The following is a 230,686-nucleotide window of genomic DNA, read 5'->3' as shown; positions in this document are numbered from 1 at the left end:
TTGGTGGGTCGTATTCACCATCCCAATGCTTCGCAATGTAAAACAGGTTTACTATATCGAAAGAGAACCGAATGTCATTCAAAACAGTTTTAAGCGTCTATTTGATACCTTTCGCAATATCAAGCAGCATAAAGTTTTATTTATGTTTCTATTAGCCTATTTTTTCTATATCGATGGCGTCAGTACGATTATTAAAATGGCGTCTACGTACGGAGCTGACTTAGGCATTGGTGCAACTGATTTATTATTAATCCTACTCATTACCCAAATTGTCGCCTTCCCTTTTGCTTGGCTATACGGTCGCCTCGCCGCGAGATTTCCAGGTAAAACGATGCTGTATGTAGCAATCGGAATGTATACGATATTATGTATCTATGCTTACTTCGTCACAACAACTCTTGATTTTTGGATTTTGGCGCTCCTTGTCGGCACATCACAAGGCGGTATTCAAGCGCTGAGCCGCTCCTACTTCGCTAAGCTAGTGCCAAAGGAAAAATCAAATGAATTTTTTGGCTTCTACAATATCTTCGGGCGCTTCGCCGCTGTAATGGGGCCTTTGCTAACAGGCATTGTCACACAGATGACCGGCAGTACCAATGCCGGCGTATTGAGCGTAGTCGTGCTGTTTATCATCGGATTTGTATTACTTATCCGCGTACCACAAACAGAGCAGCATACCAATTCAAATTCATTACCGCTATAACAGAAGGGGATATGTCCCCCTTCTGTTATTCTTATAACTGCTCTACCGTATTAGGAACAGATTAACAAGCATCCAGCACGTGTACCTCTTTAGCGCTAACCGCAACTACACATCGCCCGTTCTTCTCTCCCATCTAAAAAACAACCTTTCATATCTATTCATTATTTTTCATAAACACTCTTTCCCTCTCCTTCAATTTCTCGTATACTTTTTCTATCATCATGAAGGGAAGTGAAAAGAAAGTTGAAAGATATACTAGAAAGAAGATTAAAACTATGGCATATTATCGCGATCGGTCTTGGTTATATGGCACCGATGGCGGTATTTGATACGTTTGGTATTGTAACCGAGGTGACGGATGGACATGTTCCAGCTGCCTATACAGTAACATTAATCGCCATTTTATTTACCGCCCTTAGCTATGGCCATATGGTAAAAGCGTTTCCTGGGGCTGGTTCTGCCTACACGTACGCCCAGCAATCCATTAATAGCAATGTTGGCTTTTTAGTGGGCTGGGCCGCTATACTAGACTATTTATTTCTACCAATGATTAATGCTCTTTTAACAGCTATTTATTTAAGTGCAATTTTCCCCGATGTACCAGGGTGGATTTGGATTGTAGGCTTTGTACTTATTTTAACTGTTTTTAATATTTTCAGCGTTCAGCTCACGGTTTCTTTTGGTGCTGTATTGGTGTTGTTTCAGGTCATTACCGCTATTTTATTTATCCTGCTAAGCGCTGGGCAGTCATATGCTCAATGGTCAACTGCGCCATTTACAGACAATGTTTCGGTAGGAGTACTGTTCGCAGGCGCCTCCATTCTATGCTTTTCGTTTCTAGGATTTGACGCAGTTACCACTCTGTCTGAGGAAACAATTGAACCAAAAAAGACGATTCCAAAAGGGATTTTAATTATCGCCTTAACCGGGGGCTTATTATTTATTACCGTTTCTTTCTTTGCGCAAATTTTGTTCCCAAGCGCTGCCATGTTTAGCGATGTAGAAGGTGCTTCTGCTGAGATTGCTTATAAAATCGGTGGGACATTGTTTCAATCTGTGTTCGTCGCAGCCGCGTTAACCTCGACAATTGCCTCAGGACTAGCTTCTCATATGAGCGCATCTCGTCTTTTGTTCGCGATTAGCCGCGATGGCTTTTTGCCGAAGCGTATCTTCAGCTACGTACATCCGCGAACAAAAACACCGATGTGGAACATTATCCTGATCGGTGTTTTATCACTTACTGCTGTTTTGTTAAGTCTGGAGATGGCTGCGTCTTTAATTAACTTCGGCGCACTTACAGCCTTTAGCGCCGTTAACATTTCAGTCATCATGCATTATTATGTAAAACAAAAACGACGTTCTGCATGGGATACGGTCCGTTTTCTAATTGCACCGCTGCTTGGTAGTGTGTTCATCTTTTTCCTATGGACAAGCCTAGAAGCAACCTCGCTGATACTTGGACTTTCTTGGTCCATGATTGGCGCGTTGTACCTGTTATATGTAAGGAAGATGAAGAAGATTAATATTCCAACGTTTCATTTTGAATAAGGATTTCCCCCGAGCGGGGAAATCCTTTTCAATTTTTTCACAAAAACATAATCAATTTCGCTATATATAAAAGAAGCTATCGGCAACCACGGAGGTAAGCATATATGAAAGAAAATCTTGATATTTACTTACAACAAATGCACTAGATTTCTTACATCATTTAGAAAATACTGTCGTTATCTTAAATCCAAGAATAGAGACACAAAAACTATTTACACCTGCAGAACTGGATGCTATTAAAGAATGGAAAAGATGTAGCTACAGTACTTAAGAGAAGTACATGCACTGTAAGCCGTTCTTACACTTTTGATTGCTGTTTGAATAGTTCATGTCAAAGAAGAGGTGCTGTTTTTGAGGAAAACTTTTGTATCTGTTTTATGTATAACTCTCGTTTTATGCGTGGCAGCCTGCCGTCCATATACAGGTGAATATATCCAATGGACCGATTCCCCTGAAATTGCTAATACTAAGTTACTGAAGAAAAATAAGATTCCTTATAAGGTTGAAAATGGGGTTATGTATATTCCTAAAGACGCTTTTAATACTGCCATTTCTTGCTGCAGCTAATCTAACAAAAACAGGATGTCTGAAATAGTCCTTTATACTCCCTAAGACCTCCTCTTTCTTTTGAAGCTTTTTTCTACACGGACATTTTGCGATGTGTAATCACCCAGCAGGCTATGTAACCGAGAAACGCTGCCAATAAGATATCGCCTCCTTGGCTAAAAAGGCGTTTTGGAAAAGTAACTACTACTTTACAACTTAATCACTTCTATGTAGAGTTTTGTTTTTATTGATAATAATTCTTATTGTAGAAATAAGTGAAAACTCCCGTATCGTAATTGTTGTCCAAACAAACCACGAGGGGAGCTTTCACTTTGTCCTTACAGTGTATTAAATTACTTTTACCATCTTTTTGAAGATAAATCTCTCACCAGATGAAGAGCCTCATGGATTTTCCAGTATTGTCGACTCTTACACAGTAAATTACTCGATTTGATTACTTAATTTTATCGTTTAGGGGTAAGTTCATTTGTATTAAGTAAATAGCGGTGTCCCATTCAACTTCTTCAAAATAAGACTTTTGAATTAACTCCCTATCTCTTCTGTTCCTCTCTCTTCACCTTCGAATACAATCCCCATAATGGGTACGGCAGAAATCACAATGCATACCGCAGAGATGACGAAAACAGCAAATAAAGAAGTTGCCTCCATTAGTACACCAGCAAAAGCAGACCCAAGCAGCATTGTGCCCATAAATATAGGTGTAATAATGCCATTTATGCGACCAATCATGTGCTCCTCTACAAGTTGAATCATAAGTGTGCCGATTACAATATTTACACCCGCTAGAAAAGCACCGCTTAAGAAACGCATTGTGAGTGTGAGCCAAAAAGAAGTTGAAAGTACTTCCACTATACTGGCCACCGCCAAAAACAATATGCCCCCAAGCAAGATCGTTTTCTGGTTTGTTCGTTGTATACTCGCAAGTAATCCACCACCAACTAACAAACCAACTCCCGCTGCGGCCGAAAGGTATTGTACAGCCTCCTTATCAAGTTGAAGCCTCTCTGTCACAAGAAACACCTCAAGCGGCTGAATCAAACCTACACCAAGTCCTACAAAAGCAAATGAAATTGACATGTATCGTAAGCTTTTAGCTGTGTATACATACTTCCAGCCTGCCTTTATATCAGCAAGTAACCCTTGTGCGATGATTTCTTCATCTCTTTGCCATTTTGGTAATCTTGTCAAAAGTAGCGCCGATAGCAAGAACAGCACGGTTAAGCTGTATAAAGAGGTCATTACACCTAGCTTTGTATATACGAGTGTGCCGATGACTGGGCCCGCGATGAGAAAAATTGCCTGTAAACTCTGTGTAATAGCAATCGCCGCAGAAATATGGGCATCTTCCACGTTTCGTTTAAACATTTTAGCTCCTGAAGGCTGCGCAAATTGACTGACCACCGCTGAAATGAATGCAGCAGCAAATAATGATTGCCACAGTCCAGCTTGAATTAGCAAGATAATACCAGCGATAGACGCGGCACTTAACAAGTCACCAACAATCATGGTGCGTTTCGGATTCCAGCGATCTGCAAGTGCACCGCCAATGAACGAAAAGATAAAAATTGGTGCATATTCCAGCACTGTTAATAATGAGACAGCAACCGGGTCATTATTCGTTTGTTCCATAATAAAAAATAGCAATGCCATATTCCGAATCCAGATAGCTAGCTGCTGCAGCAAATCCGATCCCACAATAATTCGAAAGGTTTGATTGCGCCATAATTCTTTCATACGTCTCCTCCTTATATACCGACTGTCCGGTCTAATTTTGTGTAGCAAAAGACCGTATGTTAGTCTTTTGCAGCAATCCCTGTTAGTAGTAAATCAATGCTTCTTTTATACAAACGTTTCACTTGTTCAGCCTCTAACTCGAAATATAATGTGCCAAGACCACTTAATGTTCCTTGCAAAATATACATAACATCCTCAGGTTGGTCGTTTTTAAATTCCCCGCGCTCAATGCCCTCTATAATAAGTTCTTTATACATGTCATGTGATGCACGGTTCCACATAAGCATGTCATGTAACGTATCCTGACTAACTGCTTGACTCATAATAAACTCATCCATTACTTTCATGAGTGGGTTCTCAAAGTCTTCTGCAAAGTGCTCAGCAAGCGCATATAACTTCTCCGTACTGGTCGCAATCGTTGCTTCTTTTTCCGCCCATGCTAGCATCCAATCCTGTATATGCATCTTCACTAAAAATAAAAATAACTCATCTTTACTTTTGAAATAGTAGTAAATACTTCCCTTACTACGACCTGTAACTCCGCAAATCTCTTCCATAGAAGTTGCTGCATATCCTTTACTCGCAAACAACTCCTTAGTTTGTAATGCAATCTCTCGCTTTACTTGTTCTCCATCTTTTCTGCGTTTCTGTTCCATAGCATCTCCCTCTAAACCGACCATTCAGTCTAATTTTAAAATACATTTTACATAAGCGCAAGTACCAGCATCCTAATTGCTAATCAAACGTTTGTTTAGTTCGAATTCCCTACTCTCTCAACGCTTCTAGCCTTTTAATCAAACGTTTGTTTAGCTAGCTATTCACACTCCTTCAACACTTCTATCGGTATTTGACCTTGGTACGGTTGTGTTATGATAATTTTCGTTCGTATGAGAGTATATTAAACACATATACGAAGTAGAGTTATCTCGAACAAGCGTATTATGCATGCTTTGGCGGCTTTCTCTTTCGTATATACGCCCAGCCTATGTATCACCCACAAGCAAAAGGTGGTTCTTCGCCAGATGGACCGAATAGAAAAAACGTCTTAGGCTTCAGTAAGAAGCATATGTTGAAAAACCAATTTGCTTATATAGACTATGTAAGACAAGAATAATTAATTGATAGTGATAAATTTATGTATTACGGTGGCTATGGTAGCAGTTTTTCTCTAATCGAAGGACTGTTATGAAAACACGGATATTATACGTACACTCAGATATTTTTGGAAAGATAAGACCCTGATTTCCTGCTTGGCGTAAGGAAATCAGGGCCTTTTTATGTTCTTAAAGGATAAAACAATTCGGAATTTCTTACCAAGGGCGTGACGGCATTTCGCAGGTTTCATACACTAATACAGATAATGGAAATCAAAAAATAGAGACACCATAATAAAGGGACATACCATGTAATAGATTGTTAGTAATTTTACTTTCTAAAAGATAATAAAAACTTTCGATTGCACCAGCTATTAACAATGTTGAAAAGAACACATGCAGTAATAAGTTTTCATTAATCCCTTTTCAGAAGCACGCTTGTACTAAGGCAGTAGATTCAGTAATTTCTCCTGCAAGACTTACAAGAGCTGTTCCCCCGATCCTCATTCTTTCTTCCCAAGTTGATGCTTGAACGAGAAGTTTTACACTTTGTCTAAGTTCACCTAGTGATTGTATGTATTTTTTAAATTTGATTAACTTTGAGACCGCAATTAAATTACTGCCTATGAATGCAGCAAGCTTTTCCCACCTTACACGTGCTCCGCTAGACCCTCTTGCGATACACCTAACCTCGCTTTTCCCACCTTACGTGCTCCGCTAGACCTTCTCGCGGTACACCTAACCTCGCTTTTCCCACCTTACGTGCTCCGCTAGACCCTCTTGCGATACACCTAACCTCGCTTTTCCCACCTTACGTGCTCCGCTAGACCCTCTCGCGGTACACCTAACCTCGCTTTTCCCACCTTACGTGCTCCGCTAGACCTTCTCGCGGTACACCTACACTCGCTTTCCTCATCTTACGTGCTCCGCTAGACCCTCTCGCGGTACACCTAACCTCGCTTTTCCCACCTTACGTGCTCCGCTAGACCTTCTCGCGGTACACCTACACTCGCTTTCCTCATCTTACGTGCTCCACTAGACCCTCTTGCGATACACCTAACCTCGCTTTTCTTATCTTATGTGCTCCACTAGACCCTCTTGCGATACACCTAACCTCGCTTTTCTTATCTTATGTGCTCCGCTAGACCCTCTCGCGGTACACCTAACCTCGCTTTTCCCACCTTACGTGCTCCGCTAGACCTTCTCGCGGTACACCTAACCTCGCTTTCCTCATCTTACGTGCTCCGCTAGACCCTCTTGCGATACACCTAACCTCGCTTTTCCCACCTTACGTGCTCCGCTAGACCTTCTCCCGGTACACCTAACCTCGCTTTCCTCATCTTACGTGCTCCGCTAGACCCTCTTGCGATACACCTAACCTCGCTTTTCCCACCTTACGTGCTCCACTAGATCCTCTTGCGATACACCTGCACTCGCTTTTCTTATCTTATGTGCTCCACTAGATCTTCTCGCGGTACACCTAACCTCGCTTTTCCCACCTTACGTGCTCCACTAGACCCTCTTGCGGTACACCTAACCTCGCTTTTCCTACCTTACGTGCTCCACTAGACCCTCTTGCGGTACACCTAACCTCGCTTTTCTTATCTTATGTGCTCCACTAGATCCTCTCGCGGTATACCTGCACTCGCTTTTCCCACCTTACGTGCTCCACTAGATCCTCTTGCGATACACCTGCTTTCATCTCAAGCTAGGTAGACCGCAGCACCACCTGCGCGCTTACCTTAGCTGTCTAATCAAACGTTTGTTTAATGTAAAAAAGACACTGTCGTTGGGACAGTGTCTTTTTCCTTATGAACCACCAGATTCCTGTTTTCTTCTTTCTCGCTCTACCTGTTGCCACAATTCCATAGACTCACGTACAAGTTCCTGTGCTTCTTGGCTTAATGCTGTGGCAGAGGATACCTCCTGTAGTAGCTTTTCTGCCTCTAAATATTGCTCCGCATCCGCATATGCACGCGCCTTCTCTAGCTTTCCGCTAAGCTCCTGCATTTGTATATCTAATTTTTTCGCGTTTGCTATCACTTCACGCGCTCGCGGTTTTATAATCTCTGTAACTTTGTTTGTTTCTTTTTCATCAACAATCCGCTGTGCATGTAAAATTGCTTTCTTTGTATCACCCTCATCAAGTGCATCTATACTGCTTTTCATGGTCTGCGATGCCTTTACATAGGATTGAACGCTTTTATCATTTTTTTCCTGTGCAGCTTGTTTAAAGGAGGCAACGGCCTCTTCATAGCGTTCCTCTTTTACTGCTTTTACCCCTGCTTTGATATGGTTTTCATATTCTGAACTGCAAGCCGTCAATAGAAAGAGCATGCACATGAATGACGCTAGTTTTCGCATAATATGTCCCCTCTCGCTGTAGCTGTCTCTTTCTCAATTATAATGGAAACTCTTTTATTTTTCGATAGAATAAGAGATTTCACAGAAGCAATCGTCGTTTTTCTATCATTTCAGTAAGAGATTTATTTAAATCTTCGGCAATATGAGACATATCATGCTTAGGACTTAACTGCACAATACGAAGAGTATGATGCTCAAGCACTTTGGATACAGGATAATCAGCGTGTACATTCGGATGGATTGCCCACACCTCATGGACGGGTCTTATATATTTCGCATAATCCGATCCAAATAAAAATAAAGACCTGCAAGCTCCGGCATAGTTTGTTAGCTTTTTCATTGTAGCTGTTTTTTGCCTTACTCTAGTAGCATCCCATATGTGATGAAGCGGTCGGTATTTAAAATCAAATACGAGGCTTCCCATGTAGATATCTTTCTCAAATACATCCATGCGCATATCAGGGCAATTATTTGTACTATCAGTATACAAAGGCATATGAAGGGACGTATGTGCAGGTTCACTAGGAATTTCTCCTTCATATACAAAGAGCACTCTAAGATTACCTCTCTTTAATGTTACGCTTGTGTTTCTATCCAGTGTAGGGATTTGAATCTGTTCTGAATGAGACTTAGAGAAAATCCAGCCCTCCTGCGGAGAAAAATGCAGTTCTTCTATTAAAAGCTTAAGGAATTGAACAAAGCCCCAGGTCTCATACAGCTTATCCGTTCGTTTCCAGCGCAGATGATACGATGCATCTAAATTCATAGATCGATTACTGCGCCAGTCTCTTTGCATATGAAGCAAGGCGCGATACTTAGCATTCAACTGAGCGGCTCGCGGCAAAACATTACCATCCCATACCTCCACTTCATGCCACCAAGCTGTAGATTGCAAGATATTGAGGTTCATAACAAACTGACTGACCTGTTTATATACATTCTCCAGCCATCCTAGCGCTTTTTGCAGTTGCGACCGCTTCTGACTATTTCCTTCTCGTTGCAATTGTCTTTCCAGTATACTTTGATGAACAACACTTTCATTGCGCATTTCAATAAGTGACGGCTTCATCATCTGTATAACAGACTTGATCCACCGATTTTCATGTATGTCATAATTCAAACGACGTACCGGGACCCGCCATTCCTGTGCCCGATCCGGGTAGCGGAGGCGCTGGGCGAATGTCTCTGCATCCATCGCGAGAGGTTGATAATTGAGCTTGGTTTCATACGTAGTTGCCATTTCGTAGTTTGCATGCGATACAAGTTCAACGAGTGCAGGCAACACCGTTTTATAATGATGCTCAAGTACCCTTGCTTTATTTGCAAATTCATGCGGCACCATCCTATATACTGAGCCTTGGCTCACTACATCATAAGCAAGGCCCTCCAAGAACTCCTGCACCTCATCCTTCATCACCTGTAGCTGGCTTTCTGTCACCTGCTTAGGTTGAATGCGAAGCATCGCATAATACCAACGCCCGCAATACACCCTAACTAAATAATCACCTGGTATAAGAGGAAAGTTTTCATGTGAAAACAACAGCTTTTTTTGCGAAGATGGTAATAAATATGATTCTCCTTCTCCATCACTCGATGTTTGAATTACACAATCATCCAGCCCTTCAATATATAAACGACAATCTTCATACGAACTTTGAAACAAAACAAACACATCAATATTTTCTCGAATGACACTGCATCCGTTGAGTTCATGTTCCTCCTCAACAAACATAAGCTGCTCTCTAGCTTGCCCCTGCTGTTCAAAATATACCTGGAATTCAGTATGTGTAGCCATGTAGCTTCAACTCTTTTGCTTTTTGTTTCAAAAGGGCAATTGTGTGTACAAAGGTAGACAAATGCTTGTACTTTTCAAAAAGTGTTAATAATTCACCTGCCACAACGTCACCTTTTTCCTTTTCATACGTACCGACCAAAGGTCTCCACACTTCCTCGGCTCCGCGTATTTTTGTTAAAACACGCTGCACAATCTGTAAATCCAATGCTTCTTCTCGCGTCATACTTCCCGTGTGCGGCAATAGCTGCAGGTACGCATTAATTTGTCTCACTACACGAGGACCTATCCCCGTACGCGCATCTGCCTTATGCATAGCTTCATGTATATCCCATAGTAAATCGATTTCAGCATCACTCAGTTCAAATCCAGTCGGTTGACGGAATGATGTATACGTCTCATACGAAATGGGTGTGGTTTCAATAAGACCATCCTCCTGTAAAAGGGCATATTTCATAATATTAAGCGTGATAACGTTTGCCCGGTCAAGCACTTTGTCTGAAAAATGATACGTAGATTCGTCTACATTTACAGTTCCAACAAACATTACATTGTCTCCAATAGGAACTGTTGGTGGATATTGCTCTGCATTATGGAGAGTCGTTTTTAATTTTTCATGATATAAACGAATTGCCTTATTCTCTCGTCCCATTTCTAAAACCGATAAAAACTGAGAAAAATAATGTTCAACACGTGCTAAGTTCATTTCATCAAATGCGACCACGTAGAGCTTGTCCTTATGTTTAGAAGCATCTATTAATAAGTCAACTAAACCGGAATCACCGGCCCGATACACATTATTTAACAAATCCGTATAGCCCATTACATGTGTATCATCTGTCCATGCCGGTCTAACCGGAATAAATAACATTTGATGCTCATTATGGATACCAAGAGCCTTTGCATATGCATGGACAAGTCTAGACTTTCCAATTCCGCTCATTCCTTGAAGAATGACTAGATTTGAAACCTTCATCGCTGTATGAAAGTTTACTAAATCTTTTTCAGCATATAATAGTCCTTCCGCTTTTGTGACACGTATAAAATGCTGCAGAAATGCTTCCTCCTCTGCCTTCTCTTCTATACGGTCCATTTGAGAAGCTGTTGCGGCTACCTCAGCTATTGCGGCCTCGAAAGGCTCTGTGCCACTAAGTAACGCCCTCAGGCTGTCATACATATGAATGTTCATAAAAAATAGTGTTGCGGAAGCCTCATACATGTCGTCAAGCCACATTTCCGGAAGTACCTGCACTTTAAGCTTCTCTTGATAGTGAAAGCAAAATCCGCCATGTGCATGAGAATGGCCGCTAAACGAGCCAATAACATATACAATTTCTTCACTTTCCTTCCAGAAAACAAACTCTGGTGTATCGTTACTTTCAGTAGAAATTTTGGGTATTTTCCCAACATGCTTTTTAGCTTCAATTCGCTGGAAAAACTCTTCCATAGAATAACCATGCTTTTCGTGACTGTACACGGGTATAGAGGCAAAGATATCACGATTTTGGAACGTATCGGCCTTTCGTAGCAATTCAATATCACGAGCTAAAAACACTTCTCCGCTTGCAGTTTGTTTACGTATAGGGGTAAATACAAAAAGGTAATTTTCCAGAAAGTTGCGCACATCTTCTTCACGCATATAATCCGACTTCCTTAAATCATCATGAAAGCCAAACTTCTCTAATTCCGTTGCATACCCTGTAAAATAATATTGATTTGGAAATGATTTAGGTGCTTTGGATATACGTTTAATCCAAAACTGAACCGTATTTTGACTATTCACAAATACACTTCTCGATTTGCCTAAATCCGTTTCAACATCATAATTTGAAGCCACTGTGCCCAGCATAGAAATATCCCATTGTTTCATCATATCGAGGCCTCCCATCGCACAAATTCATGCATATTATAGAACTCTTTTATCTGCTCCGTGCGTACAGCTTTTTTAACTTTTCTCAGCAATGAAGGTGTCATTGTAAATCGCAGCAAACAAACGTATTCAAAAGAAGATAATACTTCCGTTCCAATCGCCTTTTGAATTGCCTCATTTGAAAGAAATACTTCTGCTTTATCTGTAGCAAGTTCTGCGAGATCTCCAAGCACAGCAATCGTTTTTTGCGGCTCCGGTGATATTAAAAAGGTTTGCGGAGCACGTAATGTTTCCATCTCTATTTGCTGTTTATTGCTTTCTGTCATGACCCTACGCAACTCCTTACGTAACTTTGATGTTTCCTGTTCATGTAGTTTTTGCTCATGTGCATATGCAAGATTTCTCTCTTTCTCTTCTTGTATTCGTTTCTTTAATTCTTGTATTTCAACTTCTGCTTTCTTTACTTCCGTTTCTTTGTGCTTTAATGCTTGTTCCGCTTGCAGTAAGTTCTTTGATAGCTCTTTTACTTTGCCATCCTGCTTTTTGATTTTTTCCTCTAAATTTCGAATGATGTTTTGTAACGGCAGAATAGGATTTTCTATTTCTTGCGAAACAACAGGTGCTTGCAAGCTTTGATATAATTGTGCTGCCATTTGTAGTTGCTCTTCTTCTTCTGAAAGCAATAATCCTGCTAAAATCTCAGCGCCTCTTTTATAATCCTTCATCTCGTGTAGTAATTCTTGTTTTGTCTTAGGCCAAGCATGCGGTAAATTCATGTCTCCTAACACACTTTGTACACGCGCCAATAGTCGCGGCTTTAATAAATCACCAATTACTTTCATTCGCAGTCTTCGAAGCATTTCACGATCTACTTTTCGAAAGCCATTGACAGTGATGCCTGTTTTTTTCATAATTTGATAAAACTTCTCTTCATCCATTTCTTGAAAAACCCATTTCCACAGTTCCTTCTCCATGAAATCATACCTTCTTTACGTTTTTAATAAGTTATTAAAATTATTAAAATATTTTTAATAATTACTATTATACATGAATTTCTGAAAGAAAGATTTTTAGGATGAAAGGAATACAAAAAATGTTAGTTTCATATATATAGAAATAAAATTTAATAGTACTTTTTAAAAAGAGCAGGTAGTTAAATGGGCGTTCACTTTATTAAGATTTCAGCAATCTATTTAGTCGTTGGGGTTGTTTTGGGAATGTATATGTCTATTGCACACTCTTACATACTGACACCTGTGCATGTACACATTAACTTACTAGGTTGGGCCGCTATGGCAGTTGCCGGTATCCTTTATCATATCTTCCCAGATGCAGCAGCTACAAGGCTTGGTAAGATCCATTTCTGGCTACATAACATTTCACTCCCTATTATGATGCTTGCACTTGCTTTTGTCGTAAAAGGCAAAGAAGCTGCAGGTCCCTTTGTCGCGGTTGGTGGTACAGCGATGACATTAGCTATCATTATCTTTATGGTTAACGTGTTTCTGCATGTCAAGTTGGGTGAAGATTAAAAAAGAGGCGACTTGAGGTCGCCTCTTTTCATTAAAACGCCCAGTTTCCATTGCGGAAGATTGGCTCGCGTTTACCGTCCTTTGTGATACCGTCAATATTCATTTCTGCAGAACCAATCATGAAGTCTTCATGTACAAGACTTTTGTTTGCGCCGCGCTCTTGTAGTTCTTCTTCTGTCATTGATGTACCGTTTTCTAGGTTAACTGGATATGCTTCTCCAAGCGCCAAGTGATTGGATGCATTTTCATCATACAGCGTATTGTAGAAGATTAACCCTGAGTCAGAGATTGGTGATTTATGAGGCACCAATGCAATTTCACCTAGATGACGTGCACCTTCGTCTGTTTCAAGCAATAGCTTTAACGTGTCATATCCTACTTCGGCTGTGTAATCAACAACCTTTCCGTTCTCAAACGTTAGTGTAAAGTTGTCGATTAGGTTGCCAGCGTAGTTAAGCGGCTTCGTGCTTTGCACAACACCATTCACACCATTGCGATGCGGCATTGTGTATACTTCTTCTGTTGGCATATTTGGATTGAATACCACACCATCCGCGCTCACAGAACCGCCGCCCTGCCATAAATGATTTTCAGGTAGTTCTACTGTTAAGTTTGTACCCGGTGCCTCATATACGATTTTTGCATATTGCTTGTCATTTAAATATGTTACTTTTTGCTTTAATGTTTCATTATGTGTATGCCATGCAGCAATTGGATCTTCTGCGTTAATACGGTTAATATGGAAAATCGCTTCCCATAACTTTTCTGTTCCTTCCTCTAAAGAAACATCCGGGAAGATTTTTGCAACGGACGCTGTTGTTGGAACTGTGATAATAGACCAACGCATTTTGTCCGTCATCATGTAGCTACGGTATTTTTTCAAAGCTAAGCCCGCTGCTTTATTTGCATTAGAAATACGCTGCGAGTCGATGCCTTTTAGTAGATCTGGATTTGGTGCATAGATAGAAAGCACACACGCGCCGCTCTCTGCCATTTCTTCTAAGCCCTTCGCTTTCCAAAGCGGATATTCTGTAAACGCTTCATCAGGCGCGCTTTCGTATTTCGTTCTTGTTAGTTCATCATCATTCCACTCCACATGAACATTTTTTGCGCCTGCCTCATATGCCTTTTTTGCAACCAGACGCACAAATGGCGCTGTTTCAATCTGTGCATTAATAATTAGCGTTTGCCCTTCCTGCAAATTCACACCAACACGAACAGCGAGCTCGGCATACTTCTCTAATTTTTCTTCAAATTGTGCCATTCTCAAACCCTCCTATATGTATCATGCTGTTTACGTCTCCTTACCCATAAGGTAAGGTGCATAAAGACTAAACACTAGGTCAGTCCTCATACAGCAGTATCTCTCATTAAAGTATACAGAAAAATCTAATAGATAGAAACTACAAAAACGTTTTTTAAGCAGGAAGAACGAATGGCTCTGGTGCAGCTAGGTCTTACGTTGTTCTCATGGTCTTATTACAGCGATGCGTAGTTCTGTTACACGCTCTACGATTGATGGGGATTGACTTATCGCAGAGATAACTGAGATGCCATCTGCACCTCCGCGAATTACCTGCTTTGCATTTTTCACATTGATGCCGCCGATGCCAACAATTGGGATATCAATGTGTTGTTTTCTAATCTCTTCAAGCACCGCAGTTCCTTGTACACGCTTGGCGTCTGCCTTTGAGCTCGTTGGAAAGATAGGGCCAATGCCGAGGTAATCGGCACCATCTCGAATGGCTTGCTTTGCCTCCTCTACACTATGCACCGATACACCTAAGATACGATTGCCGATTCTTTCCCTCACAAGAGAAGCTGCTTCATCCTCCTGTCCGATATGAACACCATCCGCATCTAAGGAAAGGGCCAGCTCAATATCATCATTTACGATGAATGGCACCCCGTTCTCCTGACAAATCCGCTGCACTCTTTGTGCTAATGCATATCTTTGTTCGCCGTGCAGCGCATCGTTTCCTTTTTCCCGAAACTGAAATAATGTAATGCCACCTTGAATAGCTTGTTCCACAACGGTTTCTAGGTTTTCTTTGCAGTTATTGCTGCCGGCGATAAAATACACCGTCAGCAGCTCTCTCATCTTTTCTGCGGAAATCCTGCTCATATCAACACCTGCTTCAACGCCTTTTGATAAGCCCAATGATTTGTAGGGCCGTGACCTGCTCCAATTTGAAGCTCATCTGTAATAGCCGCCTGAATGAACGCTTTGGCTACTTGCACCGCTTCTTGTACAGATTGTCCTTTTGCTAATTGCGCTGCAATCGCCGCCGCAAAGGTACAGCCTGTTCCATGTGTATTTTTCGTGGCAATCTTCGGGCTTGTATAATAGAAAAAGGAAGTACCGTCATACAAAAGGTCCGTTGCTTCGTCCTGTACATCATGACCACCTTTAATCACAACATACCTTACACCCATGCTGTGCAGTAGCTTTGCCGCACGCTGACGGTCTACCATCGCTTCAATTTTCATGTCTGTTAAAGCCTCTGTCTCTGGTATGTTCGGCGTTACTACAGTCGCAAGCGGCAGCAGCTCTTCTTTTAAAGCTTGCACGGCCTCCTGCTGCAGCAAAGACGCTCCGCCCTTGGCAACCATAACTGGGTCCACAACAACATTTTTCCAACCAAATTGTTTAATCCCTGCCGCAACGGCGCGAATGATTTCTGCGCTAAATAACATACCCGTTTTAATTGCATCTGCCCCCATATCAGTGCCAATCGATTGAATTTGCTGCGTAACAGCTTCGACTGACATGGGATACATACCTTGCACACCAAGTGTATTTTGCGCCGTTACAGCCGTAATGGCAGACATACCGAATACATCAAGCTCCTGGAACGTTTTCAAATCTGCTTGAATGCCGGCACCACCGCCGCTGTCTGATCCTGCAATTGTTAATGCCTTATACATGACTTTCCACCCCTTCTATGAGAGCTCTTTGCTCAATATGAGCACGAGAAACAGAAGCAAGAGCGTTTAACAACTCTATTTGGAAGCTACCCGGCTTATTTCCTGATTTCTCATATGCCAGCTCTGCCGCCACACCATAGCAGGCAAGCGCTGCGGCCGCGGCAAATGCAACGTCTGTTTCTACGGCGGCAAATGCACCAATAACCGATGTTAACAAGCAGCCAGTGCCGGTTACCTTCGTTAAAATGGGGTGACCGTTTTGGATAATATATACACCTTGCCCATCAGCAACTACATCCTCCTTACCCGTTACAATGACAACCGTTTGTAGTCGCTTGGCAGCCTTTTGTGCTAGTGCTACAACACTTCCTTCCCCGGTGCTGTCCACTCCTTTAATTGCCCACACTTCTCCAATTACATTGGCAATTTCAGCAGCATTACCGCGAATGGCCGACAGCTTCACTGTCCCAGCAATGGCACGAGCTATTTCTGTTCGATACGGCGTAGCCCCTGCACCAACTGGATCAAAAATAACAGGAACACCGCGCTCGTTAGCCGCTTTTCCAGCAAGTAACATCGCCTCTACTTCTACCGCATTTAGCGTCCCCATGTTTAAAACAAGCGCACCCGCAATGCGTGCCATGTCCGCCACCTCCTCGTGTGCATATGCCATCACAGGAGACGCACCTAACGCCAACAAACCGTTGGCCGTAAAGTTTGTCACTACGACATTTGTAATATTATGTATCAGCGGATTTTCATTACGTACCTTCTCTAGTAAACTCCCTACTCTTTCCTTCATGGTCTTCACTCCTTTAGCAAAATAAAAAAGACACTTCGCGTATGCAAAGTGCCTTGAATTTCTCAAGCAACATTCTCCCTACGCTGGCATTATCCAACAGGTTCAAACGGTCTACGGCAAAGTAGCCGTACTCTCAGCCCTCTTCTCAGGCTCCCGGTACGTTTATTTTGTTTTCAAACACATTCTACTCCCAAAGAGCAGAAATAACAAGTAAAAAAGAAATGGCTATGTTTCCGTTGCAGAAAGAACAGACCATATGTAGCTGCGGATGAAGCTTACGGATTACTCGCGCTGTATTTAAAAAACTCTTTTCTTATAGCTTTAAAGATTTATAGAAAAAAACCTCAATCATAGATTGAGGTTTTTTTAAATTTGATTAGAATTTCGCTTGATAGTTTACAAGCTCCCAAGTGTGAACTGCTGTTCTGTAGCTGTCCCACTCCGCTTTTTTTAGCGCTACGTACTCACCGTATACGTGCTCGCCAAGTGTTTCACGGCCAATTGTGCCTTCTTGTAGTGCTTCTACAGATGCCTCTAGGCTACCTGGTAGGTTTTCGATGCCGTAAGCTTTGCGCTCAGCTTCAGACATGTGGAAGATATCTGCATCAACAGGAGCTGGTGCTTCTAGACCTTGTTCGATACCTTTTAGACCAGCTGCCGCGATTACCGCAAATGCCAAGTAAGGGTTAGCAGATGGATCTGGGCAACGAAGCTCAACACGTGTTGCAACGCCGCGCTTTGCAGGAATACGAATCAATGCAGAACGGTTGGATGCAGACCAAGCAATATAGCAAGGTGCTTCATAACCAGGAACAAGGCGTTTATAAGAGTTTACAAGCGGATTTGTGATCGCTGTAAAGCTTTTAATATTTTCCATTAAACCAGCAATGAACTGATATGCAGTTTGAGACAATTGTGCTTTATCATTTGCATCATAAAATGCATTTTCGCCATCTTTAAAGAAAGACATGTTTACGTGCATACCAGAACCGTTAATACCAAATACAGGCTTTGGCATAAATGTCGCATGCAAACCGAATTTCTTTGCAATCGTTTTTACGACCCATTTGTAAGTTGTAGATTTATCAGCTGCTTCAAGAGCGCTAGCATACTTAAAGTTGATTTCGTGCTGACCTTCCGCTACCTCATGGTGAGAAGCTTCAATTGTAAAGCCCATCGCTTTTAGCGCACGGTAGATTTCTAAACGAACGCGCTCACCTAAATCTTTAGGAGATGGCTCGAAATAACCTGCGTTATCATGAAGAACTGCAGTAGGCGTACCTTTTTCGTCAGCTTCGAATAAGAAGAACTCAAGCTCAGGACCTACAGAAATCGTATAACCTTTATCCGCCACTTTTTCTACAACATTTTTCAAAACGTTACGTGTGTCACCTTCAAAAAGTGTTCCGTCTGGATTTGCAACACTACATAAGAAGCGAGCTTCTGCGTAGCCTTCTTCTACCGTCCAAGGAAGAACTGCGAATGTGTTTAAATCCGGTTGTAAATATAAATCTGATTTATTAATTGGAGAGAAGCCTTTGATAGAAGAACCATCAAACATCATTTTTCCTTCTACCACATCTTCCAACTGCTCCGCCGTTACCGTTACGTGCTTTAAAATACCTTCAATATCAACGAACTGCAGGTGCAGTAACTCTACGCTTTTTTCACTGATGATTTCTTTGATGTTCTCTAATGTAAGTGTACCTTCTGTAACTTTAGAAGCAGTTGCTTGACTCATGTTATATCTCCTCTCATTTCCGTGTCATATTTTCTAACATGTGTTTATTATATGCTATGTCCATCACATAATTCAATATTTTTTTGAATATTTTTTCTGGAATTTTCGTCTTTCTCATTAAATTAAACTCATATATCTTTGAAAACGCTTTCTAAAGTCCCTTAACTCCGAACAAAAATCAACTAGTATCTTGACTCATTAAGATTACATCAAACGCTAGCGAAATTCGTTGTTGATTTCCATTACGAGGATTCGCTTCCTCAGGAGTCTCACCCCCTTTACTCAAATCAATAAGTGCTAGTTATCAATCAACCTTTAATACAACCTACATAAAAAACGACAAGCCATGATGCCTGTCGTGTGAGTTGTTCTATATAAATAAAGCAGCAACAGAAGAGATATACACAAGAAGCTACTTGCCACATATTCTAGCACGTTCTTATATACATCTAAAAAGAAGGTCTTTTTTTCTATATGTAGCTATACGTTAATATCCCTTTTGTGGATCTACTATATTTGTAGGTAATTTCCCTTCTTCAATTTCTCGTAGCGTCTTTAAAAAACACTGAGCCGCTTCCTGTGGAGTAGTGACAGCTGAGATATGAGGTGTTACCACAACATTCGGATGGTGCCAAAGCTGAGAGTTTTGCGGAAGAGGTTCTTGCTCAAACACATCCAGCACGACTTTTCGAACATTCCCATTCATTAAGGCTTCTACAAGCGATTCTTCATGTACGGTTCTCCCTCGCCCCACATTCATAAAGCCCGCACTCTTAAGCTGCTGAAAGAAATTTATATCAAACATTGTTTCCGTTTCATTTGTTAACGGAAGCGTAGAAATAATCCAATTTGCTCTCCCCAACACTTCCCTCGCACGCTGCATAGGCAATACTTCATGAAAATAGGGTTGCATTTGTCCGCTCCTAGAGAGCCCGATGACTTTTACACCTAAATATGACAATACCCTCGCAAGTTCACGCCCAATTTCCCCCGTACCATACACAATCACTGTTTGCGTATGTAATAAAAGGGGTGTAGCTGGTAACCACTGATATTGCTGTTGCTGATTTCGAAACTCATCATGCTTTTGCAAATCACTGAGTATATAACTCAAGCAATACTGTGCAATTCGTTCACCGAATGAACAGATAGTACGGGTAAGTAAAACTTCTTCATTCCAAGACTTTTGAAATAAAAAGGAATCTACACCCGCACCTAGGCTGTGTACCCATTTTACACCTGTAAGGCTTGTATGCTGAGGAGGAGCGAAACCAACATACGCATCAGCCCAAGACAAGTCTGCTTCTTTCACTTCTTGTTCTGCCATAAATTTATATTCATACAATTCTTGGCTAAGATATTGCTTTATAACCTCGCGTAGTCTACCCGTTACTACAATTCGTTCAATCTTCATATTTCGCTCCTTTCTCTATAGGGAACTGCAATGTTACCGTGGTACCAACATCGAGTTTACTTGTAAAATAAATGCTACCTCTATACTTTTCTATAATGTTAAAGCAAATCATAAGTCCTAAGCCTGTACCTCGGCTTTTTAGCGAATAAAATGGTGTACCCAGCAATTTTAGTTCTTCCTCAGACATCCCTACACCGGAATCTGCCACACGAATGCGTACCCCATTGGTATTTCGATCGGCAGATAACCGTATTACTCCGCCTTCAGGCATAGATTCAATTGCATTTTTCAAAATATTGACCAATAATTGCTTTAACTCTACTTTACTGCACCGGATAGATAACTGTTCTTCCATTTCTATAGCAAACGATACATTATGAATTAAAGCATAGGAAGCCAGTAGGTCTGTTACACCATAGAGCGCTTCACGAACATTTACACATTCCGCATCTCCTACCTCTGGTTTTGAAAGCGCTAGAAAATCATCCAATACACGCTCTGCCGTATGCAACTCTGTCAGCATTAATTCCATATGATTGTGTACATCATTTGGAATACGTATATCTTCACGGTGTAATTGTAAAAAACCGTTCACAACAGTGATCGGATTTCGCATTTCATGCGCGACAGCGGCTGCTAATTGCCCCACCGTTTGCAGACGCTCCGTTTGTTGTAGACGACGATAATACCCCTCCATTTTCTTAACACGGTTTTCCATTAATATAAAAATAAACATAAGCATAACCTGACTACCTAGAAAGCTAATCATATTACCAGATAAATCATCGTATACGTATCCGTACCTATGTCCAAGATCAACACTTCCAATATACCAAAACACAAGTAGGGAACATACTATATTCAAACTGGCAAGAGTATAAAATAAAAGTCTATGGAAAAACAAAATGGCAATCCCCGGCGCAAATGCAATTAATATTATGTTTAAAGGTGTTTCAGGATACACCAGAAACAAAACATAAAAGTAACCCACTGTTGTGAAACCAATGACCAGTTTTGTTGCACTCGTTCGCCGATATGGATATATAAGCAACAAACCACAAATCGCCATTACGAAAAATGCATGTGTATAAAAAATGTGTTCCGGTGTACCCGTCTGGTTCATCAACAAACCTCCGAGCATGAGCACAATCATACAAACCACTAATAGCCAATACACCTTACTCTCTACACGAAATCCCTTCACCGAAATCCCATCCCCAAAAGTAAAAAATAGTTAGTTCTACATAAAGATAGAATATCAGAAAATGCGGGAAAGCTTTACTTGTTATAATTTTCAGAAATTTAAATGTTTTTTAGATTTAGGTTGTGTTAAAGCCTAATATTGCTAATTGGAACTTGTTGATGGGAGTGAAGAGGATGAGACTCCTGCAGGAAAAGCAAATCAAAAAGAGACCCCGCAGGCACATAGCGCTGAGGATGCTCCCTGACCAACCGCAGAAAGCACCCCCCGTAACGGAAATAAACAACGAACTTCAAGCCTAGATTTAAGCAAAAAACGAGACTGTGTTCAGCATGTAGCGAAGTATTTTTCCATTTCTCATAGGTTTCTATTAGAAAGCTACTTAATTTTTATCACTAACAAATTAGATTCTGTTAAAAATCTCTATCGACAATCAATATAAAACTTTGATACAGACAAAAATTAAAAAAACTCTCGCCGTAAGCGAGAGCTTATACATGAAATTGCTCAATTGTTTTTTTCAAATCAGCCGCTTTTTGCTGTAGCTCTCTTGTTAATCCTTCTACTAGTTCGATATGCTCTGTTTGTTGTACAGTCGCATATGCAACATGCTGAGCACCAGCTGCTGACTCCTCGGCAATTGCGGAAATTTCCCGCACCTGCGCACCAGTTTCATGGATATGCTGAATTTGTTGCTTCATATATTCACTAATTTTCGCTACACCTTGTGCAACATCTGTAACAGATACCGACATGTCTTTCAAAAGTAATTCTGTCGCTTCTCCGCGCTTCGCTTCATCATTCGCTGTCTTTACCTGTGCACTCATTCGCTCTACAACGATTTGCACCTCGGTTTGCATACTGCTTAACAAGCTAGAAATACTTTGTGCGGAGTGTGCACTTTCGTCAGCAAGCTTACGTACTTCTTCTGCGACAACCGCAAAACCTCTACCATGCTCCCCCGCTCTTGCCGCTTCAATAGAGGCATTCAGCGCCAATAGATTTGTCTGACTTGCAATTGTACTTACTAGCTCCACGATATTCCCAACCTGCTTTGTATGCTCTTCTAGTCTACGAACACTTTGCATAGACTGTGCGTTTTCTTCTGCTAAACTATGGATACCTTGAATCAATGATGTGAATACCTTTGTGCTTTGACCAAGAGCTTGTACCATTTGTGAAGCTAATTGATCAGAATGTCTTGCTTGTTCTTCTGCACGGCCCGCAAGATTAACTGTTTCAGAAACTGTACCAGAGATTGCTTGAATTGCAGCGGCAGACTGTTCAGCGCCACCTGAAATTTCATGCAGTGTTGCAGATACCCCTTTTGCTTGCTGCGCAACTTCGCTTGTACGCAAGCAGATTTGTTCTACTTTTTCATTCGTTTCTGTAAAGTTTGTATCAATGTTACGCACCATCTCTCTTAAGCTAGCGAGCATCATATTGAACGCATGACTTAATGAACGTACCTCGTCTTCCATTTTTGGCAGCGGTACATCTTCTTGAATATCTCCCTGGGCTGCTTTACGAACTGCTTCTTCTAATTTACGAAGCGGCTTCACAATAAACCCGCCAGCACTATACGCCAAAATACCCGACCACACTACTCCAAGCAGCATAACAAGCGTCACAAACACCCCTTCACTTATTTGCTCTTTCACATAGTCGTAAATTACAAAGATAAAGAATTCACTTACAGAATATGTAATCATCGCTAATACCGTTGCGAACAACATTAATTTAAACTTCAACCCAAAGAAAAAGCGCGGCTTTTTCACCATCATATCCTCCCCGTATATTACATAATAGTTTATATATTTATATTACAAGGTTTTTTAATATAAGGATATGGAAAATAAAAAAATACACACTTTTTATTTTTATTTTAATTATAGATTCAAAAAAATATAGAGATACACTTCTTTTTTTGTTATTACAGATTATGCGTTAACAAGGGCTCATACATCAGGATAGCTTGGTTTTCTGTTACGTATTCATCATCAATGATTACACCTTGTCTATTCAATACCTTCCGATGCAATACGTTATAACGAACATATCCACCCCAGTACGCAGGAACAATGGCATGCTTCTTTTCATAGACCTCATATCGTTGCAATTGCGGCTCTGATGTCAGCCATTCTCCGACCAAGTGGGAATCTGTAACTCGAACATGCAGCTGATATGTTACATTTGTATTGTTACGAATTTGCAAGTCCAAAATAATTATAAGTACACGTAGCACCGCTCCCAAACGGTTGTGTACGATTGGAATCAGGAAATACATCAAAACTATGTCGATAACACTCCGTTACGGTCAGCGGTGTATGAACTGTCATCCAGTAGATGAGATTTGAGAGCTGACAAAGCCCTCCGCCGACTCCAACACTAAATACCCCATAATGCAATATCATACCCTATAAGTAACCCTTTCTCTTGGTCGGCTTGCCGATTAAGCGCCAATACGAAAATGTTTCGCCAGGCTTGATGATAATACCATTTAACCTTTCTACCGCAATCTTTAGGTTAACAATTTTATTGTACTGATACCACATATTCACATCTTTTAATTTTCGCAACAAAATGGTTCGATGCGTATACACACAGGCAACAGCTCCGAAAACCTTTGCCTGGCGTAAATATGGTTATACTTCACCCAGTCTCCATACCGCTTCGCTCGGTAATATAACTTTCCCAGCATAATCCCATATTTAGAGCGCTGTTTGGGACGCAAATTTACTAAGTTCATTCTCACACCTCATATTCCTCTTTCTCATCTAAAAAGAATATCTTTTATCTCACAGCTCATACAACTTGCATTTATCATAAAAATTCGTTTTTCCCATACCTAACAGCTTCGCCGCAAGCTGCTTATTGCCCGATGTGTGACGTAAAGCATTTTGTATGGCCTGTTTTTCAGCTTCCATCAAAACGTCCCTAATTGGGATAACAGGTGTATGCTGTGTATGTAAAACATTTTGCTGCACATTATGAGGTACATGCTCCTGCAAGTATAATGGTAAATGTACAAGCTGAATCACGGTACCATCCAAAACATTAACTGCACGTTCAAGAACATTTTCTAGCTCACGGACGTTCCCTGGCCAGCTATGCTGTTGAAGGCGTGTTATAACTTCGTACGATAATGACAGACCTTGCCGATTAAACTTACGCTCCAATTTTCGAAGCAGGGACTTAGCAATTGCCACTAGGTCATCTTTACGAATACGCAGCGGCGGAATCTCAATTTTCATCACATGTAAACGATAGTATAAATCTTGACGGAACTTCCCTTCGCGTACCATCCGTTCCAAATCGCGATGGGTCGCGGCGATAATACGTACATCGACTGAGATTGGAACCTGTCCTCCAATTCTTTCTATCTCTTTTTCCTGTAATACACGAAGCAGTTTACTTTGCATATGAAGCGGCATATCCCCAATTTCATCAAGAAACAACGTACCGCGATGCGCGAGCTCAAATTTTCCTTTTTTCCCACCCTTTTTAGCGCCTGTGAAAGCACCTTCCTCATAGCCAAACAGCTCTGATTCCAGCAAATTTTCCGGTACAGAGGCGCAGTTCACACGGACAAATGGGAAATGTCCCCTTGGGCCTGTTTGATGAATTGCATGGGCAAACAACTCTTTACCAGTACCGGACTCACCAAAAAGAAGTACCGCAGATTGGCTGCCAGCCACACGCTCTGCCAAACGCTTCGCCTCTTGAAACTTCGGATGTGTGCCAATTAAATCTCCAAATCCATATTTACTGCGCAGCTCCTTATCAAATCGCTTTTTATAATACTTTAACTCTTCTAAAACAGGCTGTACCTTGCGAGAATAGTCCAGCCAATCCTGCGAGTTCCGAAACATGACCGTTCCGACCGCACCAACTAATTCCCCGCCTACATACAAAGGATAGCGATTAGCGATCATTTCGCTCCCTTTAATAGATTGAATGGAAGCTACTTCTGCCTGACCCGTTTTCACAATCAAATGCATTCTTGTATTCTCAATTACATCCTGTACATGCTTTCCAACTGCATCCACTGTATCTGTATCTAAAAAATCACAATACGCCCCGTTTATATAACGAATGATTCCTTCACGATCTACAACCACAATCCACTCTGCAGCTAGGTTTAAGATTTCCTCCAGCCACTCGTATGGTAGTTTACTTTGTGTCGTCATCCATATCCCCTCCGCATTCCCCTCTATATCTATCATACCAAAATATAGACTGAATTTTCAGCTTTTTGTTAGTACGCTTAGAGAAATACTTATGAATGAACAAAAAGAAGGGGTTTCCCCCTTCCTGGTTTACTGCACGGTATATCCACCATCTAATACGGCAGCTTGCCCTGTAATTCCTTTTGCCTTATCGCTCGCCAAAAACGTTGCATAGTCTGCAATTTCGCTTACAGACAATAAGCGTTTCTGTGGTACCAACGGGTAGATTACCTGCTCTAGCACGCTTTCTAATGGTACATTGCGTGTTTTTGCTAAATCACCTAGTTGATTGCGTACAAGTGGTGTATCCACATAGCCCGGACACAATGCATTTACAGTAATACCATGAGTCGCCCCTTCTAAAGCTGCTACCTTTGTTAAACCAATTACACCATGCTTCGCGCTGTTATAAGCAGCCTTACCCGCAAAACCTACCAAGCCGTTAATAGATGCCATATTAATAACTCTTCCGAATCCTTGTTTCTTCATAATAGGAAACGCATATTTAATGCCAATGAAAGGCGCTGTCAACATTACCTTTACAAGCAACTCAAATTTTTCGATTGGAAAGTCCTCAATGGAAGACACATACTGTAAACCTGCGTTATTTACTAGAACATCTAATCTTCCAAACTCCTGTATAACCCGTTCAAAGCTGTCGCGCACCTGTTCCTCATTGGTAACATCGCACGCTACGGCGATTGCTTCAAAGCCTTGTTCACGTAAATGATGAGCTGCCGTTTCTGCCGCTTCTCCGTTCAAATCAGAAATCACGACTTTTGCGCCTTCAGCAGCAAAAGTTCTTGCAATCTCCAAACCAATTCCGCTTGCCGCTCCTGTTACTAACGCTACTTTTTGTGTAAGTGCCGTCATCATAATTCCCCCTTACAAGCTTACGCCAATGCGCACATTCGGGCTTACAGAGAAGGAAGCTTCTGTTTTCTCTTGTACCTCTTCCACAGTTACTCCTTCTTGCGTCTCAACCAACACCATACCTGCATCATTAAAATCAAATACAGCTAAATCAGTAATCAGACGATGTACAACGCGGCGGCCTGTTAAAGGTAATGTACATACTTCCTTCACCTTAGATTCGCCATGCTTGTTAACATGCTCCATGATAACGATAATGCGTTTCGCGCCGTTTACAAGATCCATGGCACCACCCATACCTTTTACCATCTTACCTGGAATCATCCAGTTTGCCAGGTCACCATTTTCTGATACTTCCATACCACCCAAAATCGCTAGGTCAATATGACCGCCGCGAATCATCGCAAATGACTCAGCGCTGTCAAAATAAGCAGCTCCAGTAACCGCTGTCACTGTTTCTTTACCTGCATTAATTAAATCAGCATCTTCCGTTCCTTCAACCGGATAAGGTCCGATGCCTAAAAGACCATTTTCTGATTGCAATAGGACATTATAATCTGCTGGAATTTCATTGGCTACAAGCGTCGGGATACCAATTCCTAAGTTTACGTTCATACCATCTTGAATTTCTTTTACAGCACGCTTTACAATTTTCATTCTTGCATTCATATTTGCCCCTCCTTATGCCTGCACAACCGTGCGGCGCTCAATTCGTTTTTCGTAATTTTCACCTAAAAGCACCCGTTGTACATAGATGCCCGGTGTGTGGATTTCATCTGGATCTAATGTACCAGCTTCAACAATCTCTTCTGCCTCAACAATTGTGATTTTACCTGCCATTGCAGCTACTGGGTTGAAATTACGAGCTGTTTTACGGAACACGAGATTACCAAGTGTATCTGCCTTCCATGCCTTTACCAATGCAAAATCGCCAACGATACCTTGCTCTAGAATATACGTGCGGCCATTAAACTCCTTATGCTCCTTACCCTCTGCAACTGGCGTTCCGACACCAGTAGCCGTATAAAAGCCTGGAATACCAGCACCGCCTGCGCGAATACGTTCAGCTAATGTACCTTGTGGCACAAGTTCAACTTCAAGCTCTCCACTTAAGAACTGACGCTCAAAGATTTTATTCTCACCTACATAGGAAGAGACCATTTTTTTAATTTGACGGTTTGCAAGCAACAAGCCCAGTCCCCAATCGTCCACACCACAGTTGTTGCTTACTACCGTCAAATCCTTCGTACCTTGGTCACGCAGCGCTAAGATCGCCTTTTCAGGTATACCGCAAAGACCGAACCCTCCGACAATCAAGGTTGCGCCATCGTGAATATCTGCTACTGCCTCTTGAAATGAGCTAACTACCTTACCTTTTTTCATGACCGTTCCCCCTTAAAATTTATCACGTAGAGCATTCCAGTCGCCGGAAGCCGGCGACCGAATCTACCATTTACACCAGACCTGTTAAGCTATAGACACCAATAATGAAGAATACTGCAATTGTTTTAATGATTGTGATTGCAAAGATGTCACGGTACGATTGACGGTGCGTAAGCCCAGTAACCGCAAGTAATGTAATAACCGCTCCGTTGTGTGGTAATGTGTCCATACCGCCGGATGCCATGGAAATAACGCGGTGCATTACCTCTGGCGGAATGTTGTACTTTTCGATTGCCTCTAAGTACTTTTCAGACATGGCGCTTAGCGCAATTCCCATACCGCCGGATGCAGATCCTGTGATACCGGCAAGTGTTGTTGTTGTAACAGCGCCGTTCACAAGTGGGTTCGTAAACGTTTCCCCAATCCCTTTACTAATAACACCGAACCCTGGCAGAGAAGAGATAACGCCCCCGAAACCGTACTCTGCACCCGTATTCATCGCCGCTAGCAAAGCGCCGCCAATACTTGCATTAATACCAGCCTGGAAGTTTGTTTTTACGCGGTTCCAGTCGTATAAGATTGTCGTAATAATACCCACTAAAAGCGCCATCTGTACGGACCAAATCGCTACAACTGATGCAGTTTCAATTTTCGCAAATGCTTTTAAGCCAATTGCCGCAAAATCAAAGCCGTTTGGATACCACTGCGGAATGTAAATCGTGAACACTTTGTTCATCACACCAACTAGAATGAGTGGAACAAACGCAAGCAACTGACGCCCCACGCTCGCATTCGTACGAAGTGGCGTTTGTTGTTCGGTTACCGGTGCCTCTTGCGCAGCTGCAAGCTCTGCACCATCAAAACCATAGTAACCTTCTCCAGCTGCCTCTGCTTTTTTGCGACGCGTTTCTAAATACCAGATACCTAGAATCAATACAAAGATGGCACCGATAATTCCAAGCGTTGGAGCAGCGTAAATATCAGTTTTAAAGAATGTTGTCGGGATTACGTTTTGAATTTGCGGCGTTCCCGGCAATGCGTCCATCGTGAATGTAAATGCCCCGAGCGCGATTGTTCCTGGAATTAAGCGCTTTGGAATATTTGCTTCACGGAACAAGTTCGCAGCGAACGGATACACAGCGAATACAACAACGAACAAACTCACACCGCTGTATGTAAGAATTGCTCCCATTAATACGATTGCCAGCACAGCGCGTTTTGCACCGACAAGTTGTACAATTGTTTTTGCGATGGATTCCGCCAAACCTGACATTTCAACAACTTTACCAAAGATGGCACCAAGCAAGAACACAGGGAAGTATAGTTTAATAAAGCCAACCATTTTCTCCATAAAAATGTTAGAGAAGAATGGCAAAACAAATTCCGGATCTGTCAAAAGAACTGCGAACAAAGCGCAGATTGGTGCAAATAAGATGACAGAGAATCCGCGGTAAGCAACAAACATCAAAAGCCCCAGCGCCAACAGAATGACAACAAATTCCACAAACATCCCCCTTTTCCCTTTATACGATTTGAATAAAAATAAATAATTGCAATAAATAAGTAACCGTTTTCATTTTTTGTTATAATAAAATTTTAGTAGCTTCTCCTTTCCTCAGTATTTGTTCCTTTTCACTTCTTACATAAAGCAAATTCTATGCCAACTCATATAATTATTACGCACAATTTTCAGAAACTTAATCATATCAACGAAAATCTTCTGTAGCTACTTATAGGAGGAAACTTCATTACTTACTATAATGCGCTTATTTTCCGAAATATCGGAATTTAAATACTTACAATTCCGCCAAAGTGGAATTTTCCGAAATATCGGAATTTATTTTGTGAAAAAGGTATGTATCTTGCGGATACATACCTCTTAATCAAACGTTTGTTTAGCACTTTTAATCCAGCGGCTGTGGGTTATAGCTAGATCCTGTTACATCGGTTAGATTACTAATTGCACGCCAAAGCTGCGGGTAAAACATCGTTCGAGCTCCGCGCTCTAACGCCTGTGCAGGTACCCCTTTTAAACTTTTTGTTTCAAGACCAATCATGCGGCGCACAAGCTGAATATGCGAATAACGGAAGCTTTGAAACTTTTCATCAAATGTATGTAACTCCTGCATTAAGGTAAAAAGTGAAAAATATTTGTGCGCATCTTGATGTAATGTAAGGGGCGATAACCCATTTTGCAAAAGTAATGCTTCAAATGGTGCCCAGAGAGTTGGACCTTGTTGTAAAATCGCATTAAATCCTGGAGAGTCCTGACCACTTCCTCTTCCCAAAGCCAAACGGATTGTATGATAATCACGCGGGCTAATCCCTTTTACCATATCAAACACATTCGGTAGGTGCTCTAGATGCACATTAATGCGCCGAAGCTGCGCAATTGCTTTTGCCAGCTCGTTTCCTCTCATATATTGATCAGCTAGCTTAATATGCTGCAGAATTAGTTTAAAATGCAGCTCAGCAATTTGATGAATGGTTTGAAATGTCAGTTCATCATCACAGCATAATTCTCCCTCTGTTTTCTGCAACTCCAACAGCTCTTCTGTTCGAATATATTTCTCGTAATCTGTTAACTTTTTCATTATTTTATTCCCCTTTCCATGAACGAAGTATCGCACGCACAGGACTACCATCTCCCTCTATGAGCGCTAGCGGCAACGCGACAAGCTCATAGTCGCCCGGATGTACTCCTTCTAAATCCAGGCCTTCTAAAATATGAATATCGTTGCGGTGAAGCGCATGATGAGCCAGTAATTCCTTACTATTAAGCGGATCAACCGAAGGAACATCTATCCCGATTAATTGCACACCTTGCGCTGCCAAATACGGTGCAAGATCAGCCTCTAGGTACGTAATAGACTCTGGAAACACCTCAGAATTACCCCAAGAAGACGTACGAAGCAATAAACGTTCGACTCTTTTTATATCCAAAGCTTGAAAGTCACTAACACCAATGCTTTGCTTGCCTGTCATATCCACAATGCGAGCTTTACCGATATATCTTTCTAGTGGCAGTTCACACGTTTGTTTGCCCTCGTTGTCAAAATGAAATGGCGCATCCACATGCGTACCAGTATGGATACTCATCGTTAGCTTTCCTACATTTACTGATCCGCTCTGCTCCTTTGACCAGCTGATCTCATATGAAAAAGGCGTATCACCTGGCCAAGTCGGTGTTTTTGTATGAAGCGGTCTAGAAATATCAATAATCATAACAGTCTCCTTACACAATAATTTGGCAATACAAATTCGTAGTACTGTTCCTTTATACAGTCCCTATCATAGCCTTTCGATGTTCATTTGAGTCATAGCCTGTTGAGCGGAGCTGGCTTCACACTACATAAATGGCAGATGGAGTATTAAATTTTAGCCAGCTCTAATGGAAGCGATTACATTTTGTTTGAATATAGACAAGTATTGTCTCAAATGCAACATGTCGCGTCTGCTCCCTACGTATGGGTAATCACCCTAATGAGATGTGAGATCCGGTGCAACTGTAAATAACAGGTACCTCCTTTGTAGAAACAATACGGTTATATACTAAAAAGTCTTTTACAAAACACCTTTCATATTCATGGTAAAGAATAACCTTTCTATCTGTCAATGTTTTCTGAAAATACAAAATCACTCTACATGCAGAGTCGTTTACACAAATTATTTTTCATTTATTTGTAGCAATATCAACCGAGTTGCTATTGTTATCGGCCAATTTCATGCTCTATCGACCAATTTCCTACTTCTATCGGCCGATTCCTCTTCGTTATCTTTATAAGCTATTCTAAAAAAGACCTGTGCAATCGCACAGGTCTAGGCATTATTGCCAGATGGCATTTACCCACTCCGGATGGTCAATGAATGGATTGCGGTTATGTTGATATTTTGTGTAGATAATATCGTTGCGCTTTCTTTCAAAGTTATCAACAGGGTCTTGCGCGTGCCATTGTAACAGCACAGAAAGCTTTCCATGGTAAGGAGCTGTGCCGTTATTTACATAGTTGTTTAGCTCTAAGTTTAGTTCACCGTTGTCCCCTTCATAGCGCACCGCCATATAAAACAGCATGCGTGCTACATCGCCTTTTACGCTGTCTCTTGGTTCCCAAGAATCGCTGTCATAACGACATTGCGTCGCCTCAGAGTGATATCCACCGCCGTTATCAAAGTCTAAATTGCCGCGTGCACTGTTTACGGATACGTCTGTCGGACGCAAATGATGTAGATCCGTGCCCGCTCCTGCCGTAGTTCCGAAATCACCATGCGATTTTGCCCACACATGCTCACGGTTCCAGTCGTCCACGCCAGATCCGTTTGTGAACTTCCCTTGCGAACGACCGGTGTATAGTAAAATTACATTGTTAGTATTGTTCGGATCTTCATCTGTATAACGCAGTGCATCCCATACCGCATCATAAGAAAGCTTTGTATGATCATCAATGATGTTATGCAGCTCTTGTTTTAATGCGCTACCTGTTTTACCGATGGCGCTACTGTAGTATGTACTATCATAAGGAGTTGTTGTACCGCCGCCCGTGCTTGCACTCTTTTCCATACTCGTTACATTTTTAATACCTGCATGTGTAAAATACGCTGTTAAGTAGCCTGTCACCTTTACTGCAGTACCCTTTAAGCTTGGATTGCTTTGCAAACCAAAAGTTGTACGATATGAAGTGGGAATTTGTATGTAAATCATGTTAGCTGTGTTCGTTTCTGTCGGACTGTCCGCTAACGCAAGTGCATAATCATTTGGATAATTACTTGTAACGACTGTGTTGGTTGCTGTCGGTTGTCCCACAACGTACCCTTGCACGGTTTTCAGTGTATTGTTTTGCGTGGCGATTGCTTGCGCCACCGTGTACGGTGAAGCGGCCGATCCATCCCCAGCAAATACGGACTTCATGGATACGGTTGTCATGATACATATCAAGATAACTAAAAGTGCAAAAAAACGTTTTGCATACTGCATCTTCATGTCCTCATTCTCCTTTTTATTTGAAATACATACTCCGTTATCATACAACATTTCCACATCCTTTTTTTATTAATTTTGTAAATTTTCCGATATTTATACGTAAAAAAACAGCTTGTATTTCAAAGCTGCCTTTACAAATAAAATTCCATATGCGGTTTCGCACATATGATTAATCATATCTTACCTCTTTCGGCGCCCTTGACTGCTTTTTGCCTGCGCATGTGCTGGCTTTCGGCCGCCTTGTTTAAATGCCGGCTTTTTGCCTCGCGGCTCCCGATTCTGTCTGTCTGCTTGTACCTCTTCTGTTTTCGGGCGCTCAATGCGCTCCATCTGCATTTTAATTCCTTTTTCAATCATTTCTAAATACTGTTTATCCTTTGGTGCGAAAAACGTAACAGCCAATCCACTTTCCCCTGCACGGCCTGTTCGTCCGATGCGGTGGATATAACTCTCTACGTCCTGCGGAATATCGTAGTTGAAAACGTGAGTCACACCTTCTACATCAAGGCCGCGTGCTGCAACATCGGTAGCCACTAAATATTGTAGCTTTGCCTGACGAAAACGCTCCATAACCTTTTCACGCTTTGCTTGTGATAAATCGCCATGCAATTCATCGGAGTTATAGCCGTGCTCCTGCAGTGCTGCGTTCAGTGTGCTTGCGCGGCGCTTTGTTCGGCAGAAAATCATCGCCAGAAATGGCTGCTCCCGCTCAAGCATATCGCGTAAAGAAGCTTGCTTCGTGCGGTCTGTTGTTTCTACAGCAATTTGACGGATATCCTTTACCGTAATTTGCGAAGTTTTGATTTGGACATTTTCAGGCTTTTTCATATACCGCTTTGCTAGCGCACGAATTTCTCCCGGCATGGTTGCGGAGAATAAAGCTGTTTGTCTGTCTGGAGATGTTTTTTCAATAATCGTTTCTACTTCCGGCAAAAATCCAATATGCAGCATCTGGTCTGCCTCGTCTAGTACGAGCGTTGAAATACCTGACACATCAATCGTTGTGCGGCGCATATGATCAAGAAGACGGCCCGGTGTTCCAACAACGATATGCGTTGCACCTGCCAACTTCTTAATTTGCCTCTCTACATCCTGACCGCCATAAACGGCAAGCACGTGAACATCCGGTGTGCGCAGCTTTTCTATTTCACCTGTAATTTGTACAGCTAGCTCTCGTGTGGGTGCAACAATAAGCGCTTGAATATGCGGTAAATCTGGATTTATGTTTTGTAGAATCGGCAACACAAATGCTAATGTTTTTCCCGTTCCTGTTTGCGCCTGTGCAACCACATCTTTGCCCGCAAGCAGTAACGGAATCGTCTTTTCCTGTACTGGTGTAGGGGTACTTAATCCATTACGCTGTAATCTTTTCTGTAAATCTTCATGTATGGTAAGACTTGCAAAGTCCTTCACATCATCACCTCTTCTTTAGTATGCCTTTCTCAGTATACTGGAAAACATGGCGCTCGGCTGAACTTTTTGCCACATGGCTTTCTGAGTTGCGGTGTATTATAATGAGAATACCAACTTCATACAAAAGGAGACCACATACATGGCAACCGAACAAAACGGAAAAAAGCTAAGCTTAAAAGAAGTAATGATGCAGCAATTGGCGGCAAAAAAACAAGCGCAGGCGCAGGGGAAAGGGAGTCTGAAAGGCTCGACAGCTACAAAAGGCATGAAGAGTCAGCAAACAAAGAAGCCGAACAATCAACGTAGACGCATGGGTGTATAATGGACGGCCGCAATCGACGTGATATACAGCGCGGCTCGGCCGTAAAAATCGTCTTAAAGCAGGATCAACGAACAGGTAAGCTGACCTCTGGCATTGTAAAAGATATTTTAACAAATTCCCCATCTCATCCCCATGGCATTAAAGTGCGGCTAACCGATGGGCAAGTGGGACGGGTAAAAGAGATTGGAATATAAAAAGGTTGCCAAACGGCAACCTTTTTTCCAGAGTGTTGAGAAACCTAAAAGGTTTCTTAATACTCTGTCCCTAGTTTCAATTTTTATGGAAACTATGTCTGAAATGAAGTAAAAATAAACAGGAATTGCCCTTCATCTGACCTGTTTGGTCAGATGAAGGGCAATTTTTTTCATGTTTTGACAAGCTGCGGTGAGAAAAGCCTGCATTTGGACAGACTCCCGCCCTCGAAAACGTGCATACCGGTAGCCATGAAGTTCTTTCGCATCGGCAAAACTGCGCTCAATTGTAGAACAACGTAGCTTGTACAGACGCTTACCGGCACTTGTCTTTTTGTTGGCGCGAGCCAAGTCCTTATAATCCTCCCAAATATGTCGAGTAATGGTACGCGTTTTTTGTTGTTTAGAAAAACACTTGGGACGAAGAGGACAAGCCGCACAATCATCTGGATTCGATTTATATTGTCGATTTCCATCACGGTCTGTCGTCACATAAGATAAGATACAACCCATCGGGCAAGCAAAGCGATTTGACTCTTTTACATAATGAAAAGAACGTTTTGGTACCTCTTTATTTGTTTTTCCGAATCTACGATATCCCATGACCATAAAAATGTTTTGTTTCGCTAAATTTTTACAAATATGACCTGTAAAGTATCCCGCATCTAGTGCCACAGCTTCTACCTGAAATCCAAAGGTTTTTATTTGCGCTTTAAGACGTGCCAAATACGGCCCAGAATCGGATACATTCCCGGCCGTAATATATGTGTCTGTGATGATATTGTATTTTGCATCGACAGTGCGATGATCGAGGTAGTGAAACCCATTTGGTTTTCCGTCTCTCATTAGAAATCCACTGTCAGGGTCTGTTGTACTAGAACGGATATAAGTAGGTTGTTTGGCTTCGCCTTCCTTTCGAGGTTTTAGTTCTTTTTTCCGTTTGTTTGCCGATCCTCAGTTACAGCCTTTTCTAATTCTTCTAGATAGATTTTGGGCTGTTCTTTTTTTAGCTTTTGTACATACTTATTTTTATTTGCATTCGCCTTTACGTGCGTAGAATCTGTCATTAGAGCGCGACCGCCCACCATGCGGTGGGATTGAGCTTGTCTGACAATCTCTTGAAAGATGTCTTCAAAAATGGTTGTGTGAACAAAGCGAGTACGTCGGTTCCAACTAATAGTAGAGTGATCAGGAACAGGATCTGATAAAGAAAAGCCTAAAAACCACCGATACGCTAGATTCATTTTAATTTCTTTCTCTAACTGACGTTCGGAACGGATTCCATAAAAGTAACCGATAAAAATCATCTTGAATAAAGTGATGGGATGAATGGAAGGACGCCCATTATCTTCGCAGTAATACGGGCGAAGCTTTTCCTCAATAAAAGCAAAATCTATTGTGGCTTCTACAGCTCGTAAAAAGTGATCTTGTGGAACAAGCTCTTCGATTGAAGTCGTAACACGCTCATCTCGGTGATTTTTCAGTGCACCCATCATATCAAATCTCTCCTTCTCTCCTTTTTAATCAGTTTGCACAGTGGAAAGAAGTCATAAACATAAAAAACGGCTGTGGAGAACACTTTCTCCACAGCCTGATAAAAAGGTTGCCAAACGGCAACCTTTTTTCATTCCATAGTCATCGCAAAACCGATGCAACCAGACAATACAAGAACAAGAGATACATATTGCAGTAAAATGATAACACGCTCTTTTTTGCTTAACTTTTCATACAGCTCTTGTTTCGCCAGTTCCTCAGACAACGCTTTTAGCTCCTCATGAATACTGTGTAACTCACCTGGTTCATTGTCATACCAAGTTTGCATTTCCTTCGTAATGAGATACTGACCTTGTAATTTTCCTTCGGCACGCTTAAATGCTTCAGTCTCTGGCGTCCAGCGCCACTTACTTTGTTTGCCGCTCCAAGCATAAAACTCCTGCTCGTATTGCGCCAATACGCGACCTTCTTCATATAACTTACCATTTAACCAAGATAAGCGATCTTCAGGTGCAATTTCGTGCCACTCCGCTCGCAAACTTTCCCACTTTTGCAGTGCAGTCTGATATTCATCTCGATACGCAGCCTTCTCGCGCCAGCCGTAGCGTTCAGATGCTGCGGATACAAAATATAAACCGCCAAACACAATGATAAGGACAAGAATTGGATCCGGATTTACGAACGTAAAGGCAAGCATGATTGTAAAGGCAATTGCAATCAATTTTGTGCTCAGCGCACGCGCGATACGTCCACCGTCTAGCGGCATCATCGGCAGTAAGTTAAATAAGTTTAGCAGTGCGCCAACCTTAAACATATGCAGCCAAAAATCCACTCCCGTTACGTAATACAATACGATAAATGGAATGATAGAAAGCAAGCCAGCAAATGGTCCCATGATAGAGATGAACACGTCGTCCTTTAAGCGTTTCGGTAATTCCTTCATACCAACAACCGCTCCTAAAAACGGGATGAACAATGCTGGAGATGTCGGTATACCCTTCTTTTTCGCACCATACACGTGACCCATTTCATGTACAAACAACAAGTACACAAGAACAATCCCAAACTTCCATCCATATAAAAGCGCATAGGCCCATACAGATACTAGCATGGAAATCAGCGTTTTAAATTTTAATAGCTTTAATACCACTGCTAAAAACTTTGCTTTTGTGAGCGCAAACAGGCCAATACCGCCCAGCGTCGCCCATATTCCCTTTTTATCCTTCATAATTCCTCTCCTCTCCTTTTTATCATACCAAGGACAAGAAGTAGGAAAAAGTAAAACATACATATTTTTTGATGCGTGTTTTATAAAAGCTCTTTTCTAAGAGATTGTTGTTTTAAGATGGGTTTCTTTGTTTAAGGTTGGTTGGAGCGGAAGGTGCTAGACTCCTGCGGGAGCAGCGGGTCAGGTGAGACCCCACAGGCTGTAAGCCGAGGAGGCTCACCGCACACCTCGCGGAAAGCAAGCAACCCCGAGCGGAAATCAACCACTCCCCACTATTTGTTACATAGCAACAAAGTTTGCGAAAACAGCCTTTATAAAAGCCTCCTATATGAGGAGGCCCTATATTAATTCGTATGCAAGGTAAAATCACCTGAACTGATTCTTACTTGCATCTGATGTGTACCAGCACCAACTTTTCCGCGAATCTCATCGCTTGTTTTTTCTTCATAATTCATCGGGATGGATACTCTCCCATCTCCTGAGGAGCTTTTAAAATCCAGCGCCATGTTTGTTGGTTCCTTTTCTATTGTTACTTCAATATCACCGCTCGATGAGTCGAGATTTATATTATGTGCAACTTCCGTTAACTTCAAGAACGTATCACCTGAACTTGATTCTGTTTTCACTTCCCCTGTCAAACGCTCGCCATAGATATCCCCAGATGACACGTGCAGATTGATTGTCTCAGCCGTAAGCCTAGACACATGCAAATCACCTGAAGAAGCTTCAACTTCTATTTGCTTACTTTTTACATTTTCAACTGTTATATTACCGCTACCGCTTTCCACCACGATTTGGTCATACAGCTTTTCAGGAACAATTACATCGAGCTTCGCGTTGATATACGTAAACCAGCCAAAGTGATTGCTTTTTGTACGAATTTTTAACGCATCATTGTCCTCTACCAGTTCCAGCTTCATCTTTTGAATGCCTTTTTTATTTCCTTCCCCGTGTAAACGGACTTTAATTTGATCGCCCGCACCTTGTTTAACTGTAATATCTGCAGACCCAACCTCTACTTGTATCTTTTGAACCTTCTCTGCTTCAGCCGATTTATTTTCATCAAATGTGTACTGCTTGCCCATCACATTCTCCCATAAAATTCCGTCCTGTGTAAAAGCAGTGGTTGTTAAACCGACGATTCCTACTGTAGTAATAATCACTGCTGCCAATGCTATTTTTTTCAGCATCCTTTATTCTCCTCTCGCAATTTTGATATTCAAAGCTGCATACCAAATTGTGACCTTATACAGCAGCTTTCCAAGCGGTATCAAAGCGGGTCCAAGCAACGTGCCGCTTCCGCCGAGCGCCATCGCCAGAAATACGAGCTGCAGGGCGTTGCTTTCCCCCAAAAACAGGATTGCACCAATCGCCGCCACGGCACTGATAATCAGCGAAAAACTTACAGCCCATAGAGAAAGATAAACTGCAAATACTGTTAAAGCGGGCCCTAGCACAACAACGATATTGAAAAACAACAATCCCAAAACTGAGAGTGTAAATCTTATTCCGGATACCTCAGGCTTTACCTGCTTTGTTTCTAAACCTAAAGCAGACATAATTTCATTCTCTGTTTTACCGTTTCGCTGGGCAGTTTCATATAGCTCTTCATATAATGACAGCACTTTTTCGTATTCTTCAGGAGGCAAGCCTTTGAACCTTGCTTCCATCTCTTTTCTTAGATCTTCTCTGCTCATACCATCAGCTTCCTTTAATCGTGATACTTTTATAATAGACAGAAATGGTCACATGACCAAGTGAAGAGAGTCATAATATATTGTGATTTTTTTCTCAGCAGCTATATAGTAAAATTAGGAAGAAGTAATACTGTGCGGTTATGGCTGTACTGATATAAAGGAGATATGACATGGAGACACAACGGGAGTGGCTTTGGGTCGATTGGTTTATCAGTTCTCTTCGATTTATTTGGTTTGCCTCAGGTTTACTGTTCTTCTACTTAGAGCCACATAAACTTTCAGGCTTTCCCTATACGTATTTTGTAATTTTCATCACCTTGGCGTATTTTGTACCGCATTTCTTCTGGAATCCTAAGTATAAAAACGCAGCGCTCTTTTTTTTAGTAGATTTTTTATTGGTAGGTAGCTTTATTCTGTACACACAACTTATTCTAGAGGCTGAGCTCGGGGCTGCGATGGTTCTCATGAGCGCTCTTACCGCTGGATATCTTGCAACCAAGCAAACCGGGCGCTGGGCCATTCCTGTGTTTGTTGTTCTTCTGCCAGCTACACGCTACAAAGCGTTGGGATTTTCGTTCGAATTTTTCATGCAGTATGTTGATATCATTATATTTTTCGGGTTTGGTATCAGTCTAAATGTTATTATTAGTTCCCATATGAAAGCAAAGCGTTTATTACAAGAAAACATGAAACAATACCACCTTATTCAACAGCAAAACAAAGTGCTCGAGCAATACGCAGCGCAAATTGAAGGTGTAACTCTTCTTGAGGAAAGAAATCGCTTAGCCAGAGAACTTCATGACTCTATTGGCCATCATTTTACATCAGTAATTGTAGGGCTTGATGCGTTATCGTATATGATTGACAGTAATCCCGCGTTAGCCAAGCAAAAAGCGGAGTCGCTAGCACAAGTGTCTCGCACCGGTTTAGATGCCATTCGCAAAAACATCCATCAAATCGCACCAACAGACAATGATGAACTACTTTGGAAGCAACTGCAGCGTGTTGCTTCTGATTTTCAACAGCATGCGGAAACAACAGTCACCTTTACTTTGCAGGGGGAAGAAACCGCTCTGTCACCCCAGATTAAACTCACACTGGTTAGGTGTCTGCAAGAAGCTTTAACGAATGCGAAACGACATGGCCATGCGACGAAGATAGAGGTAAAACTGTCCATAACCTCACAACAGCTGGTGTTACAAATTACAAATGACGGGGAAGCATTACAGGATATCCAGCACGGCTTTGGACTTACTGGTATGCGCAATCGCTTAGAAGAGCTACAGGGACATTTACACATACAAAATATAGAAAAACATGTGGTAGTGACATGTACAATCCCATTAAAAGGAGGTATACAATATGATTAAGATTATGCTAGTAGATGACCAAGAACTGATTCGGGAGAGCTTAGCGTTTGTATTAAACACGGACCCTGAGCTGGAAGTAGTGGCCCTAGCTAAAAATGGACAAGAAGCCGTTGAGCTCAGTAAGGAAAAGAAGCCTGATATTATTTTAATGGACATTCAGATGCCCATTATGGACGGTATTACTGCTACTAAGTTCATTAAGGCTACTTATCCTGAAATACGCATTATGATTTTGACAACGTTTCAGGAAATTCAGCATGTAATTGATGCACTTTCTATCGGTGCGGAAGGATATCTACTCAAGGCGATGCATCCAAAAGACCTTATTGCCGGCATCAAACTTGTTCATACAGGAGGCACACTGCTGCCGAATGATTTGGCAAAGATACTGGTACAACAAATTCAACCGTCTGTCACTCAGGCGGTCCAAGCTCCTACTCCGTACGATCTCACAGAACGTGAAGTACAGGTATTGGAGTGTCTGGCGCACGGTTTAAGCAACAAAGACACTGCAGAGCGCCTCTTTTTATCAGAAGGTACTGTGAAAAACTATATCTCAAGTTTATATCATAAACTCGATGTGAAAAACCGCCTACAGGCTGTAAATAAAGCAAAAGAAGAGGATCTCATTTGAGGTCCTCTTCTAGTTGGTACATCAACTCAGAAAGCTCGCTTTCTGTCACGTAGCGCCACTTTCCGCTCTGCAGTTCACCGAGATGAATATTTATAATCCGAATTCGCTTTAACCTCGTTACTCTATAGCCAAACACTTTGCACATACGACGGATTTGCCTGTTTAAGCCCTGTGTGAGGATAATGCGAAACACGTTTTCATCGACCCGCGATACTATGCAAGGCTTCGTGACCGTGTTTAAAATCGGTACGCCCGCCGCCATTCCTTGTAGAAAAGCCTCATCAAACGGCTTATCTACGGTGACGATATATTCTTTCTCATGCTCATGTGAGCTATGCATCATCCGATTTACAATGCTGCCATCATTTGTCATGATAATAAGCCCCTCTGAATCCTTATCTAAACGCCCCACCGGAAAAATACGCTCCGGATAATTCATAAAGTCAATGATGTTTTCCTTCACACTGCTTTGTGCTGTACACGTAATGCCCACCGGCTTATACAGGGCTATGTACACTGGCTGAATCTCTACTTTTACGAGCGGCTTACCATCAACAAGCACCATATCTTCCTCTGCTAACATGCTATTTTTATGAGCAGGCGTGCCGTTAATCGTTATCCGGCCATCTCGGATCATCCGCTCAATTTCTCGTCTCGGATATATCCCTGCTTCGCTGACATATTTTTGTATCCTCAATACGAACACCTTCTTTTTCATTTGGCTCTATTAAAGCGCATTATTGATTTCCATTACGGGGTTCGCTTTCCGCGGGCGATTAGGCGCTTTAATTAACAAATGCAAATGAGCAACATTAGCTTTCATTTAAAAAGGAAGAGCCATATCTGCTCCTCCCTTTCATTGCTGAATTTCGTATCAATTGTAGCAGTCTTATTTCTTATCAAATAAAATTTTAAAATCACCGTAGCCTTCGCGCTCTAGATCTTCCTTGGGAATGAAGCGAAGTGCTGCTGAGTTAATGCAGTAGCGCAATCCACCTTTGTCACGCGGTCCATCGTCGAATACGTGTCCAAGGTGAGAATCGGCTTCACGACTTCGCACTTCTGTTCGCACCATGCGATGACTGAGATCAACATGTTCTTTTACACTTGCCGACATAACCGGCTTTGTAAAGCTCGGCCAGCCGCAGCCGCTATCAAATTTATCGTAGGAGCTGAATAACGGTTCACCGGAAACGATGTCTACATAAAGACCTTCTTCCTGATGGTTCCAGAATTCATTCTGAAACGGCGGCTCTGTCCCGTTTTCTTGCGTCACATAAAACTGCATATCTGTTAGCTTTTCCTTAAGATGCGCGTTATTCTTCGGCCAATGCTTCTTTAAAAACGCATCGCGGCCCGATCCCTTGCGATACATTTCATAACGGAAGCTGTTCTTCTTATAATAATCCTGATGGTACTCCTCTGCCGGGTAAAACGGCTTAGCAGGCAGAATTTCTGTCACAATCGGCTTCTTAAAAATGCCGCTTTCTTCAAGTGCGCGCTTTGAGGCTTCCGCCTTTTGACGTTGTTCTTCTGTATGATAAAAGATAGCTGTTTGATATGACTGCCCGCGGTCATGAAACTGACCGCCTGCATCTGTCGGATCAATTTGACGCCAGTACATTTCTAAAAGTTCCTCGTACGATAAGCGAGACGGATCGAATGTGATTTGCACCGCTTCGTAATGTCCTGTTGTCTCCGAACAAACCTCTTTATAAGTCGGATTTTCTGTATGACCTCCTGTATAACCTGACACAATTCCATATACACCGTCTATTTCATCAAATGGTTTTACCATGCACCAAAAACAACCGCCCGCAAACGTCGCAAGTTCTTTTTGTTCGCTCATCCTTTTCACCTCTTTGCTTGAATTATCTTGTATTATAACACCTTCCGCACATGCGCCAAATATTTTGCTCAAGCTACTGCAGAATCTGAAAATGCTGCCACTCCTCTGGCAACAGCTGGCGATATTTCATTTGTAAAAAGCGATCATCCATCAGCAAAATTGTCCCTGTATCTTCTTCCGAGCGAATTAATCTCCCACCTGCCTGCAACACTTTATTCATGCCCGGAAACACGTACGCATAGTCATATCCATTTTTGCCGTTTTCATTGAAATAATCTTTAATAATGTTACGCTCAAGTCCCAGCTGCGGAAGACCAACACCAATAATCGCAACACCATTTAAGCGATCTCCCTTTAAGTCTATTCCCTCTGAAAAAATCCCTCCTAGCACAGCAAAACCAACTAGCGTTTCAGGATTGTCAGCTTGAAACAGTTGTAAAAAATACTCACGCTCATCTTCACGCATTCCTGTATCCTGCATGATGGTTTGGATATGTGGCGATTCACTTTTATAAAGTTCATACACATCTTTCATATACTGATAGGATGGAAAAAACACTAAATAATTTCCTCGCACTTCCGTCATACGCCCAAGCGCGGCGACAATATGAGGCTTTGTTTTTTCCCGTTCATGATATTTAGTAGAAACAGGCTGTACTAACACCTGTAGCTGTTCACGCCGAAACGGTGACGGAATGCCGATTGAGAAGTCTTCCTCCTGCGCTCCGAGCATATCACGATAATACGAAGGTGGTGTCAGTGTAGCAGAGAAATAGACTTTAGAACGATAGTTTTTCCCCATCTGTCTCAATAAATGTGACGGGTCTAAGCAAAATAGCTTTAAGCGAACTTCGCTCCCTGTAGTCTCCGCATACATCACAAAACGCTCATCATAAAGCGCGGCAATACGCAAAAATGCCTGCGCCTTAAAATATGCATCTAATAACTCTTCATTCTCCTGCGCAGTTATCTCTTTCTCAGCATGCTGTACAAAATCTTCTAACAAGCCCACTAGTTCTTCATCTAACTGCTTTTCCACCAATTCTCCCTCTGCCCTTTTTCTAACTGCCAGCAAGTGCTGGTTAATGGCGCGCGCACTTTCAAAAATGGACACGTTTACTCCTTTAAAGCTCCTTTGTAGCTGCAAGTATTGTGATTTTTGTATCTCCGCAGAATACATCTCTCGGGCACGATCTACTAAGTTATGCGCTTCATCAATTAGCAGTACTGTTTGCTTCTTCTGCTCTTCAAACAAACGTTTGAATGAAATACGCGGGTCAAAAATATAGTTGTAATCACATATCACCGCGTCAGCAGCGTACGCCAACTCAATAGAAAACTCAAATGGACATACTTTATGCTTACGCGCGTAGGTTTCAATAGTACCGCGAGTAAGCAGCGTTTCGTGTTCTAATATATCAAGCACCGCTCCGTTAACTCGATCATAGTAACCATCCGCAAATTCACAGTACTCCTTTTGACAGCGAGTTTCTTCTTTAAAGCAAACCTTGTCCTTCGCCGTAATAGTCACACTACGCATGCAGAGACCCTGTTTCTCCATCCGCGCAAACGCCTCTTCTGCCGTTGTGCGCGTAATGGTTTTCGCTGTTAAGTAAAACAATCTCTCAGCCAGTCCCTCTCCAATCGCTTTTACGGCCGGAAAGGTTGTTGAAATGGTTTTTCCAATACCTGTAGGCGCCTTGGCAAACAGATTTCTTTTTTCTGCAATCGTTTTATATACGGCACCAGCCAACTGCCGTTGTCCTTGTCGATATGCCTGGAAAGGGAAAGCGAGACTTTTCATACTATCGTTTCGCTCCTGTCGCTGTTTCAAGCGCAGCGCAGCATATGGTACATACTCATCCAATACACCATATACAAATGTCTCTAATGCGGCAAAATTCATTGTTTCTCGAAATCTCTTTTGCTCACCACTTTCTACCTGGACATACGTAAGTTGCACCGTCATTTCGTTTAAATCCTGCTCTTTTGCGTACATATAAGCATAAAATTTGACCTGTGCCCAGTGTACCGGATAAGAGTTCTCGGTAATTTCAGCTAAGTCACGCATCGTTGACTTAATTTCATCTACAACCACCGAACCGTCCTCCCATAACAGCCCGTCGCATCGACCATCTAGCGTAAAATGCACATCTTGATACACAAGCTCCATGCGCACCGGAACCTCTTTTCGGTCGAGTTCATTGTAGGTCTTTTGAATGCTTTGGTGAATTCTGGTTCCTTCCAATAGTGTTTGAGACGTCTGAAATCTTGCATCAATACTACCGCTACTAAACACATACTCCACCAGAGTACGCACTGAAATCCCAAACGTTTCCATTTTATCACCTGACTTCATGATTTGATAATTGGTAGTTTTACTTTCACCGCGAGCTTTTCTTTCTCATATTTATAAGACAGATTGCCTCCGTATCGAGATACCGTATCTGCAATGATATATGTACCTAACCCATCATGTCCTTCCTTAGAGCTTACACCAACATGCTGAAACAACCCATCTGCCTTTTCTTTTGGTAAAGGCAACGTACTGTTTACAACCTCTACGATAAAGATGCCCCCATGATGACTCATCCGTACTTCAAGTATAGCACTACCACTTTTTTCTTGATACAAAGCGGCTGCTTCTAACGCGTTGCCTACTAAGTTACCTAGTAGCTGGATTTGATCAATTGGCTTTAGAGGAAGTGCTGACAGAGGTACATTGCAATCATACCCCACAAAACAAAGTAACATTTTTACTACCAAATACCGTTTTTGGCACTAAATATAAGGAACAGACAAGGTAGATCCAGAGCAGGATAGACATTTTATGTAAATGATCTGACGGACTACAGCAGCAGCCCTGTGACCAGGCCTTATATATAAGTTTTCTCATAAAAAGTTACATATTTTATTTATCTGTTCTTTTCTTACATTCAAAGAATCTTAATATTAAAAGTGAACTAATAATTAATACCGGAATACCTATTATAAGATAAAATATATTATGTTTATGCATCGATATATTATAAAAATATAAGAAAAGAATCCCCCATAAAAATAATGTTAAATACTTTAGTTTGCCATTCAATATATAGACAACTCCTTATATTAATATATATCTATCCAACCATTATTTGGTCTAATGTCTCTTTTATCAAGTTGTTTTGCAATCATACTACCAACATCCATATAATCTAAGGCTACTGCAACAGCTTTTCTAAATCATACTTGGAATCATCTACTACGCCTACTTTTATCATAAATGCCGTTCGCCCCCCTATCCAATTTTACTATCTACATCCATGAATTGGATATATTCACGACAGAATAAGACCATTTCGCGACAGAATAAGACCATTTCACGACATCATCGCAGTCATCATATCTTAATTTCGCTACAATACAAATATCACGATATCAAAGGAGCGATGACTATGATTGAGGTTCAAAGAGTCTCTCGTAGCTTTCAAGATAAAAAAGTAACAATTCAAGCGATACATGAACTTTCTTTTACGATACAAAAAGGGGCTGTTATTGGGCTCCTTGGTGAAAATGGTGCTGGCAAAACAACGCTGCTACGGATTATTTCCACCTTATTGGAGCCAACGACCGGACATATTTTTATAAATGGTATTGATATTGGCAAAGAACCGATGAAGGTAAAGCGCACAATTGGCGTACTATTTGGGAGCGAAACGGGCTTATATGATCGCTTAACAGCTCGTGAAAATCTTGCCTATTTTGCCAAGCTATACGGTCTTGGCAAGCATGAAACAAAAAATCGGATTGAATATTTAGCTTCGCGCTTTGGAATGAAGGATTATCTCGATCGTAAGGTGGGCGGCTTTTCAAAGGGAATGCGCCAAAAAGTAACGATTGCGCGGACATTGATTCATGACCCTGACGTAATTCTCTTAGATGAACCCACAACCGGTTTGGATATTACATCGGCAAATATGTTCCGTGAGCTCATTCATCAGTTAAAGCGAGAGGGAAAAACAATTATTTTTTCCAGTCACATCATGGAAGAGGTAAAGCAGCTATGCGAATCTATTATTATGATTCATAAAGGACAGTTGGTATATGAGGGGCCTATTGAAAAACTATATGCGGAAGAGGAAAGTGAAGACTTAAATTATATCTTTATGTCTCGTCTCGTAAGGGGGAACACACAATGACATGGCATGTTTATGTAAAAGAAATGATAGATGCGCTTCGCGACCGCAAGACATTAATACTGAGCGTATTAATCCCTGTATTATTTAACATTGGCCTTGTGCTGTTCATGGACCGTGTCTTTTTAGCGGAGAAAAAAGAAACGTATACACTCGCTGTAAAAGAGAATACTAGTCTGCAAGTATTAGATTGGATTAAAGAGCTCGAAGATGTTGAGATTGAAATTGCCAAAGACCCGACAGAAGTTGTAAAAGCCGGTGACGCGCAAGCTGCATTAGAGGTAGACTCGTCTTTTGAAGAGAAATTTAAATCTGGACAATCCCCGGGTGTGACCGTCTATGCAGATTCCTCTAGTCAAAAAGGAAGTGCAGCCGCTGATAAGATTATGACGCAGCTAACCGTTAAGCAACAAATTGCCATTCAGGAACGCCTCGCTGCAAGCGGTACAGACCCTAATGTGATTAAGCCATTTCAGCTTTCATTAGAAAGCATCAGTGAGCAAGATGACATGTCATTATACATGATTACAATCTTTTCGCAGCTCATTCTCATTCTTGGCATTTTAACTGGGCAGTTATCTGTAGCAAATGATTTATTTGCTGGTGAAAAAGAACGTAAAACGATGGAAGCACTTATTATGACACCTGTGAACAGACTTCATATCATTCTAGGAAAATGGTTAGCTATCTCTTCACTCGGTATGATTGGCGGTATCTTCTCTCTCATTACATTCGTAACTGTGGTAACTTTCTTTACAGATAAGCTGGCAAAGGCATTAAACATTGGCGAGAATCTCTTTTTCTTCATCTCCAGTCTCGGCATCGGCATCATTACATTTGCTCTGCTGACTGCAACGGTACTGATGATTCTAAGCCTATTGGCAAACACGATGAAGGAAGCACAAAACTATACCGCTCCGCTAATGACAGTTGTGATGATTCCGTATTTCATGCTTATTGGTCTTTCACCGAATGAACTTGGCGCAAAGCATTTTCTCATTCCGTTCATGAATATCTTTGCGCTCATTAAGCAGCTCATTTACGGCATCTATGTTCCCATCAACATTCTCTATGTAGCGCTGAGCTCGCTCACATTAATGGCAATTTGCTTCTCCATTGCTTACATGATGTTTAAAAAGAGCAAATGGGTGCTCGGTAAGTCATAAGAAAGGTGTCCTGCGGAAGCGGGACACCTTTTTTCGGCTACTTTGTGAGATATTCCGGTCACTTTGAAGATATTCCGGTCACTTTGCCAAAAGCTCAATGACTTCCCTATCCGGCCCTTCATAAAAGACAACCTTCCAGCCGCAGTCCAGTCGAAACGGACCTTCAACAGGTGATAAGCCCCGCTGGCGAAGTCGCTCTATCCATACTTCTACATCCTCTACTTCGAAGCACATATGCATGCCGCTCAGATTTTGTTTTCCTTCTATCAGCTCGAGCAATGCTTGGCCTCTCTTTAAAAAGACAATTTGCTCTCCTAAAAACTGAAATGAGTTCGCTGCTTTAAAATCAAACATCTCTTCATAAAACGCGCGAGACGTCTCTATACTTTGTACATACATCCCCACATGATGCGATTTCATTGTAAGTCTGCCGGTAAAATTAAGTTCATGTCGCCAAACTCATGCCATAAATACCCCTGTTGCAATGCCTCTTGATAGGCTTTTAATAGGATGTCCTCTTGAATAAAAGCTGTCAATAAATCCAAATGACTTGCTTCCGGCTCGTGAAATCCTGTAATTAATCCATCTGCAACACGAAGCTTATAATCTTTTCTGATATATACGTTCGTAGTACCTTCTGCAGCGGTTACTTCTCCATTATCATTTGCTACCGTTTCGAGGGCACGCACAACAGTTGTACCAACTGCGATAATGCGTCCGCCTCGTTTTTTTGTCTCATTGATTAACGCTGCTGTTTTCTGCGGGATGGCATACGCTTCATGGTGAAACTTCGGATTAGCCCACTGATCATTTCCGTAATAGCCAAGACCTGTGTGCAGCTGTAGAAAAGCAATACCTATTCCTTTGTCTTGTAGCTGATTGAGCAAGCCCCATGTAAACGCGCGGCCAGCCGAGGGCATTTCCACAGATCCAGGCACAGATGCGTATACCGTTTGATACGCATCAAGCGGCCACGGTGTGTCAATATACTCATAACGAATAGGTCTACCGTATCTATAAATGAACTCCAAGCTGCTTTCTGAAAAACGTAGAATGACCATTGGTTTTTCTGAACCTGCCGCCACAATTGTTGCCTGCACATCACCTGGTAACATGATCTGATCTCCCACCGCCACCATCCCGATGACAACAGCCTCCCACTCCTGCGCGGATAATCGCTGAGATAGACGAATTTCTACGGTTTGCTTGCCTTTCTTTCCATATAACACCGCCGGAATCGTACGGCTGTTGTTCAAAACAAGAAGATCACCAGGGCATAAGCAATCAACCAAATGATGAAAGCGTAAGTGCGAGATACGCCCTTTTGTATCAAGACTCATCATACGTACTTCATCTCGTTTTATGCCTCTATACTCTGCCGGAATGCTCGCATTTAGATATGAAGGTATATGAAATGTACGTGCTACCTGCATTATTCGACACCCCCAAACTGACGGGCTTGAAATCGTTGGCCGTTTACAGCTGTGGCTTTTTCAGAAGCTAAATATAAAAATACCGCTGTACTTTCTTCTGGATTTCCTAGCTCATAATCACAATCCGGAACAGCAATCGCATGCATTTCCGTATCCATCTCACCCGGGTCTACCATATTCATGCGCACACCCGTCCCCGCTAATTCGTCAGCCCATGTTTGCGTCAAACCTTCTACCGCAAATTTAGAAATGCCATAGGCCCCCCATTCACCACATCCTGTTTTACCAGCTTCTGACGTTACATTGATAATACTCCCACTACCTTGCGTAAGCATACCGGGTAATACACGCTTTGTTACCAAAAATGGATTCATTACATTAATCCGCAAGACATCAGCAAAAGCTTTATCTGTATAATCCAACAAGAGAGAAGGACCAGGTCCAAATACTGAGGCATTATTAATTAATACATCCACTCTTCCAAAAGTTGCTTCTGTTATGGAAACAAAGCGATCTACATCATTTGCATCAGCCATATCTCCTGCAATTGCGAGAACCTCTGCTCCCAGCTCTTGTAATTCTTGCGCAACTCCCAAAAGTGCAGCTTCCCCGCGAGCACTGATTGCCAAACGTGCCCCTTCTTTTGCAAAAGCTAAGGCTAAAGCCTTCCCTAACCCTTTTGATGCTCCCGTTATCATCACAACTTGTTGATTCATTTTGTTATCCCCCTTCGATTTCTTCTACTTATATTGTAGAAAAAGAGGAACAATGAAGCATCGCCAAGTAGAGTGACTTCTATCTCATACTTTCGTATGAGTTATTGAAAAACAATCGTTTTGTTGCCATCCACAATAATCCGGTCCTCTAAATGCCATTTCACAGCACGAGTCAGGACACTTCTTTCAACAGACCTTCCAATCCGCTTAAGCGCCTCAGCGTCATCTCGGTGATTTACCCGCTGAATGTCTTGCTCAATGATGGGACCTTCATCCAAATCGTTTGTCACATAATGTGAGGTTGCACCAATCAGCTTCACACCACGTTCATATGCACGTTCGTACGGCTTTGCACCGACAAAGGCTGGTAAAAATGAGTGATGAATGTTAATAATTTGATTTTGATAATTCGCTACAAAAGACGATGTTAAAATTTGCATATAGCGTGCCAATACAATGAAGTCAACCTGATGTTCTTGCAAAAGTGCCAGATGCTGCCTCTCTGCCTCTTGCCTATTTTCCTTGGTCGCAGGTATATAATAAAATGGGACCCCCAGCGCTTCTACTACACCTTTTATATCCTCATGATTACTAATAACAAGCACAAGCTCCGTAATCAAATCACCACTTTTCCATTCCCAAAGAAGCTCCAGTAAACAATGTGATTCCTTGGATACAAAGATTGCCATACGCTTTACTTCACGCACCGCAATTAATTTCCACTCCATCAGAAATACCTTCGCTACTTCTTGAAAACCGAGCTTCATACCCGCTTCCTTTTCTCGCAGTCCAGGACATTCAAATTCAATTCGTATAAAAAATGTACCGCCTTGTGGGTTTGTAGAGTATTGGTGAGACTCAATAATGTTTGCACCGTAGCTAAATAAAAACTGTGAAACAGCTGCGACAATTCCCGCACGATCTGCGCAGCGCACCAGCAAAATCCCTCTATTTTCATTTTGTTTACGAAACCAATCCCAGTTCTTCATCATCTTTACACCCCTCTACTTGTGATAACATTTTTTCTTCCATATATAGCAACATCAGGTTGTAACGCAGTCTTTATATAGAATATATAACTTGTTTTTACAAAATTTTCATTCTATATTGATAGTATCACAGAAAAGGAGGAAATATATGGACTTTCCTATATTAGAAACCGAACGCTTATATTTACGACAAGTTACAGTTGCAGATGCACCCGCTTTATTTTCTACTTTTTCTCGTAGCGATGTAACACGCTATTATGGGATGGCGCCCTTCACGTCATTGGAACAGGCAGAACACATGGTAAAAAGCTTTGCCGAAGGCTTTGAAGCAAAGCGGAGTATGCGCTGGGGTATTTCTTTAAAAGGCGACTCTACACTGGTGGGGACAATTGGGTTAAATAACTGGAATACAACACATCGACGTGCTGAAGTAGGATACGAGCTTCATCCCGACTATTGGAGTAAGGGGTATGTAACAGAAGCTATTCAAGCCGTAACTACATATAGTTTTTCTGAGCTGCAGCTTGTTCGACTCGGCGCCACTGTATTTCCAGAAAATCCGGCTTCTGTACGTGTATTAGAAAAAAACGGATTTGAAAAAGAGGGTATTTTACGAAACTACCTCATGCAAAACAGAACATCTCATGATGTATGGATGCTTTCCAAATTACCATGCTGATTCTGTTATTTTAACATGTGAACGTTTTATGAAAACGCTATAAAAATACTATTCAAATATAACAAAATGATTTATTATTCCAATATAAAATATTTTCTGAATTATACAACCAGACTGACTAAAAGGAGTAATGCATCATGTTAAAACGAATAAAAGCACAGCGCAAATCATTTCAACAGCTTGTCCAAGAAAACAAAGCAAACCTATTGCGAGATCGAGAAGCTTTAGAAAAGATTGAGCTTAAAATCGAAAAGCGTTACGAGCGAAATGCAACAGCTGTCGTAAAGCAATTACATTCACAAGTAAATTTTCAGAATTAAAAAAATATATTGACTATCAGAAATTAGCGTGTTAACCTTATCAACATATTCAAGTTCAACAGCCAATGATAAGAACGAGTAGCCAAGAATTTTGTTCCCCAGAGAGTCAGCGACTGGTGAAAGCTGATGTACAAAGCTTGTGTGAAAATCATCTTTGAGGTGCAAAGCTGAAGGGATAAGTAGGCTAGGCTTTGCCGGATGTCCTCCGTTACTAGGATCACGTATGTTTGTACGTTGTTGAGGGCCGTATTCATTTTACGGAACTAGGGTGGTATCGCGAGTCAAGCTCGTCCCTATTATAGGGGCGAGCTTTTTTATTTTATCTTAAGGAGTGATCATGATGAAAACAAAAGAAATTTTCTTTATCGGTCTTATGCTATTTTCGATGTTCTTTGGCGCCGGCAATTTAATTTTCCCGCCCTTTTTAGGAATGGAAGCGGGAACTTCCTTTGTTCCCGCTATTATCGGCTTTATTGTAACTGGCGTTGGTTTACCTTTTCTCGTATTAGCCGCTGTTTCGTTAGTAAAGGGCGGCGCGCAAGAGTTAGCAGGACGTGTCCATCCATTATTCGGTACATTTTTTATTGCCGTTGTCTACTTATCTATCGGTCCGTTTCTGGCCATTCCTCGAAATGCGAATGTAGCATTTGAGATGAGTGTAAAGTCTTTTACAGGGGCTTCTTCTACCGCAACATTGTTTGTATTTAGTATTGTGTTTTTTTCACTTGTATATGCAGTCAGCTTAAATCCATCAAAAATGGTGAATTACATGGGGCGCTTTATCACACCGACTTTGCTTGTAGCAATTGGCGTTCTATGTGTTGTTGCATTAAGCCATTTAGATGGTTCGCTTTCCGCACCAACTGAGAAGTATGAAACAGGGGCTTTTTTCAGAGGGTTTATCGAAGGCTATGCCACAATGGATGCCCTGGCTGCATTGGCATTTGGCATTGTCATCTTATCTGCCATTCACAGTCAAGGTGTAACGGAAAAAAGGGCTGTGATGAAATATACGTTAGCATCCGGACTCGTAGCAGGTGCAGCACTTGCTTTTGTATACGTTGCAATTGGATTTACTGGGGCAAAAATGGGTACTGTAGGTACGTTCGAAAATGGAACAGCTATTCTTGCTAAAACAGCAAGTACGTTTCTCGGCTTCGGCGGAACAGTTTTACTTGGGATTATCTTTACGTTGGCTTGCTTTACAACCTGTGTAGGTTTAACAACCGCATGTGGTCACTATTTTGAAAGCATTTCACCGAAATTGACCTATCGCACTGTAGTTACAGTAGTAACGCTTGTGAGCTTGCTCGTTGCGAATATGGGATTGAACCAAATCATTTCTGTATCTATTCCCTTTTTAGTAACAGCGTATCCACTTACCATTGTGCTAGTTATTTTGTCTTTTATGACTAAGAAACGTAAAGTGTATGCAAGTTCAATGCTATTGACAGGAATCGTTGCGTTATGTGACGGCTTAAAGGCATTCGGTGTTTCCTTATCAGGATTACAACCATTATTTGATGCACTACCATTCTCCTCTCTAGGACTTAGCTGGGTTGTTCCAGCCATATTTGGCGCTTGTATTGGCTTGATTTGGGATCAAACGAAACCAACACATACACCACCAGTCTCCAAGGCTGCTTAATAACAGGTCCTGTTCAAATTCGTTGTTTATTTCCGTTACAGGAATACGGTTGGCAAGTGCCTATTATCAAAATGTGGCTAGGACAGAATTGAACAATAAAGTGAAAAAAGTGAAATCGGCGGAGCGATTTCACTTTTTTATTTGTAGAAGCTAGTTATATCCCAGCCTCACACTACTATATAAGTCTACATGGTTTTTTCGAAATATAAACAGCAAGAAAATCACGGCTACAGAACCCCTCGCTACATGTGTATGTTCTTACTTGACACGTGTATCTCTTAGGCACTGACCGCCACCATACATTGCCCGTTCTTCTTTCCCACCCAAAAAAGAATGTCGGTTTTTCTAGTTGTACTTATATATTAAATAAAGATTTACTTCTTTTTATGAAAATATAAGAACATATCGCTACTATCAATAAAAATACTTCTACAACCATGAGAGATAACCCGATTGTTCGATGCAAGAACACAATATAATCAACAAGGGTATGCAGAAATATGGCTAACATAACATAACTGAATTTCTTCTCTTTCACTGCATATAAAACTAAGATAGAAAGAGCAATCTGAAGGACAAGCGCTGCGATACGCTCCGCACCACCCATAACGCCTGAGACAAAGGTTAAATCTAGTAAAGAATCTTTTATTCCTTGTAAAGCTTCTGGTGGAAGCTGACCAAACGCGCTTTCTAATTTTCCTGTATTGAGCAGCTGCGCATATACAATACTTTGAATTGCTGTCATGCCGCCAATGATAATAGCTTCAATTCCTCCATGTCCCAGACCAAAGGCAAGACCATCTTTTCGGTCTCGATACACTTTTAACAGATAGGTAAATGCGATAAACCTTCCAACCTCTTCAAACACACCTGCCATCAGCGATCCATACAAGGTAAACCAATAAGGATGTTCCGTAATTTTTGCTGTGGTTTCATTAACATGCAGTACATAAGCATTCAATGCGCCTTCAAGAATTAATACAAACCCTATAAAAATAGCTGCCCCCACCAACACCGGACGAAATGAGATTTTATATTTCTTTTTCATAAACACGTACACAAAGATGGGAATAAGGATTGATATCATACATTGCACGACGAGACCTGCTATTGCTGATTGACTAACCATTCGCTCTTCGCCCCCTTATAGCGCAATAGCCAATTTTCTAGCACCTGTAGAAGCGTCTCATCGATTGGCTGATTTACCTGCTCTTTATACACTTTCATCAAATTCAAACCATCTATTTCTCCATCCCATATTTTTAAGATATGCGTCATATTTGGAATGATATGTGTCTCTACTTCTCCTTGTACAAGCTTCTCTACCCTCAACACACCTTCAATAGGAGCCTGTAAATCTTTAGAGCCGCTTATAACAAGCGTTGGACATGTCACACTTGCCAAATCTGCACATATATCATAGGAATAATGCTCACGTAACCACTTCGCAGGCAGCTTTTTTCCCATCATTTTAATTGTATCTTCTGTAGAATTCAGTACTTTTTCATCAAAAGCTGCATTTTGCTTTTTCGCTTTTTCCACTGCTTTTAATGTTCGAAACAACCAGCCCTTAAATCCCTTTTGTGCCTGCATAGCTACGAATGCGCTCTCGCGTTGCTGATCAATAGCTTCTTTTAATGACATCGCACCGCCACCTACCATGATGAGTCCACTCGCAGGCTCCTTTATCTGCAAAGCCGTTCCAAGAATACAACCTTCACTATGACCAAAAATAATAATACGGTTAGGATTAACTTGCGGATGCGTTTTTAAAAAGCGCAAACAAGCTGCTGCATCATCAACCATATCCCACATACCGCATGCATAGGCATCTCCTCTGCTCTCATGCATCCCTCTTTTATCATAGCGCAGTGTAACAAAGCCTTGCTGGGTAAAAAAGTGAGCCAAATCTTTATATAAATTCATATCTAATCCGCCTTTGTTTCCATCGCGGTCGCTGCCACCCGTACCCGGAATTAACAAAATAGCGGGAGATTGTACGTCTTCCGTTGCTGGGAATGTTAAGGTTGCTCCTAATTCATAAGCGCTTAAAATCTTTATGTTCTCTTCTCTAATCATGACTTTTCTCCTTTCCTATCAATACCTCTGGAACAACAATCGTTGTAACAAATCTTTTTCTCCTCTCACCCTCTGGTTTGTTTTTCATAGCCTCCTGATATAGCTTGGCGACACTTTTCATTAGCTCCAAATATTCTTTTTCATCTAAATACAGCTCCACTTGGCGCATTGTGACACCGTCCTTGACTAAGTCAATTTCATCTTGATCCAAGTACCGACCAAACTGATCAATTAGATTGCCGACAAATCTCATAAATACGCCCATTTGTTCTTCACGCGAACTATTTTGAAATTCTTCCGCTGAAAGGCCCGCCTCGCCGCCTACCAATTCATACACTTTTTCAATAGTTCCTCGTACCTGATTTGTTGCCGCGACTTCTAGCACACCGCCTTTTACAAGCTTATTCAAATTACGATACAGTGTAGCCTGCGGAACGTCCTTTAGCTTTTCTTGTATCTCCTGCACGGTTAACTTTTGTCCTCCGATAAAGGTCTGTACGATTCTCATGCGAACCGGATGTATAATTAATTTTGCTTTTTCATCCAAACCAATCACCTTGCTTTCTACACAATTATATATGTGCATACATTAAAAAATATTATCATTATCGATAATGATAATATAAAAAGAAAAAAAAGTCAATACGATGATTATATTACTCGTATTTCCATCTTCATATGACATTATAAACGCTCGCTTTTTATCCTACATGCATTTAGGGGCTGTTGAATCCGCCCCTAAACAAGTACAACTGGTTTCATATGAAAATGAGAGAGCACCTCACTAAAACCTTACTCAGCACAGACAAGACTGCAACCATATATCATCCGTTCTTTTTGTCATCTAAAACAGGTTAGTTTTTAAAAAACTTTTCTTTTGTCGCCTGCATCTTCACCTGCAAGGCACTGTCCAAGTTTTTATACATCATGCTTTCCTCTGTAAGAAACTCATCATAGAACTTTTGTAAATAAGAGGTTAGTTCTTCCTCTTTAGGCGGACGCTGTGATGGAGGAAGCTGTGTAATAATCTCCAGCATCTCAGGCAAATCCTTCATTAAAAAAGATTCGTATTTATGTTGCTGTTCGTAAAGACGGCGTGTTCGATAATATGGTATATTTCGTAAAACAGCTGTTACCACCACTTGAATGGTTTCACGGAGCTCTGCATGAACAGTTCGGCTTGCATTTTGAATATATTTGAGCGTTTCCCCGTATTCTTCATGAAAATACAATGTGTAAAAAGACATGTCTAATGTTTGGTCAGCTTGTTGATATGCCTGCTCCATGTATTCTCGAATTTTCACTGCCGTAAAATCAATGTCTTCTTTTGCAAAGTTCTTTTTTTGTTTAATTTTTATATGCAGACGCTTTTGCTCATGTCTTGGCAAAGCATCTAAAATGACGCCTTTTGTACTATGATCTGTCGCACAAAACAGTACACTCAGGGCCTCTATATCACTTCTGCCCTCTGCGCGCAGCCAGCGTCTAAAGGAAGCATGATGCGTGAAGTCCTGTAAAAACGGAATAGATTTATGTGAAAGCTTTTCCATAGAATCTACTGCACGTTTATAAGGCTGTTTCCAGGAAACATACAAACGCCTTCCCGCCAGTACAACGACTGCCCCTGTACCTAACAGCAGCACTGCCCCAATGCCAAGAATCGTTAAAATGATAGATATAATCGTGTCCATCTTACACCTCACTTTTTCTTTCACACATACACGCTATACATATAGTCTTCCTCTGCACAAGCATACCGCACGCCTGCTCTTGTTTCCTACCTAAATTCTACTTCCGCTTATACTCAATCAGCTTCTTCTTCATCTCATCATTAAAGGTATCCAATTCTTTAACAAATGTTTTGCTTGATTGAATAATACGCTCTGTAGACTCTTCTGAAGCTTTAATTGCGGCGAATACGTTCTGAAACGATTCGCGTAGTTTATCCATACCGATTGCCGGATTCTCAAGTAAGCGAGTTGTTTCTTCTGTATTTTGCTTAAGCGCACGAGAGTTACTTAATATCATTGTTTCAATAGCTTCATTTGTGGCGTTTACTGCATCAATACTTTTACGCTGATTGTTGAGCGCTAATTGGATGGAAGCTGAAACAGTTACAACATTTTGTGTCATCGTAATTGCATTTCGTATCGCTTCAACGAGCTTTTCATTGTTTTTCTTAATAATATCTACCGAGGCAATGGATTGGAGTAAGACGCTTTTAGCTTGTTGCATATTGCGGGTTCGCACCAAGATTTTTTCAAGCGCATCATTAATAAGTGGGACATCTTTTTGACGATCCGGCTTTTGTCTCTCTACTTCTAGCATCTCTGCCAGTTTGCGTCCTAAATATACCTGTTTATCCAGATTGTGAATTTTATTCAGAGACTGCTCTTTAAGCATCTGCAGGCCAACACTGTCTTCTTGTAGATTGTCACGACCAACAAGAAGTGATTTAATAATGACTTCAATTTGTTTATCAATGGACTGATATTTATGCATATATGCTTCCATCGGATTTTTACGCATCATTTTATGAACCATCCGTTTGAGACCAGAAGCTTGTACTGTGTTCGGATCTAGTTGTGACACAACCTTGCGTAGTTCAAGGAGAGTCGCAGGAATTTCATCATTTTTTCCATTCATCATGGCAGCTACCGGTTGTTTTAAGGCAGTTAGCGTATCACCCGCTTCACGCTGTTCTTTATCGCCAAGAGCGGCAAGCTGTGTGAGAACATTTGATATATCAGCATTTCTCTCTGTATTTAATTGCTCAACATATGAATCTGCTTCTTTGTTAAGGCGCATTAGCTCCTCTTCTCTAATAATAATATCTGCGATAGGCTCCACATGCTCCTGTGGTGACGGAGACAATAATTCTTTTTGTATATTTTCCAAAGTCATCACTCCCTCTATATTCATTCTAGACCAATTTGTTCATATATACTACTGCTACAGACACAAATACGACTTAAGTCCTATATCTTCTTACATTTTGTCAGAAACTAAACATGTATTACTTCTATTTATCTATAACACACCCCTTCACTGAAACTGTATTTTATTCAGACAATATAAAATCAATGAAAACGTTATCAGTTTTTTGTTGACTTGTGTCGAATTTTCGGATATATTCAATATTGTCAGAAGTCATACATCATACAAATCACTACATTTCACTTATAAGATTATTCTACAATCTGACAACTATCTTTAGAAGATTGGGAGGCTCGCAAATGGATGTTCAAAAGCTTATTGCCAAAGCAATTGAAGCACGTAATCATGCTTATGTTCCGTACTCTAACTTTAAAGTAGGTGCCGCCGTATTAACAAAAAATAATACGATTTTTCTCGGCTGTAACGTAGAAAATGCATCATATGGCTTAACAAATTGCGCTGAACGAACAGCTTTATTTAAAGCGGTTTCTGATGGCGAAACAGAGATTGCGGCAATTGCGGTTGTCGGCGATACAGAGGGACCTATCTCGCCATGCGGTGCATGCCGTCAAGTTATTGCAGAGTTTGGCGAAGATCATACTCCTGTTATCCTTGCCAATTTAAAAGGCGACTACAAAGTAACATCTATACAAGAGTTATTACCAGGTAGCTTTTCTTCTAAAGACTTGTAATCTATGTAACTCGTAATTTTCTATTATTATTATTTTCATGGAGGCAGCAATGAAATATTTAATCGCCCTTTTAGGATTAGTTGTTGTTTTGGGTTTAGCTTGGTTAGTAAGCTCCGACAGAAAGAACATTAAATTTAAACCTATTGCTATTATGATTGTTGTTCAGTTGGTTCTTTCTTATGTATTACTAAACACAAAGTTTGGTCTTGTTTTAATTAAAGGTATTGCCGGCGTATTTGAAAAGTTGCTTGAATATGCGAATGAAGGTATTAATTTCGTATTCGGTGGTCTTGTAAACGAAGGTCAGATGTCTTTCTTCTTAGGTGTTCTTTTACCAATCGTATTTATCTCTGTTTTAATCGGCATTTTCCAACACTTCAAAATTTTACCATTCGTTATGAAATGGATTGGTTTACTTCTAAGCAAAATCAATGGAATGGGAAAATTAGAATCATACAATGCAGTAGCATCTGCTATGGTGGGACAGTCTGAAGTATTTATCACTGTAAAAAAACAATTAGATATGCTTCCTTCTCACCGCTTGTACACATTATGTGCATCCGCAATGTCAACAGTTTCTATGTCCATTGTAGGTGCATACATGACGATGATTGAGCCAAAGTATGTTGTAACAGCTATTGTTATTAACCTATTCGGCGGTTTTATTATCGCATCAATTATTAATCCTTACACAGTTACAGAGGAAGAAGATATTCTTGAAATTCAAGAAGAGGAAGAAAAACAAACCTTCTTTGAAATGATTGGCGAATATATCATGGACGGCTTTAAAGTTGCGATTATCGTAGGTGCAATGCTACTTGGTTTCGTTGCTTTAATGGCTGCCATCAATAACGTATTTGATATGATATTCGGTATCTCATTCCAACAAATTCTTGGCTATATTTTTGCACCATTTGCTTTCATTATGGGTGTTCCTGCTTCTGAAGTAGTAACAGCAGGTGGTATTATGGCAACTAAACTTGTAACAAACGAGTTTGTGGCTATGATCGATCTTGGTAAGGTAGCAAATGATTTGAGTGCTCGTACACTTGGAATTATCTCTGTCTTCCTTGTATCCTTCGCAAACTTCTCTTCCATCGGCATCATCGCTGGTGCGGTTAAAGGATTGAGCGAAAAGCAAGGAAATACAGTTGCACGATTCGGCTTACGTCTTCTATACGGAGCAACACTTGTAAGCGTTTTGTCTGCCGTAATTGTCAGCTTTATTCTATAAGAAAAAAACTTGCGCAAAATTGCGCAAGTTTTTTTCTTATATTGTTCATTTTCGTTGAAATGAATATCTCGATTTAGTAATATTAAGTTACAAAATCATCCTACGAAAAGGGCAAACCTGTTGAAAGATAGGGACGCAAAGCCTATGGTCTAAGGCGGAAACGCTATGATAGCTTGGTTGTCGAAAGGAAGTTGCAATGAATAAGAAAATACTATTATTCTTAATCCCTATTACCGTTCTCTCGCCTCTGTTTTTATATTCGTTATTTCCCTATAATGCAATTTGGTCTCTTATGATTTTACCCGGTATTTTACTTATTGCTGCTTTTCCGAGTTGGAGGGTAGCGGTGTTAGTTGCTTTTTTCCTCAGCACTGTAAAATATTCGTTTGCTTTTATATCGCAGGATATATCTCGAGATATGCTCATTGAATTTATGGTTGGAACGATTACGAACCACTCTGTTCTATTCACCGTTGCTTATTGTAAAATTCAATACAACCGGGCGTTACGTGAAACAAGAGAACTGACATTGATAGATCAGTTAACGGGTGTATACAATCGCAGATATTTTGATTTTTATATGGAAAAAACCATTCCGCTCAGTAATAAAATCGGCATCCCACTTCACATCATTCTTATTGACATCGATTATTTTAAAGCAGTGAATGATACATATGGCCATTCAGCCGGAGACAATATTTTAAAGCAGGTCGCAGGCATCATACAAGATAATATTAGAGCTTCGGATGGCTTGGTTCGTATAGGAGGAGAAGAGTTTGTTGTGTTAGTTCCGGAAACTACAACAAAGGAATGCCTACAGATTGCAGAACGAATTCGAATAGCAGTTTCTAATGCCCATTTTACACATAAAGGTAAACATATCCCTATTACAATCAGTGCAGGTGTCGCAAAATATGCTCGTAGCTCTACTACACACTTCATTCATCAAGCTGATGAAGCTTTATACCAAGCCAAAGCACAAGGTCGCAATCAAGTAGTTATTGCGCAGTAAATTACGCCTTCGTAGACTTTGTTAAAGCTTATCGTTATTTATTCATTAGCGTAGAGAGAAGAAGACTAAAAGAGTCCCCAGCAGTAAAAAACAACAAGAAATTTTAATAGAAAGGCTCTGTTAAAGTTCGTTGTTGATTTCCGTTACGGGTCTCCCTTTGATTCATTTTTCCTGCAGGAGTCTCACAATCAACAAGTGCAAATGATTAACATGAGACTCTGACACAGCCAATAGAAATAAAAAGCACGGAGATCCGTGCTTTTTTATTTCAGCTACGATGCTTTTCGTAAAAATAGCTGTACTTCATCTACAGGTAACGGTTTACTAAAATAATATCCTTGCACTTGATGACAATGAAGATTAATTAAGCACTCCAATTGCTCCTGTGTTTCAACCCCTTCTGCTACTACATCAAATTGCAATAAGTTTGCCATAGAAATAATCATCGCAACAATCGCTTTACTATTCTCATCACTTGTTACATCGCGAACAAAGGACTGATCAATTTTCATGCAGTTTAGAGGTAAAGACTTCAAATAACTTAACGAACTGAATCCAGTGCCAAAGTCATCCATGCTAATACGAATGCCCATGTCTTTCAATACTTGTAACTTTTCAATTGCTTGATTTGTATTTTCCATAAACAAACTTTCCGTAATTTCGATTTCTAATAAGTTAGGGTTAACCCATGTTTGCTCTAATAACTCTTGGATAAATAATACAATATCTTCTTGGCAGATATGACGAGTGGATAAATTAAAGGCAATGCGTGGCGGCACAACACCCTCTTGTTCAAATCGGATAATTTGACGGCAAACCTCCTTCATGACCCAGCGCTCCAGCGCTACAATAAGACCTGTTTCTTCAGCTATCGAAATAAACTTTCCTGGCGCAATCATACCGAGACTAGGATGCTTCCAGCGTACCAATGCTTCCAAACCAATCACTTCATTTGATAATGCATGTAATTTAGGCTGGTAGTGCAGTGTAAGTTCTCCAAGGCTGATTGCTCTTCGTAAATCATTTTCCAGCGTTAACTGCATTTCTGTATTTTCACGGATAGTTTCATTATAAATTTGGAAGTTATTACGCCCCTTCTTTTTCGCATGATACATAGCCGCATCGGCATACTTCATCACTATGGATGCTGCACCTGCATGCTTTGGATACATCGCTATGCCGATACTTGCTGTTACATAGCATTCTTTACCCGCTAAATAAAATGGCTCTTTCGTGGAATTAATAATGTCTTGTGCTAACTGACATAATAATTCTTCTTCTAGCCCTTCTTGTATCAATACTGTAAATTCATCTCCGGCAATACGTGAAAATACATGTTTACCTTGTAAAAGTTTAGCTATACGTCCGGCAAAAGCTTGAATAATTTGATCACCAAATGAATGTCCAAACAAGTCATTCAATTTTTTGAAGCTATCCATATCAATAAACATGATGGCATATGGAGCCGTACTTTCTTCTAAGTTTCGTAGCTTGTTTAGAAAAGAGCGGCGATTGGGAAGCAATGTTAGTTCGTCCTGATAGGCATACCTTTGAAAGGTTGCTTCGACCTTTTTGGCTTCTGTCACATCTTTTACAATGCCATATACCCCTGTTGTTTTACCTTCTACAACTACAGGAATCGTCGTAACCAATACATCTAACTTGTAAGTATCCTGCCTTTCAATTTGCAGCTCTTTATGATGAGCACCACCTTCTATTGTACTCTTAAACAGCTGTTCAAATTGCTGCTTTACTTCCCCGCATATAAAGTTTCCAAAGTGACTACCTATAATCTTCTGTTTAGGTCGCCTCGTAAATTGTTCAAAAGCTTCGTTCACTTGTTCAAATATACCATCTCTACTCAATACAAATACTGGCTCTGGATGGTTATCAAACAACAGTTGTTGATTATTTTGATTATCTGTAATTCGTGTCTCTTGCTCTCTCACAGTCTCTTCTCTCATTAAGTCAGGAACAAGATTCAATAAGAATACGAACACAATCTGTATGTAATAAGGTATAAAGCTTGCTTCCCGCAAGCCGATAAACGGTTCTTCCGTTTCTATAATTGCTAAAAATGTCACATAAGGAATACCCGCCATGACAATACCACCTAGTAGTGAACCTGACACTTTCCAAATATATATATTTTTTAACGATGCAGAGCGCCCCAATTCAATTAAATAACGAAGCCCGGCATAAATATAGGCTAATGTTAATGTGAATGCCATCATCAGCTGCAATGGCTTAATATCAACAAACGTTTCATATACAAATAAAGAGGTAACATAATGACTTACAAACATATATGTGGATACAGCAAGAACGGCCGTAAGAAATCGAACATGAGTTAAAAACATACTATAGGCCAAATGTAAAACAACCCATACCATAAATCCGCCCATAACTAAGCTAATGACAAAATACGTGATAGGATTTACAGAAAGAGGTAATCCGAGCGATAAGACGGTTAATATATGAATGCACCAAAAAAGGAGGGTTAATAATACTGGCCCCCATATCGCTTTATTTTTTTCTCGTTTGTTTTCATAATTCATTCGTAGCTTAATAATAACAAAACAACTTGTAATGGAAAGCAAATAAACACCTAACATGTAGAACCCAGTCATTTTCTTACTCCTTCTTTACACGTTCACATTGCGAATAGGATAACTTCACATAAGAAGATTCTATTATAAAAACATTATTTTTGTATATAATAATTTTAAAAATAAGATAATTTATTCATAGGGTCTGTTAAAGTTCGTTGTTGATTTCCGTTATTCCACGGGCGGTCAGGGAGCCTCCTCAGCACTATGCGCCTGCGGGGTTTCCCTTTGACTCGCTTTTCCCGCAGGAGTCTCACCCTCTTCACTCCAATCAATCAGTGCAAATGATCAACATTAGGCTTTAAAACAGCCTATTCATAAAAAAGGTCTATTTAGGTTTGAATCCTAAATAGACCTTTTCCTCATACACTTTCTAAAACCGCCACCGCTTCACAATGCATTGTTTGCGGGAACATATCAACCGGTTGAATCTCTCGCGTTTTAAAGCCGCCATCCTCTAAGATGCGTAGATCCCGAGCAAGTGTGGCAGGATTACAAGACACGTATACAACGCGCTTTGGCTTCATATCAATAATAGTCTCCAAAAGCGAGTCATCACAGCCCTTACGAGGTGGATCAACTACCATCACATCGGCATGAATACCTTGCTTATACCAATTAGGAATTACTGTTTCCGCTTCTCCTACCGCAAACTCTACATTTGTCATTCCATTCAGTGCAGCGTTACGCTTCGCATCTTCAATTGCTTCCGGAACAATTTCAACACCGTACACCGTTTTGGCTTTCTGCGCTAAGAAAAGAGAAATGGTTCCGATACCACAATAGGCATCAATTACCTCTTCTTGCCCACTAAGTGCAGCATACTCCATTGCCTTATCGTATAATACCTTTGTTTGTATTGGATTGACCTGATAAAAGGAGCGGGCTGAAATTGCAAATTTAATATCACCGATACAATCATAAATATATTCTGAGCCGTACAATACTTTCGTTGTATCACCAAAAATAACATTCGTACGCTTTTTATTTACATTCTGCACGATGGATTTCACATTTGGAAATTGTACGACAATCTCGTCGATGATTTGCTGCTGCTGCGGCAAATCTCCCGTACGTGTCACAAACACAAGCATAATTTCACCGGTCACTTGTCCATAGCGCGCCATCACATGTCGTAGCGTACCTGTGTGCTCCTCCTCACGATAAGCTTGTACACCATGCTTTTCGCAAATTCTCTTTACCGCTTGAATCAAAATATCGTTCTCTTCAATTTGAATTAAGCACTTTTCCATGTTAATAATCTCATGTGTACCCTGGCGATAAAAACCGGCAACTAGTCCGCCCTCTCTGTCACCAATTGGCACCTGGGCCTTGTTTCGATACTCCCAGGGCTTTTCCATACCTAACACCGGATGGATCGGCACGTCTTCCAAGCCGCCAATACGGCGCATCACATCACGTACTTGCTTTTCTTTTGCTTTTAGCTGACCTTCGTAGCTCAAATGCTGAAGTTGACAGCCGCCGCATTGCTTATACACAGCGCAGGGAGCTTCCTGACGATAGGGGCTTTTCTTATGCAGCTCAATCAAGCGGCCAAACGCGAAATTCTTTTTTACCTTAATAATCTTGATTGTCGCATGCTCTTCTGGTAGCGCCTGTGCTACAAAAATCGGATAGCCATTCACCTTTGCAACACCAGCACCATCATGTGTTAAATCCTCAAAAACTACATCTATATATTCATTCTTCCCAACAGGGGGTGTCATTTTTACGCTCATCTCTCGACCTCTTTTTTTGAATTCACTGCGTATCATTGTATCATATTTGTCCTTCCTTTATCCATTTACGATTGCTGGTGCACTTATACCAAAAATGTGCAAGAAAAATAGCTAAAGCGGTACACTATATACGAAAGGAGGAGGTGCGATGAGATGGATATGTATATTCATGATTTTACTTTTTCATATACCTTTATCGGTTGTGCAAGGGGCGGGGAAATCTGTTCCCATTCTGATGTATCACAGTATTGAAAAGTTTACCGGAAGCGGTCTACGCGACTTGTATGTATCTCCACAAAATTTTGAAGCTCAATTACATTACTTAAAAGAGAATGGCTATACACTTTTGACATTTGAACGTTGGAACGAGATTACTCATGTAAAAAAACCTATTTTTATTACGTTGGACGATGGATACAAAAACAATATGAATGCCTTTCGCATTCTACAAAAAGTCAAGGATGCTAACTTCCAACCCACTGCCACTATTTTCGTAGCTGCAGGCTTTATCGGAAGGCCAAAGCGACTTTCAAAAGAAGATTTACGTCTTATGTCAAACTCCGGTTTGTTCTCCATTCAATCACACACCATGTTCCACCCTGATTTAACGAAGGTTTCTAATTATGAATATGAGCTGAAAACCGCAAAGGAAATAATTGAAGAAATCACAGAAAAACCGGTTATCGCTTTTGCTTATCCATACGGTTTTTTTAACGATACAGTTATTGAAGAAACAAAGAAATATTATCAGTTTGCAGTTACGGTACGAGCAGGTCTTTTCAAGGAAACTGGTGTAAGTAACGAGCGCTACAAGCTCCCCCGGCAATTTGTAAAATACGATACGACGTTGGAAGAATTCAAACAGCTTTTACAATAAAAAATAAACGAAGGCACAGGCCTTCGTTTATTTTTTACTCTGCTCTTGTTTTTGGAACAAACAGCTCCAAATAATGATACATATTTTCAAATTCCATTGGTGCATCTCCGCCGTACTCACCGTCAAGATTAATCATTAACTTCTCAGGTGTTGTAACCTTGATGCGGTTCGCCTGTGTATATAAAATACGTGGGTTGTTGATATGTTCTCCTCGCAGCGCTTGTGATGCAGCTTTAATTAAGTCCGCTACAGACCCCTTTTTCAATACAAGCAAATCAAATAAGCCATCATTAATAGATGCATATGGCGCTACCTTTTCAAATCCACCTACAGATCTTGTATTTGTAATCAGGAAGAGGGTAATCTCTTCTTGCAACAGCTTGCCGTCGTACTCAATTTCCACATAGGTAGGGTGAAGAGAAGGTAGCATCTCAATGCCTTTTAAATAATAGGCGAGTTGCCCTAAAACGGTTTTCAGCTTACTTGGCACCTCAAATGTTAGTTCAGTAATACGACCGCCACCTGCAATATTAATGAAGTATTTATCCCCTGCTCTACCGATATCAAGCGGTACGGAATGTCCCTCACAAATAATATCAACAGCCTCTTCAATGGTACGTGGTACACCAATTGCACGGGCAAAATCATTGGTTGTACCGACCGGAATAATACCAAATTTCGGACGATGCTCTTGTCCTACCAACCCATTCACTACTTCATTTAATGTACCATCTCCACCTGCTGCAATGACTAAATCAAAACCGCGCTGCGCCGCTATTGCTGCAGCTCTTGTAGCATCGCCTTCACAGGTTGTCGCATGACAAGATGTTTCGTAGCCGGATTTTTCTAATTTTTCAAGTACTTCTGGTAAATTCTTTTTAAAAATCTCACGTCCAGAAGTTGGGTTATATATAATTCTTGCTCGTTTCATATCCTATCCATCCTCAACAGTAGATAAAATTTCTTTTTATTCTATGTACACCATCATATATTTTACCATTTTTATGAACAAACAGCCAACACGAGCATAAGAATGCTATCGCACAATTTGGTGAACGCTTATGCTCATCTGTATAGTATAAGTAAACAAACGTTTGTTTAAACACCTACCTCTATGAAAAGCTCTGTTACAATTCATTTTTTCTAACTATTAACACGGAGCTAAACAGAAAAAAGGGGCCCCCAAGTGATAAGGACACCTCTTTTACAACGATATATTATTTTCTGTAAAGCTGATTGGGCACTTCTCTGATAACATAAGCTTTGATAAAAAGGAAGGCTTTATTCCTATTTACAAATTACCTTATCGCTTATTTATCTCTTCCAACAAAAGCTTGTTTACCAGAGGCGGGTTTGCCTGTCCCTTTGTAAGCTTCATAATTTGTCCAACCAAGAAGCCAATCGCTTTTTCTTTTCCATTCTTATAGTCTTCAATGGATTGTGGGTTTTTATCCAGCACTTCTGTAATCATGGCTCGCAGTGTGCCTTCATCTGAAATTTGAACAAGTCCTTTTGATTTAATAATCGCTTCCGGATCTCCGCCTTTTTCAACCAGCTCCGCAAACACTTGCTTGGCAATCTTAGAAGAGATTGTACCCTTTTCAATTAAAGTAATTAAATTTGCTAGGCTTGCAGGAGTCAGGGCGATATCCTTGAGTTCTTTTTGCTGCTTATTGAGGTAAGCTGACACCTCTCCCATCAGCCAGTTGGAAGCAAGCTTTGCATCCGCTCCGCCTGCAACTGTCGCTTCAAAGAAATCTGCCATTTCTTTTGTTGCTGTTAATACACCTGCATCATAACCTGGCAGCCCCCATTCTTCTACATAACGCTTTTGACGCGCATCTGGAAGCTCAGGAATTTCAGCGCGAACACGCTCTTTCCAAGCATCGTCGATATATAATTCAACCAAATCCGGCTCTGGGAAGTAACGATAATCATCGGAACCTTCCTTCACACGCATTAAAATAGTTGTTTTGGTTGCTTCATCGTAACGACGTGTCTCCTGCTCAATAACACCGCCGGCACGTAAAATTTGCTCCTGGCGTTTTTCTTCATATTCTAATCCTTTTTGTACAAAGGCGAAGGAGTTTAGGTTTTTCAATTCTGTTTTTGTACCAAATTTCTCTTGTCCAACTGGGCGCAATGAGATATTAGCATCACAGCGCAGCGAGCCCTCTTCCATTTTACAGTCAGAAACCCCTGTATATTGAATGATGGATTTTAACTTTTCTAAGTATGCATACGCTTCTTGCGGGGTGCGAATATCCGGTTCAGAAACAATCTCTACAAGAGGTGTTCCTTGTCTATTGAAATCAACAAGTGAATAGCCGTCACCCGTATGTGTAAGCTTGCCCGCATCCTCTTCTAGATGAATACGTGTAATACCGATTCGCTTTTTGACACCATCGACTTCGATATCAATCCAGCCGTTTTCGCCAATTGGCTTATCGTATTGAGAAATTTGATATGCCTTTGGGTTATCTGGATAGAAATAGTTTTTACGGTCAAACTTTGTCTCTGTTGCAACCTCGCAATTTAGAGCCATAGCAGCTTTCATCGCAAATTCAACAGCTTCTTTATTTAAAACAGGCAGCACCCCCGGATAACCCAGCTCAATTACACTTGTTTGCGTGTTTGGTGGTGCTCCAAATGCATTCGGGCTGGCGGAAAAGATTTTTGATTTTGTTTTTAATTCCACGTGTACTTCTAAACCAATGATTGTTTCAAAGTTCATTATCTTTCCCCTCCTTACAATTGTGGCCTTTTTTTATGATGTTCTGTTGCTTGCTCGAATGCATGAGCTGTACGATATACCGTTGTCTCATCGAAATGCTTGCCAATAATTTGTAAGCCAAGCGGCATACCATTTGCACCAAATCCGCAAGGTACAGAAATAGCAGGCACACCAGCAAGGTTTACCGGAATCGTTAAAATATCATTTGCGTACATAGTTAATGGATCGTTTACCTTTTCCCCTACTTTAAAAGCAGGCGTTGGTGTTGTCGGTCCAATAATCACATCATAGTTTGAAAATACATTCTCAAAGTCTTGCTTAATTAACGTACGTACTTGTTGTGCTTTTTTATAATATGCGTCGTAATATCCTGAGCTTAAGGCGAAAGTGCCTAGCATAATACGGCGCTTTACCTCATCTCCAAATCCTTCGCTACGCGTTTGCTTATACAATTCAATCAGGCTAGAGGCATTATCAGAGCGCATGCCATAACGAACCCCGTCAAAGCGTGCTAAGTTTGCAGATGCCTCTGAAGAAGATAGCAAATAATACGTTGCCAGTGCATACTTCGAATGCGGAAGTGATACTTCCTCCCAAGTAGCACCAAGGCTCTCTAACACCTGCAGTGCTTGTAAAACAGATTGACGTACTTCCTCGCTAACACCTTCTCCTAGGTACTCCTTCGGAACAGCGATGCGTAATCCCTTTACATCTCCTGTTAAAGCAGCCACATAGTCTGCTGTTGCTACATTTGCAGATGTGGCATCCATCTCATCATGACCTGAAATAGCTTGTAACAAATATGCGTTATCTTCTACGCTTCTTGTGATAGGACCAATTTGGTCTAACGAAGAAGCGAACGCTACAAGACCGAAGCGGGAGATACGACCGTACGTTGGCTTTAAGCCGACAACACCACAATAAGCGGCGGGCTGACGAATGGATCCGCCTGTATCAGAACCAAGAGAAAACAACACTTCACCTGCGGCTACTGCGGCAGCGGAACCACCACTGGAGCCACCTGGTACGTATTCAATATTCCAGGGGTTCTTCGTCGGATGAAAACCAGAGTTTTCATTTGATGAACCCATTGCAAACTCGTCCATATTCAGCTTTCCAATTGTTACAGTTTCTGCTGTATGCAGCTTTTGCACAACTGTCGCATCATAAATTGGATCAAAATTTGCTAGTATCTTGCTAGCACAGGTTGTACGAAGCCCCTTCGTAACAATATTGTCCTTTAGACCAATCGGTAAACCAAATAACAAACCGGTTTCTTCTCCACTACTTAGTTTCTGATCAAGGGCAATCGCTTTTTGGCGTGCTCCTTCTTCATCAAGTGTCAGGAATGCTTGGACCTTCTGCTCCACTGCAGCGATTCTTTTATATGATTCTTCTACTAAATCCGTAACAGAGATTTCTCTATCTTGTAATTTCTTATGTAATTGCGATACAGAATGCTCAAACAAAGCCATCTATGTTTCCCCCTATTCTAAAATTGCCGGGACGCGTATTTGATTCTCTTTATGGTCCGGAGCATTTTTCAGCACATCTTCAACAGGTAAACCTGGTTTTGCAACGTCTTCACGCATCACATTTTTCATTTCTAACACATGCGAGGTTGGCTTTACGTTTGTTGTATCCAACTCGTTTAATTGCTCCGCAAATGTAATGATTGCATCCAGTTGCTTCGAAAACTTTTCCGCTTCTTCTTCCGTAATGGCCAATCGAGCCAAATGTGCAACATGCTTTACATTTTCGACCGAAATTCTTGACATCATTCAGACACCTCCATCTAAAGTGTATAACTTGCAAACTATCTTTGTCTTCATATGATACTGATAATACCAAATTTTCAAAGCGACAAGCAACCTGTGTCTCCTTCAAAATACTACTTTCTTCTATACTTGCAGGTTCTTGAAACAAAAGCGCTAGAACAACTCAATGAATGTATATGGGTTCGCTCAACACGGACTATCGAGCGCTGGCCAGTGTCCTTTCGTTTCTCTCATCTAAAAAAGAACCTCGTTTTGTTTCATTGTACGTAATATAAGGGCTGTATGAAAGCCTTATGTTGAGAATTAGCACTTGTTGATTGGAGGAAATAGCTTGCGTACTAAGCGGGTTAAAGGGAAATCCCGTAATGGAAAGTAACAATACATTTCAACAGATTCTATAAGTTTTTTAATTTTTCATATATTTTTTCTAAAAATACACAATTATCGTCTTCATTTTATTATAATTAATTATATAAATATTTATAAAAACAGTTTTAAAGATATAAATTATGAAAGGGTTACTATTTTTTCTATCTTTTACGATTAGATTACATATGACAGTTTATATGAGTCATATAAAAGGGGGATTCTATATGAACTATACAAACAAAGCCACCGTTTTAGGAACAATCGCTGCACTTAACTTGTCGCTATTTGCTCCCAATGTGTTTGCCAAGGAACAATCAGAGCCAACTGGAACAGTAGAAGCAAGCAACTTATATGTACGCTCTGAGCCTTCTATAAAAGGAAAGGTACTCGGAAGTCTAAAAAAAGGACAAGCCGTTTCTATAACGAAACAACAAAATGGCTGGGGAACCATCTTATTTAATGGTGAAAAAGCTTATATTTCGATGGACTATATTAAACCAATTGCATCAAAGGAGCATGCAACGTCTCGTGAAACAGCTACTGTTACTGCTGACAAGCTTAACATCAGAGCTTCTGCCTCTACTTCTAGCAAGTTACTTGGAAAATTGAATAAAGGACAAACTGTCTCTGTTCTTGCCAAACAAGGGGCTTGGACAAAAATTTCTTTTAACGGTACAGACGCTTTCGTTTCTACTGAGTTTTTGCGTTTTGTAACGAATCCTGCTCCGGCACCAACTCCCGCTCCGAGTGCGCCTGAGTCTGCCACTGTTACTGCCGATAAACTGAACGTCAGATCCTCTGCTTCTACTTCTGCCAAAGTGCTCGGCAAGTTGAATAAGGGACAAACTGTTTCTGTTCTTGCCAAACAAGGGGCTTGGACAAAAATTTCTTTTAACGGTACAGACGCTTTCGTTTCTACTGAGTTTTTGCGTTTTGTAACGAATCCAGCTCCGACACCAACTCCCGCTCCGAGTGCGCCTGAGTCTGCCACTGTTACTGCCGATAAACTGAACGTCAGATCCTCTGCTTCTACTTCTGCCAAAGTGCTCGGCAAGTTGAATAAGGGACAAACTGTTTCTGTTCTTGCCAAACAAGGGGCTTGGACAAAAATTTCTTTTAACGGTACAGACGCTTTCGTTTCTACTGAGTTTTTGCGTTTTGTAACGAATCCTGCTCCGGCACCAACTCCCGAACCACCTAAAACAGAATCAGCAACTGTTACAGCTACCCTATTACATGTGTATGCTACAGCTTCTTCACAAGCGGAGATTGTAGATAAAATGAAAAAAGGAAGTAAAGTGGATGTGATTGGTCAGGAGAAAACATGGACAAAAATTTGGCTGAACGGACGCGAAGCATTCGTATTAACAAAGTATTTACAGTTCAAAGATACACCTTTAAAAGAGACTATAAAAAAACAGATTACAGTCCCACAAACCACAGTATACGATAAGGCTGCTTATACAGGAAAGTCGCTCGGTGTTGTAAAACAGAACAGCGAAGTACAAGTCTTGTCAGAGGCTAAGGGTTGGTTAACCATTCTATTTAACGACAAAGAAGCATTTATACCCGCTCTTGCAGTACAGCCCTTACAAGAAGAAGAAACATCTGTTACAACAGCTACTTTAAATGTTAGATCTACTCCTTCTACCAGCGGTGCCATTGTAGGAAAGCTCAATCAAGGTCAATCCGTTATAATCGTAAGCAAAGAAAATGGCTGGGGGAAAATTGCGTTTAATGGTAAATATGCTTATATTTCTTTAGGATATGTTAAAACTGACAAAGGGACCGCTTCATATTCTATCGTTACCGGCTCCTACAGCATGCTGCAGGCAAACCAACAAGAAGCTGCAAAAGCCTTTGCTTCATTAAAATCAGACGGCTACGTGACACGAAACGGAAAAATTATTGATATGAAACAGGGGTTTGTACGTACCAATAAAGTTACTAATATATATGACCTGCAAACTCACAAACAGGTAACATATGTTGCCCCAAACACAGATTTAAAGTTTGTTAAAGTAGATGGCTCCCGTATTCATGTGTCTTTCGATGGTAAAAATGGGTATGTATTTGCACAAGATGTAGAACTACATCCTAATTTACTCAAAACGAAAACCTCTTTTTATACAGTAAAAGCAGGCAATATTCTTTATAATTCATACCAGGTCGCTACCAATAGCTACTATGTCTTAAATGAAGGCTATGCACCTACACATTTAAAAGATGGCGTACAGTATACAGCTTTTGATCGAACTTTAATTGGCGGAAAGGAGAGCTATCAATACTTTGCATACTTGCCTTTACGTGTATCATCATCCTATACAGCAGCTGAACTAGATGCATTTATTCGCGCCAGTCGACCAGATAGCCCCTTAATTGGGACAGGCATCTATTTTATTGAAGCTGCTAACAAGTACAACATGAATGCAGCTTACCTACTTTCACATGCCATTGTAGAGTCTGCATGGGGAACAAGCCGGATTGCCAGAGAAAAAAACAATTTATTCGGCTTTAAAGCAGTAGACTCCAATCCTTATGATGGCGCCGCATCATTTGCAACGTTACAAGAGGGCATTGACTATTGTGCAGGATATATTGACAGAAACTATCTAACACCTGATGCAAAGTTTTATAACGGTGCGTTTCTTGGAGATAAAGCTCGGGGCATGAATGTACTATATGCGAGCGACAGCAACTGGTCTCGAAATATTTCGTCCGTGATGCACCGATTAGACAAAATGTATAGTAACCGTAATTATAAAACATATGAACTTGGGAGAGTGACAGAAGGAACCGTGTTGCTTGCAAATCTAGCTGGCAAAAAAGCAGCAACTGTTGGCAAAGACATTACAGTCGCTATTAAAGGAACCACCCAAACATCACAGGGAACTTATTACGAAGTATTCTCTGATTCTAGTGCGTATACAACGTTATTTATTCATGAGAGTCAGGTTAAGAAGATTCATACATATTAATACAAGATTCTTTCTAGAATGAGAGAGGTTGGGTGTACCGTTACAGCTTCTCACGGACCACCAGCGCGCACTCTTCTAGGATTAGGTGTACCGCAACAGCTTCTCACGGACCACCAGCGCGCACTTTTCTAGGGTTAGGTGTACCGCAACAGCTTCTCACGGACCACCAGCGCGCACTCTTCTAGGATTAGGTGTACCGCAACAGCTTCTCACGGACCACCAGCGCGCACTCTTCTAGGGTTAGGTGTACCGCAAGAACTTCTCACGGACCACCAGCGCACTTTCATCCGGGTCTACCAAACCTATACACCCATCGCAAGCCAGCATATCAAATTAATAACATGCCCTGGGTCAAAAACATCCAAACAAAACCCCTTTAGTGGCTGCTAAAGGGGTTTTGTTTATCCTATTTTTCTGAGGGTATTGTCCAATTTCATTTGGAATTTCCCATGAAGATAGTACGAAATGGCACCTAAAATTAGCCAGAATGCCAAATACATCCAAGTAAGATGGTTTAGCTTTAACATTAAATATGCGCAGCAAACAATTACTAGTACTGGTAGATACGGAACAAACGGAGCAGTAAATCCTCGTTGCAGGTTTGTATGGGTACGACGTAAAATTATGACTGAAATTGCTACCATGATAAACGTTAAGAGCGCAATCATATTTACCAAATCAGATAATGCCTTTAAGTCAACAAAGCCACCTAACACTGCTGCAAGTAAACCAAGCAACCATGTTGAAAACACAGGTGTATTTGTTTTAGCATCCATGCGAGAAAACGTTTGCGGCAATAGTTTGTCACGGCTCATCGCAAATAACATTCGCACACCCGCATACAAATACGCAAGAATAACGGTTGTAATACCAGCTAATGCCCCCACCGATAAAATACCTGCTACCATATCTTGTCCAACAGCATGTAACGCAAACGCCATCGCATCGGATACATCCAGCTGCTCAAATGGCACCATACCCGTTAAGATCAGCGAAACGACAACGTATAAAATGGTACAAATGACCAAAGAACCAATAATCCCGATTGGCAAGTCGCGCTTCGGATTTTTCACTTCTTCTGCTGCCGCAGCTACCGCGTCAAAGCCTAAAAATGCGAAAAATACAGCTGCAGCACCGCCAATAATCCCTTCTACACCAAATGGCATAAATGGTGTCCAATTATCCGGCTTTACATAAAATATACCCACCACAACAAACAAAGCAATAATTATGATTTTAATCATGACCATCATATTAGTAATTCGTTTACTTTCCTTTGCTCCTTGTGTTAACACCCATGTTAATAACAAGACAATCACAATGGCCGGTATATTAGCAAAGCCGCCCTGCATCGGATCTGTATGCCATGCTTTAGGGATTTCTACTCCAAAGCCGTTCAATAGTGACACAAAATAAGCCGACCAGCCATTAGCTACCGCAGCTACAGCCAATATATACATCAGCATTTGTGCCCAGCCAATCAAAAATGCTACAAGTTCTCCGACAGTAAGATATGAATAAATATATACCCCGCCTGAAGTCGGTAAAGCAGATGCCAGCTCGGCATAACAAAACGCTACAAATGTACATATAATCGCAGCTAGTATAAAAGAAAAAATAACAGATGGTCCGGCGTAGTTTGCCGCAATCATACCTGTTAATACTAAAATTCCTATTCCAACAATCGCGCCAATTCCAAGAAGAACAAGGTCGAATGCTCCCAATGTTTTTTCTAGACCTTTATCGCGATTTCCCATAATCTCTTGTATCGATTTCTTATGGAAGAATTGATTCACAGATGCTCCTCCTTACAATATTGTCAAAACTTCTGCACAATTTAGTATTTTAGCATACTTATTTCAAATTGTGCACCCTTAATGTTGTACAATTTTGTTGTTTTTCTCCATTTTCTTCTCTGTGCATCCAAACAAAAAAAGAAGAGCGATATCGCCCTCCTTGTTGTATCAATTTTAATACTCTATCGGCCGTTTTACTTCTCAAAAAAACCTTTCCGGCACAGCCGGAAAGGTTTTTTATTAAAGTGTTTCAGATGTTGTTTTTGCTTGCATGTGAAGAAGCAAATAGTCAGGACCGCCTGCTTTGGAGTCAGTACCAGACATGTTGAAGCCACCGAATGGTTGGTATCCAACGATTGCACCTGTGCAGCCGCGGTTGAAGTATAGGTTACCTACGTGGAAGTCTTCACGAGCTTTTTCAATGTTTGCACGGTTGTTGGAGATTACTGCTCCTGTTAAACCAAACTCTGTGTTGTTAGCAATATCGATTGCATGATCGAAATCTTTTGCCTTACAGAATGCTACAACCGGTCCAAAGATTTCTTCTTTCATCAAACGAGCATCTTCAGCTACATCAGCGAAGATTGTAGGTTGAATGAACCAACCTTTGGAGTCATCTCCCTCGCCGCCTGTCATTAGCTTACCTTCTTCTTTACCAATTTGGATGTAGCTCATGATTTTATCGAACGCGCCTTGGTCATTTACAGGACCCATGTATGTGCCTTGTTCAGCCGGGTTGCCAAGCGTCAATTCTTTTGTCAATTCTACTGCTCTTTCAAGTACTGTATCATATACATCTTCTACGATAACCGCACGAGAGCAAGCAGAACATTTTTGACCAGAAAAACCGAATGCGGACGCAACGATGGATTGCGCTGCTAATTCAAGGTCTGCTTCTTTATCTACTACAATTGTATCTTTACCGCCCATTTCAGCGATAACACGCTTTAACCAAATTTGACCAGGATTTACTTTCGCCGCACGCTCATAAATACGAATACCAACTTCTTTTGAACCTGTGAAGCTGATAAAGCGTGTGCGAGGGTGATCAACCAAATAATCTCCCACTTCAGAACCGCTACCCGGTACAAAGTTTACAACACCTGCAGGAAGACCTGCTTCTTCTAATACTTCAATGAACTTCGCAGCAACAACAGGTGTCGTGCTCGCAGGCTTCAAAAGAACTGTGTTACCGGATACAACTGCAGCAGTTGTCATACCTGCCATGATTGCAAACGGGAAGTTCCAAGGAGAAATGATAACACCTACTCCTAGTGGAATATATGAGAAGCGGTTATATTCGATTGGACGGCTTTCCACTGGAATGCCATCTTTTAATTTTAACATTTGACGACCGTAGTACTCTAAGAAATCGATTGCTTCTGCAGTATCTGCATCTGCTTCTCTCCAAGGCTTTCCTGCTTCTTTCGTCAGAATTGCAGAGAACTCATGCTTTCTACGACGGATGATTGCAGCTGCACGGAACAAGATGTCGGCACGCATTTCTGGCTTTGTTTTTCTCCAAGTTTGGAACGTTGTATCAGCAATTTGCATCGCCTTTTCTGCAAGCTCGCGGTTTGCTTTTGATACGCGACCGATAACTTCTTCTTTATTTGCAGGGTTAACGGATACAATTTTATCTTCCGTTGTAATGCGTTCTCCCCCGATGATTAGTGGATAATCTTGTCCAAGATAAGATTCTACCTTCTTCAACCCTTCTTCAAATGCAAGTTTATTGGCCTCTACCGTATAATCTGTAAAAGGCTCATGTTTGTAAGCTACTACCATAATCAATGCCTCCCCTTTTTGTATGAAAAGCGTTTACATCACAATCTCTATTCTACATGATTATTATGATTAGTTCAAACTTTCTTGAAACATTGTTTTTGTATAAAGTGTATAATTTTACAACGAAATAAAATGTGCACGTTTTCATAAAAGCACTTAAAAACTTCTAATAACATTCACTTGAAAAAGCTTGTAGACATTCTATAAAATACCTTTATCCTCATTACTCTCTAACTTTTATAAAAATACATCTCCTTACATACTTAGTGTAAAGAAACGAATAAACACTTAATTTTATACATATTTTTATACATGCAACATTTTCTTAAAATATTTTTAAGGCTCTCATCACTATCTTTATACCCTAGAAATCATTCATCCATTTACAAGTACCCTAACGATGCAAGATTCTTTCAAGATATTCGTGCCTGTATGTAGAATTGTAAATCGATAACACACTAATATATAATTATGAAGAAATCATTTTATAAATAAATTTTTAGCAGGTGGACAATTATGTTAGCTATTCGCGAGATTTGTACAGAAATCAAAAAATTTTTTCATTTATATGTAAAGGTAACAGCTTCTAGTGATAAAGTAAGCTACGCATATTATTTATAATGGTTTGATACAAGGAGCTAACTTCCTTAAAAGCTTTATTCATTTCCGATTCAACTCCATCATCCCTTATACTGCCGAAATCGGAAAAGGAACACGACTAGGTTATGGAGGGATTGGGGTTGTCATTCATGCGAAAGCAAAAATTGGGGCGAACTGTGTTATATCACAAAATGTAACCATCGGCTCTAGAGAGACGCTACCAACAATAGATGATTACGTATTTATAGGACCAGGTACAAAGTGTCTGGGAGGACGAATTGGAGATAACGTTGTAGTTGACGCAAACTCTGTTGTAACAAAAGAAGTACCAAGTAATTGCGTTATTGCAGGAGTACCTACAAAAGTAATTAGTACAGATATGGAAAAGTATCAGTCTTATATTAAGAAATAAAATTTTAAAAGAAGAGAGTGTATAACAAGGAAATAGCTTCCCTTTTATACACTCTCTATAATATTTTTGTCTATCCAAAGCTTTTATAAGAATGACTCTGCTCAGTCAAATATATGAACAATTGGTTGTTCTTGCTCTGAATCCCGTAAAATTACAGCCTCTTGCCTGCCGACCGAATGAATATTCACCTCGACCTTAACGTAGTTTGGAAAATGCTCCATAATCAAACCTGTCACAAATTGTGTGAAGCCAATGACCTCCGCTTTTCCATTAAACTGGACAGGTATATCTAGCTTTAACTCTTGAATTTGCTTATCTTTATAAAAGCCACGACCTACTACTGCCGTGAAGTTATTCGGGAAATACTCAGCAATATCTGACTTAAAGTTTTCTATCTTTGTATTATCTTCGCGATAATCCTTTTTTCCTGCTTCAGAAGGAAATAAGTAGTACCGCTCATCAATGCTGTCCCAGTCACCAACTTTTGTTTCTCCTTTGTCCAGCTTTGTATAGGTTACAAAATGCCCTGGCACAAGGGAAGACTTGGCTTCTTGTCGATAAATCGCAAAAGTAACAGGAACATCTCTCCATTTTTCTTGTTTGACTAAAACATCTAAAATAGCTTGGGCCATTTTTTTGCCCTGTTCTAGCATTTCTCCTTCCGGAATAGGTGTTTCACGCGGATAACCGCCTTGCTCCGGCGGAAGATTATAATAATGAACGGAATTCATCGCTAAACCAATTACAACACCGCCAATTTCTACTTCACCATTACCGTTTTTAATCATATAATTATGCTCTAAGATATTAGATAGATAAATTGGGCTTTTCGCATTTTTATCTTCAACAGAACCAGGAGCATCTTTATCATATGGTGGGTTCAATCCTAAATTCGGCACTTTGACCTTTTTGTTTAAGTTGTTTTGACGTTTCTCCGCTTCTGCTTGCTGCGCATCTGTTCGCTTTCTCTGCACAAGCTGTTGTACGGTGTCTCTACTTAGAAATTGTCCTTCTTGAAACAAGTAATCTTTTGTACTGAAAGATTCTTGTGCAATGCGCATCAGCCCGGTTTCAAACTCATCGATATCCAAGCGGCTGTTAAGCCCTTGCACCACCAAGCCGCGGGCAGCGCCTTCTTCAAACGGAATGATCGATTTATAGTATTCATCGGAAATAGAGTAGCTAGGAATAATCGAATTCTCTTTAGATTTTCCCACTTTTTGGACGATCTTTTCGTCCTTTTGAAAGCTTGGGGCGCATCCTGTCAGGATCAGCCCAAGACTTATACATAATGCAAGCTTCTTCATATTTACACCTCTTACTTATTTAACTCCGCCACAAACCTCTCTTCATTCCATACTTCTACGTTATGTTTTTCAGCCTGTGCTAATTTGGAACCAGCCGCTTCTCCTGCGATTAGTAAATCTGTACTTTTACTCACACTTCCAGTCACTTTCCCGCCAAGCTCTTCAATTTTCTTCTTTGCCTCACTTCGTCCCATAAGCTCCAGTTTACCAGTTAATACAACCGTTTTACCTGCAAAATATGAATCGCTGTTTACCACTTCTGAAGGTTTTACGCCTTTATATATCATATTTACGCCGTGCTCGGCAAGCTTTTGAAGCAGTTCTTCTACTTCTTCATTATCAAAATAAGCGACAATAGACTCTGCCATTTTATCACCAATTTCATTAATAGCTGTTAATTCTTCTACGCTTGCCTTACGCAGGTTTTCCATGTTATCAAAATGCTGGGCTAGTGTGCGGGCAGCCTTTGATCCAACGTGACGAATTCCCAATCCGAACAATAACTTCTCAAGAGAGTTATTCTTAGAAGCTTGGATAGCTGCAATTAAGTTAGATGCGGATTTTTCGCCAAAACGCTCAAGCCCCAACAACTGTTCTTTTTCCAATTTGTATATATCCGCAACCGTATGAATTAACTTTTCATTGAAAAGCTGTGTAATCACGCGTTCTCCCAAACCATCAATATTCATGGCATCACGAGATACAAAATGAATCAACCCTTCACGGATTTGCGCTGGACAAGATGGATTTAAACAACGAAGCGCGACTTCTCCTTCTAACCTTACTAAGTCACTCTCACATTCTGGACAGGTCTCTGGCATACGGAACTCTTGCTCTTCTCCTGTACGACGCTCGACCAATGCACTTACGACCTCGGGAATAATATCTCCGGCTTTTTTGATGATTACATAATCACCGATACGAATGTCTTTTTCACGAATTAGATCTTCGTTATGAAGCGAAGCGCGGCGCACAATGGAACCAGCAACACGAACAGGTTCGAGATTTGCGGTTGGTGTAACAACGCCTGTACGACCTACATTTAGCTCAATATCAAGCAGTTTTGTCACAACCTCTTCAGCTGGAAACTTATACGCTATAGCCCATCTTGGACTTTTCGCTGTTAACCCTAATTGCTGTTGTATCGTCACATCATCTACTTTGATTACGATACCGTCTATTTCATAGTCAAGCTCTGGACGCTTAATTTGCCACTCTTCCACATAGGCAATCACTTCCTCTATACTGCCGCAAACACGACGATGCGTGTTCGTTTTAAAGCCAAGCGCATCGAGATAATTCAATGCCTCACTATGAGATGAAATAGTTTGTCCTTCTAAATTCGTTAAACCGTACACAAAGAACGATAAATTACGCTGTGCTGCAATTTTTGGATCCAATTGACGTAGAGAACCAGCTGCAGCATTTCTTGGGTTCGCAAATAAAACTTCGCCCTTTTCTTCTTTTTCTTCATTGAGCTTTACAAAAGAACGCTTTGGCATATAAGCCTCTCCGCGCGCTTCCATTGTAGCAGATTCCTTTAAACGCAGTGGGATGGCTTTAATCGTTTTTAGGTTTTGGGTAATATCTTCACCTGTTACTCCGTCGCCGCGGGTAGCACCTTGCACAAACAAACCGTTTTCATAACGAAGGGATACCGCTAACCCATCTATTTTCAATTCGCAAACATAACGAATCTCCTCGCGTCCGCTACCTTGGCGAACTTTTCGGTCAAAATCACGCAAATCTGTCTCATTAAATGCATTGCCAAGGCTAAGCATGGGTGATGTGTGTGTCACTTTTGTAAACACATCAAGGACTTGTCCGCCGACACGCAAGGAAGGAGAATCGTCTGTCAAAAATTCCGGATACTCTTCCTCTAACCGCATCAACTCTTGCATATACTTGTCATATTCAGCATCTGAAACGGAAGGCTTATCCAAAACATGATACTCATAATTAAATTTATTTAACATATCGCGCAGTTCTTTTATGCGCTGTGCAATCTCACTTGACATAGGTAACCTCCTACACCTTCGTAATTGGGGCAAACTTTGCCAGCAATCGTTTAATACCTGTTGGACTTGGGAAGGCAATATCAAGCTCCATATTGTCTCCATCGCCCTTCACACTCACAACCGTACCTGTTCCCCATTTATTGTGTGCCGCTTTGTCACCTACACGCCAGCCATGCTGCTCCCCACCTGTAGACTGCAACGTCGGTTGCTGTACAGTGCGCATCCGAGGCGCTGGAGTCGGTGTTGTCTTTCGTTTTTGCGGTACACTATGAAGCGGCTGTATCAGTTCTTGTGGAATCTCTGCAATAAAGCGCGATTCCGGATTCATACTCGTTCTACCGTATAACGTCCTCATTTGGGCATTTGTTATATACAACTCTTGTTCGGCTCGCGTCACGCCCACATACGCCAAGCGACGCTCTTCTTCCATCTCATTTTCGTCCATCAACGAACGCAAATGCGGGAAAATGCCCTCCTCCATACCAACAATAAACACAACTGGAAACTCCAGTCCTTTTGCTGAGTGCATGGTCATTAAAATAACTTCTTCTTGGCTGCCTGGCTCTTCATCAACGCGGTCAATATCCGCTACGAGCGCCAAATCCGTTAAAAACGCGACTAAGCTTTTGTCTTCGCTTTGTGCTTCAAAGTTTTGTGTAACCGATAAAAACTCTTCTAAGTTCTCCAGACGCGCTTGTGCTTCTAAAGAACGCTCGTTTTTCAGCATATCGCGGTAGCCCGTTTTCTCCAGCACCTCTTCCACCAATTCCGTTACAGACAAATATTCCTGCTGCTGTACCCAGCCCTTCATATGACGATGAAACTCCCCAACAGCATTCGTAATTTTGGCACTCAGTCCGACAAAATCAATTTGTTCTAGTACATCGCTTAAAGGCAGGTCATTCATCGTTCCGTAGTTGATGATTTTATCAATGGAGGATGCGCCAATACCGCGCTTCGGTACATTAATGATACGAGAGAAGCTAATCTCGTCCTGTGGGTTTGCAATTAAGCGTAAGTAGGCTAGGATGTCTTTAATTTCTTTGCGATCATAGAACTTAATACCACCGACGATTTTATACGGAATATTAGATTTTAAGAAAACCTCCTCCACCACACGAGACTGAGCATTAGTGCGATATAACACCGCAAAATCCTTATAGCTGCGTTTACCAATTTGGATATCTTCGCGAATTTTTTTCGCAACAAAGTACGCCTCATCCTGCTCCGTTACCGCACGATAGTAGGAAATGGGATGTCCTTGTTCATTATCCGTCCATAAATTCTTGGGCTTGCGATTTAAATTATTATTAATTACTGTATTAGCAGCCTGTAGAATATTCTTTGTAGAGCGGTAATTCTGCTCTAGCATAATTACCGTCGCGCTCGGATAATCCTTCTCAAACGATAAAATATTCGTAATATCCGCACCGCGCCAACGATAAATAGACTGATCCGAATCACCCACAACACACAAATTTTGAAAACGTGCAGCTATCATTTTCACGAGTAAATATTGCGCACGGTTTGTGTCTTGGTACTCATCGACGTGTATGTACTGAAACTTCCGCTGATAAAACTCCAACACTTCCGGTACGCGCTCAAACAAGTGGATGGTTGTCATGATTAAATCATCAAAGTCAAGCGCATTGTTTTTTCGAAGACGCTTTTGATATTCTGTATACACATCACTGACCATTTTTTCGTACGGGTCGGGAGATGCTTCTTTTGTATATTGCTCCGGGGTAATCAGTTCGTTTTTGGCACTGCTGATTGCACCTAACAAAGCGCGTGGCTCAAACTTTTTCGGATCAACGTTGCGATCCTTTAAAATGTTTTTGACAACTGACATTTGATCGCTGTCATCTAAAATGGTGAAATTACGGCTAATGCCAATGCGATCAATGTCGCGGCGCAAAATCCGAACACACATAGAGTGAAAGGTTGAAATCCAAATATCATTTGCTTCCGGACCAACCAGTTTATCAATACGCTCTCTCATTTCGCGAGCTGCCTTGTTTGTAAATGTGATGGCGAGTATGTTCCATGGTGCTACGCCTTTTTCCTGTAGCAAATAAGCAATGCGGTGCGTTAATACTCTGGTTTTCCCACTTCCCGCACCTGCCATGATTAGCAGGGGACCGCTTGTTGTTCTGACCGCAGCTTGCTGCTCAGGGTTTAAGCCTGTTAATAATTGCAATCCGCTCATGTTGTCACTCCCCTTTCACCGCTTGCACTGTACGCAAAGCCTCTTTTACGTCTGTATAAATTAAATTGCCAACCACAACCGTATCCGCATACCGAGCCATCTCTGCAGCCTGCTCCTTCGTTGCGATGCCTCCGCCGTAGTATAAATGGGCGGATTCTAGCTCGCGTTTTACCTTTTTTACAAGCTCGGGATCTCCGTATGTACCACTGTACTCCAGATAGAAAATCGGTAAACGCAGCAACTTGTCCGCTAAACGCGCATAGGCAATTACTTCATCATGACTTAATGTGCAATTTGCTTCTGTTAATGCCGCGACTTTAGAATCTGGATTTAGAACACAATATCCCTCCATAAAAATCTCGTCCCAGTTCATGATATCGCCGAATTCCTTTAACGCTTCGTAGTGCAAACCAGTAATCCACTGGGGATTACGACTGTTCAAAACGGAGGGAATGTAGTAGTAGTCAAAACCGGGTGTGACTGCCTCTAAAGATGACACCTCGAGTACACAAGGTACTGTATATCTGCGAATGCTTGATAGCATGAATAATACATTATCCAATGTTACACCGTCACTTCCGCCCACAAGGATGGCATCTGTTCCCGATTCACAAATTTTTTCAAGATCTTCTTCACTTAGCTCTTTATTCGGGTCCAGCTTAAACACATGCTTCCATTGTTTTATGTCGTACATAAGAACACCTCTTTCCTGCTTTATGCATCATTTCATTATAACAAAGTTTTATGAATTAACGAACCGATAATATGACCTTATATAGTTTGTCCTAAATGTTGGATTGTATAGTGTGCGTGAGGTGATACACAATAAGAGACGAGGTAGATGATTTACTTCAACCTGAAGGAAAAGGAGCTGTTTCTCGTGTTCAAACCAAACATCGGCACGTTGAATGCGTTAATCCGCATTACAGCGGGATTAACAATGGTTACCTTTGCCGCTATTAAGTTAACGCGTAAACCTTGGTGCTTTTCCGCAAAGCTTTCTGTTGTATTAGGGGCAATGAAGGTTGCCGAGGGTATAGTGCGTTTCTGTCCAGTGACGGAAGCCTTTAAGCTTAACAAATACATGAATTTACCTATGATGAGCTTTATGAAAAAGGGACATTCTAATAAGCAAGAGGCACACAAAGCACATCATGATGAGCCTTCACATCATGATAAAAAAGCTTATAGTGCTTCAGATAAGGAAATTGAGGCTGACATAGCCGAAGCGATTTTGGGTACGAAATCATTTTGAATTCGGAAGAGAAAACGCATTTTCTTGTCAACACTGCAACGACTGAATTTCCTTTCTACCACACACCAACAGCCGGTGCTACAATAGCACCGGCTGTTTCTTATACCATTATATAGTCGATGGCCTTTTTACCGATATCAGAGCGGAAAAATAAGCCTTCGCTTTCAATATGGCGAATTTCTTCATATACGCGCTTTTGCGCTTCTGATAATTCTTTGCCTCTACATGCTACAAACAATACACGACCGCCGTTTGTCACAAATTCACCGTCTTGCATGGACGTACCAGCATGGAAGACAAGGGTGCCTTCTCCTACTTGGTCAAGTCCTCGAATGACATGACCCTTTTCATATGCTTCCGGATAGCCGACCGCCGCAAGTACAACACCAACAACCGCATCTGTTGACCACTGCAAGTCAACTTCTTTGCCATCGAGCAGGCACAGCATAACATCTGCCAAATCATTCTCCAGGCGCGGCAATACAACCTCTGTTTCTGGATCGCCAAACCGTGCATTGAACTCAATAACTTTAGGACCTTGTGCTGTTAAAATTAAACCCGCATACAAAATACCTGTGAAGGAACGACCTTCATTCACCATCGCCGCCGAAACAGGCAGAAGTACTGTTTCAACAGCCTTTTCTACAGCACTCGCAGGAATTTGCGGCACAGGTGAATATGCACCCATTCCCCCTGTATTAGGGCCTTGGTCGCCGTCAAAAGCACGCTTATGATCTTGTGCAATCACCATTGGATATACCTTCGTGCCCGCCACAAATGCCATCAAGGAGAATTCTTGTCCTTCTAAGAATTCTTCAATGACAACCTTTTTACTTGCAGCACCAAACTTTTCATTTAGCATCATCTCTTGCAGAGCTTCTAGCGCCTCTTCCTTCGTCATGGCTACAGTCACGCCTTTTCCTGCAGCCAATCCGTCAGCTTTAATTACAATCGGTGCCCCAATTTTCTCAATATAAGCCACAGCCTGTTCGTACTCTGTAAAGGTTTCATATGCCGCTGTAGGAATGTGATATTTCTTCATTAAATCCTTCGTGAAGGCTTTACTTCCTTCGATAACCGCTGCTTCCTTGCGCGGACCGAAAATACGAAGACCCGCTTCTTCAAACTCATTTACAATTCCATTCATTAAAGGAACCTCAGGGCCAACGATTGTCAAAGCCACTTCTTTTTCCTTTGCGAATGCAATTAGTGCTGGAATGTCGTTTTCATCAAGTGTCACCAATTGCGCAACATCGCGCATACCAGGATTACCTGGTGCTACATAAACATGATGGCCTGATTGCGCGAGCTTCCATGCCAATGCGTGCTCACGACCGCCTCTTCCGATAACCAGAATGTTCATACTTTCTCCCCCTTAGTGTTTAAAGTGACGAACACCTGTAAATACCATTGCGATTCCGTATTCATCCGCCTTTTTAATAGAATCCTCATCGCGAATAGAGCCACCAGGCTGAATGATTGCCGTTACGCCAGCCTTCGCCGCCGCTTCTACCGTATCATCCATTGGGAAGAATGCATCAGATGCAAGGGATGCCCCTATTGCTTTTTCTCCTGCTTGTGCGATTGCAATATTAGCTGCACCAACACGATTCATCTGGCCTGCGCCGACACCAATCGTCATATTGTCCTTCGTCAGCACGATGGCGTTTGATTTCACATGCTTTACAACTTTCCAGCCAAGCTTTAGATCTTCCCATTCTTGTTCAGTAGGCTGACGCTTTGTTGGAATTGTGATATTTGCAGCCTCTAAGGATAGAACATCCTCTTCTTGGACAAGTAAGCCACCTTGTACAGACGTCATTTTATTAGCTGCCTTCTCTTTCGCAATGTCTACCGTTAATAGACGAAGATTCTTCTTGCTTTGTAAGATATCCAGTGCTTCTTGCGAGAAGGAAGGCGCAATGATAATTTCTAAGAAAATCTCATGCAATTTTTCAGCTGTTGCTTTATCAATCTCACGATTCGCCGCTACAATACCTCCAAAAATAGAAACCGGATCAGCTTCGTACGCACGTTGGTACGCCTCATGGATATCAGCACCGATTCCAACGCCGCATGGGTTCATATGTTTAATTGCCACAACAGCTGGCTGTTCGAATTCCTTTACAATGCTAAGCGCAGCATCTGCATCATTAATATTATTGTACGACAATTCTTTACCATGCAGCTGCTTTGCATACGCAATCGAGGAAGCAGCTACGAATGGACTTTTATAGAAAGTCGCTTTTTGATGCGGATTTTCACCGTAGCGCAAATCCTGTTTCTTCTCAAAAGTAACTGTAATTGTCTCAGGGCTTTCTTCACCTGTTTGCTTTGTTAGGTATTCAGAGATTAAAGCGTCGTATGCAGCTGTGTGACGGAATACTTTTGCCGCCAGCTTACGCTTTGCTTCCTTAGACACATCGCCACTTTCCTTTAATTCTGTAAGAACTGCAGAGTAATCAGTAGGATCTACGATGACAGCAACATATTCGTGATTTTTCGCAGCGGAACGAATCATTGTTGGGCCACCAATATCAATATTTTCAATCGCATCCTCAAATGTTACATCCGGCTTCGCGATCGTTTGTTTAAACGGATATAAGTTAACTACAACAAAGTCGATGGGCTGAATACCAAGCTCATTCATTTGCGCCACATGTGTTTCGTTGTCACGAACTGCAAGCAAGCCGCCATGAATATTCGGGTGAAGTGTTTTAACGCGTCCATCCATAATTTCAGGGAATCCCGTTACTTCAGAAATACCGATTACGTTCAAGCCATTTTCTTGCAGCAGCTTTTTCGTGCCTCCTGTAGAAATAACCTCAACATCTGCTTCTATTAATCCTTTAACGAATTCCACAATGCCCGTTTTATCAGATACACTTACTAACGCACGTTTTTTCATGACAATTTCACTCCTGTTACTAAAGTTTGAATGGTCTGGATGTACAAGGTATGTTCTAGCGCTTGAATTTTTTGATGCAGGCTTTCATGCGTATCACTCGGTTCGATTGACACGGGTGCCTGCGCAATCACCGGCCCAGTGTCCATGCCTTCATCAACAAAGTGAATGGTTACGCCTGTCTCCGTTGCCCCGGCCTCCAAAGCCTGACCTACCGCGTCTTTGCCTGGAAAAGCAGGTAATAGCGACGGATGAATGTTGACAATGCGACCTTTATACGCCTCCAATAAAACTGTACCAATCAAACGCATATAACCAGCGAGAAAGATCCATTCTATGTTATGAATACGCAGCTGCTTCAAAATATCTGTTTCAAAAGCTTCTTTAGAAGCATAACTTTTAGCTGCAAATACAAAGGTCGGAATACTATGCGCTTTTGCTCGCTCAATAGCCATCGCCCCTGCTTTATCACAAACGAGCAGACCAATTTCCACTGACAGCGCACCATTCTCCATTGCATCTATTATCGCTTGAAAATTGGAGCCGTTCCCCGAAGCGAATACCGCTATTTTCATACGACTGCTCCTCCGCCAAACGTTACACCTTCTCCTGAAGCCGCTCGGCCGATAATATATGCTTTTTCTCCCTGCGCTTCTAGCAATCTAATAACACCTGCAAACTCTGATTCTGACACTGCAAGTACCATACCGATGCCCATATTGAAAATATTGAACATTTCATTTCGGTTCAGGTCCCCTGTTTCTTGCAGCAAATCAAAGATTGGGGGAATAGGCCAAGAGCCGTAATCAATTTCTGCCCCGATTCCTTCCGGAAGCATACGAGGAATATTTTCAATGAAGCCTCCGCCTGTAATATGTGCCATTCCTTTAATATCAAAATGCTTCAACGCTTCTAGGATGGGTTTCACATAAATACGTGTCGGACGAAGCAATTCTTCTCCAAGCGTCGTTTCCAAATTTCCATATGTTTCATGCAGAGACAATTGTCCTTGTTCTAGTAGCACTTTTCGCACAAGCGAATAACCGTTGCTGTGAATACCATTTGAGGATAGACCAATTAATACATCCCCTGCTTCAATGCTTTTTCCTGTGATCAGCCTTTGCTTATCAGCAATTCCAACTGTAAATCCAGCTAGATCATATTCATTCTCAGCGTACATTCCTGGCATTTCCGCAGTTTCACCGCCAATTAAAGAGCAACCGGCTTGTAAACAACCTTCTGCCACTCCTTTTACAATACTTTCAATTCGGGCAGGATCTGCTTTACCACAAGCGATGTAGTCTAGGAAAAACAATGGTTCTGCTCCCTGTACCACAATATCGTTTACACACATGGCCACTGCATCGATTCCAATTGTACCATGCTTATCCATCATAAACGCTAACATCAGCTTTGTGCCTACACCATCTGTACCGGAAATTAAAACTGGCTCCTGCATACCGAACTTCGAGATATCAAACATGCCGCCAAATCCGCCTAAACCGCCCAAAACCTCGGGACGAGTCGTTTTTTGAACATGCTTTTTCATGCGCGTCACCGCTTCATATCCCGCTTCAATATCGACTCCCGCTTCTTTATAAGAATGTGCCACCTTGTACGCCTCCTTTTGAAACCAATTCTATATAAATACCTGATTAATTACGCTGATGTACCAACTCTTCTCCATAAATCGGTGTTGGATATTGTCCGTTAAAGCAAGCCATACATTGTCCACCGCATTCGCCACGCTTGCGTCCCACCGCATCAACAAGACCCTCTTCACTTAAAAAAGACAAAGAATCCGCGCCAATGAGCACTCGCATTTCTTCTATGCTATGCTTGGATGCAATCAATTCTTCTCTTGTGGATGTGTCAATACCGTAGTAGCATGGATTAACGATCGGCGGTGCCGCAATGCGCACATGCACCTCTGTCGCGCCGGCATCACGCAGCATTTGTACAATCCTTCTACTCGTTGTGCCGCGCACAATGGAATCATCAATCATTACCACACGCTTACCTTCTACAATACCGCGAACAGGAGAGAGCTTCATCTTTACACCGCGTTCACGCAATTCTTGCGAGGGTTGAATAAACGTACGCCCTACATAGCGATTTTTGATTAAGCCAAGCTCGTACGGAATACCTGATGCCTCTGCAAATCCGATCGCTGCTGAAATACTGGAATCCGGTACACCTGTAACTACGTCTGCCTCAACTGGCGCTTCTTTTGCAAGCAGTTTACCCATATTTTTACGAGCCGCATGAACGTTAATACCATCGATATTGCTGTCCGGTCTGGAAAAATACACATATTCCATACTACAGATCGCATGCTTTGTTTCTGTTGTGAACACTCTTGACTCTATCCCCTCGTCAGAGATAATAAGCAGCTCTCCTGGCTCCACATCACGAATATACGTTGCCCCTATGATATCAAACGCACATGTTTCAGAAGCGACTACGTATGCCCCGTCAAGCATACCGATTGCTAAGGGACGGAAGCCGTTTGGATCAAGCGCAACCAAAAGCTGTGTTTCTGTCATCATTAAAAAGGCAAATGCTCCTTGAATTTTATTCAATGCTACCTTCACTCGATCGATAAGAGGAAATTCATTATGACGACGGAGTAAATGCGCTAATACTTCTGTATCAGACGTTGTTTGAAAAATACTGCCCTGCATCTCAAGTTCATATTTTAAGCGATTCGCATTCACCAGATTGCCATTGTGCGCAAGCGCTAGACTACCTGTTTGCGAATGGAAGAGAAGCGGCTGCACATTCTCGTAGCCGCCCCCGCCCGCTGTTGCATACCTTACATGCCCAATTGCTGCTTTTCCTTTTAATTTATCAAGCTCACCATGTGAGAAAACTTCTGTAATTAAGCCGAGTCCTTTATGTCCGGTTAAGCTAGTACCATCATTTACAACGATTCCTGCACCTTCCTGGCCGCGGTGCTGAAGGCTATGCAAACCGTAGTACGTGATTTGTGCTGCATTTTCATGCCCCCAAATCCCAAAAACACCGCACTCTTCATTTAAGCCTTTGAGTTCAGCAAGCATGGAATTGCCCCTTTCCAAGCAGTTTTCAGCTCCTGTACATCCGCATGAATCAGCTCTTCTGTACCGCGAATGATGAGTTTACCTGTTTCTGTTACTGTCCCGATATACTGTGCTTCCACAGCCTGCTCAAAGGCCGCACGGTTTTCTGGCTTTACAGATACCACAAAACGAGATTGTGTTTCTGCAAATAACGCCACTGTTGCATCGCCCTCTACCTTTACATCCGCACCAAACGCTGTTCCCATCAATGACTCCGCAATGGCTACCGCAAAGCCACCTTCAGCAATATCATGTGCAGATTGCACTAGACCTGCTTGAATAGCTGCAAGCAATTGCTGTTGACGTTTCGCTTCTACGTCTAAATCAATCGCAGGTGCTTTACCGAAGATTTTTCCATATGTCATCTTTTGTAGCTCACTGCCGCCAAACTCTGACTTTGTTTCACCGATTACATATATTAAATCACCGTTTGCTTTAAAGTCTTGTGTTGTTACATGCGCTAAGTCATGTACAAGACCAACCATACCAACTGTCGGTGTCGGATATACCGCATCGCCGCTGCGCTCATTGTAAAGAGATACGTTTCCGCCAATAACCGGCGTAGATAATGTACGACATGCCTCGCTCATACCATCTACAGACTTCTCGATTTGCCAGAAGATTTCCGGCTTCTCTGGATTTCCATAGTTCAAGCAATCCGTGATTGCTAGCGGCTCAGCACCGGAGCATACGATGTTGCGCGCTGCTTCTGCCACAGCAATTTTACCGCCTGTTTCCGGATCTAAATAAATATAGCGAGAATTACAATCTGTTGTCATCGCAAGCGCTTTTTGTGTACCGCGTACACGTACAACTGCTGCATCCGATCCTGGTGTTACGATTGTGCTCGTGCGTACTTGGTGGTCGTATTGGTCATAGACCCATTCCTTACTTGCAATTGTCGGCTGCTTAAGCAAAGCAAGTAAGGTTTCATTATAGTTATCAACCTGCGGAACATCATTTTCCATCGCTTGGAATTCCGCAAAATAAGCAGGCTCTTGAGAAGGTTTATGATAAACAGGTGCTTCTTCCGCCAGAGCATCAGCAGGTACCTCTGCTACCATTTCACCTTTATGGAATAGACGAAGCATTTTATCTTCTGTTACTTTACCTACTACAACTGCCGCAAGACCATACTTTTGGAACAAATCTTTAATCTCTTGCTCACGGCCTTTTTTCACAACAATCAACATGCGCTCCTGAGATTCTGAAAGCATCATTTCATACGCTGTCATACCTGCTTCGCGCTGCGGTACATCGTCTAGATGCATTTCAATTCCCATACCAGCTTTACTTGCCATTTCTGCTGAAGAAGAAGTTAAGCCAGCAGCACCCATATCTTGAATACCGACCAAAGCATCTGATTTTACTAATTCAAGACACGCTTCTAGAAGGAGCTTCTCCATAAACGGATCTCCCACCTGTACCGCAGGACGTTTAGACTCGGAATCCTCAGATAATTCTTCGGAAGCGAACGTCGCGCCATGAATACCGTCACGTCCTGTAGAAGCGCCAACATACATCACTGTATTGCCCGCTCCGTGTGCTTGCCCTTTTTTGATATCCTCATGGTTAATCAAGCCGACGCACATTGCATTCACAAGCGGATTTCCCTCATAGCAAGGATCAAATTGCACTTCGCCCCCTACTGTTGGAATACCAATGCAGTTGCCGTAGCCTGCGATTCCTGCAACAACCTCTTCAAATAAGTACTTTACGCGCGGTGTTTGTAGCTCACCGAAGCGCAAAGAGTTTAATAGTGCAACAGGACGCGCACCCATAGAGAATACATCGCGAATAATACCGCCTACACCTGTAGCCGCTCCTTGATAAGGCTCAATCGCGGATGGATGGTTGTGACTTTCAATCTTAAATACCACCGCCTGGTTGTCGCCGATATCCACAATACCTGCACCTTCGCCTGGTCCTTGCAGGACGCGTTCACCTGTAGTCGGGAACTTACGAAGAACAGGCTTGGAGTTTTTATAACTACAATGCTCTGACCACATGACAGAAAATAATCCTGTTTCTGTATAATTTGGCGTTCTGCCTAAGATATCTTTAATCATTTGAAATTCTTCGTCAGAAAGACCCATTTCAGCATAAATTTTTTGCTCTTCAATTTGTGTTGGATTTGGCTCAAGCAGTAACGGCATGGTGTTCCCTCCAGTGTTTTAAGATTGATAGAAAGAGCTTCAAGCCATCTGCTCCTCCTAATAGTTCATCTACAGCGCGCTCCGGATGCGGCATCATACCAAGTACATTGCCACGTTCATTTGTAATACCCGCGATATCAGAAACGCTTCCATTTGGATTGTCTGTATATCTGAATACGATTTGATTATTTTCTTCTAGCGTTTTTAATGTTTCTTCATCACAGTAGTAATTACCCTCACCATGGGCAATCGGGATGTTAATGATTTCACCCTGCGCATAATGCGAAGTAAACATAGTTTTGTTGTTTTCAACAGAAAGACCGACTGTACGGCACATAAACTTCAAATTTTTATTGCGCATCAATGCCCCAGGCAGCAGTCCCGCCTCTAGCAAAATCTGAAAGCCATTACATACACCCAAAACCGGCTTTCCTGCTTCAGCAGCTTCCTTTACTGCATTCATAACATTGGAAAAACGGGAAATTGCTCCGCAGCGTAAATAGTCACCATATGAAAATCCACCTGGCAATAACACGCCATCATATGCATCTAAACTTTTCGTATCATGCCAGACATATTCTACTTCCACACCTAATTCATCTTTAATGGCATGATACATATCAACATCACAGTTTGAACCCGGAAAAACGATTACGGCGAATTTCACTGCGCAACTACCTCCTCAACCTCGTAGCGATAGTCTTCAATTACTACATTCGCAAGTAACTTTTCACACATTTCTTTTACCATTGCATCAAGATCAGATACAGTACGGTCAATGGTAAGCTCCATGTATTTGCCGATACGAACATCCTGCACCTCTGTAAAAGAAAGGCTGTGAAGTGCGCCCTTAACAGCTACTCCTTGTGGATCTAAAACGCTCTCTCTTAATGTGACAAATACTTTTACTTTAAACATGTGAAATTCCCCCTAATCGTTTTAATATTTCTTCATAAGCATCGGTTAAATTGCCAAGATCGCGACGAAATACGTCCTTATCAAATTTCTCATTGCTGTTTGCATCCCAAAGGCGGCAAGTATCTGGTGAAATCTCATCTGCAAGCAGGATTTCTCCTTCGTCAGTAACCCCAAATTCAAGCTTAAAATCTACCAATCTTACACCACAGCCCTCAAAATGCGCTGTCAAAACGTCGTTGATTTGCAGAGCACGGTCTCGAAGCTCCTGCAGCTGCATAGGTGTCGCAATTTGCAGGATTCGGATATGATCTTCTGTTATAAGCGGATCTCCTAAATCATCATTCTTGTAATAAAATTCTACAATTGGCTCTGGAAGCAGCGTGCCTTCTTCCATACCTAAACGCTTGGATAAGCTGCCAGCCACGATATTGCGAACAACTACTTCAAGCGGGATGATGCTCACTTTGCGTACAAGCTGCTCTGTATCGGAGATTTTTTGTACAAAGTGACTGTTGATACCGGCTTCCTTCAGCTTCATAAATAATAGACTTGTAATCTCATTATTTAATCGGCCTTTGCCTGTAATTGTAGCCTTTTTTTCACCATTGAAGGCAGTTGCGCTGTCTTTATATGCCACCCATACCACATTCTCTTGCTCTGTGCGATAGATTCTTTTTGCTTTTCCTTCATACAGCAGATCCAGTTTCTCCATCCCCGGCACTCCCCTTTTGTAACGGCTCTTGCAAAGCCATTTGTAGTCAGCTATAAGTTTTAATATTTCCCAATAGTAAAAATCATCTGATTATAAAAAGAGACACAGAATATAATCCTGTGCCTATGCATTTATCAATCCAAGCCAAGTCGTGTAAAGATTGTATCCACATGCTGCAAGTGATACGAATAGTCAAAACACTCATCAATTTCCTCTGGTGTGAGCTTATTAGTGATACGCTCATCGCCTTCTACCAATGTTTTGAAAGGAACTTGCGTTTCCCAAGCTTCCATTGCCTTCGGCTGTACAATATCGTAAGCTTCTTCGCGAACCATGCCTTTATCAATAAGAGAAAGCATAACGCGCTGTGAGTAAATTAAACCGTATGTTCTCTCCATATTGCGCTTCATGTTCTCAGGGAACACCGTCAGGTTTTTCACGATATTGCCGAAGCGATTCAACATGTAATTCAAAGCAATTGTTGCATCTGGTAAGATGATGCGCTCCGCAGAAGAGTGGGAGATATCGCGCTCATGCCATAGTGGAACATTTTCATAAGCTGTCATCATGTAACCTCGAATGACACGTGCTAGACCTGTCATATTTTCAGAACCAATCGGGTTACGTTTATGCGGCATCGCAGAAGAGCCTTTTTGACCTTTTGCAAAGAACTCCTCCACTTCACGTGTTTCGCTCTTTTGCAGACCGCGAATTTCTACAGCCATCTTTTCAATAGAGGTTGCAATTAGCGCAAGGGTAGACATATAGTGGGCATGACGATCACGCTGCAATGTTTGTGTGGAGATTTTTGCAGCCTCAAGCCCTAAATTTTCACACACATATTTCTCAACAAACGGATCAATATTGGCATATGTACCAACTGCACCAGAAATCTTGCCAACACGTACACTGTCAGCCGCATGCTTAAAGCGCTCCAGGTTACGCTTCATTTCTTCGTACCAAAGACCCAGCTTCAAACCAAAAGTAGTCGGCTCCGCATGTACACCGTGCGTACGTCCCATCATCACTGTGTATTTATGCTCTTGGGCTTTGTTCTTCAAGATTTCAATGAAGTTGTTCAAATCTTTATATAAGATATCGTTTGCTTGCTTCAACAAATAAGATAACGCTGTGTCCACCACATCTGTTGATGTTAAACCGTAATGTACCCACTTACGTTCTTCACCAAGTGTTTCGGAAACGGCTCTTGTAAATGCTACTACATCATGACGTGTTTCTTCTTCGATTTCATAAATACGGTTGATGTCAAACGAAGCATGCGCACGGAGCTTTTTTACATCTTCCTTAGGAATATCGCCAAGCTCAGCCCATGCTTCACATGCAAGGATTTCTACCTCGAGCCATGCTTGAAACTTATTTTCTTCCGTCCAAATTGCACCCATTTCTGGGCGTGTGTAACGATTAATCATTCCGTAACCTCCAATTCTTCACGGTTCCATATCTCGAGCATTTGTACCTTCTGCAAAGCCGTATCAATGTCGCACAAAATATTGAGGTGCCCCATTTTTCTCTTGTGCTTTGCTTCCGCTTTACCGTACAAATGCAGCTTGCAATGTGCAAATTGATTTACATTGCTTAGAACCCCTTCTATATGTTCTCCTAAAATATTAACCATGACAACATTTTTCGTTAAAGTTGTTTCTCCAAGAGGCCAACCGCATACGGCACGAACATGCTGCTGAAACTGACTTGTCTCGCAAGCATCCATTGTATAATGACCAGAGTTGTGCGGTCTTGGTGCCAGTTCATTGACATATAATTGATCTTTGGTTACAAACATTTCAACTGCCAACGTTCCGACTAGGTTCAAATCGTTGGCCAATGTTTCTGCATAACAAACTGCTTGTTCCTGTAGCTCTGTCGGAATACGTGCAGGCACAATGGTTTTATGCAGGATATTATTAATATGAATATTTTCAGCTACTGGAAACACCTTTGTTTCGCCACTTACACTGCGAACAACGATTACCGAAATTTCTTTTTCAAACGGAATCCAGTCTTCTAAAATACATTCATTTTTCATCAGCAATGCTTTTGCATGCGGTAAATCCGCTTCGCTTTTTAACACCACTTGCCCTTTTCCGTCATATCCACCGGTTGTTGTTTTTAATACACAAGGGTAAGAGAAATCAGCAACACCCTGAAGCAAGTCTTGCTCCGTGCAGATCAAGCGAAAAGCTGCGACTGGAATGTGAGAGCGCATAACTGCATTTTTCTCTGTATAGCGGTTTTGCGTCAGACGTAGCACTTCACTACCTTGTGGTAAGTATGCTTCCTGCTCTAACCAACGTAATGCTTCATAATCAATGTTTTCAAATTCGTATGTGATTACGTCGCTGATTGATGCAAGCTCCTGAATGGCATGTATATCATTGTAAGGTGCGACAATCTCTATATCGGCAACCTGTGCACATGGGGAATTTGGCGTCGGATCGAGCACCGCAATCTTATATCCCATCTCTTTTGCGGCAATTGCCATCATTCTTCCCAATTGACCGCCGCCAATAATCCCAATTGTTTGACCTGGTAAAATCATTTTCATACTAGTTCACCTTGCAATACCGTTTTTTCTGTCTCTTTTCGTCTTTCTTCTAAAGCTGCATAGATTCTTTCATCAAACGCTCCCAATATCTGTGCCGCAAGTAACCCTGCATTGGTTGCACCCGCTTTGCCGATCGCCACCGTTGCGACAGGTACACCCCCCGGCATTTGTACGATGGACAAAAGTGAATCCAAACCGTTTAAAGCCTTTGATTGCACCGGTACACCAATGACAGGTAACGTTGTCTTCGCAGCTACCATCCCTGGCAAATGAGCAGCGCCTCCCGCACCAGCAATAATTATCTTTAATCCTCGTTCACGCGCAGTTTCCGCATATTGAAACATATAATCCGGTGTACGATGAGCCGAAACAACTTGTTTTTCGTAAGAAATATTAAGTTCTTCTAGTATGTCGCAAGCATGCTTCATCGTCTCCCAATCAGAAGTGCTTCCCATAATAACTCCAACTGTCGGCATATATGCTCCCCCTTCAAATAAAAAAGCCTGAGGCAGAGTTCTCCTGTGAAGGAAAGTACTCTGCTCAGGCATAGTGATTCCGTACATAAAATATACCGAGCTTACTCTCCCTCATAGTCCGGCCATTTACGGCAGCCGGGTAGAAACTCGCAGGCCCTATTCCTGCTATTATATGAGGCTTTATATTTCAATCTCCATCGTTATCTTAACAATTTTTATAGAAATGGTCAATAAAAATCGAACATTAAATAGAAATTAATCACTAACATTCGTATTTATATTCACTAATATAAATACATAGCACAAAAAATAGTTTTTTGTTTCCTTTTTCTAGATATTTTTCAGTATAACTAATTGGTGCATTCACCTCGTCCTATAAGCATATACAAAACCAAATCCTCGCAGAATAAATCAATCTTTATGCAATTTTATATATTTACATGTAACGGGACTTTGTTCTTATATAAGAACAAGGCTGTATGTTAAAAAAATATTTTATAGTCAATATACAGATCAGTTTATCGTATATTTTTTAATCATTTTATTTTATCTATTACATTATTTTTCGAATTTTATATGTTTAAAAAGGAGAATATGCCATTTATACAAAGCTCTTTCATTATATTTTTTATATATCGTAATAATATTTATATTGACTTTGCATATATTTAAATATATGATTCACTTAACAGGTATATTAGAAAATTTATACACTCGAATTTCTTTATATATTATTTAGAAACCCCATATACATACGCAAAAGGTGATTATATCATGGTTTTTGACGGAATTTTACTATCTATCATCATTGGCTTTTTGCGAAAGGGCAGTCTCAAAGGATTAGCTGACTTCCATGTAAAGCATGGCTGGATCTTCCCTGTGTTACTACTGATTGAAGTGCTCGTTTTTATACTGCAGGATAAGATTTTGTTCGTTAAAACGCTCAGTAACTACATCTATATTCTCGTTTATATTGTCGGATTATTTTTCTTATACATAAACCGTCATCATCGAGGATTCACAATCATTTTAATAGGTGTCCTCTTAAACTTTATTGTCATCGCCGCAAATGGTGGTCGCATGCCTGTCTCAATAGAAGCTGCCACTGTGCTAGACCCAGTATTTGTTGATATGTTAAAAAACGGCGATTTGTACGCTAAGCATCAAGCGCTTACATCTACCACAAACTTTGGATTTTTAGGAGATATTATTCCTATCACCGATCCTTATCCGAAATCACAGGTAATTAGCATTGGTGATGTCATTATGAATATTGGTATCTTCATTTTCATCCAATGGCTCATGGTCACCAGCAGACGTACACCTTCTTTTAAAGGAGGTGAAACAGCATGAAAGCGACTCGTATTCTTGTGAACGCTGTAATCTTGGGATCTATCGTTGTAGCTTTGACTTCAGGTTTTAGAATTTGGTAAGACCGTTTATAAACCTTAAAAGATAGTAGTATATTTAAGTTATTTTAAATATACTACTATAGCTTCAATAAAATAAAATTACAATGTGAGTGAAGCGTATGAGTTTTTTTCAATCAAAAGCAGGTATATACGTATTAATAGTAAACTTTATTGGTGGTATATTAGGGCTAACATTTTCCCTATACAATTCGTCTTTCGATACCAATGTAGGTTTAAAAGTTATTTTTATATTATGTATACTTATTTTAACTTATTATGTTATTCCACTTCCTCCTAAAGAAAATGCTTTCTCCACAGATTCGTCTATATATCTAGCAATTACGTTTCTATACGGATTAGATTTTACTTTACATATTTTAATACTTAGTCAAATGTTCTTTTCTGTTAACTCTAAGAGGAGAAAAATGCCTTGGTGGAAGCATGTATTTAATATAGCTATGTATAGTATCATGATTATTAGCTTCCATTACACATACCATTACTTTAATCAAAATAATGAACTTTTTACAATAAAAGGTTTGTCTTCTTATCTTTTAGCAATGCTGACTTATTTCTCTGTTAATGCCCTTTTGGTAGCATTTTATTTTGTTCTTATGAGAAAAGAAACCTTCTCTAGCTTTACCAAAATTATAGTAAAAGAAGGAGTTCCTGGCTACATAGGAACATTACTATTATCACTTGTACTTATTATATTAATTACATCTAAGTCTATGTTCGGACTAATTTTATTCATGTGTATAGCGACTCTTCTGTCCATAGCATTTAAACAAAACTTTGATACCTATCAACGAGCATATAACAAAGCAAATACAGATTATTTAACCGGCTTAAATAATCATGGCTTTTTTAAAGATCAACTTGAAGAATACATAAAGGCTATAAACAACTCTAAGCAAACATTATGTGTAGCTCTGTTAGATATTGATAACTTCAAAAAATATAATGACTTATATGGCCATATGAAAGGTGATGAACTTTTAAAGTTCTTTGGCTCACTATTACAAAGTGAGTGCTCCAAACAAAATTATTTTGTAGCTCGCTATGGAGGAGAAGAGTTTTCTATTTTAATGCCTAATACCTTTAAAGAAGACGCTTACTTGTATATGGAACGCCTACGAAAAAAAGTAAACGATACTTACTTTGATGGTGTTGAATACCTTCCTTATAAATGCTTGTCTTTCTCAGCAGGGATCGCTGAATATACAATTGATACATATGACTCACAGGAATTATTAAGTAAGGCCGATCAGGCGATGTATTATGCAAAAGCACAAGGACGGAATTTAATTCACGTCTTTGACGAACAGTCCTCTTACTTTGCATCGCAATCTGTTACTCTCGAAAAAGAATTATATGAAATTGAACAACAGCTCAACATCTTTCTTTCAAAAGATGTGTATACATATCGACATAGTAAACGTGTATTTAAGTATGCAGTAGACTTCAGCAACAAGTTACAGCTAAATGAAACGGAACGAAAAACACTTATCTTAGGGGCTTTGATTCATGATATTGGTAAGCTAGAAATTCCGCGCGATATCATTAATAAAACAAGCAAACTCGACTCTCATGAATGGGAAATCATGAAAAAACATGTAACTTGGGGTAAAGAAATTATTTCAACCAATAAAAAGCTGATTGATCTTATTCCATTAGTAGAACTTCATCACGAGCGCTTTGATGGCAAGGGCTATCCGTACGGTCTTCAAGGAGATGCCATTCCGAAGCTGGCACGTATTTTATGTATTATTGATTCCTTTGATGCGATGACGACGGAAAGACCGTATCAAGCTACGAAAACCTTCGCAGAAGCAATTGTAGAACTTCGCGCTTGTGCAGATAAACAGTTTGATGGCCGCTATGTTGAGCCATTTATTGAGATGATTGAAGAAAAGTATATGAGCCTACAAGACAATGATTGCATAGGTACGGTAGTACACTAAAAAAGCGCAAAATGAACAGATCGTTCATCTTGCGCTTTTTGCTTACTTCCACCAAGCATCAAACAAAGTTGCGGGCAGCTGGCGTTTATGCTCTGTCATTTTATATCGCTTTTCAACAGCTTCTGCGACCGCCGCAGACACTTCTTTACCTTCTAAATAATCATCTAACTCATCGTATGTAATCCCTAACTCTGTTTCATCTGCTTGCTGCGGTTTATTGTCCAACAAATCTGCAGTAGGTGTTTTTAAGTATAACCTTTCATCCGCACCCAACGCTTTTAGCAAATCGCGACCTTGTCGTTTGGTTAAACCAGAAAGTGGCAATAGATCCGCGCCGCCATCACCGTATTTTGTAAAGAAGCCTGTAACAGCCTCAGCTGCATGATCTGTTCCGATTACAAGCAGGCCGTTTTGTCCGCCAATTGCATATTGTGTAATCATACGTACACGAGCCTTTACATTTCCTTTATTAAAATCTGTCAGCGCTTCGCTTGCATCTTGCTCATATTGCATCGCAAATGCATCGACTGTTGTTTTAATATTGAAAGCAAACTGCTCGTCCGCTTGAATAAACGCTAAGGAAGCTTGTGCATCTGCCTCGTCTTGCTGCACACCGTAAGGCAGACGTACAGCTACAAACTTAGCTTCTTTTCCTTCTGCTCGTAGTTCTTCTACAGCTAATTGCGCCAATCTACCCGCAAGTGTGGAGTCTTGTCCACCGCTAATTCCTAAAACGAAGCCCTTAGCTCCTGATTTTAATAAATAGCTTTTTAGGAAATCTATACGCTTACGTATTTCTTGTTCTGGCTCAATAGTTGGGGAGACATTAAGCTCTTTCATAATTTGTTGTTGTAATGTCATGGGTTATCATCCTTCCCTATGTATAATACATGTATTATTATAGCACTGTTATGTATATATACATACAAATAGAAGTAGCTATGTTTTTCTAAGATGATGACTAATTTTACGGAAAACGTATACCAAGCAAACTCATAGACATCCGCTTTATAGTAATCATATTTTATACAGTATTCTTAGTATTCCCCATCTTCCCTAATATATTTAATTAATAAAACGCCCACAAGACATGAGCTTTCTCATTTACTATTCTAGTCAATTAGTTGATGAGCTAGGTCTTATCAGCTTTTTTGTTATTAGCATTTTATTTGTATACAAAAAAAGCCGGTCAAAATGACCGGCTTACTGTGTGCCTAGCGACGTCCTACTCTCACAGGGACAAGGTCCCAACTACCATCGGCGCAAAAGAGCTTAACTTCCGTGTTCGGTATGGGAACGGGTGTGACCTCTTTGCCATCATCACTAGACATATGAAGGCATGTTCCTTCAAAACTGGATAACATAGTGTATATTGGTTAAGTCCTCGATCGATTAGTATCAGTCAGCTCCACACGTCACCGTGCTTCCACCTCTGACCTATCAACCTGATCATCTTTCAGGGATCTTACTAGCTTGACGCTATGGGAAATCTCATCTTGAGGGGGGCTTCATGCTTAGATGCTTTCAGCACTTATCCCGTCCGCACATAGCTACCCAGCGATGCCCTTGGCAGAACAACTGGTACACCAGCGGTGCGTCCATCCCGGTCCTCTCGTACTAAGGACAGCTCCTCTCAAATTTCCTGCGCCCGCGACGGATAGGGACCGAACTGTCTCACGACGTTCTGAACCCAGCTCGCGTACCGCTTTAATGGGCGAACAGCCCAACCCTTGGGACCGACTACAGCCCCAGGATGCGATGAGCCGACATCGAGGTGCCAAACCTCCCCGTCGATGTGGACTCTTGGGGGAGATAAGCCTGTTATCCCCGGGGTAGCTTTTATCCGTTGAGCGATGGCCCTTCCATGCGGAACCACCGGATCACTAAGCCCGACTTTCGTCCCTGCTCGACTTGTAGGTCTCGCAGTCAAGCTCCCTTATGCCTTTACACTCTTCGAATGATTTCCAACCATTCTGAGGGAACCTTTGGGCGCCTCCGTTACATTTTAGGAGGCGACCGCCCCAGTCAAACTGCCCACCTGACACTGTCTCCCGCCCCGATGTAGGGGCGCGGGTTAGAACTTCAATACAGCCAGGGTAGTATCCCACCGACGCCTCCACCGAAGCTGGCGCTCCGGGTTCATAGGCTCCTACCTATCCTGTACAAGCTGTACCAAAATTCAATATCAGGCTACAGTAAAGCTCCACGGGGTCTTTCCGTCCTGTCGCGGGTAACCTGCATCTTCACAGGTACTATAATTTCACCGAGTCTCTGGTTGAGACAGTGCCCAAATCGTTACACCTTTCGTGCGGGTCGGAACTTACCCGACAAGGAATTTCGCTACCTTAGGACCGTTATAGTTACGGCCGCCGTTTACTGGGGCTTCGGTTCAAAGCTTCGCTTGCGCTAACCTCTCCCCTTAACCTTCCAGCACCGGGCAGGTGTCAGCCCCTATACTTCGCCTTGCGCTTCGCAGAGACCTGTGTTTTTGCTAAACAGTCGCTTGGGCCTTTTCACTGCGGCTCTCGCTAGAGAGCACCCCTTCTCCCGAAGTTACGGGGTCATTTTGCCGAGTTCCTTAACCAGAGTTCTCTCGCACACCTTAGGATTCTCTCCTCGCCTACCTGTGTCGGTTTGCGGTACAGGCACCTTTTACCTCGCTAGAAGCTTTTCTTGGCAGTGTGGAATCAGAGAGTTCGCCCATACGGGCTTCCCCATCACAGCTCAGCCTTACGATGAGCGGATTTGCCTACTCATCAGCCTAACTGCTTAGACGCACGCGACCAGCGGTGCGCATCTCCTATCCTCCTGCGTCCCTCCATTGCTCAAACGGTAAAGAGGTGGTACAGGAATATCAACCTGTTGTCCATCGCCTACGCCTGTCGGCCTCGGCTTAGGTCCTGACTAACCCTGAGCGGACGAGCCTTCCTCAGGAAACCTTAGGCATACGGTGGATGGGATTCTCACCATCTTTCGCTACTCATACCGGCATTCTCACTTCTAAGCGCTCCACCAGTCCTTACGGTCTGACTTCACAGCCCTTAGAACGCTCCCCTACCACTGATACCTTTGGTATCAATCTGCAGCTTCGGTAGTATGTTTAGCCCCGGTACATTTTCGGCGCAGAGTCACTCGACTAGTGAGCTATTACGCACTCTTTAAATGGTGGCTGCTTCTAAGCCAACATCCTAGTTGTCTAAGCAACTCCACATCCTTTTCCACTTAACATACATTTTGGGACCTTAGCTGGCAGTCTGGGCTGTTTCCCTTTTGACCACGGATCTTATCACTCGTAGTCTGACTCCCAAGGAATAAGTCATTGGCATTCGGAGTTTGACTGAATTCGGTAACCCGAGGGGGGCCCCTAGTCCAATCAGTGCTCTACCTCCAAGACTCTCACACTTGAGGCTAGCCCTAAAGCTATTTCGGGAGAACCAGCTATCTCCAGGTTCGATTGGAATTTCTCCGCTACCCACACCTCATCCCCGCACTTTTCAACGTGCGTGGGTTCGGGCCTCCATTCAGTGTTACCTGAACTTCACCCTGGACATGGGTAGATCACCTGGTTTCGGGTCTACGACCACGTACTATGTCGCCCTATTCAGACTCGCTTTCGCTGCGGCTCCGTCTTATCAACTTAACCTTGCACGGGATCGTAACTCGCCGGTTCATTCTACAAAAGGCACGCCATCACCCGTAAATGGGCTCTGACTACTTGTAGGCACACGGTTTCAGGATCTCTTTCACTCCCCTTCCGGGGTGCTTTTCACCTTTCCCTCACGGTACTGGTTCACTATCGGTCACTAGGGAGTATTTAGCCTTGGGAGATGGTCCTCCCGGATTCCGACGGAATTTCACGTGTTCCGCCGTACTCAGGATCCGCTCAAGAGGGAACGAAGTTTCAACTACAGGGTTGTTACCTTCTATGACAGGCCTTTCCAGACCGTTTCGTCTACCTCGTTCCTTTGTAACTCCGTATAGAGCGTCCTACAACCCCAAGAGGCAAGCCTCTTGGTTTGGGCTAATTCCGTTTCGCTCGCCGCTACTTGGGAAATCGCATTTGCTTTCTCTTCCTCCAGGTACTTAGATGTTTCAGTTCCCTGGGTCTGCCTTCCTTACCCTATGTATTCAGATAAGGATACCATTCCATTACGAATGGTGAGTTTCCTCATTCGGAGATCTCCGGATCATAGCTTACTTACAGCTCCCCGAAGCATTTCGGTGTTAGTCCCGTCCTTCATCGGCTCCTAGTACCAAGGCATCCACCGTGCGCCCTTTCTAACTTAACCATTAAAAAGTTTACACTTTTTGAATTACACTTGTATTGTTATCCAGTTTTCAAGGTACATGTTTGAGAGATAGTTCTCTCAAAACTGAACGAAGTTGTCAAAACGTATTCATACAATGAACAGCGTTCATTGATGTCTCCATAGAAAGGAGGTGATCCAGCCGCACCTTCCGATACGGCTACCTTGTTACGACTTCACCCCAATCATCTGTCCCACCTTAGGCGGCTGGCTCCTTACGGTTACCCCACCGACTTCGGGTGTTACAAACTCTCGTGGTGTGACGGGCGGTGTGTACAAGGCCCGGGAACGTATTCACCGCGGCATGCTGATCCGCGATTACTAGCGATTCCGGCTTCATGCAGGCGAGTTGCAGCCTGCAATCCGAACTGAGAACAATTTTATGGGATTCGCTCCACCTCGCGGTCTCGCAACCCTTTGTATTGTCCATTGTAGCACGTGTGTAGCCCAGGTCATAAGGGGCATGATGATTTGACGTCATCCCCACCTTCCTCCGGTTTGTCACCGGCAGTCACCTTAGAGTGCCCAACTGAATGCTGGCAACTAAGATCAAGGGTTGCGCTCGTTGCGGGACTTAACCCAACATCTCACGACACGAGCTGACGACAACCATGCACCACCTGTCACTCTGTCCCCGAAGGGAAAGCCCTATCTCTAGGGTTGTCAGAGGATGTCAAGACCTGGTAAGGTTCTTCGCGTTGCTTCGAATTAAACCACATGCTCCACCGCTTGTGCGGGCCCCCGTCAATTCCTTTGAGTTTCAGCCTTGCGGCCGTACTCCCCAGGCGGAGTGCTTAATGCGTTAACTTCAGCACTAAAGGGCGGAAACCCTCTAACACTTAGCACTCATCGTTTACGGCGTGGACTACCAGGGTATCTAATCCTGTTTGCTCCCCACGCTTTCGCGCCTCAGCGTCAGTTACAGACCAAAGAGCCGCCTTCGCCACTGGTGTTCCTCCACATCTCTACGCATTTCACCGCTACACGTGGAATTCCGCTCTTCTCTTCTGCACTCAAGTCTCCCAGTTTCCAATGACCCTCCACGGTTGAGCCGTGGGCTTTCACATCAGACTTAAAAGACCGCCTGCGCGCGCTTTACGCCCAATAATTCCGGATAACGCTCGCCACCTACGTATTACCGCGGCTGCTGGCACGTAGTTAGCCGTGGCTTTCTAATCAGGTACCGTCAAGGTACGAGCAGTTACTCTCGTACTTGTTCTTCCCTGACAACAGAGTTTTACGACCCGAAAGCCTTCATCACTCACGCGGCGTTGCTCGGTCAGGCTTTCGCCCATTGCCGAAGATTCCCTACTGCTGCCTCCCGTAGGAGTCTGGGCCGTGTCTCAGTCCCAGTGTGGCCGATCACCCTCTCAGGTCGGCTACGCATCGTCGCCTTGGTGAGCCGTTACCTCACCAACTAGCTAATGCGACGCGGGTCCATCTGTAAGTGATAGCCGAAGCCATCTTTCCATTTTGAACCATGCGGTTCAAAAACATATCCGGTATTAGCTTCGGTTTCCCGAAGTTATCCCAGTCTTACAGGCAGGTTACCCACGTGTTACTCACCCGTCCGCCGCTAACCTCCGAAGAGGTCCGCTCGACTTGCATGTATTAGGCACGCCGCCAGCGTTCATCCTGAGCCAGGATCAAACTCTCCATAAAAGTGTTTGTCTAGCTAAAATAAATGTTGACGTTTTGTACTTCGTTCAGTTTTCAAAGAACTATGTATCGCTCATCAGCGACTTTCTTAATTTATCACTTCCGATTTTGTTTGTCAACAACTTCTTTTTAAGTTGTTTTTTAACTTCCGTCCGAAGCGACAAGATTTATAATACCCATTTTTATAAAATAAGTCAACAGCTATCTTCACTTTTTTTCAACTTTGTTAAAGAAGGGGTTTCTCTCCATCACTTCCCTTGCAAAAAACAATCCAAAATACAGAAGCTATATAAGAAGAAAACGAAAATGCACAGGGGGAATTCAATCCATGAAGTCTATTCTGTATGCATGTTTTATTTTTTGGGGATTTTCGTTTTCATCGGTCGCTTCTGCCGAGCACACACAAACAGGAGCAACCACGTTAGCTACTGCACAGCCTTCTATTCTCTTGCAGGCGCCCTTAATTTCCCAAATGCCTGAATTACCGCGTGGCTGTGAGGTAACCAGCTTAGCCATGCTTTTACAATACAAAGGCATTTCTGTTACAAAAATGCAGCTTGCACAAGAAATCAGAAAAGACCCTACACCGTACCGAAAACAAGGCACTAGTATCTATTTCGGTCACCCTAATCATGGGTTTGTCGGGAGTATGTATTCATTTAAACAACCGGGCTTTGGTGTTTTCCATAGACCAGTCTATGATTTAGCCAACCGTTATTTATCTGGACAAGCCTTAAATCTTACAGGTTCCTCATTTGAGGTAATTAAAGAACACCTATCCCAACAAAAGCCGATATGGGTTATCAATACGAGCACCTTTGCTCCCGTACCACAACGTTTTTGGCAAACATGGCAAACGCCCCAAGGCACTGTTTCCATTACGTATAAAGAGCACAGCGTTTTGGTAACAGGTTACGATGAGAAATACATTTACTTTAACGACCCTCTTGCCAATATAAAAAATCGAAAAGTACTTGCTTCTTCCTTTATTGCTGGATGGGAGCAGTACGGCAGACAGGCTATCACATACAAATAAAGAGCACGGAATTTCCCGTGCTCTTATTATTATTCTTTTAAGAAGATGAAATACAATACAAAGATAACTGCCATGCCATACATAATTGGATGAATTTCGCGACCGCGACCCTTCATTACCATTGTAATCGGGTAGAAAATGAAACCAACTGCAATTCCTGTCGCAATGCTGTATGTTAGCGGCATCGCAATAACAGTGAAGAATGCCGGAACAGCTACCTCAAATTTCTTCCAATCAATTTCACCTAAAGAAGAAACCATGAGAATACCTACAATGATTAGTGCTGGTGCTGTAACAGCCGGTGTTACAACTGCCAAAAGCGGTGAGAAGAACAATGCTAATAGGAAGAAACCTGCTGCCACTACTGCTGTGAAACCTGAACGACCTCCTGCAGCTACACCAGCTGAAGACTCGATGTAAGCAGTCGTTGTAGATGTTCCTAGCACCGCTCCTACCGTAGTAGCAGCCGCATCTGCGAACATCGCTTTTCCTGCACGAGGCAGTTTGTTGTCTTTCATTAAACCCGCTTGATTTGCAACCGCGACAAGCGTACCTGCTGTATCAAAGAAATCAATAAAGAAGAACGTTAAAATAACAACCAACATCTTTAATGTAAAGATATCTCCAATGTGCGTTAACGCCGCACCAAATGTTGGTGCAATACTTGGCACAGCGCCAACCACTGCATCTGGTGTTTTAATTAAGCCCGTTAACATACCAACAATTGCCGTTACGACCATTCCGAAGAATACCGCCCCATTTAAACCACGTGTCATAAGAATAACCGTAATTACCACACCGAAAATCGCTAATAGTGTCGTACCTTTTGTTAAATCACCTAAACCAACTAATACTGCATCGTTATTAACAATAATGCCTGCGTTTTGAAAGCCGATAAAAGCGATGAATAAACCAATACCTGCTGCTACGGCATGCTTTAATTCTATAGGAATGGCGTTAATTACTTTTTCACGAAGTCCTGTAGCCGTTAAAATAATAAACAAAATACCAGAAACCAAAGTACCCGCAATTGCTGTTTGCCAAGGAATACCCATTGTTAAAATAACTGTATAAGAGAAGAATGCATTAATTCCCATTCCCGGCGCCAAAGCGATTGGATACCTTGCAAAAATACCCATAATAAGAGAACCGATTGCCGCAGCTAAAGCTGTCGCTACAAATACAGCTCCTTGATCCATCCCTACTCCTTTTGGCAGGTCAGGAACCGTGCTTAAAGATAGCGTAGCCGGGTTTACAAATAAAATATAAGCCATAGATAAAAATGTTGTTAAACCTGCAATAAACTCTTTACGATACGATGTACCGAGTTCATCAAACTGAAAATAACGCTTCATGTTGCTTCCTCCACCCTATGTGTTACCATCGCATCTACGACAAAGACACCTCCACTGGACATGGAGGCGTCGAGAAAGCGCACATGATACACTGCACCAATCAACACCTCGTAGTCCAGCTATTTACGGCAGCTAGGTAGAAACTTTCGGGCCATATCCCCGATATTATACGATGGTTATTTGTTTTATTGATTTCTATAAGTCGATTTTACACTAGTACCTGTATAGTGTCAATAAAAAAACGAACGTTTTTTAAAAAACGTTCGTTTTTGTTCGTTTTATTCCCACTCAATTGTTGCTGGTGGCTTACTTGTTACATCATACACAATACGGTTAACATGCTTTACTTCGTTTACGATACGAACGGAGATCTTCTCTAATACATCCCATGGAATGCGGGCCCAGTCCGCCGTCATACCATCGATAGAAGTAACTGCACGAATTCCTACTGTGTAATCGTACGTACGCTCATCTCCCATAACGCCGACACTTCTCATGTCAGGAAGGGCTGTGAAGTATTGCCAAATTTCACGATCCAATCCTGCTTTTTTAATTTCTTCGCGAAGGATTGCATCTGATTCCCGAACAATCTCAAGTTTTTCTTCTGTCACTTCTCCGAGCACGCGAATCCCTAAACCAGGACCTGGGAACGGCTGACGCCATACGATTTCATCTGGAATACCAAGCTCCGTACCCAAAGCACGTACTTCATCTTTAAACAGTGTATTCAACGGCTCAATTAGCTTGAACTGCATATCTTCCGGCAAACCGCCTACGTTATGGTGCGATTTGATAGTTTGCGCCGTTAACGTTCCGCTCTCAATAATATCTGTATACAGTGTTCCTTGCGCTAAGAACTCAATGCCCTTAAGCTTTGTTGCTTCATCATCAAATACATAAATGAATTCATTACCAATAATTTTACGTTTTTGCTCTGGATCACTCACGCCTGCCAGCTTGCTTAAGAAGCGTTCTTTCGCATCCACTTTAATAACGTTCATGTTGAATCCTTCGCTGAATGTTTTCATTACGCTTTCTGCTTCGCCTTTTCTAAGCAAACCATGGTCTACAAAGATACAAGTAAGCTGATCGCCGATTGCTTTGTGAATTAAAACGGCAACCACGGAAGAATCCACACCGCCGCTTAGCGCGCACAGTACTTTTTTATCGCCAACTGTTTCACGGATCTTTTCAAGCTCTACTTCAATAAAGTTTTCCATGTTCCAGCCTTCTGTACAGCCACATACGTTAAACACGAAGTTTTTCAACAAATCGTTACCGTATTCAGAGTGACGTACCTCTGGATGGAATTGAACGCCGTAGAACTTACGAGACTCGTCGCTCATCCCTGCGATTGGGCAAGATTCACTTGTCACATCTACAACAAAGCCTTCTGGTAGCTTTGTAACCAAGTCGCCGTGGCTCATCCATACTACTTGCTCATTTGGTAAGCTGTTGTATAGCTTAGATTCGTTTTCTACTTGAATAACCGCTTTTCCGTACTCACGGTGTTCTGCACGTTCTACTGTGCCGCCAAAATGATGCGTCATCAGCTGCATGCCATAGCAAATACCGAACACTGGCAAGCCTAGATCAAAGATAGCTGGGTCACAGTGGAACGCTTTGTCACCATACACACTGTTTGGACCGCCGGAGAAGATGATGCCCTTTGGGTTCATTTTCTTAATTTCTTCCGCAGTAATTGTATGCGGGTGTAATTCGCTATATACACCAAACTCACGAATACGACGTGCAATCAGTTGGTTATATTGACTTCCAAAATCTAAAACAATAATAAAATCATGCTTTTTCAAATGAATCACCCCGTCATTAATGTCTGCAATCTCACTCATATACTCTTTACATTGATACAATTGGAAAAAAAGTATACAAAAAAAGCCGAAACTCCGCCCCAAATACAAAAAGGCAGAATTCCGACTTATGAAGGACCGCGCTTCGCTAAGCAGAATCACTGCCTTCATAGTCAGGTTATTATCGGTAACCCGGTAGAGACTCTCAAACCATATTATTGAGGATATATGAAGGTGTTCGCTTTTACTTTTCCTCCTTGATTCTAACAACGAAAGCAGAGCATGGTCAAGAGTGAAACGACAAAATTCTACAGAAATAATTTCCTTTCCGCCAGCCCAAGGGACGCATTTCACAAACCATACATTCCGAACTGACTTTTGTAGCAATGTTTTCACCAAGAAAATTTCCTTTCATAATAAATAAAAGAAGCTCGTCGTACCAGTACCCTCTTGTAAAACCGCACACAAAAGAAAACAAGCCGTTATGCTTATATAAACAGCCTCATTCCCCTTACCTATTCTGCTCCACTGGCAAAACAAAAAGGAGAGAACCAAGCTCTCTCCTTTTTTCGGCATTATTTATCGTCCATGCAATAGTCTGTTTCCTGAAAGAACACTTTCTATTAGGATTGCTCCACATGTGTGGAGACCTGCCAATGTATACCGAATTTGTCTGTCAATTGTCCATATGAAGGGCTCCAGAACGTTTCTTGAAGTGGCATGATAACGTATCCGCCCTCCTGCAGCTTCTCGAATACCTCTTTTGATTTCTCCACATTGTTTGTCGTGACAGATATGTTTACTTGCGATCCGGTTTCATACGGCTGACCGGGAAGCGTATCGGAAATCATCAGGTCTGTATCGGCAATCTTCAGTTTGGCATGCAAAACACGTTCTTTTGCTTCAGCAGGAATTGGATATTCCGGATTTTCAGGCACTTGCCCAAACGTCTGTAAGCTTTCTACTTTTGCATCCAATGCATACTCATAAAATTTGACTGCCTCTTGTCCGTTTCCGTTCAAAACCAAATACGCGTTAACACCTAGAATCATATGAAACACCTCTTCCTCAAAGTATTTAAGCAGCGGCTCTGCATCCGCAAAAATAGAATAAATGTTCCAAAAAGAGTATCATAGCCTTTATACACATTCAACAGCTTTCTGCCACTTTCCTCCATATCGAACTTCTTCACCTTCGCATTTCACTATACAAGACCAAAACCGTAGAGAGACGCTTTATTCAATCTACTGAACATTCATCTCTTCTTCATTTTTATGTCCTTGTTGCCGGTTATATATGAATTTAGACAAGTAGACACTTCCTTCATATAAAAGTAACAACGGTACAGTCACCAAAATATCCGATAATAAATCTGGCGGCGTAATGGAAATCGAGATGATGATTAATATGAAGTAAGCATACTTTCTCGCTTTTTGAAGGCGATATGGATTGATAATTCCTAGGCTTGTTAAAAACGTGATGACAACAGGCAGCTCAAACAGAACCCCGAAAGGTACTGTCATATGAAGCAAAAATCGAAAATACTTCTCGGTTGTAAATACGGCAGTGAACATATCCTCTGATAGTGAAACTAAGAATTTCAGTACAACCGGAAATACCAGATAGTAACCAAACCAGATTCCTAACGTGAATAGAATAAACAACGCGGGAATGTAAGAAAGCGTGACCTTTTGTTCTTTCGGCGTTAACGCTGGACGTACAAACAGCCAAATTTGATGTGCGGCGATTGGTATAGTGGCTGCAATTGCAACGACGACGGCAATCATTAGATAAACGAATAAAATATCACCAGGCCCTAGCAGCGCCAGCTTGAATGGTAAATCCTTGACTATCGCTTGATAAATATCTTGGACATATATAAACGCCAGCACGAAAAACAGCAAAAAAACAACTAAAGTGAAAATGATTCGTTTACGCAGCTCCTCAAGATGCTGAATCGTGCTCATATTTTGACCTTTCAATATAACCACTCCATGAAAAAGAAGATGCAAGTTGGAACTTACATCTTCTTTCAGTTTATTTGACCGCTTTTTCTTCCTTAACCAGACTTTTCGTGTCTTTGTCATCTTCGATAAGCTCTCTGGTAGACTTTTTGAATTCTCTCAATGTGGAGCCGAACGCCCTTCCCAGCTCTGGTAGCTTTGACGGACCAAAAATAATGAGAGCGAGTATCAAAACCAATAACAATCCTGGTATTCCGATATTTTGAAACATGATTTCCCCCTAATATGTATGTGTCGTCATTGTGTTTTTGGCCTGAAAAATCATATGCTAAAATCACTTCTTTTTATGATCTTGCTTTATCAAGAGAGCCGGAAGATAAAACGCCCTTATGCAGAACAGCTTCACGCTTAGGAAGTCGTGCCACCGCTTCCGCCGAACAGCTAGCCGGAACGAGTATCGCCGTTGCGGCATCTCCCACCTTCGGCCAGACCTGCTTGCCGTATTCGTCTAAAGGTGTTATACCGCCGGTCGCAAAAGAAAGTGCCCGAGACAATTCGTACTCATAAGTCCATCCGTATAACTCTGCGGCGCGGTGCGCTTTTTCCAATATATCCCCGATTCCATGCGGTGACCAAGGATCAGTGATACTGTCTGTTCCCAGCATAACATCTACTTTTTGCTTCTGAAGAAGCGGAAGCGGCATGACGTTTTTGCCGATAGGAACACTTGATGCGATTGAAATGCCAAGTGACGCAAGGCGGTTCGCCATTTCAACATCCGCTCCTTCGGTCAGTGACGCAAGCGAAAACGCATGACTAATCGTCACTTTCCCTTGTAAGCCCGCTTCTTCCGTCAGATCGGCTAATCGGCGAACCGCTTGTAGGCCGACTTCTCCGCGTTCATGAAGGTGAATATCAATTCCTGCCTTGTAGTCCACAGCAATTTGAACCATCGTGTTTAAGGACTTGTCCATATTTCCATCAACTGCGGTCGGATCCAATCCACCGACATGCGTGGCCCCCATTTGCATCGCTTCACGCAACAGTCCTTCTGCATTCGAAAGAAGAAGACCGTGCTGCGGAAAAGCCACTATTTCATGGGAGATTTTATCCGAATAGTTGGCCAAGGCAAGCTTCAGTCTCTCCAGGTTTTTCAATCCGACAACCGGATCGATGTTACAATGGCTTCTCACATACGTTGTACCGTATCCAAGCACAAGTTCAATTAGTTTTTCAGCACGCTCCTGAACCGTCGGCAACAGCTCCAACAATAGCGTTTTCTCGGCCTCAATAATATCAAAAATATTCGATCTGCGTGTTGCCGCTCGCCAAGGACCGCCGTAAAATGTTTTATCCATATGGATATGCATATCCTTAAAAGAAGGCAGCAGTAGCATTCCTTTCGCGTCATAGCGATCTAGTTGCCTATCATAAGAAGCTTTCGTGTCTAATATTTTTGTAATCACACCTTTATCAATCCGAATGTTGCGCAATACTGTTTTCGTTGCGACAACATATCCGTTTTCATATATATAGCCACTTTCCAATCGAACATTCAACAGCATGTATGAGCTGTTTCTTCCCGGCTTTTTTATGTTGTGATTAGCATTCTTCTCCCCCGCATCTGCGCTGGCGACCTCCGGCATCAATAACCCCATCGCATCCGTGACGCCAAGGATGGCGGAAACGCCTCCGATTTTACAAGCATTGCCCAGAAATTTTCTGCGAGAAAAATTTTTACTGTCCTGATTCATCTGAAATCCCCCATTGTACATTTTTCTCTTATAATGTTTTCGCCTTTTAATTGGGACATCGGTACCAATGATACTCGCTCTCTCTTCCGGCCAATATCCCACATTATAAATGGATATATCAGCATGCTGAGAATACATTTACACGTTATACTTTTTAAATTATCAGATTTCAACAATAAGTAAATAACTTGAGAGTTTTTGGTAAAGATACTTAAAAAATATGTAAAAATAATTAAAATTCAAAGTTGCGTATGTAAAGCGCCGTTATCCGCACATTACAAAAAAGCAGCCCATGCGCGCGGGCTGCTTTCAGATGAATATGGACTTGCAATATTTCGCTGTCCCAATACAAAAATCCTATTCCTTCGGATGAAAAATTTGTACTCGCTTATTAAAAACTGAATAGTTGATTTGCATAAAGTGTCTGGTGAAGTTTCTTTCAACTACCTACTCATTGCTAATTAGCTAATAAAAACATCTTTAGATATGGTAGGAGAAAGCGATGCTTAGACTTCTTCTATAAAATCGTTCTAACTCAGAAAATAGTAAAAAACACCCCGACTACCCATCACGATTCATCCTAAAGTAACGGAAATCGCCTTCACTTCCCCGTCTCGTACCGCGCGTGCATCCTCTTCTTGCAAGATACGGCCTTTCACTACTTTTTCATCACCATTTTGATAAAACAGCTGATACGACTGTACTTCTGCTTTATCTACACCGAACGTGTCCTTTTTGTTATGGTTATGATATGTTACCTTCGTTTTCCCTAAGAACGTAAAGGATACTTTTCCTTCGCCATCAAACAGCCATGCAGGTAATACAGGAGATAGCATCATTGTTAACTGACCTTCCTGCATCTGAAACACCTTTTTGCCCATCATCATGATCTTCCACATACTTAAAAATTCTGCCGTAGAGCCACTTAGCCTTGCGACGAAACCTCTGCCATGTGTAGCTGGGTCTGGGTTGCATGCACTTGCAATAAACGAAGAGTTTTCCAGCGTGCTTCTTCCATAAATGCTTGGGTCAAGAAACGGAATAAGAGCGTCTTGCATTTCAGCAAAGTATTCTTCATGCAATTCCGCTTTTAAAAGCGCAAGTAAATATTTATATGTCATATGAAGAAAAACAGATTCCCGCTCAAGCCAGCCTGGCGTAAACGCCTTGATTCTGCCAATCTCGTGCGATTCCTCTTCCAAACTTACAGATGTTTTATACATGTTAATTTCTTTATCATATAAATCCGTTTGTTTGATAGCTTGATACATATCCTTCGCCTTCTCTTTATTCTGTAACGTTTTAAAGGCGCGTGCAGGGCCCTCCAAGAAGTATGGAAGCGGCGTTGGCTCTTTGAATTTCTTGACAATAACCTTCGGCAAGCCATAATGACTTAGAACTTCTTTGCCTGTATTGTCTGTGACTACTTCATATTCCTCTACTTCAAATGTAATATAGGTTGGATATAATCCATTTCCAAGCTGTTCCGCCTTCGTGATACCAGCATCAATTTTACGTAAAAACAGCTCATACATCTTGTATATTTCTTGTAAAGAGAATATGACTTCTGTTCCTTCTATTCCAAAGCGGATGCTTTCGCGGTAATCCTCTCGCAAGGACGCTACTTCATCCCAATAATGAAAATCGCTCAATTCTCCCCTGCTATTTTTCTCTAGTAGCTGATACACATCGGTTAATAGATGAGCCATTTCAATAGGAAGACGTACATCCTCTTCAAGATTAGATGACATGGCAGACAATAAAAATTGAACCATACGCTTTAATTCAAATGTTTCACTCACGCCTGAGCCAAAAATACCAGGTAATCCGTTTAGCGCATCATTCCATCCCGGTTTATTTGCTTCCATTTCAACACCGATCCCCGCAGGGTCTAACGTGGCAAATTTGTTAAGCGATAGTGAGATGAGCTTCGCAAATAGATTTGTATAATAAACGTCACCATTTCCATGTGCTGTCTTCAGCCAATTCGTATCTTGAATATCTATCGCTTGACGGGCCATTTTCTCTTCATCTTCTATAACTGCCCCGTACTGTCTTACCTTCCCTTTTGAGAGCACATACTTTTCACTTCGCGGCTGAACCATTACTGGACTATCAAAGAATGTATAGGTCTTATCTTCAAATAGAAACTGGTGCATATGCTCCGGATAAACATCTAGGTAGCTTTCAATTAAATCCATATTATATGTCCAGTGGTCAATCCAATAACCTTCTCCAAAGCTAGCTTCAATATTTTGCTTGGATATTTGTAAAACATCTGTAAGAAAGACCTTCTCCTCTAGCTTATATGAAAGGTTGTTGTTTTCAATGAAATTGATAAGCTGCCCTGGCGTAAACTTTCCTTCTAACATTTGAACCAATTCATCTCGATGGGTCTGAAAATGCTTTTCTACTAGCGCGCTTATGCCACCTTTTTCTTCCTGTCTTACTTCAAAGGAGCATCCCTTAACAGACAACGGATTATATCCATCTGCTTGAATTAAGCTCATAAACATCTTGGCATTAAAGCTGCCCACCTGCGGAGAAAAATAAATATCATTTCTTCTGTTTTGATTCGCATCTCGGAAATTACCGTTTCCTTGTGAATAGTACTCAGGAGCAATCGTGAAAAAGTTGTAATCGCGCTCTAAGTCACCATGCTTTCTTGAAAATAAGTGATAGACAAATCCCTCTTTGCCATTTTCCAATATATACGGATAACCTCCGCGCAATACGTTATCAAGATAGCTTTGACGGCAATATTCATCAAAGAGTTCTGAAGATGTGGTTGTCTCAATCGCATTGGTAAGCTCTCTGACCAATGCTAAAGCAATCTGTTGCTTTTTCTCGATAAAATCTAAGCTAACTAGCCTGTCTACCTGGGACTGAATGATGTCTATTGATTTTACATGACCAATTATTGTACAAATATTTATTGTTTCTTGCGCTTCTATCTGTTTTTGCACAGGCGTAAAGCCACACGGCACCTTGTTCGCTGTGATTTGTTTGGCCTGCTGCAACTGCTTTACATCACTAGTATAAAACGCCTCTGGATGTTGAAGAGATGTGTCGCTTCCGAAAATTAGAGCTGCATCCACGATCGGCGAAACGAGTGCTTTTTCACCCGTAAATGATAGATAAAAGTGGCCACTTGTCACTTCGCTGACTTCAGCTTCATCACCAATACTAGCTCTTACTCGATAATAAGGGACATGGTTTTCCAGATTATATACTTCCATCCAGCTTCTTAAAAGATTACCGACTTCTTTATACGCTTCATTCGTCACGCCGTACGGCAGAATTTCCGGCAACCCATCTAATACTTCTACTTCAAGTGGCTCTTCATTTAAATTGGTAATCGCTACTTTACGAACTAGACCAGCAAAATTCTCTTCGGGCATATGAAAATATTGAACAAATACGCGTATACCATATTCTTCGTGAATCTCTTCAATACTTACTTGATTGGCCTCGATATACATTCTTCGCTTTATATGCGGTGCATCCTGAACAGGACGAAACGGCTCGTACATTGCACCGTCTTTTTTAAATTTAATAAATGTCCGAAACCCACTTGTAGCAACTGTCTTATACGCAATATTCGCAGGCGCGAACTCCATAATTGGAGAATGTTTATCTTTTACCCCAAAACTGCAAATACCCTGACCGCGATTTACATAAAAGGTCCACATCGGAACGCCCTGTACGCCTGCTATGCCCGGTAAAAAACTCGAAAATGTGTTAGCTTGATCAAAATTTTCAATCACAAATCTTTTTTGTTGATCAAAGGAGTACTGTTTTACAGACATAGATCTGATTCACCTTTCCATACATCATTTTTATAGAAGGGTCGGCATACATATGTACCCGACCCGTGCTTTTCTTACGTTTTGGTTCTGTTAAAGTTCATTGTTAATTTCCATGACGGAAGTTCACTTTCCGCGGGCGTCAGGGAAGTTTTCCCGCCGGAGTCTGATCCAATCAACAAGTTTTAATTAGCAATATTAGACTTTCATGCAACCTACATTTTAAACGTGTACGTTGCAATAGCATGCGCAGGAAGCTCTGTTTCACATACATGTTGTCCAAAGCCCATTGAAAAAGGAACAGTCTGATCGCCTTCATTCATGACCACGATTGCGATAGTCCCGTCTTCATTTCGAAAGGCTGTAGACTGTAACTGTTCATTATGATTTGTCAGCTTGATGCGAACGGCTCCTGGTCGAATAAATTTACTAAAGTGACCAATATAGTAATACGAGCTATTATAATGCAGTTCTTTCGTTTTTGTATCCGCGATAATTGGCGCATCACATAAGTTTCCGACGTGATTTGGGCCACCTTCCTCATTTAGCACAAGGTTCCAGTCCAAATACCCCTCTACCCAGTTATTTAAATCACCAATCATGTTTCTTGCATAGCGTTCACCGGTAAACCATTCGCCTAGCTTCACGCCGCCTTCTTGGCAGCCTTCTGTAAATATTAGGTGCTTATCTGGAAAACGACGATGAACCTCTCCTACTTTATCAAACTCCTCGCTCACATACCAATGCAAGCCCGTGCCCCATACATATTTGGCAGCTTCCGGGTCTTCTAATACTGTCGAAGCTCTTTCAACGATAAGATCTCGGTTATGGTCCCAAATAATAATCTTCACATCCGCCAGGCCTGCTTCATGCATAATAGGACCCAAATGATTTTTAACAAAGTCTCGTTCTTCCTCTGCTGAATAAATGCAGGAATCCCACACTTGTACCGCGGCTGGTTCGTTTTGAACAGTAATTCCCCAAATATCTAAGCCTTCCTCACGGTAAGCCCTGATAAACTTTGTGTAATAAGTAGCCCAAGCATCTCGGTAAGCCGGAAGAAGCTGGCCGCCATTGTTCATCTCTTGATTCGACTTCATCCAAGCAGGCGGGCTCCATGGAGATGCTAATAAAGGCATGGTTCCACCCTTTACCTTCATGGCATCTTGTATGAGAGGAATTACCCATTGTCGATCTCTTGCAATATCAAAGCTCTTTAATTCAACATCGTTCTCTTCCACATATGTGTAATTTCCTAACGCAAAATCACAGCTATGAATTGCGACACGGCCAATGGTATAACCTAAGCCCTCATTGGGGTCAAAATACTTTTTCAACACTTCCTGTCTTTTTTCTGTTGGCATTTGTGAAAGTGTATATGCGGCAGCTTCCGTAAAAGCACCGCCAAAGCCGATAATCGTTTGATATGTTTCTGTATCAGTAATCTCAATATCTAATGTCGTAGCCGAAGCATTTGTAGTAAACGAAAGAGGCGCTTGTTTCGCCAAACGCTCTTCCGTATCTTTAGCCGTAAGTGTTACATCAATCTGTGACATATGAAATTTACACCCCTATTTATTCACAGCATCAGAAAACCAATCCGAAAGCGGTTTCGATTCATTCGAAAAATTTTTAGCAGAAAAACAGCCGTTCCACTCATCATCATACATATCATCTCATCACGCACGTGCACCTCTTAAGCACTGACCGCAACCACACATTTCTTATTCTTCCATAATGCGTTTTTTTCTGGTTGTACTTATATAGATCGACGTTTTATCACTTCTGCATACCGCTTAGCGCTATCCTTTAAATAGCGGTTTTGAGTTTGGAAATCAACATATACAATACCGAAACGCTTCTCATAACCAAATGCCCATTCAAAATTATCTAATAGGGACCATAAATAATATCCTGCTATATTCATGCCTTCCTCATTGAGTTCAGCAACAGCTGTTAGATGCTTCTCCACATAATCTACGCGATTCTTATCATGCACTTGACCGTCTGCTTCCAATACATCATCAAAAGCGGCTCCGTTTTCTGTAATATAAATTGGAAGATTCGTATATTCCTTACGAAGTCGATGGATAAGCTCCTTAAACTCTTTTGGAGAAATATCCCACCCCATACCTGATTTCGGATAATCAGAATACGCCGGCTTAAATAAAAACTCTGATGCAGCGGAGAATTCCATTAAGGCACGGTTGTAAAAGTTAATACCAAAAAAGTCCGTCGGTGTTGAGATGATATCTAGATCGCCATCTTGAATAAAGTCATATGTGTGTACAAACTTAGAGAATAGGTTCATCATATCGATTGGATATTGACCTTTAAACACAGGATCTAAAAACCATCTGTTTAAATAGCCATCGAAATTATTGGCCGCTAGGTAATCATTCACATTTTCACCAGCAGCGTAAACCGGTGATAAATTTAGCGTGATACCAATTTCATTTTTCCCGCCAAATGTCTCTTTATAATATTGAACAGCTTTACCGTGTGATAATAAAATGTGATGCGCTGCTTTTAACGCTTCCTCAAGGTTTGTGTGTCCCGGCGCATGTACTCCTTGGTGATAACCTAGCATCGCTGCGCACCAAGGTTCATTATGTGTAATCCACTTTGCTACAGAAGCATCTAATTCTTCAAAGCACTTCTTGGCAAACTCCATAAACCATTCAACTGAATCACGGTTAACCCAACCTCCTTGGTCGTCCGCCCATTGTGGCATATCCCAATGATAAATCGTTACCAACGGCTGAATGTTCTCTTCTACTAATCGATTGACAAGCTTTTTATAAAAAGCCATACCTTCCGGATTATATTGCCCCTGCTGAGGAAAAATTCTTGGCCATGCAATGGAAAAACGGTAGGAATCTACACCGAGCGTTTTTAGAATCTCGATATCCTCCTCCATGCGATGATAATGATCACATGCAACATCTCCGGTATCTCCGCCGTTTACCTTACCTGGTGTACGAGAAAACGTGTCCCATATAGAAGGTGTTCTTCCGTCAATCGCGGCAGCTCCTTCAATTTGATAAGAAGACGTGGCTGTACCAAAAATAAAATCCTTTGAAAATTTCTTCATCATCTAACACCCCATTATCCTTTAATAGATCCTGCTGATATACTGCTAATAATATATTTAGAGAAAAATAGGAATGCGACCATAATTGGTACAACAGATATAGCAATCCCTAAATATAACGAACCTAGATTTTGGGCGACTTGAGAACCTTTTAGGAAGCCCATTAACACAGGTAACGTATATTTCTCTGGAGAGAATAAGACAACAAGCGGCACAATATAGTTATTCCATGATCCGATAAACGTAAAGATAGACATGGTCGCTACTGCAGGCATCATCATTGGCAATGCAACTGTATGGAAAATCTTCAATTCTCCAGCACCATCCATTCTTGCAGCCTCTAATAGAGACGGATGAAGCGTTGTAGCTAAATACTGACGTAAAAAGAACACAACAAACGGACTCGCAATTGCCGGAACAATTAACGGGATATACGTATCCAATGTTCCAAGTACTTTATTCAGCTCATAAAACCCGATAAGTCCCAACTGCCCTGGAACCATCATCATAATAAGCATGAATAGGAACAAATATTTTTTACCTTTAAAGTTATATACCGCAAAACCATAAGCAGTTAATGCAGAAAAGTAACCGCTTAAGACCGTAACGGATACAGATACAATTAAACTGTTTTTAAATCCGTTCCATATGTTTGCATATTCAAGCATCGTCTTATAGTTTTCTATCAGGCTGCTTCCTGGTAAAAGGCTGAATCCCATGAGAATATCTTTATTATCTCTTGTCCCATTCACTAGCATCATGTAGAACGGGATGATGCTAATTACAGCTAGAAGAATCAATAGCGTATAAATAACTATTTTTGTAAGACTCTTTTTCGTTTTCATATTATTTCCCCCCATTCTTCGTCGCTTTTACATCGCGGTACATCGATTTAAATGTAATCGCTGAGAATATGACAGTAATTAAGAATAGCGCATAAGCAACTGTTGATGCGTAACCGTAATTATTGTATCGGAATGCTTGATTGTACAAATATAAAACCATTGTGTTCAATGAACCTTCAGGCGCTCCAAGTCCGTCTGTCAACAACATCGGTAAATCAAATAATTGAAGACCACCGATTAATGATGTGATTAATACATACAGTAAAATCGGCTTTAATAATGGAAGTGTAATATTTACAAATGTCTGCCAACGATTGGCTCCATCAATTAATGCTGCTTCATAATACTCTTTTGAAATTCCTGAAACACCGGCCATTAATACGATAAATGTATACCCAAACCACATCCAAGTTAAAATCAACGATACAGATACTTGCGATGCTACAGGGTCATTGAGCCAATTAATTGGTTCAACTATCAATCCTAATTTCAATAAAATTTGATTAATAGAACCGTATTTCCAGTCGAGCATAACATTGAATAAAATTGCCACTGAACTAATGGTAATAAGATTTGGTAAGTAAAATACTGCTCTAAAAAACCCTAGCCCTTTGATTCTAAAACGTAAATCAGAGAATAACGCTGCTAGTAACAGTGCAATCCCCATCTGTAAAAAGAAGTTTAATCCCCAGATTTTCAAAGTGTTCAAGAATGCCTCAAAAAAAGCTGTATCAGAAAAGACACGGATATAGTTTTCTAAGCCAATAAATTCAGGCCTCCCGTATCCTTCATATTTGGTAAATGTGTAATAGAATGTTAGGAGAACCGGATAGATATTAAAGAGGAGGAAAACTAAAAAGAATGGCGCTACAAAGTAATATCCTTTGTAATTAATGTTTTTCATATTGAACTCCTTCCTTTTTCTTACATAAATAGGGACAGATTGCAATTGTTTATCTATCCCCATTTATTATTGTACTCTCTTATCAGTTACGGTGTTTTAATGTTTGGATAAGCATTCTTAACAGCTTTGTAGAAATCTTGCAACGCTTTCTCTTTCGTCTTCTTACCTTCTACATATTCCGTAACTTGTGCACCAAATAACGTATCAATTTCTTGATCGTATTTCGTAACCGCTTTCGCATCAATTTTTTCAGACTGATTCAAGAAGAACGTATAGTTATTTTGTCCACCAAGGAACGGCTCACTAAAGTTATCTTTGATTTTAGAAGTTACCGGTGTGTAAGAAAGAACATCGCCTGTTTGCTTCGCCCAATTTGTTAAGAACTCTTCGTCATGCGTCATCATTTTTACAAACTCAAATGCTAGATCTTTCTTCTTAGAATTCTTGTAGATTCCTAACCATGTACCGCCCCAGAAATATGGATTTGGACCTGTTGTTACAGCCCAATCACCAGCTGTGTTTTTCGCATTCGCTTTCAATACACTGTGTAAGCCCCATGTTGGTAACGCATATGCAAATACTTCTGTTTTATCTTTTGTATCTTTCTTTACTTCTTCCCAGCCGCCGTTATAAGCAACCGGGCCATCCATCGCCGCAAACCAAGAAGGAGACCATTCAGGTGCAAATGCTGTGTAATCCTTATCACGAAGCGTTTTTGCTTGATCAAAGTAATTCAATTTTGCTTCAGTCATGATAAGCTCATTTTTTTCATTTACCCACGGCTGAGAGTCTACACCTCTTGCAAACCAGCGAATAGCTCCTTCATCCGGGAATAAGCGATAGTTTTGCTGCTTTAACTTTTCACCTACAGCAAACAGCCCGTCCCAAGTGCTCATCATTTCGCCGACTTTTGCTGGATCGTCAGTACCTAGCACCTGTTTTGCAATGCTGCGACGATAGAAAATACCTCCCGGCGTTGTTTGCCAAGATACCGCTTTCACATTTCCTTTTGCATCTTTTCCTAAATTAAATACATAAGGTGTGTAATCTTTTTCCCATTCGTCTACGTTATACGGCTCTTTCGATAGGTTTTCCCAATAATCACGCTCTGTCCACTGTTTTAAGAAAGCAATCTCACCCGTGAATACATCCGGCGCACCTACACCACTTTCAAGCACTGGCTTTAGCTTTGTAGGATAGTCAGCAATTGGAACAATCGTTAACTCGACTTTTACACCATGCTTTTCTTCAAACGTTTTAATGGCATTCTCTTTTTTCAACTCATCTGTAAAAGACCAAATCTTTAACACTTTATCATCTTTATTTCCTTTTTCGGATTTCGTTTCACTGCTGGAACAACCAGCGAATAATCCTGCCGTTAATGTAAAGACTGACATTACACTAAGTAACTTTTTCATCAAAATACCTCCATCCCAATTTAATATAATTTCATATTTGTTTTTTTCGAAAGCGGTTTCGTTTTTGCTTAAATAGAAACTTACATATAAAAGTTTCTATCTACCGAAAGTGCATTTCTTTCTCCCAACAATATCTAAAGAGATTTCATTAACACGAAAGCGGTTTCGTTTTTGCGTGAACAGAAACTTTATAGGTAAGCTTCCATTCATCCCAAGGTGGTCACTCTTGGAAAACAAGTCTGCATCACAGCTCTTTACAGCTCTCTCGAACGACTAGTTCTACTGGTATCTGAACTTGCTCAATCAACTTCTCTTTGGTATTAATTTGCTTAAGAAGCAATTCCGCTGCCTTTTGCCCAATGATATGCGTATTTTGCTTAATCGTTGTTAGCTTTGGGTTCATATAACGAGCAAGCGCAATGTCATCAAAACCAATAATGGAGAAGTCGTCTGGAACACTGTACCCGCGATTTCTAATCGCTTCAATTGCTCCTATCGCTAAACTATCGCTTGCTGTGTAAATAGCCGTAGGTGGCGTTGCTAAAGTCAGTAGTTGTTCCATTGCGCGATATCCGCCTTCGTGAGAGAAATAATCTCCATCAACAATATAATCCTCTGTTATGTCTAATGACAAGCTTTTCATACTATCTACGTAGCCTTGTAAGCGTTGCTGACCTGCGAATGTTTTTCTATGTCCCGCAATATGCGCAATTCTCGTGTGCCCCAGTGAGTACAGGTAATCAACAGCCATTTTACTTCCTAAGCGATTATCAGAAAACACAACACTCGACGTTTCGCTGTTTAAGTCGATTACAACACTCGGAATAGAATCGTTCATAAGTTCTTTCACCTGCTGATCATCGACATTCGAACAAACGACTACTACACCATCCACACCACGGTAGCGAAAATGATCTAAATAACTCTTTTTACTGTTGTACAAATTACGTGATACAAAAAGCAGGTCATATTCATACATCTCTACAGACTGCTTGAAGCTCTCAATGACTTCATTAAAAAAAGGATGCTTAATCCCAATTCCAAGAGACTCAATGAAAATAACGCCGATTGTCCACGATTTCTTTGTTGTCAATGTTCTTGCCGAAGAGTTGGGAAAGTAATTCATTTCCTCAACAGCTTCTAGTATAAGTTTTTTTGTTTTCTCACTCACATCAGCATAATTATTTAAAGCCTTTGAAACTGTTGTGACAGAAAAACCTGTTTTTTTTGCAATATCATAAATCGTTACCAAAGGTGTTTCACCTCATCTTAAAATCGAAAGCGCTTTCGATTTTTATTATATGCCTAATTTAAGATAGATGCAAACTCTTTTTTCACATAAAATCTACGATTACTCACCGGTATGCTTTACTGCAAGAACAACATTATCAATCGTAATATCATGTGCTTCTGCCATTTTCCCTAGAAGAAACTTAAGTGCGCCTGTGTCGTTCGCGCTCATGACCCATTCAAAGCGGTACGAATTCATTTCGTTTTGAAGAGAGACCTTTTGACTGAGATAACGATAGTAGCCTGTATTCTCTATCGTGACCTCCATATCTCATGCTACTGTCGAACGCGCATCAAAGGACAACACATAGGTTACACCTTTGTAAAATTCATGTTTCCCTGCTCTACCAAAACGCTCCATCGTTCATTACCAGGACGCTGTATTTGCACCTGCAGCTCCTTATTTTGCGCAGAAAAAGTCGCCGCAGCATCATAATGAATATAAGAACCCCATGCGTCCATTCCCGCAGAAAAATCTCCATTCTTTAGTGGCTGCAAATCCACTTGGTCATAATCAATGTACTCCGGTACGTAAAGAAATTTCAGTAATACGTAGGCAATCATAACGGAAAATAACTGATTGAACACTGCATTTGGTATGGTAACTTACACTGTACAAGCGGAATTTCTCTTTTTGTATTCTTTTTTTTAGAATTCAGATAATTAACACATGTGATGTAAAATAATATTTTTCAACTACCCTCTGTTTAAAGGAGATCTCCTTTCTAGAGTAAACAGCTTCATCACTTTATTCAGCTACATATTCATACAAATTATAGCCGTTATAACCTTCATCCTCACCTGCAAGTCCGTCTAATACTTTTACTAATTTCATTGGCAATGCTTCAATTATCTTGACAGAACCTATGTTATCAGGGTGAACCGTAGCAATAATTCTATCTAACCCAATTACATTAATACCATACTCAAAAACTGCTTTAGCCGCTTCCTTTGCGATTCCTTTTCCTTGGAATTTTTTCGCTAATGCATAATACAATTCTGTTTCTTCACGTAAAATATCATGAGGGCCCAATCCTGCTACACCCACGAATTCTTCAGTCTTTTTTAATATAATCGCCAGGTTAAACTTTTCTATCTTATTAGGTGTATTTTGTTTGTTACATTCTTGAGACCATTTTATTAATCTATCAATATCTTCCATTGATCTGGGCGGGTTATCGGGCTGGTATTTAAAATGCTCTGGTTCTGTAGCCATACTAAATATAGCTTCAGCATCCTCCTGTATGTATGGTCTCAAAATAAGACGCTCTGTTTCAATTTTTGCATCAATAAACATAGCTATACCTCCGAACTATATATTGCAGTTACGCTGCTAGTATTTACCACTACCTTTTTTAGAGTAAGTAATGTATTATCTAAAATTTTCATTCCTTAAATATTTGTTAAAAAAGTCTACACCCCCTAAAATATACCATTAAAATTACTAAAAATATACATTTAATCGCAATCTTTACAACTAATTTCAAATCTTAGGATGATGAGGTATTTCAAGAACTCAAGTTAGCAAATGCCCTTCTTGATCGTATTTTACATCACCAACTGTAAACATGTCTGATCCTGAAAGAATATGAGTGGTTTTATACATAATCTAGTTGACATTTATAATGGGGCGGTGTCTTTTATATTTGTACGAATGTAAATTGCAGGGATTAACAATCTTGCGGGGCACCTAACCTTAGGTTTTCTCTCTCTCGTGGTCCACGACACGCTCTTGCGGGACACCTCACCTCAGGTTTTCTCTCTCTCGTGGTCCGCGAGGCGTTCTTGCGGGACACCTCACCTCAGGTTTTCTCTCTCTCGTGATCCGCGAGCCTAGAATTATACCAGTATTAAGAATAAAACGCATATTTGTTTAAAGGTTGCAAAGTTAGCTTTCTATCTAGCACATTGCGGATAACTCTCTTTGAATTGATTCCACACCACTCCCTCATCCGACGGTTTGTCACCTTCTCGTTTGGAAACAGAAACATAAACTCATCCACTGCACGCTCGATAGCAAGTGACTTTTCTTCTCTATGTCCGCAAGTTGCACACGTTACGTACCTGCCCAGTGATATCGGATATAATTTACAACACTCGGGACAGACTAGTCCCTTGTCTAACTTGTCATACGTGTAATCTGGAGCTGAAATTATCGTCTTTGTGTTTTCATGAATTTCAATTAACTTGTTTCCAAGCTCTAATTCCTGATTTGTTATTTGTGCTGGCATTGCAAGTTTTTGAAGTAATTTAGGAAGTTGTGGATACATGGTAATGGGAGTATTTTTCGGAGCTCCATACAGTATAAATGTAGGATTGATAAAGATTAAATGGGGTTCCACGTGATAGGTAAGTCGGTGTTGCTGTAGTAATCGTTTAAATTGCGAGGTGGTTTTTCGAAGTTGATTGATTGGATTATTTATCTCTTGCTGAGACCCAGAGAACCAGATTTCTCCTTCAATGTAATACTCGTTCTCTAGGTTTTTCACCTCAAACAGATGAATCGTATTTCTCTGTATAAACAGGGAATCAATTTGAAAAACAGAATTCAAATGCTCAAGCAGTAAATCAGGCAAAACTACTGCATTCTCTGCAACCGGATTAATCCAATCATCGAATTGTTTCTCTCCTTCAAACCCCTTTCGATATGCACGGTATGTCCTTCCTTCTTCCTCCGTCAGTTCTCTTCTAGCATATAGCGATGATGCAAACTTAAGATTTCGTGGAATACCCCTCTGTTTTAAAATCAATATACACCACTCCTCTTTTTTGAGTATACGCATGGTAGATTCGATACACAAAAAGCAATTTCCTTTATTTTAGAAAGTACTTTTATTTATTAGTTGGTTACTTCCCAGTCTCTTTGTGACCTGCAAGGCACTCTTGCAGGTCACCTAACTCTGAATTTCCGGTCTCTCGTGTCCCACGACACGCTCTTGTGGGACACCTAACCTCTCTTTTTCTTTCTCTCGTGCCCCGCGACACGCTCTTGTGGGACACCTAATCCCACTTTTCCCTTCTCTCCTGCTCCGCAACATGCTCTTGCGGGACACTTAAACTCAACCTTCACTCTCTACTGCCTCACGAGACGATCATGCGGAACAACTAATAAACCTGAACCTAAAAAACCCTCACTCAGAGTAATCTCTAAGTGAGGGTTTATGCAACAAGCTGCGGATATAAGGCTAAATGCCTTACATCATGCCGCCCATTCCACCCATGCCGCCCATGTCAGGCATTGCAGGAGCGTTTGGCTCTGGCTTGTCAGCTACTACAGCTTCTGTAGTTAGGAACATAGCCGCTACGGATGCTGCGTTTTGAAGTGCGGAACGAGTTACTTTTGTTGGGTCTACGATACCAGACTCAAGCATGTTTACCCACTCGCCAGTTGCAGCGTTGAAGCCTGTGCCAACTGCTTCGTGTTTTAGGCGCTCAACAACAACAGATCCTTCTAGACCAGCGTTGATTGCGATTTGACGAACTGGCTCTTCAAGTGCGCGCAATACGATGTTCACACCTGTTGCCTCGTCGCCAGTAGCTTCGATAGAAGCAACTTTGTTGTATACGTTCATAAGCGCAGTACCACCACCTGCAACGATACCTTCTTCAACCGCTGCACGAGTAGAGTTCAATGCGTCTTCGATGCGAAGCTTGCGCTCTTTTAGTTCTGTTTCAGTCGCAGCACCAACTTTAATTACCGCTACGCCGCCAGCTAATTTCGCAAGGCGCTCTTGTAATTTTTCACGATCAAATTCAGAAGTTGTTTCTTCTAATTGAGAACGGATTTGGTTAATGCGAGCTTCAATTGCATCAGCGCTTCCAGCACCTTCAACAATTGTTGTGTTTTCTTTTGTAACCACGATCTTAGCAGCGCGGCCAAGAGAGTTAAGAGTTGCAGATTTTAGGTCACGGCCAAGCTCTTCTGTAATCACTTCGCCACCTGTAAGAGCTGCGATATCTTCAAGCATTGCTTTACGACGGTCACCGAAGCCTGGTGCTTTAACAGCAACTACGTTGAATGTACCGCGAAGCTTGTTCACTACTAGTGTAGCTAATGCTTCACCTTCTACATCCTCAGCAATGATTAATAGAGGGCGGCCTTGTTGTACCACTTGCTCTAGTACTGGAAGGATTTCTTGAATGCTTGCAACCTTCTTATCTGTGATAAGAACGTATGCATTGTCAAGAACTGCTTCCATTTTGTCAGAGTTTGTAATCATATATGGAGATGCATATCCACGATCGAATTGCATACCTTCTACAACGTCAAGCTCAGTTGTGAAGCCTTTGGATTCTTCTAGTGTGATAACACCATCGTTACCAACACGCTCCATTGCTTCTGCAATCAATTGACCTACTTCTTCGTCAGCCGCAGAGATTGCTGCTACTTGTGCGATAGAAGCTTTGCCTTCAATTGGCTTAGAGATTGCTTTTAATTCTTCCACAGCTGCTACTACAGCTTTTTCGATACCTTTGCGAAGACCCATTGGGTTTGCGCCAGCTGTTACGTTTTTCAAGCCTTCACGAATCATTGCTTGTGCAAGTACAGTTGCAGTTGTTGTACCATCACCAGCTACATCGTTTGTTTTGCTAGCAACTTCTGCAACAAGCTTTGCGCCCATGTTTTCGAATGCATCTTCAAGTTCGATTTCTTTTGCAATTGTGACACCGTCATTTGTAATAAGAGGAGAACCAAACTTCTTCTCTAGTACAACATTACGTCCTTTAGGACCAAGTGTAACCTTTACTGCATTTGCAAGAGTATCTACCCCGCGAAGCATTGCACGACGAGCATCTTCACTGAACTTAATATCCTTTGCCATGTTTCATTACCTCCCTGGTTTTTTGGTATTTATAAATTAGCCTACGATAGCCAAAATGTCACTTTCACGTAAGATTAAGTATTCGGAACCTTCGTATTTTACTTCTGTACCGGAATACTTTGAGAAGATAATACGGTCACCCACAGCTACTTCTAAAGCTACGCGCTCTCCATTTTCAAGCACGCGTCCTGTGCCAACTGCCACTACCTTGCCTTCTTGCGGCTTTTCCTTTGCAGTGTCCGGTAAAACGATACCGCTTGCAGTTTTTTCTTCTGCTTGAACAAGCTCAATTACAACGCGATCACCTAATGGCTTTAGCATGAAAATAACCTCCTCAATTCATATGTAGATTCTGATTATTAGCACTCGATATCATTGAGTGCTAATACACTTATTATAATAATGAATCTGATTTTGTTTTGCAAGTAAAAACATACAATTTTTTTCACACGACCAGCTGTTATTTCTTTTTTAATAGAAGCGTGTAAAGTCCCGTTCCCCCTAACAACTTATATTGCCCGTTCTTCTCTTCCATTTAAAAACACGTGCTGTATTTTGAACCCGTTATAGTATATCCAAAACCATTCGAGACATTCTTTTCGTTATTTTTTTAGCTGCTGTGTTACAATAAAATACATACCACACGTTCATTTCTCTAAAAAAAGCAAATGTCCTTTTAAAACGAGCAAATTTAAGAAAGAAAAGGAGACATAATCATTGAAGAAACGTTATTGGTGGGTTATTTTTACATATGTACTTATGCAATTTTCAAGTATTGTCGGTATTCCCCTTTTGGAAATGACTGGTCAATATGACCGCTACACAGGTAATACAAAGCTACAAATGCTTGTCGGACACTGGGGTATTATTAGCTTTGCGGTAGCTTTACTTATTATTGTTTTACTCGTAAAAAATGATCCTGACTTCCCGCGTCATGAAAAGGCGGCACCCGGGAAAACCTTTATGTGGATGGTCTTGGGCGTATTTTTGGCTTATACCGCACAGATTGTGGCGGCAACTATTGAGATGAACTTATTAGGAATTGAGCCCGGTTCAGATAACACAAAGGCTCTGGTCGAAATTGCCGAGCTAACACCTTGGTTTATTATTGTTACATCCATTATTGCACCGATTTTAGAAGAGATTGTTTTTAGAAAGATACTCTTTGGTGCACTCTATAAACGATTTAACTTTTTTATCGCAGCAATTATCAGCTCGCTCATATTCGCTGCCGTGCATGGGGAGTTTTCTCACCTATTAATTTATACAGCGATGGGATTGGTATTTGCCTTCTTGTACGCACATACGAAGCGCATTATCGTACCGATTGCGGCGCACGTGATGATGAATACAATTGTAGTATTGATTAATATTGTGTTTAAGGACAATTTAGAGCGCATTATGCGCGAAGCAGAGAAGATGCAATTTATTTTTGGAGGATTTTAAAAGATGCAACGATCACCTTTGTTTATGGCAACTTTGTACTTTATATTAGGCAGCATCTTTACATATTTAGCTGTTACAAGCGTACAAGATACAATTTGGAACTTTTACACACTATTACTTGTGGCAATGGCTACATTTGACTTTGGCCTTGCTCTTCGGCTAGTTATTTATATGAGCCGCAAAAAATAAAAGCTCTGCGCACTACGCGCGGAGCTTTTATTTTGGATAGTTCTTCAAAAAGTAAACGAGCGTTTGCAGCTCTACGGCTAAATCAATATGATGAATGCGGATATGTGCCGGTACATCAATACGTGCTGGTGTAAAATTTAGAATACCTTCAATGCCTGTCTTGGCAAGCCTGTCAGCAACAGATTGCGCGACTCCTGCAGGAACTGTTAGAATAGCCACTTTGACGTTATCAGGCAGCTTTGTCTCGAGATGATCTAAATGATAGACAGGAATTTCACCAATTTGTTTGCCGACTTTATTTTCATCCACATCGAACGCAATTTCAATTTTTGTGTTATTGTTCTTTGTAAAGTTATAATGTAAGAAAGCGGTTCCTAAATTTCCTACCCCGATTAAGGCTACACGCGTGATATCCTCTTGATCTAATGTTTGGCTAAAGAAAGAAAGAAGATAGTTTACGTTATACCCATATCCTTTTTTCCCGAGTGCACCAAAGTAGGAAAAGTCTCTTCGAATCGTAGCCGAATCTACTTTTACAGCTTCACTAAGCTCAGCAGATGAAACGCGTTGCTTTCCTGATAGAGATAAGTTTTTAATGAAGCGATAATATAATGGCAGCCGCTTGGCAGTTGCATGCGGGATTTTAGGTTGGTCCATTATTTGCACCCCTTTTCTATTTATATGAATCAAGATGGGCTACAATCCTATTGATTGAGAAGTTTCCCTGTATAATGAGATATAGGTATCCAATGCAGTATGGTAGACTATATCTGATATGCATATCGAGACACCCATGCATGTTAATAGAGCCTTTCTCTACAACATTTGCTGTTTCTATTTATATTGTATAGAACGCACTATAACTATTTTAACTATACACTATCTTCGACATAGTTGAAAAATATAAGTTTCCAGAAAATTTGAGGTGAGATGGAATGATTTTATTACAGGTAAACGGATTAACAAAGTCATTTGGTGCGGACATTGTTTTATCTAATATCAAGCTCGAGGTACAATCGCGAGAGCGCGTCGCTTTGGTAGGACGAAATGGTGCGGGCAAATCAACTTTATTAAAGATTATTGCAGGTGAAATGTCATATACCAGCGGCGAAATTATTAAATCAAAAGATGTGACAATTGGATATTTAGCACAAAATACCGGCCTAGAAACGTCGGCTACAATAGGAGAAGAAATGCGTACTGTATTTGCGCATCTGCAGTATATGGAACAATCTCTCCGAAAGCTAGAGCAGCTGATGGGCCAGGAAGAAATTTTTACAGATACCGTCCGCTATGAAAAACTGTTGGCTGAGTATGATCGGTTGCAGCAAGATTATAAAGATCAAGGCGGTTATCAATACGAAGCCGATATTCGCTCTATTTTAACAGGACTTGGCTTTCCTCAGGAAACACATAGCATCAGCATCTCAACGTTGAGCGGTGGGCAAAAAACACGCCTTGCACTCGGTAAAATGTTATTAACAAAGCCTGATCTTCTCATTTTGGACGAGCCGACCAATCATTTGGATATTGAAACACTTTCTTGGCTTGAGCAATATCTCCAAGGCTACCCAGGTGCAATTTTAATCGTTTCACATGACCGTTACTTCTTAGATCGTATCGTCACACAAGTATATGAAATCTCTAACACACAAAGCAAACGGTACGTAGGAAATTACAGCAAATACTTAGAACAAAAAGCGGCTTGGTACGAGTCTGAAATGAAACGTTTTGAAAAGCAGCAAGATGAGATTGCCAAACTGCAAGACTTCGTGCAGCGAAATATTGCCAGGGCCTCTACTACAAAGCGCGCCCAAAGTCGACGAAAGCAACTAGAACGAATGGAAGTATTAGATAAGCCTCTGGGCGATGAAAAATCTGCTTCTTTCCACTTTGACATTGAACGCCAGAGCGGCAATGATGTGCTGCAAGTAAAAGATGTAGCGGTTGGTTACAATGGAAACACGGTGATTCAAAATATTACCTTGCTGCTTACACGAGGAGACAGCGCCGCTTTAGTAGGTCCAAATGGAATCGGGAAGTCAACACTTCTAAAAGCACTCACACAAAAGCTTGATCCTATCAGCGGGACTATTTCCTATGGATCTAATGTATCCATCGGCTATTATGATCAGCAACAGGCTGAGCTTACTTCCTCTAAGCGTGTCCTAGATGAGCTATGGGATGAGTTTCCACTGCAGCCGGAAAAGGAAATACGTACTGTACTAGGGAACTTCTTGTTTTCAGGGGACGATGTGTTAAAGCCGGTAGCCTCATTAAGCGGCGGGCAAAAGGCTCGCCTCGCATTGGCAAAGCTCATGATGAAAAAGTGCAACGTTCTAATTCTTGACGAACCGACCAACCACCTTGATTTAAGCAGCAAAGAAATATTAGAAAATGCACTTGTGGATTATCCAGGGACTATTTTATTCGTTTCGCATGATCGTTATTTTATTAATCGAATTGCAACTAAGATTATTGAATTGTCACCTATCGGAGCTGTTGAATATTTAGGGGATTATGATTATTATGTGGATAAAAAGGCTGAGGCCCTAGAACGCGCTCGTTTACAGCAAGAGGTAGCATACACACCTTCAGCTGAACAACCTGTAGAAAAAACTTCTTATCAGGAAGATAAAGAACGTAAAAAGCTAGAACGGCAAAAAGCTAGAAGACTTGAAGAGCTGGAAGAGCTCATCATGAACTTAGAAGAGAAAATTGCAGAACTAGAAGAGTTGCTCTGCTTACCAGAGGTATACCAGGATTACGAAAAGGTACAGCAGATTAATACAGATAAGGAAGTTATGCAAACACAACTAGAAGCAGCCATGACGGAATGGGAGCAACTGCAAATATAATATAGTCCGCTTTTGCTAATGAATACTTATTGATTGGAATACCGGTTGAGACTCCTGTAAAACGCTTTAGCGGCGCCATCATACAAAAAGTCAGTGTTAATAACACTGACTTTTTCACATTACTCACAGATTTATACACATAATACAAGTAGATATTGCGCCTAAAAACAGACTTTTCCACATTATCCACAAAAGTATTCACATATAAATTTAAGATTTATCCCATATGAATTGTAATTTTATTCACAACAAATTACAATTTATCAACAAAACACACAACTTATACACAGTTTTTCCACAGGTTTTACTGTGCTTCTAAATCTAGCCCTGGCTGTGCATTTAATGACATCGTTGCTCGTTTCCCCTTCTCATAAGCAATTGTACCTGCAGCAGCAATCATCGCGGCATTATCTGTACATAAGGATAACGGTGGAATTACAAGCTCTATCGGCTCGGCAGTAAACGCTTCCTCTAACGCATTTCGAAGTCCTTTATTGGCCGCAACGCCTCCTGCAAGAAGAACCTGTTTTACTTCATATTGTTTTGCCGCACGCAGGGTTTTTGTTACTAATACATCTACAACACTTGCCTGAAAGCTTGCTGCGAGCGTTTCCGGCGCGATAGTCTCGCCGCGCTGCGCCGCGTTATGCACAGTGTTGATAACTGCTGATTTTAATCCACTAAAACTAAAATCGTATGAGTCTGGCTCGAGCCATGCGCGTGGTAAATCAAGAGTTGGCTCTCCTTCATGTGCAAGACGATCAATATGAGGACCGCCCGGATATGGGAGAGATAATGTTCTTGCTACTTTATCGTACGCTTCTCCTGCCGCATCATCACGCGTTTCACCAATTACTTCAAATGAGCCGTGTTTTTCCATATACACAAGCTCTGTATGACCGCCTGAAACCACCAAGGAAAGTAAAGGAAATTTCATCTCTTGCACGAGGCGGTTCGCGTAGATATGTCCCGCAATATGATGAACACCCACAAGCGGAATATCATGTGCAAACGCAATTGCCTTGGCTGCTTGTACACCAATTAACAGCGCTCCTACTAAACCAGGACCTTCCGTTACAGCAATGGCGCTTAAGTCAGCAAGTGTTACACCAGCCTGTTCTAGTGCTTCCTCTAAGACAATCGTAATTTGCTCTACATGATGACGTGACGCAATTTCAGGAACAACCCCTCCAAAGCGCTTATGACTTTCAATTTGAGATGATACAATGTTAGATATAATTTCTGTTCCGTTTTTTACGATAGCCACTGCTGTTTCATCGCAGCTTGTTTCAATACCCATTACCAATATGTCTTTTTTCATAAATTCACCCACATTACAAGAGCATCCTCATAGTTATCAGTGTAATATCGCTTTCGAATACCACCATTTAAAAAGCCGAGTTTACGATATAAATTTTGTGCAGCTTCATTGGATACCCTAACCTCCAGGGTCATAGTTTTCGCTCCCCTTAGACGCGCTTGATTCATACAGTATGTTAATAGCTGTTCACCAAGCTTACGGCCGCGACAGGAGGGATGAATCGCAATATTAGTAATATGAGATTCATCTACAATCAGCCACATCCCGCAGTATCCAATGACTTCATTTGCTTCTTCTGCAACGATGTAATATGCATACTCATTTGCTATTAGTTCTCTTTCAAAAGCTTCAGGAGTCCACGGAATTGCAAAGGAAAGATTCTCAATAGCAGCCACTGCCGGTATGTCATTCAGCTCCATATTTCGAAACGTTACCACCTTGTTCATGTTCATACCCTCTATTTATTTTGATTTGCAAGCCATGTTGCCTCTGCTTCTGCGAGACGAAGATAGTTTGGTACAAATGTATGCACATCTGCTTCTTCTGCATGTAAACCAAGTAGTCCTAGCTCTGATGGGCGTGGATTGTGCAGTGTGCTCCCAGCAAATACAGCACGATCTCCCAAAGCAGCTTGAATGGTTTCTCGATGTAAGTTCACATCATTACCAATAAATAAAACACGCTTATCCGTTTCTTGTATAGCAGTTAACCAATCCTGAATCAGTATTAATCGATCTTGTTTTACAGTTTGTAATGTTTGTCCATATGTATACAGTCCTGTAAATACCTGCTGCCTTCTTGCATCAAACAAGGGGCAAATATAACCGTCAAAACCTCGCCCATTTGCCGCTAACACTGCTAAGCTAGAAACGCCGGAAAGTGGAATCTGAAGCGACCATGCCAATGTTTTGGCGGTAGTTACCCCGATTCTTACACCTGTATATGAACCAGGACCTTGTGCTACAACAATCTTATTTAAATCCTTAGCCTTTACATCACATTGCTGTAGTAGCATTTCGATGCTCGGCATCAAGCGCACAGCATGGTTTTTCTTAATATTTGTTATACATTCACCTACTACAACTTCTCCATCTAATAGGCTAACACCCAATGTGTAGTTAGACGTATCAATTGCTAATACTTTCATTGCTTAAAAGCTCCTCACATAATCTAGTATAGCGCTCTCCTACAGGCTCAAAAACAATATGTCTTTCGTCGTTGCCTTGATGAAATAAACTTACCTTTAAATAAGCTTCCGGAAGAAATTCTTGAATTAAGTGTGCCCATTCTACCACCGTAACGCCGTCTCCGTAAAAATAATCATCAAAGCCTAAGTCTTCTCCGCTTTCATGTAATCTATATACATCCATATGGTAAAGAGGAAGACGTCCTTTGTATTCTTTTATAATCGTAAAGGTAGGGCTGTTGACGACACGTTTTACGTCTAGTCCTTTAGCAAGCCCTTTTGTAAAAGTTGTTTTACCTGCACCTAAGTCTCCTTCTAGAAGCAAAACAGCTTGCGGGTTAAGCAGCTTGCCTAGAGACGCTGCAATATGCATAGTTTGCTCTGATGAGGCTGTATGCCATTGATAGGCTGACATGATATCACCACCACTTTATGTAATAATTATAGTATGCCCGTTTATCTGAACTTCTCCACTTACTCATTGGGGGACATCCTTCACATTCCTTGAAGATGGAGGTTCGCCTACTTGAGATAAAAGAGTTGAGACACTTTATTATATACGGTACACGAAATCCATGCACAAAAAAACCTTAGGATACACTCCTAAGGGTTCATTTTAAAATATGGCGGTCCCGACCGGGATCGAACCGGCGATCTCCTGCGTGACAGGCAGGCATGTTAACCGCTACACCACGGGACCTTGGTTGCGGGGACAGGATTTGAACCTGCGACCTTCGGGTTATGAGCCCGACGAGCTACCGGACTGCTCCACCCCGCGACGATAAAAAACCTTATATAAGGTATGCCTAGCGACGTCCTACTCTCACAGGGACAAGGTCCCAACTACCCTCGGCGCAAAAGAGCTTAACTTCCGTGTTCGGTATGGGAACGGGTGTGACCTCTTTGCCATCATCACTAGACATATGAAGGCATGTTCCTTCAAAACTGGATAACATAGTGTATATTGGTTAAGTCCTCGATCGATTAGTATCAGTCAGCTCCACACGTCGCCGCGCTTCCACCTCTGACCTATCAACCTGATCATCTTTCAGGGATCTTACTAGCTTGACGCTATGGGAAATCTCATCTTGAGGGGGGCTTCATGCTTAGATGCTTTCAGCACTTATCCCGTCCGCACATAGCTACCCAGCGATGCCCTTGGCAGAACAACTGGTACACCAGCGGTGCGTCCATCCCGGTCCTCTCGTACTAAGGACAGCTCCTCTCAAATTTCCTGCGCCCGCGACGGATAGGGACCGAACTGTCTCACGACGTTCTGAACCCAGCTCGCGTACCGCTTTAATGGGCGAACAGCCCAACCCTTGGGACCGACTACAGCCCCAGGATGCGATGAGCCGACATCGAGGTGCCAAACCTCCCCGTCGATGTGGACTCTTGGGGGAGATAAGCCTGTTATCCCCGGGGTAGCTTTTATCCGTTGAGCGATGGCCCTTCCATGCGGAACCACCGGATCACTAAGCCCGACTTTCGTCCCTGCTCGACTTGTAGGTCTCGCAGTCAAGCTCCCTTATGCCTTTACACTCTTCGAATGATTTCCAACCATTCTGAGGGAACCTTTGGGCGCCTCCGTTACATTTTAGGAGGCGACCGCCCCAGTCAAACTGCCCACCTGACACTGTCTCCCGCCCAGATAGAGGGGCGCGGGTTAGAACTTCAATACAGCCAGGGTAGTATCCCACCGACGCCTCCACCGAAGCTGGCGCTCCGGGTTCATAGGCTCCTACCTATCCTGTACAAGCTGTACCAAAATTCAATATCAGGCTACAGTAAAGCTCCACGGGGTCTTTCCGTCCTGTCGCGGGTAACCTGCATCTTCACAGGTACTATAATTTCACCGAGTCTCTGGTTGAGACAGTGCCCAAATCGTTACACCTTTCGTGCGGGTCGGAACTTACCCGACAAGGAATTTCGCTACCTTAGGACCGTTATAGTTACGGCCGCCGTTTACTGGGGCTTCGGTTCAAAGCTTCGCTTGCGCTAACCTCTCCCCTTAACCTTCCAGCACCGGGCAGGTGTCAGCCCCTATACTTCGCCTTGCGGCTTCGCAGAGACCTGTGTTTTTGCTAAACAGTCGCTTGGGCCTTTTCACTGCGGCTCTCGCTAGAGAGCACCCCTTCTCCCGAAGTTACGGGGTCATTTTGCCGAGTTCCTTAACCAGAGTTCTCTCGCACACCTTAGGATTCTCTCCTCGCCTACCTGTGTCGGTTTGCGGTACAGGCACCTTTTACCTCGCTAGAAGCTTTTCTTGGCAGTGTGGAATCAGAGAGTTCGCCCATACGGGCTTCCCCATCACAGCTCAGCCTTACGATGAGCGGATTTGCCTACTCATCAGCCTAACTGCTTAGACGCACGCGACCAGCGGTGCGCATCTCCTATCCTCCTGCGTCCCTCCATTGCTCAAACGGTAAAGAGGTGGTACAGGAATATCAACCTGTTGTCCATCGCCTACGCCTGTCGGCCTCGGCTTAGGTCCTGACTAACCCTGAGCGGACGAGCCTTCCTCAGGAAACCTTAGGCATACGGTGGATGGGATTCTCACCCATCTTTCGCTACTCATACCGGCATTCTCACTTCTAAGCGCTCCACCAGTCCTTACGGTCTGACTTCACAGCCCTTAGAACGCTCCCCTACCACTGATACCTTTGGTATCAATCTGCAGCTTCGGTAGTATGTTTAGCCCCGGTACATTTTCGGCGCAGAGTCACTCGACTAGTGAGCTATTACGCACTCTTTAAATGGTGGCTGCTTCTAAGCCAACATCCTAGTTGTCTAAGCAACTCCACATCCTTTTCCACTTAACATACATTTTGGGACCTTAGCTGGCAGTCTGGGCTGTTTCCCTTTTGACCACGGATCTTATCACTCGTAGTCTGACTCCCAAGGAATAAGTCATTGGCATTCGGAGTTTGACTGAATTCGGTAACCCGAGGGGGGCCCCTAGTCCAATCAGTGCTCTACCTCCAAGACTCTCACACTTGAGGCTAGCCCTAAAGCTATTTCGGGAGAACCAGCTATCTCCAGGTTCGATTGGAATTTCTCCGCTACCCACACCTCATCCCCGCACTTTTCAACGTGCGTGGGTTCGGGCCTCCATTCAGTGTTACCTGAACTTCACCCTGGACATGGGTAGATCACCTGGTTTCGGGTCTACGACCACGTACTATGTCGCCCTATTCAGACTCGCTTTCGCTGCGGCTCCGTCTTATCAACTTAACCTTGCACGGGATCGTAACTCGCCGGTTCATTCTACAAAAGGCACGCCATCACCCGTAAATGGGCTCTGACTACTTGTAGGCACACGGTTTCAGGATCTCTTTCACTCCCCTTCCGGGGTGCTTTTCACCTTTCCCTCACGGTACTGGTTCACTATCGGTCACTAGGGAGTATTTAGCCTTGGGAGATGGTCCTCCCGGATTCCGACGGAATTTCACGTGTTCCGCCGTACTCAGGATCCGCTCAAGAGGGAACGAAGTTTCAACTACAGGGTTGTTACCTTCTATGACAGGCCTTTCCAGACCGTTTCGTCTACCTCGTTCCTTTGTAACTCCGTATAGAGCGTCCTACAACCCCAAGAGGCAAGCCTCTTGGTTTGGGCTAATTCCGTTTCGCTCGCCGCTACTTGGGAAATCGCATTTGCTTTCTCTTCCTCCAGGTACTTAGATGTTTCAGTTCCCTGGGTCTGCCTTCCTTACCCTATGTATTCAGATAAGGATACCATTCCATTACGAATGGTGAGTTTCCTCATTCGGAGATCTCCGGATCATAGCTTACTTACAGCTCCCGAAGCATTTCGGTGTTAGTCCCGTCCTTCATCGGCTCCTAGTGCCAAGGCATCCACCGTGCGCCCTTTCTAACTTAACCATTAAAAAGTTTACACTTTTTGAATTACACTTGTATTGTTATCCAGTTTTCAAGGTACATGTTTGAGAGATAGTTCTCTCAAAACTGAACGAAGTTGTCAAAACGTATTCATACAATGAACAGCGTTCATTGATGTCTCCATAGAAAGGAGGTGATCCAGCCGCACCTTCCGATACGGCTACCTTGTTACGACTTCACCCCAATCATCTGTCCCACCTTAGGCGGCTGGCTCCTTACGGTTACCCCACCGACTTCGGGTGTTACAAACTCTCGTGGTGTGACGGGCGGTGTGTACAAGGCCCGGGAACGTATTCACCGCGGCATGCTGATCCGCGATTACTAGCGATTCCGGCTTCATGCAGGCGAGTTGCAGCCTGCAATCCGAACTGAGAACAATTTTATGGGATTCGCTCCACCTCGCGGTCTCGCAACCCTTTGTATTGTCCATTGTAGCACGTGTGTAGCCCAGGTCATAAGGGGCATGATGATTTGACGTCATCCCCACCTTCCTCCGGTTTGTCACCGGCAGTCACCTTAGAGTGCCCAACTGAATGCTGGCAACTAAGATCAAGGGTTGCGCTCGTTGCGGGACTTAACCCAACATCTCACGACACGAGCTGACGACAACCATGCACCACCTGTCACTCTGTCCCCGAAGGGAAAGCCCTATCTCTAGGGTTGTCAGAGGATGTCAAGACCTGGTAAGGTTCTTCGCGTTGCTTCGAATTAAACCACATGCTCCACCGCTTGTGCGGGCCCCCGTCAATTCCTTTGAGTTTCAGCCTTGCGGCCGTACTCCCCAGGCGGAGTGCTTAATGCGTTAACTTCAGCACTAAAGGGCGGAAACCCTCTAACACTTAGCACTCATCGTTTACGGCGTGGACTACCAGGGTATCTAATCCTGTTTGCTCCCCACGCTTTCGCGCCTCAGCGTCAGTTACAGACCAAAGAGCCGCCTTCGCCACTGGTGTTCCTCCACATCTCTACGCATTTCACCGCTACACGTGGAATTCCGCTCTTCTCTTCTGCACTCAAGTCTCCCAGTTTCCAATGACCCTCCACGGTTGAGCCGTGGGCTTTCACATCAGACTTAAAAGACCGCCTGCGCGCGCTTTACGCCCAATAATTCCGGATAACGCTCGCCACCTACGTATTACCGCGGCTGCTGGCACGTAGTTAGCCGTGGCTTTCTAATCAGGTACCGTCAAGGTACGAGCAGTTACTCTCGTACTTGTTCTTCCCTGACAACAGAGTTTTACGACCCGAAAGCCTTCATCACTCACGCGGCGTTGCTCGGTCAGGCTTTCGCCCATTGCCGAAGATTCCCTACTGCTGCCTCCCGTAGGAGTCTGGGCCGTGTCTCAGTCCCAGTGTGGCCGATCACCCTCTCAGGTCGGCTACGCATCGTCGCCTTGGTGAGCCGTTACCTCACCAACTAGCTAATGCGACGCGGGTCCATCTGTAAGTGATAGCCGAAACCATCTTTCCATTTTAAACCATGCGGTTCAAAAAATTATCCGGTATTAGCTTCGGTTTCCCGAAGTTATCCCAGTCTTACAGGCAGGTTACCCACGTGTTACTCACCCGTCCGCCGCTAACCTCCGAAGAGGTCCGCTCGACTTGCATGTATTAGGCACGCCGCCAGCGTTCATCCTGAGCCAGGATCAAACTCTCCATAAAAGTGTTTGTCTAGCTAAAATAAATGTTGACGTTTTGTACTTCGTTCAGTTTTCAAAGAACTAAAGCGGGTGATGGGAATCGAACCCACGCTATCAGCTTGGAAGGCTGAAGTTCTACCATTAAACTACACCCGCATGGTCGGGAAGACAGGATTTGAACCTGCGACCCCCTGGTCCCAAACCAGGTGCTCTACCAAGCTGAGCCACTTCCCGTAAAACGCGCCCGAAAGGATTCGAACCCATAACCTTCTGATCCGTAGTCAGATGCTCTATCCAATTGAGCTACGGGCGCACATTATTGAGTTTGTCGTTTTTGGCGACTTGATTAATATATCATACATTCCACATTGAATCAAGTACTTTTTTCAAAAACTTTTAAGTGCGGCCGAGAGGACTTGAACCTCCACGGGATTGCTCCCACTAGGCCCTCAACCTAGCGCGTCTGCCGTTCCGCCACGACCGCATAAAATGGTGCGGATGAAGGGACTCGAACCCCCACGCCGAAGGCGCCAGATCCTAAGTCTGGTGCGTCTGCCAATTCCGCCACATCCGCAAAATGTGAGCCATGAAGGACTCGAACCTTCGACCCTCTGATTAAAAGTCAGATGCTCTACCGACTGAGCTAATGGCTCATAATAATGAAAGCATTCGTTACAGGCTTATAGCTTTGAAAACGACACCCTCATCTCAGAAAGCTGAGTCAAGTAGCGGCTCGATGAGTGCGCTGTAGCTATACTACGAAGCGTATTCGTTCGTGCTCTACCGACTGAGCTAATGGCTCATAATAATGGCTGGGCTAGCTGGATTCGAACCAACGAATGACGGAGTCAAAGTCCGTTGCCTTACCGCTTGGCGATAGCCCATCGAAAAGTTTTTGTAAATATACTTCAAATCTGCTACTAAAGCAATATCACGAGATGATTTTGTTTGTTTCAGCTTTTGTTCTTTCGACTAGCTACATGAAAAACAACTATAAATCATCGACCATCTTATTTATGTTAGGATGCTTCTAAAACAGATAAGGGATAGTATACCACTCTAAACAATAAAAAACAACTGCTTGACGGCAGTAGTTTAAATGGCGGTCCCGACCGGGATCGAACCGGCGATCTCCTGCGTGACAGGCAGGCATGTTAACCGCTACACCACGGGACCTTAAATGGTGGAGGATGACGGGATCGAACCGCCGACCCTCTGCTTGTAAGGCAGATGCTCTCCCAGCTGAGCTAATCCTCCATATGACCCGTACGGGATTCGAACCCGTGTTACCGCCGTGAAAGGGCGGTGTCTTAACCACTTGACCAACGGGCCATGGCAGAGAAGAAGGGATTCGAACCCTCGCACCGCTATCGCGATCTACTCCCTTAGCAGGGGAGCCCCTTGAGCCACTTGGGTACTTCTCTGTATGGCTCCGCAAGTAGGATTCGAACCTACGACCTATCGGTTAACAGCCGATTGCTCTACCGCTGAGCTATTGCGGAATAATCAATTAGATACGCAACATTACTTCTTATAACAGCCGATCGTCCTGACCTCAGGAAGTCGATGCAAGAAGCCGCTCGGTCAGTACGCTGATGAATACGCAAGGAAGCATATTCGTTCGTGCTCTACCGCTGAGCTATTGCGGAATAAATTTGAGTGTCCTTACTAGGTGACACGTTTATAATATACTGAATTTAAACCTAACTGTCAACACCTTTTTATACACTTATGAGCCTACCTTTACATTTACCACACACATAACGCATTGTGTCCACTTTTCGTTTTCTTTGGTACCGCAAACGACAAGAGCTGCACTCGTATGTGTATAGCTTTTGCGTTCTGCCCACAGTCTTCCTAGGTATAGTTTTGCAAAACCGAGGTGCCCCTACTTGCTTCATTAACTTACGAAAGTCAGCGTCTCTATGCTTGTACCCCTTCCCCTCTAGATGAAGGTGATAATGACATAGCTCATGTTTAATAACTGCTATTAACTCCTCTTTTCCAAAAGCTTCGTAATAATGAGGGTTTAACTCGATGTTATGTGTTTGCAGCAAATACCTTCCACCTGTCGTTTTTAAACGTTTATTAAAAACAGCTCGGTGTTGAAATGGCTTCTGAAAATAACGAAGCGAAATGTCTTCTGTTACCTTCTGTAGCTGTAATTCATCCAAATCACATTCGTCCTTTCACTCCGCATTTGTCACGTGCATACACTATTTGTAATTATCGTATACCGACAAAGGAGGATTTGTCCATGCCGACTTGGATGAAAAAACAGATTCAGCGAGCGTACTATGAGAAAAATCGCTATCAAATTAAGCTGCTCAATGAGTGTTGGTTTTATTATAAAAGACTAAAAAAGGAGGGCCTGTAATTGCCCTCTTAACCGATTGGTACCATGGATAATGCTACCCTTCCTTTTTTCTCATCTACTCCATCTACCCAAACCTGCACAATTTGCCCTACAGATACAACATCTAGCGGATGTTTAACAAAACGGTTGCTGAGCTTGGAGATATGAACAAGACCATCTTGTTTAACACCAATATCCACAAACGCCCCAAAGTCAACAACATTTCGCACCGTCCCCTCGAGCTCCATGCCTCGCTTTAAATCCTCCAACTGCAATACATCTTTTTTAAGGAGCGGCTTTGGTAACTCGTCACGCAAGTCTCGCTCAGGGCGTATTAGAGCATCTATAATATCACGTAGCGTTGGTTCACCAACCCCTGTTTTTTCAGCAAGTTCTTTTACATCTGTTGCTTCTAGTACACGTTTTAATGGCTCGGTACCTACATCTGCCTTTTTAAATCCAAGCTCCTTTAGAAGATTTTCTACCTCTTTATAGCGCTCAGGATGTATGCCTGTCGAATCAAGTGGATTCGCGCTGCCCGGCACTCGTAAAAAACCGATACACTGCTCATATGTCTTAGCACCTAGACGCGGTATTTTTTTCAACTCTGCGCGACTTTGGAACTTCCCATTATCTTCGCGCTGCTTCACAATGTTCTTGGCTACCGTTTTAGAAAGACCTGCCACGTACTGCAATAAAGATGCAGAAGCAGTGTTTACATTTACCCCTACTTGGTTTACAGCAGTCTCTACTACAAATGTTAAAGAATCATTTAATTCCTTTTGCGATACATCGTGCTGATATTGTCCGACACCAACAGACTTGGGATCAATTTTCACAATCTCCGCTAGCGGGTCTTGTAAACGTCTAGCGATAGAAATAGCACTACGCTCTTCTACCTGCAAATCCGGAAATTCCTCCCGCGCCAAATCAGAGGCTGAATATACGCTTGCACCGGCCTCATTTACAATAATATAGAAAATGTCTTTCTTTTGCTTTAATATGTCCGCTACAAACTGTTCCGTTTCACGCGACGCCGTACCGTTACCAATGGCTACGACTTCAATACGATGCTTCTCTAACATAGACACAAAAATATCTCTCGCCTCAGCAGGTTTTGCCTTCGGTGGATGCGGATAGATTACCGCAATATCTAAAACTTTTCCTGTATCATCTACCACAGCTAATTTACAGCCGGTGCGATATGCCGGATCTACACCTAAGACGCGCTTCCCTTTCATCGGCGGCTGCAGCAATAAGTTTCTCAGGTTTTCCGAGAAGATATGTATAGCTTGCGCCTCTGCTTTTTCAGTAAGCTCTTTTCGAATTTCACGTTCAATTGCAGGCTGAATGAGACGCTTGTAGCTATCTTCAATCGCTTCTTGTATGTAGGAAGCTGCTATAGTGGGTCTAACAAGTACTTTTTTCTGTAAGTATTGCAGGATTTCTTCTACAGGAGGTACAATCCCTATTCTAAGTACGTCCTCCTTTTCGCCTCTGTTCATAGCTAGAACGCGGTGAGGAGCAGCTTTCTGAATCATTTCGCTATATTCGTAGTACATTTCATATACGTTTTTCTCATCTTTTTCACGATCTTTAGCGGTGGATGAGACAGTCCCTTTACGAAATGTTACATCACGAATCCATTTACGGTAAGAGGCATAATCAGAGATGACCTCTGCGACAATATCCTTCGCACCTTGTAATGCTTCCTCAACGGTTGCAACATCTTCTGTAATGAATTTTTCTGCTTCTTTCCTTACATCGCCTGTTGCAGGTAAGCCTAGCATCCATGTAGCCAGAGGTTCTAATCCTTTTTCTTTTGCTACAGTTGCCTTTGTGCGCCGTTTCTCTTTATATGGGCGATATAAATCTTCTACTTCTTGTAGTTTTGTAGCTTGTACAATTTGACGTTGCAATTCCTCTGTCAATTTTCCTTTTTCCTCAATTAAGCGAAGTACTTCTTCTTTTCTATGATATAGCTGTACACCATACTGCCATTTCTCAAGTACAGAACGAATTTGGACTTCATCCATAGAGCCCGTAGCTTCTTTTCGATAACGAGCAATGAACGGAAGCGTATTCCCTTCTTCTGTCAACTCTACGATGTTATGTACATATTTCGGATTAAAATTAAGTTCCTGCGCAACCGCTTTTATAAGCTGTTTTTTTACAACCTCTTCCATACCTATACCTCCCTAACAAAAAAGCCGCTCTTTATACGAGCAGCTTTTCCGACATGTTAAAAATCTATAAGTCCTAAACTAATTTGCAAAGCTTCATCCACTCGATGCATCATGCCATCATCTAAGTGGGTAATTTTATCGGTTAAACGCTGTTTGTCAATGGTACGAATTTGCTCTAACAAAATAACAGAATCCCTTTCAAACCCGTAGCGCTTGGCATCAATCTCCACGTGCGTAGGCAATTTAGCCTTTTGAATTTGTGCTGTAATAGCAGCAACAATCACAGTGGGGCTAAATCGGTTTCCAATATCATTTTGTATGACGAGCACAGGGCGAACCCCGCCTTGCTCAGAACCAACAACCGGAGAAAGGTCTGCAAAATACACGTCACCGCGTTTTACGATCAAAGGATTTACCCCCCGCTAACTAAGCGTTCTACCGTATGAGCTGCTTCATACTCCGCTAAGAAGGATTCAGAGGCAATATTTAGATTAATCTCTCCCATTTCAATATATCCGCGTCTGATGGAATCATGCTGATACTTCTTTTTCGTTTTGTGCTGCCGCAAAAACATTTTGGCCGCCTCGCAAATCAACTCATTTCGGTTACAATTCTCACGTTGTACGATCCCGTCTAACTCAGATATGATTTGCTTTGGCAAGCGAATCACAATCTCTGTTGTTACGCTCGATTCAGACACAAAGATACACCTCCAACATCAACTACAAACACCATTTTATATATAGACACCCAAATTAATCATACCACTGTATCCCTGCCGTTGCAAAGACTTCCTGATTACTTGTTTATCTTTTCCAACAGTATATGAATCATACATATTTATTGCTTTGTTAATAAATTTTCGATCTCTACAATCTTTCCATTCTGCCTAAATACTCTTGGCACACGAAAATTTACCATACAAGGAACTTCATAATTAATTGTATCTAAATAACCGGCCACATCATCTACACTTACGTTTTCCTCTTTTTGTTTACCGATCAAAGTCACTTGTGTTCCAATTGGCATGTGATAAGGAAGGCGAATCATCATTTGATCCATACAAACCCTTCCTACAATCGGCACGCGCACACCGTCAGCCAAAACTTCAAATCCTTGCAGCTTTCGAATCCATCCATCTGCATACCCAACTGGAACTGTACCAATCCATTCATCCTTCTCAGCAGTATAAGTAGCACCATAGCTGACGCTTTCGCCAGATTCAATTTTCTTCACATGAACGAGCTTACTATGAAATGAAAATGCTTCCTGTAACGGATAAGGCAGTAGATGCTGTATTTCAGGAGACGGTGTTAAACCATACATAGCAATACCAATGCGTACAGCATTAAATCGGCATTCTGGAAAGCGAAGTGCCGCGGCACTATTTGAGCAATGGATGAGACGCGGGTTTATATGATGCTTTGTTAACCAATTTAGCTGGTTTTCAAAACGTTCTTGCTGCTTTACGAAATAAGATGTGTCCAGTTCATCCGCCGTCGCAAAATGTGTAAATACACCTTCCAAATCGAAATGAGAAGCCGATTGTAAGCTTTGTATACAAGCACTTAATTCGTCTTCTGTACGAATGCCCACTCTCCCCATTCCACTATCAAACTTCAAGTGTAGCTGCAACATCTCTTCAGAACACCAAAACTGCTTAGCTTGCTCAATCCAGTCTGGTTGAAACACCGTTAAGGCAATACGGTGTACAGCCGCAACATTAACATCCTCAGGTCTGGCCGCACCAAGCACTAAAATAGGGGCATTAATGCCTGCTTCACGCAAAGAAATCGCTTCGTCCAAAAAAGCAACAGCTAACCGTGAAGCTCCTGCATCCAGTGCTGCTCTTGCTACAGGGGCATCCCCATGACCATAAGCGTTCGCTTTTACTACCGCAATTAATTCAGCATCTGGGATATATTCGCGCGCGCACTGCACATTGTGGGAAATAGCGTCCAAATCCACCTCTACCCATGTGTCTCGATAAAAAGATCTACTCATAAAAAACACTTCCTTATACGATATGCACTGCTTATTCTGATATATTCTTATTGTTGCGTCTATGTTTGATTATTGTCCTGCCGCTGTCCATTGTCAACATCTAGAAATCAAATGTAAGCTAGTTGTATACAAAAAGATACAAAACTCCTTGAATAGAAACGATGATTGCGCAACGCATAGCTACGACGAGGGCCTGAGAGACGCTTGTACCCAGCAAAATGATACAAGCATTCTTACCCTCTTCTTCGCTGTTATGTTGGAAAAAACTGTTGTAACTTATACTTAACAACGTACATCACTAAAAAACGCGACGGATTTCGTCGCGTTTTTGTTATTACTTTTCAGCTTTTTCATAAACAGAGCGAGCAACTGATAAAATTTCATTCTGCTCTAAACCTTTGGATGCTAATGTATACTCTACCCCTTCATGCGACCATGTCACACCATTCTCTGTTAACACACCAACTGTAAAGCCCAGATCTACCGGTTCGCCACTTACGCTGATTGGATCACTTGTTGGTGCAGCCTTTGCTTTTTCTTGAATAAGCGTCAAGGACTTCTTACTATCACCATACGTGACAATCACACGCTTACCGTTGCTTGTTTGCAGTTCTTTCTCTTCCTTCATCTTCATACCTTCTGGTAATTCAGTTGGATACAGCACTGCAAATGGCTTATTTTCCTTCGCCACTGTTGGTACTTCCATCTGTGCTCCGCTCATATTTTTCTTCATGTCAAAAGCACCTTTATCAAATTTCGCATCAAATTTCATTTTAGAAAAAGCAACCTCTACAAGTACATTGCTGTCGCTATCAAGCAACTTAACACTAACAGGCGCTAAGTTTTTCTTATCCAGCGTAATTTCTTGTTTTGGAATCATGTTATGATTTTGATAGTTTGTTTTCGTAGAAAACACATAGTGTTTATCTGTGCTTTTAAATGTTGCTTCTTTATCTTTAATAATATCTCTTACTAGAGACTCATATAAATACGATTGGCTGCTATTTTGCGGCCAGTCACTTTGGAAACGAAAGCTTTTGTTTAAAGCTGGCGTAAGTACAAACACACCGTCTGTATTACGTAGAATAATTTGACTTTGATCGCGTTTCTCATTTTTTAAACTCACGCGATAAAAACTTGGTTTGCTATGCCATATATCCACATCATATTCTTGTACTTCTGTACCCGTTTTAATGGACAATTTTGCTTCCGCTTCGTATCCTTTCATGTTTTTTACTTTTGCATCAAGGTCTTTTACAATATCATCCTTGCCCTTTTCCGTACAGCCGGTCAAAGCCAACATTGCAAATAGTCCAAATAGCACTGCCAATAGCCACTTTTTCAATTCCTCAACCCCTTTTTCCTCATAAGTGAGCGGAAATCTCCCCTGCCGCTACTGAAATATATGAGACAAGGTTTCGGAATATGCAGACTAGCTTGACGAGCTTTCTAAAATCACTTGTGCTACCGCAAAATCACGACTATGACTAATGGATACATGAATGATATGAGAAGAAGGCGCAACACAAACCGGTTTTCCTTTTTCATCATTTAAAATTTCAATGTCTAAAAAGCTAACTTCTTTGCCAATTCCCGTCCCAACAGCCTTTGCATACGCTTCTTTCGCAGCAAACCGACCGGCTACAAATTCCACCTTACGCTGACCACTTAGATGGGCCGCCTTATGTTTCTCTCGTTCTGTTAAAATTCGCTCCAAAAACTTGGGCTGCTCCAGCAATTTTTCAATTCTTGCTAATTCAATAATATCAATACCGGTTCCGACGATCATACGTACACCTCTTTTATCATACTGACTCTATCATATATGATGAGTAAGGCCTACAGCAAAAATCGTATTATTTTAAGTAAAAACTGCTTCCGTTCACAATCTCCACATCTTCTCGTCTCTTAACATCACGCATTAGGCGAAACAACGCATCATCCTTTTTCTTCGCTTCTATCATGCAGTCTATCTGCTTCACACTACCCTTGACTTCCTTTAAAAAGGTAAAAAACATATCTGGATCAATATAGTCAGCATGTGCTCGTACATCCTTTTCATCGCGCGGGCTTGAAATATGCATCTTTAAAGGCAATGGAGAGTTTGACCACGTATCTACAACACGAGACCAATGCTCCGCCCAATTTACTCCTCCATGATTTACCAAGTGATGATGATAGTCAAACACTACCGGAACGGCTAGCTTTTCGCCTAAATATAATGTTTCGTACATCGTAAAAGTTGTATCATCATTCTCCAGCATCAACATATCTTGCAGTGCATTTGGGATTTTCCCCCAATTTTGAATAAATTGCTCGAGTGCACTTTCTTTGTCGCCATAGGCACCGCCTACATGAAGCACACATCTATGTTTTGGATGTATCTTCATTCCCTTAAGAAGACGCCAGTGCATTCGTAATGTTTTTAAGGATTGCTTTAAAATATCTTCCTGCTCTGAGTTTAATACAACAAAGTGATCAGGGTGAAAATCGACCCGCATATCGTACTTTTGTACATATTCACCAATTTCATTCAATTTTTCCCGGAGCGGTGCAATATAGTCCCATTCCGGCAGCTCGTCATGATTGGCAAGGGGAATCAGCTTTGAGCTAAACCGAAAGAAATCGATGTCATGACCACGATTATGCTTTAGCAGTCGTGCGCAGCTTTCTAAATTTGCATTTGCAATCCGCTCTAGCTTTCTAATGGCGGCCTCACGATTTGGAATCCGTTGAAACTGCGAAAATGTCATGGTTTGAGAAGGAGACGCATTTTGTAAATGCACACTCATTGCTACATAGCCAAGTCTGACCAACATACTAGTTCCTCATTTCTGCCAGTTTCTCTTTAGTCTGCCTGAATAAAGACGTGTGCATGCGCAAAAGAAAAAGCAGCCCTATATAGGACTGCTTGTCATCATTAGTTTGTCGCAGATGGTTTACGGCTACGACCACGGTTATCACCGCGGTTTTCACTGCGGCTTCTTTGACCGCCGTACTCTTTACGAGGACCACCTTTACGGTTACGGTTGCGATCGCGATCACGGTCACGCTCTCCACCGCGGCTGCGATTGCGGTCGCTTCTACCACGATTGCGGTCTCTTGTAACAACCGGTGGCTCATCTGTAAGCTTAATAGGAGTGCTATCCGGCTCTTTTGTCATTGCTTTTAGTGCTGCTGCTACTAGCTCTACAGACTCATGCTCTTCTAACAGCTCTTCTGCCATACGTTTGTAGTAAGACAAATTTTCGCCTGCTTCAATGATGCTTGATAGCTTTTCGGCAATTAAACGCTGCTGCTTTTCTAACGCCTCATCCAAAGTTGGCGGCTTCATACGATCAATCTTGCGGTTTGTTGTACGCTCAATGTTTTTCAATTGACCGATTTCACGCGGTGTTACGAATAACATCGCCAAACCTGTTTTACCTGCACGACCTGTACGGCCAATACGGTGAACATAAGATTCAGGATCTTGTGGAATATCGAAGTTATATACGTGTGTAACGCCAGAAATATCTAGACCACGCGCTGCTACGTCTGTCGCAACAAGAACTTCAATAGAGCCTTCTTTGAACTTTCTCAGAACAGAAAGACGTTTTGCTTGTGATAAGTCACCGTGAATCCCCTCTGCCGCATAGCCGCGAAGGTTTAATGCTTCGGACAATTCATCAACGCGACGCTTTGTACGACCGAAAATAATCGCAAGCTCAGGAGATTGAATATCTAATAGACGAGTCAAGATATCAAACTTTTTCTTCTCTTGCATTTCGATGTAGAACTGTTGAATGTTCGGCATTGTTACTTCTTTTGCTTTTACTTTAATGTGCTTTGGATCTTGCATGAAGCGCTCCGCGATGCGACGAATCGGGTCAGGCATTGTAGCGGAGAACAATAATGTTTGATGCTCTTCAGGCACATCTGTTAGAATAGCTTCAATGTCTTCAATGAAGCCCATGTTTAGCATTTCATCTGCCTCGTCCAGTACAACTGTTTCAACATTTTGAAGGCGCAATGTTTTACGGTTGATATGGTCAAGAATACGACCTGGTGTACCTACAATAATATGCGGGTTTTTCTTTAATGCACGAATTTGACGGTTGATGTCTTGTCCGCCGTAAATTGGTAAAATGCGCACGCGCTTATGGTAACCGATTTTGTATAACTCTTCAGATACTTGAATTGCAAGTTCACGAGTTGGTGCAATAACGATACCTTGAATGCTGTCATTCTTTGTGTTTACTTTTTGAATTAACGGCAGACCGAACGCAGCTGTTTTACCCGTACCTGTTTGCGCTTGGCCAATAATGTCATGTCCTTCTAACGCAACAGGGATTGTTTGTGCCTGAATAGGCGTCGCTTCTTCAAACCCCATCTTTTCTACAGAGTTTAGAAGCTGTTCATCTAATCCTAGTTCTCTAAATGTTGTCAATGTTAATGCTCCTTTTCTAATCAAAACTAGCCCTTTGGAATGCTGAGATTCCTGTACTAACACTTGCGTACTTTCTGTGACTCGTCCTTGCTAGGGCTGAAACAAAGAGTTTACCTTCGCAAATTGTCAGTGCAATTTCTTTGCAAAGAAAGCGTTCATCGCGCTTGACGAGACAATTGACATATCCAACTGTCCAAAATAAAACAGACGCTTTGTATGAAACATGCCGTTTCATGCAAAATCATATATAAAAAACATGTTCATACGGTTATGGTGTATTTCCGATGGGGATAGAGAAGTTGTTCGGGTTCCAAGTCCGCCTCATCTGGCGGCACGAGAGAGGCCCCCGTTCACGAAGATGTGTTTCGTAGGAGGGCTCACTGTAGCTATCCACTCAAAAGGGCATTCTCCAAACGGAAAATGCCCTTGCTTGCGCAAAGTCAAACTCTTTCGCTGAAGAGCGAAGTACTTGAAAGAGAAATACTGGAAATACGTTCTGTTGTACTTTTATCATTATAAGTTTTGTGAAGCGAAAAAGCAAACGCCATCTTTTGCTTATTTTATCCTGAAAGCCCTTTTTTCTTACCAAATTCGCTTAATATTTTTTTGAAAACGCTTCTTTACGGTCATAAGTAGTTGAGAACTTCTTCCAACTTCATCCCTCTGGAAGCTTTAAGCAAGACAACATCGTCTCCCGTTAGCACTTGCTTTAGACTTTCTGCAAGCTTACGCTTGTCATCATACTGCTTGACGCGCTCTTTTCCTATATTTTCTATAGCACCTCTGGCAATCTGTGCACCTAATATACCGTAAGTGAAAACAAAATCCGCTGTTTGCAGGTCAATCTCTTGCCCTACTTCATAATGAAACTGTTCCTCTTGGTCGCCAAGTTCTAACATATCCCCCAGCACAAGTACTTTGTTACGATAGCCGCTTAGTTCCTTACAAAACGCCAAAGCCGCTCGCATAGAAGTCGGACTCGCATTATATGCATCATTAATGATAGTCAGTCCATCTTCTTTTTTTGTTACCTCCATGCGCATTCCTGTTAGCTGCAATTTCGCAAGTCCTTGCTGCATACGATCCCAAGGTACACCAAAAAATGCCGCAACAGCCATGCAAGCTAAGGCATTATACACATTATGCTTACCAAGTGCCTTTAAAAAGAATGTCTCATCTGTACGATTCATGCGAAAAGAAGTGCCATCTGCTTTCATTTCGATCTGCAGTGGGTAATAATCATTGGTATGACTCTCTCCAAACGTTACAAGCTTTCCATTAATCGACATGGTACTTACGCGGTTTGTAAGCAATGGCTCGTCACCGTTGTAGACAAAGATACCGCCCTGCAACCCTTCTGTAATCTCCAGCTTTGCTTGTGCAATTCCGTCACGAGAGCCAAGTTCCATTAAATGTGATTCGCCGATGTTTGTAATGATGGCCGCATCTGGGCGCGCTAAATTTGATAAAAATGAGATTTCTCCAAAGCCGGACATCCCCATTTCTAAAACAGCCATTTCTGTATCTTCTTCTAGGCGAAGAATGGTAAGCGGCATACCAATGTGATTGTTATAGTTTCCTTCTGTTTTTTGTACCTTAAAAGTAGTGGCAAGCAGACCTGTCAAAATATCTTTGGCGGACGTTTTTCCGTTGCTACCCGTAATGCCGATTACTTTTACATCTAGCTCGTTTCGATACGACTGTGACAATTTTTGAAGCGCTGCAAGTGTGTCATCTACATAAATGACCGGCACGTTAGCTGGCGGGCTTTTTACATCTTTTTGCCAAAGTACAGCCGCCGCACCATTATCAACAGCCCCTGCTGTAAACGTGTGACCGTCAAAGCGCTCTCCTTGAATGGGAATGTATAAGTTTCCTTGCTCGATGCGACGTGAATCAATGGATACACCTTGGATAGATACCTCGTTGTATCTTGCCTCCAGTCCGTCTCCACCTACCATTTGTTGTACCTGTGCCAATGTTCGTTTTATCATAAAAATCCTCCTCGTACGCAAGAAGCACTATTCATATGAATAGCGCTTCTTTAGTATTTACATTGTATACTTGATTGTTTGCTTTTCTTCGTGACGTTCAATTGCCAAACGAACTAGCTCTTGAATCAACTCAGGATAAGAAACACCTGCATGCTGCCATAAAAGTGGGAACATACTAAATGGTGTAAAGCCTGGCATTGTATTCACTTCATTAATATACACTTGCCCTTCTTTTGTAAGGAAGAAATCGGCACGCGTTAAACCAGCACCATCCAATGCCTTGAAAGCACGAATTGCATAATCATGAACCATCTCATATTCCGCAGCTGTAATTTCTGCTGGAATGATTAAACCTGTATCGCCGTCCATGTATTTTGCTTTGTAGTCATAAAACTCTTTATTAGGAACAATTTCACCAACTACTGAACATCTTGGTTCGTCGTTGCCAAGCACACCGATTTCAATTTCACGACCGACAATGTTTTCCTCAATGATGATTTTGCGATCAAATTGGAAGGCTTCTTCAAAGGCTGCTTCTAGTTCTTCACGGTTTTTACATTTGTTAATCCCTACGCTAGATCCTAAGTTAGCCGGCTTGACAAAGCAAGGATAGCCTAGTTCTTTTTCAACCTTTTCATACGCTGCAGTGCGATCCTTTTCCCATTCGCGACGTACAAACCAAGTGTAGTTGGCTTGTGGAAGGCCTGCTTGTGCGAAAATATTTTTCATCACAACCTTATCCATACCTGCCGCAGATGCCAATACACCGTTTCCTACGTATGGAATATTCATTAACTCTAGCATGCCTTGTACAGTTCCATCTTCCCCGTTCGGTCCGTGCAACAAAGGAAATACCACATCAATCGTTTCTTCCGCAGCTTCAGCAGGTACCATTTCTTTGCTTAGAACCAGTGGGGAAACCGCATCAGCCTTCATTTGCAGTGCAGCTACATTATCTACTGGCCCCTCTAAGCGCTCTCCTTTAACCCATTGACCTTGTTCCGTAATATAAATAGGATATACATCAAATTTCGTACGATCTAACGCTTTGTTCACCGCAAGTGCCGTTTGCAAGGAAACTTGGTGCTCCGCAGATTTACCGCCATATAATAAACCTAACTTAATTTTCATATGAAAACCACCTTACTGATTTTTTCATCGTTCTCATTGTAGCACCTTTTACGAAAATATGCAGGCGCTCTTTTTACCAATCCAACAGATTGAATCCGCATTATATAGAGATAGAAAACTTACGCACCCTGCGCAAGAATATCTTTCTCTATACATATTGTTTTACTACGTACAGGCATTTCTTGGGCATCCACTGTAATCCCGCGCCGCCCCCTATAAAATAACCGTTTGTTTCAAGTATATGTAATGAGCCCGTATTAGGTTACGGGCCCATTTTCAAACTGATATACCACTTTGCTTTGCATCTTTCTTTTCTGTCATACAATCTAATGAGATATATACAATACCTGCCACTAAGCACCCAATTCCCAGCAAGCTGAATAACACATGACCCAGCAATTGATCGAGCAAGAAACCGCCGAGCAATGGTCCGAGTGCACCGCCACATATCCACTGGAGACTTGCTGCTCCCATATACGTACCGCGTAATTCTTCAGGTGCCAAATTGGCCACAAATGTCATTTGTACAGGCGACATCACCATTTCACCAAGCGTGTAAACGGCATAAACAAGGAACATCACGCTCATAACAAACCAAGCTTCACTTCCTTGTGCACCAAACCATTTTGGCAGCCAGCCGATTGCAAGCAAACCAACTCCGAATAGTACTGCACCGTAAAGCATCATGCGTCCTACTGGTTTATCAGACGCCCATTTAGAAATGGGAAACTGAAACAATACAACCATCGTTCCGTTTAGAGCCAGCAAATATGGAAATGGATTATTTGTTCCGAAAATATTCTTCATTTCATTATCAAAATGAAGCGGGAGCATGCCCTCAGTTTGCGAAAAACCCATGGAAATAACGATACCTGCTAGCAGATAAATCATAAGGACACGATCAGCGAGTATTACTTTCCATGCTCCCTTTTCACTATTGGTTTTCTCCTCTTCCTTTTGTGTTGGCATCGTCTCGCGAATAAACACTGCCACAAGTACTGCATAAAACAATAAGCTAGCAGCAGCCGTAATAAAGATAACATCCTTAGAAAGTACGACAATCGAAGCGCCCAAAATTGGACCAATTGCTGCCCCGATATTATGTCCCATTCGCAACAGTCCGTACGCTTCTGTACGTTTTTCCGGTTCGGTCACGTCCGCCACCATAGCCGATGCAGCCGGGTGAAACAAGGAATTACACAGTCCCATCAATACGGAAAGCACTGCGTACATCATAAAACTATCAAAAAATAAGAATCCGAGCATCACAATTCCATTGCTCACCATAGAGAAAATCATAATCGGCTTCCGGCCGTACAAGTCAGCGATACGTCCGCCAATGATAGAACCTATACTTGCTGCAATTGGTGATAGTGCCATTACAATACCAACCTGCACTAAAGAGTCTACTTTATCTTTTAAATATAATGCAAAAAACGGCATAAGCATCATAAATGCGATGCCATTCAGCGTTTCACCCAAAAATCGAATCCACACATTGCGGTCCATCGCCTTTAACTCTAAAAAAGTTTTCTTCATGTTGTACTCCTATTAAAAATGAAATTTGTATAGCTAAAATACCTATACCATTTTAGCACAATTTTCAGATATTTCCACCTGAACAAAATATGGAATTATCTACCTACTGGAATTGGGTATCTTCCTAAAACTTTGTCCTTTCTTAGGTAACTCAAAAGGTGCCCCATAAGGGACACCTTTCTCTCATATCCAGCTATACATATAATTCTCGTCTTCGACATCCTTGGCATGTGACAGCACCTGCAATGGACGGAATGTATCAATCATCACCGCAAGCTCAATGGTTTCCTTCTTTCCGATGCTCGCTTCCGTTTTTCCTGGATGCGGGCCGTGCGGAATTCCGCTTGGATGCAAGGTAATGGATTCTTCCTCTACGCCTTTGCGGCTCATAAAGTTGCCTTTCACATAATACAATACTTCATCGCTGTTAACATTGCTGTGGTAATACGGTGCTGGAATGGCTTCAGGATGATAATCGTATAAACGAGGCACAAATGAACAAATAACAAAATTATGACCTTCAAACGTTTGATGTACAGGAGGCGGCTGGTGAATACGCCCTGTAATTGGCTCGAAGTCTTCAATGTTAAATACCCACGGATACAAATAACCATCCCAACCGACAACATCTAACGGATGATGTCCGAGTACATGACGATGCAGCGCACCCCGTGATTTTGTAAGCACAATAAACTCGCCGGATTCATTATAAGTTTCAAGCTGCTCCGGCCCACGAATATCACGCTCACAAAACGGACTGTGTTCTAGCAACTGTCCGTATTCGTTTCGGTAGCGCCTTGGCGTTGTAATTTGGCTGTTTGCCTCAACCACCAAAAATTTCGATTCCCCAGCATCCGGGATTACGCGATAAATCGTTCCAATGGGGATAATTACATAATCACCGCTTCGGTATGTGATGGTGCCGAACATCGTTTCAATTTTTCCGCTTCCGTGATGCACAAACAGCATCTCATCTCCGTCTCCATTGCGATAAAAATATTCCATACTTTCTGTCGGGTTGACAACACCAATTAGCAAATCAGCATTCCCAAGCAAAAAGTGTCTTCCGTTCACGGCATCTCCTATTTCTCTATATGCTTTCGTTCTAAAGTGACGATGCGCCAGCGCACCGTTTTCTTCATATTGCATTTCACAAGAACGCTCCACACGCGTTTCTATCACTGCAGTCGGCATATGCTCGTGATATAAAATGGATTGCGTTCCGGAAAATCCTTTTGTTCCCATGACTTGCTCGCGATAAAGGGAGCCGTCCTCTTTACGAAATTGAACATGCCTTTTATGAGGTAGCTTACCCATTTGACGATAGTACATCGTCCCCCCCCTTTTTCACTGTATTCCGAAGTACCCCAAGGCCCGTGACTTCAAGCTCAACCACATCACCCGGCTGCAGCCATCGCTCTGTCCCGTGCTCTAATATACATCCTGTTCCAACTGTACCGGACCCGATGACATCCCCAGGATACAGCGTCACATCTGCAGAAGCACGGGCAATCATCTCCATATATGTATAATGGATATCTTGGAAATTACCTCGTGATAACTCTTCGCCGTTCACACGTGCCGTCATTGTTAGATCATAACGATCTCCCTGTCTATATATCTCCAGCTCATCCTTCGTGACAATATAAGGTCCTAAAGATGTCGCAAAATCCTTCCCTTTGGCAGGTCCAAGTCCGACTTGTACCTCCTGCATCTGTAAATCACGAGCACTCCAATCGTTCAAGATACAGTAGCCAAAAATATAGGCATCCGCTTCTTCTACCGTTATATCTCGTCCCTGTTTGCCGATAATGCATGCAATCTCCAGCTCGTAATCTAGCTTTTTAGAGCGCACCGGTCTCACAACTTCATCTTCCGGTCCAAGTACAGCACGATGATTTGTGAAATAAAAGACGGGTACGTCGTACCACTCCGGCACAACAGATAATCCACGGCGTCCTCGCGCCGTTTTTACATGCTCCTCAAATGCATAAAAGTCACGGATGCTTCCTGGATTCGGCAGAGGCGCACAGAGCGTAACCTCTGATATATGATATGTAGGTGAAACAGGAAGATCTGCAATCACTTCCATATACTCATTGGCATGCGCTAAAAAATCCAGCATTTGAGAAGGAAGCCGACCAGAGCCGGCTATTTCCATATCAACTACACGATCTTCATGTAACCAACCGGCTCGCATCTCTCCGGACGGATTTATAAACGTCACAAACTTCATGAGGTTTCCCCTGCCTTTTGCGGGCCTGTTTTTCTTTCCAATACAAACGTATCGGTGGTTGCTTTTGTATACGTTTGACCGGCGAGGCGACCAATCGGCTGCAGCAATTCTGTAATAATCTTACCGTCTTTATACAGTTCATCGCGAACATGCACAAGAACCACTTTCCCGATTACCAAGCTTCCCGCGCCTGCATGCTCTCCAAAATGCAGAATTCGCTCCACAACACATTCTAAATGCACATCACTTTCTTTTACACGGGGCGCTTGTATCTTTTGTGAAGCTTCTTTTGTTAGCCCGACACTTTCAAACTCATCCACATCAGGTCCATATTCAATTGCTGTATCATTCATCTGCTGCGCGAGCTTTTCGCCAACAATATTAATGACAAATTCTTGTGTATCCTCAATATTGCGCAGTGTATCCTTTTTGCCGCCATCACTACCTCGTACCATCGGCGCAAAACAAACCAGCATTGGGTCTGCACAAATGCCAGTAAAAAAGCTGAACGGTGCAAGGTTGGCCTCGCCAGCTCTGCTTACTGTTGATACAAATGCAATCGGTCGGGGCAACACAGAACCAATTAACAGCTTATAGGCATCCTGCCATGCTAACGTATTCGGTTCAATATTCATAGGGCACCTTACAGATTTCCGCGGCGCTCTTGCTCACGCTCAATTGCTTCAAATAACGCTTTAAAGTTTCCTTCCCCAAATCCTCTAGAGCCTTTGCGCTGGATAATTTCGATAAATAGCGTTGGACGATCTACAATTGGCTTCGTGAAGATTTGCAGCAAATAGCCTTCGTCATCACGATCTACTAATACTTTCAGCTCTTTTAATTTATCAATCTCTTCATCTATCTTTCCAACACGCTCTGTTAATTCTTCATAATAAGAATCCGGTGTTTCTAAGAATTCAACCCCGTTTGCACGCAAAGCAGACACTGTCTTAATAATATCATTTGTTAAAAGCGCCAAATGCTGTACACCTGCACCGTTATAGAACTCTAGGTATTCTTGAATTTGCGATTTACGTTTTCCTTCAGCAGGCTCATTAATTGGAAACTTAATGCGGCTTCCATTTGTCATAACCTTAGACATAAGTGCTGAATACTCTGTGCTAATATCATCATCATCAAAATGAATCATTTGTTTAAAGCCCATAACATTCTCATAATAGCTAACCCATTCCTCCATGTTTTCTACATTACCGACAACATGGTCTACACCAATTAACCCTGTTTCTTCAAATGGGATAGATAGTTCAATTGGTTGATATCCAGGCATAAACACACCTTTATAGTCTTTACGCTCAATTAATGTATGAACTGTATCTCCGTACGTAGCAATTACCGCTTTTTTAATTGTGCCGTTTTCATCTGTTAATGCTACAGGTGGCTCAATCGCTATTGCACCATGCTCTACAGCTTCTGTATAAGCTTTATCTAAGTCATCTACAAGAAGAGCTACGTCCTTTACGCCATCTCCGTGTTTTTTTACGAACTCAGCAATTTTATGATTTTCGCCAAGAGAGCCTGATAAAACAAGACGCATATTACGCTGTTGCAGGACATACGAAACACGCTCACGATTTCCTGTCTCAAGTCCAGAATATGCTACTGGTTTAAATCCAAATGCAGTTGTGAAATAATGACACGCTTGCTTTGCATTACCTACATACATTTCTAAATAATCAACATCACGTACCGGGAAAAAATCTTCTACTTGTTTACTTACTGCTTCGATAGATTGTTTTTTCATACTTCCATCCCCCTAGTATTGTATGTTTTCTAGTATCTCACCCTAATCAGAAAGCGCTTACAAATGTAAAGTGAGCTTTTCTGAAAAAAGGCGTACAGATACAGATTATACATTTCTACAAATTTCTCTCATTTCCTTTTTAAATAGCGAAATAATTTAAGTAGAATTTTATATGAATGTAAAATGTACATACCCGCTACTGTAAATAATTCTCCTTTTTCTATATGCGTTCCTACAATATTTCTTTATATCGCTTTTTTTAAATGTTAAAATTTAAAAGGAACATATATTGAAGCGGAAACAAGGAGGCTATCATGAAGTATCAGATCTACGCCAAAAACGGGTCAATGATTACACAATTTGAAAGCGACTGGGCATTTAAAGAAAACGAACAAATTTTTATGCAGTTTGAGTATGAGAAGCGCAACTTTCATATTATCCGCATTACACATGATTTATACAGTCCAAAAGAACATATTGTTCGCTTATATTGCCAAGAAAAGAAAGTGTATGAGTAAAAAGCGGAGCTCTTATAGGCTCCGCTTTTTACTACTTCACGATTTTAAACGTCTCTACAATTTCAATACTATCTTTTACAGATTGAACCATCGAGCAATTTTTTGCTGTCAGCTCCATGACTTTATGCATCTGTTCTTCACTGATATCAGCTTTAATTGTAAAATGTACTGCAATTTTCGTAATGCGATTTGCTTCTTTTTCATTGCGCTCTATATGAGCTTCCATTGTGATATCTTCATACGAAATGCGCTTCTTGTCCAAGATTGTACGCATAACGCCTCCGCTACAAACAGCAATAGAAGCTGCCATGAGCTGATACGGACGAAATCCGTATTCACTGTTTCCCGCAACCTGCAATGTACCGTATTCTGTTTCTGTTTCAAATCCGACTTCTCTCATTCGAAAAATCATTTAATTCGACGCTCCATTCATTTGTTGGTCTAATTGCTCTGTTTTTTGTTGACTTTCCTTCTCAAGCTTTTTATACAACTCATCACTATACGTGTCAAACTTATCGCTCACATTAAGTAAAATTTGTAAATTGTAATTTTCTTTGAAATGTGGATTCTTATCGACTTCCTTCATCGATCCTATATTCATGGCTTCATACGCTGGCTTTGTCCATTGTACTAGCTTTGCATTATATAAGCGGATTTTCTCTTCATCGGATAAACCACGTACGTCAAGGTCTTGTAAATCTTTCACTAACTCATCCACGGTTTTCTGCTTTTGGAGTTCTCCAGCAGACATCTTCCTATATTTACCAGCGGGCTGTTCCAAAATATCCTCAACCGTCTTTGGAATTTTTGCTTCTTCTTTCTTCACATCGTATACTGGCTTACCACAGCCCGCAACCGCAAGCGATGCAACAGCTGTCAACAAAATACCTTTTCCCCATTTTCTCATACGACCTGTCACCTTTATTTATCTGTATCATATTTTCCCTTTACCATTTCGACTGCCGATAAGTTGAAAATAAACTTTTTTAAAAATATGAATTTTTTAACATATAAAAAAACAAGGCTTGAAACACACCTTGCTTCTTTTACTCATTAGCCCCTTACCATTTTCACTTCTTTCCAATTTCCAAATAAATAGTACAAGACATTGCCCGCCACAGCGATCGCAAAGCTAATTGGGAAGCTCCACCAAAGTGCATCGAGTCCGTAGGCTTTACCAAGATAATACGCGAGCGGCGTACGTACAATCCAAAGAACAATGAATGTAATAAGCAATGGTACCATCACTGCACCAGTTGAACGAACGACCCCGCCCACGACAAACATAATCCCAAACAGAATAAATGACCACAACGTTACATTATTTATCTGAATACCAATGTCGACTGCTTGCCCCGTCGCTGGTAAAAACAGCAGTAGCGCCTCGCGGTTGAAGATATGAATGATACCCACAATAGCTCCTGTTAGAATTACATTGAACATAACACCAATCCACGTAATCCGGTGCACTCGATCCCACAGACCGGCACCAATGTTTTGTGCAGCCATAGACGTAACAGCACCACCAATAGCCATTGCGGGCATTTGGACGTAATTTGATAGCTGCGAAGCAGCACCAAATGCAGCCGCAGCCTCAGATCCGTATGTATTAATAATATTAAACAGACCAAGTACACTTGAAGAAACCACCATCATCTGCAGCCCCATTGGAATTCCTTTTTGAATGAGCGACTTTAAAATCACCCAATCCGCACGAAGCAGATGCAGTTCTGACCTCTTGATGCGTAGAAAATATTCTTTTTTATACAAGTAAATTAGTAGTGCCGCCAAACTAATGAACTGGGCAATAAACGTAGCAAACGCAGAGCCCGCAATGTCCATTTTTGGGAAAGGACCCCATCCAAATATGAGAATCGGGTTTAAAACAATATCCAGAACAACCGATACAATTAAAAAATAAAATGGTGTTTTAGAGTCGCCAGATCCTCGTAAAATGGTCATCACATAGTTGTAAATAAACATAAACGGCACACCAGCAAAGATAATTTTTGTATAGGTAACCGCAAGAGGCTTCACATCAGCAGGCGTGTTCATTACATCTAAAATAAATGAAGAAAAAACAAAACCGAATGCCCCGACGATAATAGACAGCAACGCGAAGAACAACGCACTCGTTCCTACCACTTGTTTCGCACCAGGTACGTCACCAGCACCAACCCTTTGGCCCACTAAAATTGTCGCCGCCATCCCAATTCCAAAAATAGAGCTCAACAGGAAAAATAAAATAATATGCGCGTTGGATGTAGCTGCCAACGCTTGTTCTCCTAGAAACTTACCGACCCAAATAGAATTGATGGAGCCGTTTAATGACTGCAACACGTTTCCCATCAGGATTGGTAAAGAAAAGAAAAACAACGTTTTTGCGATAGGACCTTCTGTTAAATTTGGCCTCGATTTTCCTTTTGTTTGTTCCATATGTCATCCCCTCTCTTCCGTATAACTATAACATCCCTCAAACAGTTGCATTGCGATACATACATCATCTTCGAAATAAAGCCTACATGCAACTAATAAGCTACAGAAAACGGATACATACACCATTTGGGGATAAACTGTTTGAGAGAAGTGCACATTCATGTATGATAGGTACTAAGGAGTGTGATATACGTGAAGTTAATCGCAATTGATATGGATGGAACACTATTATCTGAAAAAATGGAAATTTCTGCTGATAACTTAGCTGCGATACAAGAAGTGGAGGCTGCTGGCCACATTGTCATGATTTGTTCAGGCCGTGCAAAAAGCGATATTTTACAATTTACAAATCGATATCAGTTACAATGCCCGATTGGCGCGAGCAACGGAGCCGTTGTATATGCGGACGATAAAGTATTACATGCCGCCTATATCCCGAGACAAACGGTTACAGACATTTCTGAGCTATTACAAAGCAATGATGTTCCTTATAAGCTGTATACGAGTAAAGGGATTTTTGTGCCGCGCGATTGGAAGGAAAAAGTAATGCGTGCTTTTGAGAACGGTGACTCTCATCATCACTTTACATTAACGGAAATTGAACGCATTACAGAGCATCAATTACAATCAAACATCGTTCAGTTTTACGATGATATAAATGAATTGCTGCAGGGTGATGTTGAAGTAGAGAAATTCTTTATTTTAACGCTGCATAGCACGCAGCGCGAACAACTTCTTAATCACATGAAAAAACCGGGCCTTATGGTTACTGCCTCTGCGCCAACCAACTTAGAGGTTATGCATGAAAATGGTCATAAAGGCAATGGCCTCCGCGTCATGGCGCAGCATTACAACATTCCGCTAGAAAACACAATTGCGATGGGCGATAATTTTAATGATGTCCCTATGCTAGAAGCGGCTGGCTTTTCTATCGCGATGGGCAACGCGGAAGACAAGGTGAAAGAGCTTTGCGATGCAGTCACTCTATCAAATAACGAGAGCGGCGTCGCTCACGCACTGCGCACATACGTATTGTAATGTTCTATGAAATAGTAAAGAGGTCGAGACAAAACCTTTTGTCTCGACCTCTTTACTATGAAGATTGCAATTGAAGTGTTCACCTTACATGTTACAATTGAGAATAATTCCAACACAAACACCTAATCTCTCTTGGTCCGGAAGACGTTCTTGCGGGGCACCTAACCTTTCTTTTCTTCTCCCTGGTGATCCACGACACGTTCTTGCGGAGCACCTAACCTTTCATTTCTTCTCTCTGGTGATCCACGACACGTTCTTGCGGAGCACCTAACCTTTCATTTCTTCTCTCTGGTGGTCCGCGACACGTTCTTGCGGAGCACCTAACCTTTCTTTTCTTCTCCCTGGTGATCCACGACACGTTCTTGCGGAGCACCTAACCTTTCATTTCTTCACACAGGTGATCCACGACACGTTCTTGCGGAGCACCTAACCTTTCATTTCTTCTCTCTGGTGATCCACGACACGTTCTTGCGGAGCACCTAACCTTTCATTTCTTCACACAGGTGATCCACGACACGTTCTTGCGGAGCACCTAACCTTTCTTTTCTTCTCTCTGGTGGTCCGCGACGCTCTCTTGTGGGACACCTAACTCCTCTCTTCTTCGCACAAGTGGTCCACGACGCTCTCTTGTGGGACACACCTAACTCCTCTCTTCTTCTCTCTGGTGGTCCGCGAGGTATTCTTATAAGGCTTTAGATTTCTACCTGCTAGCATGTAGTAAAAAATTTCATTACATTCCTCTTTGTTTTAAAATTACTTATGCGCAAAGCATTGATAATGAATGAGCAATCTCTCAATCTCTTTTTTACGTCTATTTACTAGAGGACAAGCATATATATAGGTGAAACGGCACTAGTAAAAAAATTGATGCGCGGAGGTTTGTATGGAAGGTCTATTTTTATATGTTGTGAACTATATTCTTCTCACTCTTTTCATTCTAGGTGCATTGCTTTTGTTTCCATTCTTCCCCATGCTGTCTTTAATTGTCATTGTTATGTGCATGATACTCATTTCAATTTTTATCTCTCTTCTACCAGAGAAACAAGAAGAACCAGGAGTCGAACGCCTGCGCGCGTAGACTCCTTTTTTACTAATCTGGCGGCTTTCGCACTTTATTTGGCGACTGGCCCCTTACTCATAGCGAATTCGCTTCAAACCAACTGTAAAAAATACAATTGCAAATATGAATAGTACCGCCACGTATACGGCGATATCCGCAATACCGCCTCCCCTTGCAATTAACTCTGTAAACCCGCGCATCGCCCATGTTTGCGGAACAAAGTCCGCCATTCGTTGCATAAACATAGGCTCAATTTCGATTGGCCAGTATACACCTGCGATCATACAAGAAGAAATGACAACCATATTTCCTATCGCAGACTGTTGTTCCGATGTTTTGACAATACCAGCTATAAACAATGCCATACCAATAATAGCGAGAAGCAATGCCGAAACTAGTAGAAGAATTCCTAGCATGTCACCCCAATGTACATCAAATAGTACATTTGTAAACAGCATTAAAGCACCAAACTGAATCCAACCAAGAAGAAAGAATGATAAAACATAGCCGCCCAGTACCTGCATCCTCGAAGCTGGCATGGTCATCATCCTATACCATACGCCATTTTTACGCGCCTCCAAAATCGCCCCTGTTGCTGTCATCATAATAATCATAACGAACATAATCGAAAATCCCGCAGAACGAGCTGATGCATTACTCATACTCACATTCTCCGCTGTCTTCATGATAAATTCCTTACGTAACGGAGTGGGCTGAACAGTCCCTGAAAGCTTTTGATACATTCCTTCCCAAGGCTCCTCGCTGTAGCTACTCCACACTTTGGATGCTTCCACTTTTGTTTTCACCTTTGTTAAGGCTTGCTCTAGTTCTTGCTTCACACTCCCTCTAGAAGTAAACTCTGGTGAATATTGCAGGCTCACATTGAAACTTTCGGTAAACTCCTTTGGAATTACAATAACTCCGGCCACCTTCTTATCTGCAAGCTGCTTTTTTGCTTCCTTCGCAGACACAACAGACACATCAAACAAGGAATTTCCCTTCAGCTCTTGATAATATGTCTTTGAAAGCATAGATGATTCTTCTTCTACGAATAAAAGCTGGGTCTTATTCATAGAAGACCCGCTAAGTAGCGTTCCGAACACAAACGTGAAGGCTAACGGCATTAAGAGCATGACTAAATAGCTACGAGGATTACCTAATAACCGCTGTAATTCAAATAAGCAAATCGCCCATACTTTTCCCATGTTTCTTTCCTCCTTATCTTACACGTAAGCGCCATATCCCTAGTGTGAATGACAGCATACCAACTATCACAAGCACACTAATAGGTAACAGTATATTCATCCAAGATGTTCCTCCCATTACTTCTAACAAACCCGTAAGTGCCCATTTGTTAGGAGCAATGTTGGATACTGTCTTCATTGTGTCGGAGAATGCATAGATCGGAAGCATAGAACCACCAAGTAAAGCAAATAGCTGGATTCCTACCCCATTTATCATATCGGCAGTTTTTTCACTATGAACGAACGCTGCTAACGTCATTGACAAACCTGACACACAAACGGTATACGCCAATCCAACCGCTATGATTTGCGCCATATTATCTCCCCACGCTACGCCAAATCCATAATGAGTTGCCGCCACAAACAAGAAGAACTGGGTGCCTGAAAATAACAGCGTACCAAGAAACTTACCAAGAAGGATATCGCTTATTGTAGTAGGTGTACACAATAATCTTGCTAGTGTTTCAGTTGCTCGCTCTGTCATAATCATTTTTGCGCCAATTGTTGCATTAAACAATATAAACATCACACCCATACCAGCGGCATAATATTGCATAGATGAAACAACCTTCTCACCTACCTCCTCTTCCTGCACGACCATCCCCTGTATATCCTCTATCTTTCGTATAATATCTGCCGAAGCACCTTGCATATCGACCTGACCCGTCATAACAGGCTCAGCTCCGGCAAGGTCACGTATAGTCACATCAGCTGCTACAAACATCATGTATGCACGCTTCATAAATGAATGTACCATGGACTCTATTATCGTGGCTTGCACCTCTTTCCCAGGGTCTGCCAACAAAATTGTATCTGTAAAATCTCCCTTTTCTATCTTTTCACTCCAGCGACTAGGAAGTACTAAACCTACATCCGCCTTACCATCTTGTATAAGGCGTTGTAGTTCTTCTTTTGATAACACTTCCTTTAGCTGAATAGAATCACGCAACTCCTTATTTTTTAGTACAGTATTACGAAACTCATTAGCTAAGCTGTCTTCATCCATTTGATAATATGCTAACGTAGTGTTAGGGACGTCTTGACCGCCCATCGATTTCTCAAGTGCTGACCCTAAAATCGCGGTTAGTAACAGCGGCATAAGCAGCATTGTCAAAAAACCGCGTCGGTCTGTGAGGCGGATACGAAAATCCTTCCACGCAACCAGCAAGCTTTTCATATCGTTTCCCTCCTAATCTCGTAATGAACGTCCTGTTAATTGTAGAAACAGCGCTTCAAGGTTTGGTTCTCTTACCTCTAGTGCCAGCACTCGTACGCCATGTCTTGCGGTACATGCGATAACATCACCAATCACCGTTTCGCTTGAAACAAATATGTCAAAGCTTTGTTCTTCTACGTTTGTAACAACTCTTTCTACCAGATGTAGCGCTTTTAATTCTTGCACAAATGTCTCTTGCATGTGATTCACCTTCATTCCAATCACAATACCGTTCGCTAAACGGTTGCATAGCTCACTTTTAGTGCCCTGCACAATTAACTTACCGTGATCGACTACGGCAATTCTCTTGCATAAGTACTCTACTTCCTCCATGTAATGGCTCGTATAAATGACTGTCATACCATCTTCATTCAATGCCTTTACGGTTTCTAAAATATGATTTCGTGATTGTGGATCAATGCCCACAGTCGGCTCATCCATAATGAGAAGCTCTGGTGTATGCATAAGAGCTGCGCCAATATTTACACGGCGTTTCATTCCCCCAGAAAAAGTTTCTACCTTATCCTTAGCACGGTCATAAAGACCAACATACTCTAACACTTCATCTGCACGCTTTTTCACTTCTTTCCCGTATAAACCATACATCTTACCCCAAAATATTAAATTATCCCGCGCACTCATCGTTGGATATAATGCAATCTCCTGCGGTACGACTCCTATTTTACGTTTAACCTGCATAGGTGCTTCCTTCACCGAAATATCGCCTATTCGAATATCTCCACCATCATAAGGCAGAAGACCACAAATCATCGAGATGGTGGTAGACTTACCAGCACCATTCGGTCCAAGAAGACCGAACGCTTCTCCTTTTCCAATTGAAAAAGATATATCCTTTACAGCTTCTTTTTGAGCAAACGACTTTGTAAGATTTCGCACGACCAGCATGTGAGCACGCTCCCTTATTTTTATTTCACTTTTATTTTACTCTGCATTCCTGTATTTCCCATCTACCTTCCGATAGAATTAACGGCATAAAAAAACAGCCAAAACGGCTGTTCTCTCACTTTCACTATGCCAAAAGTCATGCATACTCTGAAATACCATGTCGAACCGCAAAGATGGCGGCCTGCGTTCGATCTCGCAGCGCCAGCTTATGTATCAGGCTAGAAACATGATTTTTAACGGTTCCTTCCGTAATATACAGCTTCTCTGCAATTTCTCTATTATTTAAGCCGTATCCAATCTCTTTAAGTACCTCTATCTCTCGTTCAGTCAGCTCAAATAATGTATGAGGTACATTCTTTTTCTCTACCTCTATTACTTTTGTTTTTCGTAACTCAACCAAAATCTGCCCTGTCATTTCCGGTGGCAAAACCAGTCCGCCTGCATGCGCCGTTAAAATAGCTTGGACAATCGTATCAGTCGGCATATCTTTTAATAGATAGCCGCTAGCGCCCTTCTCCAAAGCTTCAAAGATTAATTCACTATCTTTAAACGTTGTCAGCATAATCACTTTCACTGCAGGCACACACTGCTGTATTCGACTTGTACCTTCCACACCATTGACACCTGGCATACGAATATCCATTAACACAATATCCGGCTGTAACTCTACAGCCTTTGCTACAGCATCCGCACCATCTTCAGCGACTGCGACAATTTCAATTTCAGGTCGAAGATTTAAAAGCATCGCCAACCCGTCTCTAATAAGAGGCTGATCATCTACAATTATCACGCGTATCATAACGCTCCTCCAATCACCCATTTCTTTTGTAGCAGAGGAAGCTCCGCTTGTACATGAAATCCCTCTTTACTTTTAAATTGCACAGAACCTCCGTGCTCTTCAATTCGTCCCCTCATATTTATCAGCCCAAATCCTGGTTTAAACACGTGCGCACCCTTCCCGTTATCAGAAATAACGAGACAAATCCTGTCTTCCTCACAGGTAAGCTCTACGTGACAACGCTTCGCATCGCCGTGACGCTTCGCATTCGTAAGGGATTCCTGTATCGTTCTCGCAATCGTCGGATGTAATGACATCGGAATGATCATGGGGTCTCCTTGCAATTGAAAGGCAACTTCAACATCTGCTGACTTTGCAAAATCTTCTAGAATCGTACGAATGCCAACAATTAAGTTGTCCTTCTCTCCGTCCTCTTTCAACGTACGGACCGACAATCTGATTTCCTGTAAAGAGCTCCTTGCTAAATGACTACAAATATGTAACGTCTCATGCGCTTCTGGCCGCCCTTGCTTTACTAACTCCTCAGCGAGCTGCAATTGTACAAGCAGAGCTGTCATGTTATGACCTACCGTATCATGAATATCACGCGCAATTTTATTTCGTTCTCGAATAACGGTTAATGACTCAACTTCTTTTGCATATACAGATAACTGCGCATGCGACTCATGCAGCTCATCATACTGCCTGTTTACTTGCATCCTTGCTTGCTCTAGCTTACGAATCAATCCCCCCACCAACACTTGAAACAAGATGGACGTAAAATTAAGCAAGTTCCCCATAATCTCTACTACCTCGAACCTCATATACGTATAACCCACGATACTCCCCCAAATTGCAAAAAACAGCAGTGAAAATAAAGAAAGTATCCTTCTATTGCCTGTCATAAGAAACAACGTAACACCCTCTACACCAAATAAAATTAAATACAGCGTAGAAGGCGCAAATACAAAGCCGAAAGCGCCAATTAGAATAAAGTCCACTATAATATAGGCATAAAACACCCTTTGACCTATCCTCATAATCATGGTATGCGTGACAATAAACGCCAAAATTGCCATTACAATAAATATCTTATGTGATATAAGTGTAGCGTGCTGATAATACACAATAGGGATAAAAACCATCATTATAAGCCTTATGAATTTCAGCATATTAGCCCTTCTTTCATAAAATATAACGCTACTATCTTCTACTGGTGCGATTATATCCCTGCTTATTCCTATAAAAAAAGGAGAGTGGGCACTCTCCTCAAGAAATCTGGCGACTTTTGCACTTAATTTAGCAACTTTAGATATTTATTTGGCGACTTTGGACATTAATTTGGCAACTCGCATCACAACAGCCGCTCCAACTCCTCATATACCATAGCACGCTTCTCCTCTAGTTCATCCTTCTCTTTCTGCAGCGTCTGTAGCTCATGCAAGTCTACTTCCTGCGTCATCTTTTCTTCTAATACAAACAGTTGCTCCTCCATCTGTTCGAGCTCTCTCTCTAATTGCCTCCATTCTACATCAGTTGAAGCTTCCTTTACCTTCACGACTCGCTTTGGTACTACTACCTTCTCCTCCACCGGCATTCGCTCGGCTAACTTCTTCCTAGCCCATTCATAATTTCCTGCAAAGCCATGTAGTACACCATTTTGGATCCAGTACGTTTTGTCAAACAGCTTATTTAAAAAGTAGCGATCGTGCGAGATAGCTAAAATTGTTCCTTCATAGTCCTCCAGCGCTTCCTCAAGGACCTCACGAGATTCAATATCTAAATGGTTCGTCGGTTCATCTAGAATGAGAAAGTTCACGTCCTGATGCATAAGTTGCGCAAGGCGCAAGCGCATCCGTTCGCCGCCGCTCAGCTGATTTGTCTTTTTAAATACAGAAAATCCGTAAAATAAGAAGCCTGCTAAAATGTGTCTTGCTTCTCCCTCTGTTACAGAAACCTGTTCGCGGAATGCTCCAAGTACTGTGTTATTCGTACTGCCAGGCAGATGCTGTGACAGATAGCCTACTTTTACGCTACCACCGATTTGTATCTTACCCGTATCCGGTGTCTCTTCACCAAGCAGCATTTTGACCAATGTTGTTTTACCGCTCCCATTTTGTCCCACGATCGCCGCTCTCTCTTGAAACTGCAGATGCAGGTTAGCGCCGCAGAATAGCATTTTATTACCAAAGGATTTTGCTACATCCTCTACACGAACAACGTCCTTTCCGCTGCGCTCTCCTTGCCGGAACGCAAGCCCCATTTTTTTGTGCTCTAAGATCGGCCGCTTCAGTTTCTCCATTCGCTCAAGCGCGCGCTCCATATTACGTGCGCGGCGATGCAGACCCTCGTTCGGCGGGTTTGCCTGATTGGCCCATTCTCTCAAACGCTTAATTGCTTCCTTCATTTTCTTTATCTTTTTTTGTTGTTCTTCATACGCCTGAAACTCTAACAATAAGCGCTCTTGCTTTTCCTTTACAAAACCGGAGTAGTTCGTGTGATACACATGAAGCTCTCCGTCCTCCAAATCAATAATTTTTGTAACGACCGCATCTAAAAAATAGCGATCATGCGAGATGATAGCAATTGTACCGCTGTACTCCTGCAAAAATTGTTCTAGCCATTCGACTGCACCAATGTCGAGATGATTTGTCGGCTCATCTAACAACAGTAAATCAGGATTTTGCAGCAGCATCAGCGCCAAACACACCTTCGTCTGTTCACCGCCGCTGAGCATTGTAAACACCTGCGGCAGTAAGCTTGTAATTTGTAACCCGCTACATACTTTAGCAAGCTGCGCCTCTACTTCATAGCCACCTAAAAATAGATAGCGCTCTTGCACCTTCCCGTATTCCTCCAAAAGCTTCTCGAGCTCCTCTGTCTCGCTACCCATTTGCTCTTCCAATCGCTTCATATTGCGTTCTAGCTGCTTTACTTCGGAAAAAGCTGTTTCCAAAACCTCCCGTACCGTTGTACCGGCTGAGAATACAGGAATTTGCGCAAGATAACCAACGCGCAGCCCCTTTTTTATATGAATCATACCGCTGTCCGGCGCTTCCACACCAGCAAGCAATTGAAATAATGTCGTCTTACCGCTTCCGTTTCTGCCGACGAGACCAATCCGATCCTTTTCATGAATCTCTGCAGACAAATTTTCAAAAATAATGTTACCACCAAACGATTTCGTAATATCGTGAATTTGTGTAATAATCATGGTTTCGTACTCCTTTTGATATGGAAAAAGGCCGCAAGTAGACAGATGTCTCCCCGCGACCTTTAAAGAATAGAAAAAAAGAGCACAGCGGCTCTTCTTTTCACCATTCTATGATTCCGTAGTAGTGGGTGAAGAGAATCCTTACTTTTTTATAGCTGCTATACAGTTGTAAAAGGACAGACCTGTCCCGTTAACAGCTGTAACATGAAAAATTGCGCGGCAAATGTAGATAAAATCTAAAAATTGTGCGCGTGCAGCCAAAACGTAATTCATCTCTTCCCCACCTCCTTTTCGTACGAACTTCTTTTATTATATGCTTTTTCTCATACAAGTTGCAAGAGTTTTCAGTTTTATCTCTTATCTCCTTCCTTCAGTTTAATTTATTTCTTTTTGACTGTTCTTTTCACAAGCTGCCATACAGCGTTTACACTAAGCAGAACAACCATGACCAAGGCTGTACGATATATATAATCAGTTAACTCGTATCTCGTCATAATTGCAATATAAGCCCAGACAAACACAAGTGAGTAGGCAAGATCATTGTTTTTATTTGTAAACCAAATACCAAGTACCCCGCCAATGATTAGCATAATAATGGTCCATGCTTGTTCGTTTAAACCTAAAAAGCTTGTGATTTCGTTTGTATAAAATACAATAAACACATTTACAATGGTCGCAACCGAGATCCAGCCTAGGTAAATAGAAAATGGTAACCTATACAACCGAGATACATCTGACTTTTGTATCTTTTGGTAAATGACAATTAACGTTGCCAATATGCCAAGCATACAAAGTAAGGTCAGATTAAATTTTTTATAGGCGAATAAAATCACCCATAAGCTGTTTAACACACAATTGATAAAGAACCAATAGCCAATTCTTTCATACATTGCCGCTTCGTTTCCCGTAGCAAAAAACTGGCGAATCACCCAAGTACCTAGCAGTAAATAAATCAGTCCCCATATGGAAAAAGCGTAATTTGCCGGCTTGAACAAAATATCGATGGAATCTGAAATCTTGCTTGTATTCTCACCACCACGCTGCGAAACATAATTAACAATTAGCACTAGAAGAAATCCAACTACATTTACAACAGCCAACTTCTTCGCTTTACTCATAAGCGCCTCCTTAAAATGGACTTCTCTTTAGTATACGAGCCATGCTGCAAAATAAGACGTATGTACGCACAAAGGCCACCCGCTAGGGATGACCTTTTCTTTAAATCAATCTGAACAAAATCACTAACAGAATAATAACTACAAGTACAGATGCTAACCATCTCATGATATTACTCCTCCTCTTATCTAAAGGTTTGTCCTATGTAGGGACGAAGAAGATAAAATCTGTATTCATTAGCTTCTCGTCCGTTCCGTTTTATATACTCCTATGATAACAGGTAAAAGTTTCCTTACGTTTACAGAAATATGAGACTTTTATATCGAAATATAAAGGTTTGTAACATATTTTCTATAAGAAATCCCACCATTGCAACATTCAGCCCACCTTTATCTCTACATATTTGAAAATCCAATGCAATAATTGTAATATTTTTCCCTCTTTTACACGGAATGTTTGATATAGTGTAAATATACACATTTTTAAAAAGGGGTGGAGAACATGAATCGTTCTGAACGTATCAAAGCCTTGCAGACGACTATTTCCTTTTTATCAGCGGAATTAGAAGAACTACAAAAGCAAGAACGTGCAGCGGAGCGAATAGAACCGATACACATGCAGCCTGAACAACCCAAACCGCCTGCAGTCGTGAAACCGATACGAACTGAAACACCAAAACCGAAGCGCAATTGGGAGAAGGAAATTGGCCAAATTTGGATGCCGCGTATTTTCGCTTTTATCATGCTACTGGGCGTTGCTTGGGGTTTTAAAGCTGGCGTAAATGCCGGTATATTAACACCACCGCTTCGTTTGCTTCTCGGCTGCTTAACTGCAATCGGCTTATATGTCATTGGAGAAAAACAAATCAAACAAAGCAGAATTGCCCTCGGTCTTGTCTTGCTGGGCGCAACAGTAACAACCTTTGTGTTAACAACCTTTGCAGCGCATTATTTGTATGGTTATCTACCGGCTGCTTTTGCATTTCTGCTCAATATTGGCTGGATTGCCTTGGGGATTTGGTTATCCCACAAACATCGTTCCGAATGGCTTGCGATTTTTGTGGGAGTTGGAGGATATATTGTACCGTTTCTCATTAACAGCACGCAGCCTAATACATATGTCTTCGTTGGCTACGAGCTACTTCTCTATGTAAGCTTGCTTGCATTTGCAACCAAACATGCATATCGTTGGCTTTACTACATGGCATTTGGCATGCTGCATATAACCCTTACAGTTTACTCGTTGGTCGCATTGCAGCAATTGAATCTGCCAGCACTTGCTGTTGTTATCCAGCATCTTTGCCTACTGTATATACTAATGACGAAACGAGATTCTTATCTGCAAGATCAAATCAAGGTGTTACTAAGTAGTATCGTTATCACGGTTCTCTGGGTGGCATCTACTGATAATAACCTTCTATTAAAAGGACTTTTAACCATGCTTACGCTACTGTACGCTGGTGCGTATGTATGGGAACGTCAAAAAGGCAAAATAGAACTGTTGCATACTGTATTTTTCTGTTTGTCTTTTTATTCCCTTACACTGCTCGTCATTGACACGGTCGACAACACATATTACCCGCTTGCTTGGCTTGTCCAAGGAACATTTGGACTGTATATGTCATGGAAAGTAAAGAGCCACATCAAATTTATAGCATCTGGTATTGTTTATGCATTAGGTGCTATTTCAACAGTCTTAACATCATATACTGCCGTGCTTTCTGTTCAAACACTAGCTTGGTTTGTATACTTAGGCACTTTTGCTTTTCTTGTTATGAAGCTAAAGGCAACAACTAAGCGAGATCTATCTAGACTAAGTACACTTGTCCTGCTGATTAGTACCTTTATTTTTATCACATTGTTTGGCAGCACCTTGATGCAGGATCAAGACTTTAGCATTCGCCAGCTTGTCATCTCCTCCTTCTGGATGATATATGCCTTAGCTCTTGTATTTTATGGAAATACCAAAACAGAAAAAATGGCAACTTACATCGGTCTCATTGTAATAGGAATTACAATCATTAAACTGTTCTTTGTAGATTTGTTTAGCGTATCGCTTGCCATTCGTTCCGTTCTCTTTATTATCGTCGGTACGATTGGAATTTTTGTATCTCGTGTGTTTTACACAAAGCAAAAAGAAGTGCCAAGGGTTGAGAATAAAGAACTCTAATTGTGTATAGTTTCTTTGCAAAAGGCTCTGTTAAAGTTTGTTGTTAATTTCCGTTATAGTGGTTCGCTTTCCGCGGGCGGTCAGGGAGCCTCCTCAGCGCTATACGCCTGTAGGGTACTCGCTTTTCTCGCAGGAACCTCATCTCATCAACAAGTGCAAATGATTAACATTAGGCTCTAACACAGCCTTGTAAAAAAGGGTGCATAAAAGTTGCACCCTTTTTACAGTAATACAAAAACCGTAAATAACACGGCTAATACAATACGGTAATAAGCAAACGGTGTTAAACCGAGTCTTTCTAGCCACTTTAAAAAAGTAACCACCGCTAAAAGTGCTACAACAAACGAAGTGCCAAAGCCAACCAAGAACATAGGAATATCAGCAGCATCCAAATGCTCTCGGCTCTTAAACAAATCTAAACCAGTCACACCTACCATTACCGGCAGGGCGACTAAGAATGAAAATTCTGCCGTTGCTTTATAGCTTACCTTACTTAACAAGCCGCCAGAAATGGTAGAACCCGCTCTCGAAAACCCAGGCCATGCTGCAAAGCACTGGAAGCAACCAATCAGTAGCGCTTGGCGATATGTCATTTCATCTAAAGAGTGCGTTGTCGGGATTGGCTTTTTCTTTTCTGCAACTAGCATCAATGCCGCTCCCGCCAAAAGACCAATCACCACAGTCTCCGGCCTAAACAAATAGGTTTTAATGGCGTCATGAAATAGAACACCCACTGTGCCAAACGGTAAAATACCCATTAAAATATGCAGAGCATTAAACTTTTTTTCACGCTGTAAAATTGGCTTTATATTGAAAAGAGACACGAGGCGATTACGGTATAACACAGTAATTGCTAAAATAGCGCCGAGCTGAATCACAATCTCAAATGTCTTTGCCCGTTCTCCCTCAAATCCTAACAGATGACCTACTAGTATTAAATGACCTGTAGACGAGATTGGTAGAAACTCCGCGAGTCCCTCTACAATCCCCATCACAAAAGCAATCCATAAATCCGTCATATCCTGTCTCCTCTATTACTGAATATCTGTTTTTTGAAAATATAACATAACAGCACCAAAACCAAGGATTGCTACAGCCGCAATCGCACTATAGGAATATGCTGCTGGATACGTATCAAGTAATGTATGATTTGCAATGTCTCCCGCTGCTGACCAAGGAAATAACCCTCTATGTTCAGAGTTTCCTGCCATTACATTCATCATTGTAATTACAATCGCTAAAATAATTGGCGGAACATAATTCTTCATCACTAAAGTCACAAAAACTACCGGTGGTGACAGAATGAATAAAAATAAGCCACCTACATAAAACTGCTTGAAAGAAAAAACAAGCAAGTTCCAGCTCAAACCATCAAACCGAAAAAGAATACCTAATAACAAGGTAAGTAGCCAGGCAATTCCTGTAAGGATCATAATCCAAAGAAGCAGCACAGCAAATTTACTAATAATGAAATTTCCTCTTGATACTGGAATAGTCAAGATATGCTTGAGCGTATCCTCCACATACTCGCGATGAAATAAATATGCGGCAACAACGCCATATAGAGCTACTCCAAGCACAAGCACCGTATATAAATTCGTCTGATAAAAAAGCTCTCGAAAATCGGCTCTCGGCCCTGATGTTTGCACATGAGCAGCCACTACAATCATAAACGGTGCAACCATGGCGCCAAGCATGCTAATCAAAAACATAGAAGAACGTTTGAGCTTCAATAACTCTGTATACACTAAGTCACCCAATCTCCCCGCCTCCCACTAGCTTTGTGAAGTAATCCTCTAATCGATCGGCACTCATATTTATTTTGGATACTTCAATGCCATTTTGAACAAATAAAGTATTAATTTGGGCCTGCTGCCCCAGGCGAGAATATATGCGAATATTCCCCTCCCCTCTTATCTCGTAATCATACGTAGAAAGCTCTGTTTCTAAAAGAACGGCCGCTTTTGCTTCGTGAGAAACCGTAAACTCTACGTACTTACGATTCAATTTAGCTAGCTGCTTAAAGTCAATTTCCTGTAAGAGCTTTCCCTTATGAATAATGCCAATATGATTAGCTACTTGTTCGATTTCAGACAAGATATGACTGGATATAAAAACTGTGATCTTTCTTTCCTCTACCAAGCCTTTAATTAACCTTCTCATTTCTTTAATACCAATAGGATCTAATCCATTTGTCGGTTCATCTAAAATCAACAATTCCGGATAATGCAATAACGCTCTTGCGATGCCAAGTCTTTGCTTCATTCCCAACGAGTATGCACCCACAAGCTTTTTCGTTTCATGCTGCAAACTAACTAACTCCAGCACTTCATCCATCGCAGTCTTTTTATGCACGCCCGCAATTCTCGCATGAATCTGCAAGTTCTCTCTTGCAGTCAAATTTTCGTAAAAGCCCGGCACCTCAACGATAGAGCCAATTCTTTTTAAAATACTTTTTTTATTGCATTGCAGCTCCTCACCAAATATTTCAATACTTCCAGCAGTCGGTTGAATTAAACCAAGCAGCATGCGGATAGTCGTTGTTTTTCCTGCTCCATTCCTGCCCAAAAAGCCATAAATATCTCCCTGTTTCACCGTTATGCTTAGATTGTCAACTGAGCGCTGCTCACCATACGCTTTGGTTAGGCTCTCTGTTTTTAAAATCGTTGCCACTTCTCTCTCCCACCTTTGAAGAAATTCATATTTATATTATAAGAAGCGGATTTTAATTGCCTTTTAACAAATTCTTAAAAATCTTTTAAATCATATTTAGGGATGATAATACCAAATGTCGTACACTCCCAAGGTATACTTTCTACCCATATGCTGCCACCATGTTTTTGGGCAAGTGCCTTCGCAATGGAAAGACCTAGACCACTTCCGCTGTTAGCTTGCGTTCTAGCGGCATCACCCCGGTACATGCGATGAAATACGCGCTGTAGATCCTCTTCCTGTATACCAGGCCCCTTGTCCCAAATTAGCAGCTCATACGCATCTTTGTGTTCTCGTAATGTCACACCAAGCACACCGCCTGTATATCCATACTGCACAGCATTTTTCACGACATTTTCTATCATTCTTAACAAGCTCATATAATCCCCTTCTATGATACATGGTTGTTCTGGTACATCAATATGAGGGACTATTTGCAATTCATTGATTTGCGGTACAAACGTAATAAGCACTTCTCTCGTTAACTCCGCTAAGTCCAGCGGCTCCATCTGAAAAGACATTTCGTTAGCATCGATTTTTGCAATCTCAAACATCTCATCAATTAATTTTTTTAAAGATATAGACTTCTTAGAGACGATTTCTAGGTAAGATTGTCGTTCTTCTGTTGACGCCACTACACCATCCTTTATCGCATCAATATATCCAATAATGGAAGTAAGAGGCGTACGAATATCATGTGACATACTAGCGAAAAGCTGCTTTCTTGCCACCTGTTCCTGTACAGATTGCGCATAGACACGCTCATAGCTTTCAATCAATTCGTTGATAGAGAAAATCACCTCGTTCCATAGTACATCCCGATTGGTCAGCACTCTTGTCGGGTGTCCGTTCATCGCTCGCTTAAGCACCACATTTAATTCCTGCAACCTTTTCTTATACTGACTTCGCTCGAGAAACAAAACTACTATAATAGAAAAAACACCTGCAAATATACCCCATTTCCATATACCAGCGGGAACATGATATACATCCATAATTACCAAGCATATAGTCAAAAGAAATTGTGCTAGAATCAGCTTTTGCACCTTATCTATCTTCATTGTTTCCACCTGTAAACTTATATCCAATTCCCCATACTGTTTGAATGTACTGAGGATGCGAAGGATCTAGTTCAATTTTCTTGCGCAGCTTGCGAATATGTACCATTACCGTATTGTCATCTTCTATGTAGCCACTCCCCCATACTTGGCGAAACAACTGTACTTTCGTAAATACACGCTCTGGCTGAGACATAAAAAACTTAAGTAATTCAAACTCTTTCGCTGTTAATGATACCGATTCTTTCCGAACGGTAACCTGATATGTTTTCAAATCAATTGTAATCTCCCCGCACTGTAAGCTTTCGTCTGCCAAACGTCCTTCGCCTCCTAGCACTAAAAACCGTCTCATTAATGCTTTGACTCTGGCGATTACTTCGTTAATACTAAATGGCTTGGTAATATAATCATCCGCTCCAACACCAAGACCGAGTACTTTATCCGTTTCATGGTCCTTAGCTGTCAGCATCATAATCGGCACATTAGAATGGGCACGAATTTGTCGACATACTTCCATACCATCTAATTTCGGCATCATAACATCTAGCATCACTAAATTATATGTATGTTCCTGAAATAAACGAAGAGCCTCCTCTCCATTTGTTACCGTATCAACTTGGTACATTTCTCGCTCCAAATACCGGCGCACTAAGTCACAAATCTCCTTATCGTCTTCCGCTACTAAAATGCGAATCTCTCCCATATCTTCACCCGCTTTTGTTAATTTCCATAAAAAAACATCTCCTTAGGATAGGATATCTAAAGAAATGTCACGCCGCAAGATAAGATTGAGAAGGATTATAAGATATAAATATAGAAACGTACTATATACAGCTTTTAGGAGGACTTATATGCACAAGTTAATTTTAGTAGAAGGCCTACCTGGTACCGGAAAAAGCTCCTTTTCGGAAGCCATCGCAGATGCATATCTGAGCATCAAATATTATCACGAAGCAGCTGCAAATCATCCTGTCGACTTTGACATGACCGCATGGGTGCCGCTTGCGCAGCTAGAAAGCTTCACAATCGCAGAAGAATGCATCGTTGACCGCTTTGAAGACGGCTGGTTTGTTCGCTACGAAAACATACCCGAGCTTCAGGCCTTTGACATATACGAAATGCCATTCGCGCAGCACACGGCGCTCATGCTAAGACGCTGGGAGCGCTTTGCTGCAAAAGCCTTGGCAGAAGATACAGTCTACCTATTTGACTGTGCCTTGTTGCAAAATCCGTTTACAATCGGCATGATCTCACAAAATGTACCGCATGAAGAAATCGAGGCTTATATTCAAAGCATCGCTGCTATCATTCAGCCACTCAATCCAGTGGTATATTACCTGTCCCACCAAAACGTAAAGCAATCCTTCTTAGACGTTTATAAAGAGCGCCCAGAAGGCTGGCAGCACGGATTTGTAGCGTACTATGCGCAGCGTGCGTATGGAAAAATTCACGATTTGAACGGGATAGATGGTACGGTCACAGTGCTGGAGGAGAGAAAGCGAAGAGAGGTTGAGGTTTTGGGAAAATTACCAATTACTTCAATTTCAATAAACAACGAACGTACGGAGAAAACACCGAGAGAGCTTGTTGAGCAATATGTATTTTTGTGAGTAATAAAAACAGCTTGCTAGTTGATTTAGCAAGCTGTTTCTCTCATATATATTTTATAATTGCACAGGGATAGTGTAATTGTTTAGTATTTTGTTTGTAATAGACCTCTGCTGATATCCTTCTGTTTGGATTTTCTTTCACTTGTCACTATACGAAAATCATATTTCCTTCCATCGCTAGAGAAAATTTCAATTCGTTAATTACAACTTCTATACTTTTCCTTTAAAGACTGTACCACGGCTTGTGTTAAAATTTATTTTTCTTCAATACTTACTTTAACATCACTTGTTCTACCGCCTTGTGTATAAAATATGGTGAGATATACTGCTAGAAGAAAACAAAGAGAAAGTATAGTTTTCATCTTAATCATATTAACTATTGTTTTTTCCATTTTCATAACATTCTTAGTAAAATACAAGGGACTTTCTCTGCTTATTTTTTCATAGCTATTTACTCGGTTAAGATTTCAGGAAAAAAGAAAAAAGCATTGGCATATGCCAATACTTTTTTAAGTGCTTAAAGTAATTAGGGTTAGCATCCTACCGCTTTTACAGAATAAAAACGGTAGGATTCTTTCTTCATCGTCACTGAATACCAAGCTCTTTTAAAATACTTTCCAATGTCTTGCCGTTAGCTGTTTCTTTAGCTACAGGTGGATTTTCAACATACTCGTTTTGCAATAAGTAGTTCGCTTGTACATAACCGATATCCTTTGCATCGACAGTGCCGTCAAAGTTGATGTCTGCTGCACGCTCGCTTGTTTTCCAGGCCTTTTGAATTTCAATCGCATCCAACACGTCAATAACGTTATCTCCGTTCACGTCTCCAGCTTTAATATAAATAGGATTCACATAATGGCTTTTGCCATACAGTTTACCTTTATATTCAAACCCAATATATTGTTTGCTGTGGACCTCGAAATGGCCAGGCACCTTAATTTCCAAAATATATGGATCTTTGCTCAATGGGAGCTTTTCCACTCTGTAGTCGGCCCGCTCTTTAATGAAAGAAGTGGCATCTAACACAAACCCGCTTGCTTCCTTAAATTTCATTGTGGCTCCTACTTTTGTCCAATCTTTTTTAATATACAGATCCGTTGCGGGATCAATGAACGCATCCGGCAACACATAGCCAGAAACGGCGTTGAATTGCGGCTCGACTTCAAAGGCATAAGGAGCGCTCTCTAGCTTACTTGTCGTATTGTCTGTCTTGATGATGTCGGCAGTAGCATTGATATTCGCGCTGGTTGTGAAACTATCATCCTTCACTTTAAGTGTGACATCTACAACTGCATTATGGTCAAATACCATGCTTGGATCCTGGAACGCGACCTTTATTTGGTTGCCATTCACAGTAATAGTCGCTTTATCAGCCAATCCATCGGCAAGCTTCGCATCAATCAATTGTGTGTAGCTATATCGTGGTTGAACGCTCCACACCACCTCTTTCGCATTGCTTACATTATCAAGGAATAACTGAGCCTTCACTGTTTCGCCTGTTTGCGCTTTTTGCACATCGCTCTTCGCGTATGTCACAGGCGTTCCTTCCTTGACGAAGAAATATGATTTTTGTATTGGCGCATTACCTGCCGAGTCAAAGCCGGTCATGACAAACTGAAGTGCCGGAACCTTTTCATTCATGGCGACTTCCTCCACCCATTTTCCGTTCTTGTCCATCGGCACCGGGTTGGAAGGGAACCCTGATCCCCATCGATAGATTACCGCATTCGAAGATTGGTCGACGTTTATACCTAACTTCTGCATTTTTTCCACCAGTGGATCTGTAATCTGAATTTCAAATGGGTATGTTTGTTGTCCCGGCTTATATTCAAGAAATGGCGACGGACCATCCAGGGAGCTTGTGAACGTCGGATCATCGATATCAATGAAAATATCCCGCACTTCTGTGATCACTTTTCCTGGTTTTTGCGTAATCACAAACTTCAACTTGTAGTGCCCGGTCGGTGCGAAGCTCATTTCTTTGGCGATTGGCTGTTTTTTATCTCCTGTGAACGGATAGTAATATCCATTGAAAGCAAAGAGACCCAGAGGTTTCTCCAATGAAGTGTTCGTTAAATCCCGTGTTCCAATCAAACCTAAATCTTCACCCGTTTCCCCATTTTGTAGGATGACATCCATGCTTTCCGCTTGTGAACCCAAGCTGAATGCGACCAAAGCGCCAAAGCGATTATCAATCGCTGTCCTTCCTTGGTTCAAATATGCCGGAGAGATGACCGGAGTCAGAAGATCCAAGTAGTTCAGCCCGTCCTTCGTGATCCTGAAATTCACAGGGATACGATATGTATCAGAAGCATCGTCTTTATTTGTGAATACGACAAACCCTTGGTACTGTCCTTTTTTTGCGGATTTCGGCGCTGCTAGAAGCACACTATGCTTCACTTCCTGCCCGGCATGTACCTTAATGCTTTTTTCCGCTCCAATTTCTATGCCGTTTTCGCTGATGCTGTTCGTACCGTTCACAGCGTTATCTTCTACAGAAACGATGAATTCCTTCGTGACATTGCTGCTGTTTGTGAAGCTTACACTTTTGTTCAATCTAATATTCGTTCCTTCTTCTCCGTAAAAATTACCGAAGCTAATATCACCGGAAGGGTTTGGAACCACCATATAATCAGTACCGGCAGGAATGAAGATATCCTCCGTCACTTGCATTTTCATCCCACCATGAATGGCCTGGTACGGATCGACACGTCCAGCTCCCACTTCGTATATACTATACTTGCCGTTTAACGGATCCGCTGTATTCATTAAAATTGTCTTAATATCGTCAGGATCCAAATCTGGGTTTGCCTGCAATAACAATGCGGCGATTCCAGCCGTGTGCGGTGCCGCCATTGATGTTCCGGAAAGACGCGCATAGGCATATTTATAATCCTGTTGATTTGCAGGGTCGATCATGTAAGAAGGGAATGTGGAAAGTACACTCACTCCAGGAGCTGTCACTTCCGGCTTCATATCCTCCGTATAATTGACCGGTCCTCTTGAGCTGAAGCCCGCCAATTTATCTCCTTCAGACATAACTTCTTTTATATTCGAGAAAGTCAACGATTTATCACCTTGGGCGATTTTTCCTTTCAGCTGTTCTCCTGCCGCTTTGGTGATAGAGAAAGCAGGGACAAAAGTAGTGGATTCACCCAGGTTGATGCCAAGTTGTCCATCCACGTTATTGTACATCACGACAGCAACCGCGCCGTGTTCTTTGGCGAATTTGATTTTATCATTGAGCGCGAAGTTTCCGCGCTGCATGAACGCGATTTTTCCTTTTACATCTTTGCCTGTATAATCTGCTTGTGCGCCTAAGCCAACATCGACAAGCTCAAGCGACTTTCCATTTAACGCGGAAAACTGATCAGCAAAGCTCCGGCCTATAGTGACCAATTCCGTTGACCAGCCTCCTGCAACACTGCCTGTGAATGTCGTCAATGAAACCGGCACATCACTTGCTCCGACTGTAAGAGCCAATGCGGCTGTACCAGGTGAGCCCACTGTACCTGCGCCGGGACCTGAGTTCCCGGCAGAAACGATCGCTGCCACACCATTCAGCACAGCATAATTGATAGCAGTGCTTGTCGGATAAAATGGATCATTCACTGGCGCGCCCAACGAGAGATTCATGACGTCCATGCCGTCTTCCACCGCTTTTTCGATTCCTGCGATAACGTCGTCAGATGTTCCGCTTCCATAAGGTCCTAACACGCGGTATACATACAGATCGGCGTCAGGCGCCACACCTTCCACAGACACTTCACTATCATTTTTATTTTGACCTGCAATGGTTCCGGAAACGTGTGTGCCATGTGATGTGTAATAGGCGTTCCCGTTAGCATACTCAGCCTTGTTCGATTTCTTCCAATCCGCATAAGTAGCTTCCATAGGATCGCTGTCATCATCGACAAAATCAAATCCACCTTTATACGCATCCTTCAAATCCGGATGATTATAATCGATCCCTGTATCTAAAACAGCCACTTTCACGCCTTTTCCTGTAATGCCTTCTTTATGTAACTTATCGATTTTCAGATAGGGTATGCTCTCCACAGACGTAGTGATTTTTCTATCAACATCTTGTGGAAGATCTTCCTTGACTGGGTCCACTGCAAAAGTCTGGTTTTTATAAACCGCCTGAACCGCTTCCGATTCCAGCAAAACCTTCACCTGATTGGCCGGCAAAGTCATCGCCACACCGTTATACGCTTTCTTAAATGTTCTTGTGATAGGACTTTTACCGTTATTTTGAACCACACGCTTATTGATATCTTCTTTAAACTTTTTATGTTCCTTCTCGACTTGCGCATCAGCGTCTTCTTTTTTCAGTGTTTTTCCTTTAGCCGCTGCTTCCAACACCGCCACCTGACTAGGCTTCGATTTAAATTGGACAATAACAGAAATATCTTCATTCGACTCCAGCTCAGCTTCATTGAATCCTTGTAAACCTTGATGGTTGTCCAATTTCAATTGCTCCAGTGCTTGGCGTTGCTCCGCAGTCAACGATGCCAAAATGTTCTCTGACCTAAACTCTTGTGCCAATGTTTCTGTAGAAAGTACAGAATAAAAAGGCGACAACAATAAACCTGCCGACAGCGCCGTGACTGCCGTTTTCTTGAATAGTGAATGAAACTCCATATGATCCCCGCTTTCCAGTAAGTTTTGGCAGACTTTCCCCTATGCTCTTTTCTCTTAAAGAAGCTACGTTTCTATCTACAAATTCATTATATATAAGACAAAATATTCTGACAACTTAATTTCTTTATCACTTTAAATGAATTGAAAATATTAAAATATATAAGTATACATAAAATTATTGCACTTATAAATGTAACTGAAGTAAAGGAGCCTTCGTCTATGAAACAAACTTTGCTCATTATTGATGCACAGCAAGAATTAATTGATGGCAATAAAATGGAAAGCTACGTCTATAACAAAAACATAGTATTAAACAATATCAATGTGACCATTGAAAAAGCGCTCGCTTCGGATGTAATGATTGTTTTTCTCCGCGATACAGATGTCGCTTCCGGTCAAGAGGCTGGATTTCAAATTCACCAAGATATTAAACAACTATTTTTGAAAAAAGCCACCAATATCTTTCATGGCACTCCTCTAAGCAACCATTTAAAAGATCCTCAGATAGAACATGTCGTGATCATGGGCAAAACAGAATATTGCATTTATACAGCCGTCAGAACGGCGACAGTAAATGGATTTGACGTGACATTTTTCAAAGATATTCGACTGCAGATTCCCCTGTTTTGTCCGTTGAATAAGTCATAGCTCATCATAATAAAATTCTTCATGGACACTATAATGTAGACCATTTTTCGATAATCAGAAGTGCAGAAGAAGGTTTGTTCACGCCCATTCACTATACATACAGATAAACGAATTTAAAACTTGGCTTCTACTGAAGGGGATTTATGCTATCAGTTGCAATCTTTATTGCCACATTAAAAAAGCATCGGCATATGCCGATGCTTTCCTGTCTGTTCCAATGTAGTTCCGGCATTATTCTCATCCGGTAACAACTACTGTAAAACGTATTTACTCCACCGTAACCGATTTCGCCAAGTTACGTGGCTTATCAACATCACACTCACGGTGCAATGCTGCGTAGTAAGAGATCAACTGTAGCGGGATTACCGATACAAGCGGAGACAGTGTCTCGTGTACTGCCGGTAATACAAAGCGGTCACCGTTCATTTCTAAGCCCTTCATAGAGATGATGCATGGATTTGCACCGCGTGCTACTACTTCCTTCACGTTGCCGCGAATTCCTAGATTTACGTGCTCCTGTGTTGCAAGGGCGATAACAGGTGTGCCGTTTTCAATTAAGGCAATTGTACCGTGCTTCAGCTCTCCGCCTGCGAAGCCTTCTGCTTGGATATAGGAAATCTCTTTTAGCTTCAATGCGCCCTCTAGGCCGACGAAGAAGTCAACGCCGCGTCCAATGAAGAAGCAGTTGCGTGTTGTCGGAAGGAATTCACGTGCGATAGCTTCCATTTCTTCTTTTTGTCCGCAAAGTACTTCCATGGCATTCGCAATTAGACCTAATTCTTGTGTTAAATCAAAATCCAATGTGCGGCCTTTTCCTTTTGCGATATCAGCCGCAAAGATTGCCAATACTGCCAGCTGCGCTGTGTAAGCTTTTGTAGAAGCAACCGCGATTTCAGGACCTGCGTACAATGGCAACGTATAATCTGCTTCACGAGAAAGCGTAGAGCCTGGTACGTTTGTGATTGTTAACGCCTTGTGACCCATTTCGTTCGTTTGTACAAGCACCGCACGGCTATCCGCTGTTTCACCACTTTGTGAAATATAGATGAAGAACGGCTTTTCAGTCAATAGCGGCATATTGTAAGAAAACTCACTTGCTACGTGTACTTCAACTGGTACCTTCGCATAGCCTTCAATTAATTGCTTTCCGACTAAACCTGCATGATAGCTTGTGCCGCATGCAATGATGTAAATGCGGTCGCTATCTAGTACAGCGTTACGAATATCTGCGTCAAGCTCAATTTCCCCAGCTTCATTGCGGTACTTTTGAATGATGTTACGGATTACTAGCGGCTGCTCATCGATTTCCTTTAACATAAAGTGCGGGTACGTACCCTTTTCGATGTCACTTGCATCAAGCTCTGCCGTGTAAGGCGCGCGCTCAATTGTTTCACCTGCTAGGTTTTTAATTGTAATGCTCTCACGTGTTACAAGCACCATTTCTTTGTCCATTAGCTCAATGTATTGATCTGTTACTTGCAGCATCGCCATCGCGTCACTTGCGACAACGTTAAAGTCATCGCCAACACCTACTAACAATGGACTTTTGTTTTTTGCAACATAAATAATGTCTTGGTTTTCGTTATCAAGTAACGCTAACGCATAAGAACCGTGCAGTAATGTTAATGTTTGGCGAAACGCTTCTTCTACATTCATGCCCTCATTCACATGCTTTTCAATTAACTGTACGATAATTTCTGTATCTGTTTCACTTACGAATGTTACACCCTGCAGGTAATCATTTTTCAGTAGTTCGTAGTTTTCAATAACACCGTTGTGTACAAGTGTAAAACGTTTAGAGGTACTTTGATGCGGGTGCGCATTTACTTTACTTGGCACGCCATGTGTTGCCCAGCGCGTATGTCCGATACCAACGGTTGCATGCACAGATGCATCAACGCTCTCACGAAGAATGGCAATGCGGCCTTTTTCTTTAAATACAACCACACCTTGCTCAGCTTGTACCGCGATACCTGCGGAGTCATATCCACGATACTCAAGCTTTTCTAGACCTTTTAATAAAATTTCCTTTGCATCTTGCTGTCCAATAAATCCAACGATTCCACACATAGTTGCGGCGCCGTACGTTAGTCCTTTCTCGCAAAAACCAAAACATTTTTATATCTCGTTATAACGGGGTTGTCTTGTTGTGGCTGCTTGAGGGACCCGTATCGGCTACACCTTCCCTTCGTTATATGTTTAATCGTCCTTTTACCCTCATCACACTTGCACCTTTGTCCATAAGGTCACCCCTACGATTTACATGCAAGCTTTCGGCTGTGATGAACAACCGGGAGCCATCCGCCGAATTTTCGATAAACTCCTCCTCGTCAACTACACACAGTAGTTCTGGCGCTATACGTTCTAAAATGAGCAAAAGAACAACCTAATCTTACAGTAATTGGGCGTGACCCGTCAATAAAAAATTACTGCATATAAAAGAATACTATGCCAAGAAAGACTTTGTTGTGCTTCTTTGGCATAGTATTCATAAAAATATGCGGTTTACTCAGCGCCTACTTCTTCTTTTACAACTGCTACAATACGATTTACATATCGTTCGCACAGCTCTTGTGAAGGTGCCTCAGCCATAACACGAATGAGCGGCTCTGTACCTGATGGACGAACAAGTACACGACCGTTGCCGTTCATCTCTGCTTCTACAGCTTGAATCTCCTGTTGAATACGTTCATTGCTAAGTGCTTGTTGCTTATCTGTTACACGTACATTTACAAGAAGCTGCGGGAATTTTTTCATTTCACCAGCAAGCTGTGATAGTGACTTCCCTGTCGCCTTCATAATATTCACAAGCTGAATGGCACTTAACATACCGTCTCCTGTTGTAATATAATCCAAGAAAATAATATGCCCGGATTGCTCACCACCTAGGTTATAGCCGCCCTTTTTCATCTCTTCCATAACATAGCGGTCCCCTACTGCAGTCTGCGCGCTTTGCATGCCTTGCGCCTCTATCGCTTTATAGAATCCAAGATTGCTCATAACCGTAGATACAACTGTATTATGCTTTAATTTACCTGTTTCACTCATGTGCTTTGCACAGATATACATGATTTGATCACCGTCTACAATATCACCGTTCTCATCAACCGCAATCAGACGATCTGCATCGCCATCAAAAGCAAGACCAATATCTGCTCCTTTTTCTTTTACAAAGGCTGCCAAAGCCTCCGGATGCGTCGAACCTACACCATCATTAATATTTACACCATTTGGTGAAGTTCCCATTGTAGAAATGTCTGCATCCAAATCAGCAAACAAATACGGTGCTAACGAAGATGCTGCACCATGCGCACAATCTAAAGCTACATGAAGTCCAGAGAAGTCTTCATCGATTGTTTGTTTTAAATATTGCAGATACTTTTGACCACCTTCAAAATAATCATTGACTTGACCAAGGTCTTTACCCACAGGTCGTGGCAATTCATCTATTTCCTTATCTAACAGCTCTTCAATTTCATATTCTTGCTCGTCAGAAAGCTTAAACCCATCTGGTCCAAAGAATTTAATACCATTATCTTGAACCGGGTTATGAGAAGCTGAAATCATAACGCCAGCTTGTGCTCCCAAGGCTTTTGTTAAATAGGCCACTCCCGGCGTTGAAATAACACCTAGGCGCATTACTTCAGCTCCGATGGATAGTAAGCCGGCAACTAAGGCTCCTTCTAACATATGTCCAGATACACGCGTGTCACGGCCAATTAAAATTTTAGGTCTCTCTGTGTTTTTCGTTAACACATATCCACCATATCTTCCTATTTTAAAAGCCAATTCTGGTGTCAATTCACTATTTGCGACACCTCTGACACCGTCAGTACCAAAATATTTTCCCATCTGTCAATCGCTCCTTTAAGTTGTCCGCTTAACCTTTTTTTACAATTTCCACTCTTGCGGTCTTTTGTTTTATATCTAGTTTCACATTATCAATTCCATTTAATTGAATCGGAATATCATGTATGCCTGGCTCTAAACCTTGTGTATTCATTGATACCTGTATTTGTTCACTGGTTACTTTACCTAAATCTGATGAATTTGCCGTAGCATCAACGCTAACTTTACCGTTTTTAGGATCTATAAAGTTTACATTTAAACTCTCCGATAGTCCCAAAACTCGTATATAAATGTCAGAAAATGTTTTCTTTTCCAGTTTCTCCACTTGCACAAAAATCTTAATTTTATCAGTTGACGCTTTCGTTACTCCTTTAGGAAGCGGCACTGATACTTCTAGGTTGGTATTGCCTGTAATTTTATCTAAATCAACAAATATACCATTTAATGTTTCAATGCCATCTAATACATCCTTAGGTCCGTACAACGTGATCTGACTCGGTTCTGCTGTAATGTTGGTTAGTGTAACACCCTCTGGCAAAGTTCCCCTTTTGGTAATATCAATAGAAACCTTTTTCTCCGGCGTAATAATAGGCACATTTACATTTACAGTTGCCGGTGTTGCTGGCATCTCTAAAGGATTACCATCTTGGTCGTATACGACGACCTTCACATCTTTATTAATAGACTGATTTACACCTTTTAAATCAATATACGCTTTAACAGCTGCAACCTTATCCAGTTGCTCCTTCGTGCCGGATAGCTCTACAAAAGCTGGTTTTACTACGACCTTATCCGCTTTATAGCCTTCTTTCATCTGGTTGCTGTTAATAAAGCTAACCTCTACAGGAAACTGCTTTTTAACCTTTTCAGCAATCGTTACTTTAATTTTAGGGGGCGTAATCTTTACTTTGACTTTATCATTAATGCCTTCATGCTGCAGTCTAACCTCATATACCCCTGGCTCATAGCCATTTAGGTTCGCATATACTTCAAACTGCCTATTAATTTTAGTCGCAGTAATCACGCTACCTTGCCCCTCTAATGTTAACGTAACATATTTAGGTGCGCCAGTTACCACATATTTTTCTTCATCATAGTTAACTGTCACAGGTACATCTGTTAGAGTTTCTGTCACTTCACCTACAGGAAGGCCTGTAATCCCACTACTTTGCGACTCACTATCAAGACTGGCTACCGTATACAGCATTAAAGCGAACAGCAGCGCCAGTCCCTTTAAAAACCAATGGTTATCCATCAACTTATCCATTGCGCTTTTTCCTCCAATTCCATAGAGATGAAGAAGAGGTTTTTTCGTTTGTATCTAGTTCTTTCATTAAAATTTCATTTAGTTGCTCTATCTTTAGGTTACGATGCAGTTCACTATTTTTTGTCAGAGAAATCTGCCCTGTCTCTTCAGAAACAATAATGGTTAAGCTATCAGTCACTTCACTAATGCCAAGTGCCGCTCGGTGACGAGTACCTAGTTCTTTCGAAATAAAAGGGCTTTCTGATAGCGGTAAATAACAAGCCGCCGCTTTAATTTTGTCACCTTGCATAATCACTGCGCCATCATGAAGGGGCGTATTTGGGATAAAAATATTGATTAAAAGCTCCGCTGAAACTTTAGAGTCCATATAAATGCCGGTTTCAATATAGTCATTCATACCGGTCTCACGTTCTATAGAAATAAGCGCGCCGATGCGCCGCTTAGCCATGTACTCCGTTGCTTTTGTAATAGATTTCACTATGGTCTCTTTTTCGGTTTCCTCCTGGAGGCTACCTCTAAACAAACTTCCTCGTCCCAATTGCTCTAGCGCCCTGCGCAGTTCAGGCTGAAAGATAATAATGATAGCCAAAAATCCCCACGTCAGCGCCTGATCCATTAACCACTCTAGTGTATGTAGCTCAAATAAAAAACTAAGGATACGTACAATAAAAATAACGGCGATTCCCTTTAATAATTGAACTGCCTTCGTCCCACGAATCAGCATAATCAGTTTATATATAACAAACCATACAAGGGCTATATCCACTGCCTTGCTGAGATAGTTTAAGAATACAGACATATCTTCAGGCATTCTTACACTTCCTCCATGAGTATGTATTTACAATAATAAGTGAACACAATAAACATACTGCTCTATGTAGCGTTTCATATGTATTGTTAAAATGTTACATCACTTACATTCAGTTTATTATACCATATATTATGCAACGCACAAACCTTAGACCAGGTAATTCGGTATAACGAAAGGTTTCTTTTACATAAAAAAAATCGGCCACAGGCCGATTTTATTTCAGTTTTTCGCCAAGCAGTGAACCCATTAAAGCAACTGCTGTTATAGCTGTTTTATTCTTTTCATCTAAAATTGGATTGACTTCCACAAATTCTGCAGATGTGATAATTCCTGCTTCCGCAAGCATTTCCATTGCTAAATGGCTTTCTCGATAGGATAGTCCTCCAATAACTGGTGTGCCCACACCAGGTGCATCATGCGGGTCAAGACCATCAAGATCTAATGAAAGATGTACACCATCTGTATGAGATAAATAAGAAATAGCTTCTTCCATGACTGCCGCCATTCCCATACGGTCAATCTCATGCATAGAATATACTTTTATGCCTTCTTCACGAATAAAGTCTTTTTCACCTTCATCAAGAGCACGGGCACCAATAATGACAACGTTTTCTTTTTTCACTTTAGGATACGCACCATATAAATTTACAAGAAGTGGATGACCGTATCCTAAGCTAGCTGCCAATGACATACCATGAATATTTCCAGAAGGAGATGTCTCTTCTGTATTTAAATCCCCATGTGCATCGTACCAGATAACACCGATATTTTTGTTATGTTTAGCAATTCCAGCAAGTGTTCCCACTGCCATACTATGATCACCGCCAAAGATAAGCGGAAAGCTTCCTCTTTCTATAACATCGTCAACCTTTTCTGCAAGCTCCTGACACGCTTCCACAACTTGATGTAAATTTTTTAACTTTTGATTTTCGTCCACTTCATATTTCTTTGGTCTATTAATAGCAATATCTCCAAGGTCTTCAACCTCATATCCAATTCTTTTAATACGTTCTACAACCCCGGCATATCGAATCGCACTCGGCCCCATATCGACACCGCGTCTTGTTTGTCCTAAATCCATTGGCATACCAATAATTGAAATTTTCTTCTTCATATTTCCCCCTCCGTTCACTAAATATTTTAAATCTTTTTTATATTGTGGTTCAACTCGACATTTTCTTGCATAAAAACACGGTCCATACATGGAAATTTATACATCTTTCCTTATTTAATTTACATTTCATAATGAGAAATGAATAAAATTTTACATAAAAAGAAAAATATTTTTTATATGTAAAAAGGTGTTAAGTTACTTTCCCATACCTTTGTACAAATGAAAAAAACGCCAAGATTGGCGTTTTTGTATCCTCTTTTAGCTAATGCTATATCAGTTTTTGTAGTTTTTCCAACATACCAAGGGCAAGAAAAAGAAAGCGCCATAACATCTTATTGGATGTGCATAGTTTTATTTCATCTTAGTTTTTCTAGTGATCTTTTTATAAGCTCTGTTGTGCTATTTTCCAAACAGCAGCTACATTCCTTGCAGTTAGACTCACGTTTTCATATGCATTTTGTAATGCTTCTTCTAAAGACATAGCTCCCGGTACGATACTAAATACCGCGTCAATGCCATGCTTATAAACAACCTGATGATTATTATCGGCCGAGCCAGCAATTACAACTACAGGTACACCATATTGTGCAGCCAATGTAGCCACACCGGAAACTGTTTTACCATGAATGGTTTGTGCATCAATTCTTCCTTCCCCTGTAATAAGAAGCTCTGCCTCTTGCATGTGTTTCTCGATACCAGAAACAGATAGAACGAGGTCAATACCAGGCACCAGCTCTCCGCCTAGGAAAGCAAGAACGCCCGCACCCATTCCCCCTGCAGCACCTGCCCCTGCGACATTTACATCTCGCTGTACACATTCTTTGAGAACATAAGCATAATTTCTCATATTTCTTTCTAATTGCTCAACCATTGTAGATGTTGCTCCTTTTTGCGGAGCAAATATATAGGAGGCACCTTTCTCTCCTACTAAAGGATTATTCACATCACAAGCAGCTTCTATTTTAATAGAAGCTAGTCGAGAATCTAAAGCAGATGTATCAATGTAAGCCAACTCATCTAGTCCGCCTCCATTTAAAGAAATAGTGCTATGCTTTCGATTTAAAAACCGTACTCCTAATGCAGCAGCCATTCCGACTCCCCCATCATTTGTTGCGCTACCTCCTAATCCTAAAATAATCTTTTGAACACCCGCATTTATAGCATCTAATATGAGCTCTCCTGTTCCATATGTACTTGTTATAAGCGGGTTCCGTTCCTTCGGTGATAAAAGATGTAATCCGGAAGCAGCTGCCATCTCAATAAATGCGGTGCTACCGTCTGGTGAGAGGCCGTAAAAAGCCTCTACAACTCTTCCTAATGGGTCATGTACCTTACAAGAGACAAAGGTGCCTCCACATGCTTCTGTTAATAGAGATGCCGTTCCTTCACCTCCATCACCTAACGGCACTTTTATGTATGTTGCATCTGGGTATACTTGTCCAAACCCTTCTTCAATTGCATGACACACGTCCCTAGCTGTTAAGCTTTCTTTATAGGAATCCGGTGCAATAATAATTTTCATTTTTCATCCCTCCATTTTTATTATGACAGAGAAATCTTATTGAAAGCTGTTTTCGCAAACTTTGTTGCGATTTAACAAGTAGTGGGGCATGGTTGATTTCCGCTCGGGGTTGCTCGCTTTCCGCGGGGCGTGTAGTGCTCCCGCAGGAGTCTTGCACCTTCCGCTCCAACCAACCGTAAACGAAGAAACCTATCTAAAAGCAACACTCTTTAGAAAATAATCTATCAAAAACACAAAAAAGCTGTAAATTCATTATTGAATCTACAGCTTGTCATTTATAATATGTAGTTGGTGGAGCCTAGCGGGATCGAACCGCTGACCTCCTGCGTGCAAGGCAGGCGCTCTCCCAGCTGAGCTAAGGCCCCGTTATAAGTAAGCGGAAGACGGGATTCGAACCCGCGACCCCAACCTTGGCAAGGTTGTATTCTACCACTGAACTACTTCCGCAAAATGTGAGCCATGAAGGACTCGAACCTTCGACCCTCTGATTAAAAGTCAGATGCTCTACCGACTGAGCTAATGGCTCATAATGGCTGGGCTAGCTGGATTCGAACCAACGAATGACGGAGTCAAAGTCCGTTGCCTTACCGCTTGGCGATAGCCCAACAATACGTTTTTATTTTAGACAGGTTGTCCAAATTTTATACAAAATGGTGGAGGGGGACGGATTCGAACCGCCGAACCCTGAGGGAGCGGATTTACAGTCCGCCGCGTTTAGCCACTTCGCTACCCCTCCGATATATGGTGGAGGATGACGGGCTCGAACCGCCGACCCTCTGCTTGTAAGGCAGATGCTCTCCCAGCTGAGCTAATCCTCCATATATATGGTGACCCGTACGGGATTCGAACCCGTGTTACCGCCGTGAAAGGGCGGTGTCTTAACCACTTGACCAACGGGCCATTAAAAAATGGCGCATAGCTTCCAACCGGGCTTGAACCGGTGACCTCTTCCTTACCATGGAAGTGCTCTACCGACTGAGCTATGGAAGCATGGCTCCGCAAGTAGGATTCGAACCTACGACCTATCGGTTAACAGCCGATTGCTCTACCGCTGAGCTATTGCGGAATGCTAAGGTTTTATTCCTAATATATACTCCTTGTAACAGCCGATCGTCCTGATCTCAGAAAGATGACTCAAGAAGCAGCTCAATCAGTACGCTGAAGACTAATCAATGAAGATTATTCTTTCGTGCTCTACCGCTGAGCTATTGCGGAATAATAATGCCTAGCGACGTCCTACTCTCACAGGGACAAGGTCCCAACTACCCTCGGCGCAAAAGAGCTTAACTTCCGTGTTCGGTATGGGAACGGGTGTGACCTCTTTGCCATCATCACTAGACATATGAAGGCATGTTCCTTCAAAACTGGATAACAAGTGTGTAATCTAGCTCCAGCTCGCTAAACGCTCGCTTCTGCTTTTTTGGTTAAGCCCTCGATCGATTAGTATCAGTCAGCTCCACACGTCGCCGTGCTTCCACCTCTGACCTATCAACCTGATCATCTTTCAGGGATCTTACTAGCTTGACGCTATGGGAAATCTCATCTTGAGGGGGGCTTCATGCTTAGATGCTTTCAGCACTTATCCCGTCCGCACATAGCTACCCAGCGATGCCCTTGGCAGAACAACTGGTACACCAGCGGTGCGTCCATCCCGGTCCTCTCGTACTAAGGACAGCTCCTCTCAAATTTCCTGCGCCCGCGACGGATAGGGACCGAACTGTCTCACGACGTTCTGAACCCAGCTCGCGTACCGCTTTAATGGGCGAACAGCCCAACCCTTGGGACCGACTACAGCCCCAGGATGCGATGAGCCGACATCGAGGTGCCAAACCTCCCCGTCGATGTGGACTCTTGGGGGAGATAAGCCTGTTATCCCCGGGGTAGCTTTTATCCGTTGAGCGATGGCCCTTCCATGCGGAACCACCGGATCACTAAGCCCGACTTTCGTCCCTGCTCGACTTGTAGGTCTCGCAGTCAAGCTCCCTTATGCCTTTACACTCTTCGAATGATTTCCAACCATTCTGAGGGAACCTTTGGGCGCCTCCGTTACATTTTAGGAGGCGACCGCCCCAGTCAAACTGCCCACCTGACACTGTCTCCCGCCCCGATGTAGGGGCGCGGGTTAGAACTTCAATACAGCCAGGGTAGTATCCCACCGACGCCTCCACCGAAGCTGGCGCTCCGGGTTCATAGGCTCCTACCTATCCTGTACAAGCTGTACCAAAATTCAATATCAGGCTACAGTAAAGCTCCACGGGGTCTTTCCGTCCTGTCGCGGGTAACCTGCATCTTCACAGGTACTATAATTTCACCGAGTCTCTGGTTGAGACAGTGCCCAAATCGTTACACCTTTCGTGCGGGTCGGAACTTACCCGACAAGGAATTTCGCTACCTTAGGACCGTTATAGTTACGGCCGCCGTTTACTGGGGCTTCGGTTCAAAGCTTCGCTTGCGCTAACCTCTCCCCTTAACCTTCCAGCACCGGGCAGGTGTCAGCCCCTATACTTCGCCTTGCGGCTTCGCAGAGACCTGTGTTTTTGCTAAACAGTCGCTTGGGCCTTTTCACTGCGGCTCTCGCTAGAGAGCACCCCTTCTCCCGAAGTTACGGGGTCATTTTGCCGAGTTCCTTAACCAGAGTTCTCTCGCACACCTTAGGATTCTCTCCTCGCCTACCTGTGTCGGTTTGCGGTACAGGCACCTTTTACCTCGCTAGAAGCTTTTCTTGGCAGTGTGGAATCAGAGAGTTCGCCCATACGGGCTTCCCCATCACAGCTCAGCCTTACGATGAGCGGATTTGCCTACTCATCAGCCTAACTGCTTAGACGCACGCGACCAGCGGTGCGCATCTCCTATCCTCCTGCGTCCCTCCATTGCTCAAACGGTAAAGAGGTGGTACAGGAATATCAACCTGTTGTCCATCGCCTACGCCTGTCGGCCTCGGCTTAGGTCCTGACTAACCCTGAGCGGACGAGCCTTCCTCAGGAAACCTTAGGCATACGGTGGATGGGATTCTCACCCATCTTTCGCTACTCATACCGGCATTCTCACTTCTAAGCGCTCCACCAGTCCTTACGGTCTGACTTCACAGCCCTTAGAACGCTCCCCTACCACTGATACCTTTGGTATCAATCTGCAGCTTCGGTAGTATGTTTAGCCCCGGTACATTTTCGGCGCAGAGTCACTCGACTAGTGAGCTATTACGCACTCTTTAAATGGTGGCTGCTTCTAAGCCAACATCCTAGTTGTCTAAGCAACTCCACATCCTTTTCCACTTAACATACATTTTGGGACCTTAGCTGGCAGTCTGGGCTGTTTCCCTTTTGACCACGGATCTTATCACTCGTAGTCTGACTCCCAAGGAATAAGTCATTGGCATTCGGAGTTTGACTGAATTCGGTAACCCGAGGGGGGCCCCTAGTCCAATCAGTGCTCTACCTCCAAGACTCTCACACTTGAGGCTAGCCCTAAAGCTATTTCGGGAGAACCAGCTATCTCCAGGTTCGATTGGAATTTCTCCGCTACCCACACCTCATCCCCGCACTTTTCAACGTGCGTGGGTTCGGGCCTCCATTCAGTGTTACCTGAACTTCACCCTGGACATGGGTAGATCACCTGGTTTCGGGTCTACGACCACGTACTATGTCGCCCTATTCAGACTCGCTTTCGCTGCGGCTCCGTCTTATCAACTTAACCTTGCACGGGATCGTAACTCGCCGGTTCATTCTACAAAAGGCACGCCATCACCCGTAAATGGGCTCTGACTACTTGTAGGCACACGGTTTCAGGATCTCTTTCACTCCCCTTCCGGGGTGCTTTTCACCTTTCCCTCACGGTACTGGTTCACTATCGGTCACTAGGGAGTATTTAGCCTTGGGAGATGGTCCTCCCGGATTCCGACGGAATTTCACGTGTTCCGCCGTACTCAGGATCCGCTCAAGAGGGAACGAAGTTTCAACTACAGGGTTGTTACCTTCTATGACAGGCCTTTCCAGACCGTTTCGTCTACCTCGTTCCTTTGTAACTCCGTATAGAGCGTCCTACAACCCCAAGAGGCAAGCCTCTTGGTTTGGGCTAATTCCGTTTCGCTCGCCGCTACTTGGGAAATCGCATTTGCTTTCTCTTCCTCCAGGTACTTAGATGTTTCAGTTCCCTGGGTCTGCCTTCCTTACCCTATGTATTCAGATAAGGATACCATTCCATTACGAATGGTGAGTTTCCTCATTCGGAGATCTCCGGATCATAGCTTACTTACAGCTTCCCGAAGCATTTCGGTGTTAGTCCCGTCCTTCATCGGCTCCTAGTGCCAAGGCATCCACCGTGCGCCCTTTCTAACTTAACCATTAAAAAGTTTACACTTTTTGAATTACACTTGTATTGTTATCCAGTTTTCAAGGTACATGTTTGAGAGATAGTTCTCTCAAAACTGAACGAAGTTGTCAAAACGTATTCATACAATGAACAGCGTTCATTGATGTCTCCATAGAAAGGAGGTGATCCAGCCGCACCTTCCGATACGGCTACCTTGTTACGACTTCACCCCAATCATCTGTCCCACCTTAGGCGGCTGGCTCCTTACGGTTACCCCACCGACTTCGGGTGTTACAAACTCTCGTGGTGTGACGGGCGGTGTGTACAAGGCCCGGGAACGTATTCACCGCGGCATGCTGATCCGCGATTACTAGCGATTCCGGCTTCATGCAGGCGAGTTGCAGCCTGCAATCCGAACTGAGAACAATTTTATGGGATTCGCTCCACCTCGCGGTCTCGCAACCCTTTGTATTGTCCATTGTAGCACGTGTGTAGCCCAGGTCATAAGGGGCATGATGATTTGACGTCATCCCCACCTTCCTCCGGTTTGTCACCGGCAGTCACCTTAGAGTGCCCAACTGAATGCTGGCAACTAAGATCAAGGGTTGCGCTCGTTGCGGGACTTAACCCAACATCTCACGACACGAGCTGACGACAACCATGCACCACCTGTCACTCTGTCCCCGAAGGGAAAGCCCTATCTCTAGGGTTGTCAGAGGATGTCAAGACCTGGTAAGGTTCTTCGCGTTGCTTCGAATTAAACCACATGCTCCACCGCTTGTGCGGGCCCCCGTCAATTCCTTTGAGTTTCAGCCTTGCGGCCGTACTCCCCAGGCGGAGTGCTTAATGCGTTAACTTCAGCACTAAAGGGCGGAAACCCTCTAACACTTAGCACTCATCGTTTACGGCGTGGACTACCAGGGTATCTAATCCTGTTTGCTCCCCACGCTTTCGCGCCTCAGCGTCAGTTACAGACCAAAGAGCCGCCTTCGCCACTGGTGTTCCTCCACATCTCTACGCATTTCACCGCTACACGTGGAATTCCGCTCTTCTCTTCTGCACTCAAGTCTCCCAGTTTCCAATGACCCTCCACGGTTGAGCCGTGGGCTTTCACATCAGACTTAAAAGACCGCCTGCGCGCGCTTTACGCCCAATAATTCCGGATAACGCTCGCCACCTACGTATTACCGCGGCTGCTGGCACGTAGTTAGCCGTGGCTTTCTAATCAGGTACCGTCAAGGTACGAGCAGTTACTCTCGTACTTGTTCTTCCCTGACAACAGAGTTTTACGACCCGAAAGCCTTCATCACTCACGCGGCGTTGCTCGGTCAGGCTTTCGCCCATTGCCGAAGATTCCCTACTGCTGCCTCCCGTAGGAGTCTGGGCCGTGTCTCAGTCCCAGTGTGGCCGATCACCCTCTCAGGTCGGCTACGCATCGTCGCCTTGGTGAGCCGTTACCTCACCAACTAGCTAATGCGACGCGGGTCCATCTGTAAGTGATAGCCGAAACCATCTTTCCATTTTGAACCATGCGGTTCAAAAAATTATCCGGTATTAGCTTCGGTTTCCCGAAGTTATCCCAGTCTTACAGGCAGGTTACCCACGTGTTACTCACCCGTCCGCCGCTAACCTCCGAAGAGGTCCGCTCGACTTGCATGTATTAGGCACGCCGCCAGCGTTCATCCTGAGCCAGGATCAAACTCTCCATAAAAGTGTTTGTCTAGCTAAAATAAATGTTGACGTTTTGTACTTCGTTCAGTTTTCAAAGAACTATGTATCGCTCATCAGCGACTTTCATAATATATCATTTGTGAATTTAAATGTCAAACGTTTTTTTGTTTTCATTTTTTCACATTCGCTCATCGGCGACGAAGATAAATTTACCATACTTATGACTTTACCGTCAACACCTTTTTAAAATTATTTATGCACTCTTTTTCTAATATACTGAACCCGATTTACCGGTGCTGTAATTCGAGAAAATAATTGAAATAGAATTGCATACCTTTCTTCCATTGATCGTTTTACTACATAATCAATTCTTTCATCCTCAAAGTCAAATAAGATTTCATCCATCTCTCTCTTTAATAAGTACTCAATTTCTTTCATTTCTTTCTCAGTCAAGATTAATCCCAGCATATAACCCCTCCATTCCAAATATATGTTAATTATTTCCTATATCTTCATTTTTATGAATGGCAAAAGCATGTTTCAAAAATCCTCTGCATATATGTAATTGAAAAAGACTGGACAAGGGAGCTGTGATCTATGTTTTTCTTCTTTGTAACAAGTAAGGGAAAGTTCAAACAACTATTACTCATTGTTCTATTGTCATTATGTACGGCTTGGTTTTTATTTCTTCAAACCTATTCTAAAGAATTCGTATTCTCAACAGCCACAGGTCCGAAAGCCATTTATAAGGGAGACAGTGCAAAAAAACAAATTGCTCTTACTTTTGATATAAGCTGGGGAGATGAAAAAGCCATACCAATATTAGATACTCTGAAACAGCAAGATATAAAGAATGCAACCTTCTTTTTATCTGCAGCATGGGCGGAACGTCATCCCATGATTGTGGAGCGTATTATAAAAGATGGTCATGAAATTGGAAGTATGGGTTATAATTACACGGATTATACATCACTAAAGCCTGCTGAGGTTAGACAGGATATTCTAAAAGCACAGGATGTGTTTCAAAAGCTGGGTCTGAAACAAATGAAGCTATTACGTCCACCGAGCGGCAGTTTTAATAAAGAAATTCTCAAAACCGCTGAGTCTCTCGGATATACAATTGTACACTGGAGTAATAATTCAGATGACTGGAAAAATGAAGGCGTAAAAACTATTGTAACCAAAGTAACAAAAGATTTACACGCGGGAGATATTATCCTCCTTCACGCCTCAGATTCTGCATTACAAACAAATCAAGCATTGCCATTATTAATTGAGCACCTTCGTGCACAAGGATATGCGAGCGCTTCTGTATCTGAGATGATTTCTAACACAAATGTCAAAAGCAAAGAGAGCTGACAACGGTCAGCTCTCTTTCTTTACGAGTCGATGTAAAATAAGTATTTGATATGCATTACATAATAAGAGTGGTATCACCATTAGGTATAACCAATCGCTGTCGTTTACACGCAGCGCAGGTGTCCATTCAATAATAGTAACAACCACCATAAAAAAGAGTGCAGGAACAAAAGCTTGTTTATTTGTCTCTTTACTCTTTATGTAGGCCACAAAGGCCGCTACTGCTAATAACGCAGCACCTATTAGTAAGCTGTTTCCTACAGATACACCTTGATTAGCAAATAAAACAGCTCGTAAATATACAAAATCTACGATAACAAACAGAATTAAAACCAACTGCACACCATTCCAAAGAGAGGCAGAACGGCATATCCCTAGACCAAATCTGTGAATAGTTAAATATGCAAAAAAGCCCATTTGACTAATAACACTAAAAATAAAACCTACACCAAGCAGCCAGAATGCTACAGAAAAAATTTCTTTTGCATCAACATTCTGAAATAAACTTGCGTATTGCTCCCATCTTAAAATAAACCCGATTAAAATGGTACTTATTCCGCCAAGCATCAATGTTGAAATAAACAAACGTACCCACTTTCGGCTATTCACTACATAATCCCCCATTATTCTACATAGTTCTATATTAAATTGTAATACAAAAAGACCAGCGTGACCATGTATAAATTTCAACGTAGGATTCATATTAAAAAAGAAAAAGTAGTGAAAGGGGCTCCGGCTAATGAAACGGATTCCGTTATTATTGTGCTTTCTTCTTTTAACAACCGCCTGCGCTCAACCAAAGCAAGCGGAGTCACAACCGGATTATGACCAAACGAAAAAAATGGTTGTCGATATCTTAAAGACCGACTCTGGCAAAAAAGCAATTGAACAAGTGCTTGCTGATGAAAAAATTAAACAAACCTTGGTTTTAGATGAGGCTGTTGTTAAAAAGACGATAGAAGATGTAATGATGTCTGAAAAGGGGCAACAATTTTGGGAAAAAGCCTTTACAGACCCCAAGTTTGTTGCTGCATTTGCAAAAAGTATGGAAAAAGAACAAACAAAGCTGATGAAGACTTTATTAAAAGATCCCGAGTATCAAGCTGGGGTTATTGATATCATGAAAAACCCTGAAATAGAAAAACAAATGATGGAAGTCATGAAAAGTAAAGAATATAGAAAACACGTACAGCAGGTTATAACAGAAACAACAGAAAGTCCTTTATTTCAAGCAAAAATGATTGATGTTATTAGCAAAGCTATTAAAAAAGCTGAAAAGGGCGGAGAAGAAAGCACAGGCAGCTCAAAACCCTCTAATGGAGAGGGTAGCTCTCAAAACCAACAAGAACAAAAATAAAACCTCCAAATGGAGGTTTTATTTTGCATATACAGTTAAATCAGCAACTTTCTTTGCAATATCATTATAAATTTTACCTATTTGATGATCAGCTTCATATACAGACGGCGCAAAGTCTTCTTTGTTCCAATCCGGTTGTTGCAGAGGAATTTGCCCTAAGACGTTTGTGCGCAGCTCTTCTGCAAGCTTTTGTCCCCCACCTTGTCCAAAAACATATTCTCTCTCACCTGTAATTTTACTCTCAAAGTAAGACATGTTTTCAATAACCCCTATAATCTCATGCTCCGTACGAAGTGCCATGGCACCTGCACGAGCTGCTACAAAGGAAGCTGTAGGGTGAGGTGTTGTAACAATAACCTCTTTACATGCTGGCAGCATCGCATGTACATCTAGCGCAACATCACCTGTACCTGGTGGTAAATCAAGTACTAAATAATCTAGTTCACCCCATTCTACCTCTGTAAAGAAATTATTGAGCATTTTCCCTAGCATTGGCCCTCTCCAAATAACCGGTGCATTATCTTCTACAAAGAACCCCATAGAAATTACTTTTACACCCAGTCGTTCTACAGGAATAATTTTGTCCCCTCTCACAACAGGTCGCTTGGTAATTCCCATCATGTCAGGTACGCTAAACCCATAGATATCTGCGTCAACAATACCGACCTTTTTTCCTAATCTTGCTAGGGCTACAGCTAAGTTAACTGATACTGTAGATTTTCCGACTCCGCCCTTACCGCTTGCTACAGCTAAGAATACTGTTTTTGAGTTTGGAGATAGTAAATTATCCGGCGTAGTTTCATTAATTTCAAAAGCTTTTAGCTCTTCTTCATCCATTTCAGCAAAGCGAATACCAACTGTTTGTGCCCCAAGCTCCTTAATCAGCTTTACAACAGCTGTTTGTAGCTGCATTTGTTCTGCTGTACCTGTTTTAGCAATGGCTAATTTAACACTTACATGATTTTTCTCCGGCTTTACCGTTACTTCTTTAATCCCACCCGTTTCCTTTAGGCTTTTATGTAAAAACGGATCTTCCAGTTGTTCTAATGCTTGTACAATCGTTTCCTTTGTCATCATGATAGCCCCCACCACCTATTGGAAATAAATACGCTTTCATATATTATATCCTATGCTGTATCCTAGGACAAACGGTTATGTCTCCTTCTTATATAAACATAAGAAAACCCACCTTATTCAGGAGGGTTTCCCTTTTCTGTAAAATAGCGTAATATACCGCGATATACCGCTGCCGAAACCTTTTGTTGGTATTTCTCTGAATTCAATAAATATCGCTCATTTACATTAGATAGAAATCCGGCTTCCACAAGCACACCAGGTACTTCCGCATGTTTTAATAAGTATACACGATTAATCGTCTTTGCTTGCCTATGTGTATTTTCCAAGCTCGTTCTTAGCTCAGCTTGTATATACTTAGCCGCTCTTTCATTCTCAACTAACGAACGATAATAAAATGTCTGTGCACCTTTGGAGCTACTAATGGGTATAGCATTTAAATGTATACTGACAAATAAATCGGCACCTGAATGGTTAATAAGCTTTACCCGTTGTTTTAAATCCTCAGCCTTCCGGCGACTGTACCCCTTTGTATTCTTAGATGCCAAGTCCTCATCTTCATCTCTTGTTAAAATAACTAGCGCTCCTTGTTCTTGTAGATAATCACGAATTTTCTTGGAAATCTCCAGGGTAATTTCTTTCTCAACAATGTCTTCTCCGCCTACAGCCCCACCATCCGGGCCACCATGACCGGCATCCAATACGATAATTTTACCTGCTAGAGGCAGATTCCAGGACCTCCATGATTTTGTAATTGCAAATTCATGCTGTACCAGAAAAAATAAAATAACCGCAGCCGTTAGAAACGAAAATACCTTAATTTTCTTCATATCTCTCCCTCCTGCTCGTCCTCTACTTACTTATATGGGACAAGAGAGAGGAATATGATTCGTTACCGCAATCTCAATCGATATCTTCTTTCACCTTTTGTATAACCTTCCGTCCACCAGCAAGAGACAAATTCACAGCATGTATCATATAAAGATTGATGGCATTCCTCTGTAAACTCACTAGCTGGAATGCTACATAAAAACTGGAATAGCGTTTCAGCCAAATGACTTTCCTCATAATGAGAGCGAATTTTCACATCCAGTAAAGGCTCGCCATAATAGCCAAATTTACTATAACGAGCTCCCAACAAATATGATTCCACCGCAAGCTCTAGGCAATAGTCCTCTAAATGACGCGCAAAGCGCGGTGCACTCATGTATTGAATAAATGAATTGTGTATGTCGCTGCGTAATGTTTGTAAGGATAGTTCCCGCAACAGTCGCTTCTCATATTTCAATTGTTTCTCTCTTCTCTTTTCTGTTAGGGTAGTAACAATTGTCATACAACACCTCCCTACTTCGTAGTCTAAACGACTCGAAACGGAACATGCGGCTAAAAATATTCCAACGAAAAGAGACGTATAATAAGAAACAACAAAACATTTTCTTTTATATGTTTGTATCCTGTAGCGTAACGATCTAAAACAGGCAGAAATCAGACGGAAGGAATTACATCACTTATTACTGTAATTTTCCGTTACCAGTTTATAAGAGCTTTGCTATTTTTTAGCATATAAAAAACTCCAAGCAGATTTGCTTGGAGTTTGAAAACGTAAAAATTAACGTTTTGAGAACTGAGGTGCACGACGAGCGCCTTTAAGACCGTATTTCTTACGCTCTTTCATACGTGCGTCACGAGTCAACAATCCTGCACGCTTAAGAGTTAAGCGGTACTCAGGATCAGCTTTTAGCAATGCTCTTGCGATACCGTGACGGATTGCACCAGCTTGACCAGTGAAACCGCCGCCGTTTACGTTTACAAGAACATCGTAGTTACCTAAAGTTTCAGTTGCAACTAGAGGTTGTTTAACTACTTCACGCAATGCAGCGAATGGGATATAGTTTTCAAATTCACGACCGTTGATGATAACGCGTCCTTCACCTGGAACGAGACGTACGCGCGCTACTGAACTCTTACGACGTCCAGTACCATAGTATTGTACCTGTGCCAAATTAAACCCTCCTTAGTAAATTATCCGCGAAGTTCGTAAACTTCTGGTTTTTGTGCTTGGTGTGGATGCTCAGAACCAGCATACACGTTTAATTTCTTAACCATTTGACGACCCAAACGGTTCTTTGGAAGCATGCCTTTAACAGCAAGCTCGATCATTTGTACTGGGTAGTTTGTACGCATTTCCAATGCAGTTCTTTGTTTCAAACCGCCTGGGTGCATAGTGTGACGATAGTAGATTTTATCGTTCAATTTATTACCTGTTAGGTGAACCTTTTCAGCGTTGATGATGATTACATGATCACCAGTGTCAACGTGTGGTGTGAAAGTTGGTTTGTTTTTACCGCGTAAAATAGCAGCTACTTCGCTTGCAAGACGACCTAAAGTTTGACCTTCAGCATCGATCACATACCATTTACGCTCAACTTCGTTAGCTTTTGCCATGAAAGTCGTACGCATGTTTATTTCCCTCCTACATGTTTTGTTCTCAAGATCAATTCATTGTTTATCTTAAACACGATTAATTTCCGGGGCTAACCGTGGTTTTAGAAACAATACCATATGTTATGATATATCTTTGCGAAACCAATGTCAAGCAAATGTTACACCAGGATTAGTTGTTATAGTTTACCTGCCATAAATATAGGCCGTGTCCAGGTGCTGTCTTACTAGCATAGCGACGGTCACGCTGTTCTAGAATGACTGGTATATCTGCAGGAGCACGCCTTCCCTGGCCGACGTCAAGCAATGTCCCTACCATAATACGGACCATATTATACAGGAAACCATTACCTACAAATCGAAATAGAAGTTCATCGCCGCTTCGCTGTATTTCAATTTCATGAATGGTTCGAACTTTGTTTTCTTTATCTGATTTTGCAGAGCAAAACGAAGTAAAGTCATGTGTTCCCAAAAAGTGCTTTGCAGCAGTTTCTATTGTACCGACATTAATGTGGTATGGATAACGGTACATATAATTGCGTGCAAATACATTATCCCTGTCATTAAGCAACACCTTATAACGGTATTCCTTACTCACAACATCATAACGCGCATGAAAAGACGAATGAACCTTTTCCACCCTTCTTACCGCGATATCTTCAGGCAGGGCTGAATTTAAAGCTGCAACCCACCCTAAAGCAGGAATTGTAAGCGGAGAATCAAAATGCAAAACTTGTCCATAAGCATGCACCCCAGCATCCGTTCGACCTGAAGCATGCGTACGAATGTCATCTTTGTGGATTTTACGAAGCGCTCGTTCTATCTCGAATTGAACTGTCCTATCTTTTTGCTGCATTTGATAGCCGCTAAAGTTTGTTCCATCATATGAAATGGTGCACTTTATTCTTTCCATGTATATCACCAACGTAAAAGAACAAGGACTAACGCTATTGCTAATAAACTCAGCAATGCTAAAGTATCCTTATATTCCCATTGTAGCTTACGAAATTTTGTACGCCCCTCTCCACCTCTATAGCCTCTTGCCTCCATAGCAATCGCAAGGTCTTCAGCACGTTTAAAAGCACTGATAAATAAAGGAACAAGCAAGGCAATTACAGCTCGTAACCTCTCTTTTAGGGGCCCGCCTGCAAAATCTGTTCCGCGTGAAGATTGTGCTTTCATAATTTTTTCTGTTTCCTCCATGAGTGTCGGAATAAAACGTAACGAAATGGACATCATTAGCGCAATTTCATGCACAGGCATACCAATTCGTTTGAATGGTGAGAGTAATGTCTCCAGCCCATCTGTAATTTCAATAGGTGTAGTGGTTAGTGTTAGCATAGTTGTTATGATAATTAACAGCAAAAAGCGCAAGGATATATAAATCCCTTGTTGTAAACCTTTTTCATAGACTGCAAACCATCCGACTTGAAACAGTACGTTGCCTTCTTTTGTTGTTAAAACATGAAGAAGAAATGTAAATAAAAATAACCATAATACCGGCTTTAAGCCAGAAAAGATATATCTAATAGGCACGCGCGATAAAAATAAGGGAATAGATGTATACAGTAATAGCAATGCATACGATATTGCATCGTTTGCTAGAAAGACTACAAATACATATAGAAAAGCAAACAACAGCTTAGTCCGAGGGTCTAAACGATGGATAATAGAATGGATAGGAATATATTTACCGATAATAAGCTGTTGCATCTACATCCCACCCTTCTTAAACAAAGAAGTTATCTCTTCAGCTAAATCCTCTATTGTTAATGCATTTGTATCTAGCGTAATATTCATTCTTTGCTCAAAAAGTTGCTTGTACTGTACCGAAAGGGGCACAGATAGACCAATCTCTTCTAATAAGGATGCATTGGAGAAAACCTCTTCTGGTTTACCGTGCAGAAAGACTGTACCTTTATGCATAACCACGACTTCTTGGGCATATTGTGCCGCATCTTCCATGTTATGTGTAACAAGTATAACCGTCATTCCTCTTTGTTTATGGAGTTTATAAAACATACCCATCAGTTCTTCCTGACCTCTCGGATCCAGTCCCGCAGTCGGTTCATCTAAGACAAGAACTTCAGGTTCCATAGCCAATACTCCCGCTATAGCGACGCGGCGCATTTGTCCACCGCTTAGCTCGAATGGAGATTTCTGCAGAAATTCTCTCGGTAGTCCTACCATTTCCAGAGCAACTGAAGCCTTTTGCTTTGCTTCTTCATTAGAAACACCAAAATTTAAAGGTCCGAAACAAATATCCTTTTCTACAGTTTCTTCAAATAACTGATGCTCTGGATATTGAAATACAATGCCAACCTTTTTACGAATACCTTTTAGCTTCTTCTGTTTTTTATCAGCAGCCACAACAGTATCTCCAAGCTCTACTGCCCCCGCTGTTGGCTTTAAAAGCGCATTTAAATGCTGAATGACTGTAGATTTACCTGAGCCTGTATGACCAATAATAGCGTAGTAGCCGCCTTCTAAAAAAGAAAGGTCTATATCATATATAGCTAACCGTTCAAACGGTGTATTCTTTTGATATCGATGTTCTACTTTTTTAAATATAATGTCCAAAGCTCGTTCACCAAACTTTCCGCGGTAAGATGCATCTTGTTTACCGGTAACATTCGCTCTTTTAACATTTCTGTCAACCTTACTGAAAAAGGAACGTTCAGCCCCATAGAGCGGAGCTCCTCCGTAAACGTAAATACATATTCAGGCGTGCCTTCTTTTACTATGCTTCCTTGATTAAGCACAACGATACGATCGGATTGTGCCGCTTCTTCTAAATCATGGGTAATGGAAATGACAGTCATATTATTTTCTTGCACAAGTTGCTGTACCGTTTCCATGACTTCTTTTCTTCCCTTAGGATCTAACATAGAGGTAGCTTCATCCAAGATTAAAATGGAAGGTCGGAGCGCTAATACACTTGCAATTGCTACACGCTGCTTTTGCCCCCCTGATAAGGTATGAGGTTCTTGTTCAGTGAACTCCTCCATACCGACCAAAGAAAGAGCATGATGTAATCTTTCTATCATTTCATTACGCGGCACACCTCTATTTTCCATTCCAAACACTACATCATCTTGTACCGTTGTCCCTACAAATTGATTATCCGGATTTTGAAAGACCATTCCAATATGCTGACGTACATCCCATATCGTTTCTTCTGATAAAATAAGTTCCCCATTTACTAGAATCACGCCTTCATTAGGAAGCAATAACCCATTTAAAATTTTAGCTAGCGTAGACTTACCTGAACCGTTTTGGCCGATGATAGACAGCCATTCTCCCTTATAAACAGAAAATGATATATCTTTTAAAGCAGCCTCTTTTGCATGAGGATATTGAAACGACAAATGCTCTATACGAAGCTTTTCTTCCTTCATTTATCGACACCTTCTCGTATTATTTCCTAAGAAATACGAATATTCCCTATCAATGCATACAAAAAAAGGGCCACGACCAGTTACTTAAAAAGCACTGTCCTGCCCTTTTACTGCGGTTATACTAATTCAATGATAACCATTGGAGCACCGTCACCGCGACGAGGACCAACTTTAGCGATACGAGTGTATCCACCTTGGCGGTCTGCGTAGCGAGGAGCGATGTCTGCAAATAATTTTTGCAACGCATCTTGCTTCGTCTCAGCGTTTGCTACTTCGTTACGAACGTAAGAAGCTGCTTGACGACGAGCGTGAAGATCTCCGCGTTTACCTAGAGTAATCATTTTTTCTACTACGGAACGAAGCTCTTTCGCACGAGTTTCAGTCGTTTCGATGCGCTCGTTGATGATTAAGTCAGTAGTCAAGTCACGTAACATTGCTTTACGTTGCGCGCTTGTACGGCCTAATTTTCTGTATGCCATTCGTAGTTCCCTCCTTCGTTGATTGTTAACAAAACAAAGAAACCTTAGTCGTCCTTACGTAAGCCTAAGCCTAGTTCTTCAAGCTTATGCTTTACTTCCTCTAAGGATTTACGTCCTAAGTTACGAACTTTCATCATATCTTCTTCTGTTTTGTTAGCAAGCTCTTGTACCGTATTGATACCAGCTCGCTTTAAGCAGTTATAAGAACGAACAGAAAGATCCAGTTCTTCAATTGTCATTTCTAAAACTTTTTCTTTTTGATCTTCTTCTTTTTCTACCATAATCTCAGCATTTTGCGCTTCGTTAGTTAAACCAACAAAGATATTTAAATGCTCGGTTAAGATCTTAGCGCCTAACGAAATTGCTTCTTTCGGCCCGATGCTTCCATCCGTCCATACATCTAGCGTCAATTTGTCAAAGTTCGTTACTTGCCCTACACGTGTATTTTCCACTTGGTACGTTACACGTGACACTGGAGTGAAAATGGAATCAATAGGAATTACGCCTATTGGTTGATCTTCTCTTTTGTTTGCATCAGCTGGCGTATACCCACGACCACGCTTTGCAGTTAAACGCATGCGTAAATGCGCATCCTTTGCTAACGTTGCAATGTGTAAATCCGGATTTAAGATTTCGACATCGCTATCATGAGTAATATCGGCAGCTGTGACAACACCTTCACCCTGCACATCAATTTCAAGCGTTTTCTCCTCTTCAGAGTAAATCTTAAGCGCCAATTTCTTGATGTTTAAGATAATCGTTGTAACATCTTCTACAACGCCCTCAATTGTTGAAAACTCATGAAGTACTCCATCAATTTGGATTGACGTAACAGCGGCACCAGGGAGTGAAGATAACAAAATACGACGTAAGGAGTTACCCAAAGTAGTACCATATCCACGCTCAAGTGGTTCAATAACGAATTTACCGTATTTAGCGCCTTCGTTAAGTTCAACCGTTTCGATTTTCGGTTTTTCAATCTCGATCATGTATTAAACCCTCCTTCAAAACGTCGAAACCCCGGCTAGACAAGTAGTATTGTCTAACCGAAAGTCCCCCTTAGGCAGTTCCCGATTGTGCACAACAAGCGATGCTTCTGTTAAATATTTTCAGTCTATATCCCATTATAGACAAGAGTAAGAAATTTATACAGAAGAATTACACACGACGACGTTTTGGCGGACGGCATCCGTTATGAGGTACTGGCGTAACATCGCGGATCGCTGTTACTTCTAGACCTGCAGCTTGAAGCGCACGGATTGCAGCTTCACGACCTGCACCAGGACCTTTAACAGTAACCTCTAGAGTTTTTAAACCATGCTCCATAGATGTCTTCGCAGCTGTTTCAGCAGCCATTTGCGCAGCAAATGGTGTAGACTTACGAGAGCCTTTGAAACCAAGTGCACCAGCACTAGACCAAGAAAGTGCGTTACCATGAACGTCTGTGATTGTTACAATTGTGTTGTTGAATGTTGAGCGGATGTGTGCGATACCAGCTTCAATGTTCTTTTTCACACGACGTTTACGAGTGTTAGTTTTACGTGCCATTGATGTTCAACCTCCTTTACTTAATTATTTCTTTTTGTTCGCTACTGTACGACGAGGACCTTTACGTGTACGAGCATTGTTCTTAGTGTTTTGACCACGAACTGGTAAACCACGGCGATGGCGAATACCACGATAAGAACCGATTTCCATTAGACGCTTGATGTTTAGGGATACTTCACGACGAAGGTCACCTTCAACTTTCAATTTATCAATGATATCACGGATTTTACCTAATTCTTCTTCTGTTAGATCACGAACACGAGTATCTTCAGAAACGCCAGCTTCAGCAAGAACCTTCTCAGCTGTTGGACGACCAATACCGTATACGTATGTTAAAGAAATAACGACGCGTTTGTCACGAGGAATATCTACACCTGCAATACGTGCCATTAGAAAACACCTCCTTCAAATTAACCTTGTTTTTGCTTATGTTTAGGATTTTCACAGATAACCATTACTTTTCCTCTTCTGCGAATAACTTTACATTTTTCACAGATCGGCTTTACAGATGGTCTTACTTTCATCTCTCTAACCTCCTTAAAGATTACGGAGTGCTATATCATTTAAAACGGTACGTAATACGACCACGATTTAAATCGTACGGAGATAATTCTACCGTAACTTTGTCTCCAGGTAAAATACGAATGAAGTTCATGCGAATTTTACCAGAAACATGAGCTAATACGACATGCTTGTTTTCCAGTTCTACTTTGAACATAGCATTCGGTAATGTCTCGATAACTGTACCTTCAATTTCAATTACATCATCTTTAGCCATTTCTTGTTCTCCCTTCTTCAAATCGTCTTTGAGACTGCTCTGAAATCTCGGAGAAGTAAACTACTCAGTTGTCAAAATTTCATACCCTGTTTCCGTAATAGCAATTGTATGCTCAAAGTGAGCACACCACTTACCATCTACAGTCACTACTGTCCAGTTGTCGGACAATGTTTTCACATATCGATGTCCTTGGTTAATCATCGGTTCAATACAAAGTACCATGCCCGGCTTTAACCTCGGTCCTTTTCCCGGAGGTCCATAGTGCGGAATTTGGGGAGCTTCATGTAAGTCTTGCCCAATCCCGTGTCCTACATACTCTCGTACGACTGAAAAACCTTCGCCTTCGGCATACACTTGAATCGCATGAGAAATATTTGAAAGTCTTACATTAGGCTTCACTTCTGCTAAACCAATGTGCAACGATTTCTCTGTGACATCAAGCAGCTTCTGGACAGAATCTGAAATCTTGCCGACCGGATACGTCCATGCAGAATCTCCATGATATCCGTTATATTTAGCACCGATATCGATGCTAATAATATCGCCGTCTTTGAGCTTGCGATCTCCTGGAATACCGTGAACAAGTTCTTCATTAACGGAAGCACAGATGCTCCCCGGAAAGCCGTTGTATCCTTTAAATGATGGTGTAGCACCATATCCTCGGATGACTTTCTCTGCAATGGAGTCTAATTCTTTCGTTGTAATACCAGGCGCGATATGCTTTTTCAGTTCCTTGTGCGTCAGCGCAACAATTTTACCGGCATGTCGCATGATCTCGATTTCGCGAGGCGTTTTACATATAATCATTACGCTAACTCTCCGATAAGCGCATTGATATCTGCAAATACCTTGCTAATTTCTTGCTCACCGTCAATATTTCTTACATAACCAAGCTCACCATAGAAGTCCAGCAAAGGTTGCGTCTGCTTGATGTTTACTTCAAGGCGATTCGCAACGGTTTCTTCATTGTCATCAGAACGCTGATACAATTCACCGCCGCATTTGTCGCAAACACCTTCCACTTGAGGCGGATTAAATATCAAATGATACGTAGCGCCGCAGCTTTTGCAGATCCGTCTGCCCGTCAATCGTTTTAACAATAGACTAGAGTCAACATTAATGTTGAGGACATAATCAATCTTCTTGCCAAGATCTTTCATAATCCCTTCCAAAGCATCAGCCTGCGCAACAGTTCGCGGAAAACCGTCGAGCAAGAAACCTTTGGAGCAATCGTCTTTCGCTAAACGCTCACGAACAATACCGATTGTTACTTCATCCGGAACGAGCTCACCTTTATCCATGAAAGATTTTGCTTGTAGGCCAAGTTCCGTTCCTTCTTTAATAGCAGCACGAAACATATCGCCTGTCGAGATATGAGGAATATTGTACTTAGCAACGATTTGCTCGGCTTGTGTACCTTTTCCTGCTCCCGGAAGTCCCATTAAAATTAGATTCATCTTTGAGTTCCCCCTAAGGATAAGCCTTTAGGGAAGATTACTCTTCCCGGCTCATTGTTTGATAAAGCCTTTATAATGGCGTTTCACTAACTGGCTCTCTAGCTGCTTCATTGTTTCTAAAGCAACCCCGATTACAATCAGTAAGCTCGTTCCACCAATTTGGGCAGAAGCTGGAAGATCAGCTATTTTAATGAATAACACAGGCAGAATTGCAATTGCCGCTAGGAAAATTGCACCTACGAACGTTAAACGGTATAAGACCTTTGTTAAATATTGTTCTGTATTTTTACCCGGACGAATACCAGGAACGTATCCACCTTGTTTATTCAGATTTTCAGCCATCTGCTCCGGATTAACCTGAACAAATGCATAGAAATACGTGAAGGCAACGATTAAAGCAACATATACGATCATTCCTACTGGATGATTGTAGTTAAAGTTATTTATAATCCATTGCGAAACATCGCTTTTCGGGAAAAACTGAGCAATTGTCGGTGGCGTAATCAGGAAAGAAACAGCGAAAATGACTGGAATTACACCGGCACTATTTACTTTTAAAGGTAAATGCGTGTTTTGCGCACCAGCAAAACCGTTGTTTCCTGTAGAACGTTTTGCGTACTGAATTGGAATCTTACGAGTTGCTTGTTGGATGTAGATAACACCTACAATAACCGCCAATAAAGCAAGCAAAACCAATCCTACTTTTACAAGGCGAATGAATAAATCATCCCCTGCATCTTGGAACTGCTGTACATAAACTTGATTTATAACATTCGGAATCGCTGCTGTAATACCTGCAAAGATGATGATAGAAATACCGTTTCCTACACCTTTTGCAGTAATCTGCTCACCGAGCCACATTAAAAATGCTGTCCCGGCAGTCAGAACAGTAGCAATGTATAAATAAGTCGTCCAACCAGGATTAACAATCAGCTGGCCACCAGCCAAGTTGTTAAATCCAATTGACATTCCAATCGCTTGGATAAAACCAAGAGCAATTGTAAAGTAACGTGTAAATTGCGCTAACTTACGACGCCCGGCTTCTCCTTGCTTTGACCATTCTGTAAACTTAGGAACAACATCCATCTGTAATAGCTGTACAATGATGGATGCTGTAATGTAAGGCATAATCCCCATTGCGAAGATTGAGAAGTTTTGTAAGGCACCTCCACCAAACGTGTTGAGAATACCTAAAGCACTCAACGAGTCTTGTGCTTTTAGAACATCACCGTTGACGTGCGGCACCGGAATGAATGTACCGATACGAAACACGATCAACATCGCAAAGGTGAAAAAGATTTTATTTCTTATCTCAGCAACGCGCATAAAGTTGGAGATTGTGCGAAACATTAAATCACCTCAGTTTTGCCGCCAGCTGCTTCAATAGCTGCAGTAGCAGTTGAAGAGAACTTATGTGCTTTTACAGTAAGTTTCTTCTCTAACTTGCCGTTAGCAAGAATTTTCACACCGTTGTTTACTTTGCTGATTACGCCAGTTTCAAGTAATAATTCTGGTGTTACTTCTGTACCATCTTCAAAGCGATTTAATGCTGTTAGGTTAACGATAGCAAATTCTTTACGGTTGATGTTTGTGAAACCGCGTTTTGGTAAACGACGGTAAAGTGGAGTTTGGCCACCCTCAAAACCAAGGCGAACACCGCCGCCAGAACGAGCGTTTTGTCCTTTATGACCTTTACCAGCAGTTTTACCGTTACCAGAACCGATACCACGTCCAACACGGTTGCGAACTTTACGAGAACCTTCAGCAGGCTTTAATTCATGAAGTTTCATTCCGAGGCACCTCCTTATTGTACGTAATTTATTATTAAACTTCTTTCACTGTTACAAGGTGAGAAACTTTAGTGATCATGCCGCGGATCGCAGGAGATTCCTCTTTCACTACAGTTTGGTTAAGCTTGCGTAAGCCTAATGCTTCAACTGTTGCGCGTTGATCTTGCGGACGACCAATTACACTACGAGTGAGGGTAATTTCTAACTTCTTTGCCATGTGTTTTCCCTCCTTCTTCTTAGCCTAGTAGCTCTTCTACAGTTTTACCACGCAATTTCGCTACATCTTCAGCACGCTTTAATTGGCTTAATCCGTTCATTGTAGCGCGAACCATGTTGATTGGTGTGTTAGAGCCCAAAGATTTAGAAAGAATATCTTGTACACCAGCAAGCTCAAGTACCGCACGAACAGGACCGCCTGCGATAACTCCAGTACCCTCAGAAGCAGGTTTCAAGAATACTTCACCAGCTCCGAAAAGACCTAATACTGAGTGTGGAATTGTTGTACCAACTAGAGGTACGCGAATCAAATTTTTCTTCGCATCTTCGATAGCCTTGCGGATTGCATCAGGTACTTCTTGTGCTTTACCTGTTCCGAATCCAACATGACCGTTTTTGTCTCCAACTACAACCAATGCTGCAAAGCGGAAACGACGTCCACCTTTAACAACCTTTGCAACACGGTTAATCGTTACTACACGTTCTTCAAGTTCTAATTTGCTTGGGTCAATGCGACGCATCTGTTTTCCCTCCTTTGACCATTAAAATTGTAATCCAGCTTCACGAGCAGCTTCAGCTAGCGCTTTAACACGACCATGGTATAGGTAACCGCCGCGATCGAATACTACTTCTTTAATACCTTTCTCAACAGCACGCTTTGCAACCAACTCGCCTACTTTCGTAGCAGCAGCAGCATTGCCAGTACCTTCAAGAGAAAGTTCTTTATCAAGAGTAGATGCACTTGCCAAAGTTACACCGTTCACATCGTCAATTACTTGAGCGTAAATGTGTTGATTAGAACGGAATACGTTTAAACGAGGACGTTGTGCCGTACCTGTAAGTTTTGCGCGTACACGTGCATGTCTTTTCTTACGAACCACATTTTTATCAGGTTTAGTGATCATTGATGTCACTCCTTTCTTTCACCTAATGGGCTTACTTAGCTGTTTTACCTTCTTTACGACGTACGTTTTCGCCTTCGTAGCGAATACCTTTACCTTTGTAAGGTTCTGGTGCACGTACCGCACGGATGTTAGCAGCCAATTCACCAACACGTTGTTTATCGATACCTTTTACGACGATCTTTGTGTTTGCAGGAACTTCGATTTCAATACCTGCTTCAGGCGTGATCTCAACTGGGTGAGAGTAACCTACGTTCAATACAAGTTTGTTACCTTGTTTTTGCGCACGGTAACCAACCCCGATTAACTCAAGGTTACGTTGGAAGCCGTTTGTTACACCTTCAACCATGTTGCCGATCAAAGCACGAGTTGTACCGTGAAGAGCGCGGTGTTCTTTTTGATCAGAAGGACGCTCAACAGTTAAAATGTTATCTTCAATCTTAACAGCGATAGCTGCGTTGAATGTACGAGACAATTCACCTTTAGGACCTTTAACTGTTACTGTGTTGTTTTCGCTAACAGTAATAGTAACGCCTGCAGGGATTTCAAGAATCTTTTTACCAATACGAGACATTTGTCACACCTCCGTTCGTTTCGATATTACCAAACGTACGCTACTACTTCTCCACCTGTTTGTGCTTGACGAGCTTCTTTGTCAGTCATAACACCTTTAGATGTAGAAACGATCGCGATACCTAGTCCGTTAAGTACACGTGGTACTTCATCAGATTTTGCATATACACGTAAGCCAGGCTTACTGATGCGTTTTAGTCCTGTAATAACACGCTCGTTATTTGGACCGTATTTCAAGAAGATACGAAGGATACCTTGTTTGTTATCCTCGATCAATTCTACGTCGCGAACGAAACCTTCACGCTTTAAGATTTCTGCAATTTCTTTCTTGATTTTAGAAGCAGGAACTTCTAATTTATCGTGACGTACCATGTTCGCATTACGGATGCGAGTAAGCATATCTGCAATTGGATCTGTCATCACCATTTGTTTTACCTCCTTCCCATTTTCGGGTATTACCAGCTAGCTTTTTTAACACCAGGAATTTGTCCTTTATATGCAAGTTCACGGAAACAAATACGGCAAAGCTTAAATTTACGGTATACGGAATGTGGACGACCGCAACGTTCACAACGTGTGTACGCTTGAACATTAAACTTTGGAGTACGTTTTTGCTTCGCAATCATTGACTTCTTAGCCACGTTTTCGCCTCCTCTACTTAGCGCTTGCTTCCATTATTTTTGGAATGGCATACCGAATTGTGTTAAAAGCTCACGAGCTTCTTCGTCCGTGTTAGCAGTTGTAACAATTACGATATCCATACCGCGGACTTTGCTTACTTTATCATAATCAATTTCCGGGAAGATTAACTGCTCTTTAACACCTAGAGTATAGTTACCGCGACCGTCGAAAGACTTCTTAGAGATACCACGGAAGTCACGAACACGTGGTAAAGATACTGCGATTAGTTTATCTAGGAACTCATACATTTTTTCGCCGCGAAGTGTAACTTTCGCACCGATTGGCATACCTTCACGAAGACGGAAACCAGCGATTGATTTCTTAGCACGAGTTACTACAGGCTTTTGACCTGTAATAGCTGCCAACTCTTCTACTGCATTGTCCAATGCTTTAGAGTTTTGAACAGCATCACCGATACCCATGTTAATAACGATCTTCTCAAGCTTAGGTACTTGCATTACAGATTTATAGCTAAACTTGCTCACTAGAGCAGGAGTAATTTCTTTTTGGAATTTCTCTTTAAGGCGATTCAATGAAGGGACCTCCTTTCGAAAAGAATTATTTATCTAAAGATTCACCTGATTTTTTCGCAACGCGAACTTTTTTACCGTCAACGAATTTGTATCCTACACGAGTAGGCTCACCTGTTTTTGGATCTAATGCCATAACATTAGATACATGGATAGGTGCTTCCTTCGTTACGATTCCACCTTGTGGATTCAATTGGGACGGCTTGGAGTGTTTTTTCACGATGTTAACACCCTCAACAATGACACGGTTTTGCTTAGGGAAAGAAGCAAGGATAACGCCTTGTTTTCCTTTGTCTTTACCAGTGATTACTTGAACTTTGTCACCTTTTTTAACATGCATCTTACTTGTGCACCTCCTTGGAAAGGCAATACCTCAAATTATAGAACTTCTGGAGCTAAAGAAACGATTTTCATGAAGTTGCTATCACGCAATTCACGAGCAACTGGTCCGAAGATACGAGTACCACGAGGGCTCTTGTCTTCCTTGATAATTACAGCTGCATTTTCATCAAAACGGATGTAAGATCCGTCTTTACGACGCATACCGCTTTTCGTACGTACAACTACCGCTTTAACAACGTCACCTTTTTTAACAACGCCACCTGGTGTTGCTTGTTTTACCGTAGCAACGATGATATCGCCGATGTTAGCGTACTTACGGCCGGAACCACCTAAAACTTTAATTGTTAATAGTTCACGTGCGCCAGAGTTGTCAGCAACTTTCAAACGAGATTCTTGTTGAATCATGCTATGAAACCTCCCTTCGGATTTCTCATTTATCCGATTCGTCTATTAAATAATAACAGCTTCTTCAACGATTTCAACTAAACGGAAACGCTTAGTCGCAGAAAGCGGGCGAGTTTCCATAATTTTAACGATATCGCCAACTTTTGCTTGGTTTTGCTCATCATGTGCTTTGTACTTTTTGGAGTACTTAACACGCTTACCATATAAAGAATGGTTTTTGTAAGTTTCAACTAAAACTGTAATCGTTTTGTCCATTTTGTCAGACACTACGCGTCCAGTATAAACTTTACGTTGGTTACGTTCGCTCACAATGCAAACCTCCCCTCAATTTTTATCCGTTAATTCCGATCTCTCTTTCACGAACTACAGTTTTCATACGAGCAATCGCTTTGCGAACTTCGCGGATGCGAGCTGTATTCTCAAGTTGACCTGTAGCCAATTGGAAGCGAAGGTTGAACAACTCTTCCTTCAATGCTTTAACCTTTAGTTCGATTTCGGCAGTGGTTAATTCACGAATTTCATTAGTTTTCATTTGCTTCACCACCATTTTCTTCACGTTTTACGAACTTGCACTTAACAGGTAGTTTGTGTGCAGCAAGACGTAATGCTTCACGTGCGATTTCTTCAGAAACGCCAGCAATTTCGAACATTACTTTACCAGGCTTAACAACTGCTACCCAACCTTCTGGAGCACCTTTACCGGAACCCATGCGCACCTCTAGAGGTTTTGCAGTGTAAGGCTTAGAAGGGAAAATTTTAATCCATACTTTACCGCCACGTTTCATGTAACGAGTCATTGCACGACGTGCAGCCTCGATTTGACGGTTTGTGATCCAAGACGCTTCAAGAGATTGCAGACCGAATTCGCCGAAATGAACTTCAGTACCGCCTTTCGCTTTACCACGCATTTTACCACGATGCTCTCTGCGATATTTTACGCGTTTAGGCATTAACATATTTATTTTCCTCCTTCCTCAGAAGCTCTCTTTTTTGTAGGAAGGACTTCTCCACGGTAGATCCATACTTTTACGCCTAGTTTACCGTATGTTGTGTCTGCTTCTGCAGTTGCATAATCGATATCAGCGCGAAGTGTATGAAGTGGAACAGTACCTTCACTGTAAGATTCAGCACGAGCGATGTCAGCTCCGCCAAGACGACCAGAAACCTGTGTTTTAATACCTTTCGCACCTGCGCGCATAGCACGTTGGATTGTTTGCTTTTGTGCACGACGGAAAGATACGCGGTTTTCTAATTGACGAGCGATGTTCTCAGCAACTAGTTTCGCATCCAGGTCAGCTTTTTTGATTTCGATGATGTTGATGTGTACACGCTTGCCAGTCAATTCGTTAAGGGCTTTACGAAGTGCTTCAACTTCTGTACCACCTTTACCGATTACCATACCAGGCTTAGCTGTGTGTACTGTAATGTTTACGCGGTTTGCAGCACGCTCGATTTCTACTTTAGAAACAGAAGCGTCTTTCAAACGAGCGCTGATGTATTCACGGATTTTGATATCTTCGTGTAGTAACTCAGCGTAATCTTTACCAGCGTACCATCTGGACTCCCAATCACGGATAATACCGACGCGAAGACCAACCGGACTTACCTTTTGACCCATGGATTATCCCTCCTTCTTTTCTGATACCACGATTGTGATGTGGCTTGTGCGTTTGTTGATTTGGCTTGCACGTCCCATAGCACGTGGACGGAAACGTTTCAATGTTGGACCTTCATCAGCGAAAGTTGCGCTAACAACTAGGTTGTTCGGATCCATTTCATAGTTATGTTCTGCATTTGCAATTGCAGACTTCAAAAGCTTTTCTACAACTGGAGAAGCAGTTTTTGGTGTGTGGCGAAGAATTGCGATTGCTTCACCAACTTGCTTTCCTCGAATCAAATCTAATACTAGACGAACCTTACGAGGAGCAATACGAACTGTTCTTGCGATTGCTTTAGCTTGCATTGGAGTGCCTCCTCTCATTATCTTCTTGTTTTCTTATCGTCGGCATCATGACCTTTGTAAGTACGAGTAGGTGCGAATTCACCTAGTTTGTGGCCAACCATATCTTCTGTAACGAATACAGGAACATGCTTGCGGCCATCGTACACAGCGATCGTGTGACCAATGAATTGTGGGAAAATAGTAGAACGACGAGACCAAGTTTTAACAACTTGTTTTGCGTCTTTTTCGTTTAATTGCTCGATTTTCTTCATTAAATGATCATCGACAAATGGTCCCTTTTTTAAGCTGCGAGCCATTTTTGTACCTCCCTTCGTGATTGAGGTACGGTTCTGCTGAACCGTACTGCAACCCCGTTATTTTTTACGACGACGAACGATGAACTTGTCAGAAGCTTTATTCTTCTTACGAGTTTTAAAGCCAAGAGTTGGTTTACCCCATGGGCTCATTGGAGACTTACGTCCGATTGGAGAACGACCTTCACCACCACCGTGTGGGTGATCAACTGGGTTCATTACAGAACCACGAACTGTAGGGCGTTTACCTAACCAACGAGAGCGACCTGCTTTACCAATTTTAATAAGTTCGTGTTGCTCGTTACCTACTTGACCCACTGTAGCGCGGCAAGTAGCTAAGATCAAACGTACTTCACCAGAAGTTAAACGTACTAGTACGTATCTTCCTTCTTTACCTAATACTTGCGCAGAAGAACCAGCAGAACGTACTAATTGTCCACCTTTACCAGGCTTAAGCTCGATGTTGTGAATCAATGTACCTACAGGCATGTTTGCAAGTGGAAGTGCGTTACCTACTTTAATGTCAGCCTCAGGACCAGACATGATCTCCATACCTACTTGAAGGTTTTTAGGAGCAAGGATATAACGCTTTTCACCATCAACGTAGTTAATCAAAGCGATGTTCGCAGAGCGGTTTGGATCGTACTCGATCGTAGCAACGCGGCCTGGAATTCCATCTTTGTTACGCTTAAAGTCGATGATACGGTATTGACGCTTATGTCCGCCACCTTGGTGACGTACAGTAATTTTACCTTGGTTGTTACGGCCTGCTTTTTTGCTCAATGGAGCAAGCAAAGACTTTTCTGGTTTGTCAGTAGTGATTTCAGCGAAATCAGAAACTGTCATACCACGACGACCGTTTGTAGTTGGTTTGTACTTTTTAATTGCCATCTTGGTTTCCCTCCTTCTCTATAAGAATTAAACGCCTTCGAAGATTTCGATTTCTTTGCTGTCGGCTGTTAATTTAACGATAGCTTTTCTACGACGGTTAGTTAGACCAGAGTAGCGACCTACACGACGGAACTTCGGCTTGTAGTTCATGATGTTTACTTTTTCAACTTTTACGCCAAAGATTGCTTCGATAGCATCTTTAACTTCAGTTTTGTTAGCTTTTACATCAACGTCGAACGTGTATTTCTTTTCAGCCATCATTTCCATAGAACGTTCAGTGATAACCGGGCGCTTAATGATATCACGAGGATCTCTCATTATGCAAGCACCTCCTCTACTTTTTCCACTGCCGCTTGAGTCATGATCAACTTGTCATGATGAAGAACGTCTAATACGTTCACGCTGCTAGCAGTGATTACTGTTACACCAGGAATGTTACGAGCAGATAATGTAACTGCCTCGTTTAGATCAGCTGTTACGATAAGAGCTTTCTTCTCAACAGACAAACCTTTTAGTACAGCTACCATTTCTTTTGTCTTAGGAGCATTTAATGCTAAGTTATCAAGAACGATTACGTTGTTCTCTAGAACCTTAGTAGACAATGCAGATTTAATAGCTAAACGACGAACTTTTTTAGGTAGTTTGTAAGCGTAAGATCTTGGAGTAGGACCGAATACGATACCACCACCACGCCATTGTGGAGAACGGATAGAACCTTGACGAGCGCGTCCAGTTCCTTTTTGACGCCATGGCTTACGACCGCCACCACGTACTTCCGAACGACCTTTTACTTTATGGTTACCTTGACGCAAAGATGCACGTTGCATAATTACAGCATCAAAAAGTACAGCTTCATTTGGTTGGATACCGAAGATAGCTTCTGCTAATTCGATTTCACCAACTTGAGATCCAGTTTGGTTAAATAACGTTACTTTTGGCATTGGATGTCCTCCTTTCTATATGATTATTTTCCAGCCTTAACAGCACTGCGAACCACTACTAGTGATTTCTTAGCACCAGGAACGTTTCCTTTTACTAAAAGCAAGTTGCGCTCTGCATCAACCTTAACGATTTCAAGGTTTTGTACAGTAACTTGATCTCCACCCATACGTCCAGCAAGTTTTTTGCCTTTAAATACGCGGTTTGGAGCAACAGGTCCCATAGAACCTGGACGACGATGGTAACGAGAACCGTGGGACATAGGTCCACGAGATTGTCCGTGGCGTTTGATAACACCTTGGAAACCTTTACCTTTAGAAGTTCCTGTTACATCAACGATTTCGCCTTCAGCGAAAGTTTCTACTTTAATCTCTTGACCAACTTCGTACTCTTCTACGTTTGCATCGCGTAATTCGCGAATGAAGCGCTTAGGAGCAGTACTTGCTTTTGCAACATGACCTTGTTCTGGTTTGTTAGCAAGCTTTTCACGCTTATCTTCAAAACCTAACTGAACTGCGCTGTAGCCGTCAGTTTCAGCAGTTTTCTTTTGAAGAACTACGTTTGGAGTAGCTTCGATAACAGTTACCGGAATTAGTTCGCCGTTTTCAGCAAATACTTGAGTCATACCGATCTTTCTTCCTAAGATTCCTTTGGTCATGAGTCACACCTCCTGCATTGTTTAAATTTACATTTATAGTTTAATTTCGATATCTACACCAGATGGTAGATCCAAACGCATTAGTGAATCTACTGTTTGTGGTGTAGGATTCACGATGTCGATTAAACGTTTGTGCGTGCGCATTTCGAACTGCTCACGAGAATCTTTGTACTTATGAACCGCACGAAGAATCGTGTATACAGACTTTTCAGTTGGCAATGGGATTGGACCAGATACAGCTGCACCAGAACGCTTTGCTGTTTCTACAATCTTTTCTGCTGACTGATCAAGGATACGGTGATCATAAGCTTTCAAACGGATACGAATCTTTTCTTTTGCCATTATTTTCCCTCCTTCTTCGCCTATTTTTATAAATAGACATTCTCCATGGAAATTTTCCGCACACTCGCCATGGCAAAGCGGCCGTGTGTGTCGGTAACCTTCCACTTCATCGCAGTCAAAGACCAACATTATCTATTATATACTATCCGGTTATGATATGCAAGAATAATTTATTCCCGCTCACCAACCGCACTTTTCACATTATACATCTTGCTTAAAAGGATTTCAAGCGACGCGGTCATTGTCTGAAAAAGAAGATTTTGTCACAATATAAATTTGAATACAGAGTGGATCTAAAACAGTAAGTACGATTAAGAGCACACAATGAAAAGAAACGACTTTCTTCTATAATAAATAAGAAGAATAAAAAAAGAATCCGGAAGCTTCCGGATTCTTTTTTATCATCA

The 230,686-nt window shown here is 41.9% G+C and carries 202 protein-coding genes, 23 tRNA genes, 9 rRNA genes, 2 pseudogenes, 5 riboswitches and 1 other annotated feature (1 of these 242 running past the window's edge); of the genes and pseudogenes, 34 read left to right on the top strand and 202 right to left on the bottom strand.

Features of this window, described 5'->3' with window-relative positions; all coding sequences use genetic code 11:
• Positions 1-703: the 3' portion of an MFS transporter gene (locus MUG87_RS14395; RefSeq protein ID WP_247083034.1), read on the top strand. Its footprint begins 575 nt before the window's first position; the window shows 703 of its 1,278 coding nt (coding positions 576-1,278); its start codon lies off the left edge, out of view; it ends in the stop codon at positions 701-703.
• A 243-nt stretch (positions 704-946) separates the two neighbouring features.
• The gene (locus MUG87_RS14390) at positions 947-2,251 is read left to right on the top strand and encodes an APC family permease (protein ID WP_247083032.1); all 1,305 of its coding nucleotides are present in this window, start codon (positions 947-949) and stop codon (positions 2,249-2,251) included.
• Positions 2,252-3,340: 1,089 nt separating this feature from the next.
• On the opposite strand, the gene MUG87_RS14385 is transcribed toward MUG87_RS14390, so the two are convergent.
• From MUG87_RS14385 to MUG87_RS14360, 6 genes are all read right to left on the bottom strand, one after another.
• Positions 3,341-4,552 (bottom strand): MFS transporter, encoded by a 1,212-nt coding sequence (locus MUG87_RS14385; protein ID WP_247083030.1) that lies wholly within the window; start codon positions 4,550-4,552, stop codon positions 3,341-3,343.
• A gap of 59 nt (positions 4,553-4,611) precedes the next feature.
• On the bottom strand, positions 4,612-5,208 hold the full coding sequence (locus MUG87_RS14380) for a TetR/AcrR family transcriptional regulator (RefSeq protein WP_247083029.1): 597 nt from the start codon (positions 5,206-5,208) through the stop codon (positions 4,612-4,614).
• Between the two features lie 2,247 nt (positions 5,209-7,455).
• A complete protein-coding gene (locus MUG87_RS14375) occupies positions 7,456-8,010 on the bottom strand; it encodes a hypothetical protein (protein ID WP_247083028.1) in 555 nt (184 codons plus the stop codon).
• 79 nt (positions 8,011-8,089) lie between these two features.
• Complete coding sequence (locus MUG87_RS14370; protein ID WP_247083027.1) at positions 8,090-9,805, bottom strand: nuclease domain-containing protein; 1,716 nt, start codon at positions 9,803-9,805, stop codon at positions 8,090-8,092.
• Positions 9,789-11,675, bottom strand: a complete 1,887-nt coding sequence (locus MUG87_RS14365; protein ID WP_247083026.1) for an McrB family protein — start codon at positions 11,673-11,675, stop codon at positions 9,789-9,791. Before MUG87_RS14365 ends, MUG87_RS14370 begins: the two co-directional genes overlap by 17 nt.
• Positions 11,672-12,646 carry a coiled-coil domain-containing protein gene (locus tag MUG87_RS14360; RefSeq protein WP_247083025.1) on the bottom strand — a complete coding sequence of 325 codons (975 nt, stop codon included), beginning with the start codon at positions 12,644-12,646 and terminating at the stop codon, positions 11,672-11,674. Before MUG87_RS14360 ends, MUG87_RS14365 begins: the two co-directional genes overlap by 4 nt.
• A 183-nt stretch (positions 12,647-12,829) precedes the next feature.
• Here MUG87_RS14360 and MUG87_RS14355 point away from each other — a divergent pair, with 183 nt between their 5' ends.
• Positions 12,830-13,204, top strand: a complete 375-nt coding sequence (locus MUG87_RS14355) for a cbb3-type cytochrome c oxidase subunit I (protein WP_247083024.1) — start codon at positions 12,830-12,832, stop codon at positions 13,202-13,204.
• Positions 13,205-13,235: 31 nt separating this feature from the next.
• Here the strand turns inward: MUG87_RS14355 and MUG87_RS14350 are convergent, their stop codons facing one another.
• The 18 genes and pseudogenes from MUG87_RS14350 to MUG87_RS14265 form a co-directional block, all read right to left on the bottom strand.
• A complete protein-coding gene (locus MUG87_RS14350) occupies positions 13,236-14,468 on the bottom strand; it encodes an aminopeptidase (RefSeq protein ID WP_247083022.1) in 1,233 nt (410 codons plus the stop codon).
• Positions 14,469-14,672: 204 nt separating this feature from the next.
• A complete protein-coding gene (gene thiE / locus MUG87_RS14345) occupies positions 14,673-15,329 on the bottom strand; it encodes a thiamine phosphate synthase (protein WP_247083020.1) in 657 nt (218 codons plus the stop codon).
• On the bottom strand, positions 15,326-16,132 hold the full coding sequence (gene thiD / locus MUG87_RS14340; protein ID WP_247083018.1) for a bifunctional hydroxymethylpyrimidine kinase/phosphomethylpyrimidine kinase: 807 nt from the start codon (positions 16,130-16,132) through the stop codon (positions 15,326-15,328). Before thiD ends, thiE begins: the two co-directional genes overlap by 4 nt.
• Positions 16,125-16,934 carry a hydroxyethylthiazole kinase gene (gene thiM, locus MUG87_RS14335; RefSeq protein WP_247083016.1) on the bottom strand — a complete coding sequence of 270 codons (810 nt, stop codon included), beginning with the start codon at positions 16,932-16,934 and terminating at the stop codon, positions 16,125-16,127. The genes thiD and thiM overlap by 8 nt, the downstream gene beginning before the upstream one ends.
• A gap of 57 nt (positions 16,935-16,991) precedes the next feature.
• Positions 16,992-17,101, bottom strand: a riboswitch (TPP riboswitch).
• A 209-nt stretch (positions 17,102-17,310) separates the two neighbouring features.
• Positions 17,311-18,675: a glutamine synthetase family protein gene (locus MUG87_RS14330; RefSeq protein ID WP_247083015.1), complete on the bottom strand. Its 1,365-nt coding sequence runs from the start codon at positions 18,673-18,675 to the stop codon at positions 17,311-17,313.
• A gap of 487 nt (positions 18,676-19,162) precedes the next feature.
• Positions 19,163-20,089: a D-2-hydroxyacid dehydrogenase gene (locus MUG87_RS14325; RefSeq protein WP_247083014.1), complete on the bottom strand. Its 927-nt coding sequence runs from the start codon at positions 20,087-20,089 to the stop codon at positions 19,163-19,165.
• Positions 20,079-21,293, bottom strand: coding sequence for a sensor histidine kinase (locus MUG87_RS14320; protein WP_247083013.1), 1,215 nt, complete (start codon positions 21,291-21,293; stop codon positions 20,079-20,081). The genes MUG87_RS14325 and MUG87_RS14320 overlap by 11 nt, the downstream gene beginning before the upstream one ends.
• A 488-nt stretch (positions 21,294-21,781) precedes the next feature.
• Positions 21,782-23,074, bottom strand: a complete 1,293-nt coding sequence (locus tag MUG87_RS14315; RefSeq protein WP_247083012.1) for a methyl-accepting chemotaxis protein — start codon at positions 23,072-23,074, stop codon at positions 21,782-21,784.
• A 149-nt stretch (positions 23,075-23,223) separates the two neighbouring features.
• Positions 23,224-24,039: pseudogene (locus tag MUG87_RS14310) on the bottom strand (VanW family protein).
• A 49-nt stretch (positions 24,040-24,088) separates the two neighbouring features.
• Positions 24,089-25,480: a sigma-54 interaction domain-containing protein gene (locus MUG87_RS14305; protein ID WP_247083011.1), complete on the bottom strand. Its 1,392-nt coding sequence runs from the start codon at positions 25,478-25,480 to the stop codon at positions 24,089-24,091.
• 129 nt (positions 25,481-25,609) lie between these two features.
• Complete coding sequence (locus tag MUG87_RS14300) at positions 25,610-26,395, bottom strand: 3-hydroxybutyrate dehydrogenase (protein WP_247083009.1); 786 nt, start codon at positions 26,393-26,395, stop codon at positions 25,610-25,612.
• A 9-nt stretch (positions 26,396-26,404) separates the two neighbouring features.
• The gene (locus MUG87_RS14295) at positions 26,405-27,061 is read right to left on the bottom strand and encodes a 3-oxoacid CoA-transferase subunit B (protein WP_247083008.1); all 657 of its coding nucleotides are present in this window, start codon (positions 27,059-27,061) and stop codon (positions 26,405-26,407) included.
• A 12-nt stretch (positions 27,062-27,073) separates the two neighbouring features.
• On the bottom strand, positions 27,074-27,775 hold the full coding sequence (locus tag MUG87_RS14290) for a CoA transferase subunit A (protein ID WP_247083007.1): 702 nt from the start codon (positions 27,773-27,775) through the stop codon (positions 27,074-27,076).
• A 70-nt stretch (positions 27,776-27,845) separates the two neighbouring features.
• Positions 27,846-29,279: a GntP family permease gene (locus tag MUG87_RS14285; protein ID WP_247083006.1), complete on the bottom strand. Its 1,434-nt coding sequence runs from the start codon at positions 29,277-29,279 to the stop codon at positions 27,846-27,848.
• Between the two features lie 400 nt (positions 29,280-29,679).
• On the bottom strand, positions 29,680-30,369 hold the full coding sequence (locus MUG87_RS14280) for a tryptophan 2,3-dioxygenase family protein (protein ID WP_247083005.1): 690 nt from the start codon (positions 30,367-30,369) through the stop codon (positions 29,680-29,682).
• 4 nt (positions 30,370-30,373) lie between these two features.
• Positions 30,374-31,000 (bottom strand): arylformamidase, encoded by a 627-nt coding sequence (gene kynB, locus MUG87_RS14275; RefSeq protein ID WP_247083004.1) that lies wholly within the window; start codon positions 30,998-31,000, stop codon positions 30,374-30,376.
• A gap of 601 nt (positions 31,001-31,601) precedes the next feature.
• Positions 31,602-32,696: an endonuclease gene (locus tag MUG87_RS14270; RefSeq protein ID WP_247087700.1), complete on the bottom strand. Its 1,095-nt coding sequence runs from the start codon at positions 32,694-32,696 to the stop codon at positions 31,602-31,604.
• Positions 32,697-32,933: 237 nt separating this feature from the next.
• Positions 32,934-34,166: a DEAD/DEAH box helicase gene (locus MUG87_RS14265; protein ID WP_247083003.1), complete on the bottom strand. Its 1,233-nt coding sequence runs from the start codon at positions 34,164-34,166 to the stop codon at positions 32,934-32,936.
• 139 nt (positions 34,167-34,305) lie between these two features.
• Here MUG87_RS14265 and MUG87_RS14260 point away from each other — a divergent pair, with 139 nt between their 5' ends.
• Together MUG87_RS14260 and MUG87_RS14255 are read left to right on the top strand one after the other, a co-directional pair.
• Positions 34,306-34,488 carry a hypothetical protein gene (locus MUG87_RS14260; RefSeq protein WP_124564988.1) on the top strand — a complete coding sequence of 61 codons (183 nt, stop codon included), beginning with the start codon at positions 34,306-34,308 and terminating at the stop codon, positions 34,486-34,488.
• A complete protein-coding gene (locus MUG87_RS14255) occupies positions 34,488-34,682 on the top strand; it encodes a YwbE family protein (protein ID WP_247083002.1) in 195 nt (64 codons plus the stop codon). The genes MUG87_RS14260 and MUG87_RS14255 overlap by 1 nt, the downstream gene beginning before the upstream one ends.
• Positions 34,683-34,814: 132 nt before the next feature.
• Here MUG87_RS14255 and MUG87_RS14250 read toward each other — a convergent pair.
• The 4 genes from MUG87_RS14250 to MUG87_RS14235 all read right to left on the bottom strand — a co-directional run bounded on the left by MUG87_RS14250 (position 34,815) and on the right by MUG87_RS14235 (position 39,098).
• Positions 34,815-36,175, bottom strand: a protein-coding gene (locus MUG87_RS14250; protein ID WP_247081727.1) for an IS1182 family transposase whose coding sequence is annotated in 2 segments (ribosomal slippage) — positions 34,815-35,614 and positions 35,614-36,175 — 1,362 coding nt in all. Because the reading frame shifts where the segments join, the coding sequence is not laid out codon by codon here.
• 128 nt (positions 36,176-36,303) lie between these two features.
• Positions 36,304-37,401: a site-2 protease family protein gene (locus MUG87_RS14245; protein WP_247083000.1), complete on the bottom strand. Its 1,098-nt coding sequence runs from the start codon at positions 37,399-37,401 to the stop codon at positions 36,304-36,306.
• Positions 37,402-37,745: 344 nt separating this feature from the next.
• Positions 37,746-38,591: a DUF4097 family beta strand repeat-containing protein gene (locus MUG87_RS14240; RefSeq protein WP_247082998.1), complete on the bottom strand. Its 846-nt coding sequence runs from the start codon at positions 38,589-38,591 to the stop codon at positions 37,746-37,748.
• 3 nt (positions 38,592-38,594) lie between these two features.
• A complete protein-coding gene (locus MUG87_RS14235) occupies positions 38,595-39,098 on the bottom strand; it encodes a DUF1700 domain-containing protein (protein WP_247082996.1) in 504 nt (167 codons plus the stop codon).
• A gap of 170 nt (positions 39,099-39,268) precedes the next feature.
• Between MUG87_RS14235 and MUG87_RS14230 the strand changes: the two genes are divergently transcribed.
• Positions 39,269-40,468, top strand: a complete 1,200-nt coding sequence (locus MUG87_RS14230; RefSeq protein ID WP_247082994.1) for a sensor histidine kinase — start codon at positions 39,269-39,271, stop codon at positions 40,466-40,468.
• Positions 40,461-41,102: a response regulator gene (locus MUG87_RS14225; RefSeq protein ID WP_247082992.1), complete on the top strand. Its 642-nt coding sequence runs from the start codon at positions 40,461-40,463 to the stop codon at positions 41,100-41,102. The genes MUG87_RS14230 and MUG87_RS14225 overlap by 8 nt, the downstream gene beginning before the upstream one ends.
• Here MUG87_RS14225 and MUG87_RS14220 read toward each other — a convergent pair.
• From MUG87_RS14220 to MUG87_RS14205, 4 genes are all read right to left on the bottom strand, one after another.
• Positions 41,095-41,799: a pseudouridine synthase gene (locus MUG87_RS14220; protein WP_247082990.1), complete on the bottom strand. Its 705-nt coding sequence runs from the start codon at positions 41,797-41,799 to the stop codon at positions 41,095-41,097. The genes MUG87_RS14225 and MUG87_RS14220 overlap by 8 nt on opposite strands.
• 192 nt (positions 41,800-41,991) lie before the next feature.
• Positions 41,992-42,951, bottom strand: a complete 960-nt coding sequence (msrA, locus tag MUG87_RS14215; protein WP_247082988.1) for a peptide-methionine (S)-S-oxide reductase MsrA — start codon at positions 42,949-42,951, stop codon at positions 41,992-41,994.
• Between the two features lie 73 nt (positions 42,952-43,024).
• A complete protein-coding gene (locus tag MUG87_RS14210; protein ID WP_247082987.1) occupies positions 43,025-45,292 on the bottom strand; it encodes an ATP-dependent DNA helicase in 2,268 nt (755 codons plus the stop codon).
• A gap of 14 nt (positions 45,293-45,306) precedes the next feature.
• Complete coding sequence (locus MUG87_RS14205; protein ID WP_247082986.1) at positions 45,307-45,705, bottom strand: GHKL domain-containing protein; 399 nt, start codon at positions 45,703-45,705, stop codon at positions 45,307-45,309.
• Positions 45,706-46,388: 683 nt separating this feature from the next.
• Here MUG87_RS14205 and MUG87_RS14200 point away from each other — a divergent pair.
• Entirely contained in the window at positions 46,389-47,132 is a 744-nt protein-coding gene (locus MUG87_RS14200) for an ATP-binding cassette domain-containing protein (RefSeq protein ID WP_247082985.1), read from the top strand.
• Positions 47,129-48,295 carry an ABC transporter permease gene (locus tag MUG87_RS14195; RefSeq protein WP_247082984.1) on the top strand — a complete coding sequence of 389 codons (1,167 nt, stop codon included), beginning with the start codon at positions 47,129-47,131 and terminating at the stop codon, positions 48,293-48,295. The genes MUG87_RS14200 and MUG87_RS14195 overlap by 4 nt, the downstream gene beginning before the upstream one ends.
• Before the next feature lie 78 nt (positions 48,296-48,373).
• Here MUG87_RS14195 and MUG87_RS14190 read toward each other — a convergent pair whose 3' ends face one another.
• The 4 genes from MUG87_RS14190 to purU all read right to left on the bottom strand — a co-directional run bounded on the left by MUG87_RS14190 (position 48,374) and on the right by purU (position 51,436).
• The gene (locus MUG87_RS14190) at positions 48,374-48,715 is read right to left on the bottom strand and encodes a VOC family protein (protein WP_247082983.1); all 342 of its coding nucleotides are present in this window, start codon (positions 48,713-48,715) and stop codon (positions 48,374-48,376) included.
• Positions 48,712-49,728, bottom strand: a complete 1,017-nt coding sequence (locus MUG87_RS14185) for an S-adenosylmethionine:tRNA ribosyltransferase-isomerase (RefSeq protein ID WP_247082982.1) — start codon at positions 49,726-49,728, stop codon at positions 48,712-48,714. The genes MUG87_RS14190 and MUG87_RS14185 overlap by 4 nt, the downstream gene beginning before the upstream one ends.
• Positions 49,728-50,444: an SDR family NAD(P)-dependent oxidoreductase gene (locus tag MUG87_RS14180; protein ID WP_247082981.1), complete on the bottom strand. Its 717-nt coding sequence runs from the start codon at positions 50,442-50,444 to the stop codon at positions 49,728-49,730. Before MUG87_RS14180 ends, MUG87_RS14185 begins: the two co-directional genes overlap by 1 nt.
• Before the next feature lie 101 nt (positions 50,445-50,545).
• A complete protein-coding gene (gene purU, locus MUG87_RS14175) occupies positions 50,546-51,436 on the bottom strand; it encodes a formyltetrahydrofolate deformylase (RefSeq protein ID WP_247082980.1) in 891 nt (296 codons plus the stop codon).
• A gap of 145 nt (positions 51,437-51,581) precedes the next feature.
• Here purU and MUG87_RS14170 point away from each other — a divergent pair, with 145 nt between their 5' ends.
• The 3 genes from MUG87_RS14170 (at position 51,582) to brnQ (ending at position 54,080) form a co-directional block, all read left to right on the top strand.
• The gene (locus MUG87_RS14170; RefSeq protein ID WP_247082979.1) at positions 51,582-52,112 is read left to right on the top strand and encodes a GNAT family N-acetyltransferase; all 531 of its coding nucleotides are present in this window, start codon (positions 51,582-51,584) and stop codon (positions 52,110-52,112) included.
• A gap of 137 nt (positions 52,113-52,249) precedes the next feature.
• The gene (locus MUG87_RS14165; protein WP_247082978.1) at positions 52,250-52,432 is read left to right on the top strand and encodes an FbpB family small basic protein; all 183 of its coding nucleotides are present in this window, start codon (positions 52,250-52,252) and stop codon (positions 52,430-52,432) included.
• A 56-nt stretch (positions 52,433-52,488) separates the two neighbouring features.
• Positions 52,489-52,730, top strand: a binding site (T-box leader).
• A 39-nt stretch (positions 52,731-52,769) separates the two neighbouring features.
• Positions 52,770-54,080 (top strand): branched-chain amino acid transport system II carrier protein, encoded by a 1,311-nt coding sequence (brnQ, locus tag MUG87_RS14160; RefSeq protein WP_368042541.1) that lies wholly within the window; start codon positions 52,770-52,772, stop codon positions 54,078-54,080.
• Positions 54,081-54,435: 355 nt separating this feature from the next.
• Here brnQ and MUG87_RS14155 read toward each other — a convergent pair whose 3' ends face one another.
• The 5 genes from MUG87_RS14155 to MUG87_RS14135 all read right to left on the bottom strand — a co-directional run bounded on the left by MUG87_RS14155 (position 54,436) and on the right by MUG87_RS14135 (position 59,063).
• The gene (locus tag MUG87_RS14155; protein ID WP_247082977.1) at positions 54,436-55,209 is read right to left on the bottom strand and encodes a YhfC family intramembrane metalloprotease; all 774 of its coding nucleotides are present in this window, start codon (positions 55,207-55,209) and stop codon (positions 54,436-54,438) included.
• Positions 55,188-56,159: an alpha/beta hydrolase gene (locus tag MUG87_RS14150; protein ID WP_247082976.1), complete on the bottom strand. Its 972-nt coding sequence runs from the start codon at positions 56,157-56,159 to the stop codon at positions 55,188-55,190. The genes MUG87_RS14155 and MUG87_RS14150 overlap by 22 nt, the downstream gene beginning before the upstream one ends.
• Positions 56,152-56,706 (bottom strand): helix-turn-helix domain-containing protein, encoded by a 555-nt coding sequence (locus tag MUG87_RS14145; RefSeq protein WP_247082974.1) that lies wholly within the window; start codon positions 56,704-56,706, stop codon positions 56,152-56,154. The genes MUG87_RS14150 and MUG87_RS14145 overlap by 8 nt, the downstream gene beginning before the upstream one ends.
• 307 nt (positions 56,707-57,013) lie before the next feature.
• A complete protein-coding gene (locus MUG87_RS14140) occupies positions 57,014-57,850 on the bottom strand; it encodes a DUF3974 domain-containing protein (RefSeq protein ID WP_247082972.1) in 837 nt (278 codons plus the stop codon).
• Positions 57,851-57,947: 97 nt separating this feature from the next.
• A complete protein-coding gene (locus tag MUG87_RS14135; RefSeq protein WP_247082970.1) occupies positions 57,948-59,063 on the bottom strand; it encodes a toxic anion resistance protein in 1,116 nt (371 codons plus the stop codon).
• Between the two features lie 332 nt (positions 59,064-59,395).
• Here MUG87_RS14135 and MUG87_RS14130 point away from each other — a divergent pair, with 332 nt between their 5' ends.
• From MUG87_RS14130 to MUG87_RS14120, 3 genes are all read left to right on the top strand, one after another.
• Positions 59,396-59,788 carry a cytidine deaminase gene (locus tag MUG87_RS14130; protein ID WP_247082968.1) on the top strand — a complete coding sequence of 131 codons (393 nt, stop codon included), beginning with the start codon at positions 59,396-59,398 and terminating at the stop codon, positions 59,786-59,788.
• A 49-nt stretch (positions 59,789-59,837) separates the two neighbouring features.
• Positions 59,838-61,022, top strand: a complete 1,185-nt coding sequence (locus MUG87_RS14125) for a NupC/NupG family nucleoside CNT transporter (RefSeq protein ID WP_247082965.1) — start codon at positions 59,838-59,840, stop codon at positions 61,020-61,022.
• Between the two features lie 100 nt (positions 61,023-61,122).
• Positions 61,123-61,207: riboswitch (cyclic di-GMP riboswitch) on the top strand.
• 11 nt (positions 61,208-61,218) lie between these two features.
• Positions 61,219-62,034, top strand: a complete 816-nt coding sequence (locus MUG87_RS14120; RefSeq protein WP_247082963.1) for a GGDEF domain-containing protein — start codon at positions 61,219-61,221, stop codon at positions 62,032-62,034.
• A gap of 272 nt (positions 62,035-62,306) precedes the next feature.
• Here MUG87_RS14120 and MUG87_RS14115 read toward each other — a convergent pair whose 3' ends face one another.
• Positions 62,307-64,664 carry a putative bifunctional diguanylate cyclase/phosphodiesterase gene (locus tag MUG87_RS14115; RefSeq protein ID WP_247082961.1) on the bottom strand — a complete coding sequence of 786 codons (2,358 nt, stop codon included), beginning with the start codon at positions 64,662-64,664 and terminating at the stop codon, positions 62,307-62,309.
• 341 nt (positions 64,665-65,005) lie between these two features.
• On the bottom strand, positions 65,006-66,382 hold the full coding sequence (gene rlmD, locus MUG87_RS14110) for a 23S rRNA (uracil(1939)-C(5))-methyltransferase RlmD (RefSeq protein WP_247082959.1): 1,377 nt from the start codon (positions 66,380-66,382) through the stop codon (positions 65,006-65,008).
• Positions 66,383-66,530: 148 nt separating this feature from the next.
• Between rlmD and MUG87_RS14105 the strand changes: the two genes are divergently transcribed.
• On the top strand, positions 66,531-67,259 hold the full coding sequence (locus MUG87_RS14105) for a polysaccharide deacetylase family protein (RefSeq protein ID WP_247082957.1): 729 nt from the start codon (positions 66,531-66,533) through the stop codon (positions 67,257-67,259).
• A gap of 34 nt (positions 67,260-67,293) precedes the next feature.
• Here MUG87_RS14105 and MUG87_RS14100 read toward each other — a convergent pair whose 3' ends face one another.
• From MUG87_RS14100 to gatC, 4 genes are all read right to left on the bottom strand, one after another.
• The gene (locus tag MUG87_RS14100; protein WP_247082955.1) at positions 67,294-68,190 is read right to left on the bottom strand and encodes a diacylglycerol kinase; all 897 of its coding nucleotides are present in this window, start codon (positions 68,188-68,190) and stop codon (positions 67,294-67,296) included.
• Positions 68,191-68,562: 372 nt separating this feature from the next.
• Positions 68,563-69,993, bottom strand: a complete 1,431-nt coding sequence (gene gatB / locus MUG87_RS14095; RefSeq protein ID WP_247082953.1) for an Asp-tRNA(Asn)/Glu-tRNA(Gln) amidotransferase subunit GatB — start codon at positions 69,991-69,993, stop codon at positions 68,563-68,565.
• Between the two features lie 14 nt (positions 69,994-70,007).
• Complete coding sequence (gatA, locus tag MUG87_RS14090) at positions 70,008-71,468, bottom strand: Asp-tRNA(Asn)/Glu-tRNA(Gln) amidotransferase subunit GatA (RefSeq protein WP_247082952.1); 1,461 nt, start codon at positions 71,466-71,468, stop codon at positions 70,008-70,010.
• A 12-nt stretch (positions 71,469-71,480) separates the two neighbouring features.
• A complete protein-coding gene (gene gatC, locus MUG87_RS14085) occupies positions 71,481-71,771 on the bottom strand; it encodes an Asp-tRNA(Asn)/Glu-tRNA(Gln) amidotransferase subunit GatC (protein WP_247087696.1) in 291 nt (96 codons plus the stop codon).
• A gap of 593 nt (positions 71,772-72,364) precedes the next feature.
• Here gatC and MUG87_RS14080 point away from each other — a divergent pair.
• Entirely contained in the window at positions 72,365-75,118 is a 2,754-nt protein-coding gene (locus tag MUG87_RS14080; protein ID WP_247082951.1) for an SH3 domain-containing protein, read from the top strand.
• Positions 75,119-75,519: 401 nt separating this feature from the next.
• Here the strand turns inward: MUG87_RS14080 and MUG87_RS14075 are convergent, their stop codons facing one another.
• Positions 75,520-76,914, bottom strand: coding sequence for an amino acid permease (locus tag MUG87_RS14075; RefSeq protein WP_247082950.1), 1,395 nt, complete (start codon positions 76,912-76,914; stop codon positions 75,520-75,522).
• Positions 76,915-77,154: 240 nt separating this feature from the next.
• Positions 77,155-78,702: an L-glutamate gamma-semialdehyde dehydrogenase gene (gene pruA, locus MUG87_RS14070; protein WP_247082949.1), complete on the bottom strand. Its 1,548-nt coding sequence runs from the start codon at positions 78,700-78,702 to the stop codon at positions 77,155-77,157.
• 625 nt (positions 78,703-79,327) lie between these two features.
• Between pruA and MUG87_RS14065 the strand changes: the two genes are divergently transcribed.
• The gene (locus MUG87_RS14065; RefSeq protein WP_247082948.1) at positions 79,328-79,714 is read left to right on the top strand and encodes a serine O-acetyltransferase; all 387 of its coding nucleotides are present in this window, start codon (positions 79,328-79,330) and stop codon (positions 79,712-79,714) included.
• Between the two features lie 101 nt (positions 79,715-79,815).
• Here the strand turns inward: MUG87_RS14065 and MUG87_RS14060 are convergent, their stop codons facing one another.
• From MUG87_RS14060 to MUG87_RS14045, 4 genes are read right to left on the bottom strand one after another with little or no spacing between them, the layout of a single operon-like run.
• Positions 79,816-81,021: a CamS family sex pheromone protein gene (locus MUG87_RS14060; protein WP_247082947.1), complete on the bottom strand. Its 1,206-nt coding sequence runs from the start codon at positions 81,019-81,021 to the stop codon at positions 79,816-79,818.
• Between the two features lie 11 nt (positions 81,022-81,032).
• Complete coding sequence (gene ligA, locus MUG87_RS14055; protein ID WP_247082945.1) at positions 81,033-83,039, bottom strand: NAD-dependent DNA ligase LigA; 2,007 nt, start codon at positions 83,037-83,039, stop codon at positions 81,033-81,035.
• 10 nt (positions 83,040-83,049) lie between these two features.
• Complete coding sequence (gene pcrA, locus MUG87_RS14050; protein ID WP_247082943.1) at positions 83,050-85,248, bottom strand: DNA helicase PcrA; 2,199 nt, start codon at positions 85,246-85,248, stop codon at positions 83,050-83,052.
• A 4-nt stretch (positions 85,249-85,252) separates the two neighbouring features.
• Complete coding sequence (locus MUG87_RS14045) at positions 85,253-85,942, bottom strand: heptaprenylglyceryl phosphate synthase (protein ID WP_247082940.1); 690 nt, start codon at positions 85,940-85,942, stop codon at positions 85,253-85,255.
• Positions 85,943-86,089: 147 nt separating this feature from the next.
• On the opposite strand from MUG87_RS14045, the gene MUG87_RS14040 reads away from it, so the two are divergent.
• Entirely contained in the window at positions 86,090-86,503 is a 414-nt protein-coding gene (locus MUG87_RS14040; RefSeq protein ID WP_247082938.1) for a YgaP family membrane protein, read from the top strand.
• 100 nt (positions 86,504-86,603) lie between these two features.
• On the opposite strand, the gene purD is transcribed toward MUG87_RS14040, so the two are convergent.
• The 12 genes from purD to purE all read right to left on the bottom strand — a co-directional run bounded on the left by purD (position 86,604) and on the right by purE (position 99,334).
• On the bottom strand, positions 86,604-87,866 hold the full coding sequence (gene purD / locus MUG87_RS14035; protein WP_247082936.1) for a phosphoribosylamine--glycine ligase: 1,263 nt from the start codon (positions 87,864-87,866) through the stop codon (positions 86,604-86,606).
• 12 nt (positions 87,867-87,878) lie between these two features.
• Complete coding sequence (gene purH / locus MUG87_RS14030) at positions 87,879-89,411, bottom strand: bifunctional phosphoribosylaminoimidazolecarboxamide formyltransferase/IMP cyclohydrolase (RefSeq protein ID WP_247082935.1); 1,533 nt, start codon at positions 89,409-89,411, stop codon at positions 87,879-87,881.
• A complete protein-coding gene (purN, locus tag MUG87_RS14025; protein WP_247082934.1) occupies positions 89,408-89,983 on the bottom strand; it encodes a phosphoribosylglycinamide formyltransferase in 576 nt (191 codons plus the stop codon). The genes purH and purN overlap by 4 nt, the downstream gene beginning before the upstream one ends.
• The gene (gene purM / locus MUG87_RS14020; RefSeq protein ID WP_247082933.1) at positions 89,980-91,020 is read right to left on the bottom strand and encodes a phosphoribosylformylglycinamidine cyclo-ligase; all 1,041 of its coding nucleotides are present in this window, start codon (positions 91,018-91,020) and stop codon (positions 89,980-89,982) included. Before purM ends, purN begins: the two co-directional genes overlap by 4 nt.
• Positions 91,021-91,063: 43 nt before the next feature.
• Positions 91,064-92,470 (bottom strand): amidophosphoribosyltransferase, encoded by a 1,407-nt coding sequence (gene purF, locus MUG87_RS14015; RefSeq protein ID WP_247082932.1) that lies wholly within the window; start codon positions 92,468-92,470, stop codon positions 91,064-91,066.
• Positions 92,446-94,665 carry a phosphoribosylformylglycinamidine synthase subunit PurL gene (gene purL / locus MUG87_RS14010; protein WP_247082931.1) on the bottom strand — a complete coding sequence of 740 codons (2,220 nt, stop codon included), beginning with the start codon at positions 94,663-94,665 and terminating at the stop codon, positions 92,446-92,448. The genes purF and purL overlap by 25 nt, the downstream gene beginning before the upstream one ends.
• The gene (gene purQ, locus MUG87_RS14005; RefSeq protein ID WP_247082930.1) at positions 94,649-95,332 is read right to left on the bottom strand and encodes a phosphoribosylformylglycinamidine synthase subunit PurQ; all 684 of its coding nucleotides are present in this window, start codon (positions 95,330-95,332) and stop codon (positions 94,649-94,651) included. Before purQ ends, purL begins: the two co-directional genes overlap by 17 nt.
• Positions 95,329-95,583, bottom strand: a complete 255-nt coding sequence (gene purS / locus MUG87_RS14000) for a phosphoribosylformylglycinamidine synthase subunit PurS (protein ID WP_247082928.1) — start codon at positions 95,581-95,583, stop codon at positions 95,329-95,331. Before purS ends, purQ begins: the two co-directional genes overlap by 4 nt.
• A complete protein-coding gene (gene purC / locus MUG87_RS13995; RefSeq protein ID WP_247082926.1) occupies positions 95,576-96,295 on the bottom strand; it encodes a phosphoribosylaminoimidazolesuccinocarboxamide synthase in 720 nt (239 codons plus the stop codon). Before purC ends, purS begins: the two co-directional genes overlap by 8 nt.
• Positions 96,296-96,429: 134 nt before the next feature.
• Entirely contained in the window at positions 96,430-97,725 is a 1,296-nt protein-coding gene (gene purB / locus MUG87_RS13990; RefSeq protein ID WP_247082924.1) for an adenylosuccinate lyase, read from the bottom strand.
• Complete coding sequence (gene purK / locus MUG87_RS13985) at positions 97,722-98,858, bottom strand: 5-(carboxyamino)imidazole ribonucleotide synthase (protein ID WP_247082922.1); 1,137 nt, start codon at positions 98,856-98,858, stop codon at positions 97,722-97,724. The genes purB and purK overlap by 4 nt, the downstream gene beginning before the upstream one ends.
• Positions 98,855-99,334 carry a 5-(carboxyamino)imidazole ribonucleotide mutase gene (gene purE, locus MUG87_RS13980; RefSeq protein WP_247082920.1) on the bottom strand — a complete coding sequence of 160 codons (480 nt, stop codon included), beginning with the start codon at positions 99,332-99,334 and terminating at the stop codon, positions 98,855-98,857. The genes purK and purE overlap by 4 nt, the downstream gene beginning before the upstream one ends.
• A 94-nt stretch (positions 99,335-99,428) precedes the next feature.
• Positions 99,429-99,530: riboswitch (purine riboswitch) on the bottom strand.
• A 578-nt stretch (positions 99,531-100,108) separates the two neighbouring features.
• Here purE and MUG87_RS13975 point away from each other — a divergent pair.
• Both MUG87_RS13975 and MUG87_RS13970 read left to right on the top strand, forming a co-directional pair.
• A complete protein-coding gene (locus tag MUG87_RS13975; RefSeq protein WP_247082917.1) occupies positions 100,109-100,687 on the top strand; it encodes a DUF5317 domain-containing protein in 579 nt (192 codons plus the stop codon).
• Positions 100,688-101,171: 484 nt separating this feature from the next.
• On the top strand, positions 101,172-102,710 hold the full coding sequence (locus tag MUG87_RS13970) for a diguanylate cyclase (RefSeq protein WP_247082915.1): 1,539 nt from the start codon (positions 101,172-101,174) through the stop codon (positions 102,708-102,710).
• A gap of 42 nt (positions 102,711-102,752) precedes the next feature.
• On the opposite strand, the gene nadE is transcribed toward MUG87_RS13970, so the two are convergent.
• The 4 genes from nadE to MUG87_RS13950 form a co-directional block, all read right to left on the bottom strand.
• Positions 102,753-103,571: an ammonia-dependent NAD(+) synthetase gene (gene nadE, locus MUG87_RS13965; protein WP_247082913.1), complete on the bottom strand. Its 819-nt coding sequence runs from the start codon at positions 103,569-103,571 to the stop codon at positions 102,753-102,755.
• Positions 103,572-103,922: 351 nt separating this feature from the next.
• A 5S ribosomal RNA gene (rrf, locus tag MUG87_RS13960) occupies positions 103,923-104,038 on the bottom strand.
• A gap of 44 nt (positions 104,039-104,082) precedes the next feature.
• Positions 104,083-106,999: ribosomal RNA gene (locus MUG87_RS13955) — 23S ribosomal RNA — on the bottom strand.
• A gap of 144 nt (positions 107,000-107,143) precedes the next feature.
• Positions 107,144-108,679 (bottom strand): 16S ribosomal RNA (locus MUG87_RS13950).
• Together the 16S, 23S and 5S rRNA genes form the textbook arrangement of a ribosomal RNA operon.
• Positions 108,680-109,004: 325 nt before the next feature.
• On the opposite strand from MUG87_RS13950, the gene MUG87_RS13945 reads away from it, so the two are divergent.
• The gene (locus MUG87_RS13945) at positions 109,005-109,712 is read left to right on the top strand and encodes a C39 family peptidase (protein ID WP_247082911.1); all 708 of its coding nucleotides are present in this window, start codon (positions 109,005-109,007) and stop codon (positions 109,710-109,712) included.
• Between the two features lie 29 nt (positions 109,713-109,741).
• Here MUG87_RS13945 and MUG87_RS13940 read toward each other — a convergent pair whose 3' ends face one another.
• The 19 genes from MUG87_RS13940 to groES all read right to left on the bottom strand — a co-directional run bounded on the left by MUG87_RS13940 (position 109,742) and on the right by groES (position 133,097).
• Entirely contained in the window at positions 109,742-111,067 is a 1,326-nt protein-coding gene (locus MUG87_RS13940) for an NCS2 family permease (RefSeq protein WP_247082909.1), read from the bottom strand.
• Between the two features lie 91 nt (positions 111,068-111,158).
• Positions 111,159-111,260: riboswitch (purine riboswitch) on the bottom strand.
• An 85-nt stretch (positions 111,261-111,345) separates the two neighbouring features.
• Entirely contained in the window at positions 111,346-112,920 is a 1,575-nt protein-coding gene (guaA, locus tag MUG87_RS13935) for a glutamine-hydrolyzing GMP synthase (RefSeq protein ID WP_247082907.1), read from the bottom strand.
• Between the two features lie 108 nt (positions 112,921-113,028).
• A riboswitch (purine riboswitch) is annotated at positions 113,029-113,130 on the bottom strand.
• Between the two features lie 371 nt (positions 113,131-113,501).
• Positions 113,502-113,930 carry a VOC family protein gene (locus tag MUG87_RS13930; RefSeq protein ID WP_247082905.1) on the bottom strand — a complete coding sequence of 143 codons (429 nt, stop codon included), beginning with the start codon at positions 113,928-113,930 and terminating at the stop codon, positions 113,502-113,504.
• 192 nt (positions 113,931-114,122) lie between these two features.
• Complete coding sequence (tatC, locus tag MUG87_RS13925) at positions 114,123-114,860, bottom strand: twin-arginine translocase subunit TatC (RefSeq protein ID WP_247082903.1); 738 nt, start codon at positions 114,858-114,860, stop codon at positions 114,123-114,125.
• A 55-nt stretch (positions 114,861-114,915) separates the two neighbouring features.
• Positions 114,916-115,113: a twin-arginine translocase TatA/TatE family subunit gene (locus tag MUG87_RS13920; protein WP_247082901.1), complete on the bottom strand. Its 198-nt coding sequence runs from the start codon at positions 115,111-115,113 to the stop codon at positions 114,916-114,918.
• Positions 115,114-115,186: 73 nt separating this feature from the next.
• Positions 115,187-116,596 (bottom strand): amidohydrolase family protein, encoded by a 1,410-nt coding sequence (locus tag MUG87_RS13915; RefSeq protein ID WP_247082899.1) that lies wholly within the window; start codon positions 116,594-116,596, stop codon positions 115,187-115,189.
• A gap of 575 nt (positions 116,597-117,171) precedes the next feature.
• The gene (locus MUG87_RS13910) at positions 117,172-120,405 is read right to left on the bottom strand and encodes a cellobiose phosphorylase (protein ID WP_247082897.1); all 3,234 of its coding nucleotides are present in this window, start codon (positions 120,403-120,405) and stop codon (positions 117,172-117,174) included.
• Between the two features lie 212 nt (positions 120,406-120,617).
• A complete protein-coding gene (locus MUG87_RS13905; RefSeq protein WP_247082895.1) occupies positions 120,618-121,958 on the bottom strand; it encodes a glycoside hydrolase family 30 protein in 1,341 nt (446 codons plus the stop codon).
• 203 nt (positions 121,959-122,161) lie between these two features.
• Positions 122,162-123,496, bottom strand: coding sequence for a GH1 family beta-glucosidase (locus tag MUG87_RS13900; protein ID WP_247087694.1), 1,335 nt, complete (start codon positions 123,494-123,496; stop codon positions 122,162-122,164).
• Between the two features lie 14 nt (positions 123,497-123,510).
• Positions 123,511-124,341, bottom strand: coding sequence for a carbohydrate ABC transporter permease (locus tag MUG87_RS13895; protein ID WP_247082893.1), 831 nt, complete (start codon positions 124,339-124,341; stop codon positions 123,511-123,513).
• Between the two features lies 1 nt (position 124,342).
• On the bottom strand, positions 124,343-125,245 hold the full coding sequence (locus tag MUG87_RS13890; RefSeq protein ID WP_247082891.1) for a carbohydrate ABC transporter permease: 903 nt from the start codon (positions 125,243-125,245) through the stop codon (positions 124,343-124,345).
• Positions 125,246-125,331: 86 nt separating this feature from the next.
• Positions 125,332-126,663, bottom strand: a complete 1,332-nt coding sequence (locus tag MUG87_RS13885; RefSeq protein ID WP_247082889.1) for an ABC transporter substrate-binding protein — start codon at positions 126,661-126,663, stop codon at positions 125,332-125,334.
• A gap of 244 nt (positions 126,664-126,907) precedes the next feature.
• The gene (locus MUG87_RS13880; RefSeq protein ID WP_247082887.1) at positions 126,908-127,915 is read right to left on the bottom strand and encodes a LacI family DNA-binding transcriptional regulator; all 1,008 of its coding nucleotides are present in this window, start codon (positions 127,913-127,915) and stop codon (positions 126,908-126,910) included.
• 99 nt (positions 127,916-128,014) lie between these two features.
• A complete protein-coding gene (locus tag MUG87_RS13875; RefSeq protein ID WP_247082885.1) occupies positions 128,015-128,221 on the bottom strand; it encodes a hypothetical protein in 207 nt (68 codons plus the stop codon).
• Between the two features lie 44 nt (positions 128,222-128,265).
• Complete coding sequence (locus MUG87_RS13870; protein WP_247082883.1) at positions 128,266-128,517, bottom strand: hypothetical protein; 252 nt, start codon at positions 128,515-128,517, stop codon at positions 128,266-128,268.
• A gap of 184 nt (positions 128,518-128,701) precedes the next feature.
• Entirely contained in the window at positions 128,702-129,250 is a 549-nt protein-coding gene (locus tag MUG87_RS13865; RefSeq protein ID WP_247082881.1) for a GNAT family N-acetyltransferase, read from the bottom strand.
• A 553-nt stretch (positions 129,251-129,803) separates the two neighbouring features.
• Entirely contained in the window at positions 129,804-130,703 is a 900-nt protein-coding gene (locus tag MUG87_RS13855; RefSeq protein ID WP_247082879.1) for a nuclease-related domain-containing protein, read from the bottom strand.
• 444 nt (positions 130,704-131,147) lie between these two features.
• A complete protein-coding gene (gene groL, locus MUG87_RS13850) occupies positions 131,148-132,776 on the bottom strand; it encodes a chaperonin GroEL (RefSeq protein WP_247082877.1) in 1,629 nt (542 codons plus the stop codon).
• A gap of 36 nt (positions 132,777-132,812) precedes the next feature.
• Positions 132,813-133,097, bottom strand: a complete 285-nt coding sequence (gene groES / locus MUG87_RS13845; protein ID WP_124565998.1) for a co-chaperone GroES — start codon at positions 133,095-133,097, stop codon at positions 132,813-132,815.
• A 396-nt stretch (positions 133,098-133,493) separates the two neighbouring features.
• Here groES and MUG87_RS13840 point away from each other — a divergent pair, with 396 nt between their 5' ends.
• Complete coding sequence (locus MUG87_RS13840; protein ID WP_247082875.1) at positions 133,494-134,222, top strand: CPBP family intramembrane glutamic endopeptidase; 729 nt, start codon at positions 133,494-133,496, stop codon at positions 134,220-134,222.
• Between the two features lie 3 nt (positions 134,223-134,225).
• Complete coding sequence (locus MUG87_RS13835; RefSeq protein WP_124565996.1) at positions 134,226-134,411, top strand: YdiK family protein; 186 nt, start codon at positions 134,226-134,228, stop codon at positions 134,409-134,411.
• Positions 134,412-134,438: 27 nt separating this feature from the next.
• On the opposite strand, the gene MUG87_RS13830 is transcribed toward MUG87_RS13835, so the two are convergent.
• Positions 134,439-135,068: a redox-sensing transcriptional repressor Rex gene (locus tag MUG87_RS13830; RefSeq protein WP_247082873.1), complete on the bottom strand. Its 630-nt coding sequence runs from the start codon at positions 135,066-135,068 to the stop codon at positions 134,439-134,441.
• 278 nt (positions 135,069-135,346) lie between these two features.
• Here MUG87_RS13830 and MUG87_RS13825 point away from each other — a divergent pair, with 278 nt between their 5' ends.
• Complete coding sequence (locus tag MUG87_RS13825; protein ID WP_247082871.1) at positions 135,347-137,269, top strand: ABC-F family ATP-binding cassette domain-containing protein; 1,923 nt, start codon at positions 135,347-135,349, stop codon at positions 137,267-137,269.
• 304 nt (positions 137,270-137,573) lie between these two features.
• Here MUG87_RS13825 and tsaD read toward each other — a convergent pair whose 3' ends face one another.
• From tsaD to MUG87_RS13715, 22 genes are all read right to left on the bottom strand, one after another.
• Positions 137,574-138,590 (bottom strand): tRNA (adenosine(37)-N6)-threonylcarbamoyltransferase complex transferase subunit TsaD, encoded by a 1,017-nt coding sequence (tsaD, locus tag MUG87_RS13820; RefSeq protein WP_247082869.1) that lies wholly within the window; start codon positions 138,588-138,590, stop codon positions 137,574-137,576.
• A complete protein-coding gene (gene rimI / locus MUG87_RS13815; protein ID WP_247082867.1) occupies positions 138,587-139,036 on the bottom strand; it encodes a ribosomal protein S18-alanine N-acetyltransferase in 450 nt (149 codons plus the stop codon). The genes tsaD and rimI overlap by 4 nt, the downstream gene beginning before the upstream one ends.
• A gap of 11 nt (positions 139,037-139,047) precedes the next feature.
• Positions 139,048-139,737 (bottom strand): tRNA (adenosine(37)-N6)-threonylcarbamoyltransferase complex dimerization subunit type 1 TsaB, encoded by a 690-nt coding sequence (gene tsaB / locus MUG87_RS13810; protein WP_247082866.1) that lies wholly within the window; start codon positions 139,735-139,737, stop codon positions 139,048-139,050.
• A complete protein-coding gene (gene tsaE, locus MUG87_RS13805) occupies positions 139,718-140,191 on the bottom strand; it encodes a tRNA (adenosine(37)-N6)-threonylcarbamoyltransferase complex ATPase subunit type 1 TsaE (RefSeq protein WP_247082865.1) in 474 nt (157 codons plus the stop codon). Before tsaE ends, tsaB begins: the two co-directional genes overlap by 20 nt.
• A 209-nt stretch (positions 140,192-140,400) precedes the next feature.
• A tRNA-Asp gene (locus MUG87_RS13800) sits at positions 140,401-140,476 on the bottom strand.
• A 1-nt stretch (position 140,477) separates the two neighbouring features.
• Positions 140,478-140,554, bottom strand: a tRNA-Met gene (locus tag MUG87_RS13795).
• Between the two features lie 26 nt (positions 140,555-140,580).
• Positions 140,581-140,696: ribosomal RNA gene (gene rrf / locus MUG87_RS13790) — 5S ribosomal RNA — on the bottom strand.
• Between the two features lie 44 nt (positions 140,697-140,740).
• Positions 140,741-143,658: ribosomal RNA gene (locus MUG87_RS13785) — 23S ribosomal RNA — on the bottom strand.
• Between the two features lie 144 nt (positions 143,659-143,802).
• Positions 143,803-145,338, bottom strand: a 16S ribosomal RNA gene (locus tag MUG87_RS13780).
• A 63-nt stretch (positions 145,339-145,401) separates the two neighbouring features.
• Positions 145,402-145,472, bottom strand: a tRNA-Gly gene (locus MUG87_RS13775).
• Between the two features lies 1 nt (position 145,473).
• A tRNA-Pro gene (locus tag MUG87_RS13770) sits at positions 145,474-145,550 on the bottom strand.
• Positions 145,551-145,555: 5 nt separating this feature from the next.
• Positions 145,556-145,629 (bottom strand) — tRNA-Arg (locus MUG87_RS13765).
• An 88-nt stretch (positions 145,630-145,717) separates the two neighbouring features.
• A tRNA-Leu gene (locus tag MUG87_RS13760) sits at positions 145,718-145,800 on the bottom strand.
• A 6-nt stretch (positions 145,801-145,806) separates the two neighbouring features.
• Positions 145,807-145,890 (bottom strand) — tRNA-Leu (locus tag MUG87_RS13755).
• A 6-nt stretch (positions 145,891-145,896) separates the two neighbouring features.
• Positions 145,897-145,969 (bottom strand) — tRNA-Lys (locus MUG87_RS13750).
• A 156-nt stretch (positions 145,970-146,125) separates the two neighbouring features.
• Positions 146,126-146,200, bottom strand: a tRNA-Gln gene (locus tag MUG87_RS13745).
• A 216-nt stretch (positions 146,201-146,416) separates the two neighbouring features.
• Positions 146,417-146,492 (bottom strand) — tRNA-Asp (locus MUG87_RS13740).
• A 5-nt stretch (positions 146,493-146,497) separates the two neighbouring features.
• Positions 146,498-146,573: transfer RNA gene (locus MUG87_RS13735), tRNA-Val, on the bottom strand.
• A 3-nt stretch (positions 146,574-146,576) separates the two neighbouring features.
• Positions 146,577-146,648 (bottom strand) — tRNA-Glu (locus tag MUG87_RS13730).
• Between the two features lies 1 nt (position 146,649).
• Positions 146,650-146,740: transfer RNA gene (locus MUG87_RS13725), tRNA-Ser, on the bottom strand.
• A 3-nt stretch (positions 146,741-146,743) separates the two neighbouring features.
• Positions 146,744-146,818: transfer RNA gene (locus MUG87_RS13720), tRNA-Asn, on the bottom strand.
• A 219-nt stretch (positions 146,819-147,037) separates the two neighbouring features.
• Positions 147,038-147,490 carry a SprT family protein gene (locus MUG87_RS13715; protein WP_247082864.1) on the bottom strand — a complete coding sequence of 151 codons (453 nt, stop codon included), beginning with the start codon at positions 147,488-147,490 and terminating at the stop codon, positions 147,038-147,040.
• 83 nt (positions 147,491-147,573) lie between these two features.
• Between MUG87_RS13715 and cmpA the strand changes: the two genes are divergently transcribed.
• A complete protein-coding gene (cmpA, locus tag MUG87_RS13710; protein WP_247082863.1) occupies positions 147,574-147,693 on the top strand; it encodes a cortex morphogenetic protein CmpA in 120 nt (39 codons plus the stop codon).
• 8 nt (positions 147,694-147,701) lie between these two features.
• Here the strand turns inward: cmpA and MUG87_RS13705 are convergent, their stop codons facing one another.
• The 15 genes from MUG87_RS13705 to hppD all read right to left on the bottom strand — a co-directional run bounded on the left by MUG87_RS13705 (position 147,702) and on the right by hppD (position 164,953).
• Positions 147,702-149,858 carry a Tex family protein gene (locus MUG87_RS13705; RefSeq protein WP_247082862.1) on the bottom strand — a complete coding sequence of 719 codons (2,157 nt, stop codon included), beginning with the start codon at positions 149,856-149,858 and terminating at the stop codon, positions 147,702-147,704.
• 56 nt (positions 149,859-149,914) lie between these two features.
• Entirely contained in the window at positions 149,915-150,265 is a 351-nt protein-coding gene (ndoA, locus tag MUG87_RS13700) for a type II toxin-antitoxin system endoribonuclease NdoA (protein WP_124565881.1), read from the bottom strand.
• A 5-nt stretch (positions 150,266-150,270) separates the two neighbouring features.
• Positions 150,271-150,558 carry a CopG family ribbon-helix-helix protein gene (locus MUG87_RS13695; protein ID WP_124565880.1) on the bottom strand — a complete coding sequence of 96 codons (288 nt, stop codon included), beginning with the start codon at positions 150,556-150,558 and terminating at the stop codon, positions 150,271-150,273.
• Between the two features lie 140 nt (positions 150,559-150,698).
• Positions 150,699-151,862: an alanine racemase gene (alr, locus tag MUG87_RS13690; RefSeq protein ID WP_247082861.1), complete on the bottom strand. Its 1,164-nt coding sequence runs from the start codon at positions 151,860-151,862 to the stop codon at positions 150,699-150,701.
• Positions 151,863-152,196: 334 nt separating this feature from the next.
• On the bottom strand, positions 152,197-153,165 hold the full coding sequence (locus MUG87_RS13685; protein ID WP_247087692.1) for a LolA family protein: 969 nt from the start codon (positions 153,163-153,165) through the stop codon (positions 152,197-152,199).
• Positions 153,166-153,294: 129 nt separating this feature from the next.
• Positions 153,295-153,651 (bottom strand): holo-ACP synthase, encoded by a 357-nt coding sequence (acpS, locus tag MUG87_RS13680; RefSeq protein WP_124565878.1) that lies wholly within the window; start codon positions 153,649-153,651, stop codon positions 153,295-153,297.
• Positions 153,652-153,718: 67 nt separating this feature from the next.
• Positions 153,719-154,681: a UV DNA damage repair endonuclease UvsE gene (gene uvsE, locus MUG87_RS13675; RefSeq protein WP_247082859.1), complete on the bottom strand. Its 963-nt coding sequence runs from the start codon at positions 154,679-154,681 to the stop codon at positions 153,719-153,721.
• Positions 154,682-154,782: 101 nt separating this feature from the next.
• A complete protein-coding gene (locus tag MUG87_RS13670; RefSeq protein ID WP_247082857.1) occupies positions 154,783-156,291 on the bottom strand; it encodes a degradosome RNA helicase CshA in 1,509 nt (502 codons plus the stop codon).
• Between the two features lie 626 nt (positions 156,292-156,917).
• Positions 156,918-158,285 (bottom strand): UDP-N-acetylmuramoyl-tripeptide--D-alanyl-D-alanine ligase, encoded by a 1,368-nt coding sequence (gene murF / locus MUG87_RS13665; RefSeq protein ID WP_247082855.1) that lies wholly within the window; start codon positions 158,283-158,285, stop codon positions 156,918-156,920.
• Positions 158,286-158,342: 57 nt separating this feature from the next.
• Entirely contained in the window at positions 158,343-159,416 is a 1,074-nt protein-coding gene (locus tag MUG87_RS13660) for a D-alanine--D-alanine ligase (protein WP_247082853.1), read from the bottom strand.
• Between the two features lie 276 nt (positions 159,417-159,692).
• Entirely contained in the window at positions 159,693-160,955 is a 1,263-nt protein-coding gene (locus MUG87_RS13655; protein ID WP_247082851.1) for an MDR family MFS transporter, read from the bottom strand.
• Positions 160,956-161,138: 183 nt separating this feature from the next.
• Complete coding sequence (locus MUG87_RS13650) at positions 161,139-162,287, bottom strand: homogentisate 1,2-dioxygenase (protein WP_247082849.1); 1,149 nt, start codon at positions 162,285-162,287, stop codon at positions 161,139-161,141.
• Positions 162,265-163,191 carry a fumarylacetoacetate hydrolase family protein gene (locus MUG87_RS13645; RefSeq protein ID WP_247082848.1) on the bottom strand — a complete coding sequence of 309 codons (927 nt, stop codon included), beginning with the start codon at positions 163,189-163,191 and terminating at the stop codon, positions 162,265-162,267. Before MUG87_RS13645 ends, MUG87_RS13650 begins: the two co-directional genes overlap by 23 nt.
• Positions 163,188-163,826 carry a flavin reductase family protein gene (locus MUG87_RS13640; RefSeq protein WP_247082847.1) on the bottom strand — a complete coding sequence of 213 codons (639 nt, stop codon included), beginning with the start codon at positions 163,824-163,826 and terminating at the stop codon, positions 163,188-163,190. Before MUG87_RS13640 ends, MUG87_RS13645 begins: the two co-directional genes overlap by 4 nt.
• An 8-nt stretch (positions 163,827-163,834) precedes the next feature.
• Positions 163,835-164,953, bottom strand: a complete 1,119-nt coding sequence (gene hppD / locus MUG87_RS13635) for a 4-hydroxyphenylpyruvate dioxygenase (RefSeq protein ID WP_247082846.1) — start codon at positions 164,951-164,953, stop codon at positions 163,835-163,837.
• 314 nt (positions 164,954-165,267) lie between these two features.
• Between hppD and MUG87_RS13630 the strand changes: the two genes are divergently transcribed.
• On the top strand, positions 165,268-165,471 hold the full coding sequence (locus tag MUG87_RS13630; RefSeq protein WP_247082845.1) for a hypothetical protein: 204 nt from the start codon (positions 165,268-165,270) through the stop codon (positions 165,469-165,471).
• Between the two features lie 31 nt (positions 165,472-165,502).
• Here the strand turns inward: MUG87_RS13630 and MUG87_RS13625 are convergent, their stop codons facing one another.
• The 3 genes from MUG87_RS13625 to MUG87_RS13615 form a co-directional block, all read right to left on the bottom strand.
• On the bottom strand, positions 165,503-165,883 hold the full coding sequence (locus MUG87_RS13625) for an OsmC family protein (protein ID WP_247082844.1): 381 nt from the start codon (positions 165,881-165,883) through the stop codon (positions 165,503-165,505).
• A complete protein-coding gene (locus MUG87_RS13620; protein ID WP_247082843.1) occupies positions 165,884-166,378 on the bottom strand; it encodes a hypothetical protein in 495 nt (164 codons plus the stop codon). It lies immediately after the preceding gene.
• A 146-nt stretch (positions 166,379-166,524) separates the two neighbouring features.
• Entirely contained in the window at positions 166,525-167,907 is a 1,383-nt protein-coding gene (locus tag MUG87_RS13615) for an MATE family efflux transporter (RefSeq protein WP_247082842.1), read from the bottom strand.
• Between the two features lie 192 nt (positions 167,908-168,099).
• On the opposite strand from MUG87_RS13615, the gene MUG87_RS13610 reads away from it, so the two are divergent.
• Both MUG87_RS13610 and MUG87_RS13605 read left to right on the top strand, forming a co-directional pair.
• Complete coding sequence (locus MUG87_RS13610; protein WP_247082841.1) at positions 168,100-168,945, top strand: Cof-type HAD-IIB family hydrolase; 846 nt, start codon at positions 168,100-168,102, stop codon at positions 168,943-168,945.
• 883 nt (positions 168,946-169,828) lie between these two features.
• On the top strand, positions 169,829-170,023 hold the full coding sequence (locus MUG87_RS13605; protein ID WP_247082840.1) for a hypothetical protein: 195 nt from the start codon (positions 169,829-169,831) through the stop codon (positions 170,021-170,023).
• 53 nt (positions 170,024-170,076) lie between these two features.
• Here the strand turns inward: MUG87_RS13605 and MUG87_RS13600 are convergent, their stop codons facing one another.
• From MUG87_RS13600 to MUG87_RS13570, 8 genes are all read right to left on the bottom strand, one after another.
• Complete coding sequence (locus tag MUG87_RS13600; protein ID WP_247082838.1) at positions 170,077-171,210, bottom strand: ABC transporter permease; 1,134 nt, start codon at positions 171,208-171,210, stop codon at positions 170,077-170,079.
• 13 nt (positions 171,211-171,223) lie between these two features.
• A complete protein-coding gene (locus tag MUG87_RS13595) occupies positions 171,224-172,426 on the bottom strand; it encodes an ABC transporter permease (RefSeq protein WP_247082837.1) in 1,203 nt (400 codons plus the stop codon).
• 12 nt (positions 172,427-172,438) lie between these two features.
• Positions 172,439-173,371, bottom strand: a complete 933-nt coding sequence (locus MUG87_RS13590; protein ID WP_247082836.1) for an ABC transporter ATP-binding protein — start codon at positions 173,369-173,371, stop codon at positions 172,439-172,441.
• A 136-nt stretch (positions 173,372-173,507) separates the two neighbouring features.
• Entirely contained in the window at positions 173,508-174,170 is a 663-nt protein-coding gene (locus MUG87_RS13585) for a response regulator (protein WP_247082835.1), read from the bottom strand.
• Positions 174,167-175,297, bottom strand: a complete 1,131-nt coding sequence (locus tag MUG87_RS13580; RefSeq protein WP_247082834.1) for a sensor histidine kinase — start codon at positions 175,295-175,297, stop codon at positions 174,167-174,169. Before MUG87_RS13580 ends, MUG87_RS13585 begins: the two co-directional genes overlap by 4 nt.
• 206 nt (positions 175,298-175,503) lie before the next feature.
• Complete coding sequence (gene abc-f, locus MUG87_RS13575) at positions 175,504-177,363, bottom strand: ribosomal protection-like ABC-F family protein (RefSeq protein WP_247082833.1); 1,860 nt, start codon at positions 177,361-177,363, stop codon at positions 175,504-175,506.
• A 141-nt stretch (positions 177,364-177,504) separates the two neighbouring features.
• Positions 177,505-177,636 carry an RAxF-45 family protein gene (locus MUG87_RS19605; RefSeq protein WP_281503651.1) on the bottom strand — a complete coding sequence of 44 codons (132 nt, stop codon included), beginning with the start codon at positions 177,634-177,636 and terminating at the stop codon, positions 177,505-177,507.
• Between the two features lie 107 nt (positions 177,637-177,743).
• Positions 177,744-178,481 carry a tryptophan-rich sensory protein gene (locus tag MUG87_RS13570; protein WP_247082832.1) on the bottom strand — a complete coding sequence of 246 codons (738 nt, stop codon included), beginning with the start codon at positions 178,479-178,481 and terminating at the stop codon, positions 177,744-177,746.
• A 499-nt stretch (positions 178,482-178,980) separates the two neighbouring features.
• Here MUG87_RS13570 and MUG87_RS13565 point away from each other — a divergent pair, with 499 nt between their 5' ends.
• On the top strand, positions 178,981-180,648 hold the full coding sequence (locus tag MUG87_RS13565; protein ID WP_247082830.1) for a DUF2339 domain-containing protein: 1,668 nt from the start codon (positions 178,981-178,983) through the stop codon (positions 180,646-180,648).
• A gap of 221 nt (positions 180,649-180,869) precedes the next feature.
• Here the strand turns inward: MUG87_RS13565 and bacA are convergent, their stop codons facing one another.
• From bacA to MUG87_RS13540, 5 genes are all read right to left on the bottom strand, one after another.
• Positions 180,870-181,667: an undecaprenyl-diphosphate phosphatase gene (gene bacA, locus MUG87_RS13560; RefSeq protein WP_247082828.1), complete on the bottom strand. Its 798-nt coding sequence runs from the start codon at positions 181,665-181,667 to the stop codon at positions 180,870-180,872.
• A gap of 15 nt (positions 181,668-181,682) precedes the next feature.
• On the bottom strand, positions 181,683-182,408 hold the full coding sequence (locus MUG87_RS13555) for an ABC transporter permease (RefSeq protein WP_247082826.1): 726 nt from the start codon (positions 182,406-182,408) through the stop codon (positions 181,683-181,685).
• Positions 182,401-183,321: an ABC transporter ATP-binding protein gene (locus MUG87_RS13550; protein WP_247082824.1), complete on the bottom strand. Its 921-nt coding sequence runs from the start codon at positions 183,319-183,321 to the stop codon at positions 182,401-182,403. The genes MUG87_RS13555 and MUG87_RS13550 overlap by 8 nt, the downstream gene beginning before the upstream one ends.
• A gap of 74 nt (positions 183,322-183,395) precedes the next feature.
• Entirely contained in the window at positions 183,396-184,421 is a 1,026-nt protein-coding gene (locus MUG87_RS13545) for a sensor histidine kinase (RefSeq protein ID WP_247082822.1), read from the bottom strand.
• On the bottom strand, positions 184,408-185,121 hold the full coding sequence (locus MUG87_RS13540) for a response regulator transcription factor (RefSeq protein ID WP_247082820.1): 714 nt from the start codon (positions 185,119-185,121) through the stop codon (positions 184,408-184,410). The genes MUG87_RS13545 and MUG87_RS13540 overlap by 14 nt, the downstream gene beginning before the upstream one ends.
• 148 nt (positions 185,122-185,269) lie before the next feature.
• Here MUG87_RS13540 and MUG87_RS13535 point away from each other — a divergent pair, with 148 nt between their 5' ends.
• Positions 185,270-186,028, top strand: a complete 759-nt coding sequence (locus MUG87_RS13535; RefSeq protein WP_247082819.1) for a P-loop NTPase family protein — start codon at positions 185,270-185,272, stop codon at positions 186,026-186,028.
• Between the two features lie 585 nt (positions 186,029-186,613).
• Here the strand turns inward: MUG87_RS13535 and MUG87_RS13530 are convergent.
• The gene (locus tag MUG87_RS13530; RefSeq protein WP_247082818.1) at positions 186,614-190,672 is read right to left on the bottom strand and encodes a S8 family serine peptidase; all 4,059 of its coding nucleotides are present in this window, start codon (positions 190,670-190,672) and stop codon (positions 186,614-186,616) included.
• A gap of 219 nt (positions 190,673-190,891) precedes the next feature.
• On the opposite strand from MUG87_RS13530, the pseudogene MUG87_RS13525 reads away from it, so the two are divergent.
• A pseudogene (locus MUG87_RS13525) lies at positions 190,892-191,427 on the top strand (isochorismatase family protein).
• Between the two features lie 160 nt (positions 191,428-191,587).
• Here the strand turns inward: MUG87_RS13525 and glmS are convergent.
• The 19 genes from glmS to MUG87_RS13430 all read right to left on the bottom strand — a co-directional run bounded on the left by glmS (position 191,588) and on the right by MUG87_RS13430 (position 206,330).
• Positions 191,588-193,390 (bottom strand): glutamine--fructose-6-phosphate transaminase (isomerizing), encoded by a 1,803-nt coding sequence (glmS, locus tag MUG87_RS13520; RefSeq protein WP_247082817.1) that lies wholly within the window; start codon positions 193,388-193,390, stop codon positions 191,588-191,590.
• A gap of 435 nt (positions 193,391-193,825) precedes the next feature.
• Positions 193,826-195,172, bottom strand: coding sequence for a phosphoglucosamine mutase (gene glmM, locus MUG87_RS13515; protein ID WP_247082816.1), 1,347 nt, complete (start codon positions 195,170-195,172; stop codon positions 193,826-193,828).
• Positions 195,173-195,200: 28 nt separating this feature from the next.
• Positions 195,201-196,436: a CdaR family protein gene (locus MUG87_RS13510; RefSeq protein WP_247082815.1), complete on the bottom strand. Its 1,236-nt coding sequence runs from the start codon at positions 196,434-196,436 to the stop codon at positions 195,201-195,203.
• Positions 196,429-197,247, bottom strand: a complete 819-nt coding sequence (gene cdaA / locus MUG87_RS13505; RefSeq protein WP_247082814.1) for a diadenylate cyclase CdaA — start codon at positions 197,245-197,247, stop codon at positions 196,429-196,431. The genes MUG87_RS13510 and cdaA overlap by 8 nt, the downstream gene beginning before the upstream one ends.
• 214 nt (positions 197,248-197,461) lie before the next feature.
• Positions 197,462-198,361, bottom strand: a complete 900-nt coding sequence (rocF, locus tag MUG87_RS13500) for an arginase (protein WP_247082813.1) — start codon at positions 198,359-198,361, stop codon at positions 197,462-197,464.
• A 382-nt stretch (positions 198,362-198,743) separates the two neighbouring features.
• On the bottom strand, positions 198,744-199,883 hold the full coding sequence (locus MUG87_RS13495) for a glycerate kinase (protein ID WP_247082811.1): 1,140 nt from the start codon (positions 199,881-199,883) through the stop codon (positions 198,744-198,746).
• A gap of 289 nt (positions 199,884-200,172) precedes the next feature.
• Positions 200,173-200,248, bottom strand: a tRNA-Ala gene (locus tag MUG87_RS13490).
• A 10-nt stretch (positions 200,249-200,258) separates the two neighbouring features.
• Positions 200,259-200,330: transfer RNA gene (locus tag MUG87_RS13485), tRNA-Gly, on the bottom strand.
• A gap of 6 nt (positions 200,331-200,336) precedes the next feature.
• Positions 200,337-200,409 (bottom strand) — tRNA-Lys (locus tag MUG87_RS13480).
• A 4-nt stretch (positions 200,410-200,413) separates the two neighbouring features.
• Positions 200,414-200,488: transfer RNA gene (locus MUG87_RS13475), tRNA-Gln, on the bottom strand.
• A gap of 46 nt (positions 200,489-200,534) precedes the next feature.
• A tRNA-Tyr gene (locus tag MUG87_RS13470) sits at positions 200,535-200,619 on the bottom strand.
• A gap of 6 nt (positions 200,620-200,625) precedes the next feature.
• A tRNA-Val gene (locus MUG87_RS13465) sits at positions 200,626-200,701 on the bottom strand.
• A gap of 7 nt (positions 200,702-200,708) precedes the next feature.
• A tRNA-Glu gene (locus MUG87_RS13460) sits at positions 200,709-200,783 on the bottom strand.
• A 17-nt stretch (positions 200,784-200,800) separates the two neighbouring features.
• Positions 200,801-200,873: transfer RNA gene (locus tag MUG87_RS13455), tRNA-Thr, on the bottom strand.
• Between the two features lies 1 nt (position 200,874).
• A tRNA-Asn gene (locus MUG87_RS13450) sits at positions 200,875-200,949 on the bottom strand.
• A gap of 157 nt (positions 200,950-201,106) precedes the next feature.
• Positions 201,107-201,222: ribosomal RNA gene (gene rrf, locus MUG87_RS13445) — 5S ribosomal RNA — on the bottom strand.
• A gap of 81 nt (positions 201,223-201,303) precedes the next feature.
• Positions 201,304-204,222: ribosomal RNA gene (locus MUG87_RS13440) — 23S ribosomal RNA — on the bottom strand.
• A 144-nt stretch (positions 204,223-204,366) separates the two neighbouring features.
• Positions 204,367-205,902, bottom strand: a 16S ribosomal RNA gene (locus tag MUG87_RS13435).
• 209 nt (positions 205,903-206,111) lie between these two features.
• Positions 206,112-206,330 carry a hypothetical protein gene (locus tag MUG87_RS13430; protein WP_247082809.1) on the bottom strand — a complete coding sequence of 73 codons (219 nt, stop codon included), beginning with the start codon at positions 206,328-206,330 and terminating at the stop codon, positions 206,112-206,114.
• A gap of 129 nt (positions 206,331-206,459) precedes the next feature.
• Between MUG87_RS13430 and pdaB the strand changes: the two genes are divergently transcribed.
• Positions 206,460-207,221: a polysaccharide deacetylase family sporulation protein PdaB gene (gene pdaB, locus MUG87_RS13425; RefSeq protein WP_247082807.1), complete on the top strand. Its 762-nt coding sequence runs from the start codon at positions 206,460-206,462 to the stop codon at positions 207,219-207,221.
• Positions 207,222-207,227: 6 nt separating this feature from the next.
• On the opposite strand, the gene MUG87_RS13420 is transcribed toward pdaB, so the two are convergent.
• The gene (locus tag MUG87_RS13420; RefSeq protein WP_247082805.1) at positions 207,228-207,830 is read right to left on the bottom strand and encodes a KinB-signaling pathway activation protein; all 603 of its coding nucleotides are present in this window, start codon (positions 207,828-207,830) and stop codon (positions 207,228-207,230) included.
• 130 nt (positions 207,831-207,960) lie between these two features.
• On the opposite strand from MUG87_RS13420, the gene gerD reads away from it, so the two are divergent.
• A complete protein-coding gene (gerD, locus tag MUG87_RS13415; protein WP_247082803.1) occupies positions 207,961-208,578 on the top strand; it encodes a spore germination lipoprotein GerD in 618 nt (205 codons plus the stop codon).
• Positions 208,579-208,596: 18 nt separating this feature from the next.
• Here gerD and MUG87_RS13410 read toward each other — a convergent pair whose 3' ends face one another.
• From MUG87_RS13410 to rpsJ, 39 genes are all read right to left on the bottom strand, one after another.
• The gene (locus tag MUG87_RS13410) at positions 208,597-209,655 is read right to left on the bottom strand and encodes an Mrp/NBP35 family ATP-binding protein (RefSeq protein WP_247082801.1); all 1,059 of its coding nucleotides are present in this window, start codon (positions 209,653-209,655) and stop codon (positions 208,597-208,599) included.
• 113 nt (positions 209,656-209,768) lie between these two features.
• Entirely contained in the window at positions 209,769-210,482 is a 714-nt protein-coding gene (cwlD, locus tag MUG87_RS13405) for an N-acetylmuramoyl-L-alanine amidase CwlD (RefSeq protein ID WP_247082799.1), read from the bottom strand.
• Positions 210,483-210,544: 62 nt separating this feature from the next.
• Positions 210,545-210,985 carry a DUF2521 family protein gene (locus MUG87_RS13400; RefSeq protein WP_247082797.1) on the bottom strand — a complete coding sequence of 147 codons (441 nt, stop codon included), beginning with the start codon at positions 210,983-210,985 and terminating at the stop codon, positions 210,545-210,547.
• Positions 210,986-211,261: 276 nt separating this feature from the next.
• A complete protein-coding gene (gene rpsI, locus MUG87_RS13395) occupies positions 211,262-211,654 on the bottom strand; it encodes a 30S ribosomal protein S9 (RefSeq protein ID WP_247082795.1) in 393 nt (130 codons plus the stop codon).
• Positions 211,655-211,674: 20 nt separating this feature from the next.
• On the bottom strand, positions 211,675-212,112 hold the full coding sequence (rplM, locus tag MUG87_RS13390) for a 50S ribosomal protein L13 (protein ID WP_124565531.1): 438 nt from the start codon (positions 212,110-212,112) through the stop codon (positions 211,675-211,677).
• Between the two features lie 154 nt (positions 212,113-212,266).
• Entirely contained in the window at positions 212,267-213,007 is a 741-nt protein-coding gene (truA, locus tag MUG87_RS13385) for a tRNA pseudouridine(38-40) synthase TruA (protein WP_247082793.1), read from the bottom strand.
• 5 nt (positions 213,008-213,012) lie between these two features.
• Positions 213,013-213,807, bottom strand: a complete 795-nt coding sequence (locus tag MUG87_RS13380; RefSeq protein WP_247082791.1) for an energy-coupling factor transporter transmembrane component T family protein — start codon at positions 213,805-213,807, stop codon at positions 213,013-213,015.
• Complete coding sequence (locus tag MUG87_RS13375) at positions 213,808-214,674, bottom strand: energy-coupling factor ABC transporter ATP-binding protein (RefSeq protein WP_247082789.1); 867 nt, start codon at positions 214,672-214,674, stop codon at positions 213,808-213,810.
• Complete coding sequence (locus MUG87_RS13370; RefSeq protein WP_247082787.1) at positions 214,650-215,492, bottom strand: energy-coupling factor ABC transporter ATP-binding protein; 843 nt, start codon at positions 215,490-215,492, stop codon at positions 214,650-214,652. Before MUG87_RS13370 ends, MUG87_RS13375 begins: the two co-directional genes overlap by 25 nt.
• Before the next feature lie 116 nt (positions 215,493-215,608).
• Positions 215,609-215,971, bottom strand: coding sequence for a 50S ribosomal protein L17 (gene rplQ / locus MUG87_RS13365; RefSeq protein ID WP_124565526.1), 363 nt, complete (start codon positions 215,969-215,971; stop codon positions 215,609-215,611).
• Between the two features lie 44 nt (positions 215,972-216,015).
• Positions 216,016-216,960, bottom strand: coding sequence for a DNA-directed RNA polymerase subunit alpha (locus tag MUG87_RS13360; protein WP_124565525.1), 945 nt, complete (start codon positions 216,958-216,960; stop codon positions 216,016-216,018).
• 169 nt (positions 216,961-217,129) lie between these two features.
• Entirely contained in the window at positions 217,130-217,519 is a 390-nt protein-coding gene (rpsK, locus tag MUG87_RS13355) for a 30S ribosomal protein S11 (RefSeq protein WP_124565524.1), read from the bottom strand.
• A 24-nt stretch (positions 217,520-217,543) separates the two neighbouring features.
• A complete protein-coding gene (gene rpsM, locus MUG87_RS13350) occupies positions 217,544-217,909 on the bottom strand; it encodes a 30S ribosomal protein S13 (RefSeq protein WP_124565523.1) in 366 nt (121 codons plus the stop codon).
• 20 nt (positions 217,910-217,929) lie between these two features.
• Positions 217,930-218,043, bottom strand: coding sequence for a 50S ribosomal protein L36 (gene rpmJ, locus MUG87_RS13345; RefSeq protein ID WP_000868344.1), 114 nt, complete (start codon positions 218,041-218,043; stop codon positions 217,930-217,932).
• A 35-nt stretch (positions 218,044-218,078) separates the two neighbouring features.
• The gene (infA, locus tag MUG87_RS13340; RefSeq protein WP_028400878.1) at positions 218,079-218,297 is read right to left on the bottom strand and encodes a translation initiation factor IF-1; all 219 of its coding nucleotides are present in this window, start codon (positions 218,295-218,297) and stop codon (positions 218,079-218,081) included.
• A 60-nt stretch (positions 218,298-218,357) separates the two neighbouring features.
• Complete coding sequence (gene map / locus MUG87_RS13335; protein ID WP_247082785.1) at positions 218,358-219,104, bottom strand: type I methionyl aminopeptidase; 747 nt, start codon at positions 219,102-219,104, stop codon at positions 218,358-218,360.
• Entirely contained in the window at positions 219,104-219,754 is a 651-nt protein-coding gene (locus MUG87_RS13330; protein WP_247082783.1) for an adenylate kinase, read from the bottom strand. The genes map and MUG87_RS13330 overlap by 1 nt, the downstream gene beginning before the upstream one ends.
• A 51-nt stretch (positions 219,755-219,805) precedes the next feature.
• A complete protein-coding gene (secY, locus tag MUG87_RS13325) occupies positions 219,806-221,104 on the bottom strand; it encodes a preprotein translocase subunit SecY (protein ID WP_247082781.1) in 1,299 nt (432 codons plus the stop codon).
• Positions 221,104-221,544: a 50S ribosomal protein L15 gene (rplO, locus tag MUG87_RS13320; RefSeq protein WP_124565519.1), complete on the bottom strand. Its 441-nt coding sequence runs from the start codon at positions 221,542-221,544 to the stop codon at positions 221,104-221,106. The genes secY and rplO overlap by 1 nt, the downstream gene beginning before the upstream one ends.
• Positions 221,545-221,578: 34 nt before the next feature.
• The gene (gene rpmD / locus MUG87_RS13315) at positions 221,579-221,761 is read right to left on the bottom strand and encodes a 50S ribosomal protein L30 (protein ID WP_124565518.1); all 183 of its coding nucleotides are present in this window, start codon (positions 221,759-221,761) and stop codon (positions 221,579-221,581) included.
• Positions 221,762-221,780: 19 nt separating this feature from the next.
• On the bottom strand, positions 221,781-222,281 hold the full coding sequence (gene rpsE / locus MUG87_RS13310; protein ID WP_124565517.1) for a 30S ribosomal protein S5: 501 nt from the start codon (positions 222,279-222,281) through the stop codon (positions 221,781-221,783).
• A gap of 21 nt (positions 222,282-222,302) precedes the next feature.
• The gene (gene rplR, locus MUG87_RS13305; protein ID WP_247082779.1) at positions 222,303-222,665 is read right to left on the bottom strand and encodes a 50S ribosomal protein L18; all 363 of its coding nucleotides are present in this window, start codon (positions 222,663-222,665) and stop codon (positions 222,303-222,305) included.
• Between the two features lie 31 nt (positions 222,666-222,696).
• Positions 222,697-223,236: a 50S ribosomal protein L6 gene (gene rplF, locus MUG87_RS13300; protein ID WP_247082778.1), complete on the bottom strand. Its 540-nt coding sequence runs from the start codon at positions 223,234-223,236 to the stop codon at positions 222,697-222,699.
• A 26-nt stretch (positions 223,237-223,262) separates the two neighbouring features.
• Complete coding sequence (rpsH, locus tag MUG87_RS13295; protein WP_124565514.1) at positions 223,263-223,661, bottom strand: 30S ribosomal protein S8; 399 nt, start codon at positions 223,659-223,661, stop codon at positions 223,263-223,265.
• Between the two features lie 29 nt (positions 223,662-223,690).
• Complete coding sequence (locus MUG87_RS13290; protein ID WP_124565513.1) at positions 223,691-223,876, bottom strand: type Z 30S ribosomal protein S14; 186 nt, start codon at positions 223,874-223,876, stop codon at positions 223,691-223,693.
• A 33-nt stretch (positions 223,877-223,909) separates the two neighbouring features.
• On the bottom strand, positions 223,910-224,449 hold the full coding sequence (rplE, locus tag MUG87_RS13285) for a 50S ribosomal protein L5 (protein ID WP_247082777.1): 540 nt from the start codon (positions 224,447-224,449) through the stop codon (positions 223,910-223,912).
• A 25-nt stretch (positions 224,450-224,474) separates the two neighbouring features.
• Entirely contained in the window at positions 224,475-224,786 is a 312-nt protein-coding gene (rplX, locus tag MUG87_RS13280) for a 50S ribosomal protein L24 (RefSeq protein WP_124565511.1), read from the bottom strand.
• 38 nt (positions 224,787-224,824) lie between these two features.
• Positions 224,825-225,193 carry a 50S ribosomal protein L14 gene (gene rplN, locus MUG87_RS13275; RefSeq protein ID WP_124565510.1) on the bottom strand — a complete coding sequence of 123 codons (369 nt, stop codon included), beginning with the start codon at positions 225,191-225,193 and terminating at the stop codon, positions 224,825-224,827.
• A 45-nt stretch (positions 225,194-225,238) separates the two neighbouring features.
• Positions 225,239-225,502: a 30S ribosomal protein S17 gene (gene rpsQ, locus MUG87_RS13270; RefSeq protein ID WP_124565509.1), complete on the bottom strand. Its 264-nt coding sequence runs from the start codon at positions 225,500-225,502 to the stop codon at positions 225,239-225,241.
• A gap of 22 nt (positions 225,503-225,524) precedes the next feature.
• Positions 225,525-225,725: a 50S ribosomal protein L29 gene (rpmC, locus tag MUG87_RS13265; RefSeq protein WP_124565508.1), complete on the bottom strand. Its 201-nt coding sequence runs from the start codon at positions 225,723-225,725 to the stop codon at positions 225,525-225,527.
• The gene (gene rplP, locus MUG87_RS13260; protein ID WP_124565507.1) at positions 225,715-226,149 is read right to left on the bottom strand and encodes a 50S ribosomal protein L16; all 435 of its coding nucleotides are present in this window, start codon (positions 226,147-226,149) and stop codon (positions 225,715-225,717) included. Before rplP ends, rpmC begins: the two co-directional genes overlap by 11 nt.
• A gap of 2 nt (positions 226,150-226,151) precedes the next feature.
• Entirely contained in the window at positions 226,152-226,811 is a 660-nt protein-coding gene (rpsC, locus tag MUG87_RS13255; RefSeq protein ID WP_124565506.1) for a 30S ribosomal protein S3, read from the bottom strand.
• Between the two features lie 3 nt (positions 226,812-226,814).
• The gene (gene rplV, locus MUG87_RS13250) at positions 226,815-227,156 is read right to left on the bottom strand and encodes a 50S ribosomal protein L22 (RefSeq protein ID WP_124565505.1); all 342 of its coding nucleotides are present in this window, start codon (positions 227,154-227,156) and stop codon (positions 226,815-226,817) included.
• Positions 227,157-227,173: 17 nt separating this feature from the next.
• On the bottom strand, positions 227,174-227,452 hold the full coding sequence (gene rpsS, locus MUG87_RS13245) for a 30S ribosomal protein S19 (protein WP_124565504.1): 279 nt from the start codon (positions 227,450-227,452) through the stop codon (positions 227,174-227,176).
• Between the two features lie 57 nt (positions 227,453-227,509).
• Positions 227,510-228,340: a 50S ribosomal protein L2 gene (gene rplB, locus MUG87_RS13240; protein ID WP_247082776.1), complete on the bottom strand. Its 831-nt coding sequence runs from the start codon at positions 228,338-228,340 to the stop codon at positions 227,510-227,512.
• Positions 228,341-228,367: 27 nt separating this feature from the next.
• On the bottom strand, positions 228,368-228,658 hold the full coding sequence (gene rplW, locus MUG87_RS13235) for a 50S ribosomal protein L23 (protein ID WP_124565502.1): 291 nt from the start codon (positions 228,656-228,658) through the stop codon (positions 228,368-228,370).
• Positions 228,658-229,281, bottom strand: coding sequence for a 50S ribosomal protein L4 (gene rplD / locus MUG87_RS13230; protein WP_247082775.1), 624 nt, complete (start codon positions 229,279-229,281; stop codon positions 228,658-228,660). Before rplD ends, rplW begins: the two co-directional genes overlap by 1 nt.
• A 23-nt stretch (positions 229,282-229,304) precedes the next feature.
• Complete coding sequence (gene rplC / locus MUG87_RS13225) at positions 229,305-229,937, bottom strand: 50S ribosomal protein L3 (protein WP_247082774.1); 633 nt, start codon at positions 229,935-229,937, stop codon at positions 229,305-229,307.
• A 33-nt stretch (positions 229,938-229,970) separates the two neighbouring features.
• Positions 229,971-230,279 (bottom strand): 30S ribosomal protein S10, encoded by a 309-nt coding sequence (gene rpsJ / locus MUG87_RS13220; RefSeq protein ID WP_028397310.1) that lies wholly within the window; start codon positions 230,277-230,279, stop codon positions 229,971-229,973.
• Between the last annotated feature and the right edge of the window lie 407 nt (positions 230,280-230,686).

Source organism: Ectobacillus sp. JY-23 (genome assembly GCF_023022965.1).
GTDB lineage: Bacteria > Bacillota > Bacilli > Bacillales > Bacillaceae_G > Ectobacillus.
This window is presented reverse-complemented; position numbering and strand designations above follow the sequence as displayed.

Coding starts and splice junctions, on each gene's coding strand:
- rplQ (WP_124565526.1), bottom strand. CDS start 215,971: ATGGCATACAGAAAATTAGGCCGTACAAGCGCGCAACGTAAAGCAATG.
- MUG87_RS13940 (WP_247082909.1), bottom strand. CDS start 111,067: ATGAAGCGTTATTTTCAGTTTGATGAACTCGGTACATCGTATCGTAAA.
- murF (WP_247082855.1), bottom strand. CDS start 158,285: ATGATAAAACGAACATTGGCACAGGTACAACAAATGGTAGGTGGAGAC.
- rplR (WP_247082779.1), bottom strand. CDS start 222,665: ATGATCACTAAACCTGATAAAAATGTGGTTCGTAAGAAAAGACATGCA.
- MUG87_RS13890 (WP_247082891.1), bottom strand. CDS start 125,245: ATGAAAAACATTAATTACAAAGGATATTACTTTGTAGCGCCATTCTTT.
- rplP (WP_124565507.1), bottom strand. CDS start 226,149: ATGTTAATGCCTAAACGCGTAAAATATCGCAGAGAGCATCGTGGTAAA.
- purE (WP_247082920.1), bottom strand. CDS start 99,334: ATGCCGACAGTTGGAGTTATTATGGGAAGCACTTCTGATTGGGAGACG.
- glmM (WP_247082816.1), bottom strand. CDS start 195,172: ATGGGAAAATATTTTGGTACTGACGGTGTCAGAGGTGTCGCAAATAGT.
- purL (WP_247082931.1), bottom strand. CDS start 94,665: ATGCCGTTACTGCTTGAGCCAAATCCAACACAAATTGAAGAGCAAAAA.
- rplN (WP_124565510.1), bottom strand. CDS start 225,193: ATGATTCAACAAGAATCTCGTTTGAAAGTTGCTGACAACTCTGGCGCA.
- MUG87_RS13650 (WP_247082849.1), bottom strand. CDS start 162,287: ATGTACTATCGTCAAATGGGTAAGCTACCTCATAAAAGGCATGTTCAA.
- MUG87_RS14150 (WP_247082976.1), bottom strand. CDS start 56,159: ATGATTAGAGAAGAGAACATAAAGATTTTAAGCGCTTATGAATTAGGA.
- rplW (WP_124565502.1), bottom strand. CDS start 228,658: ATGAGAGATCCTCGTGATATCATTAAGCGCCCGGTTATCACTGAACGT.
- MUG87_RS14365 (WP_247083026.1), bottom strand. CDS start 11,675: ATGATGAAACAATGGGATATTTCTATGCTGGGCACAGTGGCTTCAAAT.
- rplF (WP_247082778.1), bottom strand. CDS start 223,236: ATGTCTCGTATTGGTAAAAAGATTCTTGAAATCCCTGCAGGCGTTACT.
- MUG87_RS13400 (WP_247082797.1), bottom strand. CDS start 210,985: ATGACAATTGTTACTACCCTAACAGAAAAGAGAAGAGAGAAACAATTG.
- MUG87_RS13605 (WP_247082840.1), top strand. CDS start 169,829: ATGGAAGGTCTATTTTTATATGTTGTGAACTATATTCTTCTCACTCTT.
- MUG87_RS13910 (WP_247082897.1), bottom strand. CDS start 120,405: ATGTCTGTAAAACAGTACTCCTTTGATCAACAAAAAAGATTTGTGATT.
- MUG87_RS14355 (WP_247083024.1), top strand. CDS start 12,830: ATGGGCGTTCACTTTATTAAGATTTCAGCAATCTATTTAGTCGTTGGG.
- rpmJ (WP_000868344.1), bottom strand. CDS start 218,043: ATGAAAGTAAGACCATCTGTAAAGCCGATCTGTGAAAAATGTAAAGTT.
- MUG87_RS13970 (WP_247082915.1), top strand. CDS start 101,172: ATGCCTTGGTGGAAGCATGTATTTAATATAGCTATGTATAGTATCATG.
- MUG87_RS13630 (WP_247082845.1), top strand. CDS start 165,268: ATGAAGTATCAGATCTACGCCAAAAACGGGTCAATGATTACACAATTT.
- msrA (WP_247082988.1), bottom strand. CDS start 42,951: ATGAGCGAACAAAAAGAACTTGCGACGTTTGCGGGCGGTTGTTTTTGG.
- pcrA (WP_247082943.1), bottom strand. CDS start 85,248: ATGAGCGGATTGCAATTATTAACAGGCTTAAACCCTGAGCAGCAAGCT.
- MUG87_RS14195 (WP_247082984.1), top strand. CDS start 47,129: ATGACATGGCATGTTTATGTAAAAGAAATGATAGATGCGCTTCGCGAC.
- infA (WP_028400878.1), bottom strand. CDS start 218,297: ATGGCTAAAGATGATGTAATTGAAATTGAAGGTACAGTTATCGAGACA.
- MUG87_RS14125 (WP_247082965.1), top strand. CDS start 59,838: ATGAAATATTTAATCGCCCTTTTAGGATTAGTTGTTGTTTTGGGTTTA.
- MUG87_RS14060 (WP_247082947.1), bottom strand. CDS start 81,021: ATGAAGAAGCTTGCATTATGTATAAGTCTTGGGCTGATCCTGACAGGA.
- MUG87_RS13875 (WP_247082885.1), bottom strand. CDS start 128,221: ATGGAGGTCACGATAGAGAATACAGGCTACTATCGTTATCTCAGTCAA.
- bacA (WP_247082828.1), bottom strand. CDS start 181,667: ATGACGGATTTATGGATTGCTTTTGTGATGGGGATTGTAGAGGGACTC.
- ligA (WP_247082945.1), bottom strand. CDS start 83,039: ATGTCAAGTGAGATTGCACAGCGCATAAAAGAACTGCGCGATATGTTA.
- MUG87_RS14270 (WP_247087700.1), bottom strand. CDS start 32,696: ATGACAACCGTATCCATGAAGTCCGTATTTGCTGGGGATGGATCGGCC.
- gatC (WP_247087696.1), bottom strand. CDS start 71,771: ATGTCAAGAATTTCGGTCGAAAATGTAAAGCATGTTGCACATTTGGCT.
- MUG87_RS13595 (WP_247082837.1), bottom strand. CDS start 172,426: ATGAAAAGCTTGCTGGTTGCGTGGAAGGATTTTCGTATCCGCCTCACA.
- MUG87_RS13535 (WP_247082819.1), top strand. CDS start 185,270: ATGCACAAGTTAATTTTAGTAGAAGGCCTACCTGGTACCGGAAAAAGC.
- MUG87_RS13705 (WP_247082862.1), bottom strand. CDS start 149,858: ATGGAAGAGGTTGTAAAAAAACAGCTTATAAAAGCGGTTGCGCAGGAA.
- MUG87_RS14360 (WP_247083025.1), bottom strand. CDS start 12,646: ATGGAGAAGGAACTGTGGAAATGGGTTTTTCAAGAAATGGATGAAGAG.
- purN (WP_247082934.1), bottom strand. CDS start 89,983: ATGAAAATAGCGGTATTCGCTTCGGGGAACGGCTCCAATTTTCAAGCG.
- rpsK (WP_124565524.1), bottom strand. CDS start 217,519: ATGGCACGTAAAACTAACACTCGTAAACGTCGTGTGAAAAAGAACATT.
- MUG87_RS14185 (WP_247082982.1), bottom strand. CDS start 49,728: ATGCAGGTAGCACGTACATTTCATATACCTTCATATCTAAATGCGAGC.
- rpmD (WP_124565518.1), bottom strand. CDS start 221,761: ATGGCAAAGAAGTTAGAAATTACCCTCACTCGTAGTGTAATTGGTCGT.
- MUG87_RS13530 (WP_247082818.1), bottom strand. CDS start 190,672: ATGGAGTTTCATTCACTATTCAAGAAAACGGCAGTCACGGCGCTGTCG.
- MUG87_RS14295 (WP_247083008.1), bottom strand. CDS start 27,061: ATGAATGCAAGAATGAAAATTGTAAAGCGTGCTGTAAAAGAAATTCAA.
- MUG87_RS14315 (WP_247083012.1), bottom strand. CDS start 23,074: ATGATGGTGAAAAAGCCGCGCTTTTTCTTTGGGTTGAAGTTTAAATTA.
- truA (WP_247082793.1), bottom strand. CDS start 213,007: ATGGAAAGAATAAAGTGCACCATTTCATATGATGGAACAAACTTTAGC.
- MUG87_RS14240 (WP_247082998.1), bottom strand. CDS start 38,591: ATGCTGAAAAAAATAGCATTGGCAGCAGTGATTATTACTACAGTAGGA.
- rpsJ (WP_028397310.1), bottom strand. CDS start 230,279: ATGGCAAAAGAAAAGATTCGTATCCGTTTGAAAGCTTATGATCACCGT.
- MUG87_RS13545 (WP_247082822.1), bottom strand. CDS start 184,421: ATGAAGATAGATAAGGTGCAAAAGCTGATTCTAGCACAATTTCTTTTG.
- MUG87_RS13885 (WP_247082889.1), bottom strand. CDS start 126,663: ATGAAAAAGTTACTTAGTGTAATGTCAGTCTTTACATTAACGGCAGGA.
- MUG87_RS14100 (WP_247082955.1), bottom strand. CDS start 68,190: ATGAAACGAGCAAGAATTATATATAACCCAACTTCTGGACGTGAGATT.
- MUG87_RS13615 (WP_247082842.1), bottom strand. CDS start 167,907: ATGGAACAAACAAAAGGAAAATCGAGGCCAAATTTAACAGAAGGTCCT.
- uvsE (WP_247082859.1), bottom strand. CDS start 154,681: ATGTTGGTCAGACTTGGCTATGTAGCAATGAGTGTGCATTTACAAAAT.
- rimI (WP_247082867.1), bottom strand. CDS start 139,036: ATGAACAAGGTGGTAACGTTTCGAAATATGGAGCTGAATGACATACCG.
- MUG87_RS13600 (WP_247082838.1), bottom strand. CDS start 171,210: ATGGGAAAAGTATGGGCGATTTGCTTATTTGAATTACAGCGGTTATTA.
- MUG87_RS13540 (WP_247082820.1), bottom strand. CDS start 185,121: ATGGGAGAGATTCGCATTTTAGTAGCGGAAGACGATAAGGAGATTTGT.
- purS (WP_247082928.1), bottom strand. CDS start 95,583: ATGTTTAAAGTAAAAGTATTTGTCACATTAAGAGAGAGCGTTTTAGAT.
- MUG87_RS14375 (WP_247083028.1), bottom strand. CDS start 8,010: ATGCGAAAACTAGCGTCATTCATGTGCATGCTCTTTCTATTGACGGCT.
- MUG87_RS14115 (WP_247082961.1), bottom strand. CDS start 64,664: ATGACTGGGTTCTACATGTTAGGTGTTTATTTGCTTTCCATTACAAGT.
- purF (WP_247082932.1), bottom strand. CDS start 92,470: ATGCTTGCTGAACTCAAAGGCTTAAATGAAGAGTGCGGTGTTTTTGGG.
- thiE (WP_247083020.1), bottom strand. CDS start 15,329: ATGAGCAGGATTTCCGCAGAAAAGATGAGAGAGCTGCTGACGGTGTAT.
- acpS (WP_124565878.1), bottom strand. CDS start 153,651: ATGATCGTCGGAACCGGTATTGATATTATTGAATTAGCAAGAATTGAA.
- MUG87_RS13570 (WP_247082832.1), bottom strand. CDS start 178,481: ATGAGTAAAGCGAAGAAGTTGGCTGTTGTAAATGTAGTTGGATTTCTT.
- groL (WP_247082877.1), bottom strand. CDS start 132,776: ATGGCAAAGGATATTAAGTTCAGTGAAGATGCTCGTCGTGCAATGCTT.
- map (WP_247082785.1), bottom strand. CDS start 219,104: ATGATTATATGTAAAACGCCTCGCGAAATCGAGATCATGCGACATGCC.
- MUG87_RS14105 (WP_247082957.1), top strand. CDS start 66,531: ATGAGATGGATATGTATATTCATGATTTTACTTTTTCATATACCTTTA.
- MUG87_RS14290 (WP_247083007.1), bottom strand. CDS start 27,775: ATGAAAAAAGGTAAGGTAGTTAGCTCATTTCAAGAGGCAGTAGCAGAT.
- MUG87_RS13585 (WP_247082835.1), bottom strand. CDS start 174,170: ATGATACGCGTGATAATTGTAGATGATCAGCCTCTTATTAGAGACGGG.
- MUG87_RS14350 (WP_247083022.1), bottom strand. CDS start 14,468: ATGGCACAATTTGAAGAAAAATTAGAGAAGTATGCCGAGCTCGCTGTT.
- purD (WP_247082936.1), bottom strand. CDS start 87,866: ATGAACATTCTGGTTATCGGAAGAGGCGGTCGTGAGCACGCATTGGCA.
- purH (WP_247082935.1), bottom strand. CDS start 89,411: ATGAAAAAACGTGCGTTAGTAAGTGTATCTGATAAAACGGGCATTGTG.
- MUG87_RS14255 (WP_247083002.1), top strand. CDS start 34,488: ATGGACGGCCGCAATCGACGTGATATACAGCGCGGCTCGGCCGTAAAA.
- MUG87_RS13580 (WP_247082834.1), bottom strand. CDS start 175,297: ATGATGGTTTTTATCCCTATTGTGTATTATCAGCACGCTACACTTATA.
- rplX (WP_124565511.1), bottom strand. CDS start 224,786: ATGCATGTTAAAAAAGGTGACAAAGTTCAAGTAATCACTGGTAAAGAC.
- MUG87_RS14235 (WP_247082996.1), bottom strand. CDS start 39,098: ATGAGCAGAGAAGATCTAAGAAAAGAGATGGAAGCAAGGTTCAAAGGC.
- MUG87_RS13565 (WP_247082830.1), top strand. CDS start 178,981: ATGAATCGTTCTGAACGTATCAAAGCCTTGCAGACGACTATTTCCTTT.
- MUG87_RS14135 (WP_247082970.1), bottom strand. CDS start 59,063: ATGACTTTGGAAAATATACAAAAAGAATTATTGTCTCCGTCACCACAG.
- MUG87_RS14140 (WP_247082972.1), bottom strand. CDS start 57,850: ATGGACACGATTATATCTATCATTTTAACGATTCTTGGCATTGGGGCA.
- cmpA (WP_247082863.1), top strand. CDS start 147,574: ATGCCGACTTGGATGAAAAAACAGATTCAGCGAGCGTACTATGAGAAA.
- MUG87_RS14300 (WP_247083009.1), bottom strand. CDS start 26,395: ATGATGACGGCACTTACACAAAAAGTAGCGTTAGTAACAGGAGCGGCA.
- rplD (WP_247082775.1), bottom strand. CDS start 229,281: ATGCCAAAAGTAACGTTATTTAACCAAACTGGATCTCAAGTTGGTGAA.
- MUG87_RS14200 (WP_247082985.1), top strand. CDS start 46,389: ATGATTGAGGTTCAAAGAGTCTCTCGTAGCTTTCAAGATAAAAAAGTA.
- pdaB (WP_247082807.1), top strand. CDS start 206,460: ATGTTTTTCTTCTTTGTAACAAGTAAGGGAAAGTTCAAACAACTATTA.
- MUG87_RS14130 (WP_247082968.1), top strand. CDS start 59,396: ATGGATGTTCAAAAGCTTATTGCCAAAGCAATTGAAGCACGTAATCAT.
- MUG87_RS14330 (WP_247083015.1), bottom strand. CDS start 18,675: ATGAGTCAAGCAACTGCTTCTAAAGTTACAGAAGGTACACTTACATTA.
- MUG87_RS13655 (WP_247082851.1), bottom strand. CDS start 160,955: ATGAAGAAAACTTTTTTAGAGTTAAAGGCGATGGACCGCAATGTGTGG.
- cwlD (WP_247082799.1), bottom strand. CDS start 210,482: ATGAAGAAAATTAAGGTATTTTCGTTTCTAACGGCTGCGGTTATTTTA.
- rplB (WP_247082776.1), bottom strand. CDS start 228,340: ATGGCAATTAAAAAGTACAAACCAACTACAAACGGTCGTCGTGGTATG.
- MUG87_RS13625 (WP_247082844.1), bottom strand. CDS start 165,883: ATGATTTTTCGAATGAGAGAAGTCGGATTTGAAACAGAAACAGAATAC.
- MUG87_RS19605 (WP_281503651.1), bottom strand. CDS start 177,636: ATGAATTACGTTTTGGCTGCACGCGCACAATTTTTAGATTTTATCTAC.
- MUG87_RS14180 (WP_247082981.1), bottom strand. CDS start 50,444: ATGAATCAACAAGTTGTGATGATAACGGGAGCATCAAAAGGGTTAGGG.
- rplO (WP_124565519.1), bottom strand. CDS start 221,544: ATGAAACTTCATGAATTAAAGCCTGCTGAAGGTTCTCGTAAAGTTCGC.
- MUG87_RS13330 (WP_247082783.1), bottom strand. CDS start 219,754: ATGAATCTAATTTTAATGGGACTTCCGGGAGCAGGAAAAGGTACACAA.
- MUG87_RS13915 (WP_247082899.1), bottom strand. CDS start 116,596: ATGAATCAGGACAGTAAAAATTTTTCTCGCAGAAAATTTCTGGGCAAT.
- MUG87_RS13685 (WP_247087692.1), bottom strand. CDS start 153,165: ATGTTGGCTTTGACCGGCTGTACGGAAAAGGGCAAGGATGATATTGTA.
- rpsS (WP_124565504.1), bottom strand. CDS start 227,452: ATGGCTCGCAGCTTAAAAAAGGGACCATTTGTCGATGATCATTTAATG.
- MUG87_RS13930 (WP_247082905.1), bottom strand. CDS start 113,930: ATGATTCTAGGTGTTAACGCGTATTTGGTTTTGAACGGAAACGGACAA.
- pruA (WP_247082949.1), bottom strand. CDS start 78,702: ATGGTAGTAGCTTACAAACATGAGCCTTTTACAGATTATACGGTAGAG.
- MUG87_RS14260 (WP_124564988.1), top strand. CDS start 34,306: ATGGCAACCGAACAAAACGGAAAAAAGCTAAGCTTAAAAGAAGTAATG.
- MUG87_RS13975 (WP_247082917.1), top strand. CDS start 100,109: ATGGTTTTTGACGGAATTTTACTATCTATCATCATTGGCTTTTTGCGA.
- rplM (WP_124565531.1), bottom strand. CDS start 212,112: ATGCGTACGACTTTCATGGCAAAAGCTAACGAAGTTGAGCGTAAATGG.
- MUG87_RS13830 (WP_247082873.1), bottom strand. CDS start 135,068: ATGGACCAACCTAAAATCCCGCATGCAACTGCCAAGCGGCTGCCATTA.
- rlmD (WP_247082959.1), bottom strand. CDS start 66,382: ATGAGCGTAAAAATGACACCCCCTGTTGGGAAGAATGAATATATAGAT.
- MUG87_RS14210 (WP_247082987.1), bottom strand. CDS start 45,292: ATGGAAACGTTTGGGATTTCAGTGCGTACTCTGGTGGAGTATGTGTTT.
- MUG87_RS13380 (WP_247082791.1), bottom strand. CDS start 213,807: ATGCAACAGCTTATTATCGGTAAATATATTCCTATCCATTCTATTATC.
- MUG87_RS13870 (WP_247082883.1), bottom strand. CDS start 128,517: ATGATTGCCTACGTATTACTGAAATTTCTTTACGTACCGGAGTACATT.
- rplC (WP_247082774.1), bottom strand. CDS start 229,937: ATGACCAAAGGAATCTTAGGAAGAAAGATCGGTATGACTCAAGTATTT.
- hppD (WP_247082846.1), bottom strand. CDS start 164,953: ATGAAAAAACAATCTATCGAAGCAGTAAGTAAACAAGTAGAAGATTTT.
- MUG87_RS13660 (WP_247082853.1), bottom strand. CDS start 159,416: ATGAAAATTAAGTTAGGTTTATTATATGGCGGTAAATCTGCGGAGCAC.
- MUG87_RS13640 (WP_247082847.1), bottom strand. CDS start 163,826: ATGAATATTGAACCGAATACGTTAGCATGGCAGGATGCCTATAAGCTG.
- MUG87_RS13495 (WP_247082811.1), bottom strand. CDS start 199,883: ATGAAAATTATTATTGCACCGGATTCCTATAAAGAAAGCTTAACAGCT.
- MUG87_RS14045 (WP_247082940.1), bottom strand. CDS start 85,942: ATGTACGACATAAAACAATGGAAGCATGTGTTTAAGCTGGACCCGAAT.
- nadE (WP_247082913.1), bottom strand. CDS start 103,571: ATGACATTACAACAACAAATTATGAAAGAGCTTAATGTCTCCCCAACT.
- kynB (WP_247083004.1), bottom strand. CDS start 31,000: ATGATTATTGATATTTCTAGACCGCTTCATACAAAAACACCGACTTGG.
- MUG87_RS14225 (WP_247082992.1), top strand. CDS start 40,461: ATGATTAAGATTATGCTAGTAGATGACCAAGAACTGATTCGGGAGAGC.
- MUG87_RS14170 (WP_247082979.1), top strand. CDS start 51,582: ATGGACTTTCCTATATTAGAAACCGAACGCTTATATTTACGACAAGTT.
- MUG87_RS13410 (WP_247082801.1), bottom strand. CDS start 209,655: ATGATGACAAAGGAAACGATTGTACAAGCATTAGAACAACTGGAAGAT.
- MUG87_RS14385 (WP_247083030.1), bottom strand. CDS start 4,552: ATGAAAGAATTATGGCGCAATCAAACCTTTCGAATTATTGTGGGATCG.
- MUG87_RS14120 (WP_247082963.1), top strand. CDS start 61,219: ATGAATAAGAAAATACTATTATTCTTAATCCCTATTACCGTTCTCTCG.
- MUG87_RS13865 (WP_247082881.1), bottom strand. CDS start 129,250: ATGTTTATTGATGCAAAAATTGAAACAGAGCGTCTTATTTTGAGACCA.
- alr (WP_247082861.1), bottom strand. CDS start 151,862: ATGAGTAGATCTTTTTATCGAGACACATGGGTAGAGGTGGATTTGGAC.
- secY (WP_247082781.1), bottom strand. CDS start 221,104: ATGTTTCGCACAATCTCCAACTTTATGCGCGTTGCTGAGATAAGAAAT.
- MUG87_RS13920 (WP_247082901.1), bottom strand. CDS start 115,113: ATGTTTCAAAATATCGGAATACCAGGATTGTTATTGGTTTTGATACTC.
- MUG87_RS14205 (WP_247082986.1), bottom strand. CDS start 45,705: ATGTTACTTTGTTTTGTGGGGTATGATTGCAATGTACCTCTGTCAGCA.
- MUG87_RS13895 (WP_247082893.1), bottom strand. CDS start 124,341: ATGAAAACGAAAAAGAGTCTTACAAAAATAGTTATTTATACGCTATTG.
- MUG87_RS13430 (WP_247082809.1), bottom strand. CDS start 206,330: ATGCTGGGATTAATCTTGACTGAGAAAGAAATGAAAGAAATTGAGTAC.
- MUG87_RS14040 (WP_247082938.1), top strand. CDS start 86,090: ATGATTTACTTCAACCTGAAGGAAAAGGAGCTGTTTCTCGTGTTCAAA.
- MUG87_RS14190 (WP_247082983.1), bottom strand. CDS start 48,715: ATGAAATCGCATCATGTGGGGATGTATGTACAAAGTATAGAGACGTCT.
- MUG87_RS13825 (WP_247082871.1), top strand. CDS start 135,347: ATGATTTTATTACAGGTAAACGGATTAACAAAGTCATTTGGTGCGGAC.
- gatB (WP_247082953.1), bottom strand. CDS start 69,993: ATGAACTTTGAAACAATCATTGGTTTAGAAGTACACGTGGAATTAAAA.
- abc-f (WP_247082833.1), bottom strand. CDS start 177,363: ATGATTATTACACAAATTCACGATATTACGAAATCGTTTGGTGGTAAC.
- MUG87_RS13905 (WP_247082895.1), bottom strand. CDS start 121,958: ATGTCACAGATTGATGTAACACTTACGGCTAAAGATACGGAAGAGCGT.
- MUG87_RS14245 (WP_247083000.1), bottom strand. CDS start 37,401: ATGAAGGATAAAAAGGGAATATGGGCGACGCTGGGCGGTATTGGCCTG.
- MUG87_RS14155 (WP_247082977.1), bottom strand. CDS start 55,209: ATGGTTAGTCAATCAGCAATAGCAGGTCTCGTCGTGCAATGTATGATA.
- tsaE (WP_247082865.1), bottom strand. CDS start 140,191: ATGTCAGCCTATCAATGGCATACAGCCTCATCAGAGCAAACTATGCAT.
- rpsH (WP_124565514.1), bottom strand. CDS start 223,661: ATGGTGATGACAGATCCAATTGCAGATATGCTTACTCGCATCCGTAAT.
- MUG87_RS13590 (WP_247082836.1), bottom strand. CDS start 173,371: ATGCTGGTCGTGCGAAATCTTACAAAGTCGTTTGCTCAAAAAGAAGCT.
- gerD (WP_247082803.1), top strand. CDS start 207,961: ATGAAACGGATTCCGTTATTATTGTGCTTTCTTCTTTTAACAACCGCC.
- MUG87_RS13645 (WP_247082848.1), bottom strand. CDS start 163,191: ATGAAGTTTGTGACGTTTATAAATCCGTCCGGAGAGATGCGAGCCGGT.
- MUG87_RS14280 (WP_247083005.1), bottom strand. CDS start 30,369: ATGAAAAAGTTAACAGATTACGAGAAATATATTCGAACAGAAGAGCTG.
- purC (WP_247082926.1), bottom strand. CDS start 96,295: ATGGAGAAACTGGATCTGCTGTATGAAGGAAAAGCAAAAAGAATCTAT.
- rplV (WP_124565505.1), bottom strand. CDS start 227,156: ATGCAAGCTAAAGCAATCGCAAGAACAGTTCGTATTGCTCCTCGTAAG.
- brnQ (WP_368042541.1), top strand. CDS start 52,770: ATGATGAAAACAAAAGAAATTTTCTTTATCGGTCTTATGCTATTTTCG.
- MUG87_RS13945 (WP_247082911.1), top strand. CDS start 109,005: ATGAAGTCTATTCTGTATGCATGTTTTATTTTTTGGGGATTTTCGTTT.
- MUG87_RS13510 (WP_247082815.1), bottom strand. CDS start 196,436: ATGGATAAGTTGATGGATAACCATTGGTTTTTAAAGGGACTGGCGCTG.
- MUG87_RS13360 (WP_124565525.1), bottom strand. CDS start 216,960: ATGATCGAGATTGAAAAACCGAAAATCGAAACGGTTGAACTTAACGAA.
- tsaD (WP_247082869.1), bottom strand. CDS start 138,590: ATGAAAAAAGACATATTGGTAATGGGTATTGAAACAAGCTGCGATGAA.
- guaA (WP_247082907.1), bottom strand. CDS start 112,920: ATGAGTGAGATTGCAGACATTAATGACGGGGTGATTCATTTGAAAAAG.
- purB (WP_247082924.1), bottom strand. CDS start 97,725: ATGATTAATCGTTACACACGCCCAGAAATGGGTGCAATTTGGACGGAA.
- MUG87_RS13620 (WP_247082843.1), bottom strand. CDS start 166,378: ATGAGAAAATGGGGAAAAGGTATTTTGTTGACAGCTGTTGCATCGCTT.
- thiM (WP_247083016.1), bottom strand. CDS start 16,934: ATGAAGGAAAGAGTAGGGAGTTTACTAGAGAAGGTACGTAATGAAAAT.
- MUG87_RS14165 (WP_247082978.1), top strand. CDS start 52,250: ATGTTAAAACGAATAAAAGCACAGCGCAAATCATTTCAACAGCTTGTC.
- MUG87_RS14305 (WP_247083011.1), bottom strand. CDS start 25,480: ATGACGACACAAAGTAAACTACCATACGAGTGGCTGGAGGAAATCTTA.
- cdaA (WP_247082814.1), bottom strand. CDS start 197,247: ATGCCTGAAGATATGTCTGTATTCTTAAACTATCTCAGCAAGGCAGTG.
- glmS (WP_247082817.1), bottom strand. CDS start 193,390: ATGTGTGGAATCGTTGGATTTATTGGACAGCAAGATGCAAAGGAAATT.
- purK (WP_247082922.1), bottom strand. CDS start 98,858: ATGAAAATGATTTTACCAGGTCAAACAATTGGGATTATTGGCGGCGGT.
- MUG87_RS14080 (WP_247082951.1), top strand. CDS start 72,365: ATGAACTATACAAACAAAGCCACCGTTTTAGGAACAATCGCTGCACTT.
- rpmC (WP_124565508.1), bottom strand. CDS start 225,725: ATGAAAACTAATGAAATTCGTGAATTAACCACTGCCGAAATCGAACTA.
- MUG87_RS14230 (WP_247082994.1), top strand. CDS start 39,269: ATGGAGACACAACGGGAGTGGCTTTGGGTCGATTGGTTTATCAGTTCT.
- MUG87_RS13835 (WP_124565996.1), top strand. CDS start 134,226: ATGCAACGATCACCTTTGTTTATGGCAACTTTGTACTTTATATTAGGC.
- MUG87_RS13900 (WP_247087694.1), bottom strand. CDS start 123,496: ATGAAGAAATTTTCAAAGGATTTTATTTTTGGTACAGCCACGTCTTCT.
- purU (WP_247082980.1), bottom strand. CDS start 51,436: ATGATGAAGAACTGGGATTGGTTTCGTAAACAAAATGAAAATAGAGGG.
- tsaB (WP_247082866.1), bottom strand. CDS start 139,737: ATGAAAGTATTAGCAATTGATACGTCTAACTACACATTGGGTGTTAGC.
- rpsM (WP_124565523.1), bottom strand. CDS start 217,909: ATGGCACGTATTGCAGGTGTAGATATTCCTCGTGACAAACGCGTCGTT.
- MUG87_RS13370 (WP_247082787.1), bottom strand. CDS start 215,492: ATGAAGGAAGAAAAGCTTCGTATAGAGCATTTGTCGTTTCAATATCCT.
- MUG87_RS14380 (WP_247083029.1), bottom strand. CDS start 5,208: ATGGAACAGAAACGCAGAAAAGATGGAGAACAAGTAAAGCGAGAGATT.
- MUG87_RS14325 (WP_247083014.1), bottom strand. CDS start 20,089: ATGAAGATTGAACGAATTGTAGTAACGGGTAGACTACGCGAGGTTATA.
- MUG87_RS14370 (WP_247083027.1), bottom strand. CDS start 9,805: ATGGCTACACATACTGAATTCCAGGTATATTTTGAACAGCAGGGGCAA.
- rocF (WP_247082813.1), bottom strand. CDS start 198,361: ATGAAGAAGAAAATTTCAATTATTGGTATGCCAATGGATTTAGGACAA.
- gatA (WP_247082952.1), bottom strand. CDS start 71,468: ATGGCTTTGTTTGAGCATTCTGTATCGCAATTACATAAGAAATTACAA.
- rpsE (WP_124565517.1), bottom strand. CDS start 222,281: ATGCGTCGCATTGACCCAAGCAAATTAGAACTTGAAGAACGTGTAGTA.
- thiD (WP_247083018.1), bottom strand. CDS start 16,132: ATGTATAAGGCATTAACAATTGCAGGATCAGACAGCGGCGGTGGTGCC.
- rpsC (WP_124565506.1), bottom strand. CDS start 226,811: ATGGGTCAAAAGGTAAGTCCGGTTGGTCTTCGCGTCGGTATTATCCGT.
- groES (WP_124565998.1), bottom strand. CDS start 133,097: ATGCTAAAGCCATTAGGTGATCGCGTTGTAATTGAGCTTGTTCAAGCA.